Genomic DNA, 224,647 nt, shown 5'->3' with positions numbered 1-224,647 from the left:
TCGGCCGACAGATCGACGTTGGGGAGTGCCCTGGGCCCGATCGCGCGCCCCATGGGGGACAGGCTGAGGCCCGGAACCAGCAACTCGTCGGACGCCGGGGGCGCGCCCTGGGCGGACACGGCCGACACGGCCGTGGCCAGCCCGACCCAGGCGGCCGCCAGCTTCAAACGATGAGCGTTAAACAACATGGCACAATTCCTTGGCGTATCGCCGACGCCGTCCATATTCGTTGATGTTAGCACTGCGCTTACCACCCAACGGCCGGCGGCGGCGGGCGCGGATATGCCGATCCCAGGCTTTACTCATCGGACTGCCGGCCGCGCCAACAGTTCATCGCGCGCAAGCAGCAAACGCCATGCCCGAACTTCCCGAAGTAGAAACCACCCGCCGGGGCATCGCGCCCACGGTGGAAGGGCGCGAACTGCGCCGCCTGATCGTGCGCGAGCCTCGGCTGCGGTGGCCCGTTCCCGCCGATCTGGCCGCTCTGGTCGAGGGGCGCCGCGTCCTGGCCACGGGCCGGCGCGGCAAATACCTTTTGATGCAATTCGAGCATGGCTGGCTGATCGTCCACCTGGGCATGTCCGGCTCGTTGCGCCACGTGCATCCGGACGAGGCCCCGCGCAAGCACGATCACGTGGACTGGGTGTTCGACCAGGCGGTCCTGCGCCTGCACGACCCCCGGCGCTTCGGCGCGGTGCTGTGGCACGACGCGGCGGCCGGGCCGGTGGAAAGCCATCCCCTGCTGGCCAGCCTGGGCATCGAGCCCTTCGATGACCGCTTTGACGGCGGCTGGCTGTTCCGCCACACCCGCCGCCGCAGCGCGCCCATCAAGCAGGCCCTGCTGATGGGCGACATCGTGGTCGGGGTCGGCAACATCTACGCGTCGGAAAGCCTGTTCCGCGCCGGCATCCATCCGCGCACCGCGGCCGGGCGCATCTCGGCGGCCCGCTACGACAAGCTGGCGGCGGCGGTGCGCGCGACGCTGGACGACGCCATCCGCGCTGGCGGCAGCTCGCTGCGCGACTACGTGGGCGCGGGGGGCGAATCGGGCTATTTCCAGATCGACGCGCGGGTCTACGACCGGGCGGGCCAGCCCTGCCGGGTGTGCGAGACGCCGATCCGCAGGCTGGTGCAAGGCCAACGCGCGACCTATTACTGCCCGAAATGCCAGCGGTAGCGGGCTCCCCCTATGGAACATACGACATGATTGCTTTTTCCCTGCGCGTGGCGCAGTGGCAGCGCGAGAACGGGCGGCATACGCTGCCCTGGCAGAACACGCAGGATCCGTATCGCATCTGGCTGTCGGAGATCATGCTGCAGCAGACCCAGGTGGCGACGGTGATTCCGTACTACGAACGCTTCCTGGCGAAGTTTCCGACGGTGGCCGACCTGGCCGCCGCCGACGAAGGCGAAGTCATGGCCTTGTGGGCCGGGCTGGGCTATTACACGCGGGCGCGGAATCTGCATGCCTGTGCGCGGCAGGTGGTGTCGGACTGGGGCGGACGGTTCCCCCCCACCGCGGCGGATATCGAGACGCTGCCCGGCATCGGCCGTTCGACGGCGGCGGCCATCGCCGCGTTCGCCTATGGCGAGCGCAGCCCCATCCTGGACGGCAACGTCAAGCGCGTCTTCGCGCGCCATTTCGGCATCGAGGGCGATCCCACCAAGCGCGCGGTGGAACAACGCATGTGGGCCATCGCGCATGCCGAGGTGCCGCCCGACGGGCCCGAGGCGGCCGACGAAATGCGGCGCTACACGCAGGGCCTGATGGACCTGGGCGCCACGCTGTGCACGCGCGGCGACCCCGGCTGCGGGCGCTGCCCCGTGCGCGAATCCTGTATCGCGCTGCGCGAGGCCAGGCAGCACGAGCTGCCCACGCCGCGCGAGCGCAAGGCCGTGCCCGAGCGGCATACCGGCATGCTGGTGATCGAGAAGGCGGGCGAGATTCTGTTGCAGCGCCGGCCTTCGCCGGGCATCTGGGGCGGCCTGTGGAGCCTGCCCGAATTCGCCGACGGCGATCCCGCGCAAGCCTGCCGCATCCTGGGCGTGGCGCCGGCCGAGACCATACGGCTGCCGGTGTTCTCGCACACCTTCACCCATTTCAAGCTGCACGTGGAGCCCTGGCACGTGCAGGCGGGTTCGCTGGCCCTGCGCGAAGGGGATCATCCGCAGGTCTGGCTGCCTTCCGGCGAACTGGCCGACGCGGCGCTGCCCGCGCCGGTCAAGAAACTGCTGAGCGGGCTGTTCGGCCGCGACGACCTGTTCCAGGCCTGAGGACCAGGATTCAGCTGCGCATCGTCACGCGCATCTGATAGCGGTCGGACGGACCGAGAACGTGCTGATACTCGATCGCCCGGCCCTGCTGGTCGAACGCCACGCGCCGCACGTCCACCAGCGCCGACCCGATGGGCACCTGCAGATCGCGGGCCAGGACCGGATCGGCCAGCGCCGCGCCCGCGGCGGCCTCGATCGTGAAATAGGGAAAGCCGGCCCGCGCCATCAATTCGCTCAGCGCGTGCCGCGTGAAATCCTCGGGCTGGAAGCCCGCGGCAACATCCACCGGCAGCCAGGCCGTGCTGTGCAGGATGGGCAGGGTGCCGCGCGTGCGCAGGCGAACGAGCTTCATCACGCGTTCGCCCGGCTGCAGCATCAATCCGGTCTGCACGTGGAGCGGCGCCTCCACCTCCTCGAAGGACAGCAGCCGCGGCGTGCTGAGCGCGCGGCTTCCCGCGACCTGGGCCATGAAGCCCGACAGCGGCGTCTGCAAGGACACCACCGCCGCCGATTCGGCCACGAAGGTACCGTCCCCCTGGCGCCGCTCGATCAGCCCCTGCTCCTCCAGGCCCTGCATCGCCCGCCGCACCGTGATGCGCGAGACGGAAAAGAGCCGGCACAAGGCATCCTCGGTCGGCAGCCGCTCGCCGGGCCGGTAGCGGCCGTTGGCGATGCCGTCCTTGATGACGGTGGAGATCTGGTGATGGAGCGGGGTTCCTAGGCTTCGGCTGAGTTTCTGCATGGGATGCGCGGGGCCACGGGTCATGCCGTGGAGCGCCATTGTGGCACGCCGGCCGCATGGGTCCCGCTTTGCACAAAATTTGTTATGTTGTCATAATGATTATACGATTTCACTGCCGATGGGATAGGGAAAGAAAGTGCCGATGCCGCGTACGCTCTTCGACAAGATCTGGGACGACCATGTGATCACCGACCTGGGTGACGGCTTCGCGCTGCTGCACGTGGATCGCCACCTGATCACGGACGCGGGCAGCAAGGCCCTGGTCGACATGCGCAGGCGCGGCCTGGAAATGCGGAATCCGGAACTGGCCTTCGCCTCTCCCGACCATTCGGTCTCCACCCTGCCGGGACGCGCCAGTCCGACGCCCCAGGGCGTGCGGCTGCTGGGCGACCTGCGCCGCGAAGCGCGGGCGCGGGGCATCCGGGTCTTCGACGTGGGCAGCGGTTCCCAGGGCATCGTCCACGTCATGGGGCCCGAACAGGGCCTGACGCTGCCAGGCGCCCTGGTGGTGTGCGCCGACAGCCATACCTGCACCCACGGCGGACTGGGCGCGCTGGGTTTCGGCATCGGCGCCAGCGAATTCGTGCACATCGCCGTCACCCAGACCCTGGTCCAGGCCAAGCCGAAGAACATGCGGATACGCTTCGTCGGCCAGGCTGCCCCGGGAGTCTCGGCCAAGGACATGATCCTGCACGCCGCCGGGGTGGTCGGCACGGCCGGCGGCACCGGCCACGCCATCGAATACGCGGGCGAGGCCGTGTCCGCGCTGGACGTGGAAGCCCGGTTGACGCTGTGCAATCTCTCGGTCGAACTGGGCGCGAAGATAGGCATGGTCGCCCCCGACGAAAAAACCTGCGCTTATCTGCACGGCCGGCCCTTCGCTCCCGCCGGGCAGGACTGGGACGCCGCGGTCGCCTACTGGCGCACGCTGCGTTCCGATGCCGACGCGCGCTTCGACCGCGAGGTCCTGATCGACATGGCCGGCATCGCGCCTCAGGTCACCTGGGGCACCAGCCCCGAACAGGTGGTGGCCATAGACGGCATCGTGCCCGATCCCGCCGGCATCGACAACGCGCAGCGCCGGCTATCCGCGCAGGCCGCGCTCGACTACATGGGACTGAACCCGGGCCAGCGCATCGCCGGCACGCCCATCGACCGGGTCTTCATCGGCTCCTGCACCAACGCCCGCCTGTCGGACCTGCGCAGCGCCGCCGCCGTCGTCCGGGGCCGCAAGGTGGCCGCGCACGTCGAGGCCTGGGTCGTGCCCGGATCCGAACGCGTCAAGCAGGCCGCCGAGGCCGAGGGCCTGGACGGGATCTTCCTGGCGGCCGGCTTCCAGTGGCGCGACCCGGGCTGTTCCATGTGCCTGGCCGCCAACGGCGACCTGGCCGCGCGCGGCCAGCGGGTCGTCTCGACTTCGAACCGCAACTTCGTGGGCCGCCAGGGCCCCGGCGCGCGCACCCACCTGACCAGCCCGGCCATGGCCGCGGCGGCGGCCGTCACCGGCGCGATCTGCGACGTCCGCGACTTCGAGGCAAGCCTGGCATGACCCCCTTCGACCGCCTGGAATCCGTGGCCGCGCCGCTGCTGCGCGACAACATCGACACCGACCTGATCATCCGGGTCGAGCCCCTGTTCAACGGCGTCGCGCGCGACGAACTGGGCCCCTATTGCTTCGAGTCCCTGCGCTATCGCCCGGACGGCACGGAAGACCCCGATTTCGTCTTCAACCAGCCAGCCACCCGGCATGCGCGCATCCTGCTGGCCGGCGCCAATTTCGGCTGCGGCAGCTCGCGCGAAGGCGCGGTCTGGGCCCTGCTGGCGCTGGGCGTGCGCTGCGTCATCGCGCCCAGCTTCGGCGACATCTTCTACGGCAACTGCTTCCAGAACGGCCTGCTTCCCGTACGCCTGCCGCGCGCCGACGTGGAGTCGCTGGCGGCGCAGGCGCGCAACCACCCCGGCGTCCCCATGACCGTGGACCTGCGGCAATGCTTCGTGGCCGGCGCCGACGGCGCGCGCATCGGTTTCGACATCCAGGCCCTGCGCCGCGAGGCCCTGCTCGAAGGACTCGATCCGATCGCGCAGACCTTGAAGCGCAAGAACCTCATCGACGACTTCCAGCGGCACGACGCGTTGCGCCGGCCATGGATACATCACCTTCCCTTCACGCCCAAGGAATCGACATGACGACCCCGTCCTGTTCGCCGGACATCCGGCGCCGCCAGTGGCTGGCCGCGACGGCCGCCCTGGCGCTGTCGCCCGCGCTGCGCGCGCAGGCCACCTATCCCCAAAAGCCCGTCAGGATGATCGTGCCCATGCCGCCGGGCGGCGCCACCGACGGCATGGCGCGGCTGATCGCGCTGAAACTGGGCGAACGCTGGGGCCAGAGCGTCGTGGTGGAAAACCGCGCCGGCGCGGGCGCCATCATCGGCACCCAGGCTGTCGCGCGGGCCGCTCCCGACGGCTATACGTTCGGACTGGTCATCAGTTCGCACACCATCAACCCCGCGCTGCGCAGCACGCTGCCCTACGACACGCTGAAGGACTTCACGCCGCTCACCCAGGTCGGCTCGGCGGTGATCGCGCTCGTGGCCCACCCTTCCCTGCCCGTCGACGACGTGGCGGGACTGATCAAGCTCGTGCGCGCCGAACCCGGACGCCTGGAATACGCGTCGCTGGGCATAGGCACGGCCACCCACGTCGCCGGTGAACTGCTGAAGGTGAAGGCCGGCCTCGACATGCCGCACGTACCCTATAACGGCAGCGCGCCGGCCTACAACGACCTGCTGCCGGGACGACTCAAGCTGGGCTTCGTCATCCTGGAATCGGCGCTGCCCCACATCCAGTCGGGCAGGCTGAAACTGCTGGCCATCGCCAACGGCCAGCGCAGTCCCACGCACCCGGATTTCCCGACCATAGGGGAAAGCGTGCCGGGCTACGAGTACGAAAGCATCTTCGGTTTCGTGGCGCCGGCTGGCCTGCCTCCCGACGTCGCGCAGAAGCTGTCCGCAGACCTGATAGCGACCATCAAGCGGCCCGACATCGTGCGGCAGTTGAACGCCTGGGGCAACGACGTGGTGGCGTCCACGCCGGCGCAGTTCGACGCCTTCATCCGCAAGGAAATCGACAGTACCCGCAGCGTGGCCAAGAGCGCCGGGATCAAGCTGATGGACTAGGGCCCGGCGGCTCCTAGGCGCCGTGCCCCGCCTGGACGAACTCCCGGGCGATCAGCGCAGCCGCCTCGGACAGGCGGCCCAGGCACGCCCGCTCCATCTCCGGCGTCAGCAACTCGGCGGGAAAGGCCCGCGCCAGGCTGCCTATCACCTTCTTTTCCCCCGGCAGGAAGATGGGCACCGCCACGCCGGCCAGGTTGGGCGTGATCTGGCTGCGGCTGGTGGCGTAGCCACTGCGGCGGATCGCGGCCAGGGCGCCGCGGAACGCTTCCCAGCTGCGTCCCAGGCCCGCCTGCGCGATCTCGTCGGCGCTGCGCAGGTAGGTCTGCCGGATGCGATGAGGGGTGAAGAACGCCAGCATCGCCAGCGAAGCCGCGCCGCGGAACAGCGGGAACGGCATGCCGCGCGAACGCCGCACGGCAATGGACTCGCCGCGGTATTCCAGCGAATCGGGGCCTTCCTTGTAGATGCACAGCACCTTGTCGCGGTACAGGTTGTGCAGCAGCAGCACGCTGCCGGGTTCGCGCACGGCCGGCAGCACCTTGCGGCCCGCCAGGTACAGCGGGTCGGTCAGCACCAGCATGCGTTCGAGTTCGACGATGCGGGGCCCCAGCGCGTACATGCCGCCCGAGGACGGCGCCAGCACGCCCGCATCGCATAGTTCCTTCACGTAGCGATAGGCCGTGGAGCGGGTATGGCCCAGCCGCGACATGACGTCCTCGACCCGCAGCAGCGGATGCTCGACGGACAGCAGCTCCAGCACTTCGAAAGCGCGGGCGAGCGTGGAAGCCGGACGGGCGTTATCGGATGCGTTCACGGGGCGCGTGGAGCGGGACGGTGGCGCGGATTATACCGGCCATGTCGGGAGCACATCACTAATCCTAAATAATGGGATGTTTGACGAATCCTGAATTACGGAATAATCTGAGAAAAAACGCCCCGGCCTTGCGGGGCACACAAGACCGAAGGAGACAACGGTGGCCGGCAAGATCGAATGCGTGGTCCAAGGGGCCGACATCCTGGGCGAAGTCCCGCTCTGGTGCGGCCGCAGCCAGCGCCTGTGGTGGGTGGACGTACGGCGCCCGGCCCTGCAATCGTACGAGCCCGCCACCGGCCGGCACCGCGCGCAACGGCTGGCGCCCGAACTGCTGGTGGGCAGCATCGCGCTGCGCGAGACGGGCGGCTTCCTGCTGGCCACCAACCACGGCCTGTACCTGTACGACCCCGATACCGGCGAAGCTCCCCAGCCCCTGCTGAATCCCGAGCCCGACCAGCCGGACAACCGCCTGAACGACGGCAAGTGCGACCGCCGCGGCCGCTTCTGGGTGGGCAGCATGCCCGATACCCGCCGCACGCCGGAAGGCAAGCTCTACCGCCTCGATCCCGACCACCGCTGCCACGTCATGCTGGACGATGTCGTGCTGCCCAACTCCATCGCCTGGAGTCCCGACGACCGCACGATGTACTTCGCCGATACGCACCGGCAGGTCATCTGGGCCTTCGACTACGACCTGGACGACGGCGCCATCTCCAATCGCCGCGTCTTCAAGGACTGGACGCACCAGGCCGGCCGGCCCGACGGCTCCACCGTGGACGTGGACGGCTGCCTGTGGAACGCGATGGTCGCCACCGGCCAACTGGTCCGCCTCACGCCCGCAGGACGCGTGGACCGCATCATCCAGATGCCCGTCACCAACCCGACCTGCCCCGCCTTCGGCGGCAGCGGGCTCGACACGCTGTACGTCACCAGCCACTCGCAGCGCGTGCCCGAGCTGGCCAGGGAACCGCTCGCCGGCGGACTGTTCGCGCTCGAGGTAGGCGTGGGCGGCCTGCCCGAACCACGCTTCCGGGGCTGAACGCGGCACCCCGGTTCCGGCATCCGCCCCGCGTCGTCCACGACCATGGCGCAGCGCCATGGAGGAGATCTTCATGCAACGAGTTCGAAGCTTGCTGTTCCTGCTGTCGTGCGCCGTCTCGGCGCCCTCGCTGGCGGCCGACGTCGTCAAGCTGGTGGTGCCCTTCGCCGCCGGCGGTCCGGTGGACCAGGTCGCGCGCATCATCGCGCCCGGCCTGACAGCCGCGCTGGGCAAGACCGTGGTGGTCGAGAACCGCGGCGGCGCGGGCGGCGTGGTCGGCGCGAACTACGTCGCCAAGTCGCCCGCGGACGGCGCGACGCTGCTGGTGGCGACCTCGGGCTACGTGATGTCGGCGGGCACGATGACGCAGCTGCCCTACGATCCGCGCAAGGACCTGGAGCCCGTGGCGCTGATCGGCCAGGTCCAGACCCTGATGATCGCCCGCCCCGACCTGGGCGTGCGCACGCTGCGCGAGCTGGTGGACAAATCCAAGTCCGGAGCGCGCATCAGCTACGGTTCGTCCGGCGTCGGCTCCACCATGCACATAGGCGGCGAGATGGTGAACGTCTACACCGGCTCGCAGATGCTGCACGTCCCCTATCGCGGCGCGGCCCCGGCCATCGCCGACCTCCTGGCCGGCCAGATCGACGCCCTGAACGCCGACGTCACCATCCTCGCGCCCTATGTGCGCGAGGGCAAGGTACGCGGCCTGGTGCTGTTCGACACCCAGCGCTCGAAGCAATTGCCCGACGTCCCGACGTCGGTCGAGGCCGGCTATCCGGACCTGCAGATGAGCAATGCCTACGGCATCCTGGCGCCGGCCGGCACCCCCGCTGCCACCCGCAGCCAGCTGGAACAGGCCATCCTGAAGGTGGTCCGCTCGCCGGAGGTGTCCGAGCGGCTGGGCGGCATGGGCCTGAACGGACCGATGGATACCGAGGCATTCAAGGCCAAGCTGGCCAGCGATTTCGAGCGCTGGATTCCCTTCCTGAAGAAGACGGGTATCCAGGTCCAGCCCTAGCGGAAACACGAGGAACCCCCGCATGATCGTCGAGCACCGCACCTACACGCTCAAGCACGGCACGATGGACGACTACCTGCAGCGCTACCGCGCGCACGGCCTGCCCGTGCAGATGCGGCACCTGGGCGGGCTGGTCGGCTTCTACGTGAGCGAGATCGGTCCGCTGAACCAGGTCGTCCACATCTGGGCCTACGCCAGCCTGGCCGAGCGCGAACGGCGCCGCGAACGGCTGGAGGCGGATCCCGAGTGGGCCGCGTTCAGGCAGATGAACCGGGGGTCGTTCGTGGCCCAGGAAGTGAAGATCATGAACGTGGCGCCGTTCTCGCCCCAGCCCGCGCTGCCGAAGGACTAGGCCCGTGGGAGGGCGCCGGGCCTAGCTCTGCACCAGCGCCCGGTGGCGCTGTATCCCCATCAGGATGCCCGCCGCGCACCCCAGCGTCAGCAGCGCCGTGCCCCCGTAGCTCATGAAGGGCAGCGGCACGCCCACCACGGGCAGGATGCCGCTGACCATGCCCATGTTCACGAAGGCATAGACGAAGAACACCATGGTCAGCGCCCCCGCCAGCAGGCGCGAGAAGACCGACGGGGCGTTCGCGGCGATGGTCAGCCCGCGGACCAGCAGCAGCAGGTACAGGAACAGCAACAGCAGGTTGCCGACGAAGCCGAACTCTTCGGCGAATACCGCGAAGATGAAGTCGGTGGTGCGCTCGGGAATGAAGTCGAGGTGGGTCTGCGTGCCCTGCATGTAGCCCTTGCCCAGCATTCCGCCCGAACCGACCGCGATGGCCGACTGTATGGTGTGGAAGCCCTTGCCCAGGGGATCGGAGGCGGGATTCAGCAAGGTGCAGACACGGTGCTTCTGGTAGTCGTGCAGCACGACCCAGTCCACGCCGTCCGTGCACAGGGTGTCTTCCAGCGAGACCAGGGTCCCCAGCGCGATCACGCTTACCAGCGTGATGGGCACCAGCAGGCGGAACGACAGGCCGGCGAAGAACAGCACGAAGAACCCGGCGCCGAATACCAGCAGCGCGGTGCCGAGGTCGGGCTGCAGCACGATCAGCGAGAACGGCGTCAGCATCAGCACCGCGGCCACGATGAAGTCGCGTATCCGCAAGGTGCCCTGGTGCTTGTGGAAGTACCAGGCCAGCATCATGGGCACGGCGATCTTCATCACCTCGGAAGGCTGGATGCGGGTGAAGCCCAGGTTCAGCCATCGTGTCGCGCCCTTGCTGGTCTCGCCGACGAACTCCACGCCGAACAGCAGCACCAGCCCGACCAGGTAGACCGGCACCGCCAGCCGCATCAGCGTCTGGGGCGAGAGTTGCGCCAGCAGCCACATCGCCAGCAGCGCGATGCCGTAGTTGCGCAATTGGTCGGCGAAGCGGCCGTCGAAACCGCCTCCGGCCGAGTACATGGACATCAGCCCGATACCCGCCAGGGCCATCAGGATCAGCAACATGGGAATGTCGAACACCGCGACCGTGCGCAGCAGGACGGTGCGCCAGGTCAGGCGGTTGAACAGGCCCGGTCCGTCAATCACCGGCAGCCTCCGCAGGTTGGGGTGGCGTGTCGGGCACGGGCCCGCCCGGGCGCTTGCCCAGCAGCCAAAAGTCGAATACCTGGCGCGCCACGGGCGCGGCCACGGTGGCGCCCCAGCCGGCGTTCTCGACGATCAGGGCCACCGCGATGCGCGGATGGTCCAGCGGCGCGAAGGCCATGAACAGGGCGTGGTCGCGCAGCCGCTCGTCGATGCGGCTGGCGTTGTAGCGTTCCCCCGAACGCAGGCTGTAGACCTGCGCCGTGCCGGTCTTGCCCGCCGCGACGTAGGGCGCGCCGGCGAAGGCCCGTGCCGCCGTGCCGCTGCGCGTGACCGAGGCCATGGCCTGCTTGATCATCTTGATGTTCTCGGGCTTGAGCGGAATGCGGTAGCTTTCGTGCGGAACGGTCAGGGTCTGTTCGCCGGTGGCGCTGTCCTGCAAGGACTTGACCAGGTGGGGCTTCATGTAGACGCCGTCGTTGGCCAGCACCGAAGTGGCCTGGGCCAGCTGCAGCAGCGTGAAGGCGTTGTAGCCCTGGCCCACGCCGATGGAAATGGTCTCGCCCGCGTACCAGCGCTGCTGCTCGGGCTTGGAATAGGCCCGCCGCTTCCAGGCGGTGGACGGCAGGATGCCGGTCTTTTCGCCACCCAGGTCGATGCCGGTGATCTGGCCGAAGCCGAAGGGCTTCATGAAATCGTGGATGGCATCCACGCCCAGGTCGGCGGCCAGCGAATAGAAGTAGGTGTCGGACGAGACTTCCAGCGCGCGGCGCATGTCTATCGTGCCGTAGGCCCGCTCCCCGGAGTTGCGGTAGCGGCGGTCGCCGAACTCGAAATAGCCGGGGTCGTACATGGTGCCGGTGAAGGTCCGCTTGCCCAGTTCCAGTCCGGCCAACGCCATGAAGGGCTTGTAGGTGGAGCCGATGGGATAGGTGCCGTACAGCGGCCGGTTGATCAGCGGGCGATCGGGCGATTCGTTCAGCGCCTTCCAATTGTCCACGTCGATGCCGTCGACGAACAGGTTGGGATCGAACGACGGGCGCGAGACGAAGGCCAGGATGTCGCCCGAGGCGGGCTCGATCGCCACCAGCGCGCCCCGCCGGTTGCCGAACGCCGCCTCGGCGATCTTCTGCAATTCGACGTCGATGGACAGGATCAGGTTCTTGCCCGAGACCGGAGGCGTGCGCGACAGGGTGCGCACCGCGCGGCCCGAGGCGGTCACCTCGACCTCTTCGACCCCGGTCTTGCCGTGCAGGACGCCTTCGTAGGACTTCTCCAGGCCTTCCTTGCCTATGTAGTCGGTGCCCCGATAGTTGGAAATGGTGCCATCTTCCTCCAACCTATTGATATCCCGCTGCGAAATCCGCCCTATGTAGCCGACCACGTGCGCCGCTGTCTCGCCCTGGGGGTAGTGGCGCAGCAGCCGCGCGCGGATCTCCACACCCGGAAAACGATAGGCCTGCGCGGCGAAGCGGGCGACCTCCTCGTCGGTCAGGCGGCTGCGGATGGGCAGGCTCTCGAACCGCCGCGATTCGCCCAGCAACTGGCGGAAACGGCGGCGGTCGCGGGCATCGATGTTCACCACCTCGCCCAGTTGCTCGATGGTCTCGTCCAGCTTGCCCGCCTTGGACGGCGTGATTTCCAGCGTATAGGCCGAGTAGTTGCGGGCCAGCAGCGCGCCGTTGCGGTCCACCACGATGCCCCGATGGGGCGTGATGGGTACGACCGAGATGCGGTTCTGCTCGGCCCGCGCGGCATAGGCATCGTGGTTGGCGACCTGCAGATACCAGAACCGGGACCCGAGCAGCCCGAAGCAGACGAGGACGATCCCCACCGCCACCAGCAGGCGCAGGCGGAAATGCTGGAGTTCGCGCTCGGTATTCTTGAGTTCGGTCATGTGCTACGGAAACCCGGCCCCAGTGGGGCCGGACGGTGTTACGAGATGCCGGTGGCGGGCCTGCGCTAGATGGGACGCGTGTCGTCGGGGTCCACCGCCCTGCGCTGGGGGGCTTGCAGGATCCAGCCCGCCAGCGGCCACAGCAGGGCCGAGATCACGCTGTTCAGCGCCCACCACCAGCCCGGCCAGGTGCCGTCGAGCCAGCCTCGGATAGAGAATACCGTGAGTTCGGAGACGAAAAAAACCGGCAGCACGTGCAAGGCCTGCAGCCAGGGCGAGAACCACGACAGCCGCCGGTGCATCAGCAGCGCCAGGTAGACCATCAGGGTGTAGGACAGCGCATGCTCGCCCAGGCGGGCCGACCCGTGCACGTCCATCAGGATGCCGAAGACGAAGGCGGTCAGCATGCCCACGCGCCGGGGCTCGTGGACGCTCCAGAATACCAGGCAGATCGCCAGCGCGTCGGGAATGCCGCCCACCTGGCCCCAGGGCAGCAGGTTGAGCAGCCAGGCCAGGAACAGCGTCAGCCAGATGAAGCGGGGCTCGACCGGCAAGAGCAGGTGTTCAGTCGGAACCCGGGAACGCGGCAGTGTCGAGGGAGCTTTCAACGAAGGCCCCCCCCTACGCGCTTACGCGCGCCCCCCAGGGGGCGGCACTGGCGGACCGGCGGAGCCGGATCCGCTGTGCCCTGGATGAGGAAGTGTGCTTTCATCGGCTGGGGGTAGCGCGGGGCGCCATGGATGATGGGGACGACTTGTCCGACTGTTCACTTTTGGAGGATTCGTCCCCCGGCGCGTTGTTAAGTTCCTGCGGCTTGATGGTCTGCAGCACCAGGAAATGCCGGTAGCGCTCCACGCCGGCCACCGGCTTGCACAGGATGCGGGCGAAGCCGGAACTGGCGTCGCGCTCGACCGATTCGACCGTGGCCACGGGCAGGCCCTCGGGATAGATGCCGTCCAGCCCGCTGGTGACCAGGGTGTCGCCCACCTGGATGTCGGCGTCGGACGCCATGAACCGCAGGCCCAGCCGGCCCGGGATCTCGCCGCCGGACGTGATGCCGCGCAAGCCGTTGCGCAGCACCTGGATGGGAATGGACTGCACGCGGTCGGTCAGCAGCGCGACCTCGGAGGTCATGGGCGAGGTGCGCACCACCTGCCCCACCACGCCGCCGTCGTCGATGACCGGCATGCCGGCGATGATGCCGTAGTGGCTGCCCTTGTCGATGATCAGCCGGCGCGAGAACGCGTCGCGCGACTCGTACAGCACCTGTACCAGGACGGCGGGGGCCGGGACGCGTTCGCTGGCGCCCAGCAGCCGGCGCAACTGGGCGTTCTCGGAGGCCAGTTGCGCGGCCTGGGCGGTGGACTGGGCCATCTCGATGCGCTGGCGGCGCATCAGCTCGATTTCCTGCTGTACGCTGCTATTGACCTCGAAGAAATCGGCCACGTAGCGCACGCCGTCCCGGGGCAGCAGCATGACGCGCTGGAACGGGTACAGCACCACGCTGACCGCTTCGCGCAAGGCGTCGAGCGCCCGCATGCGGGTGTCGACCACCAGCATGACCAGGGACAGGAAAACGAAGAACGCCAGCCGGACCAAGGCCGGCGGCCCCTGCTTGAAAAACGACGGTGGACTGTATTGCATGGAGATTGGTCCAGCGTCCGGCGATGCCGGGACAGGTCCCGATGAAAAAAGACCGGGGCGAACCGCTTGTCAGCCGCTTCGCCCCGTCGCGATGGCAACCATGAGGAAAGATTACTCGTTCGTGAAGATGGCGCCCAGTTTGTCCATGCGCTCGAGCGCCTGGCCGCAGCCGCGCACCACGCAGGTCAGCGGGTCCTCGGCCACGATGACGGGCAGGCCGGTTTCTTCCTGCAACAGGCGGTCCAGGTCGCGCAGCAGCGCGCCGCCGCCGGTCAGCATGATGCCCTTCTCGGTGATGTCGGCGCCCAGTTCGGGCGGGGTCTGCTCCAGCGCGATCTTCACGGCCGAGACGATCTGGTTCAGCGGATCGGTCAGGGCCTCGAGGATTTCATTGGAGGAAACGGTGAAGCTGCGAGGGATGCCTTCGGACAGGTTGCGGCCCTTGACTTCCATTTCCTTGACCTCGGACCCGGGGAACGCCGATCCGATGGCCTTCTTGATGAGTTCGGCCGTGGGTTCGCCGATCAGCATGCCGTAGTTGCGGCGGATGTAGTTGACGATGGCCTCGTCGAACTTGTCGCCGCCCACGCGCACCGAACCCTTGTAGACCATGCCGCCCAGCGAGATCACGGCGACCTCGGTGGTGCCGCCGCCGATGTCCACCACCATCGAGCCGCTGGCGTCGGAGACCGACAGGCCGGCGCCGATGGCCGCGGCCATGGGTTCCTCGATCAGGAAGACCTGGCTGGCGCCCGCGCCCAGGGCCGATTCCCGGATCGCCCGGCGCTCGACCTGCGTGGAGCCGCAGGGAACGCAGATGATGATGCGGGGGCTGGGGGCGAACAGGCCCTTGGGGTGGACCATGCGGATGAACTGCTTGAGCATCTGCTCGGTCACGGTGAAGTCGGCGATCACGCCGTCCTTCATGGGACGGATGGCTTCGATGTTGCCGGGCACGCGGCCCAGCATCTGCTTGGCTTCCTTGCCCACCGCCTGGATCGTTTTCTTGCCGCTGGGCCCGCCTTCCTGGCGGATGGCCACCACCGAGGGTTCGTTCAGCACGATGCCCTTGCTGCGGACGTAGATCAGCGTGTTGGCGGTGCCAAGGTCGATCGCCAGATCATTGGAAAAATAACTGCGCAGGAAACTGAACATCGGGAATCTTTTATGAAGAACGGATGCGGGGTGGGCGGGTCCGGTAAACGCGAAATGATAACTTATAATCCTGCTTCAATACCCTGAAACTGCATCAAAGTTCTGCATTATTCTCGATTCTGCGGTCTTCGAAGCAGTGCTACGACCCACCCGGCCCCGAAGCGCGCCAGAGCCCCGTCCGACGCCGTTTCGCCGCCTTTCCATCACACTGCCATGGCGCTTACCGAAACCGACGTCACGCGCATCGCGCGGCTGGCCCGTCTCGAACTTGCGGGCGACACCCAGGCCCGCGTCCTGAAGGACCTGAACGGCATCTTCGGCCTGATCGAGCAATTGCAGGCGGTCGATACCCAGGGCGTGGAACCGCTCACCCATCCCATCTCGGCCATCGAGGACGTGGTCCTGCGCCTGCGCGAGGACGCCGCCACCGAGCCGGCCACCGCCGAATCGCGCGACGCCCTGCTGGCCAACGCCCCGGCCGTCCAGGACGGCCTGTTCCTGGTGCCCAAGGTCATCGAGTAAGCCCATGCCACAACCCCTGCACACCGAATTCGCCGGCATCGCCGAGCTGCGCAAGGCCCTGGACGAGCGCCGGGTCTCGGCCGTCGAACTGGCGCAGAGCGCGCTCGAGGCCATTGCCGCCCGCCACGAACTCAACGCCTTCCTGCACGTGGACCCCGAACTGACGCTGGCCCAGGCCCGCGCCGCCGACGCCGCACTGGCGGGCGGCCAGGCCGGCCAGCTGACCGGCATCCCCATCGCCCACAAGGACGTCTTCGTCACCCGCGGCTGGCGCACCACGGCGGCCAGCGCCATGCTGAAGGACTACGTCAGCCCGTTCGACGCCACCGTGGTCGAACGGCTGGCCGCGGCGGGTGCGGTCACCCTGGGCAAGCTCAACTGCGACGAGTTCGCGATGGGCTCGTCCAACGAGAACTCGGCCTACGGTCCGGTCCTGAACCCCTGGGACACCGCGGCCGTGCCCGGCGGCTCGTCCGGCGGCTCGGCCGCCGCGGTCGCCGCGGGCCTGGCCGTGGGCGCCACCGCCACCGACACCGGCGGCTCGATCCGGCAGCCGGCCTCGCTGTGCGGCGTCAGCGGCATCAAGCCCACCTACGGCACCGTGTCCCGCTACGGCATGATCGCCTACGGCTCCAGCCTGGACCAGGGCGGCCCCATCGCCCGCCACGCGCGCGACCTGCTGGAACTGCTGGATCCCATCACCGGCTTCGACCCGCGCGACTCCACCAGCCTGGAACGCTGCGGCGCCGAACCCAACGCCCCCGGCCGCGTGCGCGCGGCGTTCGACGCATTCGCCGCGCGGGCCCAGGGCGACAAGCCGCTGGCCGGCCTGCGCATCGGCATCCCGCGCGAATTCTTCGGCGCCGGCCTGGCCGACGACGTGCGCATGGCCATCGAGACCGCGCTGCAGCAGTTCGAGGCGCTGGGCGCCCAGCGGGTGGACATTTCCCTGCCGCGCACGGAGCTGTCCATCCCTGCCTACTACGTCATCGCCCCGGCCGAGGCCTCGAGCAACCTCTCGCGCTACGACGGCGTGCGCTACGGCCACCGCGCGGCCGAATACCGCGACCTGGCCGACATGACCAGCCGCTCGCGCGCCGAGGGCTTCGGCCTGGAAGTGCAGCGCCGCATCCTGACCGGCGCCTACGTGCTGTCGCACGGCTACTACGACGCCTACTACCTGCAGGCGCAGAAGGTGCGCCGGCTGGTGGCCGACGATTTCCAGAAGGCGCTGCAGGACCAGTGCGACGTGATCGTCGGCCCCGTGTCCCCCACCGTGGCCTGGAACCTGGGCGAGAAGACGGACGATCCGGTGGCCATGTACCTGGCCGACATCTACACGCTCAGCCTGAACCTGGCGGGCCTGCCCGGGGTGTCCATCCCCTGCGGCTTCGGCCTGGGCCCGGTGCACGGCCAGCGCCCCGTCGGCCTGCAGATCATCGGCAATTATTTCGACGAAGGCCGGTTGCTGGCCGTCGCCGATGTTTTCCAACGAACCACGGATTGGCACACTCGCCGCCCCGGCAGCCTGTGACCTCCGCAGCGGAATGAACGTATGAACTGGGAAGTCGTCATCGGTCTGGAAACGCACGTGCAACTGTCCACGGCATCCAAGATCTTCTCGGGCAGCAGCACCCGCTTCGGGGCCCCGGCCAACATGCAGGCCAACGCCGTGGACCTCGCGCTGCCGGGCACGCTGCCGGTCATGAACCGGGGCGCGGTCGAACGCGCCATCAAGCTGGGCCTGGCGCTGGGCTCGCACGTCGCCCCGCGCTCCATCTTCGCCCGCAAGAACTACTTCTATCCCGACCTGCCCAAGAACTACCAGATCAGCCAGTACGAGATCCCGGTGGTGCAGGGCGGCTCGCTCACCTTCTTCGTGGGCGAGCGGGAAATGACCATCAACCTGACCCGGGCCCACCTGGAAGAGGACGCGGGCAAGTCGCTGCACGACGACTTCGCCGGTCCCCATGGCGAAAAGTCCACCGGCATCGACCTGAACCGCGCCGGCACCCCGCTGCTGGAAGTCGTGTCCGAGCCCGAGATGCGTTCGGCCGAGGAAGCCGTGGCCTACGCCAAGGCGCTGCACGCGCTGGTGGTCTGGCTGGGCATCTGCGACGGCAACATGCAGGAAGGCTCGTTCCGCATCGACGCCAACGTGTCCGTGCGCCCGGTGGGCCAGAAGGAATTCGGCACCCGCACCGAGACCAAGAACGTCAACTCGTTCCGCTTCCTGGAACGCGCCATCCAGTACGAAATCCGGCGCCAGATCGAGCTGATCGAGGACGGCGGCAAGGTGGTGCAGGAAACCCGCCTGTACGACCCCGACCGCGACGAGACCCGCAGCATGCGGTCCAAGGAAGACGCGCACGACTACCGCTACTTCCCCGACCCCGACCTGCCGCCGCTGGTGATCGCGCCGGAATGGATCGAGCGCGTGCGCGCCGACATGCCCGAGCTGCCCGGCGCCAAGCGCGCCCGCTTCGAGGCCGACTACGGCCTGCCCGCCTACGACGCCGCCCAGCTGACCGGCGGCCGCGACACGGCCGACTTCTTCGAGGCCACCGCCAAGGCCCTGCCCGCCGGCCAGGCCAAGCTGGCCGCCAACTGGGTCATGGGCGAACTGGCCGCCGCGCTGAACCGCGAGGAACAGGACATCGCCCAAAGCCCCGTCTCCAGCGCGCAACTGGGCAAGCTGCTGGCACGCATCGCCGACGGCACGATCTCGAACAAGATCGCCCGCGACGTGTTCGCCGCCATCTGGCAGGGCGAGCACGGCGGCGACGCCGATGCCATCATCGAAGCGCGCGGCCTCAAGCAGATCAGCGATACCGGCGCCATCGGCCAGATGATCGACGACGTGCTGGCCGCCAATCCCGCCATCGTGGCCGAATACCGCGCCGGCAAGGAAAAGGCCTTCAATTCGCTGGTCGGCCAGGTGATGAAGGCCGCCAAGGGCAAGGCCAATCCGCAGCAGGTCAACGAACTGCTGAAGCAGAAGCTGGCCTAGGGCCCTCATGGCACTGCGCGAACTCTGGCTGATCCGCCACGGGCAAAGCACGGCCAATGCCGGGGCGGCCACCTCCGAGGTGGGCGCCAGCCCGCTGACAGCGCTGGGGCGCGAACAGGCGCTCCTCGCGGCCAGCCAGATCGATCGCAATCCCGACCTGCTGATCGTCTCGCCCTTCATGCGCGCGCAGGAAACCGCCGCCCCCATCCTGGAAAAATGGCCAGGCACCCCGATGGAGGTCTGGCCCATCCAGGAGTTCACCTACCTGTCGGCCCTCAAGTGCGCGGGCCTGAACGTGCACGAACGCCGGCCCCTGGCCGACGCTTACTGGCAGCGCGCCGACCCCGACTACCGCGACGGCGACGACGCCGAATCATTCTCCGAGTTCGCGGACCGGCTGCGCGCCTTCGACGAACGCGTGCGCACGCTGCCGGGCTTCGTCGTCGCGGTCGGCCACGGCCAGTTCTTCCACGCCTACCAGCTCGCGCTCGCGCGGGGGCTGGAAACCACGCCGCCCTGGATGCGGCGCTTCCGCGAGACCGACCTGGCGGCGCCCATCGAGAACGGGCAGGTCGTGCGGGTGGAACTCACGGCACGCGCCCTGCGTTGATGCGGTGCCCTCGGCGATTGGCCGGATTTCCTGGATAGTCCATCCAGCCCCCGGGGGCTGATCGGATCGGCCCACGCTCCTAAGCTGGAACCCTCGTTTCCATCGCACAGGAGTTTTCCATGGCAGACCATTCGATACGCGGCAAGGTCGCGCTGATCGCCGGCGGCGCGAAGAATCTCGGCGGGCTGATCGCGCGCGATCTGGCCGCGCAGGGTGCCAAGGCCGTCATCGTCCACTACAACAGCCCGGCGTCCAAGGCGGACGCCGACGCCACCGTGGCCGCGGTGCGCGCGGCCGGCGCCGAGTCGGCCGCCCTGCAGGCGGACCTGACGACGGCCGGGGCGGTGGAGAAGCTGTTCGCCGACGCCATCGCCGTGGCCGGGCGGCCGGACATCGCCATCAACACGGTGGGCAAGGTGCTGAAGAAACCCATCGTCGACATCAGCGAGACCGAATACGACGAGATGTCCGCGGTCAACGCCAAGTCGGCGTTCTTCTTCCTGAAGGAAGCCGGCCGCCACGTGAACGACAACGGCAAGGTCGTGACGCTGGTGACCTCGCTGCTGGGCGCGTTCACGCCGTTCTACGCGGCCTACGAGGGCACCAAGGCGCCGGTGGAACACTTCACCCGCGCGGCGGCTAAGGAGTTCGGCCAGCGCGGCATCTCGGTGACCGCGGTCGGCCCGGGACCGATGGATACGCCCTTCTTCTATCCCGCCGAGCAGGCCGAGGCGGTGGCGTACCACAAGACCGCGGCGGCCCTGTCGCCGTTCTCGAAGACCGGGCTGACCGACATCCACGACGTCGTCCCGTTCATCCGGCACCTGGTCAGCGACGGCTGGTGGATCACGGGCCAGACCATCCTCATCAACGGCGGCTACACCACCAAGTAGCGGCATCCTGCTCTATGCTTGGGACATGGATCGTTTCGACCAGTACCGCGTTTTCGTCCAGGTGGCGGAGATGGGCAGTTTCATCCAGGCGGCCCATGCGCTGGAGCTGCCCCGCGCCTCGGTGTCGGCGGCCGTCCAGCAACTGGAAGAGCAGGTCGGGGCCCGCCTCCTGCATCGCACGACCCGGCGTGTCGCCCTGACCGCCGACGGCCAGCAGTTGATCGAACGGATACGGCCGCTGCTGGCCGAGGTCGAGGACATCGACCAGTTGTTCCATGCGCGCGGGAAGCAGTTGGCCGGACGCCTGACGGTGGACGTGCCCAGCCGCATCGCGCGGCGCCTGGTCGTGCCCGCGCTGCCCGGCCTGCTGCAGCGCCATCCCCGCCTGCAACTGCTGCTGCGTTCGGGCGACCGCGCCATCGATCTCGTGCGCGAAGGCGTGGACTGCGCGGTACGCATCGGCACCTTGCACGACAGCAGTCTGGTCGTGCGTCCGCTGGGCGACATCGCGCTGATCAACTGCGCCAGTCCGGCCTACCTGCGCCAGCACGGCGAACCCCGGCACCCCGACGAACTGGCCGGCGGCCATTGGGCCGTGGGCTATGCCTCGGCCACCACGGGGCGCGAGACGGCCTGGGAATACCTGGATGCAGGCGGCGAACCGCGCAGCCGGGACGTGCCCAGCCAGGTGGTGGTGAATAATGCCGAGAACTACATCGCCTGCTGCCGGATGGGCCTGGGGCTGATCCAGATCCCGCGCTTCGACGTGCGGCATCTGCTGGATGCCGGTGAACTGGTCGAGGTCATGCCCGGCCTGCGCCCCGCGCCCATGCCGGTCTCCCTGTTGTATCCCCATCGCCGGCAGCGGTCGCGCCGGCTGGGCGTGTTCGTGGAATGGTTCGAGGCGCTGATGCGGCCGCACCTGGACGCCTGAGCGCGCCGGAGATTCTTCCCGGTTCTCGGGAGATAAGTTTCTTTCATTACGGCGATGGCGCGCATCGCGCCCACAATGTGCCGGCACACGACAAGGAGCCGCGCATGACCATCGAACGCCTGAACGAAAACGCCCACATGAGCAAGATCGTGATCCACGACAACATCGTCTACATGTCGGGACAGGTCGCGGACGATCCGTCGCAGGACTTCGACGGCCAGTTGCGCCAGATCCTGGCCAAGCTCGACGCCCAGCTCGAGGGCATAGGCCTGGACCGCAAGCACATCCTGAGCGCCATGGTCTGGATCGACGACTACAAGAAATGGCCCAAGCTCAACGAGATCTGGGACCAATGGGTGATCGCCGGGCACAAGCCGGTACGCTCCTGCGTGGAGGCCAAGCTGGCCTTTCCCGAATACGAGGTCGAGATCGCCGTGACCGCGGCGCGCAAACTGTAGGCCAACGCCCCCGGGGGCACACGAGGCGCATCATGATCCCGACCCTTATCCGGCGAGCGTCGCTCGCCTTGCTGTTCGCGCTGACGGCTCCGGCGGCCCAGGCCCAGGAGCCCCTGAAGCTGGTGGTGGGCCTGCCCGCCGGCGGCAACTTCGACATCATCGCGCGCCTGCTGGCGGACAAGCTGCGCGTCTCGCTCAACCAGCCGGCCATCGTCGAGAATCGGCCGGGCGCGCAGGCGCGGCTGGCCATCCAGCACGTCAAGGCGGCCGCGCCCGACGGCAACACGCTGGTGGTGGCGCCGGGGGCGACCATCTACCTGTATCCGCACGTGTTCAAGAAGCTGGGCTATGACCCGTTCACCGAACTCGCGCCGGTGGCCAAGCTGCCGACCTGGGAACTGGGGCTGGCCGTGCCGGCCTCGTCCTCGGCGCGCAGCCTGCAGGACTTCCTGGCCTGGGCCAAGGCCCACCCCACGGCGGCCTTCTATGGCACGCCCTCGGCCGGCAGCATCCAGCATTTCCTGGGCGTCTCGCTGTCGCAGACCACCGGCGTGCGGATGGAGCACATCGGCTACAAGGGCGCCGCCGAAGTCATCACCGCGCTGGTCGGCGCGCAGATCCCGGCCGCGATCCTGAACATAGGCGAGATGCTGAACCTGCAGCAGGCCGGCAAGGTCCGCATCCTGGTCACCTTCGGCTCGCAGCGGGCGGCGGAGCTGCCGGAGGTGCCGACGGCGGCGGAACTGGGGCTGCGCATGGGCACGGCCCAGGGCTGGGGCGGCATCTACGCGCCGGCACGCACGCCGGATGCTCGCCTTGCCCAGTTGAACGCGGCCATCGTCCGGGCCTTGAAGGAGCCCGACGTGCGCGCGAAGCTGGCCCAGATGGGCATGACTCCGGTGGACAGCACGCCCCGGCAACTGGACGAACAAGGCCGCCGCGAGCTCGAACAATGGCGCCAGGCGGTGCAAGCCTCGGGCTTCAGCGCTGATTAGAGGTTCCCCCCCTACGCGCTTCGCGCACCCCCCAGGGGGCGATGCGGGCGGACCGGCGGAGCCGGATCCACCGCATCCCGGGTCGAGTGGCGTCTGTCGCATGCGACGGATCGCTCATGGATGGATGGAATGAGGAAGCAAGGATGTTTTCTTTGACTACCCGCTTGGTGCATGGCGCGCCGACCGGCTGTTTGCAGACCGCCCGGGGCTGCTATCCGATCGCGGCATCGGCCCGGGCGCTGGGGCTGGACGCGATGCCGGACGGCATCATCGATCTGTTCCGCGACTGGGCCGCCCACCAGCCGGGGCTGGCGCGCATCGCAGCCGCCGAACGCGAGCTGCATGCACTGGCCGTGCCGGCCGACGCCCCCGAGCTGGCGCCGCTGCAATATCCCGGCAAGGTCCTGTGCGCCGGCGCCAACTACTACGATCATCTGGCCGAGATGAAGGTGCCCGACGCGCACGACAAGTCCGCGCAACGGCTGTTCTTTTTCTTCAAGCCCGCGCGGCAGGCGGTGGTGGGGCCCGGCGCCACCGTGCGCATTCCGCGCGGCTGCCAGTCCTTCGACTGGGAGATCGAACTGGCGCTGGTGATCGGCCGCGAGGCCCGCGCCATCGCGGCCCAGGACTGGCGCGAGCACGTCGCGGCCTATTGCGTGGCGATCGACTTTTCCGCCCGCGACCTGAACCGTGCGCCCGAGACCTTCTACAAGTTCGACTGGGTCGCGGGCAAGGCGCACGACACCAGTTGCCCGCTGGGTCCGCTGGTGCCGGCCGCCTTCGTTCCCGACCCGCACGACCTGGCCATGCGCCTGGACGTCAACGGCGACGTCCGGCAGGACGCGCGCACCTCGGGCATGATCTTCGACATCGGCGAGCAACTGGCGACGCTGTCCCGCATCATGACGCTGGAGCCCGGCGACGTGGTGCTGACCGGCACCCCTGCTGGCGTGGGCGCCGCGCGGCGCAGCTTTCTTGCCGCGGGCGACGTGGTCAGCGCCCGGATCGAGTCCGTCGGCGCCCTGCGGGTGGAGATCCAGCCGCCGCTGGCCTGACGGCAGGCGGGGCGCCGGCTTCCCGCGCCCGCGCCTCCAGCCCCGCGATCTCGTGCACCACGTCCAGGAAATGGCCGACCGCCGGCGAGACCGGGCGATGGGCGTGGGTGATGACGCCCACGGGCGGAATCGTCAGCGGCAGGGCGAAGGGCAGAATGGCGAACAACCCTTGGTCGCGGTAGTAGGCGGCCACGCGTCCCGGCACGACGGCCAGCATGTCCGACTTCTGGATCACGGCCTGGCTGAGCAGCAGCGACGCGGTCTCCACGCGCGGCCGGGGCACCGCCACGCCAGCCTTCACGAACATCTGCTCGAACTGGGGCCGCATGGGCGCGAACTCGGTAGGCAGTATCCACTGCGAGGCGGCCAGTTCGGCCAGATCCAGCCGCCGCCGGCGGGCCCAGGGATGGCCGCTGCGCACCACCACGCAGACGGGCTCGTCATACAGCAATTCGCTCTCGAACGCCGGATCCTGGGTCGCCGCGGTCAGGCGGCCCAGGACCACGTCCAGCTCCTGCCGCGCCAGCGCCGGCAGCAGCACCTCGTTGCTGCCTTCGGTGGCCAGCACCACCACGTCCGGCCAGCGGGCATGCAGGCGGTCCAACGCCGTGCCCAGCAGCACCGACACCGCCGCCGGGAACACCCCCACCCGCACGCGGCCGTGCGCGCCCTCGCGTATCAGCTGGACCTCGGTCAGGGAATCGCCCACGCTGCGCAGGATGCTGCGGGCCCACCGTATGGCCGCGTCGCCGCCCGGCGTGGGCCGCAGGCCGCTGGACGAACGCGTGAACAGCTGCGTGCCGTAGATGTCCTCGGCATCGCGCAGCAGCTTGCTGGCGGCGGGCTGCGTCATGCTCAGGCGCGCGGCGGCCTTGTGGATGCTGCCGGTGTTGTCCAGCACGTCGAGCAGCTCCAGGTGCCGCAGCCGCAGCCGGCCCCGCACGCGGTTGTCCAGCCGGATGTCCATGTTGCTCCCCCTGTCCCCCGTGCGCGGTCCGACGGGCGCGTTCATGCCTCTTCCCCGTACACGGTGCCGCACCAGGACGGCGACGCGCCCAACGCCGCCGACAGGATCCGGCCATGGGCCATCAGGAGGTCCCGGTGGCTTACCGCGTTCGGCTCCACCCGCTGCGCCAGGCCGGACAGCGTCAGCGCCCCCGCGAACGCGTCCTGGTCGCCGAACACCGGCACCGACCAGGACGTGACGAACTGGTGATAAAGGCCGCTGGAATGCGTGGGCAGGTCCTCGGGCAGCGCGATCCGCCCGTCGCCCACGACCCAGACGTGGAAGATCTGCCCGGTGGCGCTGCCGTCGAAGGGCAGCAGGCTGCCGGCGGTAAGCTGGTCGTGCATGCCCTCGTTGGGCTGGATGCGGAACAGGCACAGGCGCTGGCCTTCGCTGGCCACGTAGTAGGACGCGGTTTCCCCGCTTGCCCGCGACAGCTCGCGCAACTGCGGCACGACCACGTCGGCCAGGCGGAAACTTCGCTCGCACACCCGGCCCAGGTACAGTACGCGCGGGCCAAGCGAATAGCGGCCGTCGGCATGGCGCACCACGTAGCGCGTGCGCACCAGCGAGTTCAGCAGGCGGTAGATGGTGGTCTTGTGCAGCGGCAGCCGAGCGGAGAAATCAGCCAGGCTGAGGCGGTCGGCATCCAGCCGGAAACAGTCCAGGATGGCCATGGCCCGCTCCACGGCGGTCACGCCTTCGTTGCTCATGCGGCTTTCCTTGCGTGCGGGGCGGGCTTTCTTGCCTGCATTGTTGTTGTATAGAGTACAACGAAATTGTATGGATTAAAGTCGTATCGAGCGGCCAGCCCGTGCCGCCGTCCTTCCCAGGAGCTCGCATGACATCCGCCTTCGATCATCCCGACTGGCTGGCCTCTTCCCTGCTGGCCGACGTCGGCGCCCACGCGCTGGCCGCGCGCATCAAGCCGCTGGACCCCGCCTGGCGGCTCTGGGGACCCGCGCTGCCGGTATCCGTCCCGCCGGGCGACAACCTCGCCATCCACCACGCGCTGACCCTGACCCGCGCCGGCGAGGTGCTGGTGATCGATGCCCAGGCCTACCTGGAACGCGCCGTCATGGGCGGCATCATGACCACCCAGTCCAAGGCTGCCGGCCTGGCCGGCGTGGTCATCGACGGCGCCATCCGCGACAGCCTGGAACTGGTCGAACTGGGCCTGCCCGTCTTCGCGGCGGGAACGCACCCGGCCGGCCCCTCGAAGAAGGGCGACGGCGGCGTGCTGCACCCGATCGTCTGCGCGGGCGCCCCCGTGCGCGCGGGCGACTGGATCCACGGCGACTGCGACGGCGTCGTGGTCGTGCCGGTGGAACGCAAGGACGAACTGCTGGCCGCCGCGCACGCGAAGTACCTGCGCGAGCAGGAGCGCATGGCCGCCATCGCCCGCGGCGAACTCAAGCCCGCCTGGCTGGACGCGGACCTGGCCCGCGCCGCCATTGCCGTGGCCCCCCGCCAGCGCGCATGACGCGCGCCTACCCGATAACGAACCGGAGACAATCCATGTATCGACGCCCCCTCCTGGCCGGCGCTCTCGCGGCCCTGGCCCTGTGCGCCGCGCCCACCGCCGGCGCGCAATCCTATCCCGCCAAGTCCCTGCGCTTCGTCGTGCCGTTCGCCGCCGGCGGCCCGGCCGACGTGGTGGCGCGCGAAGTCGCCTCCAAGCTGGGCCAGCAACTGGGCCAGACCATCGTGGTCGAAAACATGGGCGGCGGCCACGGCGTCCCGGCCATGAACGCCGTGGGCCGCGCGGCCCCCGACGGCTACACGCTGCTGATGGCGGCGTCCGGCAACGTCACCATCCAGCCGCTGACCATGCGCAGCAGCGCCGAGGCGATGAAACGCCTGGTGCCGGTCGGCATGGTGTCCAGCAGTCCCCACGTGCTGGTGGCGACGACGAAGATCCCCGTCACCAGCGTGCAGGAACTGATCGACTATGCCCGCCGGCATCCGGGCAAGGTGAACTTCGGTTCGGCCGGCACCGGGGGCGTGGCGCACCTGGGCATGGAGCTGTTCAAGGCCCTGAGCCGCACCCAGATCGAGCACATCCCCTACAAGGGCACTTCGCAGGTCATGGTGGACCTGGCTTCGGGCGAGGTCCAGGCCCTGTTCAGCAGCATGCCGTCGCTGAAGGCGCTGATCGACAAGGGTTCGATCCGGGCGCTGGGGCTGACGGCTCCCAGCAAGGCGTCGGACACCGCCAGCCTGCCATTGATCTCGGCCACGCTGCCCGGCATGGAATACACCACCTGGTACGGCCTGTACGCGCCCACGGGCACGCCGCAACCCGTCATCGACAAGCTCAATGCCGAACTGCGCAAGACGCTGACCGACCCCGCGCTGGTCGCCCGCATGCGGGAACAGAGCGTGGACCTGATCGCCAGCACCCCCGCCGAACTGGACGCCCGCACCAAGCAGGACACCGAGAAATGGGGCCGGCTGATCAAGGAAGAGAACCTGAAGATCGACTGAGCTTCCCCGGCTTCCCCCCGACGCCCGCGACCGGCTTGCCCGGTTCCGGGCGTTTTTTTGCCCTCTTTTATAAATCAAAACATAAATGATAGTGAGAATTAATCTTGATTAAAATCCGTATTTGCTCAAGAATCTCGGCTTCGTTCGTCTACGCCCTAGCGGCCCGGTTGGTTTCATGTCCCGTCCGTCCTCCCCACGCTCCACGCCGTCGCGCCTGCGCCGGGCGCTCCATCTCGCGCTGAGCGCTCCCCTGGCCACGGCCGCCGTCGCCGTGGCGCAGGAGGCCCACACCCTGGCCCCCGTCGTCGTCACCGGCACCCGCACCGAAAAAACGCTGGACGACACGCCCATCCGCACCGAAATCGTCACCCGCGAGGAAATCGAGCGCACCCACGCCCGTACGCTGACCCAGGCGCTGGAGAACATCCCCGGCCTGCAGTTGCGGGAGATCCACGGCAAGTCGGGCTACGAGTTGTCGCTGCAGGGCCTGAGCAGCGACCAGGTGCTGGTGCTGATCGACGGCCTGCCGATCTCGGCCAGCACCGGCTCCACGGTGGACCTGAGCCAGTACCTGCTGACCGACGTCGACCACATCGAAGTGGTCAAGGGCGCCACCTCGGCGCAATACGGCAGTTCGGCCATGGGCGGCGTCATCAACGTCATCACCCGCCCCGCGCAGCCCGGCCTGTCGGGCACGGCCACGCTGGACGCCGGCAGCTACGGCAGCCAGAACAGCAAGGGCGGTTCGTGGCGGCCGGCCAACCGGCACGGCCAGTTCTCCATCCAGGGTGGCAACGAACAACTGCGCGGCCGCATCGCGGCCGACGTGCTGGACGATGACGGCTTCGGCATCAACCCCGACGCCTGGAGCCGCCAGGGCGACGAGATCCGCCGCCAGCAGTATTCGGCGCGCGTGGACTGGCTGCCCGGCGCCCGCCAGCGCTACTTCGTGGACGGCAGCGTCTACCGCGAGGACGATACCCAGCGCTACACCACCTTCGTGCCGCCCAACCTGCTGCCGCAGCGCAAGACCGAAACCATCGAACGCAAGCGCCTCACCGGAGGCGGCCAGTGGGAACTGGGCAACGGCACCAGGCTGCAATTGAAGGGCGTGGGCGAACGCTACGACAGCACTTCCCAGGCCTACTCCAACGAATTCGCGACCACGCGCCGCACCGCCAAGCAGGAAATGGGGCACCTGACCGCGCAGGTGGACCTGCCGGCCTGGCGCAACCAGTTGTGGCAATTCGGCGCCGACTACCACTACGAAGACCTCAAGCAGGACAACAACGGCGTCTCCGAATTCGTGCGCAGCGGCTCGGTCGACCGTTCCAGCAAGGAAGTCTTCGCCCAGAACGACATCATCTTCAACGACACCTGGGAACTGCTGCTGGGCGCCCGCTACCAGGACGACTCCGACTTCGGCGGCCACTTCGCGCCCAAGGCCAGCCTGCGCGGCAAGCTGCTCAACACCCAGAACTGGAGCGGCGTGCTGCGGGCAAGTTTCGGCCAGGGCTATCGCGTGCCCAACCTGAAGGAACGCTATTACCTGTTCGACCACAGCGCCCTGGGCTACATGGTGCTGGGCAATCCCGACCTGAAGCCCGAGGCGTCCAACAGCTTCCAGCTGGGCGGCACCCTGACCTTCCGCCAGGACGTCACGTTCGAGGTCAATGCCTTCATGAACCGGGTGAAGGACCTGATCCAGACGGACATGAGCAACACCACCATCATCGATGGCGTCACGGCCTACACCTACCGCAACATCGCGCGCGCCCGCACCCAGGGCATCGAGACCGGCTTGCGCTGGCAGGCCACACCCGCCCTCGCGCTGAACGTCGGCTACACCTTCACCGACGCCAAGAACCTGGACACCGGCGGCGAACTGACCCGGCGGCCGCGCCACATCGGCCGCGTCGGCGCCGACTGGCGCGCCCTGCCCGACACCACGGTATCCGTGCGCACCCGCATCCAGAGCAGCGAACTGATCTCGTCCGACGACGTCGCGCAGTCCAACGGCGGCTCGGGCGGCGGCGGCCGCTCGCCGGGCTGGACCACGCTGGACCTGATGGTGAACCAGAAGATCGGCCGCCAGCTCACGGTGTTCGCCGGCATCAACAACCTGTTCGACCGCCAGCGCGACTTCTCCAACCCAACCGATTTCGGCCCGCTTCGAGGCCGCTTCGTCTACGTCGGGGCGCGCTACGCCTTCGGCTCGACCCAATAACCTTTTCCTAGGGGGGAACCCATCATGCAATCCAGATCCTTGTTCACGCTCGGCGCCCTGTGCGCCGCCCTGGCGCTCGCGGGCTGCGGCGGCGGTGGCGATGGCGGCAGCACCGGGGGCGGCGGCAACAATGGCGGCGGGGACGGCGGCGGCACGACGCCCACACCCACCAACAAGTTCACGCAAAGCGGCGAATGGACATTCACGCTGCCCGCGGCCGGCTCCTCGGTCTGCTATGACTTCGACACCAAGGCGGCCGTCGCCAGCTGCTCCGGCAATACCTGGGACCTGAAACTGACCAGCAGCGGCCTGACCGGCACGCTATGGACCAACAGCGGCACCAGCGGAACCGGATCGGGCGGCGCCTTCGGCGGACCGTTCGAACACACCTGGACCGAACTGAAGACCTATCAAAGCGCCACGACGGACCCCACCAGCGGCGCGGCCCTTCCCGCCACCGTCTACGCCGCCGATGCCGCGGCCAGCGTGTTCACCGGTACCAACGACATCCGCGCCGCCGCGTTCGAATACGGGGTGACCGGCAGCTCCACCGACCACAGCCTCTACCCCAACTTCCGCGTCTTCCTGATCACCGCCAACAGCGCCGCGGTGGTCGGATCGACCACCACGCCGGTCACCACCGGCGATGGCGTGTTCGCCCTGCAGGTCACCGGCTACTATGGCGGCCCGGGCGGCACGACCTCCGGCCACATCTCGTTCCGCTGGGCGACCCGGACAACCGCCCCCATCATCCAGACCGCCACGGTCGACGCCACCAGCGGCTGGGTCTACTACGACCTGGTCAACAAACGTACCGTGGACCAGAGCGGCGCATGGCACATCGCCTTCAACCGCTACAACGTCAAGCTGAACGGCGGATCGTCGGGCACCGGCACCGTCGCCGGCTTCCTCGGCAAGACCCCGGCCGGCTTCTACGACTCCACCGGCAAGCCCATTGCCGCCAAGTTCACCAGCACGACCAGCATCTCGGACACCGAAGCCGAACTGACCGCCGCCGACTTGGCCACGCCGGCCCGGACCTCCGCATGGGTCAAGGACAGCAACTCCTCGGCGCTGAACCCCGCCGTGCAGGGCGCCTACCCCAATCCGCTGAGCTACGGCTGGTACACCTACTACCCCACCGCGGCCGCCGCCAAGAACGCCGGGCTGCCGGAAGTCGCCCACATCATCAGCGCCAACCCGGCCAACGGCACCTTGATCCGCAACGGCGAAGGCAGCAGCTACACGCGCCTGCACCTGACCGGCATCACCTACGCCGATCCCCAGGACGCCAACAGCGCCCAGACGTGGACCTTCGCCTACGATCTCCAGCCAGCCGCCGACTGATTAGTTTTGGAGCGGTTGTACCTTCACCGCCGTCCTTCGGGACGGCGGTTTTTTTCGTCGCGAAAGCGTGCGCCCCTCTGCTAATATTTCGCGCAGCATTGCTCGCCGTCTCCACCCCCCCCCCCACCCTCTGGAGAGTCCCCCATGCGTAAGCTCATCGGCCTGTTGAGCCTCGTCCTGCTATTGGCTGCGTGTTCCGAAAAAAGCGCCGACAAGGAAATCAAGGTAGCGGTATCGCCGGCTTCCCCGCCCAACCTGTTCGAGGAGAACGGCACCACCAAGGGCCTGGACCTCGATATCTTCGAGAGCTACTGCAAGGCCCGGGGCTGCAAGCTCAAGATCACGGCCTACGACTGGCAAGGCATGCTGGGCGCGGTGGTCAGCAAGCAGGCCGACGTGGCGTTCTCCGGCATCTCCATCACCAAGCAGCGCGAAGAGGTCATGGATTTCTCCAAGCCCTACATGGAGAACACCTGGAACCTGGTCAGCCTGAAGAGCCGCAACATCAAGTTCGACGACCTGGCCGAGATGAAGAAGTACAGCGTCGGCTATCCGCGCGGCATGGCCTACAGCGACTTCATCAAGAACGACCTGACGCCCAAGGGCGTCTATACGCTCGACAAGGTCAAGATGTACCCGTCCTATAACGAGGTGCTGTCCGACCTGCAGAACGGCAACCTGGACCTCGCCTTCCTGGACGGCACCGTGGCCTCGGTCTACCGCAAGACGCTGCCCATCCAGGACAGCTACGTCTTCACCGGCTTCGACCGCTTCGGCTTCGCCTTCCCCAAGGGCTCCAAGCTGCGCGAGGACTTCGACAACTACATGGCGAACGAGCTCAAGCCCGAGGGCGTGCAGGCCATCATCAACAAATGGATGCAATAGTCCCCCCCGTACGCCCTTCGGGCGCCCCCCAGGGGGCGATGCGGGTGGACCGGCGGAGCCGGATCCACCGCATCCTGGGTCTGGTGCCGCTGTCTTGGGTCGGTGCGGTGGAGCTTTGCCCCATAGGTACGGTATAGCGCGATGGATATCGCGCGAATATTCGGGCTGCTGGGGACGGGGGTTGGATATACGGTCCTGGTGACGCTGGCTTGCAGCGTCACCGGCGTGATCGTGGGACTGGCGATCGCGATCCTGGGGCGGCTGGGGTGGCGGGCGGTGGATGGGGTGCTTGGGGTATTCACCTACGTCTTCCGCGGCATTCCGGTGCTGGTGCTGCTGTTCATCGTGTTCTTCGGGCTGCCCACCATCGGCGTCGGCGTGCCGCCGCTGGTGTCGATGATGCTGAGCCTGGGGCTGATCACCGGCGCCTATCTGGGCGAGGTGTTCCGCGGCGCGCTGGATTCGGTCGAGGCCAGCGAGGTGCTGGCGGCCGAGGCGATGGGCATGAGCCGGGTGCAGATCTTCGCCTACATCGAGCTGCCGCAGATGCTGCGGTTCTCGGTGCCGGGCATGGTCAACGAATTCACCACCGTGTTGAAGTACTCGCCCTTCGGCTACACGGTGGGCATCCCCGAAGTCATGAAACAGGCCATGGCGCTGTCCGCCGCCACGCTGCGCGGCGTGGAGATCTATTTCGCCGTGGGCCTGGTGTACTTCGCGATCTACAAGATACTGGTGACGGCGATCTGGGCGCTGGAGAAGCGCTGCCGCGTGCCGGGCCTGACGGAGCATTGAGAAACGGCCATGGCGCTACTGACAGTCCGCGATCTGAAGATGGCCTACGACGGCCGGACGGTGCTCAACGGCATCGACCTGGACCTGGAGGAAGGCGAACTCAAGGTGGTGATGGGTCCCTCGGGCTGCGGCAAGTCGACCCTGCTGCGCTGCCTGAACCGGCTGGTCACGCCCACGTCCGGGCAGATCATTTTCCGGGGCGAGGACGTCATGCGCCCGGACACCGACGTGCGGGCCCTGCGCCAGCGCATCGGCTTCGTGTTCCAGAACTTCGCCCTGTACCGCCACCTGACCGCGCTCGAGAACGTGACGCTGGGCCTGCGCAAGCTGCGCGGCATGGCGACCGCCGCCGCCAACGAGCGGGCCATGCACGAACTTGGCCGCATGAACCTGGCCGAGCACGCGCAGAAATACCCGGCGCAGCTCTCGGGCGGACAGAAGCAGCGGGTGGCCATCGCGCGGGCGCTGGCGATGGATCCGGCGGTGCTGTTCTTCGACGAACCCACCTCGGCGCTGGATCCGGTCATGTCGCGCGAGATCATCAACGTCATCAACCAGTTGCGCCGGGACAAGGTGTCGATGCTGTGCGTGACCCATGACCTGACGCTGGCGCGCACGGTCCAGGGCCGCGTGCTGTTCCTGGACCAGGGCGAGATCCTGGCCGAAGGCGAGGCGGCCGAGTTGTTCGGCGACCACGCCGATCCCCGCATCCGCGCGTTCTTCAGCTGAATGGACGGCCTGCTGACCTTTCTCGGGCAAGTCGCGGAGTTCGGGCCGCAGATCCTGCTCGGCCTGGAACATACGCTGCTGCTGGCCGCCGTCATCACGGTAACCGGCCTGCTGGGCGGCATCCTGGTGTTCTACCTGACGCTCAGCCCCAGCCGCCTGTGCCGCCGCCTGACGGAAGGCTACATCTCGTTCTTCATCGGCACGCCGCTGATCGCCCTGCTCTTCCTGATGTACTACGGCCTGCCGCAATGGGGGCTGCGCCCCTCGCCGCTAACCGTGGCGATCATCGGCTTCACGATGAACGTGGCGGCCTACAACGCGCGCTACCTGGCCACGGCGTATCGCGGGCTGGACCGGGACGAACTGGAAGCGGCGCGGGCGCAGGGATTCTCGGCGCCGCAGATCTTCCGCCTGATCACGTTGCCGCAGGTGCTGCGGCTGTCGATTCCGGCGCTGTCCAACCAGGTGATCCTGAACCTGAAGGACAGCTCGGTAGCCTTCCTGATCCAGTACACCGAGTTCTTCGCCCAGATCCAGGACATGGCGATCCGCAACTTCCAGTTCTTCAAGGCCTATGTGCTGGCCGGCCTGGTCTACCTGGCGCTGGTGTCGGTCATCGTGCTGGCCGCGCGCCAGCTGGAGCGGCGGCTGATCCTGCCGGGGACGCGGCGCATCTAGGGCCTGTCCAGGCCCCGGGGCTCAGATCACTCCGTAGCGCGCCCGGTATGCCAGCACCGCCTCGCGGTGCTGTTCGAATTCACCGCCCCCGCCGCCCTGCTGGATCATGTCGAGGATGTCGTCCAGCGAGGCGATGCTGACCACCGGGCAGCCGTTGGTGTGCACCACGTCCTGCACCGCCGAGTGCTCGGACAGGGCGTCGTCGGGGCCGACCCGCTCCATGCGGTCCAGCGCGATCAGCACGGCGGCCGGCTTGGCCTTGGCGGCCTGGATCAGGCGCACCGATTCGCGCACCGAGGTGCCGGCCGAGATCACGTCGTCGATGATGACCACGCGGCCTTCCAGCGGCGCGCCGACCAGCGAACCGCCTTCGCCGTGGTCCTTGGCTTCCTTGCGGTTGAACGCGAAGGGCACGTCGCGGCCGCGGGCGGCCAGCGCGACCGCGGTGGCGGTAACCAGCGGGATGCCCTTGTAGGCCGGGCCGTACAGCATGTCGAATTCGACGTCCGAGGCCAGCAGCGCCTGGGCGTAGAACTCGGCCAGCCGTCCCACGGCCGCGCCGCTGTTGAACAGTCCGGCGTTGAAGAAGTAGGGACTCAGCCGGCCCGCCTTGGTCGTGAACGCGCCGAATCGCAGCACGCCCAGCTCGGTGGCGAAGCGGACGAAATCGGTACGGAAACGGCTCTCGTCGATCGAGGGCTCGGTGTCGGCGGGACGGGGGGCGGTAGCGGTCTGGGGCACGGCGGTCACGGTACGAAGTCACAACGGCACGGGGGAAGGCCTTCCCCCGGCGGCGCGATGGGCCAGCGTGATTGTAAAACGGCTCGGGCCCCCCGGGCGAATCTACTTCAAAACGTCCCGCAGCCAGGCGGCGCACTCGCCCGCCTCCTCCACCGGCCAATCCACGGTCAGGGCGGTATCGCCACGGCGCAGTTCGATGTGGATGTTACGGCCGGAGGCGGCCCCCCGCCCCCCCAGGAGACGCGACCACCACCCCCCATCGGCGACCGAGGCACGGCTGGCTTCCTGGCCATTCACCCGTGCGGACGCGCCGGCGGGAACCTGTGGCGCGGCGGACCGCAGCGGGGCGGCAACGGGCGCGGCCGGGCTGGCCGCGGGAGCCGGGCGAGCGGGGGTGGCCGCCGCCGCGGCGGCCGGAGCCGGGGTTCCCTGCGACTGTGCGTCCCTGCGCGTAATGGTCACCTGGGCCGCGCCGGGGATCTCGCCTCCGGCCAGGCGGGTCGCCAGGTTCTGGCTGAACTCTTCCCACATCCTGTCGGCCTTGGTCTTCATGACGCTCAGGCCGAAGGTCCCCAGCCGGCCCAGCACGTCGACCGTGACCTTGGTGCGCAGCTCGGTCTGTCCGTCGGGCAGCGCCGTCAGGAAGATCTCGCTCTGCTGCTTGAGCGAACTGGCCACCGAGGAGTCCTCGCCGGTGCCCTCGGCGCGCAGGTATTCGGGGGCGCGCTGCTCGACGATGCGCGTCCTGAGCTTGAACTTGGCGCTGATGAAGCTGATCTTGACGTGGATGACGGCGTTGTACTCGACGTCGCTGACCACCTCGATGGACTTCATCCCGGGCACGCAGCTGGCCATTACCGTGGGGTCCAGCAGCATGTCCCAGACCTTGGCGGCCGGGGCCGCCACCGTTAAGACTTTTTCAATTTCCACGCATTTTCTCCGAAGCGTCGAGGATGGACTCGACGATCTGGGCATAGCCCGTGCAGCGGCACAGGTTGCCGTTCAGTCCTTCGCGGACCTGGTCGGCCGTGGGCCGGGGGTTGCGCTCGAGCAGGTGGCAGGCCGTCATCAGCATGCCTGGCGTGCAGTAGCCGCATTGCAGGCCGCCGCACTCCATGAAGCTCTGCTGCAGGGGATGGAGTTCGTCGCCCTTGGCCAGGCCCTCCACCGTCGTGATGCTGCGGCCGTTGGCCTGCACCGCCAGAGACAGGCAGGACTTGACCACCTCGCCGTCCACCAGCACCGAGCAGGCGCCGCAGATGCCGGTTTCGCAGCCGCGCTTGGTGCCGGTCAGGTTCAGGTCGTCCCGCAGGAAATCCGACAGCATGCGGCGCGCGGGGACCTCGGCGCTGTGCTGTTCACCGTTGACGGTGACTTCGATCAGGTGCTTGCTCATGGCCTTTTCCTCAATCCGTGGCCAGCCCGTACAGGCCGGCGATGGTGCGCCTGGCGACCACCCGCACCATGTCGCGGCGGAACTCGTCGGACCCCCGCGCGTCGGATACGGGCTGGATGTCGGCGGCGACGATGTCCGCGGCTTCGGCTGCCACCTCGGGCGTGATGGTCTTGCCCGCCAGAAAGTGTTCGGCGCGCGGCACGCGGCAGGGAATGGGCGTGGAGGCGCCCACCGCCAGGATGGCCTCGCGGCAGGTGCCGCCGCTGCGGCGCGTGGCCAGCGACAGGCCGATCAAGGGCCGGTGCTCGGCGGCGGTGCGCAGGAAGCGGGTGTACAGGCCGGAAAAATCGGCCGGTGGCGCCGGCACGCGGATCTCGACCACGATCTCGTCGGGTTCGATGGCGGTCACGTAGTAGTCCACCAGGAACTCCTCGATGGACAGCACCCGCTGGCCGCGGACGCTGCCCAGCACCACCCGCGCGTCCAGCGACATCAGGCAGGTGGGCGGGTCGGTGGACGGGTCGGCATAGCAGAGATTGCCGCCCAGCGTGCCCTGGTTGCGCACCTGGGGATTGGCGACCTGGGCCGCCATGGCCGCCAGCATGGGATAGTGCTGTTTCACCACCGCCGAATCGGCCACGTCCGTGTGGCGCGCCAGCGCGCCTATGCGCAGGCCTTCCACGGGATCGAAGCGGATCCCGCGCAAGGCCTCGATACGCGCGACCGAGATGATGTGCGAGGGCACCAGCATGCGCTGGCGCATGGCCAGCATCAGCGCCGTGCCTCCGGCCATGACCCGGCAGTCCTCGCCCAGGTCCGCCAGCATGCGGCTGGCCTCGGCCACCGATGCCGGCTCGAGGAAATCGAAATCACGCATGGCGGGAGCCTCCTTGTTCCTGTTCGCGGGCCTGGCGCTGCGCGCGCAAGCCCGCCAGCACCTTCTCGGGCGTGATCGGCAGGTCCGTGATCCGCACGCCGATGGCGTCGTAGACCGCGTTGGCGATGGCCGGCGCGCCCGGCAGGATGGCCGTCTCGCTCGCGCCCTTGGCGCCATAGGGTCCATTGGGATCGTTGGATTCGACGATGCCCGAACGCAGCAGCGGAATGGAATCGGCGGTGGGCATGTTGTAGTCGGCGAAATTGCCGTTGGCCAGCCGGCCGTTCTCCAGCTGCAATTGCTCGTACAGCGCCCAGCCCATCGCCTGCGCCGCCGCGCCATTGCTCTGGCCGTGCACGGCCAGCGGGTTGAAGGCCTTGCCGCAGTCGTCCGACACGTAGGAATCCAGCACCGTGACCTGGCCGGTCTCGGTGTCGACCTCGACCTCCACGGCCTGCGCCGCGTAAGAGTGCGCCGGCGCGATGTTGCCGTGGACGTCGCCGTGCATGACGGTCTTGGCGTCCCAGGTGGCGCTGACCTGCAGGCCTTCGCCGTCGTGGCGCCAGATGTGCAGCTTGGCGATCTCGGCGATGGTGGCGCGCTTGTCGGGCGCGCTCCGGGAGCGGATGAAGCCGTCCACGATCTCCAGGTCGTCTGTCGGGACCTCCAGCTTCGTGGCGGCAAGCCCGATCAGCGCCTCGCGCGCCTTGCGCGCGGCCAGAATGGCCGCATTGCCCGCCGCGATCGTCACGCGCGAGGCCAGCGAGCCGATGGCGTACGGCGAAATGTCGGTATCCGGCGCGACCACGTGCACGTGGTCCAGGGGAATGTTCAGCTCATGAGCGACGACCTGGCTCAGCATGGTCATGGCGCCCTGCCCCATGTCGCATTCGCCGCTGTGGATCACCGCGCGGCCGTCCTCGTTGATCTTGACGATCACCGTCGAGCCGTCCCAATTGCCGATGGTGCGATTTCCGCTGACGTGCATCGCGGCAGCCATGCCGACGCCGCGAGGCCTGGAGCCCCTGACCTGATTACCCTTGCTGGCGCGCTTGGCCTTCCACTGGATGGCGTCTATGCACTGGTCTATGCATTCGCGCAGGCCGGTACTGCCTATCTTCCAGCCATGTATCGAGGTATCCCCCGCCTCGTGCGCGTTGAGCTTGTGGATCGCCACCGGATCCAGTCCCAACTGTTCAGCCATCATGTGGATGTGGCTGTTGAGCGCGAACTGCATCTGCGCGCCGCCGAATCCTCGGAACGCGCCATGCGGCGGGTTGTTGGTATAGACCAGCGTCGCATGCGAACGCACGTTCTCCAGGCGATGCATGTTGTCGCTTCGCATGGCCGTCACGTGCATCACCTCGGCCGACAGGCCACTGTAGGCGCCGCATTCGGCAACGATACGCACGTCCTTGGCGACGATGCGGCCGTCCCTGGCCATGCCCAGCTTCAGCGTGATCCGCTCGGGTACGCTGGAACAGCAGGCCAGGAAATCCTCCAGGCGGTTGTTCACCACCCGCACGGGCCGGCCGGTTTTGACCGCCAGCAGGCCGGCGATCAGGTTGTTGGCGTCCTCCACCATCTTCCCGCCGAAGCCGCCCCCGGTCGTGGCCTGCATGACACGGATGCTCGAGACGGGCATCTCGAGCGCCGCCGCGAGGCGCATCCGCGCCTGGAATATGGATTGCGTGGACGTCCATACCTGGAGGCGCCCGTCCGGATCGATAGTCGCCACCGTCGCCATGGGCTCGAGATACCCGGGGTACTGGGCATGGCAGTCGTATGTCGCCTCGTAGACGAGATCCGCCTTGGCGAACCCCGCATCCACGTCGCCGAGATGGAACTTGATCTCGTGCGAGACATTGTTGCGGCCGGGATGCACGCCGGGCGCCTCTTCATCCAGCGCCTCGTCGGGCGTCAGGATGGCCGGCAGCTCCTCGTACTCGACCGCGATCAGGTCGAGGGCATCGCGCGCGATCTCCTCGGTCGTGGCCGCTACCGCGGCCACTTCCTCTCCGGCGAAGCGCACGACGCCCTCGGCCAGGATGCGCCGTTCCTTGTGATGCACCCCCCACATGGCGCGCGGCGCATCCGCGCCCGTCAGCACCGCCTTGACACCCGGCAGCGCAAGCGCCGCCGAGACGTCGATACGGACGATGCGCGCATGCGGATAGGGACTGCGCAGCACCTTGCCGTGCAGCATCCCGGCGACCTTCACGTCGCCGGCATATTGCGCGCGCCCCAGTACCTTGGCGCGCGCGTTGACCTGGGGAATGGCCTTGCCCAGCGTGGATGCGTTCATCCTGACCTCCTGTTGCTCGGTCCCTGCATGGCGGGCTTACTGCGCCTTGATGCCCAGGGACTTGATGATGCCGCCCACCACTTCATACTCGCGTGCATTGGTGCGGCCGAGTTCGGCGGGTTCGCCGCCGTGCGGGAATGCGCCGTAGGTAGCCAGCTTCTGGATCACGTCCTGCTGCTTCAGGATCTCGTTCAGGTGGCCGTTCAGCAGCTTGACGACATCGGCGGGCGTGCCCTTGGGCGCGAAGAAACCGTTCCACGATCCCACCACGATGTCCTTGTAGCCGGACTCGACCAGGGTCGGGATGTTGGGCGCGAGCGGCGACCGCTTGGCATCGCCGATGGCCAGCGGCACCAGGCGGCCGGCGGCGAAGTACTGCGTGACCGGGCCCAGCGTGACCCAGGCGGTATCCACGTGGCCGGCGACGACGTCGGTCACCGAGGGGCCCACGCCGCGGTAGGGCACGTGCTGGATGGATACCTTGGCCTCGCGGTTGAGCCATTCGGCGATCACGTGCATGGGTGAACCCGCGCCCGGGGTGGCGTAGGACACCGTCTTGCCGGCCTTGGCGGCGTCGATCATGTCCTTGACCGTCTTGAATCCGGTCTTGGGATTGGCCACCAGCACCAGCGGCTGCACGGCGGTCTGGTTGACGGGCTCGAAGCCGTTCAGCACGTCGTAGCTCTGGGCGGGCGACAGGCCCAGCACCATGGGCGCGGTGGTGAAAGGATTGGGCGTGAACAGCAGCGTGTAGCCGTCGGGCGCGGCGCGTCCGACATAGCCGTTGCCCACCGTGCCGCCGGCGCCGCCCTTGTTCTCGACGATGACCGACTGCTTCAGGCGCTCGCCCAGCTTCTCGGCGAACAGGCGCGCGATGGCGTCGGTGTCTCCGCCTGGCGGGTAGGACACGATGACGGTGATCGGCTTGGCGGGATAACCGGCCGCCTGGGCAGCGCCCAGGCCGACACAGCAGGTGGTGATCGCCATGGCGGCGGCAAGCATCTGGCGGCGATAGAGATTCATCACTGACTCCGAAGGGGACGATCGGGTACGGATAGACATAAGCATCGATTCACTGGTGAAACGCTTGTTCACACAGGAAACGCGATCATCCACTTTTCTTGTTGATGCATCAACACTAAGATTGTACCGATTGACAAGCCGGAACAAAATATTTTTGGATTTCGAAATATTCCGTCAGACATGACGATCCCGGCACTGTGGAATAATCCTCCGTCCCATGCCGGAACCCTCTAGCCGACCGCCATCCATGCCCCCGAAAAAGAAGGCCTCCCTCCGCCCCCCCTCCACCGGCGACCATCCGTGGACGGACATCGACGAACAGGGAACCGGCCTGTCCGTGGACGACTTCATCACCACGCTGGTCGTGCGCACCGGCAACTCGCTGCGCCGGGTCGTGACCCTGCCCTATTCCGACCAGTTCGGATTGACCATGGCCGAATGGCGCATGCTGTCGGTGGTGGCCGAGGCGCAATGCCTGCCTTTCTCGGAACTGGTCACGCGCTCGGAAACCGACAAGTCGCTGGTCAGCCGCGCCATGCGCCTGCTGGAAACGCGTGGCCTGGTCATCCTCGAACCGGTGGCCGGCTCGCCGCGCCGGGGGCTGACCTGCCGGCTCTCGGCCGACGGCCAGGCGCTGTATGACCGCGCCATGCCGGTCGCCCAGCGCGCCCAGGCCGCCATGATCCGCGTGCTCGACAACGAAGAGCGGGAGGTGCTGTACCGGACGCTGCACAAGCTGCGTCGCGCCTGCCATGATGAAGAGGACACCCTGGCCGACGATGGCCAATAGCGGTCGCTACTCCTGCTCGGCCTCCATGGACTGGCACTTTCTCTGAAGCTTCTTCAAGGCCGAAAACAGGGCCGCGCGCTCGGTCTTGCCCAGGCACGCCAACAGGGACGCCTGCCTGGCGCGCGCATGGGGAAGTACCCGCTTGTACAGCGCCATGCCATCCTTCGTAAGTCGATAGGAGAGTTTCTTCTTGCTGGTTTCCGCACCCGGGCAGACCTCCGCCAGGCCGCGTTCGAGCAAGGCTTGCAGGCCGCGGCTGACTTGCGCCTTGTCCGACCCGGAAATGTCGACCAGATCGATGAATCGCGCCGGTGCAAGCCGCGCCAGCATCGCCAGGAAGCGCCACTCCGAGACGGTCAGGCCAAACGTCTCGGCATAAGGCGCGGTCACTGTCCGGCGCAGGGCATTGGCCAGTTGAACGATAAGCGTGGAGGGAAAATTCTCCACCGCCAGGTCGGAGCCATCTGGCTCGACGGACGCCCATGGGGAGGGTTCCGAGCGCGGCCGTCCGGGAGGCCGCCGCTTTGCTGATGTGGTCATGGGGTCGGTAGCGATCGCTGCATCCGGCAACTTTACCAGGGACGCTGCGACGCCATCGCCCCTTCAATCGATCTTGATTCCCGCCTCGGCAATGACACGCCGCCACTTTCGGGTATCGGCATCGATCAGGACCCGGAGCTGGTCCGGCGTACTACCTTGGGGTTCGACGAAGATTTTGAGCAGATTGTCGCGTACATCCTGGCTCCGAAGCGTATCGGCCAACGTGGCGCCGAGCACCGCCATCACGGTTTCGGGCGTCCCCGCGGGCGCCAGCATGGCGGACCATGCCCCGACCTCCACCCCCTCGATGCCGACATCGGCCATGATGGGAATCCGGGGAGCCAGCGGCGAGCGCACCGCGCCCAGGTTGCCCAGGATCTTCAAGCGCTTCGCCTGGACCATGGGTTCGACCGTGGTCAGGTCCGCGACGACGAGTTGCGTTTCGCCCGCGGCCGCCGCGGCAACCGACGGAGCGATCCCTTTGTAGGGCACGTGGACGATGTTCGTACCGGTCGCCGACTTGAAGAGTTCTCCGGACAGATGCAGGACCGTGCCGTTACCGGCCGAGCCGAACGTCAGTTTCCCCGGGTGGGCCTTGGCCAGCGCGACGAGTTCGGGCGCATTGTTCGCCGGCACGTCCCGGAAGGCTGCCAGCACCACGGGCACATTGCCGACCAGCGAGATCGGGGCCAATTGCGCGCCGGGGTCGTACGGCAGATTCTTGTACAGGGAAACGTTGGAGGTCAGCGTATTGGCCGTGGTCAACAAGAGCGTGTAGCCATCCGGTGGCGCCTTGACGACCAGATCGACGCCGATGATGCCCGCCGCGCCCGCCCTGTTCTGTACGACGACAGGCTGCCGGAGCCGCTCGGACATGCTCCGGGCGATGATGCGCGCCGTCGCATCGGTACCCGCTCCAGCCGGATAGGGGACGATGATGGTGATAGGGCGGCTGGGAAAACTCCCCCCGGGCACCTCCGAGTTCACGCCCGGCGCGGCCGCGGAAAGGACTAGCGCAAGTACCGCCCTCGGGATCCATTTCATGATGTTCTCCATAGTCTCGTTCAATATGCGAGCAACGCGAACACGCGCTCGGCGTTGGTCTGGAAAAAGGCACGCTTCTCCCCGGCATTCAGCGGCATCCGCTCCATCTCGGCCACCTCCTGCGGAACGTACTGGTACGGGTAGTCCATCGCGTACATCACCCGCTCCGTGCCCACCACCGAGCGCACGAACGAGATGACAGGCTCCCAGGGCATGCCGCTGGTGGTGTAGTAGAAGTTCTCCCGCAGGTAGTCGCTCGGCTTGCGCTGCAACGGCGGCACGCCCGGATAGCGGTTCGCGCGAACGTTGATCGCGTGGAGATAGTCCAGGCGGTCGAACCAGAACGGCAGACCCTCTCCTAGGTGGCCCAGGACGATACGCAGCCGTGGGAACCTGTCGAGCGCACCCGATACGATGATGCGCAGGGCATGCAAGCCGGTTTCCACGGCAAAGCCGTACATGCCCACCTCCAGGCCGCGTGACAGCAATGGCTCGATCAGGCCCGGGGAAGGCGTGTTGGGATGCAGGTAGAGAGGAACGTCCAGCGCCTGCGCGGCGGCAAAAATCTCCCAATATTTTTCATCGTCCAGGTACTCGCCCTGAATGTGTGAATTGATCACCACCCCCTTCAGGCCAAGGCGCGTCACGGCGCGCTCGAGTTCGAGCGCCGCAGCGGCCGGATCCTGAGGCGCGACGGCAGCCAGCCCCGCCAGGCGCCCTCCCGCTCCACGGACGCCGTCAGCCAGTTGGTCATTGCAGGAAGCCGCCAGCGACGTCGCCAGCGGCGCCGAAAAGATTTGCACGCCGGGCGGCGTCAGGAACACCAACTGGCGATCGATACCCGCGGCATCCATATCGCGCAGGCGCCGCTCCCCGAGATCTTGCAGCCGCTTCGCTAACTGAGTGGCACGGTCGCTGTCGCCGCCGTAGAAACCCCACAAGCTGCGAAATCCAGGATCGCTGCGGGAGGTCGATTCGAGTTCCCGGCGATAGCGAAGCAATAGCTCCTCCGGAGCCCAAGCCTCTTCGACGGCGATGCGCTGATAGTCCCTGGTGGTCATTCGAATCCGCTCCATTTCTCTTGTCCTGCATCGACGAGTTCGCGCGACGCTCTTTTTTTATGTTGACGGATCAACAAAAACTTTTCAATATTTATGTGAATCCATGAAGCATGAAAATTCCGATTACTCGTTTTTTTGATTGATCCAATAGGGAATTTCACAGCTACCCGAATCTACTTTTTCAGTTTTTTTGTTGCTTGATCAACATTTTTTTCTTGAAAACATCCAATAAATCGATGATTTCGGCATACTGAAGAGGAATGCCTCACCATGACGCCCCAGGACATTTCGCTCAGTGCGGTTTCCGTTCATGAACTGGAGCGCCGCTGGACGCTCGTCCGCGAAAAGATGGACGAACTCGGGCTCGATGCCCTGCTCGTCCAGAACAGCAACGACTGGTTGGGGGGATACGTCCGCTGGTTCACTGGATCCCCCGCTACCAACGCCTATCCACGGACGCTGGCCTTTCCCCGCCGGGGAAGCATGGCCCTGATCGAACAAGGCCCGTTCGACGGCGACGTTCGCGCCGAGACGGGTGGCGCGCTTGCGTATGGCGTAGGCCGTATCCTGCAGACGCCGAGCTATGCCAGTGTCCACTACACCCGTCACTACGATGCCGAACTGGCCGTTCGGGCACTGGCCGATATGGATTGCCGCCGGGTCGGCATCGTCGCGCCGGCAGCGATGTATCTGGGCTTCGGCACCCATGTCGCCCAATTGCTGCATGGAGTGGAAACCGTCGACGCGACGGATCTCGTCGATTGCATCAAGGCAATCAAAAGCGACGAAGAAATCGGCATGATCAAGGCCACCGCCGTGCTGCAGGACTGCATCGTCGAGGCGCTCCGCGACCACCTGCGCCCCGGTCTCCATGATTTCGAAGCCACTGCCTACGCGCAATACATAGGGCATCTCGGACGCAGCGAGCAGGGAGTCTTCCTCGGTTCGTCGGCACCGCCTGGCCGCGCCGCCGTGTTCCGGCCCCGTCACCAACAGGGGCGGGCAATGAAGGCAGGCGACGTTCTTACCCTGCTGATCGAGAACAACGGCCCAGGCGGCATGTACACGGAACTGGCTCGCACCTTCGTGCTCGGCAAGGCCCCGGCAAGCCTTCGCCGGCTGAATGAAGAAATGTCCGCAGCCCAGCGCCACACGTTGGAACTATTGCGGCCGGGAGCCGACCCGCGCGATATTTTCGCCGCGCACAACGATTACATGCGTCGCCATGGCCATGGGCAGGAACGGCGGCTGCACTGCCACGGGCAGGGCTACGACATGGTCGAACGCCCCTTGATTCGCCACGACGAAACGATGGCCATCGATTGCAGGATGAACATTGCCATTCACCCTTCCAGCCGCAATGCAGCCGGCTTTTCGACGGTTTGCGACAACTTCCTGATCGCCGCCGACGGATCAGTCGAGCGGCTGCACCGCACGCCAAGCGGCATCATCGAAATCCTCTAGCGCCCATTCCAGGAGTCGCCATGCCCCTCGTCTCCCGCCTCATCGCGTCCGCGCTCTGCGCGAGCCTCGTTCTGCCAGTCGCCGCCCACGCGCAAAGCTATCCTTCTCGTCCCATCAAGCTGGTCGTTCCGTTCCCGCCGGGCGGCGCGACCGACATGCTTGGTCGGATCATGGCCGACAAGCTGGCCGAACGGCTGGGCCAACCGGTGATCGTCGAAAACAAGCCAGGGGCGGGCGGCACCATCGGCTCCCTGCAAGTAGCGCGCGCGCAGGCCGATGGCCATACGCTGGTGCTCGGCGTAACCGGCACGCACGCGATCAGCCATTCGCTCTACAGCAAGCCCGCCTACGATCCCGTACGTGACTTCGCTGCAATATCGCGGCTGGTGACTGGTTCCCAGGTGCTGGTCGTAAACCCGGCCGTTCCTGCGACATCCCTCGCCACCTTCATCGGTCACCTGCGCGCACATCCCGGCAAGCTCACTTACGGATCATCCGGAAACGGAACCGCACTGCACCTGACCGGCGAACTCTTCGCCATGCACACGGGTACCGACATGCTACATGTCGCCTACAAGGGCACGGCGGAATTGGTTACCGCCTTGCTGAGCGGGCAGATCGACGCGGTCTTCGCCTCTCCCTCGAACGTCGTGTCCTACCTGGATACCGGCAGGCTCCGCTTCCTCGCCACCACCGGCAGCGGCCGCGACCCCAAACTGGCCAGCGTGCCGACCATGCGCGAAGCCGGCCTGCCGGATTTCGAGGTTCTTTCGTGGCAAGGACTGTTCGCTCCGGCGGGAACGCCACCGGCCATCGTCGATCGCTTGCATGCAGCCACGGTCGCCATTCTCTCCTTACCCGACGTGCGCGACGCGCTCACGGCGCACGGTTTCGTCGCCAGTCCCATGACACCCCAAGCGTTCCAGGCGTTCGTCTCGAGCGAAAAAGATCGGTGGCGAGCGGTGGTCCAACGCGCGGGCGTGCGAGTGGACTGAACGCACAGCTGCCAGCACGGCGGACAGAACGCGTAGAATTCGGCCAGTCATCCGTTTTTCCAGGAGCCGGCCTTGCTGCGCATCGTTTCCATCAACCTCAACGGTATCCGTTCGGCCTCCCGCAAAGGCTTCTTCCCCTGGCTGGGCGCCACCGGCGCCGACGTCGTCTGCCTGCAGGAACTGAAGGCCCAGGACGCCGACCTGACCGACGACATGCGCCATCCGCCGGGCTACGAAGGCCATTTCTTCCCGGCGCAGAAAAAGGGCTACAGCGGCGTGGGCGCCTATGTAAAACGCGCCTGCGAATCGGTCGTCATCGGCTTCGACAAGGAAGAGTTCGACGCCGAGGGCCGCATCCTGCGCATCGACTGGCCCGGCCTTTCCGTGGTCAGCGCCTACCTGCCCTCGGGCAGCAGCGGCGACGAACGCCAGCAGGCCAAGTACCGCTTCCTGGATCGCTTCGCGCCCTGGCTCACGGGCCTGATGGCCGAACACCGCGACACCGGGCGCGAGTTCGTCATCTGCGGCGACTGGAACATCGCGCACCAGGAAATCGACCTGAAGAACTGGAAGAGCAACCAGAAGAACAGCGGCTTCCTGCCCGAGGAACGGGCCTGGCTGACCAAGGTGTTCGACGAGATCGGCTGGGTGGACGTGTACCGCCGGCTGCATCCGGAGACCACCGGCGAGGCCTATACCTGGTGGAGCAACCGGGGCCAGGCCTGGGCCAAGAACGTCGGGTGGCGCATCGACTACCAGATCGCCACGCCGGGCATCGCCGGCACGGCGAAGGCGGCGGCCATCTACAAGGAAGAGCGGTTTTCCGATCACGCGCCGCTGACGGTCGACTACGACTGGAAGCTGGCCTGACCCCGCCGCGCTGCGCGCCGCCATGGACATCCGCCACCTGCGCTATTTCATGGCCATGGTCGAGGGCGGCAGCCTGTCCGAGGCCTCGCGCCGGCTGCACGTGGCCCAGCCCGCGCTAAGCCAGCGGCTGGCGGACCTGGAACAGGAATTGGAGGTGCAGTTGTTCGTGCGCGGCCCCAGCGGCATCGCGGTCACCGAAGCCGGCACGGAACTGTACGCGCGAGCCGCGGCCATCGTGAAGCAGCTGGAATCGGCCCGTGCGGCGGTGCGCGAGAAAGCGGGGCATGCCCAGGGCTGCGTGTCCATCGGCATCCTGAAATCCGTGGCACCCATAGTCGCCACGCCGCTGTACCTGGCCATCAAGCAGGAACTGCCGGCGGTCACGCCGGAAATCGTGGTCGGGTATTCCGACGAGCTGCGCCAGCGGCTGCGCGCCTCGCAATTGGACATCGCCATGCAGGTCCATGCCGCGCATGAAAAGTGCGCTCCCGCGACCCTGCTCTACCGAGAGCGCCTGTGCCTGGTCGGGCCCCGGCCGCTGGTCGATCTTCACCCTGCTCCGATCCGGCTGGAACAGCTGTCCGGCATCCCGCTGATCCTGTCGTCGATGCAGCCCAGCCATCGCATGCTGCGCGAGGAAGCGGCCAGGCGTGGCGTGGCGCTGGACATCGTGGGCGGCATCGAGGACTCGAAAGCGCTGCTGGACGTCTGCGCCACTGGCACGGCCGCCACCCTGCTGGCCGAATCGGTGGCCGCGCGCCGCGCGGGAAATGCCGGACTCGCCTATGCGCCGCTGGACGAACCGCGCCTGACGCGCCAGGTGGTCGTGGCGCTGAACGACAGCGTCATGAAGACGGGCGCGATCATCGCGGCCGAGGCCATCCTCGCGCGGCTGCTGCGGGAGCGCCTGGAAGCGACGCTGCCCTGAGGCGCGGACCGCGTCAATCGGCCGAGATGTGCGCCGCTTCGATCACGCCCCGCCAGCGAGCCGCTTCCGCGGCGATGAACGCGCCGAATCGCGCCGGCGTGCCGCCCGCCGCCTCCGCGCCCACCGACTGCAGCCGCTCCCGTACCTCGGGCCGCGCCAGCGCCTGGTTGAAAGCGGCATTCAACTGATCGACGATGGCGGACGGCGTACCCGCGGGCGCCACCAGGCCGACCCACCCGCGTATGTCCACGTCGGGCAGGCCCGCTTCGGCCAGCGTGGGCACGTCGGGCAGGGCCTTGAGCCGGACCGGCGAGGCGACCGCCAGGGCCTTGATGCGGCCCGTGGCCAGCCCCGTCAATGCCGCGGCGGACCCGGCCAGCGCCGCGTCGATCTGGCCGCCCGCCACGTCGGTCAACGCCATGGATATGCTCTTGTACGGCACGTGCCGGAGTTGCAGGCCGAACGAGCGCCCCACCAGCTCCACGCCCAGGTGCGCGGGCGAGCCGGGGCCGGGCGTGCCATAGGTGAGGTCTCCCGGGTGAGCCTTGGCATACGCCACGAACTCCTTCATCGTGCGCACCGGCAGGTCGCGCCGCACGACGAAGACGGGACTTTCCGTGGTCATCTGCACGATGGGGGCGATATCGCGGCCGAGGTCGAACGGCGCCTGCTTGCGCAGCGCCGGTATCGCGCTCAGCTGCATCGTGACCATGCCTATGGTGTAGCCGTCGGGAGCGGACTTGATCAGTGCGCCCAGGCCCAGGGTGCCCTGCGCGCCGGCGCGATTCTCGACCACCATCGGCTGCCCGAGCTTGTCGGCCGCGGCATCGGCCAGGCTGCGCGCGGCCGTGTCCGCGGGAGTACCCGGCGCACCGGGCACGATCAGGCGTATCGGCTTGGCCGGCCAGGTCTCGGCCTGCGCGCCGGCCGCGCAGGCGGCCAGCGCCAGCGCGATGGCCCGCGCCGCCAGGGTTATCGGTCTGCTTCGCATCGTCTCTTCCATGTTTGTCGTGAATAGCCCGCGGCTCACGCCACGGCGGTCGGCGCGGGATGGGTGTCCATGAGGTCCATCATTTCCCGCGCCAGTCTTTCCATCAATCCGGCCTTCAACGCCGCCGCGGCGGGATCGTGCCAGAGGTTGCGGGTCTCGTGCGGATCCTCGGCACGGTCGTACAGTTCCCCCCACTCGACGCCGCGATAGACGCTGAGCCGGTGTCCCGCCGTCAGCAGCGTGCGCATGCGCACCGGCGCATCGAAGCCGAAGTACGTCCGCTGGCCGTCCTCTTCGATCACCACGGCCTCGCGGCCGGCCGCATCGCTCCCTTGCGTGCCGGCCAGGAACGACCGGCCCTGGATGCCGTTGTAGGCCGGCACGCCGGCACGCTCCAGTATCGTGGGCGCGATGTCGATGGTGGACAGCAGCCCGCCGTGCACCCCGCCCGCCTGCCCGGCGGGATCGCGCCACACCAGCGGCGTGCGGATCAGGCTGCGGTAATGCAAGGAGCCCTTGAACAGCAACTGGTGGTCCCCCGCGAACTCGCCGTGGTCGCTGGTGAACACCACCACGGTGTCGTCCTCCAGTCCCAGCGCGCGCAACTGCGCCATCACCCGGCCGATCTGGGCATCGATGAAGCTGAGCGATCCCTGGCCCAGCGCGATGGCTTCCCGGGCCTCGCGTTCGGTGGCGGCGAAGCACGCCATGGTGTGCTTGACCGCCTGGCCGCGGTCGCGCTGCTCGCGCAGCCAGCGCACGTGGGGCGGCGGATCCTGGGAATGGAAGGACGCGGGCAGCGCGACCTCTTCCGGCTTGTACATGTCCCAGTAGCGCCCCGGCGGCGTGTAGGGGTGGTGCGGATCGGGAAAGGAACAATAGGCGAAGAAAGGCCGCCCGGCCTCCTTGGCCGCCCGCAGACGCTCGATGGTCCGGTCGGCGATCCAGGCCGTGGGGTGGCAGGCTTCGGGTAGCCGGGACCGCCAGGCCTGCCCGACCGAGGCCAGCACGTAGTCGGGCGCGGGGATGGCATGGCCGGGACCCACGCGGTCCGCCAGCCCGGGATGGTTGGCGCGCAGCCACCGGCGGTAGTGCCCTTCGGCCTGGTCGCCGTGCTCGATGGCCAGTTCCACATGGTCGAAACCGTAGAACGGCGTCGCCACGGCGGCCTCGTCGTTCCCGTGCCAGGTGGCCACGCATTCCTGCTGGTAATCGCCGGGAAAGGCGGCCTCGGCATCCCGCGGCCAGCGCGGTGCGCCCGGCGCCGGCAGGGGCGGCTTGGCCGTCATGTTCTGCAGGTGCGACTTCCCGATCAGCGAAGTCATGTAGCCTGCCTCGCGCAGCGCGTCGACGAAGGTGCGCGCGCCCAGCGAAAGCGGGATGCCGTTGTGGCGCACGCCGTGCACCGACGGCATCCGGCCCGTCAGCAGGCTGGCCCGGTTCGGCATGCAGATGGGCGTGGCGACGTTGCAGTCGTCGGCGCGCCAGCCCGCGCGGGCCAGGGCATCGATGTTGGACGTGTCGATGCGGTCATTGCCGTAGCATCCCAGATGGGAGGCGCACAGTTGGTCGACGATGAAGACGAGGAAGTTGGGTTTCATGGTGCCTGCGGCAGCGTAAGCCTGCGGGCACTGTAGAGCGCGGCGGCGGGACGCGGGTACTACCGTCTCGCGAAGGGGATATAAGAAAACGCAATGGCGGCGCGGCCCCTAACAGGCCACGACGTTGATCGCCAGACCGCCCCTGGCGGTCTCCTTGTACTTGTCCTTCATATCGGCGCCTGTGTCCATCATGGTCTTGATGACCTCGTCCAGCGACACCCGATGCCTGCCATCCGTCCTGAGCGCCATGCGCGCGGCGTTCAGCGCCTTGACCGCTCCCATCGCGTTGCGCTCGATGCACGGCACCTGTACCAGGCCGCCTATGGGGTCGCAGGTCAGTCCCAGATTGTGCTCCATGCCGATCTCGGCGGCGTATTCGACCTGCCGGGGCGTACCGCCCATCACCGCCGCCAGGCCTGCCGCCCCCATCGAGCAGGCCACGCCCACTTCGCCCTGGCAGCCGACCTCCGCACCGGATAGGGAGGCGTTCAGCTTGTAGAGCATGCCTATCCCGGCCGCCGTCAGCAGGAAGGCGGCCACGCCGTCCTCGTTCGCGCCGGGCACGAAGCGCACGTAGTAGTGCAGCAGCGCGGGAAGGATGCCGGCCGCGCCGTTCGTCGGCGCGGTCACCATGCGTCCGCCCGCGGCGTTTTCCTCGCAGACCGCCAGGGCGTACAGTCCCAGCCAGTCGAGCGCCGCCACGCCGTCGCTCGCCAGGGGCTCCGATTCGAGCTGGCGGCGCAGCGCCGGGGCGCGGCGCGCCAGACCCAGCGGCCCGGGCAGGTCGCCCTGGGCGCGACATCCCCGTTCCACACAATTCTTCATGACCTCCCACAGGTTCATGAGGCCACGCCTGAGTTCGTCGGCGGACCGCCACGCCTCTTCATTGCGCGCGACCAGGCCGGCCACACTCAGGCCCGAGCTCTCGCACATGGCCAGCAGTTCCGCGCCGCAGCGGAAGGGATGGGCGGGAGCGGCGCGGTCCGTCTCCACGGCCCCGCCCTCGTCGACGACGAAGCCGCCGCCTACCGAATAGCAGGTCCGCTCGGCCAGCGTCGCGCCGGATGCCGCATGAGCGGCGAAACGCATGCCGTTGGGGTGATAGGGCAGCGCCCTGCGGTGAAAGCGCAGGTGGTCGACTTCGTGGAAGGGGATGTCGCGCACGCCGGCCAGCCGCAGCCGGCCGGTCTCGCGGATGCGCGCCAGGGTGCCCGCGATGGCGGCGGTATCCACCGATTCGGGCTCGTTGCCTTCCAGGCCCAGCAGCACGGCCCGGTCGGTGCCATGCCCACGGCCGGTCAGCGCCAGTGAACCGTGCAGGTCCACGGTCACGCCCGCGACGTCGCCGGCAATGCCGGCCAGGCCTCGCGCGAACGCAGCCGCCGCCTTCATCGGACCAACGGTATGCGAACTGGAAGGACCGATTCCGATCTTGTAGAGATCGAACACGCTCAGGAACATGAAGATTCCTCCTTGCTGGGCATCGCGCCGCCGGCCAGCCAGGCCAGGATGCCGGCGCGGTGCTGGTCCAGCGCCGGAGCCGTACCGGACGCGGGCGCCCAGTGTCCGGAAAAACGGACCGGGAAACGCAAGTCTAGCCCACCGTCTGGATGGCGTTGCACCATGCCCCGCGCGCGCACGTGCGCGTCGTCCAGCCATTCGTGCGGCTGGGGAACCGGTGTCCACGGGATGAGCTCCGGATCCAGCAGCGCCGCCCACTGCGCCAGCGTGCGAGAGGCGATCAAGGCCTTGAGGCGCGACGACAGTTCGCGCTTGTTCGCCAGTCGCCCCCGGCGCGTGCGGTACTCCGCCGCGTCCAGGCCCGGGCACAGCGGCGCCAGCACGTCGGACAGCGCCAGCCAGAACTTGTCCTCCAGGATGCCCAGGACCAGATGGCGGCCGTCGGCGGTGCGGAACACGTCATTGTCGGGCATCACGTGGTCCAGCCCCTCCACGTCGGTGCCGGTATGGCGCAGCGCGTCGATGCCCGGCGCGGTCCAGGCCGTCATCGCATCCTGCAGCGACAGGTCCAGGTGTTCGCCGCGCCCGCTTTCCCTTGCGGTCATCATGGCCACGACCAGGGCCAGCGCCGCATACATCGAACCGCAGTAGTCCGACAGCCGCACGCGTGGGCGGGCCACCACGTCGTCGATCTGCGACGGCACCGCCCAATATCCCGCGCCGGCCAGGAAATTCATGTCGTGACCGGGCCGGGCCGCGTAGGGTCCGTCCTGCCCGTAGCCCGAGATCGAACACATGACCAGCGCGGGATTGGCCGCGGACAACCGCGCATAGCCCAGCCCCAGCCGCTCCATCACGCCGGGGCGGAAGTTCTCGACCAGCGCGTGGCTCCTGCTGGCCAGTGCGAGCAGAAGCTCGCGGTCCTCGGCACGTTTCAGGTCGAGCGCGATGGACAGCTTGCCGCGGTTGTACTTGGCGAAGGTTTCCGCCCCCAGGGCTCGTGCCGCGTCGCCGCCGTCCGGACGCTCCACCTTGATCACGGTCGCGCCCAGCTGGCCCAGCGTGAAGGCCGCCTGGGGCCCCGGGTGCAGTTGGCCCAGGTCGAGCACGACGCGGCCGCTCAGGCATGTGGAGGCGAACATCCGTGTTTCCCCGATCACGCCAGTATGGACTTGGCGATGGTGTTGCGCTGGATCTCGCTGGTACCGGTCACGATACGGTACAGGCGCAGGCGGCGGAAGATGAATTCCACCGGATGGTTCTTCGTCACGCCGACGTTGCCGTGGATCTGCATGGCCTTGTCGGCGATCTGGAAGCAGGTCTCGGAAACGAAGAGCTTGCACATGGAGGCCTCGCGCCGTACGTCCCTGCCGCTGTCCGCCAGCGCGGCGGCGGCCTGGACCATGCCTTCGCAAGCGTAGAGGCCGGTGGCCATGTCGGCCAGCATGTGCTGAATGGCCTGGAAGCGGCTGATGGGGCCGCCGAACTGCTGGCGCGTCTTGGCGTAGTCCAGGGCCAGCCGGTAGGCCTGCCGCGCCAGGCCGATCATCGTCGGGCAATGCAGCAGGCGGTTGACGCTGACGCGGTCCATGGCGATGCGGAACCCCTGTCCTTCCTTGCCGATCAGGTTGGCGCGCGGCACGCGCACGCCGTCGAACACGATGTCCGCATCGACGTGCTGGCCGGTCATGGGCAGGCAGTCGTAGGTTAATGACACGCCCGGGCTATCCAGGTCGACGAAAATGGCCGAGATCCCGTCGGCACCCTTGTCCGGATCGGTCACGCACATGGTCACGGCGAAGTCCGCGAAAGTCGAGGCGCTGATGTAGTGCTTGTGGCCCGTGATGACGTAGTCGTCGCCGTCCACGACGGCCCGGGTTCGGATGCTGGCGGCATCCGAACCCGACTGCGGCTCGGTCATCGCGAAGCACGAACCCTTCTCGCCTCGCACCACGGGCAGGATGTAGCGTTCGACCTGCTCGGGCGTGGCGTGGCGCACCAGATTGCCGATGCGCGAGGGCCCGCCCCAGTCTCCCAGCACGTGGGGGAAGAGGATGGCGCCCGAAGCAGCCACATCGTCCTTGAGCCGGCACAGGTCGGATACCGACAGGCCCCGGCCTCCCAGCTCGGGCGGCAGCTGCGGGCCGTACAGCCCCAGTTCGCGCGACCGCCGCCAGACCTTGCGCACGGTCTCCTTGCTGAACTTGTCTTCGTAGGTGAATCCGGACGCCCGCTCGAAGGGCAGCAGTTCCTCCGTCAGGTAGCGCCGCAGCGTGGCGCGCAGTTCGTCGATATCGGTCTTGCCCTGGGAATCATCCACCGTGCTCTCCTGGTTTTGCCAGGATTATTGACAGGCGCAGGGGGGAAGAAGATTATCGACAGGACAATTCCGATAACTCCCGAGAATCGCATGAGACTGGAGGACCTGAACTATTTCCTGGCCGTGGCCGAAACCGGCCACGTGGGCCGGGCCTCGACCAGGCTGGGCCACAGCCAGCCCGCGCTGACCAAGGGTCTGCAACGCCTGGAAAAGGAGCTGGGCATTCAGCTGTTCGAGCGCACCCCCAAGGGCATGGCGCTGACGACGGCGGGCGCGGCCTTCTTCGAACGCGCCCGGCACGTGCGCACGGGGCTGGACGACGCGATCAAGGAAGCCAGCGACCTGCATCTGGGCAAGATCGGCCTGGTGCGCGTGGGCGTGGCGCCGGCCTATGTGCAGATGCTGTGCGCGCCGGCCTGTTCGGCCCTGATCACGCAGCGCCCGGCCGCGCGCATCCACATGACGACGGGCTTGAACGACGCGCTGTTCGGCGCGCTCCGGCAGGGCGAGCTGGATCTGTGCATCAGCGCCATCGCCGCTTCGCCGGAACCGGAGTTCGATCAGCACCCGCTGATGGAGGACGACCTGCTGGTGATGGCGCGCGACCAGCATCCGCTGTTCGACAAGCGCTCGCTGCGCTTCGCCGACCTGGTCGAGTACGGCTGGATACTGCCCACCGACAAGGTCATGGCCCGGCGCGCGATCGACGCGCGCTTTCTGGAGGCGGGCCTGCCCACGCCCGAGGTCGTGATCGAATCGAGTTCCACCGTGGCCACGCTGCTGCCGGTGGTTCGCACCACCGATCTGCTGACCGTCGTGGGCCAGCGCGCGGCGGGCCCCAGCGGCGGCGGGCTGCGGTCCATTCCGCTCGAACAGGCGCGCTGGCGGCGCACCATCGGCATCTGCACCCGCCGCGGCGCCTACCAGTCGCCCCTGGCCAAGCGCTTCATCGAGATCGTCGACCAACACGCCCGCGATCTCACGGGCGCATGAGCGGCGGCATCAATCCGCGCGAATGCCGGTGCGGCGCACGACCTCGGTATAAGCCTTGGCTTCGGCATCGATATAGGCCTTGAACTCCTGCGGCGTCGTGGCTCGGGAACGAAAGCCCATCTCCTGGAGCTGCGCGGCCACGGCGGGGTCCCGCTGGAACGCCAGCACGACCGCGTTCCAGCGGTCCACGACGGCGGCGGGCGTGCGCGCGGGCGCGGCCAGGCCCATCCAGCTCGCGGCATCCAATTCCGGGTATCCGATTTCGGCCAGGGCCGGCACGTCGGGCAACACGCCGGAGCGCGACCCGCTGGTCACCGCCAGCGCCCGGATGCGCCCGGCCTTGATGAATTCCATGGCGGGCGCGATCGCGACGATGCCCAGTTGCACCTGGCCGCCGGCCAGGTCGCTCAGCGCGTTCGCGCCGCCGCGGTACGGGACGTGGACGATGTCCAGCCCGTAGCGGTGCTTGATCATCTCGAAGGTCAGGTGCATGGAGGAGCCGACCCCCGGGCTGCCATAGCTCAACTTGCCAGGCGCGCGCTTGGCATAGGCCACCATCTCCTGCATGGTCTTGAAGGGCGCTGCCGCGTTGGCCAGCACGACGTGGGGCGAGGCGCTGATCAGCGCGATGGGCGCGAAATCCTCCAGCGCGAAGCCGGGATTCGCGTATATCGCCTTGGCCATCGTGTGATTGCCGCCCAGCGTAAGCAGGGTGTAGCCGTCGGCCGCGGCATTGGCCACCTTGGCCGCGCCGATGTTGCCGCCGCCTCCCCCGACGTTCTCCACGACGACGGGCTGGCCCAGCCGTTCGCCCGCGTACTTGGCGAACAGGCGCGCGACGATGTCGAACTGCCCGCCGGCCGAGAACGGCACGACGAGCCTGACCGCATGGTCCGGATAGGCGCCATGGGCGGCCCCGGCGCCCAACAGCAGGACGGCCAGCCATGCACGGAAGCGGGCAAGTATCCGCATGTTCGTCTCCTGGATCTCGTTTCGATGGATGTGCGGCAGTTTGCTACGCGGCAGCGGCCGCCGGATGCCTGAATCGCCGATCTCCATTCCACGCCGTTATCCATTCCGGGATTCCCCAGGGTTATCGCCGCGCGCGCCTGGCTTATCGCGCGGCCCTCGCGGCTCTCTAGTATCCGCTTCGTTCGACAACCTTCGAGGCGCATATGAACATTGGACGTTTTCTTACCCGCAGCGCACGCTACTGGCCGAACCGGCCGGCGGTCATCTTCCGCGACCAGCCCCTGAGCTACCGCGAGCTGGACCAGCGATCCAGCCAATTGGCCCACGCCTTGCTGGCGCTGGGCCTGGCCAAGGGCGAACGCGTGGCCATCCAGTCGTGGAACCAGCCCGAGCTGATCGAAATCGAGAGCGCCCTGTACAAGGCCGGCCTGGTCAAGGTCGCGCTGAACGCCCGGCTGTCCGACGAAGAAGCGCGCGACACCCTCTCGAACGCCGAACCCGCGGTACTGATCGCTGGCCCGGTCCACGCGGAGCGCTTGTCGGCCATCGCCGACGGCATTCCCTCCATCCGGCACCGCATCGTCTTCGGCGCCGAGGCGCCGGGCTACCGCCCCTACGAGGACTTCATTGCCAGCCAGCCCACCCACAGCCCCGACGTGGAACTGGAGCCGGGCGACCTGGCGGTGCTGCATTTCACCTCCGGCTCGACCGGCAAGCTCAAGGCCGCCATGCAGACCACCGGCAACCGCATGGCCTCCATCCGCAAGGTCGTCATGGGACGCATGCGCGCGCAGCCCGGCGACGTGCTGGCGCTGGCCGGCCCCATCACGCATGCCAGCGGCATGTTCATGCAGCCTTTCCTGGCGCAGGGCGGCACGCTGCTGCTGCACGAGCGCTTCTCGCCCGAGGTCTATCTGGATTCGCTGCAGAAGTACCGCGTCACCCATGCCTTCGTCGTGCCCACGATGATCAACATGCTGCTGGCCCACCCTGGCCTGAAGAACTACGACCTGGGCTCGCTCAAGACCATGACCTACGGCTCGGCCCCCATCGCGCCCGCGCGCATACGCGAGGCCTGGCGCGCCTTCGGCCCGGTGCTGTCGCAGGGCTACGGCGCCGGCGAGACCACGGGCGGGCTGGTGACCCTGAGCATCCAGGACCACCGCGACGCCATCGAGAACGGCCGGGATGAATTGCTGTCGTCCTGCGGCCGCGTGTTCGGCGAATCCGACCTGCGGCTGTTCGACGACGAAGGCAGGGAAGTCGCGCCGGGCGAGATCGGCGAGATCGTGGTCCGCGGTCCCGACGTCTTCGCCGGCTACTGGCGCGAGCCCGAGCTGTCGGCCGCCGCGCTCGAGGGCGGCTGGCTGCATACGGGCGACCTCGCGCGCATGGACGAGCTGGGCTACCTGTACATCGTCGACCGCAAGAAGGACATGATCATCTCCGGCGGCTTCAACGTCTATCCGTCGGAGGTCGAGGCCGCGCTGTACCGCCACCCGGCGGTGTACGAGACCTGCGTGATCGGCGTGCCGGACGAGACCTGGGGCGAAGCGGTCAAGGCCGTGGTCGTGCTCAAGGAAGGCGGACAGGCCGACCCCGACACGCTGATCCGGCATTGCGCCGCCCTGCTGGCCGACTTCAAGAAGCCACGCTCGGTGGACTTCGTGGCCGAGCTGCCCAAGAACGGCAACGGCAAGCTGTCGCGCAAGGAGGTGAAGGAACGCTACTGGGCCGGGCAGGCCAGGCGCGTGGCCTGAACGAAAGGCCGGGGACGCATGATGTCGGCCCCGGCCCGGACTACACGGACGAACCGCGCGGACTCAGCCGTTCAACAGATCCGCCAGCTCGGCATGCAGCCGCGCGATGGGCACCTCGAACGGGTGCGGCGACGTGCCCGGCGCCGCGCCGAACTGGGCCACCACCAGTTTGGCCTTGGTCGAGGCGTAGATCCGCTGTCCATAGCGGCCATGGGCGCACAGGCCCTGCCACCGTCCGCCATCGACGTGGAAGTAGTTGCGGTAGGCGCCGCCGGGATTGGCGGCGGCGAAGCGGCTTTCGGCATGAAAGGCGCGGTTGCCGCCATGGTGCAGGTCGTCGATGAAGGACTGGGGCACCACCTGTCTGCCATTCCAGCTTCCCTGATTGCGCAGCAGTTCGCCGAAGCGGGCCATGTCGCGCATCGTCATGGCCAGGCCGCCCGCCGTGAACTCCGCGCCGGTGGGATCCACCGAATAGAAGGCGTCGCGTTCGGGCCCCAGCGGCTGATAGACCAGTTCGGACAACAACTCGGCGATCGGCCTGCCGGTCGCTCGGCGGATCGTCCAGGCCAGGGCCTCGGGCGGTCCGTTGTCGTAATAGAGCTTCTGGCCGTGCTCGCCCGAGGCGGGCTTCTGCAGCACGAAATCGTAGAAGTTGTCGGGAGCGGCCGGGCGCCGGGGCAGCAGGCCCAGGATCTCGTACACGCCGCCGTCCTGCGGCCCGAGGTTGCCCGGGCGGCCGTCCAGGCTTGGCCGCACGATGCCGGCCTGCATGTCCAGCAACTGCTGCAGGGTGGCTCCGCCCATGGCCGCGCCGCGCATCTCGGGCACGTAGTATGACGCCTGACGGCTGAAATCCAGTACACCCTGATGCGCCAGCACGCCGGCCACGACGCCCAGGAAGGACTTGCTGACGGACGCGGTGCCGTGCCGCATCTGCGGCCGCATGCCGTGGAAGTAGCGCTCGAATACGATGGCGCCGTCGTGCATCACGAGCAGGCCGTCGACCTCGAGTGAGCGCAGGTGGTCCAGCAGCGGCGCCGGCTTGCCGTCCAGGCCGGTGACTTTCACGTCCTCGGGCAGCGCCGGGCCGACGGACAGCGCGGATACCGGGCCCGCGCCCCGCCACACATCCACCGTTGGCACGGACAGGGAACGGTTCATCAGGCTCCAGCGCAGATAGGGCAGCTTGAACCAGTTCTCGGGCGTCACGCGCGAGCCGGCAGGTGGCGGATAGCCCGTCATCACCTCGACAGGCGGATGGCCGCGGTAGGCGGCGGCTTGGCTTTGCAGGTCTTCCATGGCGTTCACAGGTTCGTCCGATTCAGTTTCCGTATACACCCGACCGCGCGACCAGGGCACCCCATTCCTTCGTCTCGGTCTTGAACTGCTGTTCGAGTTCGGAGATCGACAGCGGCTTCCAGACCGACCAGAGCTCTTCGCGCTTGCGTTCCCACTGAGCCGAGCCATTGGTCTTGTTGATGGCGTCCGCCAGCGCCTGAACGATGGGGGCGGGTGTTCCCTTGCGCACCACGTAGACCGTCCAGCCCGTGCGCTCGAAGCCTTTGTGCCCCAGTTCCTTGAACGTGGGCACGTCCGGCAGGTATTTGGACCGCTCGGTGCCCGTCGTCGCCAGGATCTTCAGGTCGCCCTTCTCGGTCAGGGCGCGTAGCCCCAGGATGTCGAGCATCATGAAGTCGTTCTGGCCTCGGGCCACATCCAGCAGCGCCAGGCTCGTGCTCTTGTAGGGAATGTTGGCGGCCTTCAGGCCGAACTGCTCATTCACCTGAAAGCCGTAAAGGCTGGACACAGTCCCGTTGGAAGACGAGCCGTAGTTCAGCCCCGGCTGCTTGCGCGCCCACTCCAGCCACTCCTTCAGGCTGCCGGCAGGATTCGAGACAGGCACGGCCAGGCCGACCGGCGCGATGCCGCCGACGGCCACCGGCGCGAAATCGTTGAGGGGATTGAACGGCAGCTTGCGGAAATAGCTGGGGATGATGGTCATGCCCGCGTTGGCCACGAACAGGGTGTAGCCGTCGGCCGGCGAACCCAGCAGGGACTGGGCCGCGATCTGCCCGCCCGCCCCCGGCTTGTTGTCCACGAACATGGTGGGATTGCCCAGTTCGGGTGCCAGCGACGCCAGGAACTCGCGGGTGCGCAGATCCACCCCGTCGCCAGGCGCCGAGGAGACGACGACCCGGATCGTCCGATCCGGCCAGGCCGCGCGCGCGGGCGCCGCGGCCGTCGCCAGGGCCGCAGCCCCCGCCAGACGCATGAAGCCGCGCCTATCGCTGCTTAACCATTCCATACTCTTCTCCGATGAAGGCCATTCAGCGCGCAGCGGCCTGGAAGCCGCCATGGAGCGCCTGGAAAGCATGGCCATGGCCCGCAGCATACTGCGCCGGGATCAAATGCCTGGCCACTCCTCTCCCCTCTTGTGATGAGAGGGGAACCTTAATGAGGACGCGTGGAGACCTGGATAACGGAATGGTCGGGATCGATAACGAACGGGAATTGCCCCGTCAGTCTATGGTCGCCCCGGACAGCTTGACGGCCTCGGCCCACATCGCGCGCTCCTGCTTGACCCGGGCGGCGAAGGCCTGGGGGCCCAGGAACTCGGGCTCGACGCCCAGCTGCCGCAGCTTGCCGGCCACCTCGGGCCGTGCCAGGGCCTTCTCGACCTCCGCCGCCAGACGTTCGGCGATGCCCGTCGGCACGCCGGCGGGCAGGTAGAAGCCCAGGTAGGACGACGGCAGGGCAACGTTCACGCCCGCTTCCGCGAAGGTGGGCACGTCGGGCAGGACCGCCAGCCGTTTCGATGCCGTCACCGCCACGGGGACGACGCGCTCGCCCTGCACGAAAGGCAGCGTGGGGCCCGCGGCGTCTATCCCCAGCTTCAACTGGTCGCCGGCGACAGCGGATATCGCGGCCGGGCTGCCCTTGAACGGCACGTGCTGCACGGCCAGGTTCTCGCGCGCGCGCAGCAGCTCCATGGTCAAGTGGACGGTCGTGCCGCTGCCGGGCGACGCGTAGGCGTACTTGCCGGGATGGCGCTTGAGTTCCTCCAGCACGCCGGCCAGCGTCCTGGCCGGGAAGGAAGGATGGACGTAGATCAGGTTGGCGGCATTGCCGAACTGGGCCAGCGGCGTCAGGTCCTTGTCAACGCTGTAATCGAGCTTCGTGTACATGACGGGGCTGACGGCGGTGTTCACCGCGGCGCCCAGCAGCAGGGTGTAGCCGTCGGCCGGCGCGCGGGCGACCTGCTGCGTGCCGATGTTGCCCGATGCGCCGGGCTTGTTCTCGACCACGATGGGCTGGCCCAGCGAAGCAGCCACGCCTTCCAGGACGAGCCGCGCCGCCACGTCGATGGCGCCGCCCGCGGGGAAGGGAACGACGGCCTTCACGGGCCGCGCGGGATAAGGCTGAGCCGCCGCCGGCTGGAGGGCCGACAGCAGGACGATCGCGCTCAGACAGGACAATCGGGACATCATGGCATTCTCCCTGGTGAATCAAGACATCCTGTGCAGCGGCGCGCTCAGGGCACCGGGCGCAGGACCCACAAGGCCGGCTCGCCGGCGTCGCAATGAAAGGAACCGCCGGCTTGCGCTGGCACCGTGGCCTGCGCGCCGGTGCCGAGGTCCAGGCGGTATCCCTGGCAGCCGTCCGCCAGATCCGGTATCGCCTCCCGCCAGGCCCGGCCAGGCTCGGCCGCCAAGGGCAGCAGCAGCACCGCGTCGCCCGCGCGGGCAACGCCCAGCACGCCGTCGGCGCTCTCGTGCCAATCCAGCGTCCGCACCGGTGGCAACTCCGACAAGGCGCCGTTCAGGTTGCGCAGCGCCCGGCCGGCCAGGCGCGGGTTGCCCCGGCGGTCGATCAGCCCGGTACGCGGGAAGTAGCCGCGATCCACGTCGCCCAGGGTGTCGAGAAAGATGCGATGGCCGCGATGGAAGTGGCTGCACAGCGCCGTCTCCAGCACGCGGCAGGTATTGCGCCATTCGTCGTACTGCGCTTGCGCGGGGCTGTCGTCGGCCAGCCGCACGTGCACCTGGGCGCGCAGGCCCCTGCCCTCGGCCGCGGCCGCCGCCCGCGCGATGCCCTCGCGCGCGCAGATGTCGCGGGCGATGCGAAAGACCAGGCCGTCCACCTGCGCGGTGGCGGGCAATTCGTCGTCGACCGTGAAGCCATGGTCCACCAGCAGCTTGATCTGCTTGCCGTCGCGCGACTCGCCCGAGGCGTTCCAGAAGCGCGACAGGACGAGCGGTACGCCCGCGCGCTCCCCTGCCGCCGCCAGCCGCGCTTCCAGGTCGGGCGCGGGCGGCCACCTCAGGATCAGCTCCAGACCGTCCAGCAGGTGGCGATGCTGGCGCACGATCTCGAGCGCGGCCTCGTCGGGCCAGCCGAAGTGGAACACCGCGAAGCGGCAGCCCTGCTCGGCCACGGCTTCCATCCGCGCGCGCGAGGCCGCATCGAGCAGGTCGTCCAGGGGCACCCGCAGCCGGCGCACGCCCATCTCCCACAGCGCCAGGATGGGGTAGTCGTTGCGCGCCCGCTTGCGCCGGAACTCGTCCAGCATGCTGCTGTAGGGAATGTCGTACAGCACGGTCCAGCCATGGCGCAGCTCCACGCCGGGCGCCGGCAGCTCGCCGGCCGAGGGAGGCAGGCGCGGCCAGTCGCGCTGCGCGGCCGCCAGCCCCTGCCCGCCGCCGAAGCTGCGGAGGAACCGTGCCACGAACGTTTCCTCGTGGACGTCGACCACCATGACGCCCAGCTTGGCGACGTCGTTGCGGCCGTTCTCGTGTTCGGGCGGCTGGCCCACGTGCAGCGTTTCCGAATAGTCGGCGCGCACGAAGGCGGTGGACGGCATCAGGTAGAAATTCGTGTCGCCGTGGCGGTTCAGGAAGAAGTTGTGCACGTGGCCGGTGAAGGCCGCCGCCACCTGGTACCGCGCGACGAGGTCCAGCAGCCAGCTGCGTCCGGGTTCGTCGATGTTGTCGTAGTGCCCATGTTCGTCCCGGGTGGCGACGAAGGGCGGATAGTGCATGAACAGGAAGATGCGCTGTCCGGCGTGCGCCGCCAGGTCCGCCTCCAGCCAGGCCGCCTGCTCGCGCTCCTGCGGCAGTCCCGAGTTGATCAGCGAGGTGTTGATGACGGCGAAGTGGCAGCCCTGGCGGTCGAAGCCGTAGAAATGTTCCCCGAAGTGCCGGCTGTACAGCTCCACGTACTCGGGGCGGATGGCGCCCGCCGGGACGTAGTCGGCCTGCTTGTCGCCCACGTCGTGGTTGCCGGGCACGAGGTGGACCGGGCAGGCCAGTTCCGCCATGGTGTCGCGGAATTGCCGGACCGCCTGCGGATAGGAGACGGCTTCGGGCACGGGATGGATCATGTCCCCCACGTGCACGACGAAATCCGGCGCCAGCGTGTTCAGCATCGCCACGGTATGCCGCAGCCGCTCGTTGGTCAGCCGGTGCGACTCGAACGGCGAGATGTTGTCCTGCTCCGAAGGATTGACGTGGCTGTCGGCGATGACGGCGAAGCGAAAGAGAGAAGAAGCCATGTTGCGGGTCGGCCATGAAAGCGAAGGGCCAGTATCCAGCAAGGCCATGAATTAATAAAATTCATTTTTCTAATCCATGGATTCATAAAAATCATGGTTACGCTCCGTCAACTCCATGCGCTCGCGACCCTGGCCAATACCGGCAGTTTCACCGCGACGGCCGACGCGCTGGCGCTGACGCAGTCCGCGGTCAGCGTGATGATCAAGGAACTCGAACAGCAGGTGGGCGTGGTGCTGGTGGAGCGGGGCCGGACGGTGCGCCTGACGGCCGCGGGCAAGACCCTTTGCGAGACGGCCAACCGCGTGCTGGCCGACATCCATCGCACGGTGGCCGGACTGCGCAGCGTCGGGGAACTGCAGGGCGGCCGCATCCGCGTTGCCGTGGGACCGCTGACCGCGGCGACCTTCTTCCCGCGCGCGCTCGCGCTATTCCGCGCGCGGCATCCCCTGGTGGCGGTCGACGTGCTGGACGTGCCGGTGGAGCAGGCCTCGCAGCGGCTGGCGGCCGACGAGGTGGACGTCGCCATCGGCTCCCCCGGCTCCAGTCCGGCCCTGGCCACCGTGCTGCGCACCGAACCGCTGGTGCGCGACCGCATGCATGCGGTGTACGCGCGCGGCAAGGCGCCGCCCGCACCGGCGGGCGGACGCAGGATGAAATGGCAGGCCTTGCAGCACGCCGAGGTGATCCTGACGGACCGCGTCAGCGGTCAATGGCGCGAGGTCTTCCTGCAGTTGTCGCGGGCCGGCGTGGCGCTGAACACGGTGCAGGAGGTCAGGCTGTACTCGACGGCGCTGGAGATGGTCCGGTGCGGCCTGGGCATGACGCTGCTGCCGGCCTTCGCCGCCCGCCACCTGGATGCGGCGCACTACGACGTGCGCGGCATCGAGCACGGCGACACGCGCTGGGAGGTGCACTGGATGATGCGCGCCGCGGCGGCGCCGACGGCGGCCACGGAGGCCCTGCGGGAGGCCGTCGTCGAGGCCCTGGGTTCCCGCTAGGGGACTCAGATCACCTTGGGCAGCGACCGGTACAGCATGTCCACGCCCGCCATGAAATCGTCGATCTCCATGGCCTCGGCCGGATTGTGCGAGCCGTTCTCGTTGCGGATGAAGATCATGCCCGAGGGGATGCCGGCGTTGGCGAACAGGGCCGCGTCATGTCCCGCGCCGCTGGGAATCTTCTCGGCCGGCAGGCCCAGTTCCGCCGAGGTGTCCAGCAGCAGCTGCACCAGTTGCGCATCCATGGTCGCCGGGGCCGATTCGATGCGCCGGTCGAACTCGAAGCGCACGCCGCGCTGGCGCGCCACCTCGTCGCATTCGGCGCGCATCACGCGGTAGAACTCCTCCAGCGTCTCGGTGCTTTCGCTGCGCACCTCGAAGCTGAAATCGACCCGGCCGGGAATGCGCGACACGGCGTGCTCGGCGGGGTCGGTGCCCATCACGCCCGAGGTCACGACCAGGTCGTTGCCGCGTTCCAGCAGCACGCGCCAGTGCTCGTCCAGCCGCATCAGCAGGTCGGACACCGCGAACACCGCGTCGTTGCGCAGCCAGCGCGGCACGGCGCCGGAGTGCCCGGGTTCGCCTATGCATCGCACCAGGTTGTGGCGGATGTTGCCGCGTATGCCCGAGACGATCGCCGTGGGCCATTTGCGGGCCACCATCAGCGGCCCCTGCTCGATGTGCAGCTCCAGGTAGGCGCGCACGCCCGACACCCAGGGCACCGGCTTGCCGGCGGCGATGCTGTCCACGTCGGCGCCCACGCCGGCCATGGCCTCGGCCAGCGTGCGGCCGCTGCGCTTGTTGCGCAGCGCCAGATCGTCCGCCTTGAGCTTGCCCAGGATGGCGCCGGACCCCATGTAGGCCTTGCCGAACCAGGCGCTTTCCTCGCCCCGCATGCCGGCAACCCACAAGGGATGCGCCAGCCGCACGCCCTCGTCCTTGAGCCGCTTCAGGCACAGCAGGCCGGCGATGACGCCGGCCAGGCCGTCGTAGTTGCCGCCCTGGGGCACCGAATCCACGTGCGACCCGCACACGATGGGCGCCTGCCCGCCCGCTTCCGCCAGCGAGAACACCACGTTGGCGGCGGGATCGGTCCGCGCGGCGATGCCGTGCCCGCCCGCCCATTCGACCAGCGCGTCCAGCGCGGCCGTCTCGGTGGGACCGTAACTCTCGCGCGAGACGCCGACGCCATCGAAGCTGAGCTGGCGGATCCGCTCGAACAGATCGATCGCATCTTGCCGTCCGGGAATGGCCTTGGCGCCGGCCATCGTGGTTGCTGCTGTCATGTCGCCCTCAAGCCATCGCCTCGAAAGGCACGAAGCCGGTGTCTTCCACCGCCCCCACCAGCCCTTGCAGCCCGGGCAGGTCCTTGCGCCGGCAGTACTGCACCAGGCCGTCGATCACGTCGATCATGGCCGTGGGATGGATGAAGGTGGCAGTCCCCACCTGCACGGCCTTCGCGCCGGCCAGCATGTATTCGATCGCGTCCTCGGCGGTGGCGATGCCGCCGCAGCCGATGATGGGAATCGAGACGGCGCGATGGCACTGGTACACCATGCGCACGACGATGGGCTTGATCGCCGGCCCCGACATGCCGCCCATGACGTTGCCCAGCTTGGGCCGGCGCGTGTCGATGTCGATCGCCATGCCCAGGATGGTATTGGCCGCCACGATGGCGTCGGCGCCCTCTTCCTGCGCCGCGCGGGCGACGTTGGCGATCTCGCCGGTATTGGGCGTGAGCTTGACCCACAGCGGCAGCGAGGTCGAGGCGCGCAGGGCCTTGACCACCGCGGCGGTGGAGCGGGCATGCATCGCGAAGGCCTTGCCGTCTTCCTCGATGTTGGGGCACGAGATGTTGGCCTCGATGGCGGCCACGCCCTCGACCTGCGACAGCTCGGCCGCCAGCCGCGCGAAGCCGTCGTTCGACGGCGCCGAGATGCTGACCACCAGCGGCGGCGAAAACTTCCGGTAGAACGGAATGCTCTCGCGGATGAAATAGTCGGATCCCTTGCTGGGGATGCCGATGGCGTTGAGCATGCCGCTGTGCACCTCCGCCACGCGCGGGACCGGATTGCCGGTGCGCTTCTCGTGCGTGATGGTCTTGGTGACGAACGCGCCCAGGCGGTTGAAATCGATGGTATTGGCCAGCCCGTCGGCGAACGTGCCCGAGGCCGGCATCACGGGATTGGAGAGGCGCAGTCCGCCTACATCCACGGACAGGTCGATCATCACGCCACCTCAGCCAGGGGAAACACGGGACCGTCCCAGCAGACGCGCTTGCTGACCAGCCTGTCGCCTTCGCGGAAGGCGCGCACGCAGCAATAGCACATGCCGATGCCGCAGGCCATCTGCTGCTCCATCGCCACTTCGCCCGGCACGGACAACTCGGCGCCCAGGCGCTGCATCAATAGCGTCAGGCGCGACGAACCACAGGTATAGAACGCATCGGCGCGGCCCGCGGCATGCAGCTCGCGCAGCAGGCGCTCGACGTTCTCGACCGAGCTGGTGCCGGCCTCGTCGGTAACCTCGACGATGGTGGCGCCAATGGCCGTGAAGCGGTCCTGCGACATCAGGTTGGCGGCGTCGCGCGCGCTCAGGATGGCCGTCACGCCCACCCTCGCCTGCGCCGCCATCTCGGCCAGCGGCGCCAGCGTCGCCAATCCCACGCCGCGTCCCAGCACGACGATGTGGCGCGCGCCCGCGGGCAGGGTGAACCCCACGCCCAGCGGCCCCAGCATCGGCAGCTTGTCGCCCGCCTCGAGCGTGGCCAGCCCGCGCGTGCCGGCGCCCGTCACCTTGTACAGGAACTCCACCCGCCCGGTGGCCGGATCGGCTCGGTAGGTGCTCATGGGCCGGCGGAAGAACGGCGAATCCTGTTCCGTGGCGGGACACAGCAAATGAAAAAACTGCCCCGCCTTCGCCCCAGCCGCCGGCAACCCGGCATCCAGCACCAGATGCTTGTAGTCCCGGTTGACCCAGGCATTGCTGATCACCACGCCCTGCGTATCCGGCGCGGCAGGTCCGGCGCAACACCCGACATGCGATTCGGACGACACAACTTCCATTCTGATTCCTCTGCGCTGCAAACTCCCCAGCGCTCATGACTACTACCAACCTTGGGCACCGCGGATCCGGCTCCGCCGGTCCGCCAGTGCCGCCCCCTGGGGGGCGCGCGTCAGCGCGTAGGGGGGGGCTTTACTCCAGTGCGGCACCCTTGCGTTCCGGGATCAGGAACAGCGTGGCGAGAATGTCCAGCACATAGATCGACGCCAGCAGCGCGATCGCGTGGCTGAACGAATACTTCGCGGCCACCGCGCCCACGGCCAGCGGCCCGAATCCGCCCACGGCACGGCCGATGTTGAACAGCACGTTCTGTGCCGTGGCCCGCGCCCGGGTGGGATACAGTTCGGAGATCAGCGCGCCGTAGCCGCCCAGCATGCCGTTGACGAACATGCCCATGATGGCGCCGCCGATCAGCAGGGCGTATTGCGCTTCGAGCTGCGAATAGGCCAGCACCGACAACACAGCGCCCACCTGGTAGAGCAGGAAGATGGGACGCCGGCCGACGCGGTCCGCCAACTGGCCGAACAGCCAGATACCGAAGGCCATGCCGAGGATGGTGACGGCCGTCCAGCCCGCCGACTTGGTCAGCGAATAGCCGAACTGCTTGCTCAGGTACGACGGCATCCAGATCATCACGCCGTAGTAGCCGAAGTTCTGCACCGAGGTCAGGATGACCACGCCCAGGCTGGCCCGCGTGGTCTTGGCATCCGCCACGAGCAGCTTGAACGCGTTGTCCTTCGGCGCCGTGGACTTCTGGCTCTCGACGAAGATCTTGGGTTCGCCGATGAAATGGCGGATGACGAAGGCCACGACCGCCGGCAGCACGCCGATGGCGAACATGCCGCGCCAGCCCACGATGGGCAGCAGGATGGGGGTGATCAGCGCCGCGGCCAGCACACCGGCCTGCCAGCCGAGGCCGACGTAGGAACTCATGCGGGCGCGCTGCTCGGGCCGGCAGGCCTCGGCCGCCAGCGCCATGCCGATGCCGAATTCACCGCCCAGGCCCAGGCCGGCGATGGTGCGGTACGCCAGCAGGTCCCAGTAGCCCTGGGCCAGCGCGCACAGGCCGGTGAAGACCGCGAACAACAGGATGGTCCAGTTCAGCACGCGCACGCGGCCGTACTTGTCGCTCAACCAGCCGAACACGATGCCGCCGACCACGGCGCCGACCAGCGTCCAGGTCACCAGCGACCCGGCCTGGGTGCTGGACAGCCCCAGGTCCGCCGAGATCGCGGCCAGGATGAAGCCCAGGATGAGAAGGTCGAAACCGTCCAGGGCGTAGCCCACGGTCGACGCGATGACGGCCTTGCGGGCGTAGTCCTCGCCCTCGTTCGCCTTGCCCGCGGGAATGTCCCCGGGACTCGCGGCGTATTTGTCTGCCATTTCCTATCTCCGAAAGGAAGAGAGATCCATGAATCAAAAAGTGCTGCCAGGCGGCGGCTGCCTCCCGCCGGCGCCGTCCCTGGAGGAGACGGCCCGTGCCGGACATGCTTGTGGCATGGAGCAGGCAAAAACTATTTACGCCGAAAGTCTTTTTTTTTAGACTAAGGCACTTTTTCTTACCTTTCAAGCGAAATTTAACTAAGCTGATAAGGTAAATCCCGATGTTGCCAGGCGCGCACGATATTAGTGCAAACCCGCACTAACACTGGGCATCGAAGGGGTGCTCCGCTCGATTCCGGGGCGGCGCGCACGAGCGGTTCGAAATCCAGGAATCTTATTTTTTAGACTTGCTTCGATGACCACTTCTTCCAGATCGCACGCCGTCGACTTCCATGCCATCGGGGAAAGGCTGCGCGCCTACCGGATAGGCGCCTCGCTGCGGGCCGAGGACATCGCGGCCCGGCTGGGGGTATCGCGGGCGGCGGTGTACCGCATGGAGAAGGGCGAAATCGTCAAGATCGAGACGCTGGAGCGGCTGGCCCACATCCTGGACACCTCGCTGGCCTCGCTGCTGGGCGTGGGAGCGGAGTACTACACCTCGCCGGTGGCCTACATCGAACGCATGCGCCAGCTCGAAACCGACGCCACGCGCATCATGGCCCATTTCGAGCCCATCTCCTTCCTGCTGACCTCGGACGAATACGCCGGCTACCTGGAACAGATGCTGCACGAGGCCCACCCCGGCATCGAGCCCGAGCGCACGCAGGCCTTGATGAAGATCCTGGGCGAGCGCAAGCGGGCCTATGCCCGGCGCCGCCCGCCCATCATCAGCCTGATCGGGCTGCGCGAGATCGAGCGCTTCGTCCACTTCGGACTGGTGGGCCGCATCGACCTGCCGCCCGCGGTGCGCATGGAGCGGTCGCTGGCGGCGCGGCGCGAAGTCGAGCGGATCATCGATCTATTGCGCGAACACCCCATGGACATGCAGATCGGCATCGTCGACGACAGCATGCCCAACGCCACCTTCCAGGTATTCGAGCGGCCCAGCGCGTCGTTCGTGGCGTTCAGCCCGTTCCGCTTCGGCGAACTGCCCAACGTCGCGACTGGCATCGCCCAGATCACCTCGGCGCCCGAAGCGGTCGAGCTTTATACGAAAATGGTGGAAAACCTATGGGAACGCGCCTACAAAGGGCAACAGGCGGCGGAACTTCTCAGCAGCATGCTGAAGGTGGTCTGACCCCGGGTCGTTCGCCCCACACATGGAACAGTGAAATGGAAGAAACCTCTATCGGATCGACGGTGGCGCAGCTGCTGCTGGAATCGGGGGCGGTACACGTCAGCTCGGGCAAGCCGTTCATCCTGCGCTCGGGCTGGGCCAGTCCGGTGTACGTGGACGTGCGGCGGCTGATCTCATCGGTGGCCGGGCGCAAGGTGCTGGTGGACGCGGCGCAGGCGGTGGTGCGGCACCGCGTCGGCGTGCAGAACATCGACGCCATCGCCGGGGCCGAGACGGCCGGCGTGCCTTACGCCGCCTGGCTGGCCGACCGGCTGTCGCTGCCGCTGCTGATCGTGCGCAAGAAGCCGCTGGGTTTCGGCCGCAACGCGCAGATCGAAGGCATGGCGCAACCCGGGGCGCGGGTGCTGCTGGTGGACGACCTGACCACCGACGGCCAGAGCAAGCGCAATTTCTGCAAGGCGGTACGCGATTCGGGCCTGGAGCTGGCCCACGTCCTGAGCATCTTCTATTACGATACGTTTGTCGAAAGCCGGCGTACCATGGAAGAAATCGGTGTCACGATGCATGCGCTGGCCACCTGGCAGGACATCATCGCGCAGGCCAGGACAGGCACGGTCCTGACCGCCGCCGACATCGAAAAAGTAGAAGGATTCCTGCTCCATACTTCCGAATGGTCCAAGGCCCACGGCGGCATCTCCCGCCTTCCGTGACTCTTATCGCTACCCACGTGTTATGAACTTCACCGATCTGATCCAACGTTTCGCCGCCCAGGCCCCCGGTACCGACAGTTTCCTCAAGGTCAAGGAAGGCTCGCTGGCGCTGGTCTCCAGCGACTCGGAACATGCCGCCGCCTACTTCCTGGTCTATGGCTTCGCCCGCTCGTACGTGCTGCTGTATGAAGACCAGGGCATCGCGCCCGCCTTCGCCGAAACCGCGAAGACCCAGCTCCTTTCCTACATGAACCGGCTCGACGAAGCATTCAGGACCGGCACGGCGCAGGATCTCGTCGCCGCCCTGAACTGGATCGTGCTGGACTACGGCCGCAGCGGAAAGATATTTTGAACGCCCGCCCGGAGGCGCCCGCGGCCGCCTCGTCGCTGTACACGAACCGGCGCGTCGCGCCGCTGCTGGCCCTGGGCTTCGCCAGCGGCCTGCCCCTGGCGCTGACCAGCGGCACGCTGCAGGCCTGGGCCACCGTGGACGGCGTGTCGCTGCAGGCCATCGGCTTTTTGACCCTGGTCGGCTCCGCCTACACGCTGAAGTTCCTGTGGGCGCCGCTGATGGACCGCTACACGCCGCCGCTGCTGGGCCGCCGGCGCGGCTGGATGGTGGTCACGCAATTGCTGCTGGCGCTCGCCATCATGGCCATGGGCCTGCTCTCGCCCAGCAATGCCCTGCTGCCGCTGGCGCTGATCGCGGTGTTCGTCGCCTTCTGCTCGTCCTCGCAAGATATCGCCTTCGACGCCTACCGGACCGACGTACTGCGCAAGGAAGAACGCGGCGCCGGCGCCGCGGTGTCCGTGCTGGGCTACCGGCTGGCCATGCTGGTATCGGGCGGCCTGGCCCTGGTCATCGCCGACAGCTGGCTGGGCTGGGGCAACATGTACATGCTGATGGGCGGCCTGATGGGACTGGCGGTCCTGGCCACGCTGTGGGCCCCCGAGCCCGAAACCCCCGCCGCCGCGCCCCGCACGCTGGCCGAGGCCGTGACCGGACCGCTGGTCGAATTCTTCCGCCGCCCCGGCGCCATCGTGCTGCTGGTGCTGATCGTGCTCTACAAGCTGGGCGACGCCTTCGCCGGCAGCCTGTCCACCGCCTTCCTGATCCGGGGCGCGGGCTTCTCCGCCACCGAGGTCGGCACCATCAACAAGGTGCTGGGCCTGGGCGCCACCATCATCGGCGCGCTGGCGGGCGGTTCGCTGCTGGCCAAGCTGGGGCTGTTCCGGTCGCTGATGCTGTTCGGCCTGCTGCAGGCCGTCTCCAACCTGGGATTCTGGCTGCTCGCCATCAGCCCCAAGAGCATCCTGCTGATGGCCGCCGCCGTCGGCATCGAGAACCTGTGCGGCGGCATGGGCACGGCCGCCTTCGTGGCCCTGCTCATGGGCCTGTGCGACCACCGTTTCTCGGCCACCCAGTTCGCGCTGCTGTCCGCCCTGTCGGCCGTGGGGCGCACCTACCTGGCCGGGCCGCTGGCTCCGCCCATGGTGGAAAACTACGGCTGGCCGACCTTCTTCCTGGTCACCGTGGTGATCGCCCTGCCCGGCATGGCTCTGCTGTGGTGGCGGCGGGCCGACGTGCGGGCGCTGGACCAGGCCTGACCGGGCCTGGGGCGGCCGTCAGACGAAGTCGTCGTCCGGGAACGTATCGTCAGAAGGAATCGTAGGCCGACGTGTCATAGGCCTGCGCATCGCCGCCCGCATCCGGGCGGCCGTCGTTCCCGCTGTCGTAGTAGTTGTTGGTGACGTTCTGCGTGATCGTTTCCGAAGCCGGCGCGGTGCTGCGGAGGATGGCAGTCGGGGCTTACCCCTGGCTTAAGCGCCGGGACACGCCTCCCGCATCCAGTGCACGCGCAGCCGGTCATACGCCAGGTTATACACGTAGGTATACGGCAGGAAGAACAGCAGCAACCCGATATCCAGCACCAGCGCTTCCCACAGCGAAATGCTCAGCCACCACGCCGCCAGCGGGACCACGATCAGGATCAGGCCGGACTCGAAGCCCAGCGCGTGGATCATCCGCACCCGCGTGTCGCGCACCCAGCCCAGGCTGCGCTCCACGCGCTCGAAGCCGGCGTTGTAGACCATGTTCCACAGCATGGCGATGAGCGAGATCACTGCCGTCAGCGCACCCATATGCAGCAGCGGCTTGCCCATAACCCAGGCCAGCACGGGCGCGCACAGCGCCACCGCGATGATCTCGAAGCACAGGGCGTGCGCCAGGCGCTCACGCAGCGATTTCTTGTTCTGCAACACGTTCAACCTCTTCCGTTGATGTCGTATCGGTATTTTCTGCCATACTTCCGTTAAATAAAATGTAATTACCATCGGATTTTCCGATAGAAAGCGGGGCATGGCTTATTCCCTGGAAGCGCTTGCGGCCTTCACCCAGGCGGCCGCGCTGGGTTCGTTCTCGGCCGCCGCGCGCAAGCTGGGCAAGCGCCAGTCGAGCATCAGCGAAAGCATCGCCAACCTGGAAATCGACCTGGGCGTGCAGTTGTTCAACCGCGCCACCCGCCAGCCCACGCTGACCCCGGCGGGGCGGGCGCTGCTGGTGGAGGCGGCCCAGGTCCTGGCCAGCGCCGAACAACTGGGCCGCGCCGCTGGCCGCTATGCCCAGGGGCACGAGGCGCGGCTTACGCTGGCGCTGTCCGATACCTACCAGTCCGAGCGCTTCGAGGCCATCCTGGCCGCGCTCGATCGCAAGTATCCCGACATCGAGTTCGAATGCATGATGTCCGAGGACTGGGACACGGTCGCCACCGTGCAGCGCGGCCGTGCCAATCTGGGACTGGTGCGCGCGCAAGAGCAGTACCCGCCCGACGTGGAGCACCGCACGCTGCCGGACCTGTCGGAAATGGTGGTGGTCACGGGCAAGGACCATCCGCTGGCGAAGTCCGGCACGGTCACCGAGGCCGACCTGCGCGAAGCGCGCGAACTGCGCATCGCGCCCTACGAGGAGGACGGCCGCCGCATCGCGCGAGGCCGCACCTGGTCGGCGCCTTACTATCTGATGCTGCTGGAGATGGCGGTCATGAATTTCGGCTGGGCCAGGATGCCGCGCTGGCTCGTGACCCATTTCGCCGCGGGCAGGCTGGTGGAGTTGCAGGTGCCCGGCCAGGAGCGCCTGCTGCCGGTGGACGTGGTGTGGTCCAACCAGCATCCCCTGGGCCCCGCCGGCGCCTGGATGCTGGAGGAGCTGCTCAAGGCCTGAGCGCGCCCGCCGTCAGTTCGGCGATGGCCTCGCGCTCGGTACGGAATATGTGGTGGGGCGGCAGCATGGCCGTGACGCCCGCGGTATCGAATACGTCTTCCACCTGTTTCTTCACGCCCGCCAGGTACAGGTCCACGCCCTGGTCGCGCAGCGTCCCGATCAGGTAGATGAGCGTGTCGACTCCGGTCACGTCGATGCTGTTGATCGGCCCCGCGTAGATCAGCACGCGCTTGATGCCGGGATCGGCCCGGCAGCGTTCGATCACGAAATGCTCCAGCGGATTGGCCGTGACGAAGCTCAGCCCGGCGTCCATGCGCACCGCCAGCAGGTCCGGCGCCAGCGGCGGCAGGCCGAAACGCAGGCGGTCCCGCAGCGTGCCGTCGGCATGGACGGCCACCTCGACGATGCGGGGGTGCGAACGCTGGTACAGGAAGTAGCCCAGGGACAGGATGAAGCCGGCCAGGATGCCCCACTGCAACTGGGGCGCGGCGATCAGGGTGGCCACGGCCGTGGACGCGGCGATGATGGCCTCGGCGCGCGACGTGGCCCACAGCCGGAGGAAGAAGCGCGGCGCGACCAGGTTGGACACCGGCACGATGATGACGGCCGCCAGGAAGGCCCGTGGCAGGTGGGCGATGGCCGGGGTCAGGAACAGCAGGCTCGCCAGCACGCAGACGAAGGCGAACAATGCGGACCAGCCCGAGCGCGCGCCCACGAACAGGTTCAGCGCCGAGCGCGAGAACGAGGCGCTGACCGGAAAGGCGCCGCTCAGGCCGCTGGCGATCTTGGCCAGCCCCTGGCCGATGAACTCCTGGTCCTCGTTCCAGCGCCGGCGCGTGCTGCGCGAGATGGTCTTGGCGCTGGACAGCGCCTCGACGAAACTGACCAGCGCGATCACCGCCGCCGCGGGCAGCAGGCTGCGGTAGTCTTCCCAGTCCAGCAATGCCGGCACGGTGAACTGCGGCAGGCCGGCCGGCAGCGTCCCGACCACCGCGCCGCCCCGTTCGCCATAGCCGATGGCCCAGCTGACCAGGCCCGTCACCAGCGCGGCCGCCAGCACGATGGGCAGGCGCTTGCTGTGCTTCTTCAGCGCGGACAGGAACACCAGCGTCCCCACGCCGAAGGCGAACGCGGTCCAGTCCACGCTGCCCAGCAGGCCGCGCGGATCGGCCGCGGCCAGCGCGCCGCGCGCCCCGCTCCAGTCCAGTCCCAGCATGGCGGGCAGTTGCGACAGCATGATCAGCAACGCGGCGGCCTGGGTGAACGCGCCCACGACGGAGCCCGGCAGGAAGTTCACCACCATGCCCAGCCGGGTCGCGCCGATCAGCATCTGGATCGCGCCCGCCATCAGCGCCAGCCAGATCGCCAGCTCGACCCAGCGCGCCGACTCGGCTGCCGCCATGCCCGACAGCGATCCCGCCACCAGCATGCTGGTCAGCGCGACGGGCCCTGCGCCCAGCAATTGGCACGATCCCCACAGCACGCTGATCACCGGCGGAATCAGCGCGGCGTACAAGCCGGTGATGGGCGGCATGCCGGCCAGCATGGCGTAGGCCACGGCCTGCGGCACCAGGATCAGGCCGAGCGTGAAGCCGGCCCGGGCATCGGCGGCCAGATCGGCGGCGTTGGGCCGGGGCCAGTTCAGGAAGGGAAGATAGCGGGCGAGCAGAGCGGACATGGAAAATGCGCCGGGTCGGGATCGGCGAGGTCAGAGGTGGCGCGGCTTGCGCGGCGCGCGCACGGCGAAGTGGTCGTAGACGGCATCGGGCAACAGGCGCATCAGCTTGGCGACGATGCCCATCTGCCAGGGAATGACGGTGTAGCGGACGCCGCGGTCCAAGGCGCGGGAGGCCTTCGCGGCGAACACGTCGGCATCCATCAGGAACGGCATCGAATACGGATTGCGCGCGGTCATGGGCGTGCGGATATAGCCGGGCGCGATGGTCGAGACGCGTATGCCCTGGGGCGACAACTCGTTGCGCAGGCTTTCGCAATAGGCGATGACGGCCGCCTTGGACGCGCTGTACGCCCCCGCGCCGGGCAGTCCGCGTATGCCGGCCACGCTGGCGATGCCCGCCAGGTGGCCCCGGCCGGCCTGCTTCATGGCGGGGATGAACGGTTCGAAGGTCGCCACCATGGCGATCAGGTTGGTGTCGATCACGGCGCGGAAAGCGTCGAAATCTTCCATTTCCTCGGTCAGCGTGCCGGTGCTGATGCCGGCATTGGCGATCACCAGATCGGTGCCGCCCAAGGCCAGGAAATCCCGGGCCGCCGCATGCAGGGCATCGCGGTCACGCACGTCCAGCGCATAGCAGCGGTGCGTGCCCGGCAGCGACGCGGCCAGCGCCTGCAAGGCCTCCCGCCGCCGGCCCACCAGCCCCAGGGTCGCGCCAAGCGCCGCATAGCGGCGCGCCAGCGCCTGGCCGATGCCGCTGCTCGCGCCAGTGATGAAGACGTTCATGCTCCCCTCTCGTAAGCCCATCATTATCACCTTTAATCATGTAGTTCTTACCAAAAATCATTAAGAGGCCGGCCTCGCCTACCCCCTTTGTCGCCGGGAAGCCAAGCCGGCCGGCCATGGATGAATCTGCGATACTGCGGAAAGAACCGCGTCCGCGGCACCACAGAGAGCAAGATGACGTCCCTTCCCATTTCCGATGTGCACGCCGCGCTGGCCGGACTGGTCGGCCAGGCGAATGTCTATGCCGATCCCGCGGACAAGGCCCGCTACGAGACCGGCGCCCGCTATGGCGATGGCAAGGCCGCCCTGGTGGTTCGGCCCGGCTCGGCCGCCGAGGTGGCCACAGTGGTGCGCTACTGCGTGGACACCGGCACGCCGCTGATCGCCCAGGGCGCCAATACCGGTCTCGTGGCCGCCAGCACGCCGAACGCCAGCGGCACCCAGGTCGTGCTGAGCCTGGAGCGGCTGCGCGGCGAGATCGCGATCGACCGCGCCAACCGCACCGCCACCGTCGGTGCCGGCGTCACGCTGCAGGAACTGAACGACAAGCTGGCCGACCATGGGCTGTGCTTTCCCATCGACCTGGGCGCCAACCCCTCGCTGGGCGGCATGATCGCCACCAACACCGGCGGCTCGCGGCTGATCCGCTACGGCGACGTGCGCCACAACCTGCTGGGCATCGAAGTCGTGCTGGCCGATCCGCCCGGGCAGGTGCTCGATCTGATGAGCGGCCTGCGCAAGAACAATACCGGCTACGACCTCAAGCAGTTCTTCGTCGGCGTGAGCGGCGCGGGCGGCATCATCACCCGCGCCGTGGTGCAGGTCCATCCGCTGCCCCGCCAGACGGCCACCGCGCTGATCGTGCCCACCAGCCAGGAAGCCGTGCTGGAACTGCTGATCGCGCTGGAGAGTGAGTTCGGCGATTTCCTGACCGCCTACGAAGGCATGTCCAGCTCCACCGTCCAGTCCGTCATCGACCACGTGCCCGGCGTCGCCAATCCCTTTGCCCCCGAGCCCATTCCCGACTACTGCCTGCTGGTGGAACTGGCCGCCACCTCGTCGCGCGAAGTGCTGGGCGTAGACCTGCAGTCGGCGCTGAACGACTTCCTGGAACGGCAGTTCGACGTGCTCGTGGCCAACGCCGTGCTGGATGGCGGCCCCGACCTCTGGAAGATCCGCCATTCCATCAGCGAATCCATCCGCCACCAGGGCAAGCTGATCGCCTTCGACATCGCCGTGCCGCGTTCCTCGATGGTCGACTTCCAGACCACCGCGCGGCGGATGCTGGAATCCGACTTTCCCTGGCTGCGTCTGTTCGACTTCGGCCACTGGGCCGACGGCGGCACCCACTTCAACATCGTCTGGCCCCACGACGCCACGCCCGCCTACGACACGGACACCGTGGAAAAACTACGGCTGGCGATCTACGACCTGGTAGTCCGCCAGTTCGGCGGCAGCTTCAGCGCCGAACACGGCGTCGGCCCCTACAACGAACGCTTCTACCACCGCTATGCCTCGCCCGAGGCGCAAGCGCTGTCGGGCAAGATCCAGCAGGCCATCGACCCCGGGCATGCGCTGGGCCAGGTTCACTTCGGCCCCTCCCCCCAATCCTGACTTTCTCCAGAAAAACAAAAACGGCCTTGCACCATTGAATGCAAGGCCGTTCTCGTATCCACGATCCAGACCCAGGGCACAGCGGATCCGGCTCCGCCGGTCCGCCAGTGCCGCCCCCTGGGGGGCGCGCGTCAGCGCGTAGGGGGGGTCCTTTCTTTCCCGATCAGGAAGTCCGCGACCTGGAGAGCGCCGAGATTGCTGCCGGTCAGCGACGGCGAGGTCAGGTAGCGGCCGTTGATGGCCAGGGTGGGCACGCCGTCAATCTTGTAGGCTTCGGCCAGCTTGGTGGCGCGCTGCACCTTGCTCTGGACGCCGAAGGAGTTGTAGGCGGCCGTGAACTGGGCACGGTCCAGGCCCTGCTTCTCGGCCCAGTCGAAAATGCGATTGGCCGTGTTCAGCGGCTGACGCTGTTCGTGGATGGCGGTGAAGACCATGCGGTGCAGCTGGTCGACCTTGCCCAGGGCTTCCAGGGTGTAGTACAGGCGCTGCTGCGGCTCCATGCCGGCATTGAAGCGCACCGGCACGCGGCGCACCACGACATCGGCCGGCAGCTTCTTGAACCAGGACTCCAGGCTCGGCTCCAACGCGTTGCAGTGCGGGCAGCTATACCAGAAGAACTCGGTGACCTCGATCTTGCCCGGCGAATCGGTGGCCTGGGGCTGCTGCAGGCGGATGTACTCGGTGCCTTCGCGCGGCTGCTGCGCCTGGGCGGTGCCCGGCAGGGCGGCGACGAAACCGGCGGCCAAGGCCAGGCCGGCGAACATGTGGCGGAAAGCGTAGCGACCGATCATAGGATTCCTCTGATAACGTGGCCCGGACGGCAGACCGGCCGGGCGCGATGGAAACTCGGACCGCGGCACGCGGCGCGAAGTTCCATCCGGATCATTTCTTCACGACGGCGGCCTCGATGCCGTTCTCGGCCAGGCGCGCGCGCGTGCGGTTCATGTCGTCGAGCCGGGTGAACGGCCCCACGCGTACGCGGTGCACCGTGCCGGCGGCCACGTCGGCCGTCTCCAGGCGCGCCTCGAACCCCATGAAGGCCAGCTTGGCCTTCAATGCCTCGGCATCCTCGATCACGCGGTAGGCGCCGACCTGCAGGAAATAAGTGCCCGAAGCGCCCGGCGCCGGTGCGGGGGCCTGGGATGGAGCGGCTGCCGGCGGCGCGGACGGTTGCGCGCCCTTCCTGGTCTTGTCGACGTTCTGGCTGGCCAGGAAGTCTCCCAGCGGATCGCGGGTGGCCTGGGGCACCGGCGCGGGTGCCGGCTGCGTGGCCGAAGGACCCGAGGCCGACGGCGCGCCGGCGGGACCGTCCCTGCCGTAAAGGCTGCGGTTCGGATCCGGCGCATTGGCCGGATCGGGCGGCTGCGCGGGCGCCGCCGGCCGCGTTCCCTTGCTGACGAAGGGCACCGGCGCCTTGGTGATGTAGAACGCCACCAGCACGGCCACCAGCAGGCCGACCAGCAATCCCGCCATCAGGCCGAACATGGTCCCGCCCACCGCGCGTTTGGGCGCGGCCTGGCGTTGGTTGGCGCTGCTCTGCTTGCCGCCGCGGGCAGGCTTCGTCTTCGCTGTGGAGGCCATGAATCGTTACATCCGTTGCGGAGCGGAAACGCCCAGCAACGCCAGCCCGTTGGCCAGCACCTGCCGGGTCGCGGCCAGCAGCGCCAGGCGCGCCAGCTTCAGCGCCTCGTCGTCCACCAGCACGCGCTCGGCATTGTAGTAGGCATGGAAATCGGCCGCGCAATCCTTGAGCCAGAAAGCGACGTGGTGCGGCGACAAATCGTTGGCCGCCAGCCCCACCATGGACGGGAACTCGGCCAGCCGCTGCAGCAGCAGGAATTCCCGTTCGGCCGTCAGCAGCGAGGTATCCGCGCGCGCCAGGTCGGCTTCGTCGCCGCCCCACTGCGCCAGCACCGAACAGATGCGCGCATGGGCGTACTGGATGTAATAGACGGGGTTCTCGTCGGTCTGCTTGAGGGCAAGGTCGACGTCGAACACGAACTCGGTGTCGGCGCGGCGCTGGATCAGGAAGTAGCGCACCGCATCGCGGCCCACCCAGTCGATCAGGTCGCGCATGGTCACGTAGCTGCCGGCGCGCTTGGAGATCTTGACCTCTTCGCCGCCGCGCATGACCTTGACCATCTTGTGCAGCACGTAGTCGGGGTAGCCCTTGGGGATGCCCACGTCCAGCGCCTGCAGGCCCGAGCGCACCCGCGCCACGGTGCCGTGGTGGTCCGAACCCTGGATGTTGATGGCCTTGGTGTAGCCGCGCTCCCACTTGGTGACGTGATAGGCCACGTCCGGCACGAAATAGGTGTAGCCGCCCTCGGACTTGCGCATGACGCGGTCCTTGTCGTCGCCCTCGCCCAGCCCGGTCGTGCGCAGCCACAGCGCGCCGTCCTGCTCGTAGGTGTGGCCGCTGGCGATCAGGCGCTGCACGGTCTGCTCGACCCGGCCCGACGTGTACAGCGAGCTTTCCAGGTAGTAGTTGTCGAACTTCAGGTCGAAGGCCTGCAGGTCCAGGTCCTGCTCGCGGCGCAGGTAGGCCACGGCGAACTTGCGGATGTCGTCCAGGTTCTCGGGATCGCCCGAGCCGGTGACCGGCTCGGCGTCGGCCGCCTGCACCGTCTTGCGGGCCAGGAAGTCCGTCGCGATTTCCGAGATGTATTCACCGCGATAACCGTCGGCCGGGAAATCCGGATGATCGGGACCGAAGCCGCGCGCGCGCGCCTGGACACTGATCGCCAGGTTCTGGATCTGGTTGCCGGCGTCGTTGTAGTAGAACTCGCGCGTGACGTTCCAGCCGCTGGCGTCGAACAGGCGACAGATCGCATCGCCCAGCGCGGCCTGGCGGGCATGGCCGACGTGCAGCGGACCGGTGGGGTTGGCCGACACGAATTCGACCATCACCTTGCGGCCGTTGGCCGGCGCGCGGCCGAACTCGGCGCCGCGCACGCGGATGGCGTCGACCACCGCCTGCTTGGCGGCGGGCGCGATACGCAGGTTGATGAAACCCGGACCGGCGATCTCGGCGCTCTGGACAAGGGCGGCCGCGCCCGGCAGCGCCAGCAGCGCATCGACGATGGCCTGCGCCAGCTCGCGGGGATTGCGCTTGAGGGGCTTGGCGATCTGCATCGCCACGTTGGTGGCGGCGTCGCCGTGGGAGGCCACCTTGGGCCGCTCGAGCAGCAAGGTGGGCGTGGCTTCGGGGGCAACGGCCTTGACGGCGGCGCCCAGGAAGCCGAGAAGTTGTTCCTGTTGCTCGGGGAGCATGGCTGGATCGCGCTAAATGAAAAACCAAGAGCGGAATGTTAACAGCCGCGAGCGGGAGAAGGGGAAAGGCATCCAAGCGGACTCCCGCGAACGCCGTTCTGTCATCGCAGGTAACACATGATGCGTATGGATAACATTAGCCCCCGCCAAAAGCCGCACATCGACTTCCGCCATAATGGAGACCGGTCCACGACACGGAAAACACAACACCATGATCGTCACCTTCAGATCCAAGGCCGCCGGCGAAGTCATCATGCTGGGCGAGCACGCCCGGCCACTGCTGGAACTGGCCGGCAAGATGCCCGAGATCGCCGCGGGCACGCGCGGCGTCTTCACGCCCGAGCAACTGCCCGAGGCCATCCGCCGCATCGAGGCCGCGATAGGCGTCGAGAAGGAGCCTCGCTACGACGAGGACAACCCCGAGGAAAAAGAGAAGGCCGCCAGCCACGTGGGCCTGAAGCAGCGCGCCTTTCCGCTGCTGGACATGCTGCGCAAGGCGCAGGCGCAAGACGTCAACGTGACCTGGGAAAGCTGAGGAGCCGCCGCATGACCCGACCGCCCTGGCAGGACGTACTGGACTTCTGGTTCCTGCCCCCCGACGACCCCGGCTACCTGAAGCCGCGCCACGTCTGGTTCCAGAAGAACCCCGACTTCGACGCCGAGATCGAACGACGCTTCCTGCCGCGGGTCGAGCAGGCGGTGGCCGGAGGCCTGCGCGAATGGAAGCGGGAACTGGGCGGGGCGCTGGCGCGCATCGTGCTGCTGGACCAGTTTCCCCGCAACGCCTGGCGCGGTACGCCGCGCGCCTTCGCCGGCGACCCGCAGGCGCTGGCCGATGCGCTGGAACTGATCGACTCGGGCCGCTACCTGCAATTGCCGCCGGTGCAAAGGGAATTCGTCTACCTGCCGTTGATGCACAGCGAAAACCCCGGCATCCAGGAACGATGCGTGGCCCTGTACACCACGCTGGCGCAGGAACACCCCGCTTCCCAGAACTCGCTGGACTTCGCCATCCGCCACCGCGACATCGTGGAGCGCTTCGGCCGCTTCCCCCACCGCAACGCCACCCTTGGGCGAGCCAGCACGGGGCAGGAACTGGAGTTCCTGAAGCAGCCCGGGTCGGGGTTTTGACTAGGACCAGACGAGCCTAGGACGACGCTGGATCCGCACGACCCCGGTGCTAAACTGGCCTCGTCGCTCTCCTCCAAAGCTGACCATGTACGCAGGAACCGGTATGTACAGCCTGAGCGAAGCGGCTCGTTTGATTGACGTCCCTTCGCGGCAATTGAATCGGTGGCTTTTCGGGTACCACTACCAGAAAAGCCAGGGCGACACGCGCTCGCGCTCCTGGTCTCCCCCGCTGTGGACACCGGCGCTATCCACGCAAGAATTCGACGAAAAGGTCATCGGCTTTCACGACTTGCTGGAAGTTCGCTTCGTCCACGCATTCGTCCAGTACGGCGTACCGCTGCTTGTCGTTCGCAAATGCCTGGAGTCCGCCCAGCAGATCTGGGGCGTCAAATATCCATTCACCACGCTGAAATTCAAAACGGATGGCCGAACGATATTTGGCGAAGCGATTCGGCAAGCTGGAATGGACGAAGCGTTGGTGGATCTGCGGAACAGACAGCATGTATTCCGGGAAATCATCAGCCCGTCGCTGTACGCTGGTATCGAGTATCACCAGGACCAGGCGTCCAGGTGGTATCCATTGCTTAAGCGGGAAGGCATTGTCCTGGACCCTTCCCGCCAGTTCGGAAGCCCCATCGTGGAAGCGGCAGGTACGCCAACCGACATCCTGCACGCGTCATACATGGCCGAAGGCGGAAACGAAGAAGCGATCAAGGCAACGGCTGCGATCTACGACATTCCACCGCGTCTTGTCAGATCTGCCGTCAGGTTTGAGGAAAGCCTGAGGCAACGAGTCCATTGAACTTCCTCCTGGACAACAATCTCCCGCCACAGTGGGCGCCCGCGCTTGCCGAAGCGAGCCAGGGAGTCCTGGCCGGCCGCATCGGTGAAGTCTGCCACCTGCGCGGCCGCTTTCCCAAGAACACCGACGACATCGTTTGGCTGCGGACTCTCGGTGAGGAGCGGGATTGGGCCATCCTGTCCGTGGATGCCTTCCGGAAAAAGAATGGCGCAGAGCGGCAGGTCATTCGCCAGTACGGCCTCTCGGTCTTCGTACTGCAATCGAGCTGGTCCAGCCGGAAGTACTGGGACAAGCTGTCGCAGTTGGTCCTATGGTGGCCCCGAATCGTCGATCAGGCCAACACGGTAGAACGCGCCGCGGTCGAGGTCCCCTGGCGCGTCTCCACCCGCTTCAAGCAACTGTAGCGGCTTGGGCAAGGGGCACGTGGCCCCGTGCCTGACCTGATCACACGCTCACTTCGGCAAGCTTGGTCCCCGCCGTCGCGGACGGCTGCCCGCTGTCGCGGATATGCCGGTTGACCGCGCTCAGTACGGCCTTGAACGAAGCCGTGACGATGTCGCTGTCCACGCCCACGCCGAAGCCCGTGGGGGCATCGCCCACGCGCACTTCCACGTAGCAGGCGGCGGTCGCGTCGGCGCCCACGCCTATCGAGTGCTCGTGATAGTCCATCATCCGCATCGGCATGTTCAGCGCCTGCACGAAGGCGTCGATCGGGCCGTTGCCGGTACCCACCAGGGTGCTGACCTGGCCGTTGGCCTGCACGTCGACCTCGACCCGCACGCCGCCTTCGACGCTGGCCATGCGATGGCGGACGAAGCGATAGGGCTCGTGCTGCTCCAGGTACTCGCGGCTGAAGATGGAGTAGACGTCGGCGGCCACGACCTCCTTGCCGGTCTCGTCGGTCACGCGCTGGATGGCGCGGCTGAACTCGATCTGGAGGCGGCGCGGCAAGTCGAAACCGTACTCCTGCTGCAGCAGGTAGGACACCCCGCCCTTGCCGGACTGGCTGTTCACGCGGATGACCGCGTCATAGCTGCGGCCCAGGTCGGCCGGGTCGATGGGCAAGTAGGGAACGTCCCAGACGGCATCCGGCTGGCGCTGCGCGAAGCCCTTCTTGATCGCGTCCTGGTGCGAGCCCGAGAACGCGGTGAAGACGAGGTCGCCCACATAGGGATGGCGCGGATGCACTGGCAACTGGGTGCAGTATTCGACGCAGCGGCGCACGTCGTCGATGTCGGAAAAGTCGAGCCCCGGCGAGACGCCCTGGCTGTAGCAGTTCAAGGCCAGGGTGACGAGGTCGACGTTGCCGGTGCGTTCGCCGTGGCCGAACAGGCAGCCTTCGATGCGCTCGGCGCCGGCCAGCACGGCCATCTCGGCCGCCGCCACCGCGGTACCGCGGTCGTTGTGCGGGTGGACGCTAAGGATGATGCTGTCGCGGTTGGCCAGGTTGCGGTGCATCCACTCGATCTGGTCGGCGTAGATGTTGGGCATCGCGCATTCGACCGTGGCCGGGAGATTCAGGATGATCTTGCGGTTGGGCGTCGCGCCCCAGGCCTCGACCACCGCATCGCACACTTCCTTGGCGAAATCGAGTTCGGACGAACTGAATACCTCGGGCGAATACTGGTAGACCCACTCGGTATCGGGGCGCGCGTCGGTCAATTCCTTGATGAGGCGGGTGCCTTCCAGCGCGACCTGCTTGACCTCTTCGCGCGTCATGCCGAACACGATGCGGCGGAAGGCCGGCGCGATGGCGTTGTACATGTGCACGATCACCCGGCGGCCGCCTTCGACCGACTCGATGGTGCGGCGGATGAGTTCTTCACGCGATTGCGTCAGCACCTCGATCGTGACGTCCTCGGGTACCCGGTTCTGCTCGATCAGGCCGCGGATGAAATCGAAATCCGTCTGCGAAGCGGACGGGAAACCGACCTCGATTTCCTTGAAGCCGATCTGGACCAGCTTCTCGAACATGCGCGTCTTGCGCTCGCCGTTCATGGGCTCGATCAAGGCCTGGTTGCCGTCGCGCAGATCGGTGCTCATCCAGATCGGCGCCTTGGTCATGCGGCGATTGGGCCAGCTACGCTCGGAAAAGTCGTAGGCGGGGAAAGGGCGGTATTTCGCCTCGGGATTCTTCAACATGATGGACTGCTCCTGCTACTGCGGACTCGGAATGGACGGATGGACCGTGTGAGTGGCCGAGAGGGGGCTGCCGAACTGCCACGAGGACGCTAGGCCCGGCAACCGATCGGTAGTAGTAGCGAGGAAGCAATGAGGGCGACGATCGCGCGCACGTCGGCACCCGGCGCGGCTTGGCGCAGGGAGGCGGCGGAGCGGATGGCGGAGATGGCCATGGTTGCGATCGTGCTTGGGGAAAAATTCGGATAGATGTGATAGTCAACCACAAATCCGGATTGCTGGCAAGCCGCCTGGGCAAAAACTACGACGCCATCAGGCACCGGCGATGTCGGCGAGATGGTCGGCCGTCCATATGGGGAATGGAGCCTGCGCCCGCAAGGCCAGCAGGTCCGCATCGCCAGTCACCAGGGCCTCGGCCCCGGCAACATGGGCGAGCACGACGAAGACCTGGTCCTTCTTATCACGGCATTCGGGCAGGATCGGCCAGACGGCGGGCAACGTGACGACCTCGGCATACGGAAGAAAATCCGCGAGCAGGTCGTTCTGGTCACTGGCTGACAACCGGAACTTGGGATAAGCCAGGACACGCAGCAATTCATTGGCGGTAGCCCGGCAGACCAGAGGCGCAAGCCTCCCATCCTGCCAGGCCCGGCGTATCCAGGCCAGCCGGCCCGAAGTGAACGTCAGCGCCGACAGCACGATGTTGGTGTCGAGCACGACGCGACGCGTCATCGCCGTGCCCAAGCAAGGGCCTCTTCGACATCCTGCTCGGTAATGCCCAGCTGCTCCAGCTTGTCACGGACGGCTTGAGCCTGATGGACTCTGACCGGGGTCAATACGATGCGCCCATTCTCGACCGTTACGTCGAAATAGTCCGTCTCGTCCACGCTGGAGACCGCGGCCTTGGGCAAGGTGATCTGGTTTTTCGATGTCAGCTTGGCAAGCATAGGAACCTCCATAAACCAACAAATCTTATTTCCTTACTTTATCATAGTAAGGAATCACGCCCTATCTAAATTCGGGGTAAACCCGGGATATCCCCTTGCCCAACGCCAGTCCACCATCTTCCGACAACCAGAAGGAGACTGCCGTGGCAAGCTACCAGGCCTTCCATGCCCGCTCGGTGGACGAACCCGGGCCGTTCTGGAGCGAGCAGGCGCGGCTCGTCGACTGGCACGCTCCCGCCGCCCAGCCGCTGGACCTGTCGCATCCTCCCTTCTCGCGCTGGTTCGTCGGCGGACTGACCAATCTGTGCCACAACGCGGTCGACCGGCACCTGGCCGAGCGCGGCGGCCAGCCCGCGCTGATCCACGTCTCGACCGAGACCGGCACCGAGTCCGCCTACACCTACGCGCAACTGCACGACGAAGTGAACCGGATGGCCGCGGTGATGCAGGCCCTGGGCGTGCGGCGCGGCGACCGGGTGCTGATCTACATGCCCATGATTCCCGAGGCCGCGTTCGCGATGCTGGCCTGCGTACGGATAGGCGCCATCCACTCGGTGGTGTTCGGCGGCTTCGCCTCGGCCAGCCTGGCCACGCGCATCGACGACGCCCGGCCGGCCCTGGTGGTGTCGGCCGATGCCGGCTCGCGCGCGGGCAAGGTCATTCCCTACAAGCCGCTGCTGGACGAAGCGCTGCATCTGGCCTCGCATGCGCCGGCCAGCGTGCTGCTGGTGGACCGGGGCCTGGCATCCATGACCTTGCAGGAAGGGCGGGACCACGACTACACGGCGCTGCGCGAGCGCCATGCGCACGCCCGCATTCCCTGCGTCTGGCTGGAGTCGAACGAACCTTCCTACATCCTCTACACCTCCGGCACCACGGGCCGGCCCAAGGGCGTGCAGCGCGACACCGGCGGCTATGCCGTGGCGCTGGCCGCGTCGATGCGCCACATCTTCTGCGCGCAAGCGGGCGACGTGATGTTCACCACCTCGGACGTCGGCTGGGTAGTGGGCCACAGCTACATCGTCTACGGGCCGCTGATCGCGGGCATGACGACGCTGATGTACGAAGGCACGCCGGTGCGCCCCGACGGCGCGATCTGGTGGAAGCTGGTGGAGCAGTACCGCGTCACCCACATGTTCAGCGCCCCCACCGCAATACGGGTGCTGAAGAAGCAGGATCCGGAAACGCTGCGCCGCCATGACCTTTCCACGCTGCGCACCTTGTTCCTGGCCGGCGAGCCGCTGGACGAGCCCACCGCGCGCTGGATACACGAGGCCATCGGCAAGCCGGTGGTCGACAACTACTGGCAGACCGAGACCGGCTGGCCCATGCTGGCGCTGCCGCGCGGAGTGGAGGACCTGCCCACCAAGTTCGGTTCGCCCGGCCTGCCGGTGTACGGCTATCGGTTGAAGATCGTGGACGAACAGACGGGCGAGCCGTGTCCGCCCGGGCGCAAGGGCGTGGTGGCGCTGGAAGCGCCGCTGCCGCCGGGCTGCATGTCCACGATCTGGGGCGACGACGCGCGCTACGTTTCCACCTACTGGTCGGGCTTTCCCGGCAAGCTGCTGTATTCCAGCTTCGACTGGGGCATCCAGGACGAGGACGGCTACGTCACCATCCTGGGCCGCACCGACGACGTCATCAACGTCGCGGGACATCGGCTGGGAACCCGCGAGATCGAGGAAAGCGTCTCCAGCCATCCGGACATCGCCGAGGTCGCGGTGGTGGGCGTGCAGGACGCGCTGAAGGGCCAGGTGGCGATGGCCTTCGCCATCGCGCGCAGCGCAGAGCGTGCCGCGACGCCCGAAGGCCGCATGCGGCTGGAAGGCGAGGTCATGCAGACGGTCGAGCGCAGGCTGGGCGCGGTGGCCCGCCCGGCGCGGGTGTTCTTCGTGAACGCGCTGCCCAAGACCCGCTCGGGCAAGCTGCTGCGGCGGGCCATCCAGGCCATTGCCGAAGGGCGCGACCCCGGCGACCTCACCACCATCGAGGACGCCGGCGCGTTGCAGCAGTTGAAGGACGCGATGTTTCCGCCGGCCTAGCGCTTGGCGGCCGCGGCCAGCGCCTGGCAGAAGGCCCGCGCCGCGGGCCCCGGCGGCGCGTCCACGCGATGCGCCAGGTAGGCCTCCGACGCCAGCGAGCTGTCGCGGCCCAGCGCGGACACGGCCAGCCGCACCAGCCGGCCCTCGGCCAGGTCCCGCTCCACCTGCCACGCCGGCAGGCGCCCCCAGCCCACGCCCGCAAGGATGAGCTGGTGCTTGGTGTCCTGCGTGTTGACGCGGCAGGTCTGCGGCGAAAGCACGCCGAAATCCTGTCCCGGTGTCAACGAGGAGGGATCGGCCAGCACGATCTGCAGATGGCCGGCCAGGTCCGCCATCTGCAGGGGCGTAGCCGTTGCCGCCAGCGGGTGGGATGCGCCGGCCACCGCCACCACCTCGACCGCCGCCAGGGCTTGCATGGCGATCTGCGGACTGCGGAAGTGCTCGCCCACCGTGATGCCCACGCCATAGCGCCGATCGAGCAGTCCCGACAGCGGCCCGCCCAGCGGCTCGACCGCCAGCCGCACCGCCACGGCCGGATAGCGGGACCGCATGGCATTCAGGGCCTGCGCCACCCAGGCTATCGGAAACAGCGTGTCCACCACCAGCGCAAGCTCGAGCTCGACGCCCTCGCCCATGCCCCGCGCCCGAGCCCGCATGGCGTCCACGCGCAGCAGGATGTCCCGCACGTTGCTCAAGAGGGCCTGCCCCTCGTGAGTCAGGACAGGGCGATGTCCGCCGCGATCGAACAGCGCGACGCCCAGTTCTCCTTCCATCCTGGCGATGGCATGGCTGACGGCCGACTGCGCGCGCCGCAGCCGGCCGGCCCCCGCCCGGAAGCTTCCCGTTTCCGCCACGGCGGCGAACACACGCATCTGGTCCAGGGTCAGGGCGTCGATCATGATCGATTATTTGGATAGAAAACATCTAAATAATGTCACTTTTGTCGATCGACGGCCAACCCTATGCTGGCAGCCTGACGAACAGGAATGCACGATGCGGGCAAGCCAACAAGACATCGCGGTACGGGAAAAGAACAGCTGGGCGAGTGTCGCGGTCATCGTCGGCGGCGGCGTGGTGCTGGCGCTGCAGGTCGGCAAGGCCTCGATCGCCGCGCCGCTGCTGCGCGCCGACATGGGACTGGACCTGGCCGCCATCGGCTGGCTCACGGCCGTCATCGCCGTGCTCGGCATGCTGGGCGGCATGCCCGCCGGATCGCTGGTGGCGGCCCGTGGCGACCGCCGCGTCTTTCTTGCCGGCCTGGGCACCAGCGCGCTGGGCGCGGCACTGGGCGCGGCCGCGCCGGACTATGCCTGGCTGCTGGCTTCCCGCCTGCTCGAAGGCCTGGGTTTCCTGCTGGTGGTCGTCGCCGGGCCGGCACTGCTGCAACGCGTGGTCGCCGCCGGACAGCGCGATCTGGCCTTCGCGCTGTGGAGCTGCTTCATGCCCACCGGCATCGCGCTGGCGATGCTGCTCGGCCCCCTGTTCTCGTCCTGGCGGATCTTGTGGTGGAGCAGCGCGGCGCTGTCGCTGGCCGCGGCGGCCGCCGTCCTGCTGCTTCCTCCTTCGGCGCGCGGCGACTGGCGGGGATGGCGCGACACGGGCCGCGACGCGCTGGCGACACTGCGTGGCCGGGAACCCTTGCTGCTGGCCGCCGGATTCGGACTGTACAGCCTGCAGTTCTTCGCGCTGTTCAATTTCCTGCCCATTCTGCTGACCGAACGGATGGGGATGCCGCTACAGACCGCCGGGCTCCTGGCTGCCGCCGCCACGGCGGCCAACATCGCCGGCAATCTCTGCGCCGGCGTCCTGATGGGGCGCGGGATGGCCAGATGGGGCCTGGTGGCCGGCGGCAGCGTCGTCATGGGCCTGACGGGAAGCGGAGTCTTCCTGTCCGTGCTGCCCGACGCCGGCAGCTTCGCGCTGTGCGTGCTTTTCTCGGCCGCCGGCGGACTGATCCCCGCCACGCTGCTGGCGACGGCTCCGCGCGCGGCGCCCAGTCCGGCCCGGGTGCCGCTGGTGGTCGGGCTGATGATGCAGGGCAACAACCTGGGCCAGGTCGTGGGTCCGGCCGCGGTCGGCGGCCTGATCCAGGCGTGCGGCTGGCCGGCCGCGGCGGGCATCGCCGGCGGGGCGGGCGTCCTGGCGCTGGCCGTGGCCCTGGGCCTGCGGCACTCCGGAAGATGAACGGCAGGGGCTTGAAATGCGCGCGATCGTCCAGAGATTGGGTTCAGGGGATGCCGCAATCGGGTCCCCGTGAAACTTGCTGACCATCAGGAGATTCGATCCATGAACGCTACTTTTTCTCTGGCGCCCCTGTTCCGCCAATCGGTCGGATTCGACCGCTTCAATGACCTGTTCGAGTCGGCCCTGCGCAACGACGCGGGCAGCACCTATCCGCCCTACAACGTCGAGAAGCGCGGCGACGACGACTACCGCATCGTGATCGCGGCAGCCGGACTGCGCGACGAAGACCTGGACCTGCAGGTCGAGAGCGGCGTGCTGACCGTGACCGGCGGCCGGCGCGAGAAAAGCGAAGGTCCCGTCACCTACCTGCACCAGGGCATCGCGCAGCGCGCGTTCAAGCTCTCGTTCCGGCTGGCCGACCATATCGAAGTGCGCGGTGCGCATCTCGAGAACGGCCTGTTGAACATCGACCTGGTCCGTGAGGTGCCCGAGGCCGCCAAGCCCCGGCGCATCGAGATCGGCAGCGCCGCCCCGGCCCCGCGCGAGCAGCCCGCGCTGGCCAACGCCGCCTGACGGCGCGGCGGAGCGGCAACGCTCCGCCCCCTACGCCGCCGCATCCCACACGTCGTGGCTGCGCGGCGTATCGATGCGATAGTCCGTATAGGGCCGCCGCAGCAGCTCGGCCCCCAGCCGCCTGGCCGCCCCGACCGGGTCGCGGGGGTCGCGCGCGACTTCGCCGCGGCGGTTGCCCGCGCCATGCACGTAGCCGACGAAGGCCGAGTGGCTATATCGGGCGAATTCCTGCACCTGGTGCACGATGCCCAGCCCGGCTCCGGGGTAGCTCTCTTCCGAGGCCAGGGTCAGCGCCAGCCGCTTGCCCTGCATGCGCTTCATCACGTCCGCATGATGCGGGTAGGTGCCCGAATAGTAGGCGAACGAGCGATCGAAGAAGGCCTTGGTCTGCGCCGACATCCCGTACCAGTAAATGGGCGTGCAGAACACCACGCCGGCGGCGGGCAGGAATTCTTCCAGGAAGAGTTCGCCGTAGCGATCGGCCGGCAGCTCGAATGCGGGCGTACGGTCGCCCAGGAATCCGCTGATGTAGTCGTCCAGGAAACGCAGGCGCGGGGCAAGCCCCGCCTCCCGCGCCCCGGTCTCGACCGCGCGGGCCAGCAACGCGCTGTTGCCGTCCCGGCGGGGGCTGCCGACCAGGATGAGGATCGAAGAAGATGAGTCCATTTCATGCATTCCCGTGGAAAGAAGTGGCCCGGGCGTGCCGGGCATGAAAGGAATTTAGGTGGCAAGCCCGGTTCTTGGCGAATGAGCTTCTTTCCAATAAGATGAATTCAACTCATCTCTAGGCTGGCTGCCCTGTGTTCGCCCGACTGCCCCTGAACGCCCTGCGCACCTTCGAAGCCGCCGCGCGGCTGCGCAGCTTCAAGCTGGCCGCGCAGGAGCTGCACGTCACGCCTACCGCGGTGTCCCACCAGATCCGGACGCTGGAGCACCACCTGGGGGCGGCCCTGTTCCAGCGCGAGGCGCGCGGCGTGACGCTGACCACGCCAGGCGCGCGGCTGCTGGAAACCGTGCATGGCGCGCTGCTGGACATCGGCCAGGCCATGGACGCCCTGCGGCCACGGCCCGGCACGGGCGTGGTCACCGTCACCACCACGCATTCCTTCGCGGCCCTGTGGCTCGTGCCCCGGCTGGGCCGCTTCTACCAGGAACATCCCGGCTGCGAAGTGCGGCTGGACGCCACCGAACGCGTGGTCGACCTGTTGCAGGACGCCAGCGTGGACGTGGCCATCCGCTACGGCGGGACCGAGCCGCCGGGCCTGCTGGCACCGGCGGCGCTGGCCGAATCCTTCGGCGTCTATGGCACGCCGGCCGCCGTCCGCGCGGCCGCCCAGGCCAGGCCGACGCTGATCTCGGTGCAATGGCGCGACTCCACCCTGTACGAGCACGGCTGGCGGCAATGGTGCGCGGCGGCGGGCCTGAGCTGGCTGGACGGACGGCCGTCCGTGCGGCACTACGAGGAAGAGCACTACGCCTTGCAGGCCGCGATCGCTGGCCAGGGGTTGGTGCTGGCGAGCTCGATCATGGTGTCGGATGCCGTCGGCACCGGGCTGCTGCGGCCGTTCAAGCCCGGGGTGCGCGTACCGGGCGACCGCTACATCGTGCTGTGCGCTCCCGGCCGCGAACGCCACCCGCCGGCCCGCGCCTTCCTGGCCTGGATCGAACGGGAGTTCGCCGGCGCGCGGGGCGACGAGCCGGTCAGCCGGCCGACTCGGTGAAACGCAGGCCGGCGATGCCAGTCACGGCAAGCGTCAGGAAGAACAGGCGGCCGGGCGGCGCGCCTTCGCCGAACCACACCATGCCGAGCGCCGTCAGCCCGACGGTACCCAGGCCGGTCCAGACCGCGTAGGCGATGCCCAGGGGCAGCGCGCGCAAGGCGTGCGCCAGCAGGAAGATGCTGCCCAGCCCCGCCACGACCGCCACCGCGCTGGGCAGGGGCCGGCTCCAGCCGGCGTTGAGCTTGAGCGCCACCCCCATCACCACCTCCAGGCAGGCCGCCGCCAACAGATAGGTCCAGGCCATGACGCTACGCCCGCGCGACCGTCGCCGCGGCATCGTGGCGCGAGGTGCCCGGCAGGCGATTGGCCGCGATGGCCCGCTGTACCGCCGGCCGCGCCGCGATGTCCGCCAGCCAGCGGCGAACCGCCGGATAGTCCGCGACGTCGAGGTCCAGTTCCTCATGCGTGCGCAGCCATGGAAAGGCCGCCATGTCGGCGATCGTGTAGTCGTCCATCGCCAGGAAGCGGGATGCCCGCAGCCGGCGTTCGACCACGCCGAACAAACGATGGGATTCTTTCCGGTAGCGAGCGATGGCCTCGGCATTGGTGCCGCCGGCGCCGTGCAGGAACCACCACAACTGCCCCAGCATGGGACCGATGCCGCCCACCTGAAAGTACAGCCATTGGCGCACCTGCGCGCGCCCCGCCGGGGTCGATGCCGAGAAGCGCTCGGACTTGTCCGCCAGATAGTCCAGGATGGCGCCCGATTCGAATATCGCCAGCCCGGCATCCCCATCGACGATAGCGGGAATCTTGCCGTTGGGATTGATGGCCAGGTAGTCCGGCTGGTGCTGGTCGCCCCGCCCCAGGTCCAGTGCGACCTGGGCGTACGGGATACCCGCTTCCTGAAGAAAAATGCCGATCTTCAGCCCGTTGGGCGTGTCGGCGGTATAGAGCGTGATGGCGTCTTTCCTGGTCATGGTTGAGCTCCTTGGCATCGGCAATTAATTGCAATTACAATTATTGTATTGGCAACTATGACGCACCACGACCCGTTGCGCAAGAGGAGGCGAGCGATGTCCTTTTCCTTCGTTTCGAACGACGATGCCGCCACCCGCCGCGCGGCGGCCAGTTGTCTGGCGGCATTGAGCCCCTGCGGGAAACCAGCCGGGCAGGCTTCGCTCAGCCCCTGGCAGACCATCGAGGCCAGCGCGCGGGTGCTGGAAGCCGATGCGCTGGCGGACCGCGCGTGGGTGGTCCGCAGCCGCGCCGCGAACGGCGCGACAGCGATGGCCAGCGCTTGGCCGATCTGGTTCCGCCGCAATGCGGCCCGCTACGAACGGCCCCTGGTCTGCCTGTGCCGCATTCCGTCGGTGGCCGGGTTGCAAGGGCTGGCGGCGCAGTTGCGCCAACGCGGCGTGCTGTGCAACGAAGCCACCGCCTGGCGGGAAGGGGCCATCCCGGAGCGCCACGCGGAACTGCCGCTGTGGCTGGCCGACAACCTGGACTATGTGCCCTACGACCTGGCCTGCGCCGACGAGGCCCGGGCCGTTCTGGAAGGTGCCCTGAAGGACATGTATGGCCACGGCACCCGCCGCTTCTACTATCTGTCGGCGCACGACCTGCCAACCCGAGCCGGCACCATCATGGATCCGGCCATGGCATCCGATGCGGTACGGGGCATGTACCTGGCTCGAGCCATCCCGGCCGGAGCCGCCATTGCCCGCGTCCGGCTGCTCGCGGCGGGGACGGTACTGCATGCCGGGTTGCGCGCGGCGCGCTTGTTGTGGCGGGGCTGGCGCATAGGCGCGGAGGTCTGGAGCTGCCCGAGCTACACGCGGCTGGCGCGCGAAGCGCGCCAGGCTTCGTGGCGTGCGCTGTTGCACCCGGACGAGCCGGCGGAAGCTTCGCATCTCGTCCGCTGCCTGGCGCGGGGCCGGGGTCCGGTCATCGCGGCCACCGCCTACCCCCGCCGCATCGCCGAACAGATCGGCGCCCACGTGAGCGGGCCGTTCATGGCCGTGGGCGATGACTCCATGGCGATCGCGCCGCGGGACGACCCGCTGTCATCCCGGGCGCTTGCCCTGGCGGCAATCAAGGTGTTGCAGGAGGCGGGCCGCTAGCCGGCGCCGCCCGCCTCCATCGACCGCCTGGCGTCCGCCGCGGCATGGTCCAGCGCCTTGGCGAACAGGTCCCGTTCGGCGCCGCTGAACCGGGACAGGAAAAGTTCGTCCACGGCGGTCTCGTACACCTTCCACATCTTGCGGCGCAGCGCGCGCCCCTCCTTGGTGATCGAGGCGTAGGCCGCCCGGCCGTCCTCGGCCGAACGCGCCCGCGTGACCAGCCCCTCGCGCTCCAGGCGATCCACCAGCCGCGTCAGGTTGTAGCGCTCGATGGCCAGGACGTCGGCCAGCTCGTGCATGCGGCGGGTGCCGCCGGGACCGCTTTCCAGCCCCCACAAGGCGTCGTACCAGGCATAGGGAGGCAGGTCCGCGGCGGCAAGGCGGCGCTCGATCTCCCGGATCATCCAGCGATGCGCGCGGACGAACGAGAACCAAAGATCGGCTTGCTGTGCGGCCATGAATGCTCCGTGGGTTGATATTGCAGTTGCAATTATATGGGCAGGGTTTAGAATTGCATTTGCTATCATTGTAATTGCAATCATATGCGTGGCCGCGGGCGACCCCCAGGCCAGCAGCCTTAGTGGAGCGCCCTCATGTCCCAACCGACATCACCCATCGACATCGATCCCCAGGAAACCCGAGAGTGGCTGGACGCCATGGAAGCCGTCGTGGCGGTGGAAGGCCGCGATCGCGCGCACTTCCTGATAGACCAGTTGCTGGACGAGGACGTGGCGCAGCACGGCAGCCTGCACGGCCGGGTCACCACGCCCTACGTCAACACCATTGCCCGCGCGCGCCAGCCCCTGTACCCCGGCGACCTGGCCATCGAACGCCGGCTAAGCGCCTACGTGCGCTGGAACGCGATGGCCATGGTGCTGCGCGCCGGCCAACATTCCAACGTCGGCGGGCACATCGCGACCTACGCGTCAGCCGCGGCGCTGTACGACGTCGGCTTCGACCACTTCTTCCGCGGCCGGACCGATACCTTCGCCGGCGACCTGGTCTACATCCAGGGGCACTCCGCTCCCGGCATCTACGGCCGCGCCTATATCGAAGGCCGCATCGACGAAACCCGCCTGGACGATTTCCGGCGGGAAGCCGGACGCCCCGGCCTGTCGTCCTATCCCCATCCCCGGCTCATGCCGGATTTCTGGCAATTCCCCACGGTTTCCATGGGCCTGGGCCCGCTGACCGCCGCCTATCAGGCGCGCTATATGCGCTACCTGGACTATCGCGGCCTCAAGCTCCAGCAGGGGCGCAAGGTCTGGGCCTTCCTGGGCGACGGCGAAATGGATCAGCCCGAATCGCTGGCGGCCATCGCGCTGGCCGGACGGGAGAAACTGGACAACCTGATCTTCGTCGTCAACTGCAACCTGCAGCGGCTGGACGGTCCGGTGCGCGGCAACGGCAAGGTCATCCAGGAACTGGAGGGCACGTTCAGGGCCGCGGGCTGGAACGTCATCAAGGTCATCTGGGGTGGCGGCTGGGATGCCCTCCTGGCCCGCGACCAGGGCGGCCTCCTGCGCCGCCGGATGATGGAGTGCGTGGACGGCGACTACCAGACCTTCAAGTCGCAGGACGGCGCCTACGTGCGCCAGCACTTCTTCGGCAAGTATCCGGAACTGCTGGAGATGGTCGCGCATCTGACGGACGACGAGATCTGGCAGTTGGCGCGCGGCGGCCACGACCACGAGAAAGTCCATGCCGCCTATGCGGCCGCCACCACGCACGCGGGCCAGCCCACCGTGGTCCTGGCCAAGACGGTGAAAGGCTTCGGCATGGGGGAGTCGGGCGAGGGACAGAACATCAACCATCAATTGAAGAAGATGGCGGACAACTCGGTCCGGGCCTTCCGCGACCGCTTCTCGCTGCCGCTGACCGACGAGCAACTGGCCGACCTGCCCTACCTGAAGCCCGAGCCGGGCAGCCAGGAGGCGCGCTACCTGGCCGAACGGCGGGCCAGCCTGGGTGGCCATGTCCCCGCACGCAGCGGCGCCATGGCCCCGCTGCCTATCCCCGCGCTCGATGCCTTCGCCGCCCACTTGAAGGACACCGGCGAACGCGGCGCCTCCACCACCATGGCCTTCGTGCGCATCCTGAGCACCTTGCTGAAGGACCCGGCGCTGGGTCCGCTGGTCATCCCCATCGTGCCCGACGAATCGCGCACCTTCGGCATGGAAGGCCTGTTCCGGCAGATCGGCATCCATTCGCACCTGGGCCAGCTCTATACCCCGCAGGATGCCGGCCAGCTCAGCTACTACAGGGAAGCGCGCGATGGCCAGATCCTCCAGGAAGGCATCAACGAATCGGGCGCCATCTCGTCCTGGATCGCCGCTGGGACCTCGTACAGCACCCACGGCCTCGCCACCATCCCCTTCTACATCTTCTATTCCATGTTCGGCCTGCAGCGCGTGGGCGATCTTGCCTGGGCGGCCGCCGACGCGCGCACGCGGGGCTTTCTGCTGGGCGCCACGTCCGGCCGCACGACGCTGATGGGCGAGGGCCTGCAGCACGACGACGGGCACAGCCACGTGCTGTCCTCGGTCATTCCCAGCTGCGTCTCGTACGACCCCACCTTCTCGTACGAACTGGCGGTCATCATCCAGGACGGGCTGCGCCGGATGTACGTCGAACAGGAAGACATCTACTACTACATCACGCTGCTGAACGAAAACTACCCCCACCCCGCCCTGCGCGAGCCGGACCGGGAAGGCATCCTGAAAGGCCTGTACCTGTTCCGCGCATCCGCTGCCCCGGCGGCGCGTCCCCGCGCGCAGTTGCTGGGCAGCGGCGCCATCCTGCGCGAGGTCATCGCGGCGGCCGAGCTGCTGGAGAACGACTATTCCGTCGCCGCCGACGTCTGGAGCGCCACCAGCCTGACCGAGCTGCGGCGCAACGGCCTGGCCGCCGAACGCTGGAACCTGCTGCATCCCGAGGCCGCGCCACGCGCACCCTACGTGCAACAGTGCCTGGCCGGGCGCCAGGGCCCCATCGTGGCCGCGACCGACTACATGAAGATCGTGGCCGACCAGATCCGCCCCTTCGTCGGCGGCCGCCGCTTCGTCGCGCTGGGCACCGACGGATTCGGGCGCTCCGACACTCGAGAGTCGCTGCGGAGCTTCTTCGAGGTGGACCGGCACTTCATCGTGGTCGCGACGCTGAAGGCCCTGGCCGACGAAGGCGCCATCCCGCCGGCCACGGTAACCCAGGCCATGCAGCGCTACGGCATAGCCGCCGACAAGCCGGATCCGGCCGCGGTGTGAACGAAGAGAGGCATGCCACAATGCCGGCATGCGCACCTTTCTTCTCTACGTCGCCACCGCCTTGGCGGAGATCGTCGGCTGCTACCTTCCCTACTTGTGGCTGCGGGAAGGCCGCTCCGCCTGGCTGCTGCTTCCCGCGGCGGCCAGCCTGGCGCTGTTCGCCTGGCTGCTGACCCTGCATCCCACCGCGGCCGGCCGGGTCTATGCCGCCTATGGGGGCGTCTACATCGGCGCCGCCATCGTATGGCTGTGGGCCGTGGACGGCATACGGCCCACCTCGTGGGACGTGGCGGGCGCGGCGGTGGCGTTGGCCGGCATGGGCATCATCATCTTCCAGCCCCGCTGAGCCTGCCGGTTCACCCCGCAACGAACCCCGCCCGCTGCGGCCACAGGCTCTGGAACGCATGCATCCGCCGCTCGCCGTACACGCCGGCGCGGGTGAACGGTTCGCCCTCGAGCCAGGCCCGCGCGTCCGCTTCGCTGTCGAAATCGATGACGAGCAGGCTGCCGACGAAGTCCTCGTCGCCTCCCCCGCCCAGCAGCGGACCGGCGAACGCGATCCGGTCCCGGACGCGCTCCAGGTATTGCTTGTGGTCCGGCCGCACGCTCGCCCGGAGTTCGGGAATGCCCGGCTGCCTGTTGTCCAGCAGATGGAAGACATACAACATGGCGTTACTCCACGGGATTATCTGGCGTAGCGATCTTCGAGCGCGGCCCAGTCATAGAAGCCGACGATCCGTTTGTATTCCTCGAAACTCACGCCGCGGCCGGTCAGCCTGAGTTCGCCCGAACGGATGTCTTCCAGGCACTCGCGCATGGTCTTCGTGGCATGCATCAGGAGATTGATGCCGTAGATCACGATGCGAAAGCCCAGTTGTTCGAGTTCGGCGGGCCGCAGGATGGGCGTGCGGCCGCCTTCGAGCATGTTGGCCATGAGCGTGGCGTCCAGCGACTTGCCTATGGTCTCCAGTTCCTCGACCGATTCGGGCGCCTCGATGAAGATGCCGTCGGCGCCGGCTTTCGCGTAGCGCTCGCCGCGCCGCAGCGCCTCGTCCAGGTCGTAGACCTCGCGCGCGTCGGTACGGGCGATGATGAAGGTGTCCGGGTTCAGCCGGTTCTCGGCCGCGGCGCGGATGCGGGTCTCCATGTCCTCGGTGGACAGCAGCGTCTTGCCGGCGATGTGCCCGCACCGCTTGGGCGAGACCTGGTCCTCGAAGAACAGTGCCTGGGCGCCGAGCTTCTCGTAGGTGTGGACCGAGTGGACGACGTTCTTGATATCGCCATAGCCATTGTCCACGTCCACCAGCACCGGCAGGTCGGATGCGGCCATGATGTCGCGGATGCCGGCCGCGATTTCGCCCAGCGCGGCCAGACCGATGTCGGGCAGCCCGTAGCGCGCGCCCACCAGGGGAAAGCCGCCGATGAAATAGGCCTTGAAACCGGCCTGCCTGATCAGCAGCGCGGACAGGGCATCGTGCGCGCCCGGCAGCACCAGCGGGCGCTCGGTCTGAACCAGTTGGCGAAAGCTTTGGGTGTTCTCGAACTCTTGCATGCTGCCTACTCCAAGGTAACTTTTGCCGCCTTGATGACGGACTGCCATTTCTCCGCCTCCGCGCGCATCAGCGCGGAAAGCCGGCCCGGCGCGCCGCCCATGGGCTCCGCGCCCTGTGCTTCGAGCTGCTTCCTAATGGCGGGGTCCTGCAGGATGGCGTTGATTTCGGTGTTCAGTTTGCCGACCACCGGCGCCGGCACACCCTTGGGCGCCATGATGCCGAACCAGGTGATGCCCTCGAAGCCGCTCAGGCCACTTTCGCTCAGCGTGGGCAGCTCGGGCGCCAGCGGCGAACGCGCGGCGCTGGTGATCGCCAGGGCCTTGACCTTTTCCTGCCGCGCCTGGGGCAGGGTCCACACCACGCTGTCGAAGGCGAAGCTGACGCGGCCCGAGGTGATGTCGGGCACGGCCTGCACGCCGGTCTTGTAGGGGATGTGCACGGCATCGATGCCGGCCAGCAGCTTGAAGTTCTCGCCGATCAGGTGGGTGATGGTGCCCGCGCCGCTGGAGGAAAAGCTGAGTTTGCCTGGGTTCTGTTTCGCGTAGCGGATGAACTCCGCGATGTTGGACACCGGCAGCGTCGGGCTGACGACCAGCACGTTGGGCGCGGTGCCCAGTCCGATGACGGGCTCGAAACTGGCGTCGCTGTCGTAGGACAGCTTGCGCAGCGCCGGCAGGATGCTGTGCGTGCTGGTGGTGGCCACCAGCAGCGTATGGCCGTCCGGCGCCGCCGCGGCCACCGCCTGGGCACCGATGGCACCCGCCGCGCCCGCCTTGTTCTCGACCACGACCGTCGTACCCAGGCGCTCCCCCAGCTTCTGCGCGACGGACCGCGCGAGCGTGTCGGTGCTGCCGCCAGCGGCGAAGGGCACAACGATGGTGATCGGGTGCGACGGAAATGCCCCGGCGTCGCGGGCGGCGGCAAGCGTCGGCGCGGCCAGCGATGCGCCGAGCACGGCAAGCGGCAAGTATTTCATCGGATGTCTCCTCGTGGGTTCTTGTCAATCGAAGCGGATGCCGGCGCTGCGGACCACTGCGCCCCAGTGTTCGACTTCTTCCTTCAGGAACTGGCGCGTCTGCTCGGGCGTGGTGATGCGCAGATCGACGCCCAGCCCGGTCAGCTTGGCGCGTGTCGCCTCGTCGGCCAGCGCCTTCGCCAGCTCCGACTGCACGCGCTGGACCACACCGGGCGGGGTCGAGGCCGGCACGGCGAACATGGCCCAGCCTTGCAGCCGGTCCACGCTGGGTACGCCGGCCTCCGAGAAGGTGGGCGTGTCGGGCAGCTTGGGATGGCGATCCGCCCCGGTGATGGCCAGGGCCCGGACCTTGCCGGACTCGATGTTGGGCAGCGCGCTGCCTATGGTCTCGAAGGAAAAATCGATGTGCCCGCCCAAGAGGTCGGTCACGACCTGGTTCTGTCCCTTGTAGGGAACGTGGGTCACCTTGGTGTGCGTGGCGGTCTGGAACAGCTCGCCGATCAGGTGGCCCGCGGTGCCCGGCCCCGGCGATCCATAGGTGAGCTTGCCGGGTTCGGTGCGGGCCCGGGCGATCACGTCCTGCACCGAACGATAGGGCGCGCCGGCCGGCACGATCAGCACGTTGCGGGTCACCCAGGCGATGCTGACGGGGCGGAAATCGCGCTCCGGATCGTAGGGCAGCTGCGCGTACAGGGTCTTGTTCACCGCCAGGTTCGCCGTGCTGCCCACGAAGATGGTGTGGCCGTCGCCCGGCTGCCGGGCGGCGTATTCCGCGCCGATGTTGCCGCCCGCGCCAGCCTTGTTCTCGACAATGACCGGCGTGCCGAGCTGCCGGCTCAGCGTATCGGCGACGATGCGAGTCATGACGTCGGGGGACGCGCCCGCCGAGAACGGCACGATCATGCGTATCGGCCGGGCATGGTTTTCCTGCCCCGACGCGAGCGGGGATATCAGCAACGCGGCCGCGGCGGGCAGCAGGATGCAGAGGGCATCCGATCGACCGGTCTTCCTGTGCATGGTGTCTCCTTCCCTATCGTTATTGATCGCTCTTGCCCAACGTCAGGCGGGCCGCCTTGTACATCGCCGCATCGACCAGCCGGCCGCGCAGGCGCAGAGCGGCCGTGCCATGGTCGACCGCGGCCTCGAAGACCTGGACGACCTCGGTGGCCCAGGCGGTTTCGTCGACCGTCGGCGCATAGATATCGTTGACCACGGCTATCTGCGAGGGATGGACCACGGCCCGGGCGCGAAAGCCCAGGCCGCGCGACAACCGGGTGTCGCGCGCAAGCCCTTCCGTGTCGTCCACGCGCGCATAGACACCGTCCACCAGCGCGACGCGCTTGAAGCCCCGCGCCGACAACACCGTGTGCTGCCGGGCATGCAGCAGTTCCGGGCCGTCTATGCTCCAGCCGCAGCCGAGATCGGTCATGAGGTCGGCGCCCTCGGCGCCCCCGAACATGACCATGCCCACATCCGGCACCCGTTCAAGCATGCCGAACAGGCGCATGACGCCCAAGGCGCTCTCCACCAGCGCGCCCTGTGCCATGCCCGGCCGCGCGGCCAGGACGCCGGGCGCGATGAGGTCGGCCACGTCCTCGACCTTGGGGCACAGCACACCCTGGACGCTCGGCGCCTGCATCGCCGCCCGCACGTCATCGGCATGCCAAGCGGTGGCCCGCGCGTTGACGCGTACCCACGTCCGACCGTGCGCCCTGGGCGGGATCGCCGGCAGGGCTGCCCTGGCCTGCGCCTTGCACTCGTCCGGCACGGCGTCCTCGAGGTCGAGCATGACGCCGTCGGCCGCCGAGGCCAGGGCCTTCGCCACCAGCTCGGGCCGATGCGCGGGCACGAACAACCAGGTCTTCGCGTGGCGGTCGTCGTTCACGCCCGTCCTCCCGCCGCGCCAGCATCCACCAGCGCGAGCCTCTCGGATTCCGCATAACCCAGCTCGGCCAGCAGTTCACCGGTGTGCTCGCCCAGCAGCGGCGCGCCGCGCGTGATGGCCGGCGTCCCATGGTCGAACAGGATGGGGTTGCGCACCGTCTCGTAGCTGCCCAGCTCCGCGTGGGGCGCGATGGCGACCAGGCCCCGCTCGGTGCCGTGTCCCCCACGCAGCACTTCCTCGTAATTGCGCACCAGACTGCACGGCACACCGGCCTGCCGCAGCGCCTGGACCAATTCGTCGGCGCCCCATCCGGCCACCTCGGCCTGGATCAGCGGCACCAGTTCTTCCTCGTGGCGTTTCCTGTCGGCATAGCGGGCAAAGCGCGGATCCGCCACCAGCGGCTCCACCCCCAGCACCTGGCACAGGCGCCCGAACAGCGCATCGTTCGGCGCGCCCAGCGCGACGTGGCGGCCGTCCCGCGTCTCGAACAACTGGTAGGGCGCGGTCAGGCGGTGCCGGTTGCCCAGCGGCAGGGGAACGCGATGGGTCGCCAGGTACTCGGCGGTCTCGAAGGCGGCCGCGCCGACCGAGGCCTCGATCAGCGAGACGTCGGCGAAGCGCCCCTCGCCATGCCGGGCCGCGCCCAGCAGTCCGCTCAGGGCCGCATAGGCGGCGAACAGCGCGCCTATCATGTCGCCCGTCTGGATACCGGGGCGCACGGGCATCCGGCCCGGCTCGCCGCTGACCGACAGCGTCCCTGACGCCGCCTCGATGATCAGGTTCACCGCGGCATGGCCGCGCTCCGACGACGTCTGGCCGAATCCCGAGACCGCCACGTACACCAGCCGGGGGTTGAGCGCGGTCATGGCCTCCTTGCCCAGGCCCAGCTTGTCCATCACGCCCGGCCGGAAATTCTCGACCAGCGCGTCGGCGCGCTGGATCAGCCGGATCGCGACCTCGCGCCCCGCGTCCGTCTTGAGATCGAGTGCGATGCTGCGCTTGTTGCGGTTCAATGCCATGAAGCTGGCGCTGTGGCCATCGACGAAAGGCGGCGTGTGCCGCGCCATGTCGCCGCCGTCGATGGACTCGACCTTGATGACGTCGGCCCCCATGTCGGCCAGCAGCATGCAGGCATAGGGACCGGCGATGAAATTGCCGAATTCGACGACCGACAAGCCTCGCAAAGGACGGGTATCGTTCATGATGTGCCGTGATCAAACGTTTGACCATTATGAAGCAACCGACCCCGCCATGGGGCGATAATCTGACAAAACAGTTTTCCAGGAAGCGTAAGAGTCGATGCCCAAGCCCACCCTCAAGTCCCTGGCCGCCGAGCTGCAGGTCGACGTTTCCCTGGTATCGCGCGTGCTGCGTCGGGTGCCGGGCGTACGGGTGTCGGAAGCGAAACGGGCCCGGATCCTGGCCCTGGCCGAGCGCGCGGGTTACCGCCCGGACCGCCTGGGCCGGTCGCTCAAGACGGGACGCAGCCGGATCGTCGCGATGCTGACGCCCGACATCACCAACCCTTTCCACTCCCTGATCTTCCGCGGCGCGGAACACGTGGCACAGCAGGCGGGCTACAACGTCATCCTCATGCACCTGAGCGACATCGACGAGACCGGCGCCGATGTCGTCACCCCGCTGACGGAAGGCCAGTGCGACGGCGTGCTGATCGCCGCCGGCCGTGCCGACGACGACCGCTTCGCGCCCCTGCGGCGTGCGCACCTGCCGCATGTCGTGATCAACCGGCCGATAGACGGCGGCCGCGACACCCCCTGCTTCGCGCCGGATGACCGGGAAACCGGACGCCTGGGCGCGCGGCTGCTGCTGCAGGCGGGACATGTGCGCGTGGCCGCGGTCCTGGGGGACATGCGCCTGGCCAACATGCAGGCGCGCCTGGAGGGCTTCCGGGAAATCGTCGATGCCGCCGCGCCGCGCGTGGAGACGACGGTGGTGGCCGACGTGCGGTCGCGCGAGGAAGTCCTGGCGGCCTTCGACCGGCTCATGGCCCCGCCCGCCAGCCGTCGCCCCACCGCGCTGTTCGTCCCGCACTCCATCCACGCCCAGCTCGTTTTCGAGGCAAGCCTGCTGCGGGAGATCCGCATCCCGCAGCAGCTCTCGCTGCTGGGATACGGCGGGATCGCACCGCCGGCGCTCAGCGCCATCGTCGTGTCGGCGGAACGGATGGGCCAGGACGCGATGCGCTACCTGCTGGCCCGCATCCAGGCGCCCGGCGAGACGGCCATCGCGCAGACGGGGCTGGGGGCCTATCCGCTGACGTTCAGCCCGGGGTGCACGCTGCGGCCGCCGGCGGGGGCGTAGGCAACCAACACTGTTCCGAAAAATCGGAAATTATTGACCTTATCCCATCTATCGGAACAAAATGAACCGATGGATACCGCTGCCGACAAGCTACTGGCGATAGCCCGCGAGGCGGGGCTGATTCGCGCGCGAGATCTGGCGCCGCTGGGCATTGCCCGCGTGGCCCTGACTCGCGCCGTGCGCCAGGGACAGCTGCAACGCCTGGGGCGAGGGCTGTATGGCCTGCCATCTCGCCAGATCTCCGAACACACGACACTGGCGGAAGTCGCCCGGCGAGTTCCCAAGGGAGTCATCTGCCTGCTGTCGGCACTGCGGTTCCACGGTCTGACGACTCAGGCCCCGCATGAGGTATGGATAGCCATCGGTGGCAAGGCCGCGGTGCCCAGGCTTGGCTATCCGCCGCTGCGCATCGTGCGGTTTTCCGCCACGGCCCTGAGCGAAGGGGTGGAAGAGCATATGGTCGATGGTGTCCTCATCCGTGTCACTGGGGTTGCCAAGACCGTGGCAGACTGCTTCAAGTACCGCAACAAGATTGGCCTGGACGTGGCCCTGGAAGCGCTGCGTGAATCGTGGAGAGCAAAACGTATGACCAGTGAAGAGCTGTGGCACTACGCAAGCCTTTGCCGGGTAGCCAACGTCATGCGCCCGTATCTGGAAAGCCTGGAATGACGAATGCCCGCAATACCGCAGCCTCCGTACGAGCAAGGCTGCTCAACAAGGCTCGGGTCAACCGGCAGGACTTCAATTTGCTGCTCGGGCGCTACGCATTGGAACGCATCCTGTACCGCCTGAGCCGCTCGACGTATCGAGGCCACTTCCTGTTGAAGGGATCCTTGCTGTTCGACCTGTGGTTCGACATGCCGCATCGTCCAACACACGACGCCGACCTGCTTGGCTTCACGCAGGCGGAAGTGCCGCATCTGATCAAGGTATTTCAGGAGATCTGTGCCATTGCGTGCGATGACGGGGTGCTCTTCCAACCTGGTACGGTCAGGGCAGCGAAAATTCGCAAAGAAGCCAACTACGCCGGCATCCGAGTGAACCTGCTGGGCTTGCTGGATGGAGCACGATGCCCGGTGCAGATCGATATCGGTTTCGGCGATGCGGTGGTCCCCGGCCCCGAAGAGGCTCAATACCCTGTCATCCTGGACGAAATGCCCGCGCCGCAGCTCCACGTCTATCCGCAATACACCGTCATCGCGGAAAAGTTGGAAGCCATCGTCTCGCTCGGCATGGGCAACACACGCATGAAAGATTATTTCGATCTATGGGTGTTGGTTCAGCATGCGGAAATCGATGGGGCAATCCTGACCCAGGCTGTGCACGCGACATTTGGGCGGCGAGGTACGCCCATTCCCGGCGGCACACCCTTGGGATTGGCTGACGAGTTCGCACAGGACAGGCGAAAAAGGCAGCAATGGGAGGCATTCCTGCGCAAGAATGAATTGCCCCAGATGCCGCTGGACGAGATCGTTGGAGCCATACGCCCCGCCTTGCTGGCCGCGATGCACGCATAGCCCCGAAGATCCCGGCGGCCCTTACAAACTGCTCATCAACGCCCGCCGCAGCTCGTCCTCGCTGCGTCCGCTGCGCGCCGCATAGTCCGCCAGCTGGTCTTCGCCGATCTTCCCGACATTGAAGTACTGCGACTCGGGATGGCTGAAGTAGAAGCCGGACACGGCGGCGGCGGGGTACATGGCCAGGCTGTCGGTCAGTTCCATGCCGATGTCCTGGCAGGCCATGGTCTCGAACATGTCGCGCTTGACGGTGTGCTCCGGGCAGGCCGGGTAGCCGGGCGCGGGGCGGATGCCGCGATAGGCTTCCTTGATCAGCGCCTCGTTGTCCAGCGTCTCGTCGGCGGCGTAGCCCCACAGGTCCTTGCGCACGCGCTCGTGCATGGCTTCGGCGAAGGCCTCGGCCAGCCGGTCGGCGATGGCCTTGAGCATGATGCTGGAGTAGTCGTCGAGCTGCTTCTGGAACTCGGCTTCCCACTTCTCGATGCCCAGGCCGGAGGTGACGGCGAACATGCCGATGTAGTCGGCGATGCCGCTGTCCTTGGGCGCGATGAAGTCGGCCAGGCACTTGTTGTCCACGCCTTCGCGCTTGGCGGTCTGCTGGCGCAGGTTGCGCCAGGTGAACAGGACCTTCTGCCGCGACTCGTCGGCGTAGATTTCGATGTCGTCGTCGTTGACGCTGTTGGCCGGATAGAAGGCGACGACGCCGTTGGCGGTCAGCCAGCGGCCCTCGATCACGCGCTTGAGCAGGTCCAGGCCGTCGGCGTGGACCTTGCGCGCCGAGTCGCCCACCACCGCGTCGTCCAGGATGGCGGGGAAGGCGCCGTGCAGGTCCCAGGTCTGGAAGAAGGGCTGCCAGTCGATGTAGCGCGCGATTTCCGCCAGGTCGAAGTTCTTGAACGTGCGGCGGCCGATGAACTTGGGCCGCGGCGGCTGGTAGCCGTCCCACGCGATGGGCGGCTTGTTGGCGCGCGCCTCGGCCAGCGGGATCAGCGGCGTGGCCTTGCGGTTGGCGTACTGTTCGCGCACGCGCTCGTACTCGCTCTTGATGCCGGCGATGTATTGCGCGGCCTGGTCCGACACGAGGCTCTGCGCCACGCCCACCGAACGGCTGGCGTCGGTCACGTAGATGACGGGGCCTTCGTAGTGCGGCGCGATCTTCACGGCCGTGTGCACGCGGCTGGTGGTGGCGCCGCCGATCAGCAGCGGCAGGTTGCGTTCGCGGAAGTAGTCGTCGCGCTGCATCTCGGAGGCGACGTAGGCCATTTCCTCCAGGCTGGGCGTGATCAGGCCCGAAAGCCCGACGATGTCGGCGTTCTCTTCCTTGGCCTTGGCCAGGATCTCGGTGGCCGGCACCATGACGCCCATGTTGACGACTTCGAAGTTGTTGCACTGGAGCACGACGCTGACGATGTTCTTGCCGATGTCGTGCACGTCGCCCTTGACCGTGGCGATGACGATCTTGCCCTTGGAGCGGACGTCGCCGCCGGCGGCCTCGATCTGGCGCTTCTCTTCCTCGATGAAGGGGATGAGGTGCGCCACGGCCTGCTTCATCACGCGGGCGGATTTCACCACCTGCGGCAGGAACATCTTGCCCGAGCCGAACAAGTCGCCCACGACGTTCATGCCGTCCATCAGCGGCCCCTCGATCACCTCGATGGTGCGGCCGCCGCGCGCGTCCACGGCCTGGCGGGCTTCCTCGGTGTCCTCGACGATGTAGGCGTTGATGCCATGCACCAGCGAGTGCGTCAGCCGCTCGCCGTAGGGCAGGCTGCGCCAGGCCAGGTCTTCTTCCTTCCTCGCGCCCGAGCCCTTGATCGTGTCGGCGAACTGCACCAGCCGCTCGGTGGAGGAGCGTTCGTCGTCCGGGTCCTTGCGGCCGAGCGGCTCGGCGCGGTCCAGCACCACGTCCTCGACCAGGTCGCGCAGCACCGGATCCAGGTCGGCGTACACGCCCAGCTGGCCGGCGTTGACGATGCCCATGGTCAGGCCTTCGCGGATGGCGTGGTACAGGAAGACCGTGTGGATGGCTTCGCGCATGGGCTCGTTGCCGCGGAACGAGAAGCTGACGTTGGAAATGCCGCCCGACACCTTGGCGTGCGGCAGGTTCTGCCGGATCCAGCGCGTGCCCTCGATGAAGTCGACGGCGTAGTGGTTGTGCTCGTCGATGCCGGTGGCGATGGCGAACACGTTCGGATCGAAGATGATGTCCTCGGGCGGAAAACCCACCTCGTCCACCAGCAACTGGTAGGCGCGTCCGCAGATGTCGATGCGGCGCTGCAGAGTGTCGGCCTGGCCCTTCTCGTCGAAGGCCATGACCACCACCGCCGCGCCGTAGCGGCGGCACAGCCGGGCCTGGTGCAGGAAGGGTTCGATGCCTTCCTTCATCGAGATCGAGTTGACGACGCACTTGCCCTGCACGCATTTCAGGCCGGCCTCGATCACGCTCCACTTGGAGCTGTCGATCATGACCGGCACGCGCGAGATGTCGGGCTCGGAGGCGATCAGGTTAAGGAAGCGCGCCATGCTGGCCTGCGAATCCAGCATGGCCTCGTCCATGTTGATGTCGATGATCTGCGCGCCGTTCTCGACCTGCTGGCGGGCCACGGCCAGCGCCTCGTCGAATTTCTCCTCGCGGATCAGGCGCGCGAACATCTTGCTGCCGGTGACGTTGGTGCGCTCGCCCACGTTGACGAACAGGGTCTCTTCGTCGATGCTCAGCGCCTCGAGACCCGACAGCCGCATCTTCGGCTCGATCACCGGGGGCTGGCGCAGCGGCAGGCCGGCCACCTTGTCGGCGATGGCGCGGATGTGATCGGGCGTGGTGCCGCAGCAGCCGCCCACGACGTTGACGAAGCCGGCGCGCGCGAACTCTTCCAGCAGGCGCGAGGTGTCTTCCGGGGTTTCGTCGAAGCCGGTGTCGCTCAGCGGATTGGGCAGGCCGGCGTTCGGATAGACACAGACGAAGGTATCGCTGATCTTGGACAGCTCGGCGATGTAGGGGCGCATCAGCGCCGCGCCCAGCGCGCAGTTCAGGCCGATGGTGATCGGGCGCGCGTGCCGCACCGAGTTCCAGAAGGCCTCGACCGTCTGCCCCGACAGGATGCGCCCGGAGGCGTCGGTGACCGTGCCCGAGACCATGACGGGCAGGCGCTCGCCGCGCGCCTCGAACACTTCCTCGACGGCGAAGATGGCCGCCTTGGCGTTCAGCGTGTCGAAGATGGTCTCGATCAGCACGAGGTCGATGCCACCGTCCAGCAGCCCGTTCAACTGCTCGGCATAGGCCGCGCGCAGTTCGTCGAAGGTCACGTTGCGCGCCGCCGGATCGTTCACGTCGGGCGAGATCGACGCCGTCTTGGGCTGGGGCCCCAGCGCGCCGGCCACGAAGCGCGGCCGCTCCGGCGTGCCGAATTCGTCGCAGGCCTGGCGCGCCAGCCTGGCCGAGGCCAGGTTCAACTCGTAGGCCAGTTCGGGCAGCTCGTAGTCGCCCTGGGCAATGGAGGTCGCGCCGAAGGTGTTGGTCTCGAGGATGTCCGCGCCCGCGGCCAGGTAGCCCCGGTGGATTTCCAGGATGACGTCGGGCCGGGTCAGGCTGAGGAGTTCGTTGTTGCCGCGCACGTCCTTGCCGTGCGCGGCGAAGCGCTCGCCCCGGAACGCCGCCTCGTCCAGCTTGTAGCGCTGGATCATGGTGCCCATCGCGCCATCCAGGATCAGGATGCGCTCGGTCAGGAGGCGCGCAAAGTCGGCGCCACGCGTGTAGGACGAGGGAGGATACGGAAGGGCGGGGTAAGACATGGGCGGGCGGCCTCGATGGGCAACCCTGGCGATGCGCTGACCGCGGCGGGCTGCCGGCTAAGTCGAATCCGCCATTTTACCAAGGACTCTCCCGGCGGCGCCCGCCGCGCCGGGGTCCGCGATTCAGTGCAGCCGCCCGCCCAGCCGCTTGAACGCGAACGGCTTCATGCCGTCCAGGTTCAGGATGGGCTCGGAACTGGCCCGCACCCGACGGCGCGCGGGCAGTTCGGGCAGGCGCGGCTCGACCTCGGTCGGCGCTTCCCCTCGCCAGGCGCCCACCGCCGCCTCGACCACCTCGGCGATTTCCTCGCCGCGGTTGTACTGGGCCCGCAGCCACTTGCTGTCGCCGCCGTGCGTGAAGATTTCTTCGCGCAGGGCCTCCAGCAGGTCCGCGGTGCCCAGGCCGCGCGCCACCGGCATCAGCCGCTCGAAGGTCATGCGCAGGTGTTCGCTCAGGCGGATGCGGCCCTGTACGGGATCGACGTAGTTGCCGTGCAGGCCGAAGCGGGTGGCCTGGAAGCGGTTGGTCCGGTAGGCCATCCACGCCTCGGCGCCGGGCGTGGGCTCGTCGGCCAGGACGATGCCCAGCGCCTGCGCGAAAGCGGCCAGCTGGCACGCCTTCTCGACGGTAAGCGGGGTATCGCAGACGCGGATCTCGACGGTGCCGAACTCGGGCTTGGGCCGCACGTCCCAGTACAGGTCCTTGATGCTCTCGATCAGGCCCGACCCCTGCAACTGGGCGAAGTAGGCTTCGAAGCCGTGCCAGTCCTCCACCTCGGGAGGCAGGTGCCCGCACATGGGGAAGGCGTTCAGCGCGTTCAGGCGGCTGCACGCGAACTGGGTGTCGACCCCCTCGAAGTAGGGCGACGAGGCCGACATCGCGATGAAGTGCGGCACGTAGGGCGACAGCTTCTGGGTCATGGCGATCGCGGCATCGCCGCTGGGCACGCCAAGGTGGATGTGCTGGCCGAACACCGTGAACTGGCGGGCCAGGTAGCCGTACATCTCGGACAGGTACTGGAAGCGGGGCGAATCGAAGATGGTCCGGTCATGCCAGCGCATGAACGCGTGCGTGCCGCCGCCGGCCACGCGCACGCCAACGGCGTCGGCGGCCTCGACCAGCAGGTCGCGCATCTCGCGCATCTCTTCCAGCAGGCGGGCGGGATCGGTGTGCACCGATGAATTCAGTTCGATCATGGACCGGGTGATCTCGGGTTTGACCCGGTCCGCGTAGGGATGGTTGGCGATCTGGGCAAGCAGCTCTTCGGCGGCGCCCCGCAAGTCGAAGGTTTGCGGATCGACGATCTGGAGTTCGAGCTCGATGCCCAGCGTGTTGGGCGCGGATGCCGTGAATGCGATGGACTGCATCGGGGTCTCCTTTGGAAAGGTGGCCGGGGTGAGTCATCTACCCGGGGGGCGACGCCGGACGCGCAGAGGCGTCGGGGCAGCATCACGTGAAGGAATCGTTGGGCGAGTTTAGCCGCTGGTTGATGACAGATTCCGGAAAATTGACCGATCTTAAGTGTTTCCCCTAGGCTGGCACCCGAAATATCGGCGCCCAGGAGTAAGCATCCACTGACAAATCAGCAAAAACGCGGGAGTGCGGGAGGAACCCGCCGGAAACGCCCGGCCGGCCTGAAGGACGGGCGTGGAGGCGCGGGCAGGCGGATTGAAGGTGTTCGTGAGTATGCCGCGCCTGCCGACGCGATGACAGGGGCCATTATAGCCCCATCGGGGAAGAGTATGTACTTACACGAAGACCGGCGCGAGGCGCCGGTCCCCGGGGCTTCAGTGCAGGGTGACGGGATGGTGCATGTAGTCGTCGAACTGGCTCAGGAACTCGTCCACGTCTTCCATCGAGGGCTCGGTGGCGATCAGTTCCCGCACCTGGGAGCGGAATTGCTCGGCCGATTCGCCCGCGATGTAGATCTCGCGGCGCGCCTGCTTGTCGACGATTTCGAATCCCCCCGCGGAGGCGCCATCGAGCTGGGCGAACTCCACCACGACATAGTTGGGACTGTTGTAGATCATTTCCATGGTCTGGCTCCTGGAGACAGGGGTCTGACCGACCACCTGTTCATTAAGTTGGTGCCTACGTTTGGAAATCAAGAGGGCCAACCGGATTGATACCGCCTATCGGCCACACCATGCTCGATACCGGCCTAACCCCCGTACAGCTTCACCGCTCCTGCAAAACCTGGTCCATCCAACTGCCTGCGCAACTCGGCGACATGCCGGGCCGCGCTGACCTCGATCCACAGCCGGGCCGGCCGGGCTTGCCGGAGCAGCCTCGCCACGGTCACCCGCAGCGGTAACTGCCCCACGCAACAAACGCACCCGGGCGCCAGCTGTACCAGTTCGACCCCCTCAGGGGCGGACAAAGTTCCCGGCCCGCCCTCGACGATCACCGCCTGCAACCCTTCGCTCACCTGTTTTTGCGCATTTTCCAATGCCAGGCTGCGCCCTTCATGTAAGTGAGTGCCAACTAATATTACGACGGGGACAGGCTTCATTTCCGCCAGAATGCCCGGGTGAACAGGACGAGTACAGCAAACAATTCCAAGCGGCCGATCAGCATGGCGAAGGTGCATATCCAGGTCTGGGCGTCGCTCAGCACGGCGAACGTGGCCGCCGGGCCGACGTCCGCGAGGCCGGGACCGGTATTGCTGAGGCTGGCCAGGACGGCGGTAAAGGCCGTGACGGGATCCAGGCCCGTGTAGAGCATGGCCATGGTCAGCGCCATCAGCGAGGCCCAGTACAGCAGCATGAAGGCCATGACCGAGAACACGACCCGGTTGGGCACCGGCAGGCCGCCGATATGCACCGGATTGATGGCGCGCGGGTGCAGGATGTGGATGAGTTCCCGGCGCGCCTGCTTGACCAGGATCACCACGCGGATCATCTTGATGCCGCCGCCGGTGGAGCCGGCGCAGGTGGCGAAGCAGGAAAGCACCAGCATCCAGACCGGGGCGAAGATGGGCCAGGTCGAATAATCGGTGCTGACGAAGCCGGTGGTGGTCGCCACCGACACGGTGTTGAACAGCGCGAAGCGCAGGGCGGTCCAGACCGAATCGTAGTTCCCCCGCTGCAGCAGGAGCGCGGTGATGGCCGCCACCGAGATGGCCAGCACCGCCAGGTAGGCCTTGGCCTCGGTGCTGCGCCAGTAGGGCCCCAGGCTGCGGCGCCGGAACGCCTGGAAGTGCAGGGTGAAGCTGATGCCGGCGATGGTCATGAACACCACGGCGACCATCTCGATGGCCGGCGATTCGAAGGCCGCGAAGCTCGCGTCGCGGGTCGAGAAACCGCCCAGGCCGATGGTCGAGGCCATGTGGCAATAGGCCTCGTACCAGTTCATGCCCGCCATCCGGTAGGCCAGCAGGCACAGGACCGAGATCAGCATGTAGATGGCATACAGGCCCTTGGCCGTGCCGGTGATGCGCGGGGTGAGCTTCTCGTCCTTCATCGGGCCCGGCGTCTCGGCCCGGAACAACTGGCTGCCGCCGGCGCCCAGCATGGGCAGGATGGCCACCGCCAGCACCAGGATACCCATGCCGCCTATCCAGACCAGGGTGCAGCGCCAGACATTGATCGACGGCGGCAGGTTGTCCAGCCCGGAAAGCACCGTGGCGCCGGTGGTCGTGAGGCCGGACATGGCCTCGAAATAGGCGTCGGTCATCGACAGCGGCGCGCCGATCTGGTGGTAGTAGAACAGGAGCGGCAGGGTGGCGATCAGCGCCAGCACGCTCCAGACCAGGGACACCAGCAGGAAACCGTCGCGCGGCGTCAGCTCGCGCCGCTGGCTGCGCGTGGCCAGGCACAGCAGCAGTCCGGCGATCAGGCCGACGATCATGGCATGGATGAACGCGTCCCGCGCCCCATCTGAAAAGATGAAGGACGTCGCCAGCGGAATCGCCATCGTCATCGAGAACAGGGCGATGACGAGTCCGAGGACGTGCAGGACCGGTAGCAGTTTGCGCATGCAGCGAGGCCGGAAGGATCAGAAGAAGGTCGCCGAGACCTGGAACAGCTTTTCCACCTGCGCGATCAGCCGCTGGTGCGCCACGAAGACGATGACGTGGTCGTCCGACTCGATGATGGTGTCGTGGTGCGCCATCAGCACTTCATCCTGGCGCACCACGGCGCCGATGGTGGCGCCCTGCGGCAGGTCGATGTCCTCGATCCGGCGGCCCACGACCTTCGAGGACTTGGCATCGCCGTGGGCGATGGCCTCCAGGGCCTCGGTCACGCCGTGCCGCAGGCGATGGACGGACACCACGTCGCCGCGCCGCACGTAGCGCAGCAGCTCGCCTATGGTGGCCTCGGACGGTGAAATGGCGATGTCGATGCGGCCGCCCTCCATCAGCTCGCCGTAGCTCTTGCGCCCGATCAGCGCGATCACCCGGCGGGCGCCCATGCGCTTGGCCAGCAGCGACGACATGATGTTGTCCTCGTCGTCGCTGGTCAGCGCCAGGAACAGGTCCATCTCGGCGACGTTCTCGTCCTCCAGCAGGTTCTCGTCGGTGGCGTCGCCGTTCAGGATCAGGGAACGGCTGGGGAGCTGGGTGGCCAGGAATTCGCAGCGCCGGCGATTGCGCTCGATGACCTTGACGTCGCACTGGTCGCTGATGCTGCGGGCCAGCCGCAGGCCGATGTTGCCGCCACCGGCGATCATGACCCGCTTGACGCGCTTGTCGCTCTCGCGCAGCTCGCGGATGATCTGGCGCACGTGGCGGGTGTTGGCCAGGAAAAGGACCTCGTCGCCCGGCTCGATGCGCGTGTCGCCCTCGGGCGGCACCAACCGGTTGTTGCGGAAGATCGCGATGATGCGGACATCGGCGCCCGGCAGACGCTCGCGCAGGGTCTGGATGGGCTGGTCCGCCAGCGGGCTGCCGGCGGCGGCGCGCACGGTCACGGCACAGACGCGGCCGCCGGCGAAGTCCACCACCTGGAGCGCCTCGGGGATCTCGACCAGCTTCTCGATGTAGCTGGTCACGCTGCGCTCGGGGCAGATCAGGTGATCGACGTCGAAGCCGTCCTCGGCCATCAGCTCCTCGTGGTCGAGGAACTCGGACGAACGCACGCGCGCGATGCAGCGCGGCACGTTGAACACTTTCTTGGCGATCTTGCAGGCGACCAGGTTGCTTTCGTCGGCGGTCACGCAGGAAATGAAGAGATCGGCGTCGGCCGCCCCGGCCTCCTGCAGGGTGGACACGTGGGTGCCGTTGCCCATCAACCCCCGCAGGTCCAGGCGATCCTGGAGCACGGACAGACGGGCGCCGTCGGTATCGATGACGGTGATGTCGTTGTGCTCGGACACCAGGTTCTCGGCCACGCTGGTCCCCACCTGGCCAGCGCCGAGTATCAGGATCTTCATACGCCGCGTTTACGCGAGAGTTCGATTCCCAGTTGCTTGAGCTTGCGGTACAGGTGGGTGCGCTCCAGCCCCGTCTTGTCGGCCACGCGGGTCATGCTGCCGCCCTCGCGCGCCAGGTGGTGCTCGAAATAGACCCGCTCGAAGGCGTCGCGCGCCTCGCGCAGCGGCAGGTCGAGCGAGAGGCTGAGCAGCGGCGAACGCGGCTGGTTGTCGTGCATGGCCACGGTGCCCGCCGGGCGGTCGACGGCCGGCGCGAGCCCGGGGGCGGGCGCACGCATGCCGTCGCCGGCCGCGGGCGGCACGGGCGCGTAGCCCGGCATGGCGGGCCGCGCGGGGGTTGGCGGCGCGGCCGGCTTGGCACCCGTCCGGCCCCGCTCCAGCGCGCCGGCGATGGTCTTGAGCAGGCGCGTCATGGTGATCGGCTTCTCGAGGAAGTCGATCGCGCCGATGCGGGTCGCCTCGACCGCCGTATCGATGGTCGCGTGGCCGCTCATCATGATGACGGGCATGTCGAGCAGGTCCTGGGCGGCCCACTCCTTGAGCAGCGTCACGCCATCGGTGTCGGGCATCCAGATATCGAGCAAGACCACGTCGGGACGATTGGCGGCGCGCAGCGCGCGCGCGGCCGAGGCATTTTCGGCCAGATCGACCGTATGCCCTTCGTCGTAAAGAATTTCCGACAGGAGTTCGCGGATGCCGACCTCGTCGTCAACCACCAAAATTCTGGCCATATCTTTAGCAACCTCTGTTACGCGGACTGCGCCCCCGCAGTCTCGGAAAAACGCGCGGCATCGTGTGCAACGTCCGTACCCCCGGCGAGCCGAGTGAATAGTATAGAGACCATTGCCCCACCTTCGGGCCGGTTGGCAAGATCAATTCTGCCCCCGTGCTCCTCGACGATCTTCTTGACGATGGCCAGCCCCAGCCCCGTTCCCCGCACCTTGGTCGTGATGTAGGGTTCGAAGGCGCGCTGCAGGATGCGGGCGGCGAAGCCGGTGCCCGTATCGGTCACCATGAATTTGATGGACGCGTGCTCGCGGCCGTCGGGCAGCCGCGTCTGGATCAGGCGGGTGCTGACCGAGATGCGGTCGCTGGGCGTGGGCCCGGCCGGCGCGCCGTCTCCCGCCTGGCGGGCCGCTTCCTTGGCCTTCTCTTCGATCGAGTCGCGGGCGTTGGCGATCAGGTTGTGGATGACCTGGCGCAACTGGGTGGCGTCGCCGCGCACGCGCGGCAGCACCGACTCCAGGTCGACCGACAGCGCGATGTTGCCGGTGCCGGCCTTCAGCACGCCGCCCGCCGTGTCCCATCCGTACAAGGTCAGTACCTCGGCCACCAGCTCGTTCAAGTCCAGCAGCTGGTGCTGGGCCGGCGGCGTCCTGGCGTATTCGCGGAAATCGTCCACCATGCGCTGCATGGAACTGACCTGGTTGATGATGGTGGTGGTCGACCGCTTGAGCATGTCGGCGTCGGGCTGCGCGAGCTTGTCGGCCAGCTTGATGGCGATCCGCTCGGCCGAGAGCTGGATGGGCGTCAGGGGATTCTTGATCTCGTGCGCCAGCCGTCGCGCGACCTCGCCCCAGGCGACGGCGCGGTTGGCAGAGATGACCTCGGTAATGTCGTCGAACACGACCACGTAGCCCCCACTCGCTCCCGCCACCGGCAGGTGTGATCCTCGCGCGAGCAGGGTAATCGTATTGTCGTCGCCGTTGGGATCGGAATTGTTACCTTCGCGCACGGCTTGCGTGCCGGCAGCCGGCTGCGGCCGGACGATCTCGAACTGCTGTTGCCAGTACTGGCGCCCGGTGCCCGCCGCCGCGTGCTCGGCGAAGGCCGTGCGTATGGTCTGCGCGAAGGCGGTCAGCCCGTCCACGGTTTCCAGCGGCCGCCCGGTGACCGCGCGCAGGTCCACCCGCAGGATCTGCTGGGCGCCGCGGTTCACGGTGGCGACGCGGAAGGCCTCGTCGAACACCAGCACCCCCGACGACAGGTTCGACAGGATGCTTTCCAGGTAGACGTTGCTGCGTTCGAGCTGGCGCCGGTTGCTCTCGACCATGCGGCGCGCCTCGTCCAGCTGGCGGGTCATGGCGTTGAACGACCGGGTCAGCTGGCCCAGCTCGTCGCTCTGGGGCGGTTCCGGAATGGGCCGGTAGTCGCCCACTCCCACCGCCTGCGTGCCCTCGGCCAGGCGCAGCAGCGGCCGCACCATCCGGGACGACAGCGAGAAGGCCGCCGCGATCGCCGCGAACACCGCCAGCAGCAGCGCCAGGGTCAGCGTGATGCCGTACAGCTTGCGCAGGCCCACCCGCGACAGCGACAGCTCCTGGTAGTCGCGGTAGCCGCTCTGGACCTCCTCGGCGTTGCTGGCGATCTGTTCCGGCACACCCTGCAACAGCTGCAGGTAGCGCGACTCGGCCGGCAGCACGCCGGGCAGCTCGAAGCCGCCGACGGGCGCGATGGGAACGATCACGCGCAGGCGCAGGGCGCCGCCGTTGGACGTATCGCGGGTCGTGCCCAGCGGTCCCTGCACGCCGTCCACGGTGGTCGGGCTGGCGGTGCTGTTGGCCTCGGCGGCCGCATAGGAACGCGCGATCTTCAGCTGCCGCAGCACCTGCGGCGTGGGCGTCTCCGGCACCAGCGTGCCGTAGGAGTTGGTGGACCAGGCGATGACCCGGCCGCTGGAGGTGAACACCATCGCGTCCTGCACCCCCACCTGCTCGCGCAGGCGGGTCAGCGACAGCCCCACGTTCGACTCCTGGTTCTCGCCCAGTTCGATCGACATGGTGCGCGCCTTGGCGTTCATCTCCTGGAGCTGCGAATCGAGCGCCGCCCGGCCGAGGTTCAAGCCGGACTCGAGCGCGGTATCCACCCGCACGTTGAACCAGGACTCGATGGAACGCGACAGGAACTGCACCGACAGCATGTAGATCAGCACGCCGGGCACCACCCCCACCAGCGCGAATGCCAGCGCGAAGCGGGAGGTGAGCCGGGCGCCGAACTGTCCGCGCCGCAACTGCCCCATCAGCCTGACGGTCAGCGCGACCACCCAGGCGAACAGCGCCAGGGCGATGATGGCGTTGAGCCCCAGCAGCAGGCCGTACTGCTGTTCCAGGCGGGAGGAGTTGCCGGTGGACCAGGCCAGCAGGAACAGCAGCAAGAGGGCGCTCACGCCTCCCATGCCCAGGAGGACGCGCAGGAAGCGGTTCAGGATACGTACGCGGCGGGTTCGCATCATTGGGACTCCGTGGGAGGAGTCAGGCCCAGTCCCCGGGGGCTCGGGTGGGGCGATCCGCCTGGCAGGACCAGGCCATTGCCGCCGGAGGAGGCGCCGTTGGCGGGGACGATGGGCGCGGAGGGCGACGGGGGCGCCGACTGGGCGGGAACGGACTGCATGGGCACGGCGCCGGAGCCGGCGGGAGGCTGCACGGCATAGGGAGGCGGCACCGGAGGCGGCGGCAGGCCGGGCTGGGCGGCGGCGGGCGGCGCGGCATTGGAACTGGGCTGCGGCACGACCTCCTTGCCCAGGCGCACGCTGAATTCCGTCCAGGGCGTCGCCAGCGACCAGTCGCTGCTGTTCAGGGCGTTGACCTGGAACGGCTTGGAAAGCTGGGAGATGTCGAACCGTACGCGCAGCCGGCCTTCGTAGCGCGTGTCGGAACTCAGCGCGTCGCGGTCGCCGATGCGCCAGTTGCGCACGTGGCGCACGACCGACAAGGCCTCGACCAGCGACCCCACGGGCAGCGCGAGGTTGCCGGAATGCACGCGCCACTGGCGCGTCAGCGGGTTGTAGACGATGCGCCATGTCTGGTTCGAGGACAGCACGACCTCGTCGAACCAGTACCAGCGGGGCCGGCGGATCTCGACCTCGACCGAGAAATACAGCGGCAAGCCGCGCGCGACGGCATCCTCGAGCTGGTTGTTCAGATCCAGCAGGACGTCGGCACTGAGGAGCAGGTCACGGCCGCGTTCGGTCACCGTCACGGACTGGACGGCGGGCTCGGATGCCGGGGCTTGGCCGCCCCACAGCAACATCAGGGCGACGACCGGCAGGATCAGGACGCGGCGGAGTCGGAGAATGATCAAACCTTGGCAAACAACGCGTAGAAAAACCCATCGTGCTGCTCGGCCGGCCGATCAGGCTCCGCCTGCGTGAGCAATTGCCCAGGCGCAGGCAGCCGTGCCGCATCGGGGTGCCTGCGCTGGAAAGCCTCGGCTTGCCTGGCCCCCTCCGCGGGAAAAATCGAGCAGGTTGCATAAAGGAATTTACCACCGGGCGCCACCACCTGCCACAGGGCGTCGGCAATCCGGGCCTGGAGCGCGGCGGTATTGGCGACATCGCCCTCGCGCCGCAGCCAGCGGATGTCCGGATGGCGCCGGACGATGCCCGATGCGGTACAGGGCACGTCGGCCAGCACCGCGTCGAAGGGCCGCCCGTCCCACCAGGCATCCAGGTCGGCCACGTCGGCGGCCTGCGTGCGCGCCGACAGGCCCAGTCGCGCCAGGTTGGCGTCCACCCGCTCCAGCCTGCCGGCGTCGACGTCCAGCGCCAGCAGGTCGAGATCCGCCAGCTCCAGCAGATGCGCCGTCTTGCCGCCCGGCGCCGCGCAGGCGTCCAGCACGCGCATGCCGTCCTTCACCTGGAGCAGCGGCGCGGCCAGTTGCGCGGCGGCATCCTGGACCGACCACCATCCTTCGGCGAAGCCCGGCAGTTGCTGCACGGGCCGAGGCTGGGACAGCGCGACGCCCGTCTCGCCCACCGGCAGGGCATCGACGCCGGCGGCGCGGAAGGCCTCGAGCAGCGCCTCGCGGCGGGTGCGGCGGCGGTTGACGCGCAAGACCATGGCCGGTGGCCGGTTGGCGGCGCGCAGCAGCGATTGCCAATGGTCGGGATAGTCGATGCGCAACCGCCGCACCCACCACTCAGGATGGTTCCAGACGGCCTCGGGGCGGCGGTCGGCGGCGTCCAGCACGCTTTCGCGTTCGCGCAGGAAACGCCGCAGGCTGCCGTTGACCAGGCCCTTGAAGGGCGCGAGCGAACGCTGGCTGGCGGCGGCGCGCACCGCCTGATCCACCACCGTATGGGGTGCGTAGCTGACGCCGGCGGCGGCGGCCTCGCCCTCGTCCGCCACCAGCAGCGAAAACGCCGTCAGCAGCAAGGCATCGAGCAGCGGATCGGCCGGCTTGCGGGGGATCAGCGCCTGCTTGACCGCGCGGGCCCGCCCCAGCTGGCGCATGGCGTGGAAGGACAGCGCCTGGGCAGCCGGGCGCAGCGGCGCGGCAACGCGCGACAGCGCATCGGTAAGGGAAGCGCCCGCCAGCACGCCCTGCACGGCGCGCGCGGCGGCCAGCAGGATGTCGGACAAGGGGGCCGACGCGGGCCCGGTGGTCGGGGGCGCCATCAGGAAAGATCGGGGCTCCAGCCCCGCACGAAGACATCGGCCGGCTGGCGCTTGCCGCCGGCCTTCTGCAATTCGGTCAGGCGCAGGACGCCCTGGCCGGTGGCCAGGTCCACGCCGGCGGCGCCCGCGCGCACGACGCTGCCGGGGCTGGCCGGCGCCGCCTCGTCCAGCGCTTCGGCCCGCCATACCTTGACCGGATCCGCCAGGCCGGGCAGCCGCACCGTGGCTCCGGGCACCGGATTGAAGGCCAGGATGCGGCGCGCCAGTTCGGCGGCGGGGCGCGAGCAATCGAGCGCCGCCTCGGCCTTGTCCAGCTTGGCGGCGTAGGTCACGCCCTGGGCGGGCTGCGGCGTGGCCGGCAGGCCGTTTTCGTCCAGACGCGCCAGCGCCCGCACGATCAGTTCGCCGCCCAGCACGGCCAGGCGGTCGTGCAGTTCGCCGGCGGTCTGGCCCGCCTCGATCGGCAGCGCCTCTTCAAGCAGCATGTCGCCGGTGTCCAGGCCCGCGTCCATCTGCATGATGGTGATCCCGGTGCGCGCGTCGCCCGCCTCGATGGCGCGCTGGATGGGCGCGGCGCCGCGCCAGCGCGGCAGCAGGCTGGCATGGATGTTCAGGCAGCCCAGCCGGGGGATGTCCAGCACCGCCTGGGGCAGGATCAGGCCGTAGGCGGCCACGATCATCGCGTCGGCCCGCGCCGCGCGCAGCGCCTCGTGGGCCTGGGCGGCCTCGTCGGGATACTTGCCGTCCAGCCGCAGGCTGCGCGGTTGCAGCACCGGCGCGCCCACTTCCAGCGCCGCCGTCTTGACCGGACTGGGCGTGAGCTTGAGCCCGCGCCCGGCCGGCCGGTCCGGCTGGGTCAGGACCAGCGCGATCGTATGCCCGGCACCGATCAGGGCCTGGAGGGCGATTTTGGCGAATTCCGGCGTACCGGCAAAAACCAGATGCATCTGATGCTCCCCCCTACGCGCTTCGCGCGCCCCCCAGGGGGCGAAACCGGCGGACCGGCAGAGCCGGATCCGCGGTTTCCTGGATAGGGCTCGCTGCTTGGCGGACGGCCTTGCATGCCGGTTCCGGGGCGGGTGGGATGGGATCGTTGATTGTCGGAGGGGGAATGATACATGGTCCCCCCCTACGTGCTTGATACATGGCCCCCCCTACGCGCTTGCGCGCGCCCCCCAGGGGGCGATGCGGGTGGACCGGCAAAGCCGGATCCACCGCATCCTGGGTCTTCATGAGGTATCTCGGTGCGGAGCACCGCATACTTGCTTTGATCTTGGGCGCCGAGGATCCGGCTTTGCCGGTCCGCCAGCGCCGCCCCTTGAGGGGAGCGGCCATAGGCCGCGTGGGGTGGGCTTTCCCTCCGGTCCGCTAGCGCCGCCCCCTTGAGGGGGAGCGGCCGAAGGCCGCTTGGGGGTGGGCTTCCCTTTGGATCTCCCTTAGACCTTTTCCAGCTTGCGCAGCTTGGTCTTGATGCGGCTTTGCTTGAGGGGGGAGAGGTATTCGACGAAGACCTTGCCTTCCAGGTGGTCGAGTTCGTGCTGGACGCAGACGGCCAGGATGCCTTCGGCGTCGAATTCGTAGCGTTCGCCCTGTTCGTTGGTGGCCTCGACCTTGATCCGGGCGGAGCGCTTGACCTCGTCGTAGATGCCGGGCACCGACAGGCAGCCTTCTTCGTAGACCTGGGTTTCCTCGCTCTTCCAGGTGATGACCGGGTTGATCAGCACGAGCAGGTCGTCGCTGTGTTCGGAAACGTCGATGACCACGATGCGCTCGTGGACATCGACCTGGGTGGCGGCCAGCCCGATACCCGGCGCGGCGTACATGGTCTCGGCCATGTCGCGGACGATGCGGCGGATGCGGTCGTCGACCACGGCCACCGGCTTGGCTTTCTTGTGCAGCCTTGCGTCGGGATAGTGAAGAATGGGTAGCAATGCCATGGTTGTGTTGCCGTTGTCCCTCGAATGGGGCGCTTAACAGAATAATGGGGCCGGTTGGCCGGGATCCAAGGGGCAAGATACCACAGCTTCCCGGTGCCTCCGGCGGGCCCGCGCGGGGCGCGGATGGCGGCGGATCCTGCTATTAAATATAGCGGGAGGCATTGCCGCGAACGCCTGCCCTGGCCATTGGACGCGCCGGCGCGCGATCCGTTCGGAGACGATGCAGGACATCGATGTCCTGCCGGGGACCACCCTGCCGCGCCTGCCGTGTTTAGATAACGGCATGCCTCTCGCCCACACTCCGGAAGAATTGTCCGCCTGGCTGCGGCTCACCCTCGAACCCGCCATCGGGCCTGCCACCGCGCGCGACCTGCTGCGGGAAGTCGGGCTGCCCCAGCGCCTGTACAGCCTGTCCCGCGACGAATTGGCGGCCCTGCTGCCGCCGCCGCTGGCCGCCCAACTGGCCCGCCCGCTGTCGCGCGAGCAGGCCGCCGTCCTCGAGCGCACGCTGCGCTGGGCGGAACTTCCCGGCCACCACCTCCTGACGCTGGCCGATGCCGCCTACCCCCGGGCGCTGCTTGCCATCCACGATCCACCCCCGCTGCTGTACGTGGCGGGCGATCCGGCCCGGCTGTCGCCCCAGGCCATCGCCATCGTCGGCGCCCGTCACGCCACGCCCGACGGGCTGGCGAACGCGCGCGCCTATGCCCGCCATCTGGCGCAGCGGGGCTGGTGCATCGTCAGCGGCCTGGCCCTGGGCATCGACACCGCCGCCCACGAAGGCGCGCTCGAGGCCGGCCCCAATGCAGGCGGCACCGTGGCAGTGGTGGGAACGGGCGTCGATGTGGTCTATCCGCCGCGCAACCAGGACCTGGCCGAACGGATCGCCGCGCAAGGCGCCGTCGTGTCAGAGTTCCCGCTGGGCCTGCCCGCGCTGCCGCACCAGTTCCCCCGGCGCAACCGGCTGGTCGCGGGGCTGGCACGGGGCACGCTGGTGGCGGAAGCGGCGGCCCGCAGCGGGTCGCTCATCACCGCCCGGCTGGCGGCGGACGCCGGCCGCGAGGTGTTCGCCATCCCCGGCTCCATCCACTCGCCGCTGTCGCGGGGCTGCCACGCCCTGATCCGGCAGGGTGCCAAGCTGGTGGAATCGGCGCAGGACATCCTGGACGAGCTGGGCTCCCCGGCCGGACCCAGTCCGCTTGCGCCTGCGCCGGAACCGGATCCGGCCCGCCCGCAGGACCCTCTGCTGGCCGGCATGGGCTATGGCCCCATCCATATCGACGCGCTGGCCGCGCGCACCGGCCTCGCGGTTCCGGCGCTTCAGGCCAGGCTGCTCGAACTGGAATTGCAGGGGTGGATCGCCCGGCTGGACGGGGGCCGCTACCAGATCACACTCGGGCGCTGAACGCCCTGGTGTGCCACGCGAACAACGCATGAGCAGCAAATGCCTGACAATTTGCCTAGGGATGCAATTCAGCGTACAGTGGATCAAGCTTATATGCTGACTTATGTTCGAAATTCTCGTCTACCTCTTCGAGAACTACTACACGCCGGAAGCGTGCCCGGACCCGGAAACGCTGGCGCGCAAACTTGCCGCCGCCGGCTTCGAAGACGATGAAATCGACGACGCCCTGAGCTGGTTGTCCGGGCTTGCCGAATCCACTCATCGTTGTGTCGATCTCGCCCTTGTTCCCAGTAGCGGCTGTCGTGTCTATGCCGAGGCCGAGTATCGTCAACTCGGTTCGGAAGCGATCGGCTTCGTTGCCTTCCTGGAATCGGCGGGCGTCCTGTCGTCCCCCCTGCGCGAAATCGTCATCGACCGCGCCTTCGCGCTGGGCGAGGCGCCCGTGCCCCTGGACAAGCTCAAGATCATCGTCCTGATGGTGCTGTGGAGCCAGGAAACCGAAATCGACAACCTGATCCTGGAAGAACTGCTGGAAGACGGCAGCGCCCGGCAGCTGCATTAAGCCCCCTGTATTACCCCCTACGCTTACGCGCGCCCAGTATGGTGGGCCCCCAGCCGCTACGCGGCAGTCCCCCAACGGGGCCGGGGGTTGTTTTCAATGGAAACAAGTCTTAATCCGGGGTGCTTCGGAGGGCGGAGCCGGTGTTTTTTGGCTGGGTTGGCACAGGCCCGACTTGCATTGCTTAAAAATCCCCCCGTATCATCCGGCGCTTTGACGCACTATTTGTTCGCGTCGGCTCCGTCAACTGGAAGTCAATGGGCAAAACTCTGATCATCGCCGAGAAACCTTCGGTCGCGCTGGACATTTCCCGCGCGCTGGGCGGGTTCAAGCGCGAAGGCGATTATTTCGAAAGCGACGACTACGTGCTTTCGTCCAGCGTCGGGCACCTGCTCACCCTCGTGGCGCCCAACGATCCGGTCAAGGGCAAGTGGAGCTTCACCCATCTGCCGGTGATTCCGCCCGAGTTCGAACTGGGGCCGGCCGACAAGCGGTCGGAGGAACGCCTGCGCCTGCTGGTGCGGCTGATCAAGCGCAAGGACGTGGACGCGCTGATCAACGCCTGCGACGCGGGGCGCGAGGGCGAGCTGATCTTCCGCTACATCGCCCAGTACGCGAAGACCAACAAACCCATCCAGCGCCTGTGGCTGCAATCGATGACCCAGCAGGCCATCCGCGACGCCTTCGCCGACCTGCGTTCGGACACCGCGCTGCAGCCGCTGGAAGCCGCGGCGCGCTCGCGCGCCGAGGCCGACTGGCTGGTGGGCATCAACGGCACGCGCGCCATGACGGCCTTCAACAGCAAGGACGGCGGCTTCTTCAAGACCACGGTGGGCCGGGTGCAGACGCCCACGCTCGCCATCGTGTCCGAGCGCGAGGAGCGCATCCGCCAGTTCGTGCCGCGCGACTACTGGGAGGTGCGCGCGCAGTTCGTCGCCGCCGCCGGCCTGTACGAGGGCCGCTGGTTCGATCCCAAGCACGTCAAGGACCCGCAGGACCCCGAGAAGCGCGAATCGCGCCTGTGGAGCAAGGCGGCCGCCGAATCGGTCGTGGCGGCCTGCCGCGACCGCACGGGCTCGGTCACCGAGGAATCCAAGCCGTCCACCCAATTGTCCGGGCTGCTGTATGACCTGACCACGCTGCAGCGCGAGGCCAACTCGCGCTTCGGCTTCTCGGCCAAGACCACGCTGGCGCTGGCCCAGACTCTGTACGAACGCCACAAGGCGTTGACCTACCCCCGTACCGACTCGCGCTACCTGCCCGAGGACTACCTGGGCACGGTGCGCCAGACCATGCAGACGCTGGCCGCCAACCGGCCCGGCTACGCGCCGTTCGCCTTGAAGATACTGGACAGCGGCTGGGTCAAGCCCAACCGCCGCGTGTTCGACAACAAGAAGGTGTCGGACCACTTCGCCATCATCCCGACGCTGCAGGCGCCGCGCGAGTTGAGCGAGGCCGAGGCCAAGCTGTACGACCTCGTGGTCAAGCGATTCCTGGCGGTGTTCTTCCCCGCGGCCGAGTTCCTGGTCACGACCCGGATCACCGAGGTCGCCGGCCACAAGTTCAAGACCGAGGGCAAGGTCCTGGTCAACCCGGGCTGGATGGCCGTCTACGGCCGCGATGCGCAGGGCGAGGACGCCAACCTGGTGCCGGTCGCCTCCGGCGAACAGGTGCGCACCGAGGAAATCGAGGCCGTGGGCCTGGTCACCAAGCCGCCCGCCCGCTACACGGAAGCGACGCTGCTGTCGGCCATGGAAGGCGCGGGCAAGCTGGTCGACGACGAAGAGCTGCGCGAGGCCATGTCGGCGCGCGGCCTGGGCACGCCAGCCACGCGCGCGGGCATCATCGAAGGGCTGATCAACGAGGTCTACCTGCGCCGCGAGGGCCGCGACCTGGTGCCCACCGCCAAGGCGCGCCAATTGATGACGCTGCTGTCGGGCCTGGACGTGGACGAGCTGACCTCGCCCGAGCTGACCGGCGAATGGGAACACAAGCTGTCGCAGATCGAGCAGGGCCAACTGGCGCGCGAGGCCTTCATGCGCGAGATCGCGCAGATGACCCAGGTCATCGTCAAGCGCGCGAAGGAATACGACCGCGACACGGTGCCGGGCGACTACGCCACCCTGACCACGCCCTGCCCGAAATGCGGCGCCGTGGTCAAGGAGAACTACCGGCGCTACGCCTGCACCGCCTGCGATTTCTCGATCAGCAAGCACCCCGGCGGGCGCACCTTCGAGCAGCAGGAAGTCGAGGAACTGCTGGCCAAGCGCGAGATCGGCCCGCTGAACGGCTTCATCAGCAAGATGGGCCGGCCGTTCTCGGCCATCCTGCGGATCACCGACGACTACAAGCTGGAGTTCGACTTCGGCCAGGCCGACGAGGAATCCTCCGAGGCCGTGGACTTCTCCGGCCAGACGCCGGTGGGTCCGTGCCCGAAATGCGGCTCGAACGTGTTCGAGCACGGCATGAGCTTCGTGTGCGAGAAGTCGGTCGGGCCGCAGCGTTCGTGCGACTTCCGTTCCGGGAAAGTCATCCTGCAGCAGGAGATCACGGCCGAGCAGATGGGCAAGCTGCTGGCCGAAGGACGCACCGACCTGCTGCAGAACTTCGTTTCCAGCCGTACCAATCGCAAGTTCAAGGCCTTCCTGGTGCGGCAGCCCGATGGCAAGATAGGCTTCGAGTTCGAGCCCCGCCCCGCCAAGGGCGGCAAGGCAGGCGAGGACGCGCCGGCGGCGCGCAAGACGGCGGCGAAGAAAACCGCCGGCCAGGACGAAGCCGCCACGGCGCCGGCGAAGAAGGCCCCCGCCAAGAAGGCGGCGGCCAAGAAGTCCCCGGCGCGCAAGACCGCCGCCAAGAAAGCCCCCGCGAAAAAAGCCGCCAGGAAGGCGGCCGCGAAGACCTCCAGCTGAGCCACAGCCCAATGACCAAGAAGAAAACGCCCTCACGGGCGCGCAAGTCTCCTGTTGCCGAGCAGCCCGCCGAGGATCGCGTGGACGTCGATCCCGGCCCCGGCGGCAAGCCCTGGTACGTCGTGCGCCGCTCGCGGGTGCACGGGACCGGCGTGTTCGCGGCTCGCAAGATCCCGGCCGGCACCCGCGTCATCGAATACTCGGGCGAACGCATCAGCGCGGCCGAGGCCGACCGCCGCCATCCGGTCAATCCCGAGGATCCTTACCACACCTTCTTCTTCGCGTTGGAAAGCGGCAAGGTGATCGACGGCGGCAGCCAGGGCAACGACGCACGCTGGATCAACCATGCCTGCGAGCCCAACTGCGAAGCCGAGGAAACGGACGATGGCCGCGTCTTCATCGTCTCGCAGCATCCCATCGACCGCGGCGACGAACTCAACTATGACTACGGCCTGGTCATCGACGAGCGCATCACGCCGACGTTGAAGAAGAACTACCAGTGCCTGTGCGGCGCCGAGACGTGCCGGGGCACGATGCTGGCGCTCAAGCGGCGTAAGAAAACGAAGAAGAAAAAAGCCTAGAAGCGGGCAGGGGACCGGACGGCCGCGCCGCCCGGTCCGGCCGTTCAGTTGTAGTCGCCGACCCGCATGGCCTGGGAGTCGCCGCCGTTGCGGGACACCACCGAGCCGTTGACGACGCGCACCGGGTCGCCGCTGCGCCACGGATAGGCCGACGCGCTGTGGAAAGTGCGCACGCTGCCGTCGTTCATCCTGACGGTCATCTCGTACTGCGTCGAGCTGCGCACGCGCTTCTCGACCTCGTTGCCCGCGTAGGCGCCGCCCAACGCGCCCAGCACCGTCAACGCGGTGCGGCCGCTGCCGCCGCCGAACTGGTTGCCGACCACGCCGCCCACGACGCCGCCGCCCACCGCGCCCAGGCCCGTACCCTGGCCCTGGACCTGCAAGGCGCGCACGCTTTCAACCGTGCCGCAGTTGCCGCAGGTGGACGCGACCGGCCGGGCGGGTTCGCGATAGACCGGCGCGGGCCGGCTGGCGGGGCGCGCCGGTGCCACGCGCTCGGCCGCTGCCTGCTTGGCCGGAACCGGGGCATGGGCCGAAGCTTTGCCGAAATCACGGCCGCCGGCCGAGGCGGACGCTTCGGCCACTTCCTGCGCCGGAGCCGATTTGGCCAGCGGCGAGGGCAGCAGTCCGGTCAGGACGCCCACGCCCACGGCGGCCAGGACGATGATGCTGATGGCCGCCGCGGCCACCAGCGGGTGCAGCGCGACGGCGCCCCGCATGGACCGATGCGCGCGCGCGAACGCGGCATCGACAGGGGATCGGGGACCGGAAGAAGTACCGGAAAACATGGCGTCACTCCGCTCGTAAGGTTCACGTAAGTTACCTCCAAGTCGCCTTCCAGGTTGTTTCCCGGGGTCGCGGGATCTCGCGCTTTCTGTATCGGAATTGACCGAATGTTTCCGCCCCGGGGTGGCAAAGTCTGCCAGAATGGGTCGCATGGACATCACCCTGACCGAACTCGAGGAAGCGATCAATTTCTGGCGCGCGCGCAAGCCTTCGACGAGCGAAGCGTGTGTGTTGTGCATGGAAGCCGCGGCGCTGGCGGGGCCGTATGCCGCCATGATCATGAATCACCAGTCCGCGCTGGACGAGGCCGCGATGCCCGAAGCAGCGCGGGCGGCCCTATCGGCCTGGCGGCAGGCGCGCCAGGCCATCGCCCGGGTCAAAGACTGACGCGGGGGGCTTGGGCAGGAGGAACGATCAGGGATACCGGCGCGAACGCGCCCAAGCTGGCCTTCATGGACAGCGCGGCCTCCAGCGTGAACACGCCATCGGCCACCATCTCCAGCACCTCTTCCGGCGACACCGTACGCAAGGCGACCACTTCGCCGTCCTGGTTCTCGGGCACGACCTCGGGCCCCAGCACGGTATCGACCACGGTCACGTGCTCGACCTGATAGCCTTCTGGCAAGACCCGGCGCACGGTGAACTGGCCGCTGCGACGGCCGTCCTTCAGGTGATGGGGCAGCAGGCCGGCCTCTTCCCAGCTTTCGCGCAGCAGGGCCGATTCGGGGGTTTCCGCGGCGCTGACCAGGCCGCCCACCAGGGTGTCCCACATGCCCGGATCGGTCGTCTTGGAGAACGACCGCTGGGCGATCCACAACTGACCGCTGTCGGTCCAGGCATTCAGGTGGACGGCATGGGTGGCGATGCCCAGCGGCCGCACGGATGCCCGCTCGACCACGCCCAGGACGGTGCCGTCCTCGGCCACCACGTCCAGCAGTTCGTTGCGCCAGCCATTGAGCCGGCCCGCCTCGTAAAGGGCCGCGGCGACGCGGGCCAGCAGCTCGCTGACGGCCTGGGTCCGCCCGGCCGCCGGTGCGCCGGCCAGCTCGGGCAGCAGGTGCACCGTGCCGGGTTCCATCGATATTTCGCCGGGAAAGGCGGCCAGCCAGTGCTGCACGTCGTGCGCCACCCAGCCGCAATCATGGCCGGCAATGCGCAGCCGCGGAGAATCGGGAGGCGGATCGACCTGAGCACGAGCCGATATGGAGTCGAATACGTTCATCCAGATTGAATGTCCTAAACAGCAAGCTCCCATTGTGCCGGAAGTCCGGATGGGGCGCCCGGCGGGGCCTCGTAAGCGAAGGTGAATCGGGTGGCCTCGGGTAAGATGCCGGCGCTCGCACCGCACCCCAAGGAAGAGGAAGACCATGACCGATCACCCCCGTATCTGCATCGTCGGCGCCGGCGCGATAGGCGGCTTCGTCGCCGGACGCCTGGCCCAGGCCGGCAACGACGTGTCCCTGCTGGCCCGCGGCCGCACGCTGGAGGCCCTGCGCCGGCACGGCCAGCGGCTCGATTCCGCGGGCGAGCTGGTGGCCTCGCCGGTCCGGGCCAGCGACGACGCCCGGGCGCTGGGTCCGCAGGACATCGTCGTCATTACCGTCAAGGCACCGGCCCTGCCTGAGATCGCACGGGCCATCCGTCCCCTGATCGGCGCCGATACGGTCGTGATCCCGGCCTTGAACGGCATTCCCTGGTGGTTCTTCCTGGACGCCGGCCTGCCCCTGGGCGGCACCCGGCTGCGCAGCGTCGACCCGGACGCGGGCATCGAGGCCAACTTGCCCGTGGACCAGGTGCTGGGCGCCGTGGTCTTCGCCTCGGCCTCCACGCCCGAGCCCGGCCTGACCCGCCACGCCTCGGGCAACCGCATCGTGCTGGGCGAGCCCAGGGGCGGATCGAGCGAACGCGCCCGCGCCGTGGCCGCGCTGTTCACGCAGGCAGGCTTCGATGCGCCGGCCAGCGAGAACGTGCGCGCCGACATCTGGACCAAGCTGCTGGGCAATGCCTGCTTCAACCCGGCCAGCCTGCTGACCGGCGCCTACACCGACGACATGATCGACGATGCGCGCCTGCATGGCATGTTCGTGGCCATGATGGACGAGGCGCTGGCCCTGGGCACCCGGCTCGGGTTGCCGGCCCAGGTCGAGTCGCGCGCCCGGATCGCCTTCACCCGGGGACTGGGCCACATCAAGACCTCGATGCTGCAGGACGTCGAGGCCGGGCGGCCGGTGGAAATCGACAGCATCCTGGGCGCGCTGGTCGAGACCGCCGCGGCGGCGGGATTCCCCACCCCCACCCTGGACACCGTCTACGCCCTGGCCCGCATGCGCGCCCGGGCCCTGGGGCTGTATCCGGGCTGAGCCAGCCTATCCGCCAACTTTTCTATAGGCGAAAAGCACCAAAACATCGCTTGTACCGCCGCCGCCCCCGCCGCATCCTGCCAGCCTAGCGTAAGCACGGAGAGCCGGCGCACGGCGGCAATGCGATGTCCATTTCCAGCGAAACCATCAGGTCGGTCACCTCGTCCCTGTACGAGTGGTCCCTGAAGAAAGTCCCGGACGACACCAAGCGGGTGCTCGCCCAGGCGCAGCAGCGCGAAACGGTCCAGCTGGGCAAGCAGACGCTGCGCATCATGCTCGAAAGCGCCGAGGCGGCCGAGTCCGAAAGCCACCTGGTCTGTTCGGACGTGGGCGTGCCCACCTACATGATCCGCGTGGGCACGGGCGTCAGCTTCTCGGGCAACGTCCGCCAGGCCATCGTCGACGGCTTCGCCGACCTGGTCGCGCGCGCCGATCCGCCCATCCTGAAGATGGTGACCAATCCGCTGACCCTGCAGCGCAGCTACGAGGGCAAGAACATGCCCCTGGTCACCTTCGACATGATCGACGGCGCGGACTACATGGAAATCGTCTGTGCGCCCAAGGCCATGGGCACGGGCCGGTGGGAAGCCATCGAGACCTTCGTCTACCCGTCGCTGGAGACCATCGAGAAGTACGTGCTCGACACCGTGCTCAAAGCCGGGTCGCAGCCCTGTCCGCCCATCGTCGTGGGCGTGGGCATAGGCGGCACCTTCGACTACGCGGCCAAGATGGCCAAGGAATGCGTCTTGCGCCCCTTCGGCCAGACCAACCCCGAGCCCGTGCTGGCGGCCATGGAGCAGCGGCTGCTCAAGGCCATCAACGACACCGGCTTCGGCCCCATGGGCACGGGCGGCGACACCACCGCCATGGCGGTGCACATCGATTACTCGGCCAGCCACGGCTTCATGCCGGTGGCCGTGGCCTTCAACTGCTGGATCAACCGGCGCACCTGTGCCCGCATCTACCAGGACGGCACGGTCGAGCGCCTGGCATAGCCGCAACGGAGACGAGCATCGTGAACACCCATCGGCTGACCCTGCCGGCAAGCGCGCAAGACATCGCCCGCATCCAGGCCGGCGACCTGGTCTATCTGACCGGCGACATCGTCGTCACCATCGGCCTGCCCACCCACCAGCGCATGATCGACTACGCCCGCGAGGGCAAGCCGCTGCCGGTGGACGTGCACGGCGGCGCCTTCCTGCACCTGAGCTCGTACAACCGCGAAAGCGACGCGCCCTCCGGCTACGAGGCGCTGTACATGAACCCCACCACCAGCACGCGCTACGACGCGCTCATGCCGACGCTGATCCGGGCCTACGGCCTGCGCATCGTGGGCGGCAAGGGCGGCCTGGGCGAGGAAAGCGTAGAGGCCATGCGCGAAACAGGCTGCATCTACCTGTCCTTCCTGGGAGGCGGCTGCACGCTGCTGGCGCGCGCGATCCAGGAAGTCGTGTCCGTGCACTGGGAAGACTACATCTCGCAATTCCGCCTGGTGACCTTGCGCGTCAAGCACCTGGGCCCCGCCACGGTGGGCATCGACGCCCACGGCAACAGCCTCTACCGACAGTTGCGCGAAAACGTGCAGCAGCGGCTGCCTGGCATTCTCGAAGAACTCGACCAGCACCGCGCGGATTCCACGCACTGAGTGCGGCAACCTTCTTCACGACGAAAGATCGGAGACCCCATGAAAAACCATAGCCTTCTCGCCTGCGCCACCGCCATCCTGGCCCTGGGCGCCACCACCGCCCAGGCCAAGGACGCCGCCGCGTCGTGGCCCACCCGGCCCGTGCGGCTGGTCGTACCGTTCCCGGCCGGCGGCAGCACCGACGTGGTCGCGCGCCTGATCGCCGAACGGCTGGGCCAGAAACTCGGCCAGCAGTTCGTCGTCGACAACCGTCCGGGCGCGGCGGGCAACATCGGCACCGACCAGGTCGCCAAGGCCAACCCCGACGGCTACACGCTCACGCTGACGACCTCGGGCCCGCTGGCCAACAACAAGTACCTGTACAAGTCCATGCCGTACGATCCGGCCAAGGACCTGACCCCCATCGTGCTGGTGGGCGAGATCCCGCTGGTGATCGTGTCCACCGACAAGACCCCGGCCAAGAACCTGAAGGAATTCATCGCGCTGGCCAAGGCCGCGCCGGGCAAGTATTCCATCGGCAACCCGGGCAACGGCACCATTGGCCACCTGGCCTATGAACTGCTGCGCCACAACACCAAGACCGACTTCCTGGGCGTTCCGTACAAGGGCGACACGCCGGCCATGACCGACCTGCTGGGCGGCTCCATCCAGGCCATCGTCGCGCCCATCACGGCCTTCATCCCGCAGATCCAGAGCGGCAAGATGAACGGCCTGGCGGTAACGTCCAAGAAGCGCTTCCCCGGCACGCCCGAGGTGCCCACCGCGGTCGAGCAGGGCTTCGACGTCGAGGCCTCGGTCTGGTTCGCCGTGGCGGGCCCCGCCGGCATGCCCCGTCCCATCGTCGACAAGCTCAACCGCGAGATCAACCTCGTGCTGAACTCGCCCGAGGGCCGGGCCAAGCTCGAGCAGTTCGGCGCGGTCGTGGGCGGCGGTTCGCCCGAGCAGCTGGATTCGCTGATGAAGATCGAAAGCGCGAAGTGGAAGCGGATCATCGAACAGGCCAATATCAAATTGGACTAGCCCCCCTACGCGCTCCGCGCGCCCCCCACAGGGGGGCGGCACTGGCGGACCGGCAAAGCCGGATCCGCTGTGCCCTGGGTCTTGTGAGTTCTTCTTGGATTGGGGCACGGGTTTTCGGGGAGGTTCCTCCCCATGGAGTTTTGAATGAGCGGTTTCGTTACGTTGAAGACCGAGGGCATGAGCACCGAGGAGGCCTATCGGCTGATCGTGGGCTGCGTGACGCCCCGGCCGGTGGCGTGGATCACCACGCAGGATGAATCGGGGCGGGTCAATGCCGCGCCGTTCAGCTCGTACAACTATGTGGCGCACAGCCCGCCGATGCTGGCGGTGAACATCGGCTCGCGCAAGGGAGAGCTCAAGGACACCGCGCGCAACATCGTCGAGACGCGCGAGTTCGTGGTGAACGTGGCCACGGAAGCCACGCTGGAGCTGATGCATGCGTCGGGCGCGGATTACCCGCCCGAGATCGGCGAGCCCGAGACGCTGGGCATCGAGCTGGCGCCCAGCACGGTGGTGCGGCCGCCGCGCATTCCCGCCACCCCGATCCAGATGGAATGCCGGCTCGAGCACGTGCTGCCGCTGGGCCGGGGCCTGAACACGCTGTATATCGGCGAAGTGGTGGCCTTCCACCTGTCCGAGGCCATCTTCAACGGCCGGCACATCGATGCCGTGGCGATGCGGCCCATCGCCCGGCTGGGCGGACCGTACTACGCGGGGCTGGGCGAGATCTTCCATCGGCCGATGCTGCAGGCGCCGCCTATCTGATCCCCCCTACGCGCTTCGCGCGCCTCCCGGGGGGCGGCACTGGCGGACCGGCGGAGCCGGATCCGCTGTGCCCTGGAAACCAACGGGCTAGCGGGGTTAGGGGTTCTTAATTTTGTGACAAGGGAATATTGATGACGAGTTCATCTGCTGATTTCAGCCGGTCGGTGCAGGCCGGGACGTTCATCAAGACGGTGTCGCCGCACGTGGTGGAGATACTGGGGACGACGGCGCTGGATTTCGGGGTGCTGGATGCCGAGCATGCGCCGTTCGACCGGGTGGCGCTGGACTTGATGATGATGGCGGGACGGGCCGCGCGGCTGCCGCTTTTCGTGCGGGTGGCCGACTACGAAGCCTCGACCATCCTGTCGACGCTGGACCTGGGCGCCGCGGGCATCGTGGTGCCGCACGTCGATAGCGCCGAGCAGGCGGAACTGATCGTTTCGCGCGCCCGCTACAAAGGCGGCGTGCGAGGTTTTTCCAGTTCGCCGCGAGCCGCCGGCTACGGGACCATGACCTACAAGCAGGCCCAGGAAGCGGGCGACCAGACGCTGGTGATGTGCCAGATCGAAAGCGTCGAGGGCCTGGCCAACGTGGAAAGCATCGCCGCCGTTCCCGGCGTGGGCGGACTGTTCGTGGGCCGCGCCGACCTGGCCTTGTCCATGGGCGAGGAAGGCTCGCGCAGTCCGGCGGTGCTGGAAGCCACCGCCCGCATCGTGCGCGCGGCCCTGGCCGCCGGCAAGATCGCCGCGATGTTCGTGGCCAATGCCGCGGAACGCGACGAATTCGCCGCCCAAGGCGTGACCTGGTTCGTGATCGGATCCGACCAATCCCTGCTGCGCCAGGGCGCGCAATCGGTTGCCGTGTCAGGCAACCGGTCGCACGGCTGACGCGGCACCCTCTCATGCAAAGGTGAAGTCCATGACTGTCCAACAACCACGGTCCGCGACCTATGCCGCGCACTACGACACCGCTCCGCAGCAACAGGAAGCCGGCGCGCGCACCTGGCTGACCCGGGGCGCCAATTTCGTCGTCGCCGTCTCGCAGGTCGAAGCGGGCGCCGTGCTGGCGCGCGACGCCAACCCCGACGAATACTTCGTCTTCGTGCACAGCGGCGGCGCGCGCATCCAGGCGGGCGCCGAGCAGATCGACGCCGCCCCCGAGACCGTGACCATCGTTCCCCCGGGCGCGAGCCGTGTCGAAGCCACGGCCGCCGGCACCATCGTGCGCGTGTTCTCCCATCGCGCCGCCGACCTGGCGCAGGCCTCGGTCAACCAGGCCATCTACGCCGATGGCGCGCCCGAAGTCGCGCCGCTGGTACCCTGGCCCGATCCGCCCGCCGGCTTCAAGCTGCGCCATTACGTGCTGGCCGAGCACGTGCGGCCCGACAGCAACATGCGCATCTTCCGCAGCACCAACCTGATGGTCAATTTCCTGGCCAAGCGCCTGGTGCCGCGCGACGTGCACAAGCTCAGCCCGCACACCCACGCCGACTTCGAACAGGCCTCGCTGGCGATCCAGGGCACCTACGCGCATCACCTGCGCTGGCCGTGGACGCCGGACATGGACATGTGGAAGGAAGACGAGCACGTCGAGATCGGCAGCCCGTCCGTCACGGTCATCCCGGCGAAGGTGCTGCACACCAGCCGCAACGTCAGCCAGGGCGACTGCTGGCTGATCGACATCTTCGGCCCGCCGCGCGTGGACTTCTCCAGCAAGCCCGGCCTGGTCTGCAACGCGGACGAGTACCCCATGCCCGCGTCCGTCGCCGCCGCAGCGGCCTAGAGCCTGGCGAGGTCTTCCGAGATGCCTCGGGAGACCTCCTGCAACGGTTCCAGGTAGCGTTCGACGACCTGCTCGTTGGTCAGCGTGGACGCGAACCACGTCATGCCGAACGAGGCCACCACGTGCTTGCCGTCGAACACCGGCACCGCCAGGGTGCCGGACACCGGGCGCACGGCGGGGTCGCGCAGCGCATAGCCCTGCGCGCGCGTGAGTTCGATCATTCCCCGCACCGCCTCCTGGTCACGCGCCGGCTGGTCCTCGGGGTTTTTCGATTGCCGCAGCAGCGCGAGTATGGTCTCGCGCTCATCCTCTTCGCAAAAGGCCAGGTAGGCGCGCCCGATGGCGCGGCTGACCAGGCTCAGCCGCATGTTGATGGTGGAGTGCAGCAGCGACAGCGGTGAATGGGGAATGGTGCTGTAGCGCACCACCATCGCATCGGTGTCGAACACCGCGATGGCCAGCGGCCACTTGATGGCCTCGGTCAGCGCGTCCAGGCGCGGCTGGGCCGCTTCGACGATGCGCGGTTCGCTGTGATAGCCCGACGACAGCGTGTTGACCAGCGACGTCAGGTAATACGCTCCGTACTGCGGCGCATGGCGCACCAGCCCCTTGGAGGCAAGCGATTCCAGCAGGCGTATCAGCGACGGCTTGGGGATGCCCGTCTGCTTGTGCAGGACGTCCAGGGTCGAGACCGGCTGGCGGTTCAGGGCCTGCAGCAGCTCGATGGTGCGGACAACGGCTTGGACGGGCGGAAAGGAAGGCACGCGGACCTCCGTACGGAAAGGGCGCCGGCCGGCGATTATCGCATCGCCGGATGCGCGCTTGCGTACGGCGGTCCTGGGGAAATCAGCGCCGGGCGCCGCCCTTCACGAACACGCGCTTGCCGGTATCGTGCCAGACCGCGCGCTTTTCCTCGTCGTTCAGCAGGACCGAGGCATCCAGCATGCGCTGGACCATTTCCTTGTAGGTGCCCGACGAGGTGCCGATGTCCGAGCCCCACATGATGCGGTCGGCGCCGAACAGGTCGACCGCGCGGCGCAGCACCTGTTCGGCCGGCACGTCGGCCTCGCGGTACTCGTCCAGGTTGATCGAGGTGAACTTGAAGAAGATGTTCTGCTCGTGCGCCAGCTTCTCGAAGCGCTCGTCCAGGCCGAAGTGTTCCTCGGTGGCCTCGGGCTCCAGCAGGTGGTCCAGCACGATGCGCACGTTCGGGTAACGGCGGGCCAGTTCGATGATGGTCGGCACCGACGGACCGCCGCCGCCCACGGCCAGCACTTCCAGGTCGATGACCAGGCCGAATTCCTCGGCCACGTCCCAGGTCTTGAGCGCCTGGGGCGAGTTCAGCCACGGCATGCTGCCGTCGGGCTGGCGGCCGCCGAACAGGCGCACGCCGGCCAGGCCGTTCTTCTCGATGTAGCTGCGCACCAGGCCCGGCGTGCCGGCGTCCTCGGCGTCCAGGATGACCACCGCCGAGAAGATCTCGGGATGGGCGTCGGACGAATCCAGGATGTAGCTGTTGTCGTAGCGATAGATCATGCGCTTTTGCACGGCCACCGCGCCGTCGACGTTCTCTTCCTGCATCCAGACCAGCATGCGGGCCACGTCGGGCACTTCGTTGATCGGATTCGGACCGTGCTTGCCGCCCGGCTTGCCGATCACGCCCGGGGCGCGCGGCGGCGCGTCGGCGGCGCGCCTCATGGGATTGCGCGGATAGCGCACCTGGTCATCCGCCACCAGGTGAGCGTGCGAATCGAACAGTAGCGGGCGGGCGGCCGACGGGGCTTGCGTGTCTTGGGTCATATCCAGCTCTACGTGTTTACAGCTGGGACTTTATCGCCAGGCAGGGCGGTCCGCACCCGATATTCTCGAACTTTTCGGTGGTCGAAAACTTGGTGATCGGCTGGGTTTTCCCTCGATTCAAACAAAAATTTCAAAAAACTGATTCAAATTTTCGTTTGAATCGCCCATACTGCGCCCGACTACCCCGGAACCCCATCGTGAACCTGCTCGACGACGACACCTCCACCCGCTCCCGCATCGTGCTGGCCGCCCTGCGCATCTTCGCCACGCGGGGATTCGAGGCCGCCTCGCTGCGCGAGATCACCTCCGCCGCCCAGGTGAACATCGCCGCCATCCACTATCACTTCGGCTCCAAGGACGCCCTGGTACAGGAAGTCCTGCGCGTCGTGTCCGAGCCCATCAACCGCATGCGGCGCGAGGCCCTGGCCCGGGTGCCGGCGCACCGCGAACCCACCATGGAAGAAGTGGTGGAGGCGCTGATCGCGCCGCCCGTGCGCCTGAGCTTCGACGCCACCGGCGAATGGCGGCTGTTGATCCGGCTGCTGATCCAGGCCCGGGCCCTGCCGCGCGCCAGCACCAACGCCGCCATCTTCGAACAGTACGACGCGCTGGCATCCGACTTCGTCGACGCCCTGATGGGCGCCCAGCCCGCGCTGGGCCGCGAGGAAGCCTACTGGCGCTACGCCTTCGCCATCGGCGCCATGATGTACATCGTCAGCGACGCCGACGAGACCTACCACCGCCTGCACCGCATCTCCGGCGGACTGTGCGACACCGACGACCCCGAGCGCATCGTCGCCCAGCTCGTCGCCTTCATCGCCGCCGGCATGCGGGCAGCCGCCCCGGCCGGCACGCCGCTCTGACCTTCCGGATACACGCCATGACCCGCCGCATCATCGACCTGTCGGTCGCCCTTGAAGACAAGCCCACTTCGCCGGCGCACCACCGCCCCCAGATCAGCTACGTCGACCACGACCAGTCCTGGGAACTGTTCTCCAAGCTCTTTCCCGGCATCGGGCCCGACGACCTGCCCGAGGGCAAGGCCTGGGCCGTGGAGCGGGTATCGCTGTCGACCCACGCCGGCACCCACATGGACGCGCCGTGGCACTACCACCCCACGACCGACCACGCGCTGCAGGAAGGCGGCCGGCCGGCGCCGGGCATCGACGAAGTGCCGCTGGACTGGTGCCTGAAGCCCGGCGTGAAGCTCGACTTCCGCCACATGGAAGCCGGCTACGTGGTCACGCCCGGCGACATTCAGGCCGAATTGAAGCGCATCGGCCATACCCTTGAACCGCTGGACATCGTCGTGGCCAACACCCGCGCCGGCGCCCGCTACGGCCAGGAGGACTACTGGGAAAGCGCCTGCGGCTTCGGCCGCGCCGCCACGCTCTGGCTGCTGGAGCAGGGCGTGCGGGTGGTCGGCACCGACTCCTACAGCTGGGACCCCGCGTTCAAGTTCGTGGTCGAGCGCTACGCGCGCGACGGCGACCCCGCCATCATCTGGGAAGGCCACAAGGCGGGGCGCGACATCGGCTACTTCCAGATGGAGAAGCTGACCAACCTGGACCAGTTGCCGTCCCACGGTTTCACCATCAGTTGCTTTCCCATCAAGATCAAGCACGGATCGGCCGGCTGGTGCCGCACCGTCGCCATTCTCGACTGACGCGCGGGGCGCCGCGCCCCGTCCAAGACAACGATCGGAGACATCCCATGCCCTTCCTGCCCTACGCCCGCCTGGGCGCCGCACTCGCACTGGCCGCCTGCGCGCTGCCCGCCGCCGCGCAGGCGCCGGCCTCGTACCCCGAGCGCCCCGTCCACATCGTCGTGCCGTTCCCGCCGGGCGGCATCGTCGACAACGTCACGCGCAACCTGGGCGCGCGCCTGTCGGCCGCGCTGGGCCAGACTTTCATCGTCGAGAACAAGGCCGGGGCCGGCGGCTCCATCGGCGCGGCCCACGTGGCCAAGGCCGCCCCGGATGGCTACACCCTGCTGGCCGCCTTCGACACCCACGCCGTCAATCCCCTGCTGTACAAGCTCAGCTTCGATTCCGACAAGGACCTGGCGCCGGTCGCGCTGATCGGCACCTCGCCGCTGATCCTGGTCGTCCATCCCTCGGTGCCGGCCCGCACCGTGCCCGAGCTGGTCGCGCTGGCCAAGGCCCGGCCCGACGCGCTGAACTACGCCTCCACCGGCGCCGGCAGCTCCAACCAGTTGACCGCGGAACTGTTCAAGGCCACCGCCGGCGTGGAAATGAACCATGTGCCCTACAAGGGCGGCGCGCCCGCGATCACGGACGTGCTGGGCGGCCGGGTGCAGGTCATGTTCGTCAGCGCCAGCTCGGTGCTGGCCCACATCAAGGCCGGCAAGATGCGGGCCCTGGCGGTCACCACCCGGGAACGGATCCCCGCGCTGCCCGACGTGCCGTCCATCAGCCAGTTCTACCCCGATTTCGAGGCCCGATCGTGGATAGGGCTGCTGGCACCGGCCGGCACCCCTGCCGCCATCGTTTCCCGCCTGAACACCGAGGTCTACCGCGCCTTGCGGACGCCCGAAATGCAGACCTTCTTCGATGCCCAGGCGATCCAGCCCGGCAGCGGATCGCCCGAGCAATTCGGCGCATTTTTGCGAAACGAGACCAAAAAGTGGGGCGAAATCATCAAAAAACAGAACATCCGGGTGGAATGAGGCCCCCGGGAAACCCGCGTGGTACAAGACCCACGGCAATGGCTTGCAAGTTTTGAGAATATTATCAATAATTAATCTCATTACGACGTCTACTGCGGTGCCACCGCGCCGCAACCGAGTCCTGCCATGTACGTTTGTGTCTGCAACGCCATCACCGAACGCCAGATCCGCAGCAGTGTGGAATCCGGCTCCACCACCCTGGCCGACCTGCAATTCGACCTGGGCGTGGCGACCTGCTGCGGCTCTTGCGCCGACACCGCCTGCCAGTACCTGCCGGCGGGCGCCAGCGCTTGCGAACACGCCTACGAAGCGTCCATCTCGGCGGCCAACGGCCACACGCAAGCCACCGAACTGCCCCCGCCCCGCGCCACGACGCGCCGCTTCCCCATCCACGTCGTCGCTGCCGGCGCCGGCGCCGCCAAGGCGGCGTAGGGGTCCCCCCCTACGCCCTTCGGGCGCCCCCCAGGGGGCGAAACCGGCGGACTGGCAAAGCCAGATCCGCGGTTTCCTGGGTCTAGTACCTGTTTCTTGGCACGTCACACTGTTGCTACCGCTGGCAGCCAGCGATAGCAACGGAGCCACACCCCAAGATAACGGTACTAGACCCAGGATGCGGTGGATCCGGCTCCGCCGGTCCACCCGCATCGCCCCCTTGAGGGGGCCCGCGTAAGCGGGTAGGGGGTGGGCTTTCCTTGCGCGCGTCAGCGCGTAGGGGGGATCATTATCATTGTCACTTTCCTAGGCCGTTACGGGCGGACGTACGGCCTGCTTGCTTAGCATCAACAATGCTAACCTTGCGGAATCCATGAATTCTGCAGGGGAAAGAACATGAAAGGCGACAAGACCGTCATCCAGTTCCTGAACAAGCAGCTCACCAACGAGCTGACCGCCATCAACCAGTACTTCCTGCATGCGCGCATGCTCAAGCACTGGGGCCTGGGCAAGATGGGCAAGCACGAGTACGACGAGTCCATCGAGGAAATGAAGCACGCCGACCGCCTGATCCAGCGCATCTTCATGCTGGACGGCCTGCCCAACCTGCAAGACCTGCACAAGCTGCTGATCGGCGAGAACGTCCCGGAAATCCTGGAATGCGACCTGAAGCTGGAGTTGTCCTCGCAGGTCGTGCTGAAGGAAGCCATCGCCCACTGTGAGACCGTGCGCGACTATGTCTCGCGCGATCTGTTGCAGGACATCCTGGACGATACCGAGGAACACATCGACCATCTGGAAACCCAGATCGGCCTGGTGGACCAGGTCGGCATCCAGAACTACCTGCAATCGCAGATGGAAGAGCAGGGCTGACCGGCTCCCGCCTTCGCAAAAAAAGCCCCGCGTCGCGGGGCTTTTTCTTTCAGTTGTTGCCCGTGGCCGGGCACTCGGCCACGCGGCCCCAGCGGTTGTCGGTGTTGCAGTACTTCCAGCGGGCCTTCTCGTTGCAGATGACCCGGCCGACGACGCCCTGGGAGGCGCAGCGCGCCAGTTCGGCCCGCAGCGACTGGATCCATGGCTCCCCGCCGCCCGCCGCGTCGGCATTGGCGCCGGCCACCACGGTGGCGACCTGCTGCGAGGGCGGCTCGACGATGATGCGCGGGGACTGGACCGGCGTGGTCTCGGACAGGTGGGCGGGCAGGGGGCTGCCGGGATTCACCGCCTGCATGTCGGGGGCGATGGTCGACAGCACGGTATCGGGCTGGGGCTGGTCCGCCGCGGACACCAGCGGGATGGGCGCGCTCGGCTGCACCGGCCGCGACGGCACGCCGCGCGAGCCGTCCACCCGGGGTTGCGGGGGTTCGGGCAGGTAGGTTTCCTGGTCCACGGCCGCCACCGGCGCTTCGCCGGGCCGCCCCTGGGCCACGGGCACGGGGGCCTCGGCCGCGCGGTCGACGGGAGCGTTCCAGGACAGCCAGAGCCCGAACAGCACCCCCACCACCACGACCATCGCCACGAAGGCCAGGCCCATCAAAATGCGGTTACGCATGTGTGTACACCTCTTCACTGTGACCGGCGGCCATGCCGGTCCCCATGCCTGGGCGGGCCGTCAGGCGAAAGCCGAATCGCCCACCCGGGTCTGGAATACCTGTCCTCCGTGCTCGCGCAGGGCATGGAACTGCACGTTGGGATAAAGCTCTTGCGCCACCCGCAACTGCGCCGACGATCCGATCAGGAACGCGGGCGCCTCGACCACATCGTAGGCGATGTGCTGCATGTTGGCGTCCATGAACTTCTTCAGGTCCTTGGGGTTCTCGGCGGTGATCCAGCGCGCCATGGAATAGCGCGACGGCAGCATGCGCGCGGCCACCCCGTATTCGGTCTTGAGCCGGTGCGCCACGACCTCGAACTGCAGTTGGCCGACGGCGCCCAGCAGCAGCGGGCCGCCGGCCACGGGGCGGAACACCTGGATCGCGCCTTCCTCGCCCAGCTGGGTCAGGCCCGTGCGCAGCTGCTTGGTGCGCAGCGGATCGGCCACTTCCACCGCCTGGAACAGTTCCGGCGCGAAGAAAGGCAGCCCGGTGAACTGCAGCGCCTCGCCTTCGGTCAGCACGTCGCCCAGTTGCAGCACGCCATGGTTGGGAATGCCGATGACGTCGCCGGCATAGGCCTCGTCCAGCAACTCGCGTCGCTGGGACAGGAACGAAACGACGTTGTTGGGCCGCGTTTCCTTGCCGGTGCGGCACACCTTCAACCGCATGCCGCGCTCGAAGCGGCCCGAACAGACGCGCACGAAAGCCACGCGGTCGCGATGGGCCGGATCCATGTTGGCCTGTACCTTGAAGACCACGCCGGTGAACTTCGGTTCCTCGGGCTTGACCTCGCGCTGCAGCGCGTGGCGCGGGCCGGGGGCGGGCGCGTGCTCGACCAGGGCGTCCAGCACTTCCTGCACGCCGAAGTTGTTGATGGCCGAGCCGAAGAACACGGGCGTCTGCTTGCCGGCCAGGAACTGGGCCTGGTCGAACGGCGGCGCCGCACCGTCGATCAGGTCGATCTCGCCACGCGCCTGCTCGAACGCCGAGCCGAAGCGGCTGGCGATCTCGGGATTGTCCAGCCCGTCGATAATTTCGTCGTGCTGTTCGCTCAGCCTGTCGCTGCCGGCCTTGAACACCCGCATCCGGTCGCGGCGGATGTCGAACACACCGCCGAAGGACTTGCCCATGCCGACCGGCCACGCGAACGGCACGGCATCCATGCCCAGGTGGGATTCGATCTCGGACAGCAGTTCCAGCGGCTCGCGCACCTCGCGGTCCATCTTGTTGACGAAGGTGATGATGGGCGTATTGCGCGCCCGGCACACCTGCAACAGCCGGATGGTCTGCGGCTCGACGCCGTTGGCCGCGTCGATCACCATCAGCGCAGCGTCCACGGCCGTCAGCACGCGGTAGGTGTCTTCCGAGAAGTCCTGGTGCCCTGGCGTGTCGAGCAGGTTGATGACGGTATCGCGGTATTCGATCTGCATGACCGAGGACGCCACCGAGATGCCCCGCTGTTTCTCGATCTCCATCCAGTCGGACGAAGCGTGCCGCGACGCCTTCCGTGCCTTGACGCTACCGGCGATCTGGATCGCACCGGCGAACAGCAGCAGCTTTTCGGTCAGCGTGGTCTTCCCCGCGTCGGGGTGGGAAATAATGGCGAAGGTGCGTCGCCGGGCGACTTCGGTGGCTATGGTCATCGCGGGGAATTTTAACCGCAGACGCGAACCGGCGCTTGTACCGCCCGGCCATGCTCTCACCCCGCCAGCAGGAGCTTGAGCCGAGGCCCGGCTGACCGCCGGATCCCGCACGGGGGCTGCGGCCGGTTTGTCTTATTTGAGATTATATGTTGAAATAAGTCTCACATAGGACTACCCTGGGAGAAAACCCCCGGGACGAGCATCATGGTCATCGCCGCTTCCAAGACGCCCGAACTCTCCAGCCAGCCGGCTGCCGCCGCCGCGCTGCGCGCGTTCTTCCGCATCGCCCAGGCGTGGCAGCTCAACGCCGAGGAATCCGCCACGCTGCTGGGCGTCCCCCGCTCCACCATGTTCCGCTGGAAGAACAACCCGCCGGCGCCGCTGCCGCGCGACGTGCTGGAACGCCTGTCGCTGGTGTTCGGCATCTACAAGGCGCTGCAGGTATTGCTGCCGGTGCCCGAATTGGCCGACGCCTGGCCGCGCAAACCCAACGACGCGCCGCCGTTCGGCGGCCACCCCGCCCTGAAATTCATGCTGAGCGGCATGACCAGCGATCTCTACGTGGTGCGCAGCTACCTCGACGCCCAGCGCGGAGGATGGACATGACGCACCTGGCCGAAGGCGCCGCCGCGCCTGTCGCCGAACCCCCGCCTGTCGGCGAGGTGCGCTGGGCGCCTTGCCACCGGCTGGTGCCCAGCCGCTTTCCGCCCACCGGCCTGTACGACCGGGTGGCCGATCCCGCCGATCTCGACGTGGTGTTCGCGATAGAAAACCTCACCAATCCCCGCGTGCGGGACGAAGCCGGCAACCTGCGCCTGGTGCCGGAGGAAGATCGGATCTCGGGCCCGGGGACCACACCCATCATGGCGGCCTTCACCCATCTGAATCCGGCCGGCAGCCGCTTCTCGGACGGCAGCTGGGGGGTGTATTACGCCGGGGAAAGCCTGGAGACCGCGGTGGCCGAGACCATGCACCATCGCGCCCGCTTCCTGGCCGCCACGCGCGAGCCGGCCCTGGAAATCGACATGCGCCACTACCTGGCGGACCTGTCCGCGCCGCTGCACGACCTGCGCGGCCTGCGGCCCGCCCTGCCGACGATCTACGATCCGGACGACTACGCGGCCAGCCAGGCGCTGGCCCGCCAGCTCCGGCTCGCAGGCAGCTGGGGCGTGGCCTACGACAGCGTGCGGCGCCCCGGCGGCCAGTGCGCCGCCGTGTTCCGCCCGCGCGGCCTGACCCGCTGCCGCCAGTCCCAGCACATCGCCTTCATCTGGGACGGTCACCGCATGAGCGGGTGGTATTCCAAGTCGGCATTGCGGTCGGTCTGATTTTTCAAGCCTCGTCCGCCGGGCGAGGCACCCCACCCGATCCTTGCCCAGCCTTGTGGATCGTGGATTTCGGGGCCGGCGCCCCAGGCGCGCTGATGGAAATCGATTATTGGCGCAATTTCGATTTTCGAATATGGTTACGTCGAACGCGGGGCGCTGATATCGTCACAATTGGTATCAGGCGCGGCAGATCGCGCAAGACCTCATTCCTTATCCGGAGGAACACGACAATGAAAATACGTTTGTGGGGTTGTGTACTGGGCATGGCGCTGGGCGGCACGGCCGCGGCGCAGACCCCGTTGAAGATCGGTTTCGTGGGCGAAATGTCGGGCCAGCAGGCCGAGTACGGCCTGCAGATGAGCAACGGCGCCAAGCTCTTCCTGCAGGAACACGGCGACGTGGTGGCCGGCCGCAAGATCCAGCTGATCATCAAGGACGTGGGCGGCGCCAACCCCGAGGTGGCCAAGCGCCTCGCGCAGGAACTGATCACCCGCGACAAGGTGGAGTTCCTGGCCGGCTTCGGCTTCACGCCCAACGCGCTGGCCGTGGCCCCGCTGGCCACCGAGGCCAAGATTCCGATGGTGGTCATGAACGCCGCCACCTCGTCCATCACCGAGCGCTCGCCCTACGTGGTGCGCACCTCGATGACGCTGCCGCAGAACGCCTACGCCATCGCCGACTGGGCGCTGAAGAACAACGTCAAGACGGTGTATTCGCTGTACGCCGACTACGGTCCGGGCCAGGACGCCAACGCCCAGTTCCGCAAGACCTTCACGGGCGGCGGCGGCAAGATCGTGGCCGAAGTGGCGGTACCGCTGAAGAACCCGGAGTTCGGCCCCTACATGCAGCGCATCAAGGATGCCAAGCCGGATGCCGCCTTCCTGTGGTTCCCCTCGGGCGAGCTGTCGGTGCTGATGCTGCGCGCCTACCGCGAGCGCGGCCTGGAGCAGGCCGGCATCAAGGCCCTGGGCACGGGCGACGGCACCGACGACATGTTCCTGGACAGCATGGGCGACGTGGCGCTGGGCCTGACCACCTCGTTCCACTATTCCGCCGCCCACGATTCGGCCAAGAACAAGGCTTTCATCAAGGGCTACGAGTCGCAGTTCGGCACCTCGATCCGCCCCAACTTCATGGCCGTGGGCGGCTATGACGGCATGGCGCTCATCTACGAGACCATCAAGAAGCTGAACGGCAAGATCGACGGCACGAAGGCGGTCGAGGCCATGAAGGGCGCCAAGTGGGAAAGCCCGCGCGGTCCCGTCATGATCGATCCGGAAACGCGCGACATCGTGCAGAACATCTACATCCGCAAGGTCGAACGCCGCGGCAACCACCTGTACAACGTCGAGTTCTCGCATCTCGATGCGGTCAAGGACCCCGGCAAGATCAAGTAAAGCAGCACGCGCCCGGCCCCGCCCGCTTTGCCGCGGGCGGGCCGGCATAAGTTTTTTAGGCCGGTGAAAAAGCATACGTGGCTGGATCGGCCACGGCCGGGCGCGGACAATGGCAACACCGCCCAGAAGGACCCGACATGAAGCCGTCTTGCCGGTCTGCCATGGTCCCTGCGGCGGAGCGATCTGCAGGAGATCATGGACTGTCCTAACCGCACTTCGCGGCCCGCCCTCGTCCGGGCCGCCATATTCCCCCCGCACGTCACCTGGAAGCACACATGGGCATCGTAATCTTCGACGGCCTGGCCTACGGTATGTTGCTGTTCCTGATCGGAGTCGGCTTGTCGATCACCATGGGGTTGATGAATTTCGTCAACCTCGCCCATGGCGCCTTCGCCATGGTGGGCGGCTACGTCGCCGCGCTGGCCATGAGCCGGCTGCAAGTACCGTTCGTCGCCAGCCTGGCACTGGCCTTCATCAGCGCGGCCGTGGTGGGCGCGCTGCTGGAATTCGTCTTCTTCCGCCGGCTGTACCGCGCGCATCCGCTGGACCACGTGCTGCTGTCCATCGGCATCGTGTTCGTATTCGTGGCGGGCGGCACCTACCTGTTCGGTCCGACCATGCAGCCCTTCACCGCGCCCGATTGGCTGCGCGGCCAGATCTCGCTGCTGGGCATGGAGGTGGGCGCCTACCGGCTGTTCCTGATCGTGGTGGGCTTCGCCGTGCTGGCGGCGCTCTTGCTGCTGATCAACAAGACGCGCTACGGCGCCATGGTGCGCGCGGCGGTGGACAACCAGCGCGTGGCGGCGGGCCTGGGCGTGCGGGTCGACCGGCTGTTCTTCCTCACCTTCTCGTTCGGCTGCGGCCTGGCGGGGCTGGGCGGCGCGCTGGGCCTGGGCATGCTGGGCCTGGATCCGTCCTTCCCGCTGAAATACATGATCTATTTCCTGATCGTGGTCTGCGTGGGCGGCGCCGGCACCATCGTCGGCCCCTTCGTCGCGGCGGTGCTGGTGGGCATCGTCGACGTGGGCGGCAAATACTACATGCCTGAACTCGGCGCCTTCCTGATCTACGTGTTCATGGTGGTCGTGCTCCTGGTCCGCCCCCACGGCCTGATCCCCAAGAAGGGGCTCGTATGACTAAACTGAATCTGAATCCGCGCCAGATCGTGGCGCTGGAAGTGGTGTTCTGGCTGGCGCTGGCCTCGACCTACTTCCTCCTGCCCGAGAAGCTGGTCCTGATCACGCAGATCATGATCACGGGCCTGTTCGCGATCGCGCTGGACATCGCCCTGGGCTACGCCGGCATCCTGACGGTGGGCCATGCGGCGTTCTTCGGCATAGGCGCGTACCTGGCGGGCCTGCTGGCCAAGTATGGCTGGGGCGAACCGTTCTCCGGGCTGGTGCTGGCGCTGGTGGTGTGCGCGATGCTGGGCTATCTGCTCAGCTACCTGATCGTGCGCGGCAGCGACCTGACCCGCCTGATGATCACGATAGGCGTATGCGTGCTGTTCTTCGAGCTGGCCAACCGCCTGACTCCCATCACCGGCGGCGCCGACGGCCTGCAGGGCGTGGACATGTGGCCGGTGCTTGGCCAGTTCCGCTTCGACCTCTGGGGCAAGACAGCCTTCATCTACACCTTCTGCATCGTGCTGCTGATGTTCCTGGCGGTGCGCCTGATGCTGAAATCGCCCTTCGGGCTGGTGCTGCGCGGCATCCACGACAACCGGCGGCGCATGCTGGCCATCGGTTCGCCCGTGGACGCGCGCCTGCGCCTGGCCTATTGCTTCTCGGCCGCCATCGCCGGCGTGGCCGGCGCGCTGCTGGCGCAGACCACGCAGTTCGTCGGACTGGAGATGCTCAGCTTCAACCGCTCGGCCGAAATCCTCATCATCCTCATCCTGGGCGGCACCGGGCGCCTGTACGGCGGCCTGATCGGGGCGCTGCTGTACATGACCGTGCACGATTTCTTCTCCGACTTCGATCCCAAGTTCTGGCAGTTCTGGCTCGGCATCTTCCTGATCCTGGTGGTCATGATCGGCCGTGGCGGCGTGCTGGGCGTGCTGTCCCGGGTGTTCAAGGTAGGGGGGCAACGGCCATGACGACCGCGACCATCGCGACGCCCGCGCTGCGCACCCGCAAGCTGACCAAGCGCTTCGGCGGCTTCACCGCCGTCAACGGCGTGACGCTGGACATCGCGCCCGGCTCGCGCCAGGCGCTGATCGGCCCGAACGGCGCCGGCAAGACCACGCTGATCAATCTGTTGACCGGCATCCTGCGCCCGACCGAAGGGCGCATCAGCCTGGATGACGACGACATCACTCACCTGCCGGCGGACAAGCGGGTGCACCGCGGGCTGGTGCGCACCTTCCAGATCAACACGCTGTTCCCGCGCCTGACGCCGCTGCAGGCCGCCTCGCTGGCCATCTCCGAGCGCGAGGCGCTGGGCAGGGTCTGGTGGCGCCCGCTGGGCAGCTGCTCCTGGGTGGCCGACGAAGCCCATGCGCTGCTCAAGCAGTTCAACCTCGCCCAGTACGCCTACGTCGACACCGCCGAACTACCCTACGGCAAGCAGCGCCTGCTCGAAATCGTGCTGGCGCTGGCGGCCAAGCCCAGCATCCTGCTGCTGGACGAACCGGCGGCCGGGGTACCCGAGGACGAAAGCGGCGAGCTGTTCGAGGTGATCGCCGGCCTGCCCCCGGAAATGACGGTGCTCTTCATCGAACACGACATGGACCTGGTGTTCCGCTTCGCCCAGCGCATCTCGGTGCTGGTGGCGGGCGCCGTCCTGGTGGAAGGCACGCCCGCCGAAATCGCCGCCGACCCGCAGGTGCGGGCGGCCTACCTGGGGAATTCGCGTGTCTGATTTCCTGCAAATCGAAAACCTCACGGCCGGCTACAACGACGCGGTCGTGCTGAGCGACCTGTCGGTCACGGTCGAGCGCGGCCAGAGCCTGGCCATCCTGGGGCGCAACGGCGTGGGCAAGACCACGCTGCTCGAGACGCTGATGGGCAACACCACAGTCAAGCGCGGCCGCATCCGCTGGCTGGGCGAGGACATCACCCGCCTGCGCTCGGCCGACCGCGCGCGCCGGGGCATAGGCTGGGTGCCGCAGGAACGCGAGGTGTTCCCGTCGCTGACCGTGCGCGAGAACCTGGAAGTCATCGCGCGCGGCACGCACTGGACGCTCGAGCGCGTGTACGGGCTCTTTCCGCGCCTGCGCGAACGCGCCGGCAACTACGGCGGGCAGCTCTCGGGCGGCGAGCAGCAGATGCTGGCCATCGGCCGCGCGCTGATGACCAACCCGCAGTTGCTGTTGCTGGACGAGCCCATGGAGGGCCTGGCGCCCATCATCGTCGAGGAATTGTCCGAAGCGGTGCGCCGCATGTGCGCCGACGAAGGCCTGACCGCCATCATCGTCGAGCAGCATCCGGTCCTGGCGCTGTCCATGTCGCAGCATGCCATCGTGCTCGAACGCGGGGTGGTGGCCTACGCCGGCGCCAGCGCCGAGCTGGCCGCCGACACGGAACGGCTGGATCAATTACTGGGGGTCGGCAAGAGCCCCCCCCCTACGCGCTAACGCGCGCCCCCCAGGGGGCGATGCGAGTGGACCGGCAAAGCCGGATCCACCGCATCCTGGATCTGCATCGCGAAGTGTCAGAGGCACGTGTTTGAGTTCATGGTCTAGGAGTCTTATCGTGAAAACCAGAAAGACGGGATTGCGCTGCGGGCTGGCCGCGGGCGCGTTGATGGCGGCCGCCTGCGCGCAGGCGCAGGGCGTCGTGAAGGTGGGCTTCATCGGCGAGATGTCGGGTCCGTTCGCGGAATTCGGCAAGCAGATGGAAACGGGCGTGCAGCTCTACCTGAAAGAGCACGGCGACACCGTGGCCGGCAAGAAGATCGTGGTCATCGTCAAGGACGTGGGCGGCCCCAACCCCGAGCTGTCCAAGCGCCACGCGCAGGAACTGGTGGTGCGCGACAAGGTGGACTTCATCGCCGGCTTCGCCTTCTCGCCCAACGCGCTGGCGGTGGCGCCCCTGGCCACCGAGGCCAGGAAACCCATGATCATCATGAACGCCGCCTCGGGCAGCCTGCCGTCCACCTCGCCCTACATCGTGCGCACCTCGTTCTCGCTGCCGGCCATCGTGCCGCCCATCTCGCAATGGATGATCAAGCAGGGGTACAAGACCACGTATTCGATGGTGGCGGACTACTCGCCCGGCCATGAAGTCGAGGCGGCCTTCATGGATTCGTACAAGAAGGCCGGCGGCACGGTGGTGGGTTCGGTGCGCACGCCGCTCAGCACCATGGACTTCTCGGCCTACATGCAGAAGATCAAGGATCTGAAGCCCTCGGCCGTCTTCGCCTTCGTGAACGGGGCCGACGTCGCCCAGTCCTTCATGCGCGAGTACCGCGCCCGCAACCTGGCCGAGGGCGGCACCGCCATGGTGGGCACGGGCGACATCACCGACGAGCCCACCATCGATTCAATGGGCGACACGCCGCTGGGCGTGGTCACCGGCTACCCGTACTCCATGGACCACGATTCGCCGCTGAACAAGAAGTTCGTGCAGGCCTTCAAGGCCGCGCGCGGCCAGCAGGCCCGTCCCAACATCATGGCGGTGGCCGGCTACGACGGCATGGCCCTGATCTACGAGGCGCTGCGCAAGACCCAGGGCAAGACCGACGGCGACGCGCTGATCGCCGCGATGAAGGGCGTGAAGCTGGAAAGCCCGCGCGGCCCGATCGAGATCGACGCCGCCACGCGCGACATCAAGCAGCGCGTCTACATGCGCAAGGTCCAGCGGGTCGACGGCCGGCTGGCCAACGTCGAGTTCGAGACCATCGAGCCCCGCTAGGAGACGCATCCATGTCCGCAGCGGACTCCGCCTGGCTGTCGAAGACGGCGGCCGAACTGCACGAGGCCTACCGCGCCCGCGCGCTGTCGCCGCTCGAGCTGGCCACGGCGCTGATGGACGCGGTGGCCGACGATGCCCGGGACCTGAACGCCTTCTGCGTGCTGGACCGCGACGCCGCCCTTCAAGCCGCCGAGGCTTCGGCCCGGCGCTGGCGCGGCGGCACGCCCATCGGCCCGCTGGACGGCGTGCCCGTGTCGATCAAGGACCTGGTCGACGTGGCCGGCTGGCCCACGCGGCGCGGCTCGGCCATCACGGCCGGCGCGCCGCCCGCCGCCGCGGACGCGCCCAGCGTGGCGCTGCTGCGCCAGGGCGGAGCGGTGCTGTTCGGCAAGACCACCACGACCGAGTTCGGCTGGCTGGCCGATTCCGAATCGCCCTACACCGGCATCACGCGCAACCCGCTGGCACCGGACCGCAGCGCGGGCGGCTCGAGCATGGGCGCGGCGGCGCACGTGGCCAAGGGCTGGGGGCCGCTGGCGCTGGGCAGCGACGCCGGGGGCTCGATCCGCATCCCCGCCTCGTACTGCGGGCTGGTTGGGCTCAAGCCCACTTTCGGCGCCGTTCCATCGGGACCGCGCCTGAGCGCCTTCGCCGAGTACGCGCATCTGGGCCCCATCGCCCGTACCGTGACCGATTGCCGGCTGGCGCTGCAAGTCATGGGCCGGCCCCATCCCCTGGACCCCCATTCGCTGTATGCGCGGGCGCAGGACCTGCCGCCGCGCCGGCCCGCCATCGGCTACCTGACCGACGCCGGTCCCGATACCGGGCTCGATCCCCGGGTCGAGACGGCCATCGAGGAACTGGCCCAGCGGTTGGGCCGCAAGGGGCATTCGGTCGTGCGCCTGCGCATGGACTGGATGTCGCTGGCCGAGAACGCCTGGGCCCTGTGGGAGAACCGCCTGTACGAGTCCTTCGTCGATGCCACGCCCGCCCAGCGCGCCTTGCTCGACCCGCGCCTGCAACAGCTGTGCGAACGCGGCGGTACGCACGGCGCCGAGCGCCTGGCCCGGGCGCGGACCCAGTTGCGCGACGCCACGACCCAGCTCACGCTGGCCTTCGCCGACGTCGACCTGCTGCTGACTCCCGCCAGCCCGGCCGGCGCGCCGCGGGTGGGCGCGCTGTGCGCCGACGGCCATCCCCTGCGCGACCGCATCCGCCAGACCTTCAACTGGCAACTGGCGAACCCCTATACCTTCCCGTTCAACCTGACCCAGCAGCCGGCCCTGTCCATGCCGCTGGCCACCGACGCCGACGGCCTGCCCGTCGGCCTGCAGATCGTCGGCCGCAAGTATCGCGACGACGATGTGCTCGACTTCGCGCAAACGCTGGAGTCCACCCATCTTTTCCAGGAGTCCGAACATGCCTAAGATAATCGTGCAGTCCGCGCAGGCCCCCGTCACCGGGTTCACCGACAAGAGCACGCCCTCGCCGCTGGCCCAGGGCATCCGGGCGGGCGACTTCCTTTACGTATCGGGCCAGGGCCCCCTGGACCCGGTTTCCAAGGAAGTGGTGTCCGACGACATCCGCGAGCAGACGCGGCGCACCTTGCAGAACCTGATGGCGGTGCTGGAGGCGGGCGGCGCCACCGCGGCCAACATCATCAACATGCGGGTGTGCCTGCGCGACGTGGCGGACTTCCCCGCGTTCAACGAGGAATTCCGCGCCTTCATGGGCGGCGAGAAAGTCACCCGCACCTGCATAGGCGGCACGCCGCACCGCCCGGGCGTACGCGTCGAAATCGACTGCGTCGCCTATTTCGGCTGAGGAGGCCCTATGTTCAAGATGCCCATCGTCGACCTGATGAAACAGGGCGACGAGCTGGCCGCCAGCGGCAAGCGGGTGGCCGTGCTCTGGCAGGAACCCGAGTCCCTCGTGTTCCTGGCCCGCGGACGCGAATACCGCAGCGAGTTCCACATCAATCCCAGCGACGAGATGATGTACATGGTCAAGGGCGAGATGAAGCTGCACTACCGCACGCCCGACGGCAAGGAAGAGATCGCCGTGCTGCCGCAGGGGTCGGTCATCTACACGCCGGCGGGCATCCCGCATTCGCCGCGCTTCCCGCCCGACGCCTACCTGCTGGTACAGGAACGCAAGCGCAAGCCGGAGGAGATCGACCGCTTCCAGTGGTTCTGCCCCAGCTGCGATACGCTGCTGCACGAGGAATCCTGCCACGTCGCGGACTACAAGGCCGACCCCGTGTCCAAGGCCTACCAGCGCTTCTTCGACAGCGAGGAATTCCGCACCTGCAAGTCCTGCGGGACGGTGATGCCCCCGCCCTAGCGCCGGGGCAAGGCCCAGCCCGCCTGCATCGTCAATCAGGCTTGACGCCCGCCGTCTTGATGATGTCGCGCCAGCGCGCAGTCTCGGCGGTGATGAAATCGCCGAATGCGGGCCCGGTCAGCGCCTTGCCTTCGCCGCCTATCCCGGCCATGCGCTCCTTGAACTCGGGCATCCGGGTCACCGCCTCCAGTTCGCGTTCGAGCCGGGCCACCGCCTCCGGCGGCGTGCCGGCGCGGGCCAGCACGCCGAACCAGCCGCCGGCGACGAAATCGGGCACGCCGGCCTCGGCCATGGTCGGCACTTCGGGCAGCATGGGCGAGCGCTCGGCGCTGGTCACCGCCAGCGCGCGCAGGGATCCGTCCTTGATCCGCGGCGCGACCGCCGCCACGGCCGAAGGCATCATCTCGATCTGTCCGCCCAGGAGATCGGTCACCGCCGGGCTGCCGCCCTTGTAGGGCACGTGCACGATGTCCAGGCCGAACCGGGCCTTGAACATCTCGCCGATCAGGTGGACGTTGGTGCCCGTGCCCGGCGAACCGAAGTGGTAGCGCCCCGGCTGGGACCTCGCCAGCTTCACGAACTCCATCAGGGTCCTGGCCTGCACCTGGGGGTTGACCACGAACACCGAGGGAATCCGCGTGACCAGCGCGATGGGCGTGAAATCGCGGACGGCGGGCGTGCTTTGGCCCGGCGTCAGGTTCTCGGCGATGCCGAAGGACTCGGCCGTGCCCAGCAGCAGGGTGTAGCCGTCGGGCGCGGCCTGCGCGGCGGCGGCCACGCCTATCGCTCCACCCGCTCCGCCGCGGTTTTCCACCACCACGGTCTGCCCCAATCTCTGCCCGAGATACTGGGCCACCGCCCGCCCCACCTGGTCGCTGGCGCCCCCGGGCGGAAACGGCACGATCAACCGCACGGGGCGATCGGGATAGACGGCCCACGCCTGCGCGCCCGCCAATACCCCGACGGCGGCAAACATCCACGGCGCAAGGCGCCGGATCGGCTTTCCATTCATGAGCATGTCTCCTTCCGCGCTTATCGGGATGCGTCGGCACGCGGGGCGGCACCGCGCACGACATCGATCACGGCATCCGCATCGGCCGGCGCGCTGTCGCCGCGCCAGGCGCAATGGCCATCGGGCCGCACCAGCACCAGCCGGCGCTCGTACAACGCGGCTACCCGGGGCGAGGCGATGTCCACGACCGTGAGCGGCACCCCGCGCCGGCTCGCCGCTTCGACCAGCGGCGCGGCGTCGGGCGGTTCCGCGCCCAGGCGCACCAGCACGAAGCCCCGGCCGAACAGATCGAGCGTGGAACGGCCGTCATCCAGCCAGGCATGGGGCACGCGGTGCCCCGGCCGGGTGGTGGGCGTGTAGTAGCGCGGATGGTCCGGCGGCGCGGACGTGCCGTCCGGCACGCAGATGGGCGAATCCTCGTAGCGGTAGCCCAGGTGGATGCCCAGCGTCTCCCACTCGGTGTGCGTGGCCTGGGCGATGGCGGCGCCGACCTGCGCGCGCTGCGCCTCGCCGCGCGGGGAGTCCTCCATCAGTTCCGAGGCGTCCTCGACCGACTTCAGCGCGAAATAGTTGTGCGCGGACGCATTGACGTTGCGCACGCCCACCGGCTGGCGCTCGACCTCGTAGCTATCCAGCAGGCGCGGACCGCCCCAGCCCCGCAGCATGGCCTCCAGCTTCCAGCCCAGGTCCACGACATCGCCCATGCCGGTGTTCATGCCGAAGCCGCCTGTGGGCGACATGGTGTGCGCGGCATCGCCGGCGATCAGCACCCGGCGGTCGCCGTAGCGCGTCGCGGTCAACTGGCTGCGGCGCCACGGCAGGGCCGAGATCACCTCGAACGGCACGTCGTCGCGGCCGATGCCCCGGCGCACCCAGGCCTCGGCATCGCGGCAGACCTGCTCGACCTGCGCCTCGTTGCTGACCACCGTCATGCGCCACAGCTCGCGGCCGTCCATGGCGCTGATGTTGCCCCAGAAGCCCTCGGCGCCGAAGAACAGATAGCGCTCCGCCTCGCCCTTGTCATGGCTGCGGGTCAGGGCCGGCGAACGGAAGAACAGCGCCGCCGAGTGGTCCAGCGCCCGCGTGCCCGCCATGTCTATGCCCAGCGCGCGCCGGACGTGGCTGCCCGCGCCGTCGCAGGCCACCAGGTAGCGCGCGCGCAGCTTCGTGCGCCGTTCGGTCTTCAGGTCGATCACGTCGGCCCGGACGCCGTCGGCGTCCTGCTCGAAGCCTTCCAGCCGATGCCAGTAGCGCAGGTCCAGCGATGGATATTCGGTCGCGCAGCGGGTCAGCAGCGGGTCGAACCACAGTTGCGGACAGCGCCACTTCTTCTCCGGGCTCTCGTCGGGCGGCGCATCGTCGCGCAGGCTGGGATACTCGTGGCGGGCCAGGAAGTGGCCCGTCATGCTGGTGCAGAACACCATGTCCAGCTGGTAGTCGGGGTTGAACGGCGTCTCGCGCACGCGCTGCGCGATGCCCCAGCGGCGGCAGAATTCCATGGTCCTGACGCTCACGGCGCCCAGCTTGGGCGTACTGATGGAGCCGTCTCGCTGTTCCAGTATCGTGCACGGAATGCCGCGCCAGGATAGCTCCAGCGCCAATCCCAGCCCGACCGGGCCGGCGCCGACGATCAGCACCGGAATGTCGTCCGCCTGTGTCATTTCCAGATGTCCCCTCTATGGTGGTCAGCCGCCTCGTTCCGGAGAATGGAAGAAGCGATATGTGGGGGACTATATGCCTCGGGCCCCGGTCCGCAGCCGGGATTTCTGCCTGATGGAAACGACTTGGCGTCAGAAGACGGCGGTCCCGACGCTTCCTCCACCGCACACGAACAGGTTCTGTCCCGTCACGAATCCGGACTCCGCTGCCAGGAAGAACAACACCGCGTGGGCCACGTCGTCCGGCTTGCCGATCCGGCCGACGGGCAAGCCGGCCAGGACGGCCTCGGTCTGCGGCGCGCCGGGCGGATGGTTGGCACGAAACAACTCGGTCTCGATCGGCCCGGGGCTCACCATGTTGACCGTGATGCCATCCCGGGCCAGCTCCAGGGCCAGGCTGCGCGTCATGCCCAGCAATCCGGCCTTGACCATGCCATAGACCGCGCGGCCGGGCCGCCCCAGCATCATGCGGCTGCCGATGCTGACGATCCGGCCTCCGCCCAGGGCCCGCATGCCGGGCACCAGCGCCTGCATGCACTGCAGCGACGCGCGATCATGTATCTCGAACATGGACCGCGCCCGGTCCAGGTCCAGGTCTTCCAGACGGGGAACGTACGTGAAGCCCGCGTTGTTGACCAGGTTGCGCACGCGGTGCCGGGCGACGATCGTCTCCAGGGCACGCGCCGTCGCGGCCTGGTCGGTCAGGTCGGCGCAATAGGTAATGGCGGGGAGATCCTGGGCGGGCGGTTCCAGGGAAAGATTGATGACCTCGTGCCCGAGCGCGGCCAGGCGCCGCGCGATGGCGCCCCCGATGGCGCCGCTCGCGCCGGTGACGAGACTGACCGTCGATGCTTGATTCATATGCATATCGGCGGCCCCTCGTGCCGCCGCTCCATTCAATCGATAGAACTCACCCGTTGCGGCACCGTGGACCGTCCCGTCCTGGCGGACAGATAGGCCGCATCGATGACGCGCTGGGTCCTTTCCAGGTCTTCCAGCCCCGCGACGGGCGGCGCGCCGGCCTCCACGCGGGACAAGGTCGTACGGACGTAGTCGGCGAAATAGTCCTTGAACCTCCACCCGCCATCGACGTGCCGCGCATCGCCCGACGCGGTATCCAGGAACGCCAGGCGCTCCCCATCCCGCTTCGCGGTGAACGCGCGATGGGCAAGCGCGACATGGAAGTCCATGTAGTCCGCCGCGCGCGCGGGCTGCCGATACGAGGTCTCCAGGGACGCCACCGTGCCGTCCGCCAGCACCAGCGACAGCAAGGCATGATCCTCGACGGCCAGCCGCAATGCCTTGTTCGACAGCGTGGCCTGCACGGACACCACGTCGGCGCCCGTCATCCACGACAGCAGGTCGATGGGGTGATGGCCCAGGTTCATCAGGCATCCACCGCCGGCACGCCCGGGCTCGATCAGCCATGGCGACGAGTCGGCGAAGCGCAGCGGCGAGCCGGCATGGACGGAACATTGCACGTGGAGAAAATCCGGCGATGGCAGCGCCGTCGTCCCCGACAGCGCTCGGGCCAGCGCGCTCAGCCGGTAATGGAACGGAATCGAAACGAACACGCCCGCGCGCCGGGCCGCGCGGCGAATGCCGGCGATGTGGTCGCCGTGCAGGCCCGCGGGTTTCTCGATCGAAAAAGGCATGCCCCGGTCGATCAACCGGCCGGCAATGGCCGGCATGTCCGCATGCACGCCGAAGGCGAACGCGAACCCGGCGTCCGATCGGTTCAGCAGTTCGTCCACGGTGGCGAATACCGGCGCGTCGAACTCCGCCGCGACTTGCCGGGCCAGCGGCGCGGAAGGATCCCAGACTCCCGCTATCCGGATGTCCGCCCCGAGAAAGGCCGGACGGTACAACGGATAGTGCCAGTGGCTGGGGGCGATCAATGCCACGCGATGCGCCGCCATGCCGGGTCCTATTCCGCCTTGATGCCGTGATCGGCAATCAGCTTGCCCATGCGCTGGCGTTCGGTCGCCAGCCAGCGCTCGGAGGCCGCCCGGTCCATGGTTTTCGCATCCAGTCCCAGATCGCGCAGCTTCTGCTGCGCCTGCTTGTCCGACGCGGCGGCCAACACCCGCTGCTCGAGAGTCTTCACCACGGCATCGGGGGTCTTGGACGGCACCATCACGAAGTACGCCCCTTGCATCACGAAGCCCGGCAGCCCCGCTTCGCTCACGGTCGGCACGTCGGGCATGGCGGGAATGCGCTGATCCCCCGAAACGGCCAGCGCCTTCAGCCTGCCGCTCTTGATGAACCCCATCGCACCGGCCACGCCGACGAATGCCGCCGGGACCTGGCCGCCGACGAGATCGTTCATGGCCGGCGCGCCTCCCTTGTAGGGCACATGCGTCATGTCCAGGCCCGCGGCGCCGGCAAAGGCGGCCATCGTCAGGTGTCCCTGCGATCCCAGGCCGCCCGACGCATAGTCCAGCCGCTTGTCCTTGGCATAGGCGATGAAGTCCTTCAGGCTTTTCACCGGCACGGACGTATTCACCACCAGTACCGCCGGCTGGAACGCCACGGCGGCGACCACCTTGAGATCCCGCTCCGCGTCGAACGCCGGATCACGGGGGTAGAGGCGCGGATTGACCGTGACCATCGCGCCATCGGCAAACAACAGGCTGGAACCGTTCACGGCGCCACCGGCGGCCGCCCGGGCGCCTATCATGCCGTTGGCGCCACCGCGGTTGTCGACCACGAACACATCGCCCGACGTCTGCTGCATTTGCGCCGTCACGATGCGGGCAACCAGATCCAGGGGACCCCCGGCGGGAAACGGCACGATGGCCTGGATCGTCGCGGCCGTCGATGAAAACGCGACCAGCGCGGAGGCCGCGAACACGGCGCTCGACAGAATCTTCTTCATGGTGTCTCCAATGGGCGGACCGACTGCGGTCCGATTTGGCTTGAAGATTACTGGCGAGATATCGCGGGGTAAAACGACTTTTCGGCGTTTCAGTTGAGCGGAATGGAAAGTCAAGTTGGGCCGAGCACGTCTTGCCGGATCATCTCCAGCAATTGGTCCCTGAGCGCATGCCGGCCCGTGGCCTGCCTTGCGATGATGCCCAGCGGGGCCTCCAGCATGGAGCAATCGACCGACAACTGGTCCAACAGCCCATGCTCGAGGTCCGGTTTCACGTGCCGGGTCGACGCGAACCAGACGGCGTCGCTCGTCTGTGTGCAGGCCCGGCTCAGCTCGAGATAGATCGTCTCGATGCGTGTCTCGTTCATCTGCAATCCCTGCGACACGAACAAGCGCTGGATCTCGGACCAGGTGACGGTCTCGGGCGGAGGCAGGACCAGCGGATAGGAAACGATGTCCGCGAGCCTCAGGCCGTGGCGTCCGGACAGAGGATGGCCAGGACGGACCACGGCGATGTATCGGTCCAGCAGCAACTGCTCGAAGAAGAGGCCCTGCATGTCGTCCGCGGGCGGCAGCCGGCCGAGCACCGCATCGATGGCATCCTCGCGCAGCAGATTGAGCAGGATCGCCTTCGAGCCGGCCACGACCTCCAGCGTCAAGCCGGGAACCAGCCTGGTCATGCGTTGCAGGACGGACGGCAGCAAGCTCACCGCCGCGACCGGCATGGCGCCGATGCGAAGCGCCGCGCCCGCCGGCGCCAGGCCGCGGGCGGAGGCCGCGCCCCATCTCAGGGCCTCGACCGCGCTTGCCGCATGGCGCGCGAACTTCTCGCCAGCCTCCGTCGGCACCGTGCCCAGCTTGGACCGCTGGAACAGCGTCACGCCCAGTTCCGCCTCCAGTTCGCGCAGTGTCTTGGACGCCGCCGATTCCGTCACGTGCAGCGCGTGCGCCGCATCGCGCAAGCTGTGCGTGCGCATGACCTCGAGCATGCATTCCAGGTGGCGCAGCTTGATCCGCCGCAGGTCCACGGGCAGTCCGCTGCCGGACACCAGCGGATCGGAGGCACGACGGGGGGTCCTGGCACGCATGTCGGGAACGCTCGGAGAAGGCAGGCATCCGATTCTATCGGATGCCTCCTCCCGGCCCGCCCCGGCCGGCTACCTGGGCAGGCAGGGCGAGGCCGGCGAGCACTTGTCGCCCAGCACCGCCACGGCCTGGATCTCGATCTGCATGCCCGGCACGGCCAGGGCCGAGACCGTGATCTGCGCGCTGGCCGGAAAGCGGCGGTCGGGGAACATCTCGCTGCGCACCTTGGCAAAGGTAGCGCCGTTGCGCACGTCGGTCATGTACACCGTCATGGTGACGACGTCCTTCAGACTTCCGCCCGCGCGCTTCAAGGTCTGGTCGATCAGCGCGAACACCGTGCGCGCCTGCGCCTCGAAGTCGCCCTTGATGTCGCGGCCCTGCAGGTCGGTGGTGGCCGTCTCGCCCGCCAGCCAGACGATGCGCCCGCCTTCGGTCACCACCGCAGGCGAGTACGAACGGCCCTGCGTGCGTTCGCCCTGCGGCATGTGGTCGGCCGCCTGCACGGCCCCCCAGGCCAACAGCGACAACGCGCACGCCGCTCCCAGCTTCGATACAGTGTTCATGGACGCGCTCATTGGAAATTGAACAGCTTGTATGACGGATCGTCCTTGCCCAGGCGATCCCCCAACGTGCTGTAGCGGGTCTTCAGCTCGGAGGCGGGGAAGACCTCGATACGCCGGAAATCCGTGACCGACTGGCGGGAGTCGATGGCCCATCGGCCGTTGCGGCGCGACCAGCGATCCAGATAGCGCGAGTGCATCCAGCGCTCCTCGATCCGATCTTTCTCCACGGCCACCACCAGGGTCGCCGTGCCGGTGGTTTCGCTGACCGCCTTGTCACCCCGCACCTCGATCAGCATGTTGGTCATGCGATGGTTGTTGGACAGCATGGGCTTGTGCGCCTCCAGCAGCCAGTCCACGAACGAGGCCCAGGGATCGAAGCGCATCTTGCCGAACTGCACGGTGCCGTTGGCATGGCCCAGCGACAGCAGGATGTCCCGGTCCAGCAGGTCCAGGCCGCGCGGATAGCGGTACAGCACCTCGGAAATGGCCTGCTTGCTCAGCAATTGCTCCAGCGCCTCGGCCTGCGAAGGCGGCGCCGCGGCGCGGGCCGGCGCGCTGCCCATGGCGGCGCCGACCACGGCCGCCAGTCCCGCTCCGGCGGTAAGAAGCTGGCGCCGCAGCGGCGCGTTCGGTGCTTGCTGCATGAGTTTCTCCTGACAGATGGGAAGGGTGTCCCCGGCCCCCGGCCGGGAACGGGTAAGCCTCAGCCGGCGCGCTGGCCGGCCGTCGCCAGGCCGGGCACGATGCGCAGCGCGTTGCCGCGCTCGACGGCCTCGAGCTCGGTCTGGGTGAACATGCCGAGGTCGCGGATCTCCTTGACCGCGCGGCCCGCCGAGCGGTAGGGGAAGTCGCTGCCCATCAGGATCTGCGAGGCCGGCACCAGTTGGCGCAGCGCCGCCATCGCGGGCGGATTCAGGATGGCGGCCGTGTCGTAGTGCAGGCGCCGGAATTCGTCCATGGCGCGGGTCGGCCAGCGCGGCGCGGTGGGCGACCCGGCGAACAGCGCATCGATGCGGCTGGCGAAGCTGGGCAGCGACCCGCCGCCGTGCGACAGGATGAAGCGGATGTCCGGGCAGCGCGACAGCACGCCGTTGATGTAGAGGCTGGCCGCGCAGCGCGTCGTGTCGGTCGGGTACTCCAGCGATACCTTGGTCTCGGGCACCAGGCTGCCGCAGCAGTTGGCGGCCGTGGGGTGGAAATAGACCGTGGCCTTGCGCCGGTTCAGTTCCTCGAACACCGGGAAGAATGCCGGATCGCCGGCCCAGCGATCACCGTAGCTGGTCAGCAGGCCCACGCCGTTGAGCTTGAGCTCGTCCAGCGCGTAGGCGATCTCGCGCAGGCTGCCTTCCACGTCGGGCAGCGGCACGGCCGCGAACATGCCGAACCGGCCGGGATGGTCGGCGATCATCTTCGCGCCGTATTCGTTGCACTCGCGCGCCAGGCGCCGGCCCTGCGCCACGTCGCCGAAGAACACGCCCGGCGTGGAGATCGACACGATGGCCGTGGCCACACCCTGCTTGTCCATGTCGTCCAGCGACTTGCGCGGCGACCACTTGTCGAACATGTCCGTGGGCGCGCCGGGCGACGAATCGACGACGCCTTCTCGCGCGGCCGCCAGGTAGGCCGGCGGAAAGATGTGATGGTGCGTATCGATGCGGTGCGCGGCCGCGCCCTGTGCGCCGGCCCGGCCCGGCAGCGCCAGGCACCCGGCGCACAGCGAGGCGTAGCCCGCCAGTCCCTTCAGCGCGCGCCTGCGGCCCGGTTGCGCGAGCGGCGGCGCGGCGATTGCATTGCGGTCAGACGGCATTGCCCGGATCCTCGTTCAGTCATGGACGGGCGCATCTTATGCCGCGACTTCACGCATGTCGCATTGCAAATAATCATGGATCTATGAGCAAAAACGGGGGCCGCGAAGGACGGGAATCAGCCGCGCGACTTCAGGCCATGGCGTATCTGCGCGGCCAGTTCGGCCAGCCGGGGACCGACGTGTTCGACCAGCCGCTGGCGATCGACCACATAGGAAGAACCGCCCAGGATCAGGGCCATGGGCGGGTTGCCGTCGTTCAGTTCCAGCGGCACGCCCACGGCGTTGATTTCCTTTTCCCAGTCGCCCAGGGACAGCGTGAAGCCGCGCGCCTGGTAGTCCTTCAGGCCCTCCTGGATGCCCTTCAGGATCCGGGGCCACTGCGCGCCGTGGCGCACCTTCTCGGCGGCGAACAGCTTGTCGCGCTCGGGCCGGTCCATGACCGCGATCAGCGCGCGGCCCATGGCGGTCGTCACCAGCGGCGTGCGCGTTCCGGATTGCACGCTCATGATGAGCGCGCCGGAACCGCGCGTGTGTTCGAGATAGACGGCATCGGCCTCGTCCCGGTATCCCAGGGCGCAGCACAGGTTCAATTCTTCGGAGACCCGCTCCATCAACGGCGTGGCGACCTGCCGGATGTAGGACCCGGCCATCGCCCAATATCCAAGCGCCAGCGCGGACGTGCCCAGTTCGTAGCGGCCGGTCTGCGGCGAACAGGCCAGGTAGCCGAGGCGGGTCAGGGTATAGGTCAGCCGCGATACCGTGGGCTTGGTCAGCCCCGTGCGCTCGGCCAGTTCCTGGTTGCCCAGCGACGTGTCGCCCTGGGTGAAGGCCTTGAGGATGCTCAGCCCCCGGGCCAGCGCGGTCACGAATTGCCTGCCCGGATCCTCGTCGGCATCCGGCTCGGCAAATGGCACCGGGCTGATCGCCCTCGATTGGGAAGTTCCTCTCATCCGACCTGCTCGCAAACTTCGTTGACACGCGCAAAAGTTGTTGGGTAGGATACCCCAAAAGTTTGCGAAACTTAGTTTCGCATTGCGAACCACCAAGGAGACTGGGCCGCACGGCCCGGGTCGTACAAGCGCCCACGGCAGGGGAGCCGGGGGCTTCGCCACCATCATCAAGGGTCGAGCATGAACGTCAAAGCAGTCTTGAAAACCGCCATCGGGGCCATCGCGCTGGCAACCAGCCTGGGGGCCCATGCGGAATGGCCGGAACGGCCCATCACCCTGATCGTGCCCTGGCCCCCGGGCGGCGGGGTGGACGCGGCCGCGCGCCTGGCCGGCCCCATGCTGGCCAAGCAGCTCGGCCAGCAGGTGGTCGTGGTCAACCGCCCCGGCGCCACCGGCAGCATAGGCGCGGAATCCGTCGCCAAGGCCGACCCCGACGGCTACACCCTGCTGTGGAGTTCGCTGACCAGCCACGCGATCTACGCCTCGCTGTACGAACGCTCCGCGCCCTTCGACCTGGAGAAAAGCTTCACCCCGGTCTCGGTGTTCGGCAGCATCCCATTCGTGATCGTGGTCAATCCCGGCGTCAAGGCCACCTCCGTCCAGGAGCTCGTCGCGCTGGCCAAGGCCAAACCGGGCGCGCTGACCTTCGCCTCCAGCGGCAACGGCTCGGTACAGCACCTGGCCGGGGAAATGTTCAAGCGCGCCGCGGGCGTCGACCTGCTGCACGTTCCCTACAAGGGCATCTCGCCGTCGCTGCTCGACCTGGTGGGCGGGCAGGTGAACATGAGCATAGAAAGCCTGGCGGCCACGCTGCCCCACATCCGCAACCAGAAGCTGCGCGCGCTGGCCGTCGCCTCGCCCGAGCGCATCAGCCTGCTGCCCAATGTGCCGACCGCGACCGAGGCCGGCCTCAAGGGCTACGATGTCAGCGCCAAGCTGTTCGCGCTGGCCCCCGCCGGCACGCCCGCGCCCGTCATCGAGAAACTCGACCGGGCCTTCAAGCAGGTCTTCTCCGACAAGGCGGTGCAGGAACCGCTGCTGGCCCAGTCCATCATTACCCGCTATGCGTCGCCGGCGGAGTCGGCCAGGCTCATCCACGACGAACTGACCACCTTCAAGACCGTCATCCGCGAAGCCAACATCCGACCCGAGTGACCACGAAGATCCGCTACCTTCCCGACCAGACCGACCCGGCGCGCCTGTACAAGCTGGTGGCCGGGCTGGTCGTGCCCCGGCCCATCGCGCTGGTGTCCACGGTCGACCGCGACGGACGGGCCAACCTCGCTCCGTTCAGCTGGTTCAATGCCGTGTCCACGGATCCGCCCTACCTGTGCATCTCGATCGGCCGCCACGCCGGGGACCGTCCCAAGGACACGCTGAACAATATCCTCGCCACCGGGGAATTCGTGGTCAACCTGGTCGGCGAAGCCATCGCGCCACAGCAGGACGCCTGCGCCCAGGCGCACCCATCCGGCGTGGACGAGTTCCAGGCCTCGGGCCTGACGCCCGCGCCCGCCTCGCTGGTGCGTCCGCCCTGCGTGGCCGAGTCCAAGGCCTGGTTCGAATGCACGCTGACACAGGCGCTGCCGCTGCCGCGCGGCAGCTACACCCTGGTCCTGGGCGAGGTGGTCGCCATCCACGTGGATTCCGACGTGGTCGGCGCACAAGGCCGCATCGACATGGCCGCGCTGCGCGGCGTGGGACGGCTGGCCGGCCGGGACTACTGCCGGCTGGGGGATGCCTTCAGCCTGGAACACGATTCGTTCAATCGCTTCGGGCAGCGGCCATGACCGCGCCCGGCATCCCGGAGGCCGCATGCCCCTGAGTCCCTCGCAACTGACCCGCTGCTGGACGGACGTCCTGCAGCTCTCGAAGCTGGCCCCCGGCGAGAACGTGCTGATCCTGACCTCGCAGAACTCCGACCCGCGCGTGGTCGATGCCGCCGCCCGGGCCGCCGCCGCGCTGCAGGCGCGGGTGGTCAAGCTGGACATCGCGCCCAACTGGGATACCTGCGAAGTGGGTACCGATCCCACCGTGGTCAGCGGCGCTTCGCCCATCGACGACGACCCCATGGCGCTGGCCGCGATGAAGGCCGCCGACCTGGTCATCGACACCGTGTTCCTGCTGTTCACGCCGGGCCAGCGCGCGGTGCTGGAGTCCGGCACCCGCATGCTGCTGGCCTACGAGCCTCCGGAGGTCCTCGCGCGCGTCATGCCTTCGCCGGACGACCGGCGCCGCGTGCTGGCCGCGCGCGACGCCTACGCGCAGGGGCGCCGCATCACCGTCACTTCCGCGGCAGGCACCCGGCTCACGGCCTCCGTCGGCGCCTATCCCATCACCGCGGAATACGGCTACGTGGACAGCCCCGGCCGCTGGGACCACTGGCCCAGCGGCTTCGTCGCCCGCCTGCCCGACGACGGCACGGCCGAGGGCGTGGTGGTGCTGGCCCCGGGCGACATCATCCTGCCGTTCAAGAACTACGTGCAGACGCCCATCACGCTGGAGATCGAGCGCGGCGCCATCGTGCGCATCTCGGGCGGACTGGACGCCGAGTTCCTGGACGCCTACCTGAGCGGCTTCGACGACCCCGACGCCTATGCGGTGTCCCACCTGGGCTGGGGCCTGCAGCCCAAGGCCCGCTGGACCTCGCTCGGGCTGTACGACAAGGCCGCCACCATAGGCATGGAAGCACGGTCGTTCTACGGCAACTTCCTGTTTTCCACCGGCCCCGGCGGCAGCCGCCGCACCAAGGCGCACCTGGACATCCCCATGCGCAAATGCTCGTTCCACGTGGACGGCCAACCCATGGTCGTGGACGGCGACGTCGTGGCCCCCGACCAGCGCGTCGACGGCGCACGGCCGCAGTAGCGCGCCATCGACCAACCCAGGATTCCCACCAGCATGTCAGACCTGCCGTTCCTTTCCCTTGCTCAGCTCGCCCACGCCTTCGAACGCAAGGAGATCTCTCCGGTCGAGGCGCTCGAATCGCAGCTTGCCCGCATCGCCGCACTGAACGAGCGCATCAACGCGTTCACGATCCTGGACGAGGACCGCGCCCGCGCGGCGGCCCGCGCCAGCGAGTCGCGCTGGCAGCGCGGCGCGCCGCTCGGACCGCTGGACGGGGTGCCCTTCACCGCCAAGGACAACCTGATGGTGGCCGGGCTGCCCCACCGGCGCGGCTCGCGCGCGATGCCCGCCGACCCCGTGGCGGACACCGCGCCCGCGGTGCTGCGCTGCCAGGAAGGCGGCGCGGTGCTGCTGGGCCTGACCACCATGCCGGAACTGGGCGCGGGTCCGGTCACCATCAGTCCGCTTACCGGCGCCACCACCAATCCCTGGGACACGGCCAAGCAGGCCGGCGGGTCCTCGGGCGGCGGCGCGGCCTCGGTGTCGGCCGGCTTCTGCCCCTTCGCGCTGGGCTCGGACGCCGGCGGGTCGTTGCGCATTCCCGCGGCCCTGACCGGCGTGGTCGGCTTCAAGGCCACAGGCGGCCTGGTGCCCATGTATCCGCCCAACGTGGCCGGCGGCCTGTCCTGCGTCGGCCCGCTGGCCCGCAACGTACGGGACACCGCCACGGTGCTGGACATCATCGCCCGGCCCGATCCGCGCGATGCCATGTCGCTGCCCTGGCGGCCCGACGGCCTGGGCGCCGATCTCGAACTAGGCCTGCGCGGCAAGCGCGTCGCCCTCAGCCTGACCCTGGGCTACGCCCCCCGGGTCGACGCCGAGATCGCCCAGGCCTTCGGCCAGATGGGACGACGCCTGGCCGACCTGGGCGCCATCGTCGAAGAAGCCGATCCGGACATCGACAATCCCATCGACGACTACCTGGTCCTGCTGCAGGCGGGATACCGGTACGCGCTGCAGCACATGCCGGCGGAGCGGCGCGCGCTGCTGTCACCCGTCATGGCCGGCATCCTGGAGGACGGCGCCGGCCTGGCGCTGGAGGACTACATGGGTGCGCAGGCGCGCTGCCAGGACCTGGCGCGGCGCCTGCACGCCTTCCACCAGCGCTTCGACCTGCTGCTGACGCCCACGGTCGCGGCCCCCGCCTTCGACGCGAACCTGAGCTATCCGAAGGAGTTCGAGGAATTCCCCAACCGGCGGGCCTGGACGCCCTACACCTCGCTGTTCAACCTGACGCAGCAGCCCGCCATCAGCATCCCGATGGGACTGACCGCCGCCGGCCTGCCCATGGGCCTGCACATCGCCGCGCCGCGCGGCCACGATGCCCAGGTATTGCAAGCGGCGCACGCGCTGGAAGCGGTGCTGGGATTCGAGGCGCGCCCGCCGATCTGATCTCCGCCGGACTGGCCAGTGCGCGCGCCATCGAATAAAAAGGTGCCTGGATGTGAAGGACACCTTTTTCATGAAGCTTGCGAGCCTGGGGCCGCGCATCTGCATCGTCGGGCCCTCCAACAGCGGGAAGTCCACGCTGGCCGAGGCGATCGCCCGTAAACGCGGCCTGGAGCCGGTCCACCTCGACCGGCTCTACCACCTGCCCCATACCGACTGGGAACCCCGCCCCGCGCAGGAATTCACCGCCCTGCACGACGCGGCCATCGCGGGCGAGCGCTGGGTCATGGACGGCAACTATTCCAGCTGCATGCCGCAGCGCCTGCGGCGCGCGACCGGCGTGATCCTGCTGGACATCTCCACGCCGCTGAGCCTGCTGCGCTACCTGCGCCGCACCTGGTTCGAACGCGACCGGCGCGGCGCGCTGGACGGCGGCCGCGACAGCGTCAAGTGGGCGATGATCCACCATATCGCCGTGGTCACGCCGCGCAACCGCCGACTCTATGCGGAAATGGTCGAGGGGCTCGACCTACCCAAGGTGATGCTGCCGTCGGCGGCGGCGATCAGGCGATGCTACCGGCGGTGGGAACTGGCGCGCTAGCGGGCGCGGCGCCAAGTTTCTCGGCCACGGCCGCCTGGCAGTCGTAGCTGTACAGCCAGTCGACCCGGCGCCATTTCTCCTGGCTGTTGGTCAGCGCGGCCCAGCGGAACTTCAGGTTGCGCATGAACTTCTTCAGCGGATCGGTCTGGTGGAACATGCGGCCCGCCTCGCGCGAGCCCAGTTGCACGCGCGCCGTGCGCGCGGTGCGCAGCTCCTCGTAGGCCTTGAGCGCCGCGGCCGGATCGTGCGGCAGCCCGGCCAGGCACAGCGCCAGCACATGGCCGTCCTCGATGCTTTGCGAGCCGCCCTGCGACAGGAAGGGCACCATGGGATGGGCCGCGTCGCCCAGCAGCGTCACCCGGCCGCGGGTCCACACAGGCCAGGGATCGCGGTCATACAGCGCCCACTTGAAGACGTCGTCGGTGGCCTCGATCAAGCCGCGCACGATGGGGTGCCAGCCGTCGAACTCCTTCAGCACCTCGGCCTTGTCGCCGCGCGCCGACCACGATTCGAGCCGCCACTGGCCCGCCGGCACGATGCCGATCCAGTTGATGCGCCGGCCCGCCGACACGTAGTAGTTCACGAAGTGCCGGTGCGGTCCCCACCAGGCGTTGACGTTCTTCTCGATGCCCAGGTGGCGCGCGCGATCCGCATCCGCCATGCCCCGCCAGGCGAGCAGCCCGGTGAAGCGCGGATCCTGTCCTTCCAGCAACTGGCCGCGCACGACCGAATGCACGCCGTCGGCCCCGACCAGCACGTCGCCTTCCACGGTCTCGCCCGACTCCAGGACCACGCGCACCCCCGCCGCGTCCTGCGCATACGTCTTGACGCGCTGCGCCAGCCGCACGTTCTCGCGCCCGTACGCATCGATCAGGGCATTGTGCAGATCGGCGCGATGCACATGGTAGTAGGGCGCGCCGTAGCGCTGCGCGCACTCCGGCCCCAGCGGGAAATCGCGGATGGTACGGCCGCTGGCCCAATCGCGCGACCGGGTGGCCAGCGGCGCCACCGCCACGGCTTCCAGCGCCGGGGCGATGCCCAGGTCGTGCAGGACCTTGACGGCATTGGGGCCGAGCTGGATGCCCGCGCCGACCTCCTTCAGGACCGCCGTCTGTTCCAGCACCTCGATGTGGCGAAAACCCAGTTTCCTGAGAGCCAGGGCCGCCGTCAGCCCTCCTATGCCCGCGCCGGCGATCAGGATGCGCGGTTGGTCGTGGGGCGCTTTCATGCGTGCTGTTTCTCGCTGTAGGACATGAGAGGATGGCTGGACATAGTACGTTCGCATTGCGAAACTAAGTTTCGCAAATAGTGTACGAGCGTAGCCATCCGGCGTCAACGCGCAAAGTGCGGGGTACGGGACGCGGACGGGTCGAAAACGAAGGGGAGGGAAGAAACGACGGCACACGCCCTCCGGACCGCGCAAGCGATCCGGAGGGCGTGGGGGACTCAGCCCTGCGTCTTGGGCGTGAAGAGGGCGGGGCGGCGGGCGCCGCCGTTGCGAGCTTCGCCGGCGGGACGAAGCCGCGCCCTGGGAAGCCGGCGCGGCGTGGCGCGGCTGGGCCGGACGGGCCTGGCTGGGCTGGGCGAGGCCGGCCGGCTGGCCGGGCCCTGCCCGCGCGCGGCGCCCTGTCCACGGCCGCCGCCGGACGGCTGGCGGCCACCCGAACCATGGCCGGCGGACTGCCCACGGCCGCCGTCGCGCGGCGCGCCCTGGCGTCCCTGGCCCTGGCGCGGCGCATGCGAACGCGGCGGGCGGTCGGCCCGCTCGTCGCGGTCGGGCGCCGACACGGTGAAGGCGGGCAGGGGCTCGCGGTCGATCTTGCGCTTGATCAGCTTCTCGATGTCGGCCAGCAGCTTGCCTTCCTCGCCGTCGACCAGCGACACCGCGGCACCCGTCGCGCCCGCGCGGCCGGTCCGGCCGATGCGGTGCACGTAGTCCTCGGGCACGTTGGGCAACTCGAAATTCACCACCTGCGGCAACTGGTCGATGTCCAGGCCGCGCGCCGCGATGTCGGTCGCCACCAGCACTTCCACCGAGCCGTCCTTGAACCCGGCCAGCGCCTTGGTCCGCGCGGACTGGCTCTTGTTGCCATGGATGGCGGCGGCGGGAACGCCGTCCTTGACCAGCTTCTCGGCCAGCCGGTTGGCGCCGTGCTTGGTGCGCGTGAACACCAGCACCTGCTTCCAGCCATTGCTGCGCACCAGGTGGCTGAGCAGGTCGCGCTTCTGTTCCTTCTGCACCAGCAGCACCGACTGGCGCACCAGTTCGGAGGCGGTGTTGCGCCGCGCGACCGAGACCTCGCCCGGATCGTTCAGCACGCCCTTGGCCAGGGCGCGGATCTCATCGGAGAAGGTGGCCGAGAACAACAGGTTCTGGCGCTTGGACGGCAGCAGCGCGAGGATCTTGCGGATGTCGCGGATGAAGCCCATGTCCAGCATGCGGTCGGCTTCGTCCAGCACCAGGATCTCGACACCGGACAGGTCCAGCGTCTTCTGGCCCACGTGGTCCAGCAGGCGGCCGGGGGTCGCGACCAGGATGTCCACCGGCTTCTTCAGCGCGCTGATCTGCGGATTGATGTTGACGCCGCCGAACATCACCATGGACTTGAGCGGCAGGTACTTGCCGTAGATCTGTACGGATTCCTCGACCTGTGCGGTCAGTTCGCGCGTGGGCGTCAGGATCAGGCAGCGCGGACGGCCCGGACGCATCTGCGCGGGGCGGTTGGACGACAGCAGGTGCAGCAGGGGCAGGGTGAAGCCGGCAGTCTTGCCGGTGCCGGTCTGCGCGGCAGCCAGCAGGTCGCCCCCCTTCAGCACCTGGGGAATGGCCTGGGCCTGGATGGGGGTAGGATGGGTATAACCGGCGTCGGCGATGGCGCGCATCAGCGGCTCGGCCAGGCCAAGGTCGGCAAACGAAATATCGGAAGTAATCAAGACAACTCCAGCGACGGCCCGTCGCTCAAGCTGAGTGACTCCAATCGAGGCTGACGTATGTGGTAACTGGGGGTAGGCCGGCCGGAAAACGGCTGCCCGGGTGGACCCCGGGAGACAAGGCGCGTGGCGCCTGGCCGGATGCACGCCCGGATTGGAGCCAGGCGCAGGCTGCGATTGTACCCGGGAATGGCGACTTGGTGTTTACCCTAGTGACGATTTCACCAATAGGGCGTATATTTAGGCTTGTTTCACTATTAAATCCGCGTTTTACATATAAAACGCGTGGCAGTGACAGCGAACACACCGCGGCGGGCGCCTTCCGCACCCGCCTTCACCCGCTCTCGCGGCGCCTAGCCGCCCATGCAGGAGTACACCATGACGGATATGTCCGAACAACAGCAAGTCGCCCGCAGCTGGGACCGCCCTGAAGGCGCTGACTTCGAGACCTGGATGAACTCGCGCGTCGCGCGGTTCTCGACCCGCAAGTACGACTGGGACGCCCTGAAGTTCCAGGCCGACTTCGATCCCAAGTACGGCCGTGCGCAAATGCGCTACGTCGGTACGGGCGGCACCGGCGTCGCCGCCGACTCGAACACCGTGCCTTCCGAGCACTTCACGTTCTCGACCATGGTGATCCCGGCGGGCCACGAAGGCCCCCCGCACCTGCACACCGACGTCGAGGAAATCTTCTTCGTCATCCGCGGCAAGCTCAAGGTGGTCCTGGAGAAGGACGGCGAGCGCTTCGAAACCATCCTGACCGATCGCGACCTGGTGTCGGTGCCTCCGGGCGTGTACCGCGAGGAAATCAACATCGGCGACGAAGACGCCCTGATGTGTGTGATGCTGGGCGCCAAGAAGCCCATCACGCCGACCTACCCGCCCGAGCACCCGCTGGCTAAGATCAAGCGGTAATAGGTCCCCCCCTACGCGCTGACGCGCGCCCCCAGGGGCGGCACTGGCGGACCGGCAGGGAAGCCCACCCCCAAGCGGCCTTCGGCCGCTCCCCCTCAAGGGGGCGGCACCGGCGGACCGGCAAAGCCGGATCCGCTGTGCCCTGGGGTAACAACAGGCTGGCGAGGGGCGGCGTGCTTGCCGCTTTTTTGCCGTCTGCGGACGTGCTCCCGCAGGGTGGCACGACGCACGGATACAATGCCGCGCTTTCGTGTTCGTGGCCGAAGGGGTCGCGGGCGCAAGAAGGAATTTAGGACGATGCAGACCGATACGTTGGCGCCGGAACCGTCGCCGGAAACGCTGGAGTTGCTCAATAGCCGTTTCGCCGAGAAGTCGGTGCAGACGGCCGGGGGCGTGCAGTGTTATCGCGAGGCGGGCACGCCGGGCGCGGACGGCATGGCCATCGTGCTGTTGCATGGCATCGGCTCGGGCGCGGGCTCGTGGCTGCATGCGGCGCTGAAGTTGGCCGAACGCGCGCGCGTGATCGCCTGGGACGCGCCGGGCTACGGCAATTCGGCGCGGCTGGCGCCGGCCTCGCCGGGCGCCGGAGACTACGCACAGCGGCTGCACCAGATGCTCGATGCGCTGGACATCGAACGCTGCGTGCTGGTGGGCCATTCGCTCGGCACGCTGATGGCCACGGCCTATGCGCATGACCTGGGCAAACAGCGGGTCGCGCGGCTGGTGCTGCTGAGCCCCACCCGCGGCTACGGCAATCCGGCGCTGGCCGAGCGCCAGGAAGCGGTGCGCGCCGAGCGGCTGCGCACGCTGGAACAGGTCGGCATCGCCGGCATGGCGCGCACGCGCCCCGCCAAGATGCTGTCGTCCGAACCCAGCGCCGAGGCCCTGGCCTGGGTGCGCTGGAACATGGAGCGCCTGGATACCGCCGGCTACCGCCAGGCGATCGAGATGCTGTGCAACGCCGACATGACCGGCTACGCGCCGGCGCCCGTGCCGGTCGAGGTCCATTCCGGCGACCAGGACACCGTTACGATCCCGGCCAACTGCCGCGCCATCGCCGAGATGTTCGGCGCCCCCTACGGCTCCATCGCCGTGGCCGGCCACGCCTGCCACATCGAGCGGCCCGAAGCGGTCGCGGCCATCCTGGAAGGCGCGCACGCCGCGGCCACCGCCGGCGCCACGCCCCGCTGACCATGAACGACGCCGCCATCAGCGAAGACATTCCGGAGCGCTACATCGTCCCGGGCCTGGAGCGCGGCCTGCGGCTGCTCAGCCACTTCAGCCGCCAGAACCGCACGCTGTCGGCGCCCGAGTTCGCGCGCAAGATGGGCCTGCCCCGCTCCACCGTGTTCCGGCTGCTGACCACGCTGGAAGCGCTGGGTTTCATCGAGCGCACCGAGGGCGGCCGCAACTACCGGCTGGGCATGGCCGTGCTGAGCCTGGGCTTCGAATACCTGGCCTCGCTGGAACTGACCGAACTCGGATCGCCGCTGCTGCAGCGCCTGCGGGACGAGATCGGCTATTCCTGCAACCTGGTGGTGCGCGACGGCCGCTCCATCGTCTACGTCGCGAAGGTCTCGGCCCCCACGCTGTTCCCCAGCGCGGTCAACCTGGGCACGCGCCTGCCCGCGCACGCCACCGTGCTCGGCCGCGTGATGCTGACCGACCTGGACCGCCAGGAAATGGGCGAACTCTATCCCGACGAGGAGCTGGAGGTCTATTCGCCCAGCACGCCGCCCACGCTGACGGCGCTGCACGGCCTGCTGGCCCAGGACCGGACCAACGGCTATGCCATGGGCGCCGGCTTCTACGAACCCAGCATCACCAGCATCGCCACGCCGGTGCGCGACCATACCGGCCGCGTGATCGCGGCGCTGGGCGCCGCACTGCCGTCCTCGCGCGTCGAGCAAGCGCGCGTGTCCGAGCTGATCGGCCGGGTGCGCGGTACCGCCGACGAGCTGTCGCGCCTGCTCAACTATTCACCATCCCATTGACCGGGCAACGCATCGCCCAGGAGCCAACATGCTACGAATCACGATGATCGGGTCGGGGGCCATCGGCCTCTCCGTCCTGTCGCTGCTGAAGAACGATCCCGACGTGTCGATCGACAGCGTCATCGTCGCCCCCGACACGCTGGACCAGGCCCGCGAGCAGGTCGCCGCGATCGCTCCCCAGGCCCAGGTCGTGACCGGCCTGGCCGAAGTCGCCCAGCGCCCCGACCTGCTGGTCGAATGCGCCGGCCATGGCGCGCTGCGCGCGCACGTGCTGCCCGCGCTCGAACAAGGCATCCCCTGCGTGGTGGTGTCCATCGGCGCGCTGTCCGACGTCGAACTGGCGCGCCAGCTGGAAGAAGCGGCCAAGCGCGGCAAGACCCAGGTGCAGCTCCTGTCCGGCGCCATCGGCGGCATCGACGCGCTGGCCGCGGCCAGGATCGGTGGCCTGGACTCGGTGGTCTACACCGGCCGCAAGCCGGCCCTGGCCTGGAAGGACACGCCGGCCGACGGGCAGTTCAAGCTCGAGGCGCTGACCGAACCCACGGTGATCTTCGAAGGCCCCGCCGGCGAAGCCGCGCGGCTGTTCCCGAAGAACGCCAACGTCGCCGCCACGCTGTCGCTGGCCGGCCTCGGCCTGGACCGCACCCAGGTGCGCCTGATCGCCGATCCCACCAGCAAGGAAAACGTGCACAACGTGCAAGCCAGCGGCGCCTTCGGCAGCTTCGAGATCACCATGCGGGGCAAGCCGCTCGCGGCCAACCCCAAGACTTCCGCCCTGACTGTCTATAGCGTCGTGCGCGCCATCGGCAATCAGGCGCATGCAGTGGCCATATAACCCCCCCCTACGCGCTTACGCGCGCCCCCCAGGGGGCGATGCGGGTGGACCGGCAAAGCCGGATCCACCGCATCCTGGGGTAACAATAGGCAGACGGAGAACAGTGTTCTTCTTGTCGAGGCCTATATGCGAGAGGGTCGGAGGAGCAGATCCATCTCGCCCTGTCTGAAGCTCATTACTCGGCGTAAGACTGAGCTCGGTCAGGTTATTCAAGGCGGGAAAAACGCCATTTTCCGCCAGCCTGGTTTTACCCCTGGGCGCCGCGGATCCGGCTTTGCCGGTCCGCCAGCGCCGCCCCCTTGAGGGGGCGCCCGTCAGGGCGTAGGGGGTGGGCACTTATTGTCATGGAGTAGTAGTTCATCATGTTTAAGACTAGCACTCGCCTGGTTGCCGGCGCGCTGTTCGCGGCGGTCGCCACGGCTTCTTTCGCCCAGGCTCCCGCGGCCGACGACGCCGCCGCCAAGGCCTCGCTCAAGCACGGCCCGTTCCGCATCATCGCCCCGTTCCCGCCGGGCGGCCCCGTGGACGTGCTGGCCCGCCTGCTGGGCACCGGCCTGCAGAATGAATACGGCCAGAGCGCCGTCGTGGACAACCGTCCCGGCGCCAACGGCAACATCGGCATCGACGCGGTCAAGCGCGCCGCCGGCGACGGCCACACGCTGCTGGTCGTGCCGGCCGGCAACATGACCATCAACCCGACGCTGATGGCCAACCTGCCCTACAACGTCGACAAGGACTTCACCGCGGTCGCGATGATGGCCAAGGCGCCCAACGTGGTCGCCGTGTTCCCCTCGGTTCCCGCCAAGAACATCCAGGAACTGATCGCGCTGACCAAGTCCAAGCCCGGCACCATGGCCTACGGCTCGCCCGGCGTGGGCAGCGGCCTGCACCTGGCTGGCGAACTGTTCAAGGATGCCACCGGCGCCGACCTGCTGCACGTTCCCTACAAGGGCACGACCCAGGCACTGAACGACGCGCTGGGCGGCCAGATCCAGGTCATCTTCGGCGCGCTGCCGACCCTGATGCCCCAGATCAAGTCCGGCAAGCTGCGCGCGCTGGCCCTGACCGGCTCCGAGCGCTCGCCCATCATGCCCGAGATCCCCACCCTGGCCGAAGCCGGCGTGAAGGGCGTGAACGTGGTGTCCTGGTACGGCCTGTACGTGCCCAGCTCGACCCCGGCGAACGTGTCCGGCCAGCTGGCGCGCGACGTGACCAAGGTCTTGAGCAACCCCGCCACGCTGGAGACGCTGAAGGCCCAGGGCCTGGAGCTGTCGCCGCTGCGCCTGGACGCTTTCCGCAAGTTCCAGGCCGACGAGACCGCGACCTGGGAAAAGGTGATCAAGTCGCACAACATCACCGCCGGCTGACGAACGCCTCGGGGCCTGCGCCCCGCGCATGCATCACCGACGACCCCTCGCCCCGGCGAGGGGTTTTTTTTCGCGTTGCGCCCGTCTCGCACATCCAGATGGGTTGGGGTAGACTCGGCCATTTTTGCCCAGCCGTTCCGCACGGAACGGGCCATCGCCGCTCGAATCGGAAGCCTCTGGTTTCCGGGCTTTCGTAGTGCCCATCCCCTTGGTCGCAAGACTCTTTTCCAAGGAGCATCGACACCATGCAAGGCCTGCACCTTACCGCAGATCTTTATCATTGCGCCTGCGATACCGTCCTGATGACGGACGCCGAAACCCTGGCGCACCTTTGCCGCCGCCACACGCTCGACGCCGGACTCACCCTGGTCGACGAAAAGTGGCACACCTTTCCCGAGTTCCAAGGCCAGCCCGGCGGCGTGACGGGCATGCTGCTGCTGGCCGAATCGCACCTGGCCGTCCATACCTGGCCCGAACGCAACGGCGTGACGCTGGACGTCTACGTCTGCAATTTCCAGGAAGACAATTCGCGCAAGGCCGAGGCGCTGATGAAAGCGCTGGTGGAAGCCTTCCGGCCGAGCGACATGCAGCGCCAGCACCTGAGCCGCGGCGACGTCGACGGTCCGGCGGACGCGGGCGAACTGGTGTTCGAGGACGTCGCCGGCCAGGCATATTTCGGCTTTCGCTTCGATCGCCGCATCCTCAGCCGGCAGACCGCCTACCAAAGGCTGGAACTGCTGGAGTCCGCGACGCTGGGCCGCACCCTGCGGCTGGACGGCCGCTACATGACCTCCGAGGCCGAGGAATTCTTCTATCACGAGGCCCTGGTGCATCCCGCCGCCACGGCCCACCCCGCGCCGCGGTCCGCCCTGATCATAGGCGGCGGCGACGGCGGCGCGCTGGAGGAATTACTCAAGCATCGCGGCATCGAACAGGCCACGCTGGTCGACCTGGACAGCGAGGTCATCGACGTGGCGCGCCGGTATCTGCAGAAGATCCATCGCGGTGCCCTGGACGATCCGCGCGCCACGGTGCTGGTCGAGAACGGCGTGGACTTCCTTGCGCGCACGTCCGACCGCTATGACCTGATCCTGCTCGACCTGACCGATCCGGACACGCCGGCAGGACCGCTCTATACCCCCGAGTTCTTCCGCGGCTGCAAGCATGCGCTGGCGCCGGGCGGGGCCCTGGTGCTGCACATGGGTTCGCCCTTCCACCAGCCGGAGCAGGTGCGCGAGCTGTGCGGGACGCTGCGCGGCCAGTTCGCGCACGTGCGGCCCTACGGCGTACACATCCCGCTATACGGCACCTACTGGGGCCTGGCGGTGGCTTCGGACGCGCTGGACCCGGACGCGGTGCCGGGCGAAACGATCCACGCGCGCCTGGAGGAACGCGGGATCGACGACCTGGAGTACTACAACGCGCGGGTGCACGGCGCGCTGTTCGCGCTGCCGAACTACTACCGCCGGCTTACCCTGGACTGAAGCGCCGGCCCTTGGCGCCCGTCATTGCCTGACCCAACCCGAGGCGGCAATGATGGGCTCCCACTGCTCCAGCTCCGAGGCGATGCGCTGCCGCAAGGCCGACGGCGGGCCGGGCCGGGGATCGAACACCACCGCCGCCATGCGCTCGCGCACCTTGGGCACGTCCAGCGCCTGGTTCAGCGCGGCATTGAAGCGGGCGACCAGCGGTTGCGGCGTTCCTGCCGGCGCGAACAGGCCCACCCAGAAATCCAGCCGCAGCGGATAGCCCGACTCGGCCGCCGTGGGCACCTCGGGCAGCAGGCCGGAGCGACGCTCGCCCGTCACGGCGATCACGCGCAGCTTGCCGGCGCGATGGAACTCCAGGAAATCGCCCAGTGCCGTGATGCCCGCCGCGATGTGTCCCCCGGCCAGGTCCTGCACCATGGGCACCGAACCGCGATAGGGCACCGCCGACAAGGGCAGCTTTTGCAACCTGGCCAGCGCGTCCAGCTGGAACTGCGGCTTGCTTCCCGGGGCTGAAACGCCCACGCCGCCGGCCGACGGATGCGCCTGCACGTGGCGCATCAGGTCGCGCAGGTCCTTGATACCGCTCGCTTGGCTGACGGCCAGCGCCCCCGCGTAGTCGGCCACCATGCCGACCGGCGCGAAGTCCGTCCGGCTGTCGAAGCCGGGCTTAGCCACGGTCAGCGGCACGATGACGGCGGTATGGTCGGGCGCGACCATCAGCGTACGGCCGTCCGGCGCGGCGCGCTTGAGCGCCTGGGCCGCCAGTTGTCCGCCCGCGCCGGCCAGGGTCTCGACCACCACGGGCACGCCCAGGTCGCCCTGCATCTGCTCGGCCACCAGCCGCGCGACCACATCGATGGTGCCGCCGGCGGGAAAGCCGACCAGTATCCTGACCGGCCCCGGCACCGCCGGCGCGGCGGCCGGAACGGCGCAGGGCAGCGCCAGCAGGGTGGCGGCAAGCAGGTGACGCACTACGCGCAGCGATGTCATGAAGCACTCCGGAAGGATGGCAACAGCACCTGACGCGATACGCGCCGGGCATCGACTTCTATCTCGATATCGCACACCGGCGGCCGCACCCAGTGCCAGTCCAGCCCGCCCGCGAGCAGGCCGCGGCGCGCGAACTCCGACGCGATGGCCGGATACAGGTCATGGACGGTGTACAGGCTCATGTCCGTGACGTCGTGCGCCGACACGCCCAGCGCGTCGAAGCGCGATTGCAGGTCGCCCAGCGCGAAGCGCAGCTTGTCGATCAGCGCATCGGGCGAGGTTTCCCCCAACCGCACGATGCTTGCGCGGTAGTTGGGCCGGTCCGGACATTCGGCCGCGCCCGAGGTCACGAAATCGGCCGGGCCCTCCGTTTGCGTGGGCACGGTGTAGCTGAACGCGTAGAAACCCGGTTCGGCGGGCGCATCGGCTTCCGGGATCAGGTTGCATCGTGCGACGGGATTCGCCTCGTCCTTGAACAACCCCCACTCGGCCAGCGGCTGCACGTAGCGGCGGTTGAAGGCGACGAACTCGGGTTCGCTCATGGGCGCGGGCGAGCGCAGCTCGCAGGCGCACAGCGCGGTAGGCGGCCGGCCCACGGCCGCCAGATGGTCGCGGATGCGGCCGAAGCCCTCGGCCAGCGGCACCGGCCGGGCAAATCGCGCCCGCTCGATGGCATGGCCCGCGTCGGCGATGACGGCGGCGCTGTACTGGAATCCTCCGGGCAGGTAGCGATAGTTGCCCGGAGCGAATGCGATGAGTTCCGCCATGGATGAGAGCCCTTCGTAGAAGACATGCAACGCCGCATTTAATACGAATACGTAGTTTCTTGCGATCAGGAGAATCCCGGAAACGCCGGCGGCTGCTATTCGTCGAAACCCAGCATCTTGCGCAACAGGGCGGTGAGCTGCTCGCGCTCGCCCTTGTCCAGCCGCTCGGCCAGCCGGGCCTGGTACCGGGGCGCGACGGCGACCGAGGCCGCCATGACCTCGCGGCCGATTTCCGTCAGGTCCAGGCAGAAGGTCCGCCGGTCGGTTTCCGAGCGGCGGCGGACCAGGTAGCCCTTGGCGGTCGTGCGCGCCACGAGATCGCTACATGTGTTCAGGTCCAGCCCGATGGCCTGCGCGACCTGGCTTTGCGAGGCGCCCGGCATCTGGTGGACGGCCACCAGCAGCGCCATCTGGCGCGACGTCGCGCCCTCGTCGGACATGCTGGCGAACAGGGCCTCGGCCTCGAAGTGGGCGCGGCGCAGCAGATGGGGAAGATGGCGGCGCAGGTCGAAAGGCTTGGGGGTTCTCAGGGCGGGCCTCCGGGCGGAAATGCGGATGCATTGTAGAGGACGGGTCCCGGCGTTCGCGCCGTCATGCCGGACGCCACGGCGGCCGGGGCCGGAAGGCCTTCTTCAGCATGTCGACGAACAGCCGGGCGCGCGCCGAGGCGATGCGCGACTGCGGCACCAGCGCCGTCACGTCGGCGTCGGGCAGCCGGTGGCGCGGCAGCAGCGCCACCAGCGATCCATCGGCCACGGCGGCGGCCACGTCCCATTCCGAGCGCACCATGATGCCGCGGCCGGCCAGGCACCACTGGCGGATGACCTCGCCGTCGTTGCTTTCCATGGCGGGATGCACGCGCACCGTATGCAGGCGGGGCTCGCCCCTTCCTTCACGCTGCGTGAAGCGCCACAGCGTCACGTCCTCGTCGTTCTCGCGCAGCACCAGGCAGGCGTGCCGCGCCAGGTCGGCGGGGCTTTCGATGGCGGGCGCGCCGCGCAGATAGGCCGGCGCGGCGCACAGCACGCGCCGGTTGGGCGCCAGCCGGTGCGCCACCCAGCGCGAGTCGGGTATCTCGCCGATGCTGACCAGCACGTCGAAGGCATCGCGTCCATGCACGGGCTGGCTGGGCAGCATGAGGTTGTCGGACAGGAAGAGCTGGACCTCGACCTGCGGATGGCCGGCGCGAAACGCGTCCAGCAGCGGCGCGAGGTGCTGGCGGCCGAAGCCGAACGGGCCGTGCACCTTCAGCTTGCCCGCCACCACCTGGCTGCGCTGCTGCAAGGCTTCCTCGATGGCCTGCATGCGCTCGATGACCCCGGTGGCGTGCTGGGCCAGCAGGTGCCCCTCGTGCGTCAGCTGCAGGCGGCGCGTGGTGCGCATCGCCAGGCGCACGCCCAGCCGCGCCTCGAGCTGGCCGAGGCGCTTGGTGACCGCGGGCGGGGTGACGTTTTCCTCGCGCGCCAGGGCGGCCAGGCTGCCTACCCGGTCCAGCGCCAGGATGAAGCGCAGGTCGTCGATGTCCAGCTTCATTATTAACCTTTTGGTGAATGAAGAAATTCTATTCCATTAACCACAGACGGCCGCGCGACTCCTAAACTGGCCATCATTGATCAACCTTTTCCGGATCGCCATGACACGCCAATACGATTTCGTCCTGTTCGACCTGCTGACCGCGCTGCTCGACTCCTGGACCCTGTGGAACAGCGCGGCCGGCGGCGAGGAAGCGGGCCGTGCCTGGCGCGCCGCCTACCTGAAGCGAACCTATGCCTGCGGCGCCTACCGGCCGTACGAGACCCTGGTGCGGGAAGCCGCGGCCGAGACCGGCCTGCCGCTGGCCGCCGCCGACGCGCTCGAGGAACGCTGGGCCGAACTCGCCCCCTGGGACGGCGTGGCGACGGTGCTGGAAAGCCTGCGCGGCACGCACCGGCTGGGCGTGGTCACCAATTGCTCGGAGCGGCTGGGCCGACTGGCCGCCGGCCTCCTGGACGTCTCCATGGACGTGGTCGTGACCTCCGAACGGGCCGGCTACTACAAGCCCGACCCCCGCCCCTATCGCCTGGCCCTGCAGGAACTGGGCGCCCAGCCCGGCAACACGCTGTTCGTGGCCGGATCCGGCTACGACCTGTTCGGCACCTCGGCCGTCGGCATGGACACCTTCTGGCACAACCGCGTGGGCCTGGCGCTACCCGAGGGCGCGCCGGCCGCGCGCCAGGAAGCGCGCGGCATCCTGCCGGTGCTGGAACTCGCCAACAGCCCCCGGCGCGGCTGACAACCCCCAACGCCGCCGGACCTTTCCCCTTCCAGGAGTCCCCATGAAAATCGCCGCCATTGCCGCGGGGGCGCTGTTCGCGCTCGCCGCCACCTCTTCCGCCTGCGCCCAGGCCTGGCCCGAGAAGCCCGTCACCCTGATCATGCCCTTCCCCGCGGGCGGTCCCAGCGACGCGCTGGGGCGGGCCGTGGCGGCCAAGCTGGGGCCGCGGCTGGGCGTCTCGGTCGTGGTCGAGAACGTGGGCGGCGCCGGCGGCTCGATCGGCATGCAGAAGCTGGCCCGCGCCGCCGCCGACGGCTATACCATAGGCTTCGGCACCATAGGCACGCATGCGGCCAACATGATCATGTATCGCAAGCCGCTGTACGACGCACGCAAGGATTTCGAACCCCTGGGCCAGGTCGGGTCGGCGCCGTTGCTGCTGCTGGTCAGGCAGAGCCTGCCGGTCAACGATTTCCCGCAGTTCGCCGACTACCTCCAGGCCCACAAGGCCACGATGTCGTACGGCAGCGCGGGCGTGGGCTCGATCGCGCACCTGGCCTGCCTGCTGCTGCTGAGCGACATGAAGGCCGAGGTCATGCACGTGCCCTACAAGGGCGTGGCGCCCGCCATGACCGGACTGATGGGCGGCGAGACCGACTTCATGTGCGACCAGACCACCACCTCGCTGGCTCAAGCGGCCAGCGGACGCGTGCGGGCCGTGGCCGTGCTGACGCGCGAGCCCTTCCCCGGCCTGCCCAAGGTCGCCACGGCGCAAAGCAGCGGCAGGACCGCCATCGACTTCCGCTCGTGGAACGCGCTGTTCGCGCCGCGCGGCACGCCGCCCGCCATCGTCGACAAGCTCAACGCCGCCATCAACGACGCCCTGGCCGACCCCGCGCTGGTCAAGCAGATGCGCGACGTAGGCGTGGAGTTCCCCGCCCGCGCCGACAATACGCCTGGCCGCCTCGCCCGGCTGGTGGACAGCGAGATCTCCCGCCTGCGCCCCATACTCGAGGCCAAGAACGTCTATATCGATTGAACCCAGGCACATCATGCAACTGAACGAACTCGAAACCCCGGTCCTGGTGCTGGACCGGAACCGGATGGACCGCAACATCGCGCGGCTGCGCGAGCGGCTGGCGCCGTTCGGCGTCGCGCTGCGGCCGCACGTCAAGACCAACAAGTCCGCCGATGTCGCGCGGCGCCTGGGCCCGGCGGGCACGCCCATCACCGTCTCCACGCTGAAGGAAGCCGAATACTTCCTGGACCACGGCTGGACCGACATCCTTTATGCCGTGGGCATCGTGCCGTCCAAACTGCCGCACGTGGAGCGCCTGGCACGGCGGGGCGCCCGGCTGACGCTCATCCTGGACAACGCCGAGGCGGCGGCGGCCACCAGCGCCTATGCGCGCGACCATGGCCTGCAACTGCCCGTGCTGATCGAGATCGATACCGACGGGCACCGGTCCGGCGTCAAGCCCGAGGACCCCATCCTGCTGAAGATCGCCGCCCGCCTGTCCGGACGCGAAGGCGAGGGCGCCTGGGTAGCGGGCGTGCTGGCCCATGCCGGCGATTCCTACAACTGCCGCTCCACCGAGGCCATCGTCGCCATGGCCGAGCAGGAGCGCGCGGGCGCGGTCCGCGCCGCGCGGCGCCTGCGCGAAGCCGGCCACGCGGCGCCGATCGTCAGCGTGGGCAGCACCCCCACCGCGCATTTCGCGCGCTCGCTGGAGGGCGTCACCGAGGTGCGGGCCGGGGTGTTCGTGTTCTTCGACCTGGTCATGAACGGTCTGGGTGTCTGTCGGACCGACGACATCGCCCTGTCCGTGCTGTGCACCGTGATCGGCCATCAAGAGGAAAAGGGCTGGCTGATCACCGACGCGGGCTGGATGGCCATGTCGCGCGACCGCGGCACGGCCAGGCAGCCGGTGGACCAGGGCTATGGCCTGGTGTGCGACCTGGAAGGCCGGCCGCTGCAGGACCTGGTCATGATCGACGCGAACCAGGAACACGGCATCGTCCGCCACCGCACCGACCCCGCCGCCACGCCCATGCTGCCGGTGGGCACCCTGCTGCGCATCCTGCCCAACCACGCCTGCGCCACCGCCGCCCAGCACGGCGCCTATGCCGTCGTGGCCGGCGGAACCGGCGTCGAAGCCCACTGGCCGCGCTTCGGGGGCTGGTGATGCGCGCCATCGCGTTCCCGGCCGTGGCGGACCTGGCCGCCCCGCGCGGCCATTACTCGCACGTGGCTACGGGCGGCGGCCTGGCCTTCGTATCCGGACAACTGCCGCTGGACGCCGCGGGCGATCCGCGCGCCGACCTGCCGCTGGACGAGCAGGCCGCCCTGGCATTGCACAACGTCGAAGCGGCGCTGGCCGCGGCGGGCTGCGGCTGGCGCGACGTGATGAAGGTCACGGTCTACCTGGCCGGGGTCGAACACTGGCCGGCCTTCGACCAGGCCTATCGCCGGGTGCTGGGCGATGCCCGGCCGGCGCGGGCGGTCGTGCCCGTGCCGGCGCTGCACTACGGCGTGCGAGTGGAAGTCGAGGCAGTGGCCCTGCAGCCCACGCCGTAGCTCCCCGTCAATCCAGCACGATATTGGCCTCGGCCGCGATCCGGCGGAACTTGGCGATGTCCTGCACGACCTGCCTGGCCAGGACGTCGGCCGGTTCAACCTGCACGTTCAGGCCGATGTCGTAGGCCTTGGCGCGAAAGGCCTCGTCCCTGGCCAGGGCCTGCGTCGCACGCGCCAGCCGCTCCACCACGCCGGGCGGCGTGCCGGCCGGCGCCATCAGGCCCTGCCACCAGGTCATGTCGTAGCCCTTCAGGCCCGCCTCATCCACCGTGGGCACGCCGGGCAGACGCGGATCGCGCGCGATCCCGGTGGTGGCGATGGCCTTGACCTTGCCCGCATCGACATGGGGCTTGGCCGCGCCGTCATGGGTACAGCTGACCTGCCCGGCAATCACGTCCTGCAACGCCGGGCCGCTGCCGCGATAGGGCACGTGCACGATCTTCACGCCTGCCATCACGTTGAACAGTTCGCTGGAGAAATGATTGCCCGTGCCGGGACCGGCGCTGGCGTAGCTGAGCTTGCCCGGATGGGCCTTGGCGTAGGCCACGAGCTCGGCCACCGTACTGGCCGGCACCGAAGGGTGGCAGACGATGGTGCTGGCGTACCAGAACAGCTTCGCGATGGGCGTGAAGTCCTTGACCGGGTCGAACGGCAGCGAGGCCGCCGTGGCCGGCAGGGTGCCGTGCGTGATCGAGTTGGCGTACAGCAGGGTGTAGCCGTCGGGCGCGGCGCGCGCCGCCTCCGAGGCCCCGATGCGGGTGCCGCCTCCGCCCTTGTTCTCCACGTACACCGTCTGGCCCAGCAGCTCGCCCAGCTTCTGCGCGACCAGCCGCGCGGAAACGTCGGTCACGCCGCCTGGCGCATAGGGCACGATCAGCTTGATGGGCTTGGCCGGATACGGCTGGGCATCCGCCCGCCCGGCGGCCAGCGCCAGGCCCACGGCGAACAACACGGCCAGGTGCCGCCTGCGGCCCGGCCCGACAAGTCCTTGCTTCATCTCCACTCCTCCTTTTGCCCCGCGGCCTCTCTGCGGAGGCTGGCGGATCCTGGTTCAGGCGCGCTCGGCGTCGAACGTGATGTTGACCTTGCGAAAGGCCTCGACCACCTCGGGACCGAAGCGGCGGTTCACCTCTTCGCCCACCGTGGGGGAATAGACGACGGTATCGCTCATCCGCTCCTGCCCCTGGATGATGACGAACAGCCGCGCGGTTTCCTTGCCGGTATTGCGGAAGGCGCGCATCGCGCCGGTGGGCACGCCGACCAGGTCGCAGGCGCGCACCGGCAGGCGGTACTCGTCCTCGAAGCCCCAGGTGATGTCCCATTCGCCATCCAGCACGAAGAACGATTCCTGCGTGTCGAAATGCGCGTGCGGCAGCGGCCCGTCGTCCGGCACGCATTCGGCGATCGCCACGTACAGGCCGGGGCCGCCCTTGAGCGGCGCATCCTGCGAGCGGCCGACGTGTCCCTCCGGCACCAGCAGCGGGAACACGGAACTGGCGGTCAGCCATTCGGTGGCCTCGGCCGGGATGGCGCTGCGCGCGTTCAGGGCGCGCTTGTACGGAACCAGCGTGGCGAAGCGGGTCACGCGCTGCGCCATGGTATCCGGATCGGCCTCCCGTCCGCGCCCCGGCTCGACCCGCGCATTCAGCGCGGCCAGCTCCCGCGCATCGACCGCCGCGGGCAACGGCCCGGGGAATATCGCGGGATAGGCGCAATCGGGTTCGCCGTTGAGCAGCATCAGCGCCTTGGCACCGTCCGCGCCATGGCAGGAAACCTCGTGCAGCACGTCGGCGGCTATCGACAGCATGTCGAAGCGCGCCAGGCGGATCTCATGCGCCAGGTCGGGACCGAAGCGCACGCGCAGCGCGCCCGCCAGGCACAGGATGTTCTCCATGGCGTCGGGGTTGCGGTAGGGCAGCGAACCCCGGCCCGCGTCCCATGCCGCATAGCCGGTGCAGGCGCGGGCGGGACTGGGTACGCGGGGTCCGGCGAAGCGGCCGCGCGTGTTGCGGGCGCCCATCAAGGACACCAGCTGCCCGCCCCACAGCGCACGCACGGCGTCGGCGCGCGCGCCTTCGCGCTCCGCGCGGGCATAGTCGTCGAACCGCGCCGTGCGGGCGCCCATGGCTTCGTACGAGACATCCAGGGTTTTCATCCAGGCTCCATCAAGAGGGAAGAAAGCCGGCCGCGGCCGGCTAGCAGGCGGCACGCAGCCGCGAGACGAGAAAGGCGGCGGCATCGTCCAGCCGCTCGCCCGAAAGTTCCAGGTGGGGGCCGGGATAGGCCACCAGCCGCTTGTCGGCGCTGCCCAGGGCGTCGAACAACCCGGCCGTGCCCTCGCGGTCGAAGACTTCGTCGTCCCACTGCTGGGTGAACCACACCGGGATGCGCAGTTGCCGCGCGGCCGGCGCCAGGTGCTCGCTGGCGGGATACGAGGTGCCCCACAACCCCAGCACGGCGGCGCGCACCCGGTCGTCCGCGGCCAGGTAGGGCAGCCCGTAGGCGGTGCCCATGGAAACGCCGATGTAGCCCACGGGCCGGCCCGTCAGCGCCGGCCACGCCAGCAAGGCATCCAGGAAGGCGCGCCAGTCGGCCGTCATGCCGTCGCGCGCGAAACCCTCGCGCCACGCGGCGCGGAAATCGGCCTTCGCCGCGCCCGGATCGCGCGAGCCGTCGGCGCGGCGCTCGCCATGCACCGGACCGTCGATGGCGGCGACCGCATAGCCCTCGGGCAACAGGCGGTCGCGAATGGCGAGCACGGCCGTCGATTCCTTATGGCCGCTGCCGCCATGACAGGCCAGGACCAGCCCGGCACAGGAGGTCTCGGGCAGCCAGGCGATGCCCGGCACGGCGCGGCCCTGGACGGCAAGCCGCAGCCGCTCTTCCCGCCACGGGCGGTCCACAGGAGAAATCAGGTGATCTTGCATGGCGGCGATTACAGCAAGCCGGCCCGGTGCGGCACAATCGCGCGCCGCCGATACCGCTATTGAGAACCGTCGATCGCCGCGTCCTGCCGCAGCTGCGCGGCCACGTCGCGCATCACGCCGCGCAGCCAGATGTGCGCGGGCTCGCGGTGCACGCGCTCGTGCCAGAGCATGCTCAGGTCGGCGCGATCGGTGTCGAAGGGCAGGGGCAGGATCTGCAGCGGCAGGGTGCGCGCCGCGTCGCAGGCGATGCGCTGCGGCACGATGGCCAGCATGTCGGTCACCGCCACCACGTCGGCCGACAGCAGCACGTTGGGCACCCGCAGCCCGACGTCGCGGGCCAGGCCGCGCCGCTCCAGGATGTCGTCCACCATGACCTCGATGGTCGGATAGGGTACCGGCCCCGTCCCCCACACCACGTGCGGATAGGCCAGGAACTGTTCCTGCGTGAGCGACCCCCGGATGCCGGCGTGGCCGGCCGCCGCGATACAGACGATGCTTTGCGGATACAGCACGGTCTGGTGCAGGTCCTGCGGCACCTGCCGGACATAGCCGATGACGAGATCGCCCTCGGCGTCGCGCAGGTATTCGTGGGTGCGGCGGATGTCCACCGGCCGCGAGGTAAAGCGCAGCCGCGGCGCCTCGCGCCGGGCGCGGGCCATCAGGCCGGGCAGGAACTGGCGCGCCACGCCCTCGGAGGCCAGGATGCGGAAATGCCCCTCGGCCACCTCGGGCACGAACTCGTCGGTGCCGCGCGTGGCCGCGTCGATCAGCTCCAGCGCCTCGTGTACCTTGCGGGCCAGCTCCACGCCCCGCGCGGTGGGTTCCATGCCCGACGAGGTCTTGACCAGCAGCGGATCATGGAAGATCTCGCGCAGCCGGGCCAGCGCGCTCGACATGGCCGACTGGCCGATGCCCACCCGCTCGGCCGCGCGCGTCACGTGCCGCTCGCGCATCAGGGCATCGAGGTAGGTCAGCAGTTGGAGGTTGATTCGCTTGTGGTCGGACATGCGCGAACCCGAGGAGCCATCAGAAGCCTGCCATTGTAGGGGCGGAGCGCTCGGATCAGCGCTCCACCAGCCTCGCGGCCGGACGCGACAGGCTCCCGTCGCGCAGCCATTCCAGGGCCAGCGGCCACAGCAGGTCCTGGTAGTCGCTGTGGAAAAACGCGAAGTGCCCGATCGCCTTGCTGCCTACCTCCTCGGGCGCGATGCGCAGGTGCGTGCGCTCGCTGTGCGTGAAGTAGTCCAGGGTGCGTTCGATGGCCGCCACCGTGCCGAAGGGGTCGTCGGTCAGGCTGATCGCCAGGATGCCGGCCCGCGCCGTGGCGGCCGGCAGGGGGCCGCCGCCGAAGACCCGGCGGGCGCTGGGCCGGTCCTCGTAGCGCGGCGTGGGCGCGCTCCAGTCCAGCGCGACGCCGGTGGGCGTGTCCTCCAGCCAGCCCAGCCTGCGCCCCGGAAAGTATCCGCATGCCCGGGCCAGCAGCGGCATGGCCAGATGCCACTTGGCCGCCATGCGCCAGCGCACGGCGGCGGCATAGTCGCGCCAGTACGCGAACTGGGCGCCCACCGTGACCATGCGGCCGATCCGGGAACAGGACGCGGCCAGCGCCGGGGCCCAGCCGCCGAAGCTGTGCCCGACGAGATGGAGCTCGCGGCCCGGCCACATGGCGGCGGCGTAGCGCAGCACGGCCTCGCAGTCCCGCGCTCCCCAGTCGGTCCAGCTTGCCTGGAAGCCGCGCAGGCGGTCGGGGCGCGATTCGCCTATGCCCCGGTAATCGTAGGCGACGACGTCCATGCCGTTGTCGTGCAGGTATTGGGCGAAGCGGAAGTAGTAGCGGCACTTGACCGAGGTGGCCGCGTTGACGATCACCACCGGCCTCGTCGTCGCGCCCACGTCGATGCCGCGCCAGACGAAGCCGCCCAGCGGATAGCCGTCGTCCGCATGGATGACGACGGGCAGCGCGGCGGCGGGCCGGTCGAAGCCGGCGGGCGGGGGCTTGGGCAGGGCGCTCATGGTGGCTTGCGATCGAACGATCGCCCTACGATACCCCGCGCGCCCGGGCCGCACCAGCCCACAAGGCGCACGGCCCGGTCAGTCCGCGGCGGCGCATCCTTCTGCGAAAGCCGCCGCGGCCAGCAGCTCCAGGTCGCGGCCGGGCGCGCCTATCAGTTGAGCGCCCAGCGGCAACCCGGCCGGCCCACGGCCCACCGGCAGCGACAAGGCGGGCAGGTGCAGGAAGGTCCACAGCCCGCCGTAGCGCGGCGAACCGGTCTCCAGGCCGACCTCGGCCTCGCCGTCGGCCGCCGGATACAGCAGGACGTCGGCGTCGTCGAACAGGCTGGCGGCCTCGCGCTGCGCCGCCCGCATGGACGACCGCAGTTCGGCGTACCCGGCCATGGACAGGCCCGCCTCGGCCTCGACCCGCTGTTGCAGGCGCGGGCTGAGCCGGTCGTGATACCACCGGCGTTCGTGCGCCAGCGACTGCCGCAGTTCGAACGCCGACAGCCGGGCCTGGAGCGCCACGGCGGCCTCCAGGCCCGGCGGCAGGTACACGGTCCGCAGCCGGGCGCCGCCGCGTTCGAGCCGGCGGGCGAAGGCCAGCAGCGCCTCGACGGTCTCGGGCCGGGCGGCCGCCCACTGGCTGGATTCACACACGGCGACCCGGAGCGCCCCCGGCTCGCGCGCGGCCACCGGGCCGAACACGGCATGGCGCGCGTCGGCCACCGTCCGGGCGAACACGCCTATCGTGTCCAGGCTGGGGCTCGCATGCTTGAGGCCGGACGTGTTGATCAGGCCGTAGGACGGCTTGTAGCCGACGACGCCGCAATAGGCCGCGGGGCGGATGATCGAGGCGCTGGTCTGGGTGCCGAACGCCAGCGGCACCATGCCGTCGGCCACGGCGGCGGCCGAACCGCTGGACGAGCCGCCCGGGGTGCGCGACGGGTCCAGCGGGTGGCGCGTAGCGCACGGCGTCAGCGTGGCGAACTCGCAGGTCTCGGTCTTGCCGAGCAGGATGCCCCCCGCCTCGCGGGCCGCCGCGATGCAGGCGGCATCGGCCGCCGGACGATGGCCGGCATGAATGGGCGAACCGTAGGCGGTTGGTAGATCGGCGGAATCCAGGATATCTTTGGCGGCGAACGGCAGGCCGCGCAAGGGCCCCGCGACGGCGCCCCGATCGGCCTGCCGGGCCTGGGCGATCGCCCGCTCCCGGTCGATGTGCGCGAAGGCGCGCACCGCGGCTTCCCGCTCGTCGATGCGGTCCAGGCAGGCCCGCACCAGGGCCTCGCTGCTGAGGCTGCCTTCCTCGATCGCCCGCAGGGCGGACAGCGCGCTGAGAAAATTGGGAGCAGGGGTCTTCATGCCGGGGAAACCATGTCAATAGAACGAACGGCCTTCGGAGCCGTTCCATACAACGGGAAAAAAGTGCCACTGCTTTCCATGCGCCTGCTCCACACGTTCTCGGTCGTCGCGGAAGAGCTGCATTTCGGCCGGGCCGCCGAGCGGCTCCACATGACCCAACCGCCGCTCAGCCAGCAGATCCGCCAGCTGGAACAGATGATCGGGGCCGAGCTGTTCCACCGCACGACGCGCTCGGTCAGCCTGACGCCCGCGGGGCGCATCCTGCACGACCGCGCAAGAAAGATCCTGCAGGACGCCGAGGCCGCGGCGGACGCTGCCCGGCGCGCCGCCAGCGGTTCGGCCGGCAGCGTGACCGTCGGCTTCACCGCCAGCTCCATCTACCGCACGCTGCCCCGGCTGGTCTCGGCCTTCCGCCGCCAGTACCCCGAGGTCGAGCTGCGGCTGGAGGAAATGCGCCCCGAGCCCATGCTCGACGCGCTGCATGCCGACAAGCTGGACGTCGCGCTGCTGCGGCCTCCGGAAAAAGCGCTCGCGGATCCGCGCCTGGCGCACAGCGTCATCGCGCAAGAGCGGCTGGTGCTGGCGCTGCCCGCCGACCACGCCCTGGCGCATCTGGAACACGTCCCGATCGCCAACCTGGACGGACTGCACCTGATCGGATTTTCTCCCGACCAGGCGCCGTACTCGTACGAGCTGTGCCAACGGATCTTCCACTCGGCGCAAGTCGTACCGCACGTGGTCCAGGCCAGCATCCTGCCCACCATGCTGGCGCTGGTCGAGGCGGGCATGGGCGCGGCGCTGGTGCCGGCCTCGGCCCAGGCGACCTGGACCGGCGCCCTGCACTACCGGCCGCTGGCGGGCACCGAGGAAAACATCACCACGCTGTACGCGGTCCGCAGGCAGGACATGCGCAACCCGGCGGCCGAGAAATTCATCGGCCTGGCCGGGATGCCGGGCGGCGCGCCGCGCAAGCCGTAGCACGCGTCCGGCCTACTGGGCCGTGATCCTGGCGGCACGGATCACCTTCTCCCACTTGGTGTTCTCGGTGGCGATGAACTTGCCGAACGCCTCCGGCGCATCACCCACCACGCGGGCGCCCATGTCCTCGAGCTTGCGCCGGATGTCGGGCTGTCCCAGCACCTGGCGCACGGCGCCGTTCAGCTTCTCGACCACCGGCTGCGGCGTGCCCGCGGGGGCGACCAGCCCATACCAGTTGGTGAACTCATAGCCCGGCACGCCGGCCTCGGCCACGGTGGGCACGTCGGGCAGCAGCGGCGAGCGTTCGCTGCCCAGTATCGCCAGCGCGCGCAGCCGTCCGTCGCGTATGTAGGGCAGCGCCTGGAGCAGGCTGTCGAACGATGCCGACACCTGTCCGCCGATCAGGTCCGACAGGCTCTGGCCGCTGCCCTTGTAGGGCACGTGCGTCAGCTTGGTGCCCGCCAGGCTGTCGAACAGCTCGCCGGCCAGGTGTGGCCCGCCGCCTATGCCCGACGACGAGTAGGTCAGATGACCGGGGCGCGCCTTGGCCAGGTCGATGAACTCGCGCAGAGTCTTGGCCGGCACCGACGGATGCACCAGCAGCGCGAACTGCACCTCCACCACCTTGCTGACCGGCTTCAGATCGCGCTGGACGTCGACGCGCATCGCATACAGATAGGGATTGACCGCCAGGTTGCCCATCGTCGCCATCAGCGTGGTGTAGCCGTCGGGCGCGGCCTTCGCCACGTTCTCGGTGCCGATGACGCCGCCCGCACCCGCCCGGTTCTCGACCACGACGGATTGGCCGAGCAGCTCGGCCATGCGCGGCGCCACCAGCCGGGCGACGATGTCGGTCCCGCCCGCCGGCGCGAACGCGACGACCATGCGGACCGGCTTGTCGGGATAGGCCTGCGCGCTGGCCGGACCGGCCGCGGCGGCCGCGGCAATGGCCCACGCGGCGTGGCGGAAGGGAGAAGAAGAAAGGAACGTGCGCATGGCGTGCTGTCCTGGACGGAATGATGGGACCGGGAAACAGCCGTTCCCGGAGCGACGCCGGCACTCTAGCCCCGGGCGGGCGTCACCGTCCAATTCGAAAACACGCGTGGATTGAGTCGCCCGGGCACTCAATCGGCGCGGCGCGCCACGGGCAGCCCCGAAGTCTTGTCGTAGACGATCTGCCGCAGCCAGCGATACGCCGGCTCGGCATGCAGCCGCTCGTGCCAGTACTGGTGGATCTGGAAATTGGCCAGTTCCAGCGGCGGCGTGAAGATCCGCACGTCCAGCAGCCGCGAGAACAGCGTGCCCAGGTCCTCGGGCACGGTCGCGATCAGGTCGGCCTGTGCCACCAGGAAGGGCAGGGCCGAGAAGCGCGGCACGTGCAGGATGACGTCGCGTGTCAGGCCGCGCTCGGCCAGGGCCTGCTCCATGGCGTAGTACTGCGAGCCGCTGTTCACGTACATGGCATGGCGGCAGCGCAGGAACTGCTCCAGCGACAGGGAGTCGCGGATCTCGGGATGGTGGCCCGCGACCATGCAGACGTAGCGCGTGGTGCGCAGGTTCTGCTGGCGCGCCCAGTTGGGCATGCCCAGGAAATAGCCGATGGCCAGGTCGATGTTGCCGCTGTCCAGGGCGTCGACCACCTCGTCCGGGCGCAGGTCCACGATGGTCAGGCGCGCGTGCGGCGCGTGCTCGCGCAGGTGGGCAAGCACCTGCGGCATCGCGACGATCATGCCGACGTCGTTGATGTAGACGCGGAAATTGATGGTGGTGCTGGCGGGCGTGAATTCCGACGACAGGTCCACGCCCTTGAGCACTTCCAGCACCTGCGCGATCTTGGGCGCGATGCCATCCGAGAACGGGGTGGGCCGCATGCCGCGCGAGGTGCGCACGAACAGCGGATTGTCGAAATGGGCGCGCAGCCGCTTGAGCGCGGCGCTGACCGCCGGCTGGGTCAGGTTGAGTTCGTCGGCCGCCGCCGACAGCCTTTGGTGCCGGTAGATGGCGTCGAAGCACAGCAGCAGATTCAGGTCGAAGCGCAGCAGGTCCATGCCGGAGTGATATCAACGCCGTTGATATTGAAGATAAACCATTTTGCTAGGAATTGATATCGCTCGGCCATAGACTGGCTTCGCCATCACGAAAAACAGGCGCCACGAAGGCGCCACGGGAGACAGACGCTTTGGACGCTCATACGACGCCCGGCGCGCATCAGGCCGGCCGCCTCCAGATCCTGGGGATATGCGGCAGCCTGCGGCGCCGTTCCTACAACCGCATGGCGCTGCTCGCCGCGCACGACCTGATGCCGGTCGAGTTGTCGCTGGAACTGGCCGAACTCGACGGCATTCCCATCTACAACGGCGACATGGAGGCCGAGGGCATCCCCGAGCCGGTGCGGCAACTGGCGGACCGCATCCGCGCCGCGGACGGACTGCTGATCGCCAGCCCCGAATACAACTTCTCGGTCAGTGGCGCGCTCAAGAACGCGATCGACTGGCTCTCGCGCCTGGATCCCCAGCCCTTCCGGTACAAGCCGGTGGCCGTGCTGTCCGCCACCCAGGGACCGGTGGGAGGCGCACGCAACCAGTACGACCTGCGCAAGATCCTCGGCTGCCTGGAAGCCCAGGTGCTGCTGCGGCCCGAGGTATTCATCGGTTCCTGCCACACGAAATTCGACGCCAAGGGCCGGCTGGCCGACGAAGCCACGCGCAAGGTGCTGGGCGACCAGATGGCGGCCTTCGCCCATTGGGTCCGGCGCCTGCGCGCCCTGGACCCGGCGCGCGCCTAGAACAACAGGAGGAGACACCATGAAGATCGCATCCCCCCGGTCCGGCCGCATGGCCGGATTCGCCGTGTGCGCCGCCCTGGCCGCCGCCGTGCTGGCCATGGCCCCCGCCATGGCCCAACCCATCAAGATAGGCATCATCACCGACAAGGTGGGCCCGGCCAAGCCCTATGCCGAACCGGTCACCGCGGGCGCCGTCTTCGCCGCCAAGGAGCTCAATGCCAAGGGCGGCATCCTGGGCCGCCAGGTCGAGCTGCTGATCGAGGACGACCAGGCCCGCCCCGACATCTCGGCCACGGCCGCGCGCAAGCTGGTGGAAGCCGGCGCCACGTTCATCCTGTCGCTGTCGCTCACGCCGTCGACCCAGCAGGTGCAGACCGTCACGCTGGAAACCAAGACGCCGCAGCTCACGCCGTCCAACAGCGGCGACACCCTGACCACGCAGATCGACAACCCCTATTTCTGGCAGACCGGCCCGCTGGGCTCGACCCAGATCGCCACGCTGCTGGCCTACGCGGCCAACCGCAACTTCAAGCGCGTGGCGCTGGTCGGTGAAAACTCCGACCTGGGCCAGCTGACCAACCGCTCGTTCAAGGCGGGGCTGGAGAAATCCGGCGTGCAGATCGTGGCCGAGGAAGTGGTCCCGCGCGGCTCGACCACCGCCGACCCGCAGATGCAGAAGGTGCGCGCGGCCAAGCCCGACGCCATCTTCCTGACCGGCGTCACCACGCCCGAGAACGTGCTCATCCTGCGTTCGTACCGCCAGCTGGGCCTGAAGATGCCGGTGCTGGGCAACTTCAACCTGTCGGTGCCCCAGACCGCGGTGGTGGCCAAGGGACTGCTGGACGGCGTGGTGTTCGTCGATGCCTTCGACCCGGCCAAGCCGGAAGCGCGCCGCTTCATCGAGGCCTACAAGAAAGAGAACGGCGTCGAGCCCTACAACCTGAACGGCTACGGCTACGACGGGCTGATGCTGGTGGCCGACGCCATCAAGCGGGCCGGCGGCACCGACAAGGAGAAGGTGCGCGCGGCCATGCAGGCCACGCAGGGCTACGCGGGCGTGCTGGGCGCGGTGGGATCGGCCTACGGCTTCCCCGAGGGCAAGCGCACGGGCTTCGACCGCAACGGCATGGTGGTGCGGGTGTACGAGGGCGACAAGCAGGGCAAGGTCGTCTTCTCGGGCGCGCAGTGACGCGGGTGCAGGGGCCTCATGACCGATCTACTCGAACTTCTCGTCAGCGCCGCCGCCAGCGGCTGTATCTACGGGCTGGTGGCGCTGGCCTATCTGCTGATCACGCGCCCGACCGGCATCATCAACTTCGGCGTGGGTGAATGGGCCATGGTGGCGGCCTTCGGCGCCTACGTGGCGCTGTCCCGCATCGAGCTGCCCTATGCCGTGTCCATCGCGCTGGTGGCCGTGCTGATGGTGGCCGTGGGCTGGCTGACCGAACGGCTGGCGGTGCGGCCGCTGGTGGTCAGGGGCGCGCCGCCGCTGGCGCCGGTGCTCGCGCTGCTGGGCATGCTGGTGGTGTTCCGCGAACTGGTGTCGCTGGGCTTCGGCCCCGACCCGCAGCCGGTGCCCCCGGCCTTCGGCTTCGGCCGGCTGGAACTCGGGCTGCTGGCCGGGTCGTACCAGAGCTTCTTCATCATCGCGATTGCCGCGGCGGTCTTCGCGGGTGCCTGGTACTTCTTCGAACGCACCCTGACCGGCCGGTCGTTCGAGGCGGTCGCGCTGGACCGCCGCGCCGCCGCGCTGATGGGCATCAACCTGTCGCGCGTGACGGCGCTGTCCTTCGCGGCCGGGGCGGTGGTGGCCGGACTGGCCGGCGTGCTGGTGGCGCCCAACGTCTCGGCCCATTATCTGATGGGCATGCCGCTGGCCATACAGGGCTTCACCGCGTTGGTCATAGGCGGAGCGACGCGGGTCGAGGGCGCCCTGCTGGGGGGCCTGATCCTGGCCTTCGCCGAGCAGTTCACGGTGCGCTACGCGCCGGTTCCGCCCGGACTGGCCATGGGCGTGCCGCTGGTGCTGCTGATCGCCTTCCTGCTGGTCCGCCCCGCGGGCCTGCTGCGTCCCCGGGAGGCCCGCGCATGAAATCCCTGCTTTCCTACGTCGTGGCGGCCGTGGTGCTGTCGGCCATCGCCTTCGCGCTCGGGGCCTACCAGACCGACATCTACCGCAAGATGCTGCTGTGGATCGCGCTGGCCATCAGCTACAACTTCCTGTTCGGCGTCTCGGGCCAGATCGCCTTCTCGCATTTCAGCTTCTACGGCATCGGCGCCTACACCATCGTCATCCTGGTCACCCAGGCGGGCATGCCGCTGCCGCTGGCGGTGCTGGCCACGGTGGCGGTCTGCGTGGCGCTGGCGCTGGTGGTGGCCATACCGGCCACCCGCCTCGAGGGCTTCTACCTGGCGCTGGCCACGCTGGCCTTCGCCCAGCTCTTCATCGTCGTGCTGAACGAGGGTGGCACGATCACCGGCGGCACCGGCGGGCTGGCCAGCTACCGGCTGCCGGACATCTTCGGCGTGCACGTCACCGGCCCCTGGTACACGGTGGTGATCGTGGTGCTGATGCTGGCCACCATGGCCATCATCGGCCGGCTGGACCGTTCCTGGTTCGGCCGCGCCTGCCGCGCGGTGCGCGACAACCCCGAGGCCGCCGCGGCCATGGGCGTGGACGTGCGGCGCACCAAGGTCATCGCCTATGCCGTCACCAGCGCGCTGGCCGGCGTCGCCGGCATGGTCTACGCCTTCGTCGACAACACCGTCAACCCGCACATCTTCGGGCTCGAGAACGTCTTCCTGCTGCTGTTCATGGTGATCGTCGGCGGCAGCGGCCGCATGGCGGGCGCCATCCTGGGCGCGGTGCTGCTCTACCTGATGCCGCTCGTGCTCTCGCCCATCATCGGCCACCACCACGCCCTGGTGTTCGGCGTGTTCATGGTGCTGGCGGTGCTGTTCCAGCCGCGCGGCCTGATCGGGCTGTGGGACCGGCTGCAAGCCCGTCGCCACCGGCCTCCCGCGGCCCTGCCCCGCGTGCCGGCCGTCGAGCCCAAGCCGGTGAAACGGGAGGGCCTGGCATGAATGCCCCCCTGTTGCAGGCACGCGGCCTGTGCAAGCGTTTCGGCGGGCTGCACGCCGTTTCGGACCTGGACCTGGATGTGCACGCGGGTGAAGTGGTGGGCGTGATCGGCCCCAACGGCGCCGGCAAGACCACCACCTTCAACATGATCGCCGGCGCCTTCGCGCCCACCAGCGGCCAGCTGGCCTTCGACGGCCGCTCGCTGGCGGGCGTGCCCACGCACGGCTTCGCGCCGCGCGGGATCGTGCGCACCTTCCAGCACAACAAGTCCTTCGACAGCCTGTCGGTGCGCGAGAACGTCATGGTCGGCATGCACACGCGCATGCCGGCCTCGCTGTGGCGCGTGCTGGCGGGCACCCCCGACTCCTATCGCGCCGAACGCGAGGCACAACGGCGGGCGGACGAACTGGTGGACTTCGTCGGCCTGGGCGAGTTCGCGCAGGCCGAGGTCTCCACGCTGTCCTTCGGCCAGGGACGCCTGCTGGAGATCGCCCGCGGACTGGCCGCCGGGCCCCGCCTGATGCTGTTCGACGAACCGGCCGCCGGGTTGGCGCCGGGCGAATGCGCGCGGCTGGAGGAGATCATCCTGGGCATCGCGCGCCAGGGCATCGCGGTCCTGCTGATCGAGCACGACATGCGCTTCCTGATGGCGCTGGCCGACCGGGTGGCGGTCCTGAACTTCGGCCGCAAGATCGCCGACGGCACGCCCGACGCGGTGCGCGCCGACCCGGCGGTGATCGAGGCCTACCTCGGCAACGTGGAGAACCTGGCCCATGCTTGAACTGTGCAACGTCAGCGGCGGCTATGGCCACGCGCCCGTGGTGCGCAACGTCGACCTGCGGGTGGAGCGGGGCGAGACCGTCGCGCTGCTGGGGCCCAACGGCGCGGGCAAGACCACGCTCCTGGCGGCGCTGTCGGGCATTCTCGCGCAGCGCTCGGGCACGGTGAAGCTGGCCGGCGCCGACATAGGCGGTCTGCCCAGCCACCGCATCGTCGAATCGGGACTGGTCCAGGTTCCCGAGGGCCGGCACGTGTTCGCGCCGCTCTCGGTGGAAGACAACCTGCGCCTGGGCTCGGTCACGCTGATCCGGCGCGACCGTTCGCGCGCCGAGGAACGCTTCGATTTCGTCTACCGCCTGTTCCCCCGCCTGGCCGAGCGGCGCCGGCAGCTTGCCGGCACCCTGTCGGGCGGCGAACAGCAGATGGTGGCGATCGGCCGGGCGCTGATGTCCGCACCGCGCATGCTGCTGCTGGACGAGCCCTTCCTGGGCCTGGCGCCGCGGGTGGTGGACGAGATCCTGACGGTGCTCGACCGGCTGCGGGCCGAAGGCCTGACCATGCTGCTGGTCGAGCAGAAGCTGGACATCGCGCTGCCCTTCACCCGCCGCGCCTACGTGCTGATGAAGGGCGGCATCGCGCTGGCCGCCGACAGCGCCGAGCTGGCCCGCCGCGACGACCTCGCCCAACTCTATTTCGATCTGGCGCGGCGGGCGGCATGAGCCCGACGCGACCCCACGTTTCATCCGGAGCAACACCATGACATCTTTCGTACCCATCCGCGGCCTGCACCACTTCGCCTATCGATGCCGCGACGCCGAGGAAACCCGCCGTTTCTACGAGGACATCCTGGGCCTGCCGCTCACGCACCTGGTGCGCGCCGAGACCATCCCCAGCACCGGCGAACACTGCCCCTACGTCCACCTGTTCTTCGAGATGACCGATGGCAGCAACGTGGCCTTCTTCGACCTGGGCGACAACCAGGCGGCCGAGCCCTCGCCCAACACGCCGCGCTGGGCCAATCACCTGGCGCTGCGGGTGGATTCGGTACAGGCGGTGGAGCAGGCGCGCGCCCGATTGCAGGCCGCCGGCGTGGAAGTACTGGGCCCCGTGGACCACGAGGGCTTCGTGCAGTCCATCTACTTCTTCGACCCCAACGGCGTGCGGCTGGAGCTGACCACCACCGTGGCCAGCGACGAGGAAATGGCCGGCTACCGCGCCGCCGCGCGTTCGCAGTGCGACGCCTGGACCCGCGAAAAGGCCGCGCGCCTGGCCGCGGCGCGCTGACCCCGGGAGACCGCTCAGTGGACAAGGACAGACCTCTGTACGACACCCAGGCCGAATGGGTGCACGTCGAATTCCCGGAACAGGCGGCCTTCAAGGCCGTGTACGGCTTCGCGGGCTCGCTCGGCACCATCCACCTCGAGGGCGTCCGCTACGTCCCCAAGGGCGTGCAATCGCGGACCCTGCTGGTCTTCATGCACCCGGCCACCACGCTGCAGCTGCTGCCCATGCCGCGCGCCCTGGCCGCCCGCGGCCTGCACGTGCTGTGCGCCGGCAGCCGGTATGCGCGCAACGACAGCGCCCTCGTCATGGAGAACGTGGTGGTGGACCTGGGCGCCTACATCCGCCATGCCCGCGAAACATGGGGCTACGAGAAGATCGTGCTGATGGGCTGGTCGGGCGGCGGCTCGCTGTCGCTGTTCTACCAGTCGCAGGCCGAGCGGCCCACCCTCACCCATACGCCGGCGGGCGATCCCTGCGCCATCACCACCGCCGGGCTGATACCGGCCGACGCGATGATCTTCCAGGCGGCGCACGTCTCGCGCGCCGTCACCTTCGCCGACTGGATCGACCCCAGCGTCATCGACGAGAACGACCCGGACCGCCGCGACCCGGAGCTCGATCTCTACCACCCCGACCGCAAGCCGCCGTACTCGGCCGAGTTCCTGTCGCGCTTCCGCGCCGCGCAACTGGCCCGCATCCGCCGCCGCACGGCCTGGGTCAAGGAAACGCTGGAAACACTGAAGAAACGCGGCGGCAAGGAACTGGAACGCGGCTTCGCCACCCACCGCACCATGGCCGAGCCGCGCTTCCTGGACGGTGCCATCGATCCCAACGACCGGCCCATCGGCACCTGCTTCATGGGCGTGCCCGAGACCGCCAACAACGGCCCCATCGGGCTGGCGCGCTTTTCCACGCTGCGCTCGTGGCTGTCGCAATGGTCGCCGGACGACACCAACGCGCACGGCGAGAAATGCGCCACCGGCATCCACGTGCCGCTGCTGGCGATCGAGCATTCGGCCGACGACGCCGTGCCGCAGCCGCACACCCGCCGCATCTTCGACGCGGCGGCAAGCGCCGACAAGAGCATGACCGTGATCCGGGGGGCCAACCACTATTTCGTCGGCCAACCCGAACATCTGCAACAGGCGGGGGACCTATGCATGGACTGGCTTAGGCAGCGCGGACTGCTTGACTGACCGGCGCGCCGTCCGCCGGCGGGAGGCCCGGGCCACGTGCCCTTCCTTACCGTCCGGCGCGCCACCACACCTGACGACGGGTTTCGCATCCGGACGCCCCGCGCGCCTGGAGGACCCTGCTTTGCCCGTCGCCAGGCCATCACCAATAAGAGGGGAGACACCATGAAGACACGCATCGCGGCCTCCGCCGCGGCAGGCTGCGGCCTATTGGCGGCGGCCCTGGGCGGCACCGCCCAGGCACAGACCAGCGTCACGCTGTACGGGATCATTTCCGAGGGCCTGTCCTACACCACCAACGTGGGCGGCAAGAGCCTGACCGAGCTCAAGGCCAACGTCATGCAGGTCTCGCGCTGGGGGCTGCGCGGCACCGAGGACCTGGGCGGCGGCACGCGCGCGCTGTTCAACCTGGAGAGCGGATTCTCGCCCGACACCGGCACCTGGACCCAGGGCCGCCTGTTCGGCCGCACCGCCATCGTCGGCCTGGCCAACGACCGTTGGGGACAGGTCACCATCGGCCGGCAGATGGACGCCATGTCGCAGACCCTGGTGGGCTACGAATCGGCCATCCAGTTCGCTTCGATCGGCACCCACATCGGCGACAACGACAACCTCTTCCCGGTCGCCCGCATCAGCAACTCGGTGCAGTACATGAACAAGTTCGGCGGCCTGCAGTTCATCGGCGTCTACGGCGCCGCCGAGAAACCCGGCGACTCCACCGACAACCGCAGCATCAGCGCCGGGCTGGGCTACACCCAGGGCCCCTGGTCGGTGGGCGTGGCCTACCACGACATGCGCCGGCCCAACAGCGCCACCAACCCCAACGGCGCGATCTACGGCGACTGGGGCATCACCTCGCCCTTCGTCACCAGCCCCGGCGGCGCGGGCGTGAACCGCCAGTCCATGTACGGCGCGGGCGGATCCTACTCCATCACGCCGGCGCTGAAGGTCTCGGCGCTGTACACGCACAGCAAGTTCGACTACTTCGACAACAGCGACCTGAAGCTGTCGAACTACGAGGGCACGATCACCTACTTCCTCAACCCCAGCACCCTGGTGGGCGCCGGCTACATCTTCACCGATGGCAAGTACAGCAGCAACGGCAACAAGCCCAAGTGGCACCAGCTGAACCTGGGCGTGGACTACTTCCTGTCCAAGCGCACCGACATCTTCCTGGTGGGCATCTACCAGAAGGCCGCCGGCGACGCCCGCTACGCGCAGATCTTCAGCAACCTGCCGTCGGACTCGAAGACGCAGATGTCCGTCATCGCCGGGATACGGCACAAGTTCTGACGCGGCTCCCGCGCCGGCACGGCACGCCGGCGCGAGTCCCGTCTCAGTTGGGCGGGATGTTGGCCATGCGCACCCAGTCGCGCCAGCGCACGATGTCCGCCGCGATGAAGGCGCCCATGTCGCGGGCGGGCAGGAAGCCCGCCTGCATGCCCTTGGCCTCCAGCGACTGCCTGACCTCGGGGTCCGCCATGGCCTTGCCCATCAGCGCGCTCACGGTTTCCACGATGGCGGGCGGCGTCCCGGCCGGGGCGGTCAGCCCCAGCCAGCCCTGCATTTCGTAGCCGGGAATGGCCTCGGCAATGGCGGGCACGTCGGGCAGTTGCGGCAGCCGGCGCGGGGTCGTGACCCCGATGGGTCTGAGCCGGTCGTTCTGCAGGGCGGGGGCGGCCGACAGCGCATCCAGGAACGCGAAATCGAATTGCTTGCCGATCAGGTCGGTGATGATCTGCGTCACGTTCTTGTAGGCGGCGCCTTCATACACCACGCCCGCGGCGGCCTTCAGCATTTCCGCCGGCACCTGCGACGACGAGCTGTAGTAGCCGAAGCTCATGCGTCCGGGGTGCGACTTCGCCTGGGCGATGAGATCCTGCACCGTCCGGAACGGGCTTTCCTTGGGCACCATCAACACCGAGCCGAAGGTGCCGAACCGGCCCACCGGCACGAAATCCTTGACCGGGTCGTAGCGCAGGTCCTTGTACAGGCTCAGGTTGGCGGCGTGGGTCGAATTGGTGGACAACAGGAAGGTGTAGCCGTCGGGCTTGGCCTCCTTGGCGGCCAGGGTGCCTATCACGCCGCCGGCTCCCGGGCGGTCGTCGACCACGACGGTGGCCTTGGGATGGACCTTGGCGATATAGCCCGCGAACACCCGCGCGGAAAAGTCGGCCGCGCCGCCCGCCGCCGACGGCACGATGATGGTGACCGGCCGGCTCGGCCAGTCGGATGCCTGGGCGTGCGCGATGCCGGTCCAGGCTGCCGCGCACGCCAGCAGACCCGCCGGCGCCAGGCGCCGGATGCTTCCGATGTTCATGCTTGTCTCCTCGTTCTTTGTCGTTTCCCGTCAGGGTTGGGTTGCGCGAAGATGCCGCGCCAGAAACGTGTCCAGCGCCTCGTTGTAGGCGCCGGCGCAGTCCACCATGGGGGTATGGCCGCCCGGCAGCAGGACCAGTTCGGCGCCCGGAATCAGCGCCGCCAGCCGCCGCGCGTCGGCCACGCCGCGGCGCCGGTCCAGTTCCCCGTGCGCGATCAGCACCGGGCAGCGGAGCGCGCCCAGGCCGTGGCTCAGGTCTATCCGGCGCAGCCCCTCGACGGCTTCGAGCAGCGCTTCGGCCGGCAGCTCGCCCAGGTAGCGCTCGAGCTCCCGCATCAGGGCGGCCGGCGGCTCGTGCGCGAAGCAGGCTTGCAGGAAAGCGCGCCGCGTCTGCGGAGTCCATTGGTGGCGTATCCGTTCGGGCAGCGAGTTGTCGCCGTGGTCCCGCGTGTGCGGACCCGTGTTGGAGATGACCAGCGCCTGTACGGCGGACGGACGGGCCAGGGCCGTCAGCAGCGCGATCACGCCGCCCAGCGAATGTCCCAGCAAGACGGTCGGCGCGGTACGCGGCGACAGCGCGTCGGCCAGCCGCCGCGCGACCGCCGGCGGCGTGAACGGTCCCGCCCCCCGCATCCAGTCCACTTCATGCAGCGCGCAGCCGGGGGCCGCGACCTGGCCGTAGATCCTTGGACTGCATCCGCCCCCGGCCAGGGCAAGGACGAGGGGGCCGGGGTGCTGGACGACGTGCGGCGCAATGAGCAGTTCGTCGGGTCGATCTGCATGATTCATCCGGCGATCATAGGCTCGTCCGCATCATCCAAAAATTGAATAATATTGATCAGACAATAACCATATGGAATCGACATGCTGGCAGAGATCCCCATCGCCCAGTTGCGCGTTTTCCTGCACGTGCTGGATGCGAAGAGTTATCGCGTCGCCGCCGACAAGGTCCTGCGCAGCCAGCCCGCCGTCTCCAAGATCATCCAGCTGCTGGAGGAAAAACTGGGCGCGCCGCTGTTCGAGGCCGACCGCCGCACCACCCCCACACCCTTCGGCAAGGTGTGCGAGCCCCTGGCCAGGGAACTGGTCAAGCACCACGACCGCATCGTCGAGACGCTGCTGTCGCAGTCGCGCCAGCACGCGGGCACGCTCACGCTGGCCTCCATAGGCAGCTTCGCCACCAACTGGGTGCCGGCGCTGATCAAGGATTTCATCGGCCGGCATCCCGGCGCCGCGGTCCGGCTGATCGACGACAACTCCGAAAACATCCACCGCATGGTGCTGTCGGGGGAAGTCGACTTCGGCCTGTCCAGCGAGATCTCGATCACGCCCGGCCTGGACTTCATCCCGCTCATGACGGACGCGTTCGGCCTGGTCTGCCACGCCAGCCATCCGCTGGCCCGGCGCAGCCGGCTGGACTGGTCCGTGCTGGCCGACCTGCCCTTGATCGGCACCACCGCCCACCGCGAGCTGAACGGCACCCCCGAGGCGAAGTGGCTGGACAGCTGCTGGTTCCACGTCTCCAACATGATGACGCTGTCGGCCATGCTGTCCAGCCAGGTGGGCGTCACCATCCTGCCCCGGCTGGCGGTGCCGGCCTTCGCGAAGGACCTGTGCTTCGTGCCGCTGGTCCGCCCCGGCCGCCACAGGCGGATCGGCATCGTGAAGGTGAAGTCGCAATCCCTGCCGCCGCTGGCCCAGGCGATGGAACAGGAACTGACGGCCTATGCCGCCCTGCACGGCAACGTCCGGCCGAAGGCGGCGCGCCGGCGCTAGGCGTCTTCATCTGCGCGGAACTGCGGAACCTCGCGCGATCAGTTCGGGCCGGATGCGCAGCTTGCGCGGCGCGGACGCGGGTTCGCCGGGCCGCGCCTGGGCGGCGATGCGCGCAAAAACCAGTTCGGCCGTGGATGCCGCCAGCGCCTCGATGGGCAGGCGCACCGCCGTGAGCGGCGGCGTCGTCAGTTCGTACCACTTGGGATCGCCGTAGCCCACCACCGAGATGTCCGACGGGATGGACAGGCCATGCTCGCGTATGACCGCCAGCGCGACGATGGTCAGCTCGGAACTGCCGATGACCACCGCCGTGGGCCGCTGCCGCGCGGCCAGCAGCCGGCGCATGGCCTCGGCGCCGAACTCCTGGCGCGGCGGCACCTGCACGATGAGATCCGGATCCGGCTCCAGCCCGGCTTCGGCATGTGCCCGCACGAACCCGCGCAGGCGGTCCCGCCCCGGCTTGATGCGCGCATGCCCGCCCACATAGCCGACGCGCCGGTGACCCAGCGACAGCAGGTGGGCCGCCGCTGCGTGTGCCGCCGCGGCATCGTCCATCGCCACCACGTCGGTAGCCAGCGTCGCGACGCTGCGTATGAGCTGCACGGCGGGCGTGCCGGCCAACAGTTCGACCGTGCGTGGCAGGGGCGCCGGCGACGGCGTGATGACGATGCCGGCGGCACGGGCCTGGATCAGCGCCTGGACCTCGCCGCACTCGGCCTGCGGATCGTCCTCGGTAATGGCCAGCACCATCTGGAAGCCCGCGTCCCGGCAGCGTTCGGCCAGGCGCTTGGCGATGGCGCTGTAGAAATCGTTCTGGATGTCCGGAATGACCAGCCCCACCAGCGGGCTGGCGCCGCCGCGCAGGATGCGTCCCGAGGCGTTCAGCACGTAGCCCAGTTCCTGCGCCGCCTGCCGTACCCGCGCCTTGGTGTCGTCGCTGAGCTTGGGATGATCGTTCAGCGCGCGCGAGACGGTGGTGTGCGAAATGCCCAGCGCGGCGGCGATGTCCTTGATGGTGACGGGACCGTGGGCGGGCTTGGAACTGGCCATGGGCTTCCTGTGGGCGTCCGGTGCCCAGAGTGTACCCGTCCGCCTGTCCGCGCGCGGGCAGGCGGATACGAAGGGCGCGCGGCTATTGCACGCTGATGCCGGCGTCCTTGACGATGCGCGCCCACTTGGCCAGATCATCCTTGATCACGCCAGCGAAGGCCTTCGGCGTGTCGCCGATGGGCTCGCCGCCCAGTTCCTGGAAGCGGCGCCGCACGTCGTCGGCCTGCAGGATGCGCGCCAGTTCGGCATGCAGCTTTTCGATGACGGGCGCGGGCGTGCGGGCCGGCGCCAGGATGCCGTACCACGACGAGACATCGAAGCCCGGCACGCCGCCCTCGGCCACGGTGGGAATGCCGGGCGCCCCGGCCGCGCGCTTGCCCGAGGTCATCGCGATGGCCTTGAGCTTGCCGCTCTTGATGAACGGATCGGCGGTGGCCAGCGCCGTCACCAGCAGCGGCACCTGCCCGCCCACGACGTCGGTCACCGCCTGTCCGCCGCCCTTGTAGGCCACGTGCGACATGCGTATGCCCGTGCGCGACTTCAACAGTTCGCCCGCCAGGTGGCCGGTGCTGCCCAGGCCCGCGGACGAAAAGTCCAGGTCGGCGTCGGCGCGCTTGCCCAAGGCCACGAGTTCGGGCAGCGTGGACGCCTTCAATTGCGGATTGGCGACGATGATCAGCGGCACCAGCACCACCCGCGACACCGGCGCGAGGTCGCGCTCGACGTTGAACGGCAGCTTCTCGTACAGGCTGGGGTTGATCACCATGGTGCCGTCGGCCGCGAACAGCAGCGTGTAGCCGTCCGGCTCGGCCTTGGCGACGATGTCCGTGCCGATGTTGCCGTTGGCGCCGGGCCGGTTCTCGACCACCACCTGCTGGCCGAAGGCGGTGGACAGCTTCTGGCCGACCAGCCGCGCGAACACGTCGCTGGTGCCGCCCACCGCGAACGGGACGATCAGGCGGATGGGCTTGTCGGGATAGCGGGCGGCGGCCTGCGCGGACGCCGGTCCTGGCGCCGCCATCAGCAACGCGGGCAGCAGTCCGGCGGCAAGCGCGAGGCGCCGCCGGCGGCCGCATCGTCGGGGTTGGGGATCCATGCGTGTCTCCTCTGGCGTCTGTGCGCCTCGTTGGTGAGTCAGTCCGGACCGGTCTCGGCCAGCCGCCGCCTGACGTATTCCACCAGCCCGCCTTGCCGGATCATCCCGGCCAGGAAGGGCGGATGGACGGGAAACGAATAGGCGCGCGCGCCCAGCCAGACCTGTCCGCCGTCCAGGTCGACCCGGATCGCGTCGCCTTCGCGGGCATCGCGGACCGCGTCCGGACAGACCACCAGCGGCAGTCCGTTGTTGAGCGCGTTGCGAAAGAAGATGCGGGCGAAGCTCTCGGCCACGACGCAAGCGATGCCGGCCGCCTGCAGCGCCAGCACCGCATGCTCGCGCGACGAACCGCAACCGAAGTTGCGGCCCGCGACCAGCACGTCGCCGGGCTTGACCCGGGCGGCGAACCCGGGGTCCAGCGGCTCCATGCAATGGCGGGCCAACACCTCGGGACGATGCGAGGTCAGGTAGATGGCGGGAATGATGACGTCGGTATCGATGTCGTCGCCGAACCGGCGCGCCGTTGCGCTCGCTTGCGTCACAGCGCCTCCGGATGGATAAGCTCGCCCGCCACCGCGCTGGCCGCGGCGACGTGGGCATTGGCCAGGTAGACCTGGGAATCCGGGTCTCCCATGCGGCCGCGGTAATTGCGGTTGGTGGTCGCCACGCAGACCTGGCCCTCGGCCAGCACGCCCGTGCTCAGCCCGGCACAGGCGCCGCAGGTCGATGGCGACACCAGCGCGCCGGCCTCGGCGAAGATGTCGATCAGCCCCTCGGCCAACGCCTGCCGGTAGATGTCCCGCGTGGCCGGCACGACCACGCAGCGCACGCCCCGGGCCACCTTGCGTCCGCGCAGGATGGCCGCGGCCTGGCGCAGGTCGGTCAGCGTGCCGTTGGCGCAGTTGCCGATGTAGGCCTGGTCCACGCGCACGCCGCGCACCTCGGCCACCGGCGCCACGTTGCCGGGCGAGTAGGGCCTGGCGCACAGGACCGGCAGCGCATCCAGCGCCACGTCCAGGCGATCGGCATAGTCGGCGTCCACGTCTCCATGCTCGATCACGCCTGCGCCGCCCGCCGTGCGCAGCGCCCACGCCCGGGTCGCGTCGTCGGGCGGCACGATGCAGGTCTTGGCGCCGGCTTCCACCGCCATGTTGCACAAGGCCATGCGCTCGTCCATGGTCGCTTCGCCCATGCCCGGGCCGCCGAACTCCATGCTTTGGTAAGCCGCCCCATCCACGCCCAGGCGTTGAAGCAGGTGCAGGATCAGATCCTTGCCCGTCACGTAAGGCTGCCGCTCGCCGTGGAACTCGATGCGCAGCGTGGCCGGAACGGTGAACCACAGCTCGCCCATCGCCAGCGCCGCCGCGATGTCGGTGGACCCCATGCCTATGCCGATGGCGCCGAACGCGCCATAGGTGCAGGTATGGGAATCGCCGCCGACGATCAGGTCCCCCGGACGCACCAGCCCCAGCTCGGGCAGCAGCGTGTGTTCGATCCCGCCGGTGCCGATGTCGTAGTGGTGCCGCACGCCGTGCTCGTCGGCGAAGCGCTGCAGCGAACGCAGGGCGCGGGCCGAGGCCACGTCCTTGGGCGGCGCGAAATGGTCGCCCACCAACACCGCCAGATCCGGGTCGCGCAGCCGCGTCACGCCCATCTGCGCCAGCCGCTCGAAGGCGATCGGCCCGCTGATGTCGTTCAGCAGCGCCCGGTCGATCCGGGCCGTCACGATCTCGCCGGGGCGCACCCGGTCGCGTCCGGCGTGGCGGGCGAAGATCTTCTCGGTGGCGGTCATGCCCATGGCCGGCTCCCGGACGCCATCAGCGCGCCGCCCTGCGCTCGCGCTGGCGGACCAGCGCCGTCAGCGTCGCGTTGACCGGGGCCTGCATGCCCGCCAGCGCCGCTTCCCGGGGCACGGCGCCGTTGATGACGTCGATCTCGCTGGGCCGCCCGTTCTCCAGGTCCTGCAGCAGCGAGGGCCGAGCGTTGGGGATCTTCGCGCCAAAGGCCCGCACGTGGGCCACCGGGTCCTGCACGGACAGGGCCACGCCGCGCGCCCGCGCGACTTCCCAGGCCTCGACCGCCGCGGCCCGGCTGACCGGCCCCATGTCGGCATCGTCCATCACCTCGCCCACCGTCATGCCGGTCAGCGCGCAGGGCGCGCTGTAGGCGACGTTGCAGATCAGCTTCTCCCACTGCATGGCGGCGATGTTGCCCACGGCCTCGGCCTTGAAGCCGGCCGCCCGCCACAGGGCCGCGATGGCGTCCACCCGCTCGCGCGCCAACGTCGAGTAGGCGCCCATGCGGATGATCTCCATCCCGTTGTGGAAGGTGTGGCCCGGGCCGCGCATCTGCGCGCCGAAGCCGCCGGCGATGCCCACCGCCACCCGCTCCGCGCCCACGGCCCGCGCCACCAGGTCCGCGCTGCCCATGCCGTTCTGGATCGTCAGTACGCGAGTGTCCGGCCCCACGGCCGGAACCAGCCGGCCCGCCGCCTCGGCCACGTGCGCGGCCTTGACGGCGACCACGATCAGATCCATGGCTTCGTCCGGCACCTGCTCCAGCGCGCGCACCTTCACCACCCGGTCGCCGCTCGCCCCTTCCACCCGCAGGCCGTGGTCGCGCATGGCGGCGACGTGCTCGCGCCAGGTGTCCACCGCCACCACCTCGTTGCCGCTGCCCGCCAGAAGGCCGGCATAGATGGAGCCCATGGCCCCGCAACCCATCACCAGGATCTTCATGCGCGTCTCCTTCACGCCAGCAGTTGTCCGATCGCCTCGCGCAGCTCCGGCTTGCGCTCCAGCCCGAAGCCCGGCGCGCCCGACGGCGCGATGCGGCCATCGCCCGCCACGCAGTCGTCGCAATAGCCGCCGAAGGGCTGGAACACGCCGGGATAGGCCTCGCAGCCGCCCAGTTGCAGCCCCACGGCGATGTGCAGATTGATCAGGTGGCCGCCATGGGGATAGAGCTGCGCCCGCCGGTAGCCATGCGCGTCCATCTCGGCCAGGATGCGGCCGTACTCCGTCAGCCCGTAGCTCAACCCCGCGTCCATCTGGAAGATGTCCCGGTCCGCCCGCATGCCGCCGAAGCGCAGCAGGTTGCGCACGTCGGCGGCCGAGAACAGGTTCTCGCCCGTGGCCACCGCGCCGGGATAGCCTTCGATGAAGCGGCGGTTGGCATCGAAGTCCAGCGGGTCGCAGGCTTCCTCGAACCAGCGCAGCCCGTACGGCGCCATGGCCTTCGCATAGGCCGCCGCCTCGTCGACCAAGAAGCGGCCGTTGGCATCGACCGCCAGTCTGGCGCCGTCGCCCGCGACCTCCAGCGCCGCCTCGACCCGCGCCACGTCGGTGGCCAGATCGGCGCCGCCTATCTTCATCTTGAAGGCCGAGAAGCCCATGTCGCGGTAGCGCAGCAGTTCGTCGCGCAGGATGGCGCACGGATCGCCGGGATAGTAGTAGCCGCCCGCGGCATAGACATCCACGTCGTCGCGCACGCGCGAGACCCCATGCGCGCGGCTGATGGTCTGGAACGCGGGTTCGTCGTCCAGCTTGGCGTTCAGGTCCCAGAACGCCAGCTCCAGCGCGGCCACCGCCGCGGCCCGGTCGCCATGGCCGCCGGGTTTTTCGTTGCGCATCGCGCAGGCGTGCACCTTGGCGGGATCGAAGCGGCGGCCCGATTCATCCAGCAGGGATTCCGGGCGGGCGGCCAGCAGGCGCGGGAAGAAGCGCTCGCGCAGCAGGCCTGCCTGGGCGTAGCGGCCGATGGAATCGAAGGCGATGCCGGTGACCGGCTTGCCGTTGCGCACGACGTCGGTAACGACCGCCACCAGCGAGACGGTGTGCTCGGAGAAGTTGACCAGGGCGTTGGAGATGTTGCCGCGCAGCGGGACCGTGAGTTCCCGCAGCTCCTTGATGATCATGGTGCCTCGTTCCTGTGGGGTGGCGCTGGCGGCGCGCAACGGCAGCCGCTTCTTTTTCATCTTGGCCGCCAGGATAAATGCACACGTGTGCATTAGTCAAGGGAGCGCCGGGCCGGGGGAAAACCCGTGACCCGCCATGCTATCGTCATGCCCAGTCCGGCCGCCGCCGCGGCCCTTCCGATACGGCCTTCCCCATGGACGCTCTCAACGCCTTCTTCTCGACCCCGGCCATCCGGGCCATCTGGACCGACCAGGCGGTGATCGCCGCCATGATCCGCTTCGAGTCCGAACTGGCCGCCGCGCAGCGCGACTGCGGCGTCATCCCGGCCGACGCAGCCACGGCCATCATCGATACCTGCTCGTCCTTCTCGCTCGACGCCGGCAAGCTGGCGGCCGATGCCCGCGTGGCCGGCACCCTGGCCATTCCGCTGGTCAAGACGCTCAAGGCCGCGGTGGGCAAGCGCAACGAAGGCGCCGCCTCCTACGTGCACTACGGCTCGACCAGCCAGGACCTGGCCGACACCGCGATGGTCACGCTGGCCCGGCAGTCGCTCGACCTGCTGCGGACCGAACTGGTCCGGCTGAGCGACGCGCTGGCCGCGCAGGTCGAGGCCCATCGGCACACGCCGCTGCTGGGCCGCACGCTGATCCAGCCCGCCGCGCCGGTCACCTTCGGCTGGAAGGTCGCCGGCTGGCTGGACGCCGTGGGCCGCAGCAGCGCGGCGCTCAAGCGCGCGGGGGACGAGGCCTGCACGCTGCAGTTCGGCGGCGCCAACGGCACGCTGGCCACCCACTACGGCGAAGGCCAGCGCGTCGCGCGCGCACTGGCCGACCGGCTGGGCCTGCGCGTGCCCGCCATTTCCTGGCAGGGCGGCCGCGACCGTCTGGCCCGGCTGGGCAGCGAGCTGGCCATCCTGTGCGGCGCGCTGGGCAAGATCGGCCGCGACATCTCCCTGCTCATGCAGGCCGAGGTGGCCGAGGCCTTCGAACCCACGGGCGAAGGCCGCGGCGGATCGTCGGCCATGCCGCACAAGCGCAATCCCGTCTCCAGCATGTATCTGATGGACGCCGCGTACCGCGCCCCCGCGCTCGCGTCCATCCTGGCCGGCGAACTCGCTTCCGAGCACGAACGCGGCCTGGGCACCTGGCCCAATTCGCTGCCGGTGCTGGCCGACCTGTTCAGCCTTGCCGCCAGCAGCATCGCCGCCGCGGTCGACATCGCCGAGGGCGTGCGCGTCGATGCTCAGGCCATGCAGGCCAACATCGACCGCCTGTACGGCGTCGTCTATTCGGAAGGCATTTCGCTGCGGCTGTCGGCGCTGCTCGGGCCGGCGAAGGCTCAGCGCATCGTGGGCCAGGTGTGCGAGCAGGCCATTTCGCAACGTACGCCGGTGGCCGAGCTGCTCAAGCAGATTCCCGAAGTCACCGCCGTGCTCGGCGCCGGGGACATCGACATCCTGGCGGGCCCGCAGCCGCAGATCGCCGCGTGCCAGCCCATGTGCAGCGCCGTGCTGTACCAATGGCAGGAACAGAAGACCCTTATCCAGGAGGACTAAAACATGCCCCACGTTGTCAGCGGCGACGCCCGCATCTACTGGCGCAGCGACGGCGACGAAAACCTGCCGCCGCTGGTGCTGGCCAACTCCATCGGCACCGACTTCGCGGTCTGGGACGACGTGCTGCCGCGCCTGATGCGCCATTTCCGCGTGATCCGCTTCGATGCGCGCGGCCACGGCGCCTCCGACGCGCCGGCCGGCGACTACACGCTGGAGCAGTTGGGCAACGACCTGGATGCCGTCGCCACAGCCGCCGGCGCCGAAACCTTCGACTATGCCGGCGTGTCCCTGGGCGGCATGATAGGCATGTGGTACGGCATCAACAAACCGGGACGCCTGCGCCGCCTGGTGCTGTGCAACACCTCGTGCCAGATGGATCCCAAGGCCTGGCAGACCCGCATCGACACCGTGCGCGCCAACGGCATGGCCAGCATCGTCGACATGGCCATGGGCCGCTTCTTCACCCCCGAGTACGTGGAACGCAGCAGCGTCGCGTTCCAGCGCGTGCGCAATACGTTCCTGCAAACGTCCGCGACCGGCTACACCGGCTGCTGCGCGGCCATCCGCGACATGCAGGTGGCCGACGATCTGCACCGCATCCCCGTGCCCACGCTGGTCGTCACCGGCGAACGCGACGTCTCGACCCCGCCCGCCGCAGGCGAATTCATCGCCGGCCGGATCCCGGGCGCCATGACCCGCATGCTGCCCGCCGCCCACATCGCGGCCAGCGAAGTCCCGGTGCAGTTCTGCGACACGCTGGTCGAGTTCCTGACCGATCCGCCGGTCGAGACCGAACAGGACCGCTACGACTACGGCATGGCGCGCCGCCGCCAGGTGCTGAGCCCGGCCTACGTCGATGCCCGCAACGCCGCGATCACGCCCTTCAACCGCCGCTTCCAGGCCTTCATCACACGCTACGCCTGGGGCGAAGTCTGGACCTCCAGCCGCTTCGAGGACACCACCCGGCGCATCGCCGTGCTGTCGATGATGCTGGCGCTGGGCCGCTGGGAAGAGTTCGAGATGCACGTGGCCGCCGCGCTGCGCGCCGGCATCGAGCCCGCCGTCATCGAAGAAACCCTGGTGCAGGCCGCCATCTATGCTGGCGTGCCCGCGGCCAACACCGGCTTCCATCTGGCCGGCAAGGTGATCGAGAAGCACAAGCAGGGCTAGGCACCGCCCGCGAACGCCGGGAGCGCAGCCGCTCCCGGCGCCATCCCGCTCAATCCCCGGCCAGGCCCATCGCCGGATCGGTGATCGAGTCCTTGCCGCTTTCGATACGTCCGGCCACGCGGCGCTGGAACGACGCCGACGCGTCGCACGCCACGACGAAGTCGTACCATCCGCCGCTGTCGCCCACCGGCCAGCTCAATTCCCCCTCGGCTCCCGCCTCGACCGTCGCCTTCCAGGGTCCGTCCTTCCGGTAGGCCGGCGCGGACACCTCGAAGGCGCAGGGCTTGCCGCCACGGTTGTGCAGCTTGAGCTGGAGCCTGGGCGGATCGCACAATTCATAGCACGCCTGGACTTCAGGACCACCGCTGGCGGACGATTCGCCCGTGTTGCCGGCGAACTCGCGGTGATAGCCGTTAGGACCCAGCACCCACAGGTGGTACTTGCCGCCATCCGCGTCGGCGCGCCACGCGCCGTCCAGCGTCTTGCCGGCCTCGACCACGTAGCGTCGCGGCACGCGGTCCAGGTGCAGCTTGTCGTAGACGTGGAACACCGCGCCGGCGCCATCCCGGCTGGCGTTGGCGAACACCAGCGTCACGGCGCCGGCGCGCGCGTCCACCCTGGCCGTCGTGTGCAACTCGTAGGGCAGCGCACGCGAGGGGCGGGTACCCGCCTCCTGCTCCGGCAGTGCCGGATTCGCGGGCACCGGTATCCTGGGCGCCGCGGCCTGGGCCGTGGCCAGGTTGTCCACCGCGGCCTTGGTGCTGCGGCCCGCCAGCGTCGGCAGTTTCTCGCCGTTGGGATCCACGAAGTTGAAGGCCGACGTCAGGTCGCCGCACACCGCGCGCCGGTAGGCGCCGATCTGCGGTTCGCGCACGCCGAAGCGCTTCTCCAGGAACAGCAGCGTCGAAGTGTGATCGAAGGTCTGCGAATTGATCCAGCCGCCGCGGCTCCAGGGCGAGATCACCCATAGCGGCACGCGCGGGCCGGGGCCGAAGGGCTTGCCGTCCCTGGGCGGCTGTTTCGCGGTGGCGGGCGCGTAGTCGAAGTACTCGAAGGCCATGTCGGCCTCGGACAGCGTGCTGGCGCCGGCCAGCGAGCCGTCCTCGCCGCGCGACGGCGCCGACGGCGGCGGCAGGTGATCGAAAAAACCGTCGTTCTCGTCGTAGTTGACCAGCAGCACCGTCTTGCTCCAGACCTCGGGATTCGCGGTCAGCGCATCCAGCACCTGCTGCACGTACCAGCCGCCCTGCGCGGGACTCGACGGGCCGGGGTGCTCGCTGTAGGTGGACGGCGGGATGATCCACGACACCGAGGGCAGCCGGCCTTCCCGCGCGTCATCGCGCAGCGCCTGCAGGAAGCCGTCCGGCATGGTGTTGCCGAAACCCTTGGCGAGCGGGCTCAGGGCATCGTCGATGGCGGAGTCGTAGGCGGGCGACGTCCCGGGCAGGGCCACGGGCCGGCGCGCAGGCGGCATGGACTCGATGGCCGCGCGCCAGTGGCGGAAGCTCATCATCTCGTTGCAGCCGAAATTGTCGGCCAGGCTCTGGTAGACCTTCCAGCTCACGCCCGCCGCCTGCAGCCGGTCGGCATAGGTGGCCCAGGTCCAGCCTTCGGTGGAGGGGCCGACGTCGTTGCCGCCGTTGAACTCGTTGATGATGGCCGCGACCTTGTCGCCGCTCGGGCCGTTGGTGCCGGTCCAATAGAACAGGCGGTTCGGAATGGTGCCGGTGTGCATGGAACAGTGGTAGGCGTCGCAAAGCGTGAAGGCCTCGGCCAGCGCGCGCTGGAACGGCACCTCGGCGGCCTCGTAGTAGGACATCGACAGCGGCGTCTTGGCCGCGGGCCATTTGCCCATGCGGCCGTGGTCCCAGGCGGCCTGGGCGTCGGGCCAGGTGTGGGGCGTGCCGCCCGCGCGCTGCGCGTTGCCCTTGCTCACGTCCAGGCGATAGGGGGCGATGGGATTGCCCGCGGCGTCGACCTGGTGGAACACGTTCCTGCCGTCGGCCACGGGGATAGGGAAGCGGTCGCCGAATCCGCGCGCGCCGCGGAAGGTTCCGAAATAGCTGTCGAAGGCGCGGTTCTCCAGCATGACCAGCACCACGTGCTGGACATCCTGAAGGGTGCCGGTGGCATTGTTGGCATCGATGGCCAGCGCGCGGCGGATGCTGGGCGGGAAAGTGGCCAGCGCGGCGGCGGCGCCGGCGGAGCCGAGCGATGTGCGCAGGAACCTGCGCTTGGACGAATCGAAAGTCATGTCTGGAATCCGGTGGGTTGACGGAGGGCCAAGCGCCCGCTCAGGGCGCGGGCGCGCAATGGGCCGTCGTGCAGGCGGGAGGCGTGGTTCCGCCGTCGCCCCCCGGCGATCCGCCGCCGTCATCGCCGCCACAGGCGGCAAGCAGGAGCGCCAGGCACAGCGTACCGGAGCCCAGCAGCGGTCTGCCGAGCAAAACGTACAAGGAGGTCGTTTTCATGATCGAAGGTCGTTGGCGTTGGACAACGGCCTGGCCCGCCCGCGCAAGCGTGGAAAACCGCTTGCGCGATACGGTAGAGCAAGCGCACGCTAGCGCAATAATCTGCGCCAACTCTTGCTTTCAGGCCCCTGGACATTCATCACGTGACGGGCCGGATTGTCCGCATGCGCCATGTCAGTCCGATGACCGGGCGGATAGGCGGCGCAGGACATATGTAAGGAAATACCAAAAAAAACCCGGATGGCCAGGCCATCCGGGCTGTAAATGGGGGTGTGCCTAACCGCGGCAACGCCCCCTCCTTGATTGTTCAGGCGCCCACGGGCTTGCCGTCCTTCCGGCTGACCACGATCGTGGCGGACCGCGCGTCGCCGCCGCCGGCGCGCTTGGTGTTCCACGCGCCGTTCGGGTGCTGGATGTTGATGAAGAAGGTCGCGAGGTCGGGGGTATAGGCGATGCCCGTGATCTCGCAGCCCTTGGGGCCCACCAGGAAGCGCTTGGATTCGCCCGTTTCCTGGTCGATGTAGTACATCGAGTTGTTGCCGAAGATGTCGGTGATGTTCGAACCCGTGCCCGAGTCGGTCTGCACCCACAGGCGGCCCTGGGGATCGACGCGGATGCCGTCGGGGCTGGAGAACTCGTCGCCCTTGATGTTGCCGGTCACGTTGGCCGCGGCGCCGTCCGCCGGGTCCTGGCCGGCCAGCAGCAGCAGTTCCCATTCGAAGGTCGTGGCCAGCGGAGAATCGCCGCGTTCCTTCCAGCGCACGATGTGGCCGTGCGAATTGCTGATGCGCGGGTTGGCGGCGCTGGTGCGCTTGCGGCTGCCGTTGTTGGTCAGCGTGCAATAGACGGTCTTGTCCACGCCCACCGTGATCCACTCGGGGCGGTCCATCAGCGTGGCGCCGGCCACGCGCGCGGCGACCTTGGTGTTGATCAGTACGTCGGCCTGGCTGGCGAAGTTGACGATGACGGGCTTGGGCGGCTGGTCCGGCGCGGTCTGCGTGTAGTTGCCCGGATCGATGGCGTTCAGCGTGAGGTTGTTCTTGCCATGCGTCAGCTCGACCCAGTTGCCGGTGCCGTCGTCGTTGAAGCGGGCGGCGTACAGCGTGCCTTCGTCCAGCAGGTTCAGGTTGGCCGCGCGGTTCTTGGGATCGTAGGCCTTGCTGGGGATGAACTTGTAGATGCAGCCCGGCGTGCCGTCGTCGCCCATGTAGAACGCGACGCGGTTGGCCTCGTTCGTCATGTAGGCGGTGTTCTCGTGGTCGAAGCGGCCCATGGCGGTGCGCTTGACCGCGGTCGAGGTCGGCGTCTGGGGATCGATCTCGACCACCCAGCCGTAGCCCTTCTCGTCCTGCGTGGGATCCAGGTAGTTGTCAGTCGTCTCTTCGCAGGTCAGGTACGTGCCCCAGGGCGTCGGGCCGCTGGCGCAGTTGTTCAGCGTGCCCACCACCTTGCGGGTGCTGTTGACCGCCGAGGCGGCCGGGCCGCCGACGTTGTAGACGGTGTTGCCGGTATAGCGCTTGTTGTAGCGGGAGTTGGCCTTGACCGTCCAGTTGCCGTCGTCGCCGCGCGCGATCTCGACGACCGAGACGCCGACGTTGGACAGGCGCGTCTTGGTGCCTTCCACGGTCAGGTTCAGCGTGGCGTTATCGGTGCTTTCGTGGTTCAGGACCAGCAGGCCGCCCTTGTTGGGATCGACGCCGTCCAGCGCGTAGTAGTGCATGCCGTCGTGCTGGCCGCCGGCCTGCGTCTCGGTGTCCGGCCACGACTGGGGCGTGCCGGCGTATCCGGCGGAACCCGCCTCGCACTTGTCGCCGGCCGAATACAGGACCTGCACCTGGTAATCCTTGGGCACGGTCACGGTGTCGGCCGTGATCTTGTCGGCCAGCCGCTCGAACTTGACCGAGTAGTCGGGGCCGACCGGATCGGTACCGCCACCGCCACCGCCGCCTCCACCGCCACCCGGCGCCGGCGCGGAATCGCCATCGCTGCCACAGGCGGCCAGCGTCGTCGCACCGAAGACCGACAGGATCGACAGGCCGAAGCTGTTCCTGAGCAACGTGCGGCGTGCGGGGTTGGCGGCGACGATCTCGTCGAACATCTGGCCGGGGACGGTGACTTCTCCCTGCGCCTCGCGGGACGGAGCGCGCAATTTATCTGTCAGATAGGACATTCAAACCTCGTGGTGTGGAAAGACGGCATTAAGCTGCTTGTCAGCTTGACCGAGCGCGAGGTTAAAAGACCCATGTGACATCCGGGTTACGGACGAAAAAAGTCCGCCCCTCGGGGCGGACCCGGAAGCGCCTGTCGGGAATCAGCGCAGGTGCGCGGTGGCTTCTTCCTCGACCATGGCCTTGATCTCGCGGGCCATCGGCTCGCGCAGTTCTTCCAGCACGTGCGCCACCAGCCCGATGGCCCGCGACATGACGCCTATGCCCCGGACCACGCGCCAGGGAATGCCCAGTTCGCTGGCCACCGCGGCGATGGCGCCGGTGGCGTTGACCGGCAGGCTCTTGCCCAGGCGCGCCTGCGCCGCCTCGGCCACCGCCTGCATCAGGGCCACGTAAGGGCCGCCGTAGCCGTTTTCACGGGCGATCTCGAACAGGCGCGGGGCGCGCGGATCGACCGGCTTGTGGATGTGATGGCCGATACCGGGAACCGTACGGCCGCGCGCCGCGTGCTCGTCGACGATGCGGGCGGCCAGGGCGGCGATGTCGCCGGGCTGGGCCGGATCCGGCAACGCATCCTGCAGCATGCGGGCGGCATTCTCCATGCTGCCGACGAATACGCTGCCCAGGCCGCTCAGCCCGGCCGCCACCGCCGCCTGCATGGCCTCGGGCGCGCCCGCCAGCGTCATGCGGGTCACGATGGCACTGGGCGTCATGCCGTGCTCGACCAGGATCACCGCCAGCGCGTTGAACACGCGCGACTCGCGCTCGTTGGGCAGGCGGTCCATCATTTCCAGGAAAGCCATGTCGCCCAGCGACACCTTCCCCATGATGTCCTGGCACAGGTCCAGCCCCTTGATGGTGATCTTGTCTTCGGTGCTCCAGCAGATGTCGGTCTTCAGTTGCTTGCGCTTGGCCATGGGTCGTGTCTCCTTCGATGTCCGGTTCGCATTGTGCCCGCGGCAGGCGGGCGATGGGTTCAGGCTTGCAAGTCCACGGTCCGCTCCCTGACGGCGGGATCGTCGCGCAGCAGGTTCTTGGCGATCTTGTGCGTGGGCGTGTGTGGCAGCTCCGGCAGCAGCGCCACGTAGCGCGGCACCTTGATAGCGGCCAGCCGGTCGCGGCACCACTCGGCCACGTCGGATTCGGCCAGCGCGGCGCCCGGGCGCGGCGCCACCACCACCAGGATCTCGTCCTCGCCCAGTTCGGACGGCACGGCCAGGGCCGCCGCCTCGAACACGGCGGGGTGCTCGTTGATGACCATTTCGAGTTCGGCGGCGGCGATGTTCTCGCCGCGGCGCCGGATGATGTCCTTCTTGCGCGAGACGTGGAAGAAGAAACCGTCGGCATCGCGCCGGACCAGGTCGCCGGTCTTGAGCCACTCGCCGTCGAAGGCCTGGCGAGTCTGTTCGGGATCGCGGAAATAGCCCTGCATGACGATGGGCGTGGCCACCCACAGTTCACCGATCTCGTCCACGCCCACGTCGTGGCCGGCGTCGTCCACCACCCGGCATCGCGCCCAGGGCCGGGCCGGATCCGGGTGCGCGGCCACCACGCCCATGCTGCCCGGTTTGTCGGGCCCGTCGTAGGGATTGCAGGTGACGCCCGGGATCTCGGTCATGCCGAATCCCGAGAACAGGTGCGGCACGCCGAACTCGTCGCGGAACGCGGGCGCCGACTTCCTGCGCACGCCGTACACCACGCGCAGGCGGTGATCGGGCCGGTACTCGCGCCGGTCGCGGGACGCCAGGATGGTGCCGATGGCCTCGATGATGTTGACCACCGTAGCGCCGTTGTCGGCCGCCACCTGCCAGAAGGTGGAGGCGGAGAAGCGCGGCACCAGGATCATCGCCGCCCCGGATGCCAGCACGCCGCCCACCGAATAGAACAGCGCGTTCATGTGGAAGAACGGCAGGATGACCATCAGCCTGTCGTCCGGTTGCAGGTGCACGCGCGCGACGTTGGCCTCGCCCGCGGTCACGAGGTTGTACTGGCTGTGCATGACCCCCTTGGGGAAGCCCGTGGTGCCGGAGGTATAGATGATGACGCAGGTATCGGACGCCGCCGGGACGGGTAGCGCACCCTCGGCCACGGGCTGCGCCAGCGCGGCGGCCAGCGAGCCGGCATCGTCCGCCGGGCCGTCCGTCGCCATCAGCCAGGGAGGCGCCGGAAGCGCGGCGGCGATCGGCCGCACCAGATCGAGGAGGCGCGTCTGGACCAGGATGCCCTGCACCTCGGCGTGCCGCAGCGCGTAGTCCATCTCGCGCGGACCGAAATCGGGATTGACCGGCACCATGGTGGCCCCCAGCCGGGCCAGCGCGAACAGCGCCAGCACGTGTGCCCGGTCGTTGCGCCCGACCACCGCCACGCGCGAACCGGGTCCTATCCCCCGCGCGGCCAGGACATGGGCCAGGTGTTCATACCGCTGGCCGAATTCGCCCCAGCTCCAGCACTCGCCATCCTGGATCAGGAAAGGCTGGGACGCGCGGTCGGCGCACCGGCTCCGGAAAGCATCGTGCAGGGTCCCGTCGTGGGGACGATAGCGGTTCAGGACTTCGAGCGGACTTTTCATGGTCGAGCGGCCGGAAACAGAGAATTCGACCTTGCCAGTTTACTTCCTGGATACGTGCGTGCACAATTGTATTCAAACGCATACCGATAGCGCCCGACCCCCGCCTGCGGCGGCGCAACGGGCACGAACCCCGGCCCCCTCAGGAGGAGACATGAAGCACGCATTCGGCGCAGCGGTCTGTCTGGCCGCTTTCGCCCTGCCCGGCCACGCCGCGCCGGCCGACCACTATCCCGAAAAACCCGTCCGTATCGTGGTGCCATTCGCCGCGGGCGGCGGCGGCGATTTCATCGCCCGCGCCTTCGCCGACAAGCTGTCGGCCACGCTGAAGCAGCCGGTCATCATCGACAACCGCGGTGGCGGCAATACCGTGACGGGCACCGAGGCCGTCGCCAAGGCCGAGCCCGACGGCTACACGCTGCTGATCGTCAGCCCCAGCTTCGCCACCAACCCCACGCTGCTGCCCAGGCTGCCCTACCGGACACCGGATGATTTCGCGCCCATCGGCCTGGTCATCACCTATGCGATGGGGCTGGCCGCGCGCGCCAACCTGCCCGCCAACGACATCCCCCAATTGCTGGAACTGGCCGCCAGGCAGCCGGGCAAGCTGACCATCGCCACCTCGGGCGAGGGATCCGCCTCGCACCTGGCCACCGAGCTGTTCAAGGCCGCCACCCACGCCAACATCCTGGACGTGCCCTATCGCGGCGCCGGACCCGCCATGCTCGACGTCGCCAGCGGCCACGTGGACCTCGCGTTTACCGGCCTGTCGCAGATCAAGCCCCACCTGGACAGCAAGCGGGCCAAGCTGCTGGCCACCAGCGGACTGCGGCGCCTGCAGTCGGCGCCCGACGTCAAGACCATCGCCGAACAGGGCGTCAAGGATTTCGAGGCGGTGGTGTGGTGGGGCATGTTCGCGCCGGCGGGCACGCCCAAGCCCATCATCGACAAGATCAACAGCGCGCTGCGCACCAGCCTCGCCGACCCGGAGGTCGCCAAGCGGTTCGAGGTCATCGACGGCGAGGTCCGCGTGTCGTCGCCGGCGGAATTCGACCGCTTCGTGCGCGAGGAGATCGCCCGCTGGAGCAAGCTGCTCAAACCTTCCAAGGCCACGACGGCTTCGCCTTGAACGAGCGCGGCAAGCGGGGGCAAGGGACGGACTTGGTTATGATCCCTGCTTTGCCACCCGCCATTCCGCCGTCCATGCCCAGAAAGAAAGCGGCGCCCGCCGTGCCCAGCGCGAAAAGCCTGGGACAGACCTCGTGCTCGCGCGGCGAGCAGGCCTACCAGTATGTGCGCACCGCCATCCACACCGGCGAACTGGCTCCCGGCACGCGCCTGCGCGAGATCGAGCTGGCCGAACTGCTGGGCCTGAGCCGCACGCCCGTGCGCGAGGCCCTGAGCCGCCTGGAGAACGAAGGGCTCCTCGTGAACGAATCGGGCCGCGGACTCATCGTGACCGAACTCGACCAGAGCATGGTCAACGAGCTGTACGTCATGCGCGAGGTGCTGGAAGGCACGGCCGCGCGGCTGGCCGCGCGCCACGCCTCCGACGTGGAAGTCTCGGCCCTGCGGGAGATCGCCGACCGCGATGCCCACCTGGCCGGCCAGCCCGAGCAGCTCGCCATCAACAACCGCTTCTTCCATGACACGCTGTACCGCTGCGCCCACAACCGCTATCTGCTGAAGACGCTCAATTCGCTGCAGGAATCGATGGCGCTGCTGGGCCCCACCACGCTGACCATACCGGGGCGCGCCGACAGCAGCTCGCGCGAACACCAGGAAATGGTGGCGGCGCTGGAGCAGCGCGACCCCGATCTTGCCGAACGCATCACGCGCGAACACATCCGCGCCGCCTACAAGGTGCGGCTGACCCGCATGCTTCGCGCGCTGTGACGCGCGCCCCGGGCTGGCGATAGTTGCCTCTCCGCAACTATCGCCCGCGCCGTCATGTACGACCCGGTGCCGGGACCTTGGCCGCGCTTGTTTGTTGTAACGCAGCATCCTCGGGCGCGTACGCGCACGGCCCTCGCCATGGCATACGCAAACCCTCTCG

Annotated in this window: 218 protein-coding genes (1 of these 218 only partly in view); 111 read left to right on the top strand and 107 right to left on the bottom strand. The window is 68.3% G+C overall.

The window, feature by feature from the left end:
- Positions 1-188, bottom strand: the start of a protein-coding gene (locus tag EGT29_RS01615; RefSeq protein ID WP_124687388.1) for a tetratricopeptide repeat protein. It extends 1,603 nt beyond the left edge of the window; the window shows 188 of its 1,791 coding nt (coding positions 1-188); it begins with the start codon at positions 186-188; its stop codon lies beyond the left edge, outside the window.
- 167 nt (positions 189-355) lie between these two features.
- Here EGT29_RS01615 and mutM point away from each other — a divergent pair, with 167 nt between their 5' ends.
- Complete coding sequence (mutM, locus tag EGT29_RS01610; protein ID WP_124687387.1) at positions 356-1,177, top strand: bifunctional DNA-formamidopyrimidine glycosylase/DNA-(apurinic or apyrimidinic site) lyase; 822 nt, start codon at positions 356-358, stop codon at positions 1,175-1,177.
- Positions 1,178-1,203: 26 nt separating this feature from the next.
- Positions 1,204-2,274, top strand: coding sequence for an A/G-specific adenine glycosylase (gene mutY / locus EGT29_RS01605; protein ID WP_192901784.1), 1,071 nt, complete (start codon positions 1,204-1,206; stop codon positions 2,272-2,274).
- A gap of 10 nt (positions 2,275-2,284) precedes the next feature.
- Here mutY and EGT29_RS01600 read toward each other — a convergent pair whose 3' ends face one another.
- Positions 2,285-3,040, bottom strand: coding sequence for a GntR family transcriptional regulator (locus EGT29_RS01600; protein ID WP_161567657.1), 756 nt, complete (start codon positions 3,038-3,040; stop codon positions 2,285-2,287).
- A 118-nt stretch (positions 3,041-3,158) separates the two neighbouring features.
- On the opposite strand from EGT29_RS01600, the gene leuC reads away from it, so the two are divergent.
- The 3 genes from leuC to EGT29_RS01585 are packed head-to-tail and all read left to right on the top strand — an operon-like array spanning position 3,159 to position 6,192.
- The gene (leuC, locus tag EGT29_RS01595; protein ID WP_124687385.1) at positions 3,159-4,565 is read left to right on the top strand and encodes a 3-isopropylmalate dehydratase large subunit; all 1,407 of its coding nucleotides are present in this window, start codon (positions 3,159-3,161) and stop codon (positions 4,563-4,565) included.
- Complete coding sequence (gene leuD, locus EGT29_RS01590; RefSeq protein WP_124687384.1) at positions 4,562-5,203, top strand: 3-isopropylmalate dehydratase small subunit; 642 nt, start codon at positions 4,562-4,564, stop codon at positions 5,201-5,203. Before leuC ends, leuD begins: the two co-directional genes overlap by 4 nt.
- Positions 5,200-6,192, top strand: coding sequence for a tripartite tricarboxylate transporter substrate binding protein (locus EGT29_RS01585; RefSeq protein ID WP_161567656.1), 993 nt, complete (start codon positions 5,200-5,202; stop codon positions 6,190-6,192). Before leuD ends, EGT29_RS01585 begins: the two co-directional genes overlap by 4 nt.
- Before the next feature lie 13 nt (positions 6,193-6,205).
- On the opposite strand, the gene EGT29_RS01580 is transcribed toward EGT29_RS01585, so the two are convergent.
- Positions 6,206-7,006, bottom strand: a complete 801-nt coding sequence (locus EGT29_RS01580; RefSeq protein WP_124687382.1) for an IclR family transcriptional regulator — start codon at positions 7,004-7,006, stop codon at positions 6,206-6,208.
- 160 nt (positions 7,007-7,166) lie between these two features.
- Between EGT29_RS01580 and EGT29_RS01575 the strand changes: the two genes are divergently transcribed.
- The 3 genes from EGT29_RS01575 to EGT29_RS01565 all read left to right on the top strand — a co-directional run bounded on the left by EGT29_RS01575 (position 7,167) and on the right by EGT29_RS01565 (position 9,418).
- The gene (locus EGT29_RS01575; RefSeq protein WP_124687381.1) at positions 7,167-8,045 is read left to right on the top strand and encodes an SMP-30/gluconolactonase/LRE family protein; all 879 of its coding nucleotides are present in this window, start codon (positions 7,167-7,169) and stop codon (positions 8,043-8,045) included.
- Positions 8,046-8,118: 73 nt separating this feature from the next.
- A complete protein-coding gene (locus tag EGT29_RS01570) occupies positions 8,119-9,066 on the top strand; it encodes a tripartite tricarboxylate transporter substrate binding protein (RefSeq protein ID WP_161567655.1) in 948 nt (315 codons plus the stop codon).
- Positions 9,067-9,088: 22 nt separating this feature from the next.
- On the top strand, positions 9,089-9,418 hold the full coding sequence (locus EGT29_RS01565; protein ID WP_124687379.1) for an NIPSNAP family protein: 330 nt from the start codon (positions 9,089-9,091) through the stop codon (positions 9,416-9,418).
- Positions 9,419-9,439: 21 nt separating this feature from the next.
- Here EGT29_RS01565 and rodA read toward each other — a convergent pair whose 3' ends face one another.
- The 5 genes from rodA to EGT29_RS01540 all read right to left on the bottom strand — a co-directional run bounded on the left by rodA (position 9,440) and on the right by EGT29_RS01540 (position 15,299).
- Complete coding sequence (gene rodA / locus EGT29_RS01560) at positions 9,440-10,525, bottom strand: rod shape-determining protein RodA (RefSeq protein ID WP_124692174.1); 1,086 nt, start codon at positions 10,523-10,525, stop codon at positions 9,440-9,442.
- Positions 10,526-10,598: 73 nt separating this feature from the next.
- The gene (mrdA, locus tag EGT29_RS01555; RefSeq protein WP_124687378.1) at positions 10,599-12,500 is read right to left on the bottom strand and encodes a penicillin-binding protein 2; all 1,902 of its coding nucleotides are present in this window, start codon (positions 12,498-12,500) and stop codon (positions 10,599-10,601) included.
- Positions 12,501-12,565: 65 nt separating this feature from the next.
- On the bottom strand, positions 12,566-13,054 hold the full coding sequence (gene mreD / locus EGT29_RS01550; RefSeq protein ID WP_238160263.1) for a rod shape-determining protein MreD: 489 nt from the start codon (positions 13,052-13,054) through the stop codon (positions 12,566-12,568).
- A gap of 154 nt (positions 13,055-13,208) precedes the next feature.
- Entirely contained in the window at positions 13,209-14,144 is a 936-nt protein-coding gene (gene mreC, locus EGT29_RS01545; protein WP_370282730.1) for a rod shape-determining protein MreC, read from the bottom strand.
- Between the two features lie 111 nt (positions 14,145-14,255).
- Positions 14,256-15,299 (bottom strand): rod shape-determining protein, encoded by a 1,044-nt coding sequence (locus tag EGT29_RS01540; RefSeq protein WP_087778192.1) that lies wholly within the window; start codon positions 15,297-15,299, stop codon positions 14,256-14,258.
- Positions 15,300-15,512: 213 nt separating this feature from the next.
- Here EGT29_RS01540 and gatC point away from each other — a divergent pair, with 213 nt between their 5' ends.
- From gatC to EGT29_RS01495, 9 genes are all read left to right on the top strand, one after another.
- Positions 15,513-15,821, top strand: a complete 309-nt coding sequence (gatC, locus tag EGT29_RS01535; RefSeq protein ID WP_124687376.1) for an Asp-tRNA(Asn)/Glu-tRNA(Gln) amidotransferase subunit GatC — start codon at positions 15,513-15,515, stop codon at positions 15,819-15,821.
- Positions 15,822-15,825: 4 nt separating this feature from the next.
- A complete protein-coding gene (gene gatA, locus EGT29_RS01530) occupies positions 15,826-17,355 on the top strand; it encodes an Asp-tRNA(Asn)/Glu-tRNA(Gln) amidotransferase subunit GatA (protein ID WP_124687375.1) in 1,530 nt (509 codons plus the stop codon).
- Between the two features lie 21 nt (positions 17,356-17,376).
- On the top strand, positions 17,377-18,831 hold the full coding sequence (gatB, locus tag EGT29_RS01525; protein ID WP_124687374.1) for an Asp-tRNA(Asn)/Glu-tRNA(Gln) amidotransferase subunit GatB: 1,455 nt from the start codon (positions 17,377-17,379) through the stop codon (positions 18,829-18,831).
- A gap of 7 nt (positions 18,832-18,838) precedes the next feature.
- The gene (locus tag EGT29_RS01520; RefSeq protein ID WP_124687373.1) at positions 18,839-19,441 is read left to right on the top strand and encodes a histidine phosphatase family protein; all 603 of its coding nucleotides are present in this window, start codon (positions 18,839-18,841) and stop codon (positions 19,439-19,441) included.
- A 119-nt stretch (positions 19,442-19,560) separates the two neighbouring features.
- The gene (locus tag EGT29_RS01515) at positions 19,561-20,334 is read left to right on the top strand and encodes an SDR family oxidoreductase (protein WP_124687372.1); all 774 of its coding nucleotides are present in this window, start codon (positions 19,561-19,563) and stop codon (positions 20,332-20,334) included.
- Between the two features lie 25 nt (positions 20,335-20,359).
- Complete coding sequence (locus EGT29_RS01510; protein WP_124687371.1) at positions 20,360-21,268, top strand: LysR family transcriptional regulator; 909 nt, start codon at positions 20,360-20,362, stop codon at positions 21,266-21,268.
- Between the two features lie 104 nt (positions 21,269-21,372).
- Positions 21,373-21,726, top strand: coding sequence for a RidA family protein (locus EGT29_RS01505; RefSeq protein WP_124687370.1), 354 nt, complete (start codon positions 21,373-21,375; stop codon positions 21,724-21,726).
- Between the two features lie 32 nt (positions 21,727-21,758).
- Positions 21,759-22,721, top strand: a complete 963-nt coding sequence (locus EGT29_RS01500) for a tripartite tricarboxylate transporter substrate-binding protein (protein WP_161567654.1) — start codon at positions 21,759-21,761, stop codon at positions 22,719-22,721.
- A gap of 143 nt (positions 22,722-22,864) precedes the next feature.
- Entirely contained in the window at positions 22,865-23,776 is a 912-nt protein-coding gene (locus EGT29_RS01495) for a fumarylacetoacetate hydrolase family protein (protein ID WP_124687368.1), read from the top strand.
- Here EGT29_RS01495 and EGT29_RS01490 read toward each other — a convergent pair.
- Entirely contained in the window at positions 23,715-24,788 is a 1,074-nt protein-coding gene (locus tag EGT29_RS01490; RefSeq protein WP_124687367.1) for a LysR substrate-binding domain-containing protein, read from the bottom strand. The genes EGT29_RS01495 and EGT29_RS01490 overlap by 62 nt on opposite strands.
- Positions 24,785-25,495, bottom strand: coding sequence for an IclR family transcriptional regulator (locus EGT29_RS01485; protein ID WP_124687366.1), 711 nt, complete (start codon positions 25,493-25,495; stop codon positions 24,785-24,787). The genes EGT29_RS01490 and EGT29_RS01485 overlap by 4 nt, the downstream gene beginning before the upstream one ends.
- A 128-nt stretch (positions 25,496-25,623) precedes the next feature.
- On the opposite strand from EGT29_RS01485, the gene EGT29_RS01480 reads away from it, so the two are divergent.
- From EGT29_RS01480 to EGT29_RS01445, 8 genes are all read left to right on the top strand, one after another.
- Positions 25,624-26,265 (top strand): RraA family protein, encoded by a 642-nt coding sequence (locus EGT29_RS01480; RefSeq protein ID WP_124687365.1) that lies wholly within the window; start codon positions 25,624-25,626, stop codon positions 26,263-26,265.
- Between the two features lie 35 nt (positions 26,266-26,300).
- Positions 26,301-27,269, top strand: coding sequence for a tripartite tricarboxylate transporter substrate binding protein (locus tag EGT29_RS01475; RefSeq protein ID WP_124687364.1), 969 nt, complete (start codon positions 26,301-26,303; stop codon positions 27,267-27,269).
- A 175-nt stretch (positions 27,270-27,444) separates the two neighbouring features.
- Positions 27,445-29,496: a TonB-dependent siderophore receptor gene (locus EGT29_RS01470; protein ID WP_124687363.1), complete on the top strand. Its 2,052-nt coding sequence runs from the start codon at positions 27,445-27,447 to the stop codon at positions 29,494-29,496.
- Between the two features lie 24 nt (positions 29,497-29,520).
- On the top strand, positions 29,521-30,843 hold the full coding sequence (locus EGT29_RS01465) for an HmuY family protein (RefSeq protein WP_124687362.1): 1,323 nt from the start codon (positions 29,521-29,523) through the stop codon (positions 30,841-30,843).
- 144 nt (positions 30,844-30,987) lie between these two features.
- Positions 30,988-31,728, top strand: coding sequence for a transporter substrate-binding domain-containing protein (locus EGT29_RS01460; protein WP_124687361.1), 741 nt, complete (start codon positions 30,988-30,990; stop codon positions 31,726-31,728).
- Between the two features lie 141 nt (positions 31,729-31,869).
- Complete coding sequence (locus EGT29_RS01455) at positions 31,870-32,523, top strand: amino acid ABC transporter permease (protein WP_124687360.1); 654 nt, start codon at positions 31,870-31,872, stop codon at positions 32,521-32,523.
- Positions 32,524-32,532: 9 nt separating this feature from the next.
- Positions 32,533-33,252 (top strand): amino acid ABC transporter ATP-binding protein, encoded by a 720-nt coding sequence (locus EGT29_RS01450; protein WP_124687359.1) that lies wholly within the window; start codon positions 32,533-32,535, stop codon positions 33,250-33,252.
- Positions 33,253-33,930: an amino acid ABC transporter permease gene (locus EGT29_RS01445; RefSeq protein ID WP_124687358.1), complete on the top strand. Its 678-nt coding sequence runs from the start codon at positions 33,253-33,255 to the stop codon at positions 33,928-33,930. It begins immediately after the preceding gene.
- Positions 33,931-33,951: 21 nt separating this feature from the next.
- On the opposite strand, the gene pyrE is transcribed toward EGT29_RS01445, so the two are convergent.
- From pyrE to EGT29_RS01415, 6 genes are all read right to left on the bottom strand, one after another.
- Positions 33,952-34,623: an orotate phosphoribosyltransferase gene (gene pyrE / locus EGT29_RS01440; protein ID WP_124692172.1), complete on the bottom strand. Its 672-nt coding sequence runs from the start codon at positions 34,621-34,623 to the stop codon at positions 33,952-33,954.
- A 150-nt stretch (positions 34,624-34,773) separates the two neighbouring features.
- Positions 34,774-35,601, bottom strand: coding sequence for a CoxG family protein (locus EGT29_RS01435; RefSeq protein ID WP_124687357.1), 828 nt, complete (start codon positions 35,599-35,601; stop codon positions 34,774-34,776).
- On the bottom strand, positions 35,591-36,067 hold the full coding sequence (locus EGT29_RS01430) for a (2Fe-2S)-binding protein (protein ID WP_124687356.1): 477 nt from the start codon (positions 36,065-36,067) through the stop codon (positions 35,591-35,593). The genes EGT29_RS01435 and EGT29_RS01430 overlap by 11 nt, the downstream gene beginning before the upstream one ends.
- A gap of 10 nt (positions 36,068-36,077) precedes the next feature.
- A complete protein-coding gene (locus EGT29_RS01425) occupies positions 36,078-36,944 on the bottom strand; it encodes a xanthine dehydrogenase family protein subunit M (RefSeq protein WP_124687355.1) in 867 nt (288 codons plus the stop codon).
- Positions 36,937-39,249, bottom strand: coding sequence for a xanthine dehydrogenase family protein molybdopterin-binding subunit (locus tag EGT29_RS01420; RefSeq protein ID WP_124687354.1), 2,313 nt, complete (start codon positions 39,247-39,249; stop codon positions 36,937-36,939). The genes EGT29_RS01425 and EGT29_RS01420 overlap by 8 nt, the downstream gene beginning before the upstream one ends.
- 36 nt (positions 39,250-39,285) lie before the next feature.
- Positions 39,286-40,272 carry a tripartite tricarboxylate transporter substrate binding protein gene (locus EGT29_RS01415; protein ID WP_124687353.1) on the bottom strand — a complete coding sequence of 329 codons (987 nt, stop codon included), beginning with the start codon at positions 40,270-40,272 and terminating at the stop codon, positions 39,286-39,288.
- 247 nt (positions 40,273-40,519) lie between these two features.
- On the opposite strand from EGT29_RS01415, the gene EGT29_RS01410 reads away from it, so the two are divergent.
- Positions 40,520-41,062, top strand: coding sequence for a MarR family winged helix-turn-helix transcriptional regulator (locus EGT29_RS01410; RefSeq protein ID WP_124687352.1), 543 nt, complete (start codon positions 40,520-40,522; stop codon positions 41,060-41,062).
- Positions 41,063-41,068: 6 nt separating this feature from the next.
- Here EGT29_RS01410 and EGT29_RS01405 read toward each other — a convergent pair whose 3' ends face one another.
- The 3 genes from EGT29_RS01405 to EGT29_RS01395 all read right to left on the bottom strand — a co-directional run bounded on the left by EGT29_RS01405 (position 41,069) and on the right by EGT29_RS01395 (position 43,707).
- Positions 41,069-41,602 carry a MarR family winged helix-turn-helix transcriptional regulator gene (locus EGT29_RS01405; RefSeq protein ID WP_124687351.1) on the bottom strand — a complete coding sequence of 178 codons (534 nt, stop codon included), beginning with the start codon at positions 41,600-41,602 and terminating at the stop codon, positions 41,069-41,071.
- A 63-nt stretch (positions 41,603-41,665) separates the two neighbouring features.
- Positions 41,666-42,646: a tripartite tricarboxylate transporter substrate binding protein gene (locus EGT29_RS01400; RefSeq protein WP_161567653.1), complete on the bottom strand. Its 981-nt coding sequence runs from the start codon at positions 42,644-42,646 to the stop codon at positions 41,666-41,668.
- A gap of 20 nt (positions 42,647-42,666) precedes the next feature.
- On the bottom strand, positions 42,667-43,707 hold the full coding sequence (locus tag EGT29_RS01395) for an amidohydrolase family protein (RefSeq protein ID WP_124687349.1): 1,041 nt from the start codon (positions 43,705-43,707) through the stop codon (positions 42,667-42,669).
- Between the two features lie 270 nt (positions 43,708-43,977).
- Here EGT29_RS01395 and EGT29_RS01390 point away from each other — a divergent pair, with 270 nt between their 5' ends.
- The 4 genes from EGT29_RS01390 (at position 43,978) to EGT29_RS01375 (ending at position 47,964) form a co-directional block, all read left to right on the top strand.
- Positions 43,978-45,171 carry a M24 family metallopeptidase gene (locus tag EGT29_RS01390; RefSeq protein WP_124687348.1) on the top strand — a complete coding sequence of 398 codons (1,194 nt, stop codon included), beginning with the start codon at positions 43,978-43,980 and terminating at the stop codon, positions 45,169-45,171.
- Positions 45,172-45,191: 20 nt separating this feature from the next.
- Positions 45,192-46,166 carry a tripartite tricarboxylate transporter substrate binding protein gene (locus EGT29_RS01385; protein WP_124687347.1) on the top strand — a complete coding sequence of 325 codons (975 nt, stop codon included), beginning with the start codon at positions 45,192-45,194 and terminating at the stop codon, positions 46,164-46,166.
- 72 nt (positions 46,167-46,238) lie between these two features.
- Positions 46,239-47,036 (top strand): exodeoxyribonuclease III, encoded by a 798-nt coding sequence (locus EGT29_RS01380; RefSeq protein ID WP_124687346.1) that lies wholly within the window; start codon positions 46,239-46,241, stop codon positions 47,034-47,036.
- Positions 47,037-47,058: 22 nt separating this feature from the next.
- Positions 47,059-47,964: a LysR family transcriptional regulator gene (locus EGT29_RS01375; protein ID WP_124687345.1), complete on the top strand. Its 906-nt coding sequence runs from the start codon at positions 47,059-47,061 to the stop codon at positions 47,962-47,964.
- A gap of 13 nt (positions 47,965-47,977) precedes the next feature.
- Here the strand turns inward: EGT29_RS01375 and EGT29_RS01370 are convergent, their stop codons facing one another.
- The 5 genes from EGT29_RS01370 to EGT29_RS01350 form a co-directional block, all read right to left on the bottom strand.
- A complete protein-coding gene (locus EGT29_RS01370) occupies positions 47,978-48,955 on the bottom strand; it encodes a tripartite tricarboxylate transporter substrate binding protein (RefSeq protein WP_161567652.1) in 978 nt (325 codons plus the stop codon).
- Positions 48,956-48,990: 35 nt separating this feature from the next.
- Positions 48,991-50,556 carry a sulfatase gene (locus tag EGT29_RS01365; RefSeq protein ID WP_124687343.1) on the bottom strand — a complete coding sequence of 522 codons (1,566 nt, stop codon included), beginning with the start codon at positions 50,554-50,556 and terminating at the stop codon, positions 48,991-48,993.
- A gap of 108 nt (positions 50,557-50,664) precedes the next feature.
- Positions 50,665-52,017: an L-serine ammonia-lyase gene (locus EGT29_RS01360; RefSeq protein WP_124687342.1), complete on the bottom strand. Its 1,353-nt coding sequence runs from the start codon at positions 52,015-52,017 to the stop codon at positions 50,665-50,667.
- Complete coding sequence (locus EGT29_RS01355; protein ID WP_124687341.1) at positions 52,008-53,159, bottom strand: CaiB/BaiF CoA-transferase family protein; 1,152 nt, start codon at positions 53,157-53,159, stop codon at positions 52,008-52,010. Before EGT29_RS01355 ends, EGT29_RS01360 begins: the two co-directional genes overlap by 10 nt.
- Before the next feature lie 14 nt (positions 53,160-53,173).
- Positions 53,174-54,337, bottom strand: coding sequence for an acyl-CoA dehydrogenase family protein (locus tag EGT29_RS01350; RefSeq protein WP_124687340.1), 1,164 nt, complete (start codon positions 54,335-54,337; stop codon positions 53,174-53,176).
- Positions 54,338-54,427: 90 nt separating this feature from the next.
- On the opposite strand from EGT29_RS01350, the gene EGT29_RS01345 reads away from it, so the two are divergent.
- Entirely contained in the window at positions 54,428-55,330 is a 903-nt protein-coding gene (locus tag EGT29_RS01345) for a LysR family transcriptional regulator (protein ID WP_124687339.1), read from the top strand.
- 9 nt (positions 55,331-55,339) lie between these two features.
- On the opposite strand, the gene EGT29_RS01340 is transcribed toward EGT29_RS01345, so the two are convergent.
- Entirely contained in the window at positions 55,340-56,302 is a 963-nt protein-coding gene (locus EGT29_RS01340) for a tripartite tricarboxylate transporter substrate binding protein (protein WP_161567651.1), read from the bottom strand.
- 203 nt (positions 56,303-56,505) lie between these two features.
- Here EGT29_RS01340 and EGT29_RS01335 point away from each other — a divergent pair, with 203 nt between their 5' ends.
- On the top strand, positions 56,506-58,062 hold the full coding sequence (locus tag EGT29_RS01335; RefSeq protein ID WP_124687337.1) for an AMP-binding protein: 1,557 nt from the start codon (positions 56,506-56,508) through the stop codon (positions 58,060-58,062).
- Between the two features lie 63 nt (positions 58,063-58,125).
- On the opposite strand, the gene EGT29_RS01330 is transcribed toward EGT29_RS01335, so the two are convergent.
- The 4 genes from EGT29_RS01330 to EGT29_RS01315 all read right to left on the bottom strand — a co-directional run bounded on the left by EGT29_RS01330 (position 58,126) and on the right by EGT29_RS01315 (position 63,616).
- The gene (locus tag EGT29_RS01330; protein ID WP_238160511.1) at positions 58,126-59,364 is read right to left on the bottom strand and encodes a serine hydrolase; all 1,239 of its coding nucleotides are present in this window, start codon (positions 59,362-59,364) and stop codon (positions 58,126-58,128) included.
- Positions 59,365-59,386: 22 nt separating this feature from the next.
- Complete coding sequence (locus EGT29_RS01325; protein WP_124687335.1) at positions 59,387-60,337, bottom strand: tripartite tricarboxylate transporter substrate binding protein; 951 nt, start codon at positions 60,335-60,337, stop codon at positions 59,387-59,389.
- A gap of 247 nt (positions 60,338-60,584) precedes the next feature.
- Positions 60,585-61,553 (bottom strand): tripartite tricarboxylate transporter substrate binding protein, encoded by a 969-nt coding sequence (locus EGT29_RS01320; RefSeq protein WP_124687334.1) that lies wholly within the window; start codon positions 61,551-61,553, stop codon positions 60,585-60,587.
- 44 nt (positions 61,554-61,597) lie between these two features.
- Positions 61,598-63,616, bottom strand: coding sequence for a metallophosphoesterase (locus EGT29_RS01315; RefSeq protein WP_161567650.1), 2,019 nt, complete (start codon positions 63,614-63,616; stop codon positions 61,598-61,600).
- Between the two features lie 93 nt (positions 63,617-63,709).
- Here EGT29_RS01315 and EGT29_RS01310 point away from each other — a divergent pair, with 93 nt between their 5' ends.
- Positions 63,710-64,615: a LysR family transcriptional regulator gene (locus EGT29_RS01310; RefSeq protein WP_124687332.1), complete on the top strand. Its 906-nt coding sequence runs from the start codon at positions 63,710-63,712 to the stop codon at positions 64,613-64,615.
- A 5-nt stretch (positions 64,616-64,620) separates the two neighbouring features.
- Here the strand turns inward: EGT29_RS01310 and EGT29_RS01305 are convergent, their stop codons facing one another.
- The 4 genes from EGT29_RS01305 to EGT29_RS01290 all read right to left on the bottom strand — a co-directional run bounded on the left by EGT29_RS01305 (position 64,621) and on the right by EGT29_RS01290 (position 69,061).
- Complete coding sequence (locus EGT29_RS01305) at positions 64,621-65,883, bottom strand: hydantoinase/carbamoylase family amidase (protein ID WP_124692171.1); 1,263 nt, start codon at positions 65,881-65,883, stop codon at positions 64,621-64,623.
- A 25-nt stretch (positions 65,884-65,908) separates the two neighbouring features.
- Positions 65,909-66,844, bottom strand: coding sequence for a dihydroorotate dehydrogenase (locus tag EGT29_RS01300; RefSeq protein ID WP_124687331.1), 936 nt, complete (start codon positions 66,842-66,844; stop codon positions 65,909-65,911).
- A complete protein-coding gene (locus tag EGT29_RS01295) occupies positions 66,844-67,611 on the bottom strand; it encodes a dihydroorotate dehydrogenase electron transfer subunit (protein ID WP_238160262.1) in 768 nt (255 codons plus the stop codon). Before EGT29_RS01295 ends, EGT29_RS01300 begins: the two co-directional genes overlap by 1 nt.
- Before the next feature lie 199 nt (positions 67,612-67,810).
- Positions 67,811-69,061 (bottom strand): MFS transporter, encoded by a 1,251-nt coding sequence (locus EGT29_RS01290; protein WP_124687329.1) that lies wholly within the window; start codon positions 69,059-69,061, stop codon positions 67,811-67,813.
- Between the two features lie 355 nt (positions 69,062-69,416).
- Between EGT29_RS01290 and EGT29_RS01285 the strand changes: the two genes are divergently transcribed.
- From EGT29_RS01285 to EGT29_RS01270, 4 genes are read left to right on the top strand one after another with little or no spacing between them, the layout of a single operon-like run.
- Positions 69,417-70,298 carry a helix-turn-helix domain-containing protein gene (locus EGT29_RS01285; RefSeq protein ID WP_124687328.1) on the top strand — a complete coding sequence of 294 codons (882 nt, stop codon included), beginning with the start codon at positions 69,417-69,419 and terminating at the stop codon, positions 70,296-70,298.
- Positions 70,299-70,333: 35 nt separating this feature from the next.
- Complete coding sequence (locus EGT29_RS01280) at positions 70,334-71,008, top strand: orotate phosphoribosyltransferase (RefSeq protein WP_124687327.1); 675 nt, start codon at positions 70,334-70,336, stop codon at positions 71,006-71,008.
- Positions 71,009-71,030: 22 nt separating this feature from the next.
- Positions 71,031-71,360, top strand: coding sequence for a hypothetical protein (locus EGT29_RS01275; RefSeq protein ID WP_124687326.1), 330 nt, complete (start codon positions 71,031-71,033; stop codon positions 71,358-71,360).
- Positions 71,357-72,616: a muropeptide transporter gene (locus EGT29_RS01270; protein WP_192901783.1), complete on the top strand. Its 1,260-nt coding sequence runs from the start codon at positions 71,357-71,359 to the stop codon at positions 72,614-72,616. The genes EGT29_RS01275 and EGT29_RS01270 overlap by 4 nt, the downstream gene beginning before the upstream one ends.
- Before the next feature lie 213 nt (positions 72,617-72,829).
- Here the strand turns inward: EGT29_RS01270 and EGT29_RS01265 are convergent, their stop codons facing one another.
- Positions 72,830-73,270 carry a multidrug/biocide efflux PACE transporter gene (locus tag EGT29_RS01265; protein WP_238160261.1) on the bottom strand — a complete coding sequence of 147 codons (441 nt, stop codon included), beginning with the start codon at positions 73,268-73,270 and terminating at the stop codon, positions 72,830-72,832.
- Between the two features lie 97 nt (positions 73,271-73,367).
- Between EGT29_RS01265 and EGT29_RS01260 the strand changes: the two genes are divergently transcribed.
- Positions 73,368-74,228 carry a LysR family transcriptional regulator gene (locus tag EGT29_RS01260; protein WP_124687325.1) on the top strand — a complete coding sequence of 287 codons (861 nt, stop codon included), beginning with the start codon at positions 73,368-73,370 and terminating at the stop codon, positions 74,226-74,228.
- Here EGT29_RS01260 and EGT29_RS01255 read toward each other — a convergent pair.
- Positions 74,218-75,906: a SulP family inorganic anion transporter gene (locus tag EGT29_RS01255; protein ID WP_124687324.1), complete on the bottom strand. Its 1,689-nt coding sequence runs from the start codon at positions 75,904-75,906 to the stop codon at positions 74,218-74,220. The two genes, EGT29_RS01260 and EGT29_RS01255, sit on opposite strands and share 11 nt — an antisense overlap.
- A gap of 30 nt (positions 75,907-75,936) precedes the next feature.
- On the bottom strand, positions 75,937-76,689 hold the full coding sequence (locus tag EGT29_RS01250; RefSeq protein ID WP_124687323.1) for an SDR family oxidoreductase: 753 nt from the start codon (positions 76,687-76,689) through the stop codon (positions 75,937-75,939).
- Positions 76,690-76,863: 174 nt separating this feature from the next.
- Here EGT29_RS01250 and EGT29_RS01245 point away from each other — a divergent pair, with 174 nt between their 5' ends.
- Positions 76,864-78,303, top strand: coding sequence for an FAD-binding oxidoreductase (locus EGT29_RS01245; protein ID WP_161567649.1), 1,440 nt, complete (start codon positions 76,864-76,866; stop codon positions 78,301-78,303).
- Positions 78,304-78,434: 131 nt separating this feature from the next.
- On the opposite strand, the gene EGT29_RS01240 is transcribed toward EGT29_RS01245, so the two are convergent.
- The 3 genes from EGT29_RS01240 to argS form a co-directional block, all read right to left on the bottom strand.
- Positions 78,435-79,094, bottom strand: coding sequence for a thiol:disulfide interchange protein DsbA/DsbL (locus EGT29_RS01240; RefSeq protein ID WP_238160260.1), 660 nt, complete (start codon positions 79,092-79,094; stop codon positions 78,435-78,437).
- A 91-nt stretch (positions 79,095-79,185) separates the two neighbouring features.
- On the bottom strand, positions 79,186-79,788 hold the full coding sequence (locus EGT29_RS01235) for an SPOR domain-containing protein (RefSeq protein ID WP_124692167.1): 603 nt from the start codon (positions 79,786-79,788) through the stop codon (positions 79,186-79,188).
- Positions 79,789-79,890: 102 nt separating this feature from the next.
- A complete protein-coding gene (argS, locus tag EGT29_RS01230) occupies positions 79,891-81,576 on the bottom strand; it encodes an arginine--tRNA ligase (RefSeq protein ID WP_124687321.1) in 1,686 nt (561 codons plus the stop codon).
- A gap of 211 nt (positions 81,577-81,787) precedes the next feature.
- Between argS and EGT29_RS01225 the strand changes: the two genes are divergently transcribed.
- From EGT29_RS01225 to EGT29_RS01210, 4 genes are all read left to right on the top strand, one after another.
- Positions 81,788-82,111, top strand: a complete 324-nt coding sequence (locus tag EGT29_RS01225) for a DUF1840 domain-containing protein (protein WP_124687320.1) — start codon at positions 81,788-81,790, stop codon at positions 82,109-82,111.
- Between the two features lie 11 nt (positions 82,112-82,122).
- Positions 82,123-82,707: a DUF924 family protein gene (locus EGT29_RS01220; RefSeq protein WP_124687319.1), complete on the top strand. Its 585-nt coding sequence runs from the start codon at positions 82,123-82,125 to the stop codon at positions 82,705-82,707.
- Between the two features lie 103 nt (positions 82,708-82,810).
- Complete coding sequence (locus EGT29_RS01215; RefSeq protein ID WP_238160258.1) at positions 82,811-83,509, top strand: DUF433 domain-containing protein; 699 nt, start codon at positions 82,811-82,813, stop codon at positions 83,507-83,509.
- Positions 83,506-83,913, top strand: coding sequence for a hypothetical protein (locus tag EGT29_RS01210; RefSeq protein WP_124687317.1), 408 nt, complete (start codon positions 83,506-83,508; stop codon positions 83,911-83,913). The genes EGT29_RS01215 and EGT29_RS01210 overlap by 4 nt, the downstream gene beginning before the upstream one ends.
- A 40-nt stretch (positions 83,914-83,953) precedes the next feature.
- Here EGT29_RS01210 and leuA read toward each other — a convergent pair whose 3' ends face one another.
- From leuA to EGT29_RS01195, 3 genes are all read right to left on the bottom strand, one after another.
- Complete coding sequence (gene leuA, locus EGT29_RS01205) at positions 83,954-85,654, bottom strand: 2-isopropylmalate synthase (RefSeq protein WP_124687316.1); 1,701 nt, start codon at positions 85,652-85,654, stop codon at positions 83,954-83,956.
- A gap of 306 nt (positions 85,655-85,960) precedes the next feature.
- Positions 85,961-86,380, bottom strand: a complete 420-nt coding sequence (locus EGT29_RS01200; RefSeq protein ID WP_124687315.1) for a putative toxin-antitoxin system toxin component, PIN family — start codon at positions 86,378-86,380, stop codon at positions 85,961-85,963.
- Entirely contained in the window at positions 86,377-86,595 is a 219-nt protein-coding gene (locus tag EGT29_RS01195) for an AbrB/MazE/SpoVT family DNA-binding domain-containing protein (protein WP_124687314.1), read from the bottom strand. Before EGT29_RS01195 ends, EGT29_RS01200 begins: the two co-directional genes overlap by 4 nt.
- 143 nt (positions 86,596-86,738) lie before the next feature.
- Between EGT29_RS01195 and prpE the strand changes: the two genes are divergently transcribed.
- Entirely contained in the window at positions 86,739-88,637 is a 1,899-nt protein-coding gene (gene prpE, locus EGT29_RS01190; RefSeq protein WP_238160257.1) for a propionate--CoA ligase, read from the top strand.
- Here the strand turns inward: prpE and EGT29_RS01185 are convergent.
- Entirely contained in the window at positions 88,634-89,536 is a 903-nt protein-coding gene (locus EGT29_RS01185) for a LysR family transcriptional regulator (RefSeq protein WP_124687312.1), read from the bottom strand. The genes prpE and EGT29_RS01185 overlap by 4 nt on opposite strands.
- A 94-nt stretch (positions 89,537-89,630) precedes the next feature.
- On the opposite strand from EGT29_RS01185, the gene EGT29_RS01180 reads away from it, so the two are divergent.
- Together EGT29_RS01180 and EGT29_RS01175 are read left to right on the top strand one after the other, a co-directional pair.
- The gene (locus EGT29_RS01180) at positions 89,631-90,821 is read left to right on the top strand and encodes an MFS transporter (protein WP_124687311.1); all 1,191 of its coding nucleotides are present in this window, start codon (positions 89,631-89,633) and stop codon (positions 90,819-90,821) included.
- Between the two features lie 102 nt (positions 90,822-90,923).
- On the top strand, positions 90,924-91,394 hold the full coding sequence (locus EGT29_RS01175) for an Hsp20 family protein (RefSeq protein ID WP_124687310.1): 471 nt from the start codon (positions 90,924-90,926) through the stop codon (positions 91,392-91,394).
- Between the two features lie 30 nt (positions 91,395-91,424).
- On the opposite strand, the gene EGT29_RS01170 is transcribed toward EGT29_RS01175, so the two are convergent.
- Positions 91,425-92,060, bottom strand: a complete 636-nt coding sequence (locus EGT29_RS01170; protein ID WP_124687309.1) for a flavodoxin family protein — start codon at positions 92,058-92,060, stop codon at positions 91,425-91,427.
- A 134-nt stretch (positions 92,061-92,194) separates the two neighbouring features.
- Between EGT29_RS01170 and EGT29_RS01165 the strand changes: the two genes are divergently transcribed.
- Positions 92,195-93,115, top strand: coding sequence for a LysR substrate-binding domain-containing protein (locus EGT29_RS01165; protein WP_124687308.1), 921 nt, complete (start codon positions 92,195-92,197; stop codon positions 93,113-93,115).
- Here the strand turns inward: EGT29_RS01165 and EGT29_RS01160 are convergent.
- Both EGT29_RS01160 and EGT29_RS01155 read right to left on the bottom strand, forming a co-directional pair.
- Complete coding sequence (locus EGT29_RS01160) at positions 93,096-93,419, bottom strand: multidrug efflux SMR transporter (protein ID WP_124687307.1); 324 nt, start codon at positions 93,417-93,419, stop codon at positions 93,096-93,098. The genes EGT29_RS01165 and EGT29_RS01160 overlap by 20 nt on opposite strands.
- Before the next feature lie 4 nt (positions 93,420-93,423).
- Positions 93,424-94,095, bottom strand: a complete 672-nt coding sequence (locus EGT29_RS01155; RefSeq protein ID WP_124687306.1) for a glutathione S-transferase family protein — start codon at positions 94,093-94,095, stop codon at positions 93,424-93,426.
- Between the two features lie 96 nt (positions 94,096-94,191).
- Between EGT29_RS01155 and EGT29_RS01150 the strand changes: the two genes are divergently transcribed.
- Positions 94,192-95,238, top strand: a complete 1,047-nt coding sequence (locus EGT29_RS01150) for a pyruvate dehydrogenase (RefSeq protein WP_124687305.1) — start codon at positions 94,192-94,194, stop codon at positions 95,236-95,238.
- Here EGT29_RS01150 and EGT29_RS01145 read toward each other — a convergent pair.
- Positions 95,235-95,696, bottom strand: coding sequence for a MarR family winged helix-turn-helix transcriptional regulator (locus EGT29_RS01145; RefSeq protein WP_124687304.1), 462 nt, complete (start codon positions 95,694-95,696; stop codon positions 95,235-95,237). The genes EGT29_RS01150 and EGT29_RS01145 overlap by 4 nt on opposite strands.
- Positions 95,697-95,831: 135 nt before the next feature.
- Here EGT29_RS01145 and aceE point away from each other — a divergent pair, with 135 nt between their 5' ends.
- Positions 95,832-98,501: a pyruvate dehydrogenase (acetyl-transferring), homodimeric type gene (gene aceE, locus EGT29_RS01140; protein WP_124687303.1), complete on the top strand. Its 2,670-nt coding sequence runs from the start codon at positions 95,832-95,834 to the stop codon at positions 98,499-98,501.
- 28 nt (positions 98,502-98,529) lie between these two features.
- Complete coding sequence (locus EGT29_RS01135; RefSeq protein WP_124687302.1) at positions 98,530-98,847, top strand: YnfA family protein; 318 nt, start codon at positions 98,530-98,532, stop codon at positions 98,845-98,847.
- A gap of 10 nt (positions 98,848-98,857) precedes the next feature.
- Here the strand turns inward: EGT29_RS01135 and EGT29_RS01130 are convergent, their stop codons facing one another.
- The 6 genes from EGT29_RS01130 to EGT29_RS01105 are packed head-to-tail and all read right to left on the bottom strand — an operon-like array spanning position 98,858 to position 104,117.
- Positions 98,858-99,169, bottom strand: coding sequence for a YciI family protein (locus EGT29_RS01130; RefSeq protein WP_124687301.1), 312 nt, complete (start codon positions 99,167-99,169; stop codon positions 98,858-98,860).
- Positions 99,170-99,186: 17 nt separating this feature from the next.
- Positions 99,187-100,053: an oxaloacetate decarboxylase gene (locus EGT29_RS01125; protein ID WP_161567648.1), complete on the bottom strand. Its 867-nt coding sequence runs from the start codon at positions 100,051-100,053 to the stop codon at positions 99,187-99,189.
- A gap of 5 nt (positions 100,054-100,058) precedes the next feature.
- Complete coding sequence (locus EGT29_RS01120; RefSeq protein WP_124687299.1) at positions 100,059-101,030, bottom strand: tripartite tricarboxylate transporter substrate binding protein; 972 nt, start codon at positions 101,028-101,030, stop codon at positions 100,059-100,061.
- Between the two features lie 24 nt (positions 101,031-101,054).
- Positions 101,055-102,047 carry a tripartite tricarboxylate transporter substrate binding protein gene (locus tag EGT29_RS01115; protein WP_124687298.1) on the bottom strand — a complete coding sequence of 331 codons (993 nt, stop codon included), beginning with the start codon at positions 102,045-102,047 and terminating at the stop codon, positions 101,055-101,057.
- Between the two features lie 19 nt (positions 102,048-102,066).
- Positions 102,067-102,915 carry a CoA ester lyase gene (locus EGT29_RS01110; RefSeq protein ID WP_161567647.1) on the bottom strand — a complete coding sequence of 283 codons (849 nt, stop codon included), beginning with the start codon at positions 102,913-102,915 and terminating at the stop codon, positions 102,067-102,069.
- Entirely contained in the window at positions 102,912-104,117 is a 1,206-nt protein-coding gene (locus EGT29_RS01105; protein WP_124687296.1) for a CaiB/BaiF CoA-transferase family protein, read from the bottom strand. Before EGT29_RS01105 ends, EGT29_RS01110 begins: the two co-directional genes overlap by 4 nt.
- Positions 104,118-104,214: 97 nt before the next feature.
- Here EGT29_RS01105 and EGT29_RS01100 point away from each other — a divergent pair, with 97 nt between their 5' ends.
- The 3 genes from EGT29_RS01100 to EGT29_RS01090 all read left to right on the top strand — a co-directional run bounded on the left by EGT29_RS01100 (position 104,215) and on the right by EGT29_RS01090 (position 106,754).
- Complete coding sequence (locus EGT29_RS01100) at positions 104,215-105,237, top strand: LacI family DNA-binding transcriptional regulator (protein WP_124687295.1); 1,023 nt, start codon at positions 104,215-104,217, stop codon at positions 105,235-105,237.
- 69 nt (positions 105,238-105,306) lie between these two features.
- A complete protein-coding gene (locus EGT29_RS01095) occupies positions 105,307-105,906 on the top strand; it encodes an AbiEi antitoxin N-terminal domain-containing protein (protein WP_124687294.1) in 600 nt (199 codons plus the stop codon).
- A complete protein-coding gene (locus tag EGT29_RS01090; protein ID WP_124687293.1) occupies positions 105,903-106,754 on the top strand; it encodes a nucleotidyl transferase AbiEii/AbiGii toxin family protein in 852 nt (283 codons plus the stop codon). The genes EGT29_RS01095 and EGT29_RS01090 overlap by 4 nt, the downstream gene beginning before the upstream one ends.
- 21 nt (positions 106,755-106,775) lie before the next feature.
- On the opposite strand, the gene metH is transcribed toward EGT29_RS01090, so the two are convergent.
- The 11 genes from metH to def all read right to left on the bottom strand — a co-directional run bounded on the left by metH (position 106,776) and on the right by def (position 123,253).
- Positions 106,776-110,546 (bottom strand): methionine synthase, encoded by a 3,771-nt coding sequence (metH, locus tag EGT29_RS01085; protein WP_124687292.1) that lies wholly within the window; start codon positions 110,544-110,546, stop codon positions 106,776-106,778.
- A gap of 123 nt (positions 110,547-110,669) precedes the next feature.
- Positions 110,670-111,914: a YbdK family carboxylate-amine ligase gene (locus EGT29_RS01080; protein ID WP_124687291.1), complete on the bottom strand. Its 1,245-nt coding sequence runs from the start codon at positions 111,912-111,914 to the stop codon at positions 110,670-110,672.
- Positions 111,915-112,334: 420 nt separating this feature from the next.
- Positions 112,335-112,583: a DUF3567 domain-containing protein gene (locus tag EGT29_RS01075; RefSeq protein ID WP_124687290.1), complete on the bottom strand. Its 249-nt coding sequence runs from the start codon at positions 112,581-112,583 to the stop codon at positions 112,335-112,337.
- A gap of 472 nt (positions 112,584-113,055) precedes the next feature.
- On the bottom strand, positions 113,056-114,525 hold the full coding sequence (locus EGT29_RS01070; RefSeq protein ID WP_124687289.1) for a TrkH family potassium uptake protein: 1,470 nt from the start codon (positions 114,523-114,525) through the stop codon (positions 113,056-113,058).
- Positions 114,526-114,543: 18 nt separating this feature from the next.
- Positions 114,544-115,920: a Trk system potassium transporter TrkA gene (trkA, locus tag EGT29_RS01065; protein ID WP_124687288.1), complete on the bottom strand. Its 1,377-nt coding sequence runs from the start codon at positions 115,918-115,920 to the stop codon at positions 114,544-114,546.
- Positions 115,917-116,651, bottom strand: a complete 735-nt coding sequence (locus EGT29_RS01060; protein ID WP_124687287.1) for a response regulator — start codon at positions 116,649-116,651, stop codon at positions 115,917-115,919. Before EGT29_RS01060 ends, trkA begins: the two co-directional genes overlap by 4 nt.
- A 17-nt stretch (positions 116,652-116,668) precedes the next feature.
- Positions 116,669-119,125, bottom strand: a complete 2,457-nt coding sequence (locus EGT29_RS01055) for a PAS domain-containing sensor histidine kinase (RefSeq protein WP_124692166.1) — start codon at positions 119,123-119,125, stop codon at positions 116,669-116,671.
- Positions 119,126-119,148: 23 nt separating this feature from the next.
- Positions 119,149-120,000, bottom strand: a complete 852-nt coding sequence (locus EGT29_RS28680) for a DUF4390 domain-containing protein (RefSeq protein ID WP_238160256.1) — start codon at positions 119,998-120,000, stop codon at positions 119,149-119,151.
- Positions 119,997-121,319 (bottom strand): 16S rRNA (cytosine(967)-C(5))-methyltransferase RsmB, encoded by a 1,323-nt coding sequence (rsmB, locus tag EGT29_RS01045; RefSeq protein ID WP_370283084.1) that lies wholly within the window; start codon positions 121,317-121,319, stop codon positions 119,997-119,999. Before rsmB ends, EGT29_RS28680 begins: the two co-directional genes overlap by 4 nt.
- Complete coding sequence (gene fmt / locus EGT29_RS01040; protein WP_124687285.1) at positions 121,316-122,263, bottom strand: methionyl-tRNA formyltransferase; 948 nt, start codon at positions 122,261-122,263, stop codon at positions 121,316-121,318. Before fmt ends, rsmB begins: the two co-directional genes overlap by 4 nt.
- 489 nt (positions 122,264-122,752) lie before the next feature.
- The gene (gene def / locus EGT29_RS01035; protein WP_124687284.1) at positions 122,753-123,253 is read right to left on the bottom strand and encodes a peptide deformylase; all 501 of its coding nucleotides are present in this window, start codon (positions 123,251-123,253) and stop codon (positions 122,753-122,755) included.
- 283 nt (positions 123,254-123,536) lie between these two features.
- Here def and dprA point away from each other — a divergent pair, with 283 nt between their 5' ends.
- The 4 genes from dprA to EGT29_RS01015 all read left to right on the top strand — a co-directional run bounded on the left by dprA (position 123,537) and on the right by EGT29_RS01015 (position 128,707).
- Positions 123,537-124,658 (top strand): DNA-processing protein DprA, encoded by a 1,122-nt coding sequence (gene dprA, locus EGT29_RS01030; RefSeq protein ID WP_124692165.1) that lies wholly within the window; start codon positions 123,537-123,539, stop codon positions 124,656-124,658.
- A 103-nt stretch (positions 124,659-124,761) separates the two neighbouring features.
- The gene (locus EGT29_RS01025) at positions 124,762-125,220 is read left to right on the top strand and encodes a DUF494 family protein (RefSeq protein ID WP_124687283.1); all 459 of its coding nucleotides are present in this window, start codon (positions 124,762-124,764) and stop codon (positions 125,218-125,220) included.
- Between the two features lie 254 nt (positions 125,221-125,474).
- Positions 125,475-128,126, top strand: coding sequence for a DNA topoisomerase III (locus EGT29_RS01020; RefSeq protein ID WP_124687282.1), 2,652 nt, complete (start codon positions 125,475-125,477; stop codon positions 128,124-128,126).
- 11 nt (positions 128,127-128,137) lie between these two features.
- The gene (locus tag EGT29_RS01015) at positions 128,138-128,707 is read left to right on the top strand and encodes an SET domain-containing protein (protein ID WP_124687281.1); all 570 of its coding nucleotides are present in this window, start codon (positions 128,138-128,140) and stop codon (positions 128,705-128,707) included.
- A gap of 44 nt (positions 128,708-128,751) precedes the next feature.
- On the opposite strand, the gene EGT29_RS01010 is transcribed toward EGT29_RS01015, so the two are convergent.
- Positions 128,752-129,495, bottom strand: a complete 744-nt coding sequence (locus tag EGT29_RS01010) for a glycine zipper 2TM domain-containing protein (RefSeq protein WP_238160255.1) — start codon at positions 129,493-129,495, stop codon at positions 128,752-128,754.
- Positions 129,496-129,643: 148 nt separating this feature from the next.
- Between EGT29_RS01010 and EGT29_RS01005 the strand changes: the two genes are divergently transcribed.
- Entirely contained in the window at positions 129,644-129,880 is a 237-nt protein-coding gene (locus tag EGT29_RS01005; RefSeq protein ID WP_124687280.1) for a DUF3717 domain-containing protein, read from the top strand.
- Here the strand turns inward: EGT29_RS01005 and EGT29_RS01000 are convergent.
- Positions 129,870-130,715: an NUDIX hydrolase family protein gene (locus EGT29_RS01000; RefSeq protein WP_124687279.1), complete on the bottom strand. Its 846-nt coding sequence runs from the start codon at positions 130,713-130,715 to the stop codon at positions 129,870-129,872. The two genes, EGT29_RS01005 and EGT29_RS01000, sit on opposite strands and share 11 nt — an antisense overlap.
- 145 nt (positions 130,716-130,860) lie before the next feature.
- On the opposite strand from EGT29_RS01000, the gene EGT29_RS00995 reads away from it, so the two are divergent.
- From EGT29_RS00995 to EGT29_RS00965, 7 genes are all read left to right on the top strand, one after another.
- Positions 130,861-131,853, top strand: a complete 993-nt coding sequence (locus tag EGT29_RS00995; RefSeq protein ID WP_124687278.1) for a ketopantoate reductase family protein — start codon at positions 130,861-130,863, stop codon at positions 131,851-131,853.
- 125 nt (positions 131,854-131,978) lie between these two features.
- Complete coding sequence (locus EGT29_RS00990) at positions 131,979-132,848, top strand: fumarate hydratase (RefSeq protein WP_124687277.1); 870 nt, start codon at positions 131,979-131,981, stop codon at positions 132,846-132,848.
- A 20-nt stretch (positions 132,849-132,868) separates the two neighbouring features.
- A complete protein-coding gene (locus EGT29_RS00985) occupies positions 132,869-133,498 on the top strand; it encodes a fumarate hydratase C-terminal domain-containing protein (protein ID WP_238160254.1) in 630 nt (209 codons plus the stop codon).
- 39 nt (positions 133,499-133,537) lie between these two features.
- Complete coding sequence (locus tag EGT29_RS00980; RefSeq protein ID WP_124687276.1) at positions 133,538-134,518, top strand: tripartite tricarboxylate transporter substrate binding protein; 981 nt, start codon at positions 133,538-133,540, stop codon at positions 134,516-134,518.
- Between the two features lie 144 nt (positions 134,519-134,662).
- Positions 134,663-135,283 carry a flavin reductase family protein gene (locus EGT29_RS00975; RefSeq protein ID WP_124687275.1) on the top strand — a complete coding sequence of 207 codons (621 nt, stop codon included), beginning with the start codon at positions 134,663-134,665 and terminating at the stop codon, positions 135,281-135,283.
- A gap of 131 nt (positions 135,284-135,414) precedes the next feature.
- Positions 135,415-136,170, top strand: a complete 756-nt coding sequence (locus EGT29_RS00970) for an HpcH/HpaI aldolase/citrate lyase family protein (protein ID WP_124687274.1) — start codon at positions 135,415-135,417, stop codon at positions 136,168-136,170.
- 31 nt (positions 136,171-136,201) lie between these two features.
- A complete protein-coding gene (locus tag EGT29_RS00965; protein ID WP_124687273.1) occupies positions 136,202-137,065 on the top strand; it encodes a hypothetical protein in 864 nt (287 codons plus the stop codon).
- On the opposite strand, the gene EGT29_RS00960 is transcribed toward EGT29_RS00965, so the two are convergent.
- Positions 137,062-137,829 carry a DNA-binding transcriptional regulator gene (locus EGT29_RS00960; RefSeq protein WP_124687272.1) on the bottom strand — a complete coding sequence of 256 codons (768 nt, stop codon included), beginning with the start codon at positions 137,827-137,829 and terminating at the stop codon, positions 137,062-137,064. The genes EGT29_RS00965 and EGT29_RS00960 overlap by 4 nt on opposite strands.
- A gap of 82 nt (positions 137,830-137,911) precedes the next feature.
- Positions 137,912-138,865, bottom strand: a complete 954-nt coding sequence (locus tag EGT29_RS00955; protein WP_124687271.1) for an amidohydrolase — start codon at positions 138,863-138,865, stop codon at positions 137,912-137,914.
- Between the two features lie 197 nt (positions 138,866-139,062).
- Here EGT29_RS00955 and EGT29_RS00950 point away from each other — a divergent pair, with 197 nt between their 5' ends.
- The 5 genes from EGT29_RS00950 (at position 139,063) to bfr (ending at position 142,858) form a co-directional block, all read left to right on the top strand.
- Positions 139,063-139,728, top strand: coding sequence for a TetR/AcrR family transcriptional regulator (locus EGT29_RS00950; protein ID WP_161567646.1), 666 nt, complete (start codon positions 139,063-139,065; stop codon positions 139,726-139,728).
- Positions 139,729-139,745: 17 nt separating this feature from the next.
- Positions 139,746-140,531: a cyclase family protein gene (locus EGT29_RS00945; protein WP_124687269.1), complete on the top strand. Its 786-nt coding sequence runs from the start codon at positions 139,746-139,748 to the stop codon at positions 140,529-140,531.
- A 47-nt stretch (positions 140,532-140,578) separates the two neighbouring features.
- Positions 140,579-141,553 (top strand): tripartite tricarboxylate transporter substrate binding protein, encoded by a 975-nt coding sequence (locus tag EGT29_RS00940; protein ID WP_124687268.1) that lies wholly within the window; start codon positions 140,579-140,581, stop codon positions 141,551-141,553.
- A 126-nt stretch (positions 141,554-141,679) separates the two neighbouring features.
- Positions 141,680-141,985 carry a bacterioferritin-associated ferredoxin gene (locus EGT29_RS00935; RefSeq protein ID WP_124687267.1) on the top strand — a complete coding sequence of 102 codons (306 nt, stop codon included), beginning with the start codon at positions 141,680-141,682 and terminating at the stop codon, positions 141,983-141,985.
- Between the two features lie 396 nt (positions 141,986-142,381).
- Positions 142,382-142,858: a bacterioferritin gene (gene bfr, locus EGT29_RS00930; RefSeq protein ID WP_124687266.1), complete on the top strand. Its 477-nt coding sequence runs from the start codon at positions 142,382-142,384 to the stop codon at positions 142,856-142,858.
- Positions 142,859-142,907: 49 nt separating this feature from the next.
- Here the strand turns inward: bfr and EGT29_RS00925 are convergent, their stop codons facing one another.
- The gene (locus tag EGT29_RS00925; RefSeq protein ID WP_124687265.1) at positions 142,908-143,534 is read right to left on the bottom strand and encodes a hypothetical protein; all 627 of its coding nucleotides are present in this window, start codon (positions 143,532-143,534) and stop codon (positions 142,908-142,910) included.
- 60 nt (positions 143,535-143,594) lie between these two features.
- Entirely contained in the window at positions 143,595-145,220 is a 1,626-nt protein-coding gene (locus EGT29_RS00920; protein WP_124687264.1) for a peptide chain release factor 3, read from the bottom strand.
- A gap of 204 nt (positions 145,221-145,424) precedes the next feature.
- Between EGT29_RS00920 and EGT29_RS00915 the strand changes: the two genes are divergently transcribed.
- From EGT29_RS00915 to EGT29_RS00865, 11 genes are all read left to right on the top strand, one after another.
- Entirely contained in the window at positions 145,425-145,826 is a 402-nt protein-coding gene (locus EGT29_RS00915) for an antitoxin Xre-like helix-turn-helix domain-containing protein (protein WP_124687263.1), read from the top strand.
- Positions 145,823-146,548 carry an RES family NAD+ phosphorylase gene (locus EGT29_RS00910; RefSeq protein WP_124687262.1) on the top strand — a complete coding sequence of 242 codons (726 nt, stop codon included), beginning with the start codon at positions 145,823-145,825 and terminating at the stop codon, positions 146,546-146,548. Before EGT29_RS00915 ends, EGT29_RS00910 begins: the two co-directional genes overlap by 4 nt.
- Positions 146,549-146,778: 230 nt before the next feature.
- A complete protein-coding gene (locus tag EGT29_RS00905) occupies positions 146,779-147,945 on the top strand; it encodes an ABC transporter substrate-binding protein (RefSeq protein ID WP_124687261.1) in 1,167 nt (388 codons plus the stop codon).
- 275 nt (positions 147,946-148,220) lie between these two features.
- Positions 148,221-149,081: a branched-chain amino acid ABC transporter permease gene (locus tag EGT29_RS00900; RefSeq protein ID WP_124687260.1), complete on the top strand. Its 861-nt coding sequence runs from the start codon at positions 148,221-148,223 to the stop codon at positions 149,079-149,081.
- The gene (locus EGT29_RS00895; RefSeq protein ID WP_124687259.1) at positions 149,078-150,043 is read left to right on the top strand and encodes a branched-chain amino acid ABC transporter permease; all 966 of its coding nucleotides are present in this window, start codon (positions 149,078-149,080) and stop codon (positions 150,041-150,043) included. The genes EGT29_RS00900 and EGT29_RS00895 overlap by 4 nt, the downstream gene beginning before the upstream one ends.
- Positions 150,040-150,807 (top strand): ABC transporter ATP-binding protein, encoded by a 768-nt coding sequence (locus EGT29_RS00890; RefSeq protein ID WP_124687258.1) that lies wholly within the window; start codon positions 150,040-150,042, stop codon positions 150,805-150,807. Before EGT29_RS00895 ends, EGT29_RS00890 begins: the two co-directional genes overlap by 4 nt.
- Entirely contained in the window at positions 150,800-151,522 is a 723-nt protein-coding gene (locus tag EGT29_RS00885; RefSeq protein WP_124687257.1) for an ABC transporter ATP-binding protein, read from the top strand. The genes EGT29_RS00890 and EGT29_RS00885 overlap by 8 nt, the downstream gene beginning before the upstream one ends.
- 118 nt (positions 151,523-151,640) lie before the next feature.
- Positions 151,641-152,801 carry an ABC transporter substrate-binding protein gene (locus EGT29_RS00880; protein WP_238160253.1) on the top strand — a complete coding sequence of 387 codons (1,161 nt, stop codon included), beginning with the start codon at positions 151,641-151,643 and terminating at the stop codon, positions 152,799-152,801.
- An 11-nt stretch (positions 152,802-152,812) separates the two neighbouring features.
- A complete protein-coding gene (locus EGT29_RS00875) occupies positions 152,813-154,228 on the top strand; it encodes an amidase (RefSeq protein WP_124687256.1) in 1,416 nt (471 codons plus the stop codon).
- Positions 154,221-154,625 carry a RidA family protein gene (locus tag EGT29_RS00870; protein ID WP_124687255.1) on the top strand — a complete coding sequence of 135 codons (405 nt, stop codon included), beginning with the start codon at positions 154,221-154,223 and terminating at the stop codon, positions 154,623-154,625. The genes EGT29_RS00875 and EGT29_RS00870 overlap by 8 nt, the downstream gene beginning before the upstream one ends.
- Positions 154,626-154,634: 9 nt before the next feature.
- On the top strand, positions 154,635-155,144 hold the full coding sequence (locus tag EGT29_RS00865) for a cupin domain-containing protein (protein WP_124687254.1): 510 nt from the start codon (positions 154,635-154,637) through the stop codon (positions 155,142-155,144).
- A gap of 31 nt (positions 155,145-155,175) precedes the next feature.
- Here EGT29_RS00865 and EGT29_RS00860 read toward each other — a convergent pair whose 3' ends face one another.
- The 10 genes from EGT29_RS00860 to EGT29_RS00815 all read right to left on the bottom strand — a co-directional run bounded on the left by EGT29_RS00860 (position 155,176) and on the right by EGT29_RS00815 (position 165,095).
- Positions 155,176-156,156 carry a tripartite tricarboxylate transporter substrate binding protein gene (locus tag EGT29_RS00860; protein ID WP_124687253.1) on the bottom strand — a complete coding sequence of 327 codons (981 nt, stop codon included), beginning with the start codon at positions 156,154-156,156 and terminating at the stop codon, positions 155,176-155,178.
- 20 nt (positions 156,157-156,176) lie between these two features.
- The gene (locus EGT29_RS00855) at positions 156,177-157,817 is read right to left on the bottom strand and encodes an FAD-dependent oxidoreductase (protein WP_124687252.1); all 1,641 of its coding nucleotides are present in this window, start codon (positions 157,815-157,817) and stop codon (positions 156,177-156,179) included.
- Between the two features lie 129 nt (positions 157,818-157,946).
- Positions 157,947-158,675 carry an SDR family oxidoreductase gene (locus tag EGT29_RS00850; RefSeq protein ID WP_124687251.1) on the bottom strand — a complete coding sequence of 243 codons (729 nt, stop codon included), beginning with the start codon at positions 158,673-158,675 and terminating at the stop codon, positions 157,947-157,949.
- A 35-nt stretch (positions 158,676-158,710) separates the two neighbouring features.
- Positions 158,711-159,733 (bottom strand): Gfo/Idh/MocA family protein, encoded by a 1,023-nt coding sequence (locus EGT29_RS00845; RefSeq protein ID WP_124687250.1) that lies wholly within the window; start codon positions 159,731-159,733, stop codon positions 158,711-158,713.
- An 8-nt stretch (positions 159,734-159,741) separates the two neighbouring features.
- A complete protein-coding gene (locus EGT29_RS00840; protein ID WP_124687249.1) occupies positions 159,742-160,692 on the bottom strand; it encodes a tripartite tricarboxylate transporter substrate binding protein in 951 nt (316 codons plus the stop codon).
- A 110-nt stretch (positions 160,693-160,802) separates the two neighbouring features.
- Entirely contained in the window at positions 160,803-161,777 is a 975-nt protein-coding gene (locus tag EGT29_RS00835) for a LysR substrate-binding domain-containing protein (RefSeq protein ID WP_124687248.1), read from the bottom strand.
- A 69-nt stretch (positions 161,778-161,846) separates the two neighbouring features.
- The gene (locus tag EGT29_RS00830) at positions 161,847-162,338 is read right to left on the bottom strand and encodes a RidA family protein (RefSeq protein WP_238160252.1); all 492 of its coding nucleotides are present in this window, start codon (positions 162,336-162,338) and stop codon (positions 161,847-161,849) included.
- Positions 162,339-162,346: 8 nt separating this feature from the next.
- Positions 162,347-162,982: a nuclear transport factor 2 family protein gene (locus EGT29_RS00825; RefSeq protein ID WP_124687247.1), complete on the bottom strand. Its 636-nt coding sequence runs from the start codon at positions 162,980-162,982 to the stop codon at positions 162,347-162,349.
- Between the two features lie 59 nt (positions 162,983-163,041).
- The gene (locus EGT29_RS00820; protein ID WP_124687246.1) at positions 163,042-164,145 is read right to left on the bottom strand and encodes an amidohydrolase family protein; all 1,104 of its coding nucleotides are present in this window, start codon (positions 164,143-164,145) and stop codon (positions 163,042-163,044) included.
- 116 nt (positions 164,146-164,261) lie between these two features.
- Entirely contained in the window at positions 164,262-165,095 is an 834-nt protein-coding gene (locus EGT29_RS00815; RefSeq protein ID WP_161567645.1) for an IclR family transcriptional regulator, read from the bottom strand.
- A gap of 180 nt (positions 165,096-165,275) precedes the next feature.
- Between EGT29_RS00815 and EGT29_RS00810 the strand changes: the two genes are divergently transcribed.
- The 5 genes from EGT29_RS00810 to EGT29_RS00790 all read left to right on the top strand — a co-directional run bounded on the left by EGT29_RS00810 (position 165,276) and on the right by EGT29_RS00790 (position 169,992).
- Positions 165,276-166,250, top strand: coding sequence for a tripartite tricarboxylate transporter substrate binding protein (locus EGT29_RS00810; protein ID WP_124687244.1), 975 nt, complete (start codon positions 165,276-165,278; stop codon positions 166,248-166,250).
- A complete protein-coding gene (locus tag EGT29_RS00805) occupies positions 166,247-166,885 on the top strand; it encodes a flavin reductase family protein (protein ID WP_202865576.1) in 639 nt (212 codons plus the stop codon). Before EGT29_RS00810 ends, EGT29_RS00805 begins: the two co-directional genes overlap by 4 nt.
- A gap of 25 nt (positions 166,886-166,910) precedes the next feature.
- Entirely contained in the window at positions 166,911-167,963 is a 1,053-nt protein-coding gene (locus tag EGT29_RS00800) for a 2,5-dihydroxypyridine 5,6-dioxygenase (RefSeq protein ID WP_124687243.1), read from the top strand.
- A 33-nt stretch (positions 167,964-167,996) separates the two neighbouring features.
- A complete protein-coding gene (locus tag EGT29_RS00795) occupies positions 167,997-169,394 on the top strand; it encodes an amidase family protein (protein ID WP_124687242.1) in 1,398 nt (465 codons plus the stop codon).
- A 70-nt stretch (positions 169,395-169,464) separates the two neighbouring features.
- Entirely contained in the window at positions 169,465-169,992 is a 528-nt protein-coding gene (locus EGT29_RS00790; RefSeq protein WP_124687241.1) for an AAA family ATPase, read from the top strand.
- Here EGT29_RS00790 and EGT29_RS00785 read toward each other — a convergent pair.
- Positions 169,955-171,220: an FAD-dependent monooxygenase gene (locus EGT29_RS00785; RefSeq protein ID WP_161567644.1), complete on the bottom strand. Its 1,266-nt coding sequence runs from the start codon at positions 171,218-171,220 to the stop codon at positions 169,955-169,957. The genes EGT29_RS00790 and EGT29_RS00785 overlap by 38 nt on opposite strands.
- Before the next feature lie 218 nt (positions 171,221-171,438).
- Entirely contained in the window at positions 171,439-172,875 is a 1,437-nt protein-coding gene (locus EGT29_RS00780) for a DEAD/DEAH box helicase (RefSeq protein ID WP_124692159.1), read from the bottom strand.
- 426 nt (positions 172,876-173,301) lie between these two features.
- Here EGT29_RS00780 and EGT29_RS00775 point away from each other — a divergent pair, with 426 nt between their 5' ends.
- From EGT29_RS00775 to speE, 6 genes are all read left to right on the top strand, one after another.
- Positions 173,302-173,838: a cupin domain-containing protein gene (locus EGT29_RS00775; protein WP_124687239.1), complete on the top strand. Its 537-nt coding sequence runs from the start codon at positions 173,302-173,304 to the stop codon at positions 173,836-173,838.
- Between the two features lie 297 nt (positions 173,839-174,135).
- Positions 174,136-175,029, top strand: a complete 894-nt coding sequence (locus tag EGT29_RS00770; protein WP_124687238.1) for an alpha/beta fold hydrolase — start codon at positions 174,136-174,138, stop codon at positions 175,027-175,029.
- Between the two features lie 2 nt (positions 175,030-175,031).
- Positions 175,032-175,832: an IclR family transcriptional regulator gene (locus EGT29_RS00765; RefSeq protein ID WP_124687237.1), complete on the top strand. Its 801-nt coding sequence runs from the start codon at positions 175,032-175,034 to the stop codon at positions 175,830-175,832.
- A gap of 28 nt (positions 175,833-175,860) precedes the next feature.
- Complete coding sequence (locus EGT29_RS00760; RefSeq protein ID WP_124687236.1) at positions 175,861-176,667, top strand: aspartate dehydrogenase; 807 nt, start codon at positions 175,861-175,863, stop codon at positions 176,665-176,667.
- Between the two features lie 362 nt (positions 176,668-177,029).
- Entirely contained in the window at positions 177,030-178,034 is a 1,005-nt protein-coding gene (locus EGT29_RS00755) for a tripartite tricarboxylate transporter substrate binding protein (RefSeq protein ID WP_124687235.1), read from the top strand.
- A gap of 245 nt (positions 178,035-178,279) precedes the next feature.
- Positions 178,280-179,518 (top strand): polyamine aminopropyltransferase, encoded by a 1,239-nt coding sequence (gene speE / locus EGT29_RS00750; RefSeq protein ID WP_124687234.1) that lies wholly within the window; start codon positions 178,280-178,282, stop codon positions 179,516-179,518.
- 21 nt (positions 179,519-179,539) lie between these two features.
- On the opposite strand, the gene EGT29_RS00745 is transcribed toward speE, so the two are convergent.
- The 4 genes from EGT29_RS00745 to EGT29_RS00730 form a co-directional block, all read right to left on the bottom strand.
- The gene (locus EGT29_RS00745) at positions 179,540-180,514 is read right to left on the bottom strand and encodes a tripartite tricarboxylate transporter substrate-binding protein (RefSeq protein WP_124687233.1); all 975 of its coding nucleotides are present in this window, start codon (positions 180,512-180,514) and stop codon (positions 179,540-179,542) included.
- Positions 180,511-181,281, bottom strand: coding sequence for a hypothetical protein (locus tag EGT29_RS00740; protein WP_124687232.1), 771 nt, complete (start codon positions 181,279-181,281; stop codon positions 180,511-180,513). Before EGT29_RS00740 ends, EGT29_RS00745 begins: the two co-directional genes overlap by 4 nt.
- Before the next feature lie 95 nt (positions 181,282-181,376).
- Positions 181,377-181,721, bottom strand: coding sequence for a MarR family winged helix-turn-helix transcriptional regulator (locus EGT29_RS00735; RefSeq protein WP_124687231.1), 345 nt, complete (start codon positions 181,719-181,721; stop codon positions 181,377-181,379).
- A 151-nt stretch (positions 181,722-181,872) separates the two neighbouring features.
- Positions 181,873-182,814 (bottom strand): LysR family transcriptional regulator, encoded by a 942-nt coding sequence (locus EGT29_RS00730; RefSeq protein WP_124687230.1) that lies wholly within the window; start codon positions 182,812-182,814, stop codon positions 181,873-181,875.
- Positions 182,815-182,914: 100 nt separating this feature from the next.
- Between EGT29_RS00730 and EGT29_RS00725 the strand changes: the two genes are divergently transcribed.
- From EGT29_RS00725 to EGT29_RS00710, 4 genes are read left to right on the top strand one after another with little or no spacing between them, the layout of a single operon-like run.
- Entirely contained in the window at positions 182,915-183,553 is a 639-nt protein-coding gene (locus EGT29_RS00725) for an HAD family hydrolase (protein ID WP_124687229.1), read from the top strand.
- Between the two features lie 43 nt (positions 183,554-183,596).
- Positions 183,597-184,574 carry a tripartite tricarboxylate transporter substrate-binding protein gene (locus tag EGT29_RS00720; protein WP_124687228.1) on the top strand — a complete coding sequence of 326 codons (978 nt, stop codon included), beginning with the start codon at positions 183,597-183,599 and terminating at the stop codon, positions 184,572-184,574.
- Between the two features lie 13 nt (positions 184,575-184,587).
- Complete coding sequence (locus EGT29_RS00715; protein WP_124687227.1) at positions 184,588-185,721, top strand: alanine racemase; 1,134 nt, start codon at positions 184,588-184,590, stop codon at positions 185,719-185,721.
- Positions 185,721-186,113 carry a RidA family protein gene (locus EGT29_RS00710; protein ID WP_124687226.1) on the top strand — a complete coding sequence of 131 codons (393 nt, stop codon included), beginning with the start codon at positions 185,721-185,723 and terminating at the stop codon, positions 186,111-186,113. Before EGT29_RS00715 ends, EGT29_RS00710 begins: the two co-directional genes overlap by 1 nt.
- A 7-nt stretch (positions 186,114-186,120) precedes the next feature.
- Here the strand turns inward: EGT29_RS00710 and EGT29_RS00705 are convergent, their stop codons facing one another.
- The 6 genes from EGT29_RS00705 to EGT29_RS00680 all read right to left on the bottom strand — a co-directional run bounded on the left by EGT29_RS00705 (position 186,121) and on the right by EGT29_RS00680 (position 192,400).
- The gene (locus tag EGT29_RS00705) at positions 186,121-187,110 is read right to left on the bottom strand and encodes a tripartite tricarboxylate transporter substrate binding protein (protein ID WP_124687225.1); all 990 of its coding nucleotides are present in this window, start codon (positions 187,108-187,110) and stop codon (positions 186,121-186,123) included.
- 54 nt (positions 187,111-187,164) lie between these two features.
- Entirely contained in the window at positions 187,165-188,268 is a 1,104-nt protein-coding gene (locus EGT29_RS00700) for a cupin domain-containing protein (RefSeq protein WP_161567643.1), read from the bottom strand.
- Positions 188,269-188,308: 40 nt separating this feature from the next.
- Positions 188,309-189,040: an alpha/beta hydrolase gene (locus tag EGT29_RS00695; RefSeq protein ID WP_124687223.1), complete on the bottom strand. Its 732-nt coding sequence runs from the start codon at positions 189,038-189,040 to the stop codon at positions 188,309-188,311.
- 56 nt (positions 189,041-189,096) lie between these two features.
- Positions 189,097-190,047 (bottom strand): LysR family transcriptional regulator, encoded by a 951-nt coding sequence (locus EGT29_RS00690; protein WP_124687222.1) that lies wholly within the window; start codon positions 190,045-190,047, stop codon positions 189,097-189,099.
- Between the two features lie 55 nt (positions 190,048-190,102).
- Positions 190,103-191,053: an alpha/beta fold hydrolase gene (locus EGT29_RS00685; protein ID WP_124687221.1), complete on the bottom strand. Its 951-nt coding sequence runs from the start codon at positions 191,051-191,053 to the stop codon at positions 190,103-190,105.
- A 78-nt stretch (positions 191,054-191,131) separates the two neighbouring features.
- Positions 191,132-192,400, bottom strand: coding sequence for an amidase (locus EGT29_RS00680; protein ID WP_124687220.1), 1,269 nt, complete (start codon positions 192,398-192,400; stop codon positions 191,132-191,134).
- A 63-nt stretch (positions 192,401-192,463) separates the two neighbouring features.
- On the opposite strand from EGT29_RS00680, the gene EGT29_RS00675 reads away from it, so the two are divergent.
- A complete protein-coding gene (locus EGT29_RS00675; RefSeq protein WP_161567642.1) occupies positions 192,464-193,378 on the top strand; it encodes a LysR family transcriptional regulator in 915 nt (304 codons plus the stop codon).
- Positions 193,379-193,390: 12 nt separating this feature from the next.
- On the opposite strand, the gene EGT29_RS00670 is transcribed toward EGT29_RS00675, so the two are convergent.
- Positions 193,391-194,374 carry a tripartite tricarboxylate transporter substrate binding protein gene (locus EGT29_RS00670; RefSeq protein WP_124687218.1) on the bottom strand — a complete coding sequence of 328 codons (984 nt, stop codon included), beginning with the start codon at positions 194,372-194,374 and terminating at the stop codon, positions 193,391-193,393.
- 128 nt (positions 194,375-194,502) lie between these two features.
- Positions 194,503-195,426, bottom strand: a complete 924-nt coding sequence (locus EGT29_RS00665; RefSeq protein WP_124687217.1) for a LysR family transcriptional regulator — start codon at positions 195,424-195,426, stop codon at positions 194,503-194,505.
- Positions 195,427-195,557: 131 nt separating this feature from the next.
- Between EGT29_RS00665 and EGT29_RS00660 the strand changes: the two genes are divergently transcribed.
- The 9 genes from EGT29_RS00660 (at position 195,558) to EGT29_RS00620 (ending at position 203,795) form a co-directional block, all read left to right on the top strand.
- Entirely contained in the window at positions 195,558-196,163 is a 606-nt protein-coding gene (locus EGT29_RS00660; protein WP_124687216.1) for an NADPH-dependent FMN reductase, read from the top strand.
- Between the two features lie 19 nt (positions 196,164-196,182).
- The gene (locus EGT29_RS00655) at positions 196,183-197,352 is read left to right on the top strand and encodes an ABC transporter substrate-binding protein (RefSeq protein WP_124687215.1); all 1,170 of its coding nucleotides are present in this window, start codon (positions 196,183-196,185) and stop codon (positions 197,350-197,352) included.
- Positions 197,353-197,370: 18 nt separating this feature from the next.
- On the top strand, positions 197,371-198,255 hold the full coding sequence (locus tag EGT29_RS00650; protein WP_124687214.1) for a branched-chain amino acid ABC transporter permease: 885 nt from the start codon (positions 197,371-197,373) through the stop codon (positions 198,253-198,255).
- The gene (locus EGT29_RS00645; RefSeq protein ID WP_124687213.1) at positions 198,252-199,247 is read left to right on the top strand and encodes a branched-chain amino acid ABC transporter permease; all 996 of its coding nucleotides are present in this window, start codon (positions 198,252-198,254) and stop codon (positions 199,245-199,247) included. Before EGT29_RS00650 ends, EGT29_RS00645 begins: the two co-directional genes overlap by 4 nt.
- Positions 199,244-200,026, top strand: coding sequence for an ABC transporter ATP-binding protein (locus EGT29_RS00640; RefSeq protein WP_124687212.1), 783 nt, complete (start codon positions 199,244-199,246; stop codon positions 200,024-200,026). Before EGT29_RS00645 ends, EGT29_RS00640 begins: the two co-directional genes overlap by 4 nt.
- Positions 200,019-200,744, top strand: a complete 726-nt coding sequence (locus EGT29_RS00635; protein WP_124687211.1) for an ABC transporter ATP-binding protein — start codon at positions 200,019-200,021, stop codon at positions 200,742-200,744. Before EGT29_RS00640 ends, EGT29_RS00635 begins: the two co-directional genes overlap by 8 nt.
- A 37-nt stretch (positions 200,745-200,781) precedes the next feature.
- A complete protein-coding gene (locus tag EGT29_RS00630) occupies positions 200,782-201,309 on the top strand; it encodes a VOC family protein (RefSeq protein WP_124687210.1) in 528 nt (175 codons plus the stop codon).
- A gap of 17 nt (positions 201,310-201,326) precedes the next feature.
- Entirely contained in the window at positions 201,327-202,505 is a 1,179-nt protein-coding gene (locus tag EGT29_RS00625; protein ID WP_124687209.1) for a S9 family peptidase, read from the top strand.
- A 162-nt stretch (positions 202,506-202,667) separates the two neighbouring features.
- Positions 202,668-203,795, top strand: a complete 1,128-nt coding sequence (locus EGT29_RS00620; protein ID WP_124687208.1) for a porin — start codon at positions 202,668-202,670, stop codon at positions 203,793-203,795.
- Between the two features lie 43 nt (positions 203,796-203,838).
- Here EGT29_RS00620 and EGT29_RS00615 read toward each other — a convergent pair whose 3' ends face one another.
- Positions 203,839-204,822, bottom strand: a complete 984-nt coding sequence (locus EGT29_RS00615) for a tripartite tricarboxylate transporter substrate binding protein (protein ID WP_192901782.1) — start codon at positions 204,820-204,822, stop codon at positions 203,839-203,841.
- Between the two features lie 30 nt (positions 204,823-204,852).
- Positions 204,853-205,611 carry an alpha/beta fold hydrolase gene (locus EGT29_RS00610; RefSeq protein ID WP_124687207.1) on the bottom strand — a complete coding sequence of 253 codons (759 nt, stop codon included), beginning with the start codon at positions 205,609-205,611 and terminating at the stop codon, positions 204,853-204,855.
- A gap of 75 nt (positions 205,612-205,686) precedes the next feature.
- Between EGT29_RS00610 and EGT29_RS00605 the strand changes: the two genes are divergently transcribed.
- The gene (locus tag EGT29_RS00605; protein WP_124687206.1) at positions 205,687-206,598 is read left to right on the top strand and encodes a LysR family transcriptional regulator; all 912 of its coding nucleotides are present in this window, start codon (positions 205,687-205,689) and stop codon (positions 206,596-206,598) included.
- A 6-nt stretch (positions 206,599-206,604) separates the two neighbouring features.
- Here EGT29_RS00605 and EGT29_RS00600 read toward each other — a convergent pair whose 3' ends face one another.
- The 6 genes from EGT29_RS00600 to EGT29_RS00575 all read right to left on the bottom strand — a co-directional run bounded on the left by EGT29_RS00600 (position 206,605) and on the right by EGT29_RS00575 (position 212,660).
- Entirely contained in the window at positions 206,605-207,648 is a 1,044-nt protein-coding gene (locus EGT29_RS00600; RefSeq protein WP_161567641.1) for a LacI family DNA-binding transcriptional regulator, read from the bottom strand.
- A gap of 82 nt (positions 207,649-207,730) precedes the next feature.
- Positions 207,731-208,744, bottom strand: coding sequence for a tripartite tricarboxylate transporter substrate binding protein (locus EGT29_RS00595; protein WP_124687204.1), 1,014 nt, complete (start codon positions 208,742-208,744; stop codon positions 207,731-207,733).
- Between the two features lie 38 nt (positions 208,745-208,782).
- A complete protein-coding gene (locus EGT29_RS00590) occupies positions 208,783-209,286 on the bottom strand; it encodes a 3-isopropylmalate dehydratase small subunit (RefSeq protein ID WP_124687203.1) in 504 nt (167 codons plus the stop codon).
- Positions 209,283-210,542 carry a 3-isopropylmalate dehydratase large subunit gene (locus tag EGT29_RS00585; RefSeq protein WP_124687202.1) on the bottom strand — a complete coding sequence of 420 codons (1,260 nt, stop codon included), beginning with the start codon at positions 210,540-210,542 and terminating at the stop codon, positions 209,283-209,285. The genes EGT29_RS00590 and EGT29_RS00585 overlap by 4 nt, the downstream gene beginning before the upstream one ends.
- A 19-nt stretch (positions 210,543-210,561) precedes the next feature.
- Positions 210,562-211,482 carry a ketopantoate reductase family protein gene (locus EGT29_RS00580; RefSeq protein ID WP_124687201.1) on the bottom strand — a complete coding sequence of 307 codons (921 nt, stop codon included), beginning with the start codon at positions 211,480-211,482 and terminating at the stop codon, positions 210,562-210,564.
- A gap of 11 nt (positions 211,483-211,493) precedes the next feature.
- Positions 211,494-212,660 carry an enolase C-terminal domain-like protein gene (locus EGT29_RS00575; protein ID WP_124692157.1) on the bottom strand — a complete coding sequence of 389 codons (1,167 nt, stop codon included), beginning with the start codon at positions 212,658-212,660 and terminating at the stop codon, positions 211,494-211,496.
- 194 nt (positions 212,661-212,854) lie between these two features.
- Between EGT29_RS00575 and pcaB the strand changes: the two genes are divergently transcribed.
- Positions 212,855-214,216 carry a 3-carboxy-cis,cis-muconate cycloisomerase gene (pcaB, locus tag EGT29_RS00570; protein ID WP_161567640.1) on the top strand — a complete coding sequence of 454 codons (1,362 nt, stop codon included), beginning with the start codon at positions 212,855-212,857 and terminating at the stop codon, positions 214,214-214,216.
- 3 nt (positions 214,217-214,219) lie between these two features.
- A complete protein-coding gene (pcaD, locus tag EGT29_RS00565; protein WP_124687199.1) occupies positions 214,220-215,386 on the top strand; it encodes a 3-oxoadipate enol-lactonase in 1,167 nt (388 codons plus the stop codon).
- A gap of 49 nt (positions 215,387-215,435) precedes the next feature.
- Here pcaD and EGT29_RS00560 read toward each other — a convergent pair whose 3' ends face one another.
- The 5 genes from EGT29_RS00560 to EGT29_RS00545 all read right to left on the bottom strand — a co-directional run bounded on the left by EGT29_RS00560 (position 215,436) and on the right by EGT29_RS00545 (position 222,594).
- Complete coding sequence (locus tag EGT29_RS00560; RefSeq protein WP_124687198.1) at positions 215,436-217,640, bottom strand: phosphocholine-specific phospholipase C; 2,205 nt, start codon at positions 217,638-217,640, stop codon at positions 215,436-215,438.
- A 40-nt stretch (positions 217,641-217,680) separates the two neighbouring features.
- Positions 217,681-217,857, bottom strand: a complete 177-nt coding sequence (locus tag EGT29_RS28405; protein WP_161567639.1) for a hypothetical protein — start codon at positions 217,855-217,857, stop codon at positions 217,681-217,683.
- 307 nt (positions 217,858-218,164) lie between these two features.
- Entirely contained in the window at positions 218,165-220,027 is a 1,863-nt protein-coding gene (locus tag EGT29_RS00555) for a PhoX family phosphatase (RefSeq protein WP_124687197.1), read from the bottom strand.
- A 141-nt stretch (positions 220,028-220,168) separates the two neighbouring features.
- The gene (locus tag EGT29_RS00550) at positions 220,169-220,942 is read right to left on the bottom strand and encodes a citryl-CoA lyase (RefSeq protein WP_124687196.1); all 774 of its coding nucleotides are present in this window, start codon (positions 220,940-220,942) and stop codon (positions 220,169-220,171) included.
- Between the two features lie 59 nt (positions 220,943-221,001).
- Entirely contained in the window at positions 221,002-222,594 is a 1,593-nt protein-coding gene (locus EGT29_RS00545) for a class I adenylate-forming enzyme family protein (protein WP_124687195.1), read from the bottom strand.
- A 151-nt stretch (positions 222,595-222,745) separates the two neighbouring features.
- Between EGT29_RS00545 and EGT29_RS00540 the strand changes: the two genes are divergently transcribed.
- Positions 222,746-223,720: a tripartite tricarboxylate transporter substrate binding protein gene (locus EGT29_RS00540; RefSeq protein WP_161567638.1), complete on the top strand. Its 975-nt coding sequence runs from the start codon at positions 222,746-222,748 to the stop codon at positions 223,718-223,720.
- A 74-nt stretch (positions 223,721-223,794) separates the two neighbouring features.
- Positions 223,795-224,487, top strand: coding sequence for a GntR family transcriptional regulator (locus tag EGT29_RS00535; RefSeq protein WP_124687193.1), 693 nt, complete (start codon positions 223,795-223,797; stop codon positions 224,485-224,487).
- Positions 224,488-224,647 lie beyond the last annotated feature (160 nt).

This window comes from Pigmentiphaga sp. H8 (assembly GCF_003854895.1).
In the GTDB taxonomy this organism is placed as follows: Bacteria; Pseudomonadota; Gammaproteobacteria; order Burkholderiales; family Burkholderiaceae_B; genus Pigmentiphaga.
The sequence above is the reverse complement of the archived record's forward strand: the minus strand, read 5'-3'. Positions and strand labels throughout refer to the sequence as shown.

Excerpts from the sequence above, each read along its gene's own strand:
- mutM (WP_124687387.1), top strand. The coding sequence starts at position 356 with ATGCCCGAACTTCCCGAAGTAGAAACCACCCGCCGGGGCATCGCGCCC.
- mutY (WP_192901784.1), top strand. The coding sequence starts at position 1,204 with ATGATTGCTTTTTCCCTGCGCGTGGCGCAGTGGCAGCGCGAGAACGGG.
- EGT29_RS01600 (WP_161567657.1), bottom strand. The coding sequence starts at position 3,040 with ATGACCCGTGGCCCCGCGCATCCCATGCAGAAACTCAGCCGAAGCCTA.
- leuC (WP_124687385.1), top strand. The coding sequence starts at position 3,159 with ATGCCGCGTACGCTCTTCGACAAGATCTGGGACGACCATGTGATCACC.
- leuD (WP_124687384.1), top strand. The coding sequence starts at position 4,562 with ATGACCCCCTTCGACCGCCTGGAATCCGTGGCCGCGCCGCTGCTGCGC.
- EGT29_RS01585 (WP_161567656.1), top strand. The coding sequence starts at position 5,200 with ATGACGACCCCGTCCTGTTCGCCGGACATCCGGCGCCGCCAGTGGCTG.
- EGT29_RS01570 (WP_161567655.1), top strand. The coding sequence starts at position 8,119 with ATGCAACGAGTTCGAAGCTTGCTGTTCCTGCTGTCGTGCGCCGTCTCG.
- EGT29_RS01565 (WP_124687379.1), top strand. The coding sequence starts at position 9,089 with ATGATCGTCGAGCACCGCACCTACACGCTCAAGCACGGCACGATGGAC.
- rodA (WP_124692174.1), bottom strand. The coding sequence starts at position 10,525 with ATGTTGCTGATCCTGATGGCCCTGGCGGGTATCGGGCTGATGTCCATG.
- mrdA (WP_124687378.1), bottom strand. The coding sequence starts at position 12,500 with ATGACCGAACTCAAGAATACCGAGCGCGAACTCCAGCATTTCCGCCTG.
- mreC (WP_370282730.1), bottom strand. The coding sequence starts at position 14,144 with ATGCAATACAGTCCACCGTCGTTTTTCAAGCAGGGGCCGCCGGCCTTG.
- EGT29_RS01540 (WP_087778192.1), bottom strand. The coding sequence starts at position 15,299 with ATGTTCAGTTTCCTGCGCAGTTATTTTTCCAATGATCTGGCGATCGAC.
- gatC (WP_124687376.1), top strand. The coding sequence starts at position 15,513 with ATGGCGCTTACCGAAACCGACGTCACGCGCATCGCGCGGCTGGCCCGT.
- gatA (WP_124687375.1), top strand. The coding sequence starts at position 15,826 with ATGCCACAACCCCTGCACACCGAATTCGCCGGCATCGCCGAGCTGCGC.
- gatB (WP_124687374.1), top strand. The coding sequence starts at position 17,377 with ATGAACTGGGAAGTCGTCATCGGTCTGGAAACGCACGTGCAACTGTCC.
- EGT29_RS01520 (WP_124687373.1), top strand. The coding sequence starts at position 18,839 with ATGGCACTGCGCGAACTCTGGCTGATCCGCCACGGGCAAAGCACGGCC.
- EGT29_RS01515 (WP_124687372.1), top strand. The coding sequence starts at position 19,561 with ATGGCAGACCATTCGATACGCGGCAAGGTCGCGCTGATCGCCGGCGGC.
- EGT29_RS01510 (WP_124687371.1), top strand. The coding sequence starts at position 20,360 with ATGGATCGTTTCGACCAGTACCGCGTTTTCGTCCAGGTGGCGGAGATG.
- EGT29_RS01505 (WP_124687370.1), top strand. The coding sequence starts at position 21,373 with ATGACCATCGAACGCCTGAACGAAAACGCCCACATGAGCAAGATCGTG.
- EGT29_RS01500 (WP_161567654.1), top strand. The coding sequence starts at position 21,759 with ATGATCCCGACCCTTATCCGGCGAGCGTCGCTCGCCTTGCTGTTCGCG.
- EGT29_RS01495 (WP_124687368.1), top strand. The coding sequence starts at position 22,865 with ATGTTTTCTTTGACTACCCGCTTGGTGCATGGCGCGCCGACCGGCTGT.
- EGT29_RS01490 (WP_124687367.1), bottom strand. The coding sequence starts at position 24,788 with ATGAACGCGCCCGTCGGACCGCGCACGGGGGACAGGGGGAGCAACATG.
- EGT29_RS01485 (WP_124687366.1), bottom strand. The coding sequence starts at position 25,495 with ATGAGCAACGAAGGCGTGACCGCCGTGGAGCGGGCCATGGCCATCCTG.
- EGT29_RS01480 (WP_124687365.1), top strand. The coding sequence starts at position 25,624 with ATGACATCCGCCTTCGATCATCCCGACTGGCTGGCCTCTTCCCTGCTG.
- EGT29_RS01475 (WP_124687364.1), top strand. The coding sequence starts at position 26,301 with ATGTATCGACGCCCCCTCCTGGCCGGCGCTCTCGCGGCCCTGGCCCTG.
- EGT29_RS01470 (WP_124687363.1), top strand. The coding sequence starts at position 27,445 with ATGTCCCGTCCGTCCTCCCCACGCTCCACGCCGTCGCGCCTGCGCCGG.
- EGT29_RS01465 (WP_124687362.1), top strand. The coding sequence starts at position 29,521 with ATGCAATCCAGATCCTTGTTCACGCTCGGCGCCCTGTGCGCCGCCCTG.
- EGT29_RS01460 (WP_124687361.1), top strand. The coding sequence starts at position 30,988 with ATGCGTAAGCTCATCGGCCTGTTGAGCCTCGTCCTGCTATTGGCTGCG.
- EGT29_RS01455 (WP_124687360.1), top strand. The coding sequence starts at position 31,870 with ATGGATATCGCGCGAATATTCGGGCTGCTGGGGACGGGGGTTGGATAT.
- EGT29_RS01450 (WP_124687359.1), top strand. The coding sequence starts at position 32,533 with ATGGCGCTACTGACAGTCCGCGATCTGAAGATGGCCTACGACGGCCGG.
- EGT29_RS01445 (WP_124687358.1), top strand. The coding sequence starts at position 33,253 with ATGGACGGCCTGCTGACCTTTCTCGGGCAAGTCGCGGAGTTCGGGCCG.
- EGT29_RS01430 (WP_124687356.1), bottom strand. The coding sequence starts at position 36,067 with ATGAGCAAGCACCTGATCGAAGTCACCGTCAACGGTGAACAGCACAGC.
- EGT29_RS01425 (WP_124687355.1), bottom strand. The coding sequence starts at position 36,944 with ATGCGTGATTTCGATTTCCTCGAGCCGGCATCGGTGGCCGAGGCCAGC.
- EGT29_RS01420 (WP_124687354.1), bottom strand. The coding sequence starts at position 39,249 with ATGAACGCATCCACGCTGGGCAAGGCCATTCCCCAGGTCAACGCGCGC.
- EGT29_RS01415 (WP_124687353.1), bottom strand. The coding sequence starts at position 40,272 with ATGAATCTCTATCGCCGCCAGATGCTTGCCGCCGCCATGGCGATCACC.
- EGT29_RS01410 (WP_124687352.1), top strand. The coding sequence starts at position 40,520 with ATGCCCCCGAAAAAGAAGGCCTCCCTCCGCCCCCCCTCCACCGGCGAC.
- EGT29_RS01405 (WP_124687351.1), bottom strand. The coding sequence starts at position 41,602 with ATGACCACATCAGCAAAGCGGCGGCCTCCCGGACGGCCGCGCTCGGAA.
- EGT29_RS01400 (WP_161567653.1), bottom strand. The coding sequence starts at position 42,646 with ATGAAATGGATCCCGAGGGCGGTACTTGCGCTAGTCCTTTCCGCGGCC.
- EGT29_RS01395 (WP_124687349.1), bottom strand. The coding sequence starts at position 43,707 with ATGACCACCAGGGACTATCAGCGCATCGCCGTCGAAGAGGCTTGGGCT.
- EGT29_RS01390 (WP_124687348.1), top strand. The coding sequence starts at position 43,978 with ATGACGCCCCAGGACATTTCGCTCAGTGCGGTTTCCGTTCATGAACTG.
- EGT29_RS01385 (WP_124687347.1), top strand. The coding sequence starts at position 45,192 with ATGCCCCTCGTCTCCCGCCTCATCGCGTCCGCGCTCTGCGCGAGCCTC.
- EGT29_RS01375 (WP_124687345.1), top strand. The coding sequence starts at position 47,059 with ATGGACATCCGCCACCTGCGCTATTTCATGGCCATGGTCGAGGGCGGC.
- EGT29_RS01370 (WP_161567652.1), bottom strand. The coding sequence starts at position 48,955 with ATGCGAAGCAGACCGATAACCCTGGCGGCGCGGGCCATCGCGCTGGCG.
- EGT29_RS01365 (WP_124687343.1), bottom strand. The coding sequence starts at position 50,556 with ATGAAACCCAACTTCCTCGTCTTCATCGTCGACCAACTGTGCGCCTCC.
- EGT29_RS01360 (WP_124687342.1), bottom strand. The coding sequence starts at position 52,017 with ATGTTCCTGAGCGTGTTCGATCTCTACAAGATCGGAATCGGTCCTTCC.
- EGT29_RS01355 (WP_124687341.1), bottom strand. The coding sequence starts at position 53,159 with ATGTTCGCCTCCACATGCCTGAGCGGCCGCGTCGTGCTCGACCTGGGC.
- EGT29_RS01345 (WP_124687339.1), top strand. The coding sequence starts at position 54,428 with ATGAGACTGGAGGACCTGAACTATTTCCTGGCCGTGGCCGAAACCGGC.
- EGT29_RS01340 (WP_161567651.1), bottom strand. The coding sequence starts at position 56,302 with ATGCGGATACTTGCCCGCTTCCGTGCATGGCTGGCCGTCCTGCTGTTG.
- EGT29_RS01335 (WP_124687337.1), top strand. The coding sequence starts at position 56,506 with ATGAACATTGGACGTTTTCTTACCCGCAGCGCACGCTACTGGCCGAAC.
- EGT29_RS01330 (WP_238160511.1), bottom strand. The coding sequence starts at position 59,364 with ATGGAAGACCTGCAAAGCCAAGCCGCCGCCTACCGCGGCCATCCGCCT.
- EGT29_RS01325 (WP_124687335.1), bottom strand. The coding sequence starts at position 60,337 with ATGCGTCTGGCGGGGGCTGCGGCCCTGGCGACGGCCGCGGCGCCCGCG.
- EGT29_RS01320 (WP_124687334.1), bottom strand. The coding sequence starts at position 61,553 with ATGATGTCCCGATTGTCCTGTCTGAGCGCGATCGTCCTGCTGTCGGCC.
- EGT29_RS01315 (WP_161567650.1), bottom strand. The coding sequence starts at position 63,616 with ATGGCTTCTTCTCTCTTTCGCTTCGCCGTCATCGCCGACAGCCACGTC.
- EGT29_RS01310 (WP_124687332.1), top strand. The coding sequence starts at position 63,710 with ATGGTTACGCTCCGTCAACTCCATGCGCTCGCGACCCTGGCCAATACC.
- EGT29_RS01305 (WP_124692171.1), bottom strand. The coding sequence starts at position 65,883 with ATGGCCGGCGCCAAGGCCATTCCCGGACGGCAAGATGCGATCGATCTG.
- EGT29_RS01300 (WP_124687331.1), bottom strand. The coding sequence starts at position 66,844 with ATGATCGACCTGTCCGTGGATGTAGGCGGACTGCGCCTCTCCAATCCC.
- EGT29_RS01290 (WP_124687329.1), bottom strand. The coding sequence starts at position 69,061 with ATGGCAGACAAATACGCCGCGAGTCCCGGGGACATTCCCGCGGGCAAG.
- EGT29_RS01285 (WP_124687328.1), top strand. The coding sequence starts at position 69,417 with ATGACCACTTCTTCCAGATCGCACGCCGTCGACTTCCATGCCATCGGG.
- EGT29_RS01280 (WP_124687327.1), top strand. The coding sequence starts at position 70,334 with ATGGAAGAAACCTCTATCGGATCGACGGTGGCGCAGCTGCTGCTGGAA.
- EGT29_RS01275 (WP_124687326.1), top strand. The coding sequence starts at position 71,031 with ATGAACTTCACCGATCTGATCCAACGTTTCGCCGCCCAGGCCCCCGGT.
- EGT29_RS01260 (WP_124687325.1), top strand. The coding sequence starts at position 73,368 with ATGGCTTATTCCCTGGAAGCGCTTGCGGCCTTCACCCAGGCGGCCGCG.
- EGT29_RS01255 (WP_124687324.1), bottom strand. The coding sequence starts at position 75,906 with ATGTCCGCTCTGCTCGCCCGCTATCTTCCCTTCCTGAACTGGCCCCGG.
- EGT29_RS01250 (WP_124687323.1), bottom strand. The coding sequence starts at position 76,689 with ATGAACGTCTTCATCACTGGCGCGAGCAGCGGCATCGGCCAGGCGCTG.
- EGT29_RS01245 (WP_161567649.1), top strand. The coding sequence starts at position 76,864 with ATGACGTCCCTTCCCATTTCCGATGTGCACGCCGCGCTGGCCGGACTG.
- EGT29_RS01240 (WP_238160260.1), bottom strand. The coding sequence starts at position 79,094 with ATGATCGGTCGCTACGCTTTCCGCCACATGTTCGCCGGCCTGGCCTTG.
- EGT29_RS01235 (WP_124692167.1), bottom strand. The coding sequence starts at position 79,788 with ATGTTCGGCCTGATGGCGGGATTGCTGGTCGGCCTGCTGGTGGCCGTG.
- argS (WP_124687321.1), bottom strand. The coding sequence starts at position 81,576 with ATGCTCCCCGAGCAACAGGAACAACTTCTCGGCTTCCTGGGCGCCGCC.
- EGT29_RS01225 (WP_124687320.1), top strand. The coding sequence starts at position 81,788 with ATGATCGTCACCTTCAGATCCAAGGCCGCCGGCGAAGTCATCATGCTG.
- EGT29_RS01220 (WP_124687319.1), top strand. The coding sequence starts at position 82,123 with ATGACCCGACCGCCCTGGCAGGACGTACTGGACTTCTGGTTCCTGCCC.
- EGT29_RS01215 (WP_238160258.1), top strand. The coding sequence starts at position 82,811 with ATGTACAGCCTGAGCGAAGCGGCTCGTTTGATTGACGTCCCTTCGCGG.
- EGT29_RS01200 (WP_124687315.1), bottom strand. The coding sequence starts at position 86,380 with ATGACGCGTCGCGTCGTGCTCGACACCAACATCGTGCTGTCGGCGCTG.
- EGT29_RS01195 (WP_124687314.1), bottom strand. The coding sequence starts at position 86,595 with ATGCTTGCCAAGCTGACATCGAAAAACCAGATCACCTTGCCCAAGGCC.
- EGT29_RS01185 (WP_124687312.1), bottom strand. The coding sequence starts at position 89,536 with ATGATCGACGCCCTGACCCTGGACCAGATGCGTGTGTTCGCCGCCGTG.
- EGT29_RS01180 (WP_124687311.1), top strand. The coding sequence starts at position 89,631 with ATGCGGGCAAGCCAACAAGACATCGCGGTACGGGAAAAGAACAGCTGG.
- EGT29_RS01175 (WP_124687310.1), top strand. The coding sequence starts at position 90,924 with ATGAACGCTACTTTTTCTCTGGCGCCCCTGTTCCGCCAATCGGTCGGA.
- EGT29_RS01170 (WP_124687309.1), bottom strand. The coding sequence starts at position 92,060 with ATGGACTCATCTTCTTCGATCCTCATCCTGGTCGGCAGCCCCCGCCGG.
- EGT29_RS01160 (WP_124687307.1), bottom strand. The coding sequence starts at position 93,419 with ATGGCCTGGACCTATCTGTTGGCGGCGGCCTGCCTGGAGGTGGTGATG.
- EGT29_RS01155 (WP_124687306.1), bottom strand. The coding sequence starts at position 94,095 with ATGACCAGGAAAGACGCCATCACGCTCTATACCGCCGACACGCCCAAC.
- EGT29_RS01150 (WP_124687305.1), top strand. The coding sequence starts at position 94,192 with ATGTCCTTTTCCTTCGTTTCGAACGACGATGCCGCCACCCGCCGCGCG.
- EGT29_RS01145 (WP_124687304.1), bottom strand. The coding sequence starts at position 95,696 with ATGGCCGCACAGCAAGCCGATCTTTGGTTCTCGTTCGTCCGCGCGCAT.
- aceE (WP_124687303.1), top strand. The coding sequence starts at position 95,832 with ATGTCCCAACCGACATCACCCATCGACATCGATCCCCAGGAAACCCGA.
- EGT29_RS01135 (WP_124687302.1), top strand. The coding sequence starts at position 98,530 with ATGCGCACCTTTCTTCTCTACGTCGCCACCGCCTTGGCGGAGATCGTC.
- EGT29_RS01130 (WP_124687301.1), bottom strand. The coding sequence starts at position 99,169 with ATGTTGTATGTCTTCCATCTGCTGGACAACAGGCAGCCGGGCATTCCC.
- EGT29_RS01125 (WP_161567648.1), bottom strand. The coding sequence starts at position 100,053 with ATGCAAGAGTTCGAGAACACCCAAAGCTTTCGCCAACTGGTTCAGACC.
- EGT29_RS01120 (WP_124687299.1), bottom strand. The coding sequence starts at position 101,030 with ATGAAATACTTGCCGCTTGCCGTGCTCGGCGCATCGCTGGCCGCGCCG.
- EGT29_RS01115 (WP_124687298.1), bottom strand. The coding sequence starts at position 102,047 with ATGCACAGGAAGACCGGTCGATCGGATGCCCTCTGCATCCTGCTGCCC.
- EGT29_RS01105 (WP_124687296.1), bottom strand. The coding sequence starts at position 104,117 with ATGAACGATACCCGTCCTTTGCGAGGCTTGTCGGTCGTCGAATTCGGC.
- EGT29_RS01100 (WP_124687295.1), top strand. The coding sequence starts at position 104,215 with ATGCCCAAGCCCACCCTCAAGTCCCTGGCCGCCGAGCTGCAGGTCGAC.
- EGT29_RS01095 (WP_124687294.1), top strand. The coding sequence starts at position 105,307 with ATGGATACCGCTGCCGACAAGCTACTGGCGATAGCCCGCGAGGCGGGG.
- EGT29_RS01090 (WP_124687293.1), top strand. The coding sequence starts at position 105,903 with ATGACGAATGCCCGCAATACCGCAGCCTCCGTACGAGCAAGGCTGCTC.
- metH (WP_124687292.1), bottom strand. The coding sequence starts at position 110,546 with ATGTCTTACCCCGCCCTTCCGTATCCTCCCTCGTCCTACACGCGTGGC.
- EGT29_RS01080 (WP_124687291.1), bottom strand. The coding sequence starts at position 111,914 with ATGCAGTCCATCGCATTCACGGCATCCGCGCCCAACACGCTGGGCATC.
- EGT29_RS01075 (WP_124687290.1), bottom strand. The coding sequence starts at position 112,583 with ATGGAAATGATCTACAACAGTCCCAACTATGTCGTGGTGGAGTTCGCC.
- EGT29_RS01070 (WP_124687289.1), bottom strand. The coding sequence starts at position 114,525 with ATGCGCAAACTGCTACCGGTCCTGCACGTCCTCGGACTCGTCATCGCC.
- trkA (WP_124687288.1), bottom strand. The coding sequence starts at position 115,920 with ATGAAGATCCTGATACTCGGCGCTGGCCAGGTGGGGACCAGCGTGGCC.
- EGT29_RS01060 (WP_124687287.1), bottom strand. The coding sequence starts at position 116,651 with ATGGCCAGAATTTTGGTGGTTGACGACGAGGTCGGCATCCGCGAACTC.
- fmt (WP_124687285.1), bottom strand. The coding sequence starts at position 122,263 with ATGCATCTGGTTTTTGCCGGTACGCCGGAATTCGCCAAAATCGCCCTC.
- def (WP_124687284.1), bottom strand. The coding sequence starts at position 123,253 with ATGGCATTGCTACCCATTCTTCACTATCCCGACGCAAGGCTGCACAAG.
- dprA (WP_124692165.1), top strand. The coding sequence starts at position 123,537 with ATGCCTCTCGCCCACACTCCGGAAGAATTGTCCGCCTGGCTGCGGCTC.
- EGT29_RS01025 (WP_124687283.1), top strand. The coding sequence starts at position 124,762 with ATGTTCGAAATTCTCGTCTACCTCTTCGAGAACTACTACACGCCGGAA.
- EGT29_RS01020 (WP_124687282.1), top strand. The coding sequence starts at position 125,475 with ATGGGCAAAACTCTGATCATCGCCGAGAAACCTTCGGTCGCGCTGGAC.
- EGT29_RS01015 (WP_124687281.1), top strand. The coding sequence starts at position 128,138 with ATGACCAAGAAGAAAACGCCCTCACGGGCGCGCAAGTCTCCTGTTGCC.
- EGT29_RS01010 (WP_238160255.1), bottom strand. The coding sequence starts at position 129,495 with ATGTTTTCCGGTACTTCTTCCGGTCCCCGATCCCCTGTCGATGCCGCG.
- EGT29_RS01005 (WP_124687280.1), top strand. The coding sequence starts at position 129,644 with ATGGACATCACCCTGACCGAACTCGAGGAAGCGATCAATTTCTGGCGC.
- EGT29_RS01000 (WP_124687279.1), bottom strand. The coding sequence starts at position 130,715 with ATGAACGTATTCGACTCCATATCGGCTCGTGCTCAGGTCGATCCGCCT.
- EGT29_RS00995 (WP_124687278.1), top strand. The coding sequence starts at position 130,861 with ATGACCGATCACCCCCGTATCTGCATCGTCGGCGCCGGCGCGATAGGC.
- EGT29_RS00990 (WP_124687277.1), top strand. The coding sequence starts at position 131,979 with ATGTCCATTTCCAGCGAAACCATCAGGTCGGTCACCTCGTCCCTGTAC.
- EGT29_RS00980 (WP_124687276.1), top strand. The coding sequence starts at position 133,538 with ATGAAAAACCATAGCCTTCTCGCCTGCGCCACCGCCATCCTGGCCCTG.
- EGT29_RS00975 (WP_124687275.1), top strand. The coding sequence starts at position 134,663 with ATGAGCGGTTTCGTTACGTTGAAGACCGAGGGCATGAGCACCGAGGAG.
- EGT29_RS00970 (WP_124687274.1), top strand. The coding sequence starts at position 135,415 with ATGACGAGTTCATCTGCTGATTTCAGCCGGTCGGTGCAGGCCGGGACG.
- EGT29_RS00965 (WP_124687273.1), top strand. The coding sequence starts at position 136,202 with ATGACTGTCCAACAACCACGGTCCGCGACCTATGCCGCGCACTACGAC.
- EGT29_RS00955 (WP_124687271.1), bottom strand. The coding sequence starts at position 138,865 with ATGACCCAAGACACGCAAGCCCCGTCGGCCGCCCGCCCGCTACTGTTC.
- EGT29_RS00945 (WP_124687269.1), top strand. The coding sequence starts at position 139,746 with ATGACCCGCCGCATCATCGACCTGTCGGTCGCCCTTGAAGACAAGCCC.
- EGT29_RS00940 (WP_124687268.1), top strand. The coding sequence starts at position 140,579 with ATGCCCTTCCTGCCCTACGCCCGCCTGGGCGCCGCACTCGCACTGGCC.
- EGT29_RS00935 (WP_124687267.1), top strand. The coding sequence starts at position 141,680 with ATGTACGTTTGTGTCTGCAACGCCATCACCGAACGCCAGATCCGCAGC.
- bfr (WP_124687266.1), top strand. The coding sequence starts at position 142,382 with ATGAAAGGCGACAAGACCGTCATCCAGTTCCTGAACAAGCAGCTCACC.
- EGT29_RS00925 (WP_124687265.1), bottom strand. The coding sequence starts at position 143,534 with ATGCGTAACCGCATTTTGATGGGCCTGGCCTTCGTGGCGATGGTCGTG.
- EGT29_RS00920 (WP_124687264.1), bottom strand. The coding sequence starts at position 145,220 with ATGACCATAGCCACCGAAGTCGCCCGGCGACGCACCTTCGCCATTATT.
- EGT29_RS00915 (WP_124687263.1), top strand. The coding sequence starts at position 145,425 with ATGGTCATCGCCGCTTCCAAGACGCCCGAACTCTCCAGCCAGCCGGCT.
- EGT29_RS00910 (WP_124687262.1), top strand. The coding sequence starts at position 145,823 with ATGACGCACCTGGCCGAAGGCGCCGCCGCGCCTGTCGCCGAACCCCCG.
- EGT29_RS00905 (WP_124687261.1), top strand. The coding sequence starts at position 146,779 with ATGAAAATACGTTTGTGGGGTTGTGTACTGGGCATGGCGCTGGGCGGC.
- EGT29_RS00900 (WP_124687260.1), top strand. The coding sequence starts at position 148,221 with ATGGGCATCGTAATCTTCGACGGCCTGGCCTACGGTATGTTGCTGTTC.
- EGT29_RS00895 (WP_124687259.1), top strand. The coding sequence starts at position 149,078 with ATGACTAAACTGAATCTGAATCCGCGCCAGATCGTGGCGCTGGAAGTG.
- EGT29_RS00890 (WP_124687258.1), top strand. The coding sequence starts at position 150,040 with ATGACGACCGCGACCATCGCGACGCCCGCGCTGCGCACCCGCAAGCTG.
- EGT29_RS00875 (WP_124687256.1), top strand. The coding sequence starts at position 152,813 with ATGTCCGCAGCGGACTCCGCCTGGCTGTCGAAGACGGCGGCCGAACTG.
- EGT29_RS00870 (WP_124687255.1), top strand. The coding sequence starts at position 154,221 with ATGCCTAAGATAATCGTGCAGTCCGCGCAGGCCCCCGTCACCGGGTTC.
- EGT29_RS00865 (WP_124687254.1), top strand. The coding sequence starts at position 154,635 with ATGTTCAAGATGCCCATCGTCGACCTGATGAAACAGGGCGACGAGCTG.
- EGT29_RS00860 (WP_124687253.1), bottom strand. The coding sequence starts at position 156,156 with ATGAATGGAAAGCCGATCCGGCGCCTTGCGCCGTGGATGTTTGCCGCC.
- EGT29_RS00855 (WP_124687252.1), bottom strand. The coding sequence starts at position 157,817 with ATGACACAGGCGGACGACATTCCGGTGCTGATCGTCGGCGCCGGCCCG.
- EGT29_RS00850 (WP_124687251.1), bottom strand. The coding sequence starts at position 158,675 with ATGAATCAAGCATCGACGGTCAGTCTCGTCACCGGCGCGAGCGGCGCC.
- EGT29_RS00845 (WP_124687250.1), bottom strand. The coding sequence starts at position 159,733 with ATGGCGGCGCATCGCGTGGCATTGATCGCCCCCAGCCACTGGCACTAT.
- EGT29_RS00840 (WP_124687249.1), bottom strand. The coding sequence starts at position 160,692 with ATGAAGAAGATTCTGTCGAGCGCCGTGTTCGCGGCCTCCGCGCTGGTC.
- EGT29_RS00835 (WP_124687248.1), bottom strand. The coding sequence starts at position 161,777 with ATGCGTGCCAGGACCCCCCGTCGTGCCTCCGATCCGCTGGTGTCCGGC.
- EGT29_RS00830 (WP_238160252.1), bottom strand. The coding sequence starts at position 162,338 with ATGAACACTGTATCGAAGCTGGGAGCGGCGTGCGCGTTGTCGCTGTTG.
- EGT29_RS00825 (WP_124687247.1), bottom strand. The coding sequence starts at position 162,982 with ATGCAGCAAGCACCGAACGCGCCGCTGCGGCGCCAGCTTCTTACCGCC.
- EGT29_RS00820 (WP_124687246.1), bottom strand. The coding sequence starts at position 164,145 with ATGCCGTCTGACCGCAATGCAATCGCCGCGCCGCCGCTCGCGCAACCG.
- EGT29_RS00815 (WP_161567645.1), bottom strand. The coding sequence starts at position 165,095 with ATGAGAGGAACTTCCCAATCGAGGGCGATCAGCCCGGTGCCATTTGCC.
- EGT29_RS00810 (WP_124687244.1), top strand. The coding sequence starts at position 165,276 with ATGAACGTCAAAGCAGTCTTGAAAACCGCCATCGGGGCCATCGCGCTG.
- EGT29_RS00800 (WP_124687243.1), top strand. The coding sequence starts at position 166,911 with ATGCCCCTGAGTCCCTCGCAACTGACCCGCTGCTGGACGGACGTCCTG.
- EGT29_RS00795 (WP_124687242.1), top strand. The coding sequence starts at position 167,997 with ATGTCAGACCTGCCGTTCCTTTCCCTTGCTCAGCTCGCCCACGCCTTC.
- EGT29_RS00790 (WP_124687241.1), top strand. The coding sequence starts at position 169,465 with ATGAAGCTTGCGAGCCTGGGGCCGCGCATCTGCATCGTCGGGCCCTCC.
- EGT29_RS00785 (WP_161567644.1), bottom strand. The coding sequence starts at position 171,220 with ATGAAAGCGCCCCACGACCAACCGCGCATCCTGATCGCCGGCGCGGGC.
- EGT29_RS00780 (WP_124692159.1), bottom strand. The coding sequence starts at position 172,875 with ATGCGCGCCATCGCCGACGCCGGTTATACCCATCCTACCCCCATCCAG.
- EGT29_RS00775 (WP_124687239.1), top strand. The coding sequence starts at position 173,302 with ATGACGGATATGTCCGAACAACAGCAAGTCGCCCGCAGCTGGGACCGC.
- EGT29_RS00770 (WP_124687238.1), top strand. The coding sequence starts at position 174,136 with ATGCAGACCGATACGTTGGCGCCGGAACCGTCGCCGGAAACGCTGGAG.
- EGT29_RS00765 (WP_124687237.1), top strand. The coding sequence starts at position 175,032 with ATGAACGACGCCGCCATCAGCGAAGACATTCCGGAGCGCTACATCGTC.
- EGT29_RS00760 (WP_124687236.1), top strand. The coding sequence starts at position 175,861 with ATGCTACGAATCACGATGATCGGGTCGGGGGCCATCGGCCTCTCCGTC.
- EGT29_RS00755 (WP_124687235.1), top strand. The coding sequence starts at position 177,030 with ATGTTTAAGACTAGCACTCGCCTGGTTGCCGGCGCGCTGTTCGCGGCG.
- speE (WP_124687234.1), top strand. The coding sequence starts at position 178,280 with ATGCAAGGCCTGCACCTTACCGCAGATCTTTATCATTGCGCCTGCGAT.
- EGT29_RS00745 (WP_124687233.1), bottom strand. The coding sequence starts at position 180,514 with ATGACATCGCTGCGCGTAGTGCGTCACCTGCTTGCCGCCACCCTGCTG.
- EGT29_RS00740 (WP_124687232.1), bottom strand. The coding sequence starts at position 181,281 with ATGGCGGAACTCATCGCATTCGCTCCGGGCAACTATCGCTACCTGCCC.
- EGT29_RS00735 (WP_124687231.1), bottom strand. The coding sequence starts at position 181,721 with ATGTCCGACGAGGGCGCGACGTCGCGCCAGATGGCGCTGCTGGTGGCC.
- EGT29_RS00730 (WP_124687230.1), bottom strand. The coding sequence starts at position 182,814 with ATGAAGCTGGACATCGACGACCTGCGCTTCATCCTGGCGCTGGACCGG.
- EGT29_RS00725 (WP_124687229.1), top strand. The coding sequence starts at position 182,915 with ATGACACGCCAATACGATTTCGTCCTGTTCGACCTGCTGACCGCGCTG.
- EGT29_RS00720 (WP_124687228.1), top strand. The coding sequence starts at position 183,597 with ATGAAAATCGCCGCCATTGCCGCGGGGGCGCTGTTCGCGCTCGCCGCC.
- EGT29_RS00715 (WP_124687227.1), top strand. The coding sequence starts at position 184,588 with ATGCAACTGAACGAACTCGAAACCCCGGTCCTGGTGCTGGACCGGAAC.
- EGT29_RS00710 (WP_124687226.1), top strand. The coding sequence starts at position 185,721 with ATGCGCGCCATCGCGTTCCCGGCCGTGGCGGACCTGGCCGCCCCGCGC.
- EGT29_RS00705 (WP_124687225.1), bottom strand. The coding sequence starts at position 187,110 with ATGAAGCAAGGACTTGTCGGGCCGGGCCGCAGGCGGCACCTGGCCGTG.
- EGT29_RS00700 (WP_161567643.1), bottom strand. The coding sequence starts at position 188,268 with ATGAAAACCCTGGATGTCTCGTACGAAGCCATGGGCGCCCGCACGGCG.
- EGT29_RS00695 (WP_124687223.1), bottom strand. The coding sequence starts at position 189,040 with ATGCAAGATCACCTGATTTCTCCTGTGGACCGCCCGTGGCGGGAAGAG.
- EGT29_RS00690 (WP_124687222.1), bottom strand. The coding sequence starts at position 190,047 with ATGTCCGACCACAAGCGAATCAACCTCCAACTGCTGACCTACCTCGAT.
- EGT29_RS00685 (WP_124687221.1), bottom strand. The coding sequence starts at position 191,053 with ATGAGCGCCCTGCCCAAGCCCCCGCCCGCCGGCTTCGACCGGCCCGCC.
- EGT29_RS00680 (WP_124687220.1), bottom strand. The coding sequence starts at position 192,400 with ATGAAGACCCCTGCTCCCAATTTTCTCAGCGCGCTGTCCGCCCTGCGG.
- EGT29_RS00670 (WP_124687218.1), bottom strand. The coding sequence starts at position 194,374 with ATGCGCACGTTCCTTTCTTCTTCTCCCTTCCGCCACGCCGCGTGGGCC.
- EGT29_RS00665 (WP_124687217.1), bottom strand. The coding sequence starts at position 195,426 with ATGGACCTGCTGCGCTTCGACCTGAATCTGCTGCTGTGCTTCGACGCC.
- EGT29_RS00655 (WP_124687215.1), top strand. The coding sequence starts at position 196,183 with ATGAAGATCGCATCCCCCCGGTCCGGCCGCATGGCCGGATTCGCCGTG.
- EGT29_RS00650 (WP_124687214.1), top strand. The coding sequence starts at position 197,371 with ATGACCGATCTACTCGAACTTCTCGTCAGCGCCGCCGCCAGCGGCTGT.
- EGT29_RS00645 (WP_124687213.1), top strand. The coding sequence starts at position 198,252 with ATGAAATCCCTGCTTTCCTACGTCGTGGCGGCCGTGGTGCTGTCGGCC.
- EGT29_RS00640 (WP_124687212.1), top strand. The coding sequence starts at position 199,244 with ATGAATGCCCCCCTGTTGCAGGCACGCGGCCTGTGCAAGCGTTTCGGC.
- EGT29_RS00635 (WP_124687211.1), top strand. The coding sequence starts at position 200,019 with ATGCTTGAACTGTGCAACGTCAGCGGCGGCTATGGCCACGCGCCCGTG.
- EGT29_RS00630 (WP_124687210.1), top strand. The coding sequence starts at position 200,782 with ATGACATCTTTCGTACCCATCCGCGGCCTGCACCACTTCGCCTATCGA.
- EGT29_RS00620 (WP_124687208.1), top strand. The coding sequence starts at position 202,668 with ATGAAGACACGCATCGCGGCCTCCGCCGCGGCAGGCTGCGGCCTATTG.
- EGT29_RS00615 (WP_192901782.1), bottom strand. The coding sequence starts at position 204,822 with ATGAACATCGGAAGCATCCGGCGCCTGGCGCCGGCGGGTCTGCTGGCG.
- EGT29_RS00610 (WP_124687207.1), bottom strand. The coding sequence starts at position 205,611 with ATGAATCATGCAGATCGACCCGACGAACTGCTCATTGCGCCGCACGTC.
- EGT29_RS00605 (WP_124687206.1), top strand. The coding sequence starts at position 205,687 with ATGCTGGCAGAGATCCCCATCGCCCAGTTGCGCGTTTTCCTGCACGTG.
- EGT29_RS00600 (WP_161567641.1), bottom strand. The coding sequence starts at position 207,648 with ATGGCCAGTTCCAAGCCCGCCCACGGTCCCGTCACCATCAAGGACATC.
- EGT29_RS00595 (WP_124687204.1), bottom strand. The coding sequence starts at position 208,744 with ATGGATCCCCAACCCCGACGATGCGGCCGCCGGCGGCGCCTCGCGCTT.
- EGT29_RS00585 (WP_124687202.1), bottom strand. The coding sequence starts at position 210,542 with ATGGGCATGACCGCCACCGAGAAGATCTTCGCCCGCCACGCCGGACGC.
- EGT29_RS00580 (WP_124687201.1), bottom strand. The coding sequence starts at position 211,482 with ATGAAGATCCTGGTGATGGGTTGCGGGGCCATGGGCTCCATCTATGCC.
- EGT29_RS00575 (WP_124692157.1), bottom strand. The coding sequence starts at position 212,660 with ATGATCATCAAGGAGCTGCGGGAACTCACGGTCCCGCTGCGCGGCAAC.
- pcaB (WP_161567640.1), top strand. The coding sequence starts at position 212,855 with ATGGACGCTCTCAACGCCTTCTTCTCGACCCCGGCCATCCGGGCCATC.
- pcaD (WP_124687199.1), top strand. The coding sequence starts at position 214,220 with ATGCCCCACGTTGTCAGCGGCGACGCCCGCATCTACTGGCGCAGCGAC.
- EGT29_RS00560 (WP_124687198.1), bottom strand. The coding sequence starts at position 217,640 with ATGACTTTCGATTCGTCCAAGCGCAGGTTCCTGCGCACATCGCTCGGC.
- EGT29_RS28405 (WP_161567639.1), bottom strand. The coding sequence starts at position 217,857 with ATGAAAACGACCTCCTTGTACGTTTTGCTCGGCAGACCGCTGCTGGGC.
- EGT29_RS00555 (WP_124687197.1), bottom strand. The coding sequence starts at position 220,027 with ATGTCCTATCTGACAGATAAATTGCGCGCTCCGTCCCGCGAGGCGCAG.
- EGT29_RS00550 (WP_124687196.1), bottom strand. The coding sequence starts at position 220,942 with ATGGCCAAGCGCAAGCAACTGAAGACCGACATCTGCTGGAGCACCGAA.
- EGT29_RS00545 (WP_124687195.1), bottom strand. The coding sequence starts at position 222,594 with ATGAAAAGTCCGCTCGAAGTCCTGAACCGCTATCGTCCCCACGACGGG.
- EGT29_RS00540 (WP_161567638.1), top strand. The coding sequence starts at position 222,746 with ATGAAGCACGCATTCGGCGCAGCGGTCTGTCTGGCCGCTTTCGCCCTG.
- EGT29_RS00535 (WP_124687193.1), top strand. The coding sequence starts at position 223,795 with ATGCCCAGAAAGAAAGCGGCGCCCGCCGTGCCCAGCGCGAAAAGCCTG.